We start from the raw sequence: 229,557 nt of genomic DNA, 5'->3' as shown, positions 1-229,557 counted from the left end.
GAGACGATGACTTTTTCATACAGGCCCCACTCATCAGATTGTTCTATCTCAAAGTCGCGTCCATATATTCGGAACTTTCGATTGAACTTGGTGAGCATTTCGTCTTTCCATTGGCGCGTAAGTCCAGAGGGAACCACAACTAGTATGCGCCGAAGGTTCTGGCGCCGCTCCAAAGCGCCCAGCAGTAATCCGACCTCAATTGTCTTGCCGAGACCGACGTCGTCGGCCACAAGCCAGTTCGTATTTCCAGAACTTAGTATGCGATGCACGAGCGTAATTTGGTGCGGGAGCGGGTCGACGTCCAGCCGGTCCAGAGCGCCGGTCGCTTCATTCCAAGTACGGAGTGCATGGGCCATTAAATTGAGTGAGGTGCGTTCGGCGCTATCCCGAAATTTCATCTCCCCTCGGATGTACTGGAGACGCGGGTCCATAATTCTAGCAAGGCGTTCAAAGGGTACCCAACGAGTCTCCCCCGTCGAATGAAATTGAACAGAGATCTGTTCCATACCGGCTATACTGCGAACTGCTATGGCCGTCCCAACTCCCAGTGTTTTTCGTGATGTCGATATTGGGACGTCCTGCACTATGAACCCGGGCAGTATACCGCACGAACAGTCGTCAAGGTTAACCGCTCTGTGAGGTATATCGGGACCGAATTCCAGCCGAATTTGGCCATTGGCTAGGTGTTGAACGACGCGGCCAAGTGTCCCCGACGTGTTCTCCCTAACCCAGCAATCGACTACGGGCGTCAAATGTTCCACGTCTGCTCCTAATATAGATACTCGGGCTATTGGGTTCAGGATAGGCCACGCCAATTATGTCCGTTTGGCCGCGATGCAGGCTGCCGGAGCGGGAGAAGGACCTCGGAGGTAACAGGCTGGACCTAAGGTCTGCATCCATCCACTCTTCTCTAGAGTGTGGGAGATCGAGAACAATGTACCCTAAATCTGCCGAGCGTAGTCGCCACTCAATATAATCGATATACGACCAGTACAGTACATCGCCGAATTGTAACGCAAGCCATTCTTGAAACCAATCGTCATCAATAATGTCACTTGGAGTGTGACCGTGACACAACTCCGCGAGTCGCACTGCTCGCTTCCAAGATAGGAGTGCTCCGGGGTTATGATACGGTGATGGCTGACGACTGCCTACCGATCGACGTGAAGCGAGAGTCGGCGTGTTCAGGAAAGTTAGGCGGAATTCGCAGCCGTTCTTCAAGGAGTCTGCGTTCGCTCCACCCTTGGCTATGTCGGATAGCGCGACGAAAGTTTGTTGGAACGGAAACTCTTCAAAGAGTTCATGAAAATAGAGCGCAAGAGTGCGTCGTCTTCCCTTCTCTGGAATGTCCAGCAGTTGCACAAGCCAGCGACTTCTCCGCTCCGCCATGGAGTACACTGACGGCGGATGGTCTTGGACGATGAAGGGGTTCTCGGCCAACTCTGGATCGAACCAGGGCAGTGGGGCTTGCTCCCCCCAGTCCTCAGGGACGGCGTTTGGGGACATAGGCACGTTGTCGAACGACCAGAAGTCATTCGGCGATTCCGCAGGGGCGGCCACGTCCTCTTGAGGCGGTTCTTGTATCTCTTTCCCGACTGCCGGTTGCCAGAAGTCTTGAAGAAGACCTGACAGTGCATCAAGGCGGTGTTTGGTCTCGGCTACTGGGTTCCAGAAATCCGAGCTCGGGAGCCGTTGTGCCCGGACACTGTCGTTGTTAGTTCGGACGACTTCCATTTAGCATCTTGCCCCCAAACACGAAGCTAGTGTTTTTTCGTGGGCGGCGCTAGGTGGTCGAATTGTGCTCGACTCCTCGCGACCTTTCTGCATTTCCACACACCTCTACCGATCTGTGCTAGCCCTAGACACTTGCGCGCATTTAGCGTGCACGTCTGACATGATCGGACATTCCCCTAAGCAATTTCCAACTCGTTTGAAGCCGGGCCTGACGGGTGAGGCTGTCGGGGCGGTTGCGCTCGCGATTGTCGGGACTACCTGGGGGCGGATGGGGTGACAGGCGGGTCACCAAGGGACGGCGCAGTCACCATGGCCTTACCCCTGTTGCGTAGCGAACGCCGGCACCGCCAGTGCGGCCACCGCGCTCAAGTTCCCTCGGCCTGCTCGCGCAAGGGCAGTGGCGAGAGTCGGCTGGGCACCCTCCTCGCCGCGTACAAGCCGAATGCTGACCTGGCGCAGGCGTGTCAGGTGGTGGTGGCCGCAGCGACTAGGAGATTCGTGAGAGCCCCTCATCCGCCCTTCGGGCACCTTCTCCCCAGAGGGGCGAAGGGACTATCGCACAGTCGGTGATGAAAGAGGCCGGTGCATCCGGGTGCCCGCTGCTGCGCAGCGACCCGGCAAGTGACCTGCCAAAGCGCCACTGGCGCTTTGGCTCACGCGAAAGCGTGACCGGTCACTCATCCCCCATCTTCAGCGCCTTGATGAACGCTTCTTGCGGGATCTCGACATTGCCGTATTGCCGCATCTTGGCTTTGCCCTTTTTCTGCTTTTCCAAGAGCTTCCGCTTACGCGTGGCGTCGCCGCCGTAGCACTTGGCCGTCACGTCCTTGCGCATGGCGCGGACGGTTTCGCGGGCGATGATCTTGCCGCCGATGGCGGCCTGGATCGGGATGACGAAGAGGTGCGGCGGGATCAGGTCCTTGAGCTTTTCGCACATGATGCGGCCGCGCGTTTCGGCGACGGTGCGGTGGACCAGCATACTTAGCGCGTCGACGGGCTCGGAATTGACCAGCACCGAGAGCTTGACCAGGTCGCCCTCGCGATAATCGGCAAGGGTATAGTCGAAGCTGGCATAGCCCTTCGAGATCGACTTCAGCCGGTCGTAGAAATCGAACACCACCTCGTTGAGCGGCAGATCGTATTCGATCATGGCGCGGTTGCCGACATAGGTCATGTTGCGCTGGATGCCGCGCCGGTCCTGGCAGAGCTTCAGGATCGAGCCCAGATATTCATCGGGCGTGAGGATCGTCGCCTTGATCCAGGGCTCGGCGATATGATCGATGCGCACCACATCCGGCAGATCGGCCGGGTTGTGCAGCATCAGCGTTTCGCCATTGGTGAGGTGCACCTCGTAGACCACCGAGGGGGCGGTGGCGATGAGATCGAGGTTGAACTCGCGGCTCAACCGCTCCTGGATGATTTCAAGGTGGAGGAGGCCCAGAAAGCCGCAGCGGAAGCCGAAGCCGAGCGCTGCGCTGGTTTCCATTTCGTATGAGAAGCTGGCGTCGTTGAGCCGCAGCTTGCCCATGGCGGCGCGCAGTTCCTCGAAATCGGACGCATCGACGGGGAAGAGGCCGCAGAACACCACCGGCTGGGCCGGGCGGAAGCCGGGGAAGGCCGTGGCGGTGGGGCGGCGATCATCGGTGATGGTGTCGCCAACGTTGGTATCGGCCACTTCCTTGATCGAGGCGGTAAAGAACCCGATCTCGCCCGGGCCGAGCTCGCCGATATCGATGAGTTTTGGGGTGAAGACACCGACGCGATCGAGCTCATAGGCCGCGTTGGCATTCATCATGCGGATCTTCTGGCCCTTTTTCACCGTGCCATCGATGACGCGGATGAGGACCACGACGCCGAGATAGGTGTCGTACCAGCTGTCGACCAGCAGCGCCTTGAGCGGGGCATTGATATCGCCCTTGGGGGCGGGCAGGCGCTCGACGATGGCGGCGAGCACCTTGTCGATGTTGAGCCCGGACTTGGCGGAAATCTCCACCGCGTCGGACGCATCGATGCCGATCACGTCCTCGATCTGCTGCTTGATGCGCTCGGGCTCGGCGGCGGGCAGGTCGATCTTGTTGAGCACCACCACCAGCTCATGGTTGGCATCCATGGCGTGGTAGACGTTGGCGAGCGTCTGCGCCTCGACGCCCTGGGAGGCATCGACGACGAGGAGCGAGCCCTCGACGGCGGCGAGCGAGCGGGAGACCTCGTAGGCGAAGTCGACGTGGCCAGGCGTGTCGATAAGGTTGAGGATATAGGTCTCGCCGTCGGTGTGCTTGTAGGTCAGCCGGACGGTCTGCGCCTTGATGGTGATGCCGCGCTCGCGCTCGATATCCATCGAATCGAGCACCTGCTCCTTCATCTCACGCGCCTCGAGCCCGCCGGTGAGCTGGATCAGCCGGTCCGCAAGCGTCGATTTGCCATGATCGATGTGGGCGACGATGGAGAAATTGCGAATATGGTCGAGGGGTGCGGACATCAATATTCCAGGTTGCGCGCTACGCGCCGCTGGCTGGGCTGATAGCAGACACAGCCCGCGCCGCAAAGATGGTTTACAGGGTGTGAACGATGCAGTTTGGGAAGAGGGAGCGGGGCGATGACCTCACGGCAGCCGTTTGATCTCGATGCCTACGTAGAACGCGCCACCAAGGGCCCCTGCTTTATCTGCGAGATGATCAGCGGTAACCCGGCCTTCGCGCACCCGATCGTTGCCGAAGACGAGGAGACGGTGACCTTCCTCAGTAAATATCCGACGCTGCCGGGCTATTGCCTCGTCTGCCCCAAGGCACATGTCGAAGACCTGGCGGAGGGGATGTCCGAGGCGGCGTATCTGGGGCTGCAGCGCAAGGTGCACCGGCTGGCGCGGGCGCTGAAGCAGGTGTTTGCGGCCGAGCGCATCTATGTGCTCTCGCTGGGCAGCCAGGCGGCCAACAGCCACCTGCACTTCCACGTCGTCCCGCTGCCCGCCGGCGTGCCGCTGGCGCAGCAGCAATATCATGCGCTGATGGCCGAGCACGGGGTGTTGACGATCCCAGACGCTGAGAAGGCAGAAATGGCGCGCACGATAGCCGCCGCCCTTGCGGCGCTCGAAGACAAGTAAGGCGCACAGGAGCGGCAACCCGGGGCGGGGCTCAGCCGTTGTCCGGAGATGAAAACTCTCCGATGTGCGCTGATTTCCCTCCTGCTGCTCTCGGGTAGCATTGGCTCGACCCCCGCAGGGGACGTAACGATGCCGCGGCCACGGCCGGCGTCGGAGCGGCCGGTGGCGGTGGCGCCGGGGTGGATCCCCTCGCGGACTGTTGTGGTGGCGGTGCCGGCGCCGCGGCCGGACACGGATGCTCCGGCCAAGGCCGATGAGAAACCCGCGCCGGTCGCTGAAACCCCGCCGCCCAAGCCGCCGCGGGATTATCAGACAGCCTGCCCGGCGGTGATTGCGGGCGAGGTGGTGGCGAAAAGCCTGCCGACGATCGACGATGGCGGGCAGTGCGGCGCGGTGTCCCCGCTTTCGCTTAGCGCCGTCATGGTCAATGGCCGCGAGGTGCCGGTGAGCGGCGGCGTCGTCACCGACTGCGGCATCGCGACGGCACTGCCGACATGGCTCAGTGCGGTGGATGGCTATCTCGGCGCCAAGGAGAATACCGGGCTCAAGTCGGTGATCGTCGGCACGTCCTATATGTGCCGGCCGGTCAACAACGTCACCGGCGGCAATCTCAGCTTTCACGGCCTCGCCGACGCGCTCGACGTGGTCGGGTTCGAGCTCGAGGACGGCCGCAAGGTTGAGGTTTTGAGCGGGTGGGGCGATGCCCAGTCGTCAGAGGGGCGGCTCTTGCGCTTTGCCCATGACGCCGCCTGCGCCAGTTTCACCACCACCCTTGGCCCGGAGGCGAACGCGGAACACCACGATCACCTCCATGTCGACCTCGGCTGCCACGGCAAAACCTGTACGGCGCGGCTCTGCGAATAGCTTAGCGGTCGGACGTCGGGTGATAAGGCGGCAGGTCCCAGATTTCGCGCGGGCTCATGCCGGCAAACGGGTCGCGGGCACCGGTGGTGCGGTCGGTACGCGGCTTCTTGGCCGCCTTGGTTTTGAACAACATGGTGTTCTCCTGTTTTCGTGTTGGCGGCGGATTAGCCCCAAACCGATGAACCTGTGATGAACCGGCGGATCACGCTTCGGGGCAGCGCGGGTGATGGATGGGCAGGTCCGCCCAATCGCGCGGGCTGAGGCAGTTGGCAGCGTCTGGCGGCGCGACCGGCGCAGACAGCCTGACCAGCAGCCGGCGCCAGAGTGTAGAGATTGTCTTCATGGCCAGTGCTCCCTTGTGTGCTTGAATTCGGCTGATATCCGCTCCTTCGACCGGTCAGACAATCGACAAGAGTTGCGCCGCGGTTTAGATAATCTATATGGTGAGCCCGTTTCCAATCCCCCTGAACGCCATTCGCGCGATCGAGATCGTGGCGCGCCGTGGCGCTTTGGCGCCGGCAGCTGAGGAACTTGGCGTCACCCCCGGCGCGGTGAGCCAGCATCTGCGGCGGGCCGAGGAGAGGCTGGGGGTGGAGCTGTTCGAGCGCACACCGCAGGGGCTGCGGCCGCGACCGGCGCTGGTGCAGATCCTGCCGCAACTGAGTGCGGGCTTTTCGGCGCTGGCCGATGCGCTGAAGTCGCTGCGGCCCGCTGAAGACAATGTGCTGACCCTGACGGTGGGGGCCGTGTTCGCCTCGCGCTGGCTGATCTGGCGCATGGCGCGGTTCACGGCGGCGCACCCCGAGATTGAGCTACGCCTGGTGGTGAGTGCGGCGATGGTGGATTTTGCCCATTCCGACATCGATTGCGGTGTCCGTTTCGGGCGCGGGCCGTGGCCGGGCGTGGTGGCCGAGCGGATTGGCGGACAGCATTTCCAGCCGGTGGCGACGCCGGCGCTCGCGGCGCGGATCAGGACGCCGGGCGATCTGGCAAAAGTGCCGGTGATCCACGACACCTCGACCATGCTGCCCTGGAGCAAGTGGTTCGCTTCTGTTGGAGCGCCGATGGTCGAACTCACCGGGCCCAGCATCAGTGATCCGGCGTTGGCATTCGATGCCGCGATCTCGGGGCAGGGCGTGCTGCTGACGGTCGATATGATGGCGGCGGATGCGGTGCGCGATGGCCGTCTCGTCTGGCCGTTCGGGCGCGCGGTAGAAAGTGAGCTTGGCTACTGGATGGTGCGGGCCGAGGGCAGGCGCATGCCCGACAAGGTGCGGATGTTCCGCGACTGGCTGCTCGCAGAGGCGGCTGAGGTTGTCGATGGGCAGGGCAGATCCTGATCCGAACGATCTTGCGGGGCGTAAAATCGTTGTTTAGAATAGTTCTAAACTTCAGGACGACATTCCTATGCTGAGCCGCTTGCTGCACCCCAATAGCCGTGAATTTTCATCGCTCGATGAACGCGAGATCCTGTCCCTGGCGGTCGCCGCTGAAGAGGAGGATGGCGCGATCTACGCCGAGATCGCGACAAAGCTGCGCGACACCTACCCTGCGTCAGCCAAGGTGTTCGAGGGCATGTCGGCCGAGGAGGATGGCCATCGCCGGCGCCTGCTCGATCTCTACGTCGAAAAGTTCGGGCCGCGCCTAGTGCCGATCCGCCGCGAGCATGTGCGGGGGTTCCTGGCGCGCAAGCCCGTCTGGCTGATGGAGACCATGACGCTCGAGCAGGTGCGCCAGCTGGCGTGGGAGATGGAGGCCGGCGCCGCGAGCTTTTATGATGCCGCCGCAGGCCGCACCACTGATGTCGCGGTGCGCAAGCTCCTCGGCGATCTGGCGGTGGAAGAGCGCGGCCACGCCAACGCCGCCGATCGGCTCGAGGCCAAGGCCCTGGGGCCGGAAGAGCGGGCCGCCGAAAAGAGTGAGGAACACCGGCAGTTCGTGCTGACCTATGTGCAGCCGGGCCTTGCCGGGCTGATGGATGGGTCGGTGTCGACCCTCGCGCCAGTGTTTGCCGCGGCCTTTGCCACCGGCGACACCTGGCAGACCTTTCTGGTCGGCCTTGCCGCAGCGGTCGGCGCCGGTATTTCCATGGGCTTCACCGAAGCCGCCTCCGATGACGGCAAGCTCACCGGCCGCGGCTCACCGCTGAAGCGCGGCCTCGCGGCGGGCGTGATGACGGCGCTGGGCGGGCTCGGTCACGCGCTGCCTTACCTGATCCACGATTTCAATACCGCAACAGCGGTAGCCGCCGTGGTGGTGGTGATCGAACTCTGGTCGATCGCCTATATCCAGCAGCGCTACATGCAGACCCCGTTCTGGCGCGCGGCATTGCAGGTGGTGCTGGGTGGCGCGCTGGTGTTTGCGGCGGGGGTTCTAATCGGGAGTGCGTAGGCTCGGCACCTTTTCCTTCTCCCCTTGTGGGAGAAGGTGCCCGAAGGGCGGATGAGGGGTTTCTCTCCTTCGCAGGGACCGCTCCTCACTACGTTCGGATCGCGCAACACCGTGGTGCTGCGGACCCCTCATCCGGCGCTTCGCGCCACCTTCCCCCTCAAGGGGGGAAGGAAGACGGTGCACTCCAGCCTTTGCGGTACCAAGCCTAAGCGCCCTACAATCCGCCGCGTTGCTTGACGAGGTCGCGCATCGCCGTCGCCTGGGGGGCAGGCTCTGAGCCCAGCCCCTCGGCGACGCCGTAACGGTCAGCCACTGGGCGGTTCTGGCTGGCTTTGAACTTGCCTTCGAGATGGGTGATTGCGATCTCAATCCCGACGATGCCCTTGAGCTGGCTCGCGATGAACGCCTCGGGTGCATCGGTGACGGCCCAAGGCGTGGGCCGGTGGCCTTCGTGCTGCGCCGTCAGCGCCGAGACATTGGCGTGCAGCCAGGCGGCATCCTCGATGATCTTTGCCGTGCCGCGCGCCTGCACGATGGCGTAGTTCCAGGTCGGCACGACTTTGTGGTCGATGGCTTTCTGAGCGTACCATGAGGGGGTGATGTAGTGATCCGTCCCCTGGAACACGATCAGCGCTTCCGGGCTCTGCTGCAGCGCCTGCCATTGCGCATTGGCGCGGGACATGTGGCAACGCAGCGTACCGAGGGGACCTTCGGCCGCATAAAGGATGAAGGGGATCGGGTTAGCAAGGATGCCGTCAGCGCCAGTCGAGATCAGCAGCCCGAGCGGATGGCTGACGATCAGCCCATGCTGGGTGTCGAGGTCGGTCTCGCGGAAGTGCGGCGGCTGGTACATCTCGAAGCCTCGGACAAGCCTATGCGGTCTTCGGCGCTGTGAACGGCGCGAGCCCGATATGGAGCTGGTGCCGGCCGGCGGGGAGACCGGGTTGGTAGCCGAAATCGAGTTTGAAATCGGTGGTGCCGAGCCCGGCTTTGGTGGCGTGCTCGTAGAGCTGGCCGAAGCTCTGGGCGATCCCTGGCAGCGGGCCATCGTGAATGATCGAGAGATAGCGGTTGGCCGGGATTTCGAGCCGCATCATGCGCTGCGGCACCGGTGTGTCGGGGCCGGCAACGACGCCGATCAACTCGCGGTAAAAACCCTTCTCGCGCGAAATGCTGACCGCGACGAACCCGTCGCGCATGCTGCCGGATTCAGGGACGAGCCCGGAATCGAAGAGCCGCGTCCAGGCGGCGGGCACCGCCTTGGGCAGCTCGTTCCAGTGCGCTTCCACGAGGAGCCCGACCACGGTGAGGGCCGGCAGGTCAATCGTTTCGATCATTGAGAATGGTCCTCGGCGATAAGGCTCGCCGCCTTTGAGCCCACGGCCATGGCCGGAGCGTTGGTATTGCCAGAAACGATTGCCGGCATGATGGAACAGTCGATGACCCTGAGGCCCGCGACGCCGCGGACACGCAGCCGGGCATCGACCACCGCCGTCGGATCATCGTCGCGCCCCATGCGGGCCGTGCCGACTGGGTGGTAATTGGTCTTGACCGTTTGTCCGGCAAAGGCGGTGAGGCCCTCGTTGTCCTGCACATCGGAGCCAGGGAGGATCTCTTCGCGGATCTTGGAGAGGAACGGCTCGGTTTCGAGTAGCTTTCGGGCAAAGCGCATGGATTTGAGCGTCAGCCGCAGGTCGTCCGGGTCGCCAAAAAAGTTGCAGTTGACGAGTGGCTGGGCCGCCGGATCGGCTGAGCGCAGTCGCACCGAGCCGCGCGCCTTTGGGCGCAACAGGCACGAGGTGAAGGTGACGCCCCATGTGGGCTTGGCCTTCTGCACGTCGCGGTCCTGATAGACGATCGGCGCGCAATAGAGCTGGATAGTCGGCCGGTCGCCGCCATCGGGATCGTAGAACAGGCACGCCTCGATGCCGGTGGTGGTCACCGGGCCGGAATTGAACAGCAGGTATTGGAGGCCGTTCCGCACCATCGGCCAGCCCGAATCCTGGCCGAAATAGCCGGACTTGCCTTTGGTAGTGGCAATGATGGGCACCTCGTGATGGTCCTGGAGGTTCTGCCCCACCGGCAGGTCGGCAACGACCGGAATCTGGAAATCGCCGAGATGCTCCGCCGGGCCGATGCCCGAGAGCATCAGCAGTTTCGCCGTGTTGTAGGTGCCCGCGCCGACCAGCACTTCGCGCTCGGCCCGCGCCTCGTGCGGATCGCCATGCACCATGTAACTGACGCCGACGGCGCGGCCCTGCTCGATGAGGATGCGGTCGACCCGTGCGTCCGTGACGATGGTCAGCCGCCGGTCGCTGCTCAGCGGATCGAGAAAGGCTTTCTTCGCATCCGAGCGGCGCTTGAAGCGGCCCCACTGCCCGTAGGTATGCTGCATGATGCCGACGCCGTTCTGCCGGGCGCCGTTGAAATCGGGGTTATAGGCGTGGCCCAACCCTTGCGCCGCGCGGAGGAAATCCTCGGTGGTGTCGCTGATCTGGCCGGGCTCGGAGACTCGGAGGTTGCCGCCGATGCCGTGGAATTCGTCGTTGAAGCGGTTGTTGGCTTCCACCGATTTGAAGTGGGGGAGGAGGTCCGCATAGCTCCAGTCGGTGCTGTTGCCGAGCCCGGCGGCCCAGCCATCGTAATCTTCCTTCTGGCCGCGCATATAGACCATGGCGTTGACCGCGCTGCCGCCACCAAGAGCCTTGGCAACCGGCACGATCGGGCCGCGCCCGCCCAGTTGCGGCTGCGGCACGGTCTCGTGCATTTCGAGATAGGTGTCGCGGCCGAGGAACTTCATGTAGCCGGCCGGCATACCCATGATCGGGCTGGTCGAGCGTGGCCCACGCTCCAGCATCAGCACCGAAAAACCGAATTCGCTGACGAGCCGCATCGCCGCGACCGATGCCGCAGACCCGCCGCCCACAATGATGAAATCGAACACGCGCTCAGTCATCACCGGCTCCACGGGCACTCGCTGCTGGCCTGTCTTAGCGGCCCCGCTCGCCGATGGGTAGGGGCATGCTGGCAATTGGGAATACCCTGTTCGCGTAGTCGGCCTAGCGCAGAGGAGATTCCTTCGCGCCGGGCACATTTGGCGGTAGTGCTGGTTCCTCAGGCGGTGGCCGGATCCGCGATCGGCCCCAGGGCCACGCGGAGCCGCAGCGTGGTGCGGGTCACCAGCAGCAGGGCAAAGAAGGCGGAGAGGCCTCCAAGCGTCAGGCGGAACTCGAGACCTTCGGCAACGACTGGCGCTGCGGCGGCGACCGCGGCGCCGGCATAGCGGGTGAGGAACACGCCGAGCATCACCAGCAGCGGCGTCCATTCGCCAGCAAGCTGCAGCCGCCCACCGCCCAGCGCAGTTGGCCGATAGCGGCGTTCGAGCGAAAGGCCCGCCGCCACGCCCAGCAACCCCCCGAGCGCCAGCGCGGCAAGGCTCACCATCGACAGGCCATCGGAGAGCAGGTGACTGAGCGAGAGCAGCACCATGATGGCTGGAACGGCGAAGATACCAACGAGGCCGGTCTGGCGCGGCTGGGTCCACTTGAGGCCGAGAGCAATGAGACCCACCAGGAGGACCCACACCCAGAACGGGGTATGACTCACGATATTGCCAAGCAAGCCGGCATCGGCTGAGCCGGGCATGGCAGCCTCGGCTGCCGTGCTGAGGGCAACGAGGACAGGGATAGACAGGAACAAGGAGGGGCGCATTTTGTATCTCACAGGTTATGGTGGCGCCGCATCGGTGCGGCTTGCCGGGCCTGGATGGCTGGCAAAGCTTGGGCACTCAAATCGATATTCGGGAACGGAAGGACGGCGTCGTGGATCGCAAGGCGTTGCAACTCACGCTTCGTGAATTGCGGGCAACGTTCTCGTCCCCAATGGCGCTGAGCGGTCTGGCGGCCGTGGTGCTGGTGCTCGGCATTTCCGGCCCGTTCGGCACGCAGGAACGGCTGAACCTCGCCGAGCGGCTGGTCTATTGGCTGGTTGTGGTGATCAGCAGCACCAGTGTCTGCTTTTCGACGATCTACCTCGTGAACCAGTTGCTGAAGCCGCGCATCGCCTCACCAAACCTCCGCATCGGGATCGGCGCTGTCCTCGCCGGCACGCTGGTGACGGTGCTGATGGCGGTGATCGACAGTGTGGCGATGGGCAAGACCGTATTGGGCTATCTGCCCGCGCTGTGGCTCAACTGCGTCGTCATCACCCTCGCGATCAGCCTGATCGGCGTGCAGTTGCGGCGGAGGACCGCGCCTGCTGCGGCGGCCGCCTCGGTCTTGAGCGACCAGGGAGCCACCCCGCCGCCCATCCTTGAGCGCGTGCCGCTGCCGCAACGTGGAGCGCTCTGGGCGCTGGTGGTGGAGGATCACTATGTCGAGGTGCTGACCGAGCGCGGCAAGACGCTGGTGCTGCTGCGCCTCTCCGATGCAATCCGGGAGACGACGGGCGTGCCGGGCGTCCAGATCCACCGCTCGCACTGGGTGGCGCTGGCCGCCGTGAGCCGCGTGGTGCGGAGCGACGGCAAGGTCTTTGCCGAACTGCCCAACGGGCTACGCCTGCCGGTGAGCCGCGGCTTTGCCGACGCGGCGAAGGCCGCCGGAATCGCCTAGCTCGGGCGTCCGCCGGCAGGGGTGACGTCGGGGCTGCGCTGGTGGGCGATATCGAGCAGGACCTCGACGAGGATGCTCCACAGCGTTGAGGAGTCCGACCGCGCCACGGCGGGCAGTTGCCGGTCGGCATTGAGCCGCGCGACCTCTTGGGTGAGGTCGCCCACGGTCACGAGGTTTTCGGGGTAGCGCCGCGGCGCCCACCATTGCTGGATGACGAGGGCCACCACGAGGCCGGCGGTGAGCAGCGTTTCGATGAAATAATCGCGTCCGGCGACGGCAAAGCCGAGGCAGACCGTGACGGCCACTCCGGTGGTGAGGAGAATCCACCTGTCGAACGGCTTAAGCGCCAGCACGGGCTGGGCGAGGCCGGTGCGTTTGCCGAGTTCACGCAGCGCCTGGCGGGGGGAGGATACTTGTAACTGCGTGAGGGGCGTTGTGAGGCGAATATCCTTGCCCGCACGCATGCCGCGCAGCGCTCGGCGCAGGCGGTAGAAGGTCAGCTCCGTGCCGCAGGGGCCGGCCGGGTCGCGTTCGAGCAGCGATTTGACGACCAATAAGCCATGAAGATCTGTGACGTTGCTGATATCGGCTGCTTCCTCGGCGGTGATCTCAAGCCCGAGCCGGGCGCGCAGGGCGCCGAGCAACGCCATGCCGTCAGCGGTGGCAAAATCCACCGCCTGCACGGCCAGCGGTGTCTCATTGGCACTCATGCGGCGCTCCGGCCGGGCTCAAGCCGGGATTCGAGCACCGTGCCGACGCTGGCGCATTCGGAGGCGATCTCGATGGCGAAATCACGCAGCATCGGGCGATCGAGCACGGCAAGGTTGCGCACCACCATGGCGATGTCGCGGTGCACCGGGTCCATGTCGGAAGGCGTGATTTCGGCGAGCCGCCCTGCGGCGAGGTCAGATGCGACCGAACTCATCACGAAGAACCCGACGCCCTCGCCCTTGACCGCCAGCCGGCGGGCCGGACCGGTGGGCAGTTCCACCGACACCGAGGCGCGGCGGAACAGCGCCAGCGCCGGATCGGGATAGGCCTGCCACCAGGGGATCGAAATCAACCGGGGGATCCGCTTCAGCACCTCCTCGATGCGCGGGTTGGGGCCGAGTTCGGCGACAATGTGCGGCGCTGCGACCAGCGGCACGCGCTCGCGCATCAGCAGCAGCGGTTCGAGGTCGGTCAGCAGCGGGTCGAGATTGGGCCAGCAGAGGATCCCCATCTCGATTTCGCGCTCGTGCAGCATCGTGGCGATCTGGTTCTGCCGGCCTTCGTTGATCACCACATCGACCGAGGGGTATTTGTCCTGAAAGCGGAGCAACGACTCGGTGATGAGAGGCGAGACGAGACTGCGCAACGAGCCGATCGAGACACGGCCGCGCTCAACCCGGCGCAGCGCTTCCTTTGCCTCCTGCGCTGCTGCCAGCATGCGCCGCGCATAGGGAAGGAAGGTCATCCCCTGGTCGGTGAGCGTGATGGTGCGCCCGCGGTGAAACAGCGTGACCCCGAGCAGATCCTCCAGCGCCCGCATCCGCATGGACACCGTCGCCTGCGTCACGTTGAGCCGCGCCGCGGCCTTGGTGAAGCTCAGGTCCTGCGCGATGCGATCGAAGGTCTTGATCTGATCGAGGTCCATGGATCACAGGCGCTTATGAGTGGGGTGTGGAAGGGGCGGAAATGCTGCGGGACATATTGAATATGCTGATGGGGAAGGTCAACGGGGCGGGAGGTGCCTCCCATGGAGGAAGGGTGATCGCATATAGCCAAGTCGCTTGAAGAAAAGGCCCCCTCACCCGCCGCTGCGCGGCGACCTCTCCCCCGAAGGGAGAGGTGAGCTGAGGCACGATCGCGCCACCTCGTCACCTCTCCCTCTGGGCGAGAGGTCGGCCGAAGGCCGGGTGAGGGGGCCTTTCTATTCAAACGAGTGTCTAGGGAGAAGACTCGGCCCGGACCTTTGCGGCCAGCGCCTTGCTGGCTTCGCGGCGGGCGATCTTGGCGGCCTTGTTGCGGGCGGCTATCGCGACTGCGTCGTCGCCCATGTGGGCTTCGCCGCGCTGGCGGGCGAGGGTGATCTGGTGCTCGCGCTCGATCACACCTTCGGGGGTTTCTGCAGCGCAGGTGGCGCAGAGGTTGCCCACTGCTTCGTGCGGCAGCATCGGGTTGCGGCAGGCGCGGCAGAGCAGCGCTTCGCCTTCCCTCAGCCCGTGTGTGACCGAGACGCGCTCGTCAAAGACGAAGCACTCGCCGTTGAAACGGCTGTCGGTCTCGGGGATCTTTTCGAGATATTTGAGGATGCCGCCCTTGAGGTGGAACACTTCCTCGAAGCCCTGTGAGAGGAGATAGGACGACGCCTTCTCGCAGCGGATGCCGCCGGTGCAGAACATCGCGACTTTCTTGTGCCGCGCGGGATCTAGCGTCTTGGCGACATAGTCCTTGAACTCGACAAAGCTCTGGGTATGCGGGTCGAGCGCGTTGGAAAAGGTGCCGAGCTTCACCTCGTAGTCGTTGCGGGTATCGACGAGGATCACGTCATTGCGCGCGATCAGCCCGTTCCAGTCCTCGGGCTCGACATAGGTGCCCACCTGCTGCGACGGGTCGGCCTCGGGCGCGCGGAGCGTCACGATCTCGGGCTTGAGCCGCACCTTCATGCGGAGGAACGGCATGGTTTCGGCGGTCGAGAACTTGGCTTCCGCGCCAGCGAGGCGTCCGGCCCAGAGCGGATCGGTCAACAACCAGCTCATCAATTGGTCGATGGCGGCGTCTGTTCCCGCCACAGTGCCGTTGATCCCCTCGGGCGCGAGGACGAAGCTGCCCCGGATGCCGCGGGCGCAACAGAACAGCGCCAGCGGCTGTTTCAGCGCCGCGCAATCGCCGAGATCGGCGAACTTGTAGAGCGCCAGAACCTTGAAGGGGGATTGGCTTTGCGTCAGACTGGCGGTGGAAATTTCAACATGCTCGGACATTTCGGCCCCGTTTAGCACCGGCAGGCCCCACCGGGCAACTTCGACACATCGGGAGGATGACAATGACCTATCGGGCCAGCGACGCTCGCTATGGCGACATGCAATACCGCTATACCGGCAAATCCGGGCTGAAGCTGCCGGTGATCTCGCTGGGGCTGTGGCAGAATTTCGGCGGCACGCGGGACTATCCCTCCGCCTTCGAAATGCTGAGCTATGCCTTCGACAAGGGCGTCACCCATTTCGACCTCGCCAACAATTACGGCCCGCCGCCCGGCGCCGCCGAAGAGCTGTTCGGCGACGTGATGGCGCGCGACTTCCGCCCCTATCGCGACGAGATGATCATTTCGTCAAAGGCCGGCTGGGACATGTGGCCCGGCCCCTATGGCAACAAAGGCTCGCGCAAGTATGTGCTCGCGTCGGCCGACCAGAGCCTCAAGCGCATGGGGCTCGACTATGTCGATATCTTCTATTCCCACCGCTTCGATCCCGAAACGCCGCTCGAAGAAACCATGGGCGCGCTGGCGCAACTGCACCGGCAGGGGAAGGCGCTCTATGTCGGCATCTCGCAGTACCCCGAAAAGCAAACCCGCGAGGCGCACCGGATTTTGAAGGAAATGGGCGTTCCCTGCCTGATCCACCAGCCGAGCTATTCTATCCTCAATCGCTGGATCGAGGACGACAAGACCATCGATGCCTGCCACGATTTGGGGATCGGCATCATCGCCTTCTCGCCGCTGCAGCAGGGAATCCTCTCGGGCAAGTACAATGCGTTGAAAGGCGACCTCAGCGGGACGCGGGCTTCGGAGAACTATTCGCTGAGCGCCAACCGGCTGGAGCCGCGGGTGCTCGAGGCTGTCGAAAAGCTCGGTGAAATCGCCAAGGCGCGGAAGCAGACCATGGTGCAACTGTCGCTGGCGTGGGTATTGCGGCGGAAGGAAATGACCTCGGCGCTGATCGGCATCCGAACGCTGGAACAGTTGAAGGATTGCCTCGGTGTGCTGGATAATCTCGAGCTCTCGGCCGAGGAGATCGCGGCGATCGAGGTGGCGAGCAAGGGCGGGCTGATCGATAGCCGGCCGTTGCGGTAAAGGCGGCTAAGGGCGCCCCCTCCACCACCCCTCGGGTGGTGCCCCTCCCCCGTCTCCGACGGGGGAGGATCTCGCCGCGCGGCTGGAGTGCACCTCTGATCCTCCCCCGTTTACGGGGAGGGGGACCAAGCGCAGCTTGGTGGAGGGGGCGCCTAGACCGCCTCGTCCCGGCAATAGTTCAGCAGCATTGCCGTCAGCACCACATACAGCGTGTTGTGGAGCGTGAAGCTCAGCATCGTGTCGGGGAGGCCGAGGACGAAGTAGCTGATCGAGAGCAGGCTGCAGCCATAGAGCCGGGTGCGGTACTGGCTGTCGCGCGGGCTGCGGAGGCAGCAGAGGACGGGCGTGACGAGGAGGATGAGGTAGACCGCGATGCCGAATATCCCGGCGGCCACTGCAAAGTTGAGTGCGTCGTTGTGGAGGTGCGGCAGCTGCGCATGCACCTGCTCGTAGACCGCGAGATAGGGGAGGATCGAGCTCATCAGCCGGCTCCAGCCGTGGCCGAAGACGGGGGCCTCGAGGAAGGCGAATGACCCGGCGCGATAGAGGATGAAGCGGATGGTGGTGCCGAGATCGGCGGGGTTATCGCCGCCGGCGAGGCGCCCGAGGATTTCGAACAGCGTCGATGAACGCGCGCCCGCGAGATCGGCGACATAGCCGATGACGGCAAAGCCCACGGCGAGGCCAAGGCTGACGCCGATGGCGAGCCACTTGTGCTTGACCAAGAGGAGCGCCGCAACGAACAGCAGCACCGGAAAGGCGATCAGCGCGGCGCGGGAGCCCGAGGCAAAGATCACCACCAGCGCCAGCAGTGGGCCCAGGGCGTAGATGAAACGCTGGTAGCTCGAACTCGCCGCGGCCCCGATCATGGCGAAAAAGCCGACGATCAGCGCGGTGTTGGAGAGCCGGATCGGATCGGTGAAGAACGAGCCGAGCCCGGCGCGCGGCAGGCCCTCGATATAGGTGAAATAGAGCGAGACGCAGAGCCCGGCGGCAGCACCAACGAGCGCGAAATCGGCGATCTTGCGGCTGTTGGCGGGTGTCGCGGCGCGGCGGAACAGGGCCGCCAGCGGCGCGTAAAACAGCATGGCCGCGAAGTTGAGCGTCTGGAGGATATCGACCGGCTGCTGCGCCGTGACCAATGCGGAAATGAACAGCAGTGCGAAGGCGCCGAGGAACAGCTTGGCGGGGAGATCGAACGGCATCGCTATGCTGCTGCGCCGCAGCCAGAAATAGGCGGCGACGAGGACGATCAGCACCAGCAGCACATAGGTGGTGAAATAGCCCAGAACGCAACTGAGCCCGATCGCCACCACCAGCACCGCCCGGCGGAGGATGGTTTCGCCTGAGCTGAGCGATGGCGCGGGCAGTTCGAGGCCGAGCCCGGCCTCGATTTCGTCTGCGCGTGGGACCCGGTTCATCTTGTCTCAGGTCCTGAGGAGGCCGCCGGTGGCCTTGGTGACAGCGGCCACCAGGGCACCCGAGAGCTTGTCGATCTCCTCGTCGGTCAGCGTCTTGTCGGCCGGCTGAAGCGTGACAGCGATGGCGACGGATTTCTTGCCCTCGCCGACGCCCTTGCCTTCGAAAACGTCGAACACTTCGACGCCGGTGATCAGCGCCTTGTCGGCATTGCGCGCGGCGCGGATCAGGCTCGCTGCCGCAACGTCGCGATCAACGACGAAGGCGAAATCGCGGCTCAGGGGCTGCAGGTCGCTGAGCTTCAGCAGCGGCTTGGTGCGGGTCGGCTTCTTCCGCGGCTCGGGGATAGCGTCGAGATCGAGCTCGAACGCCGCGATCGGGCCGGTGAGGCCGTATTCGGCCAAAAGCATCGGGTGGATTTCGCCGAACCAGCCGATGGTGAGCTTGGGGCCGAGCTGAATGCGGCCACCGCGGCCCGGATGGCTCCACGAGGCGGGCTCGGCGACGAGCTGCAGCTTGTCGATGTCATGGCCCATGGCATCGAGCAGTGCCGCGATATCGGATTTGGCGTCGAACACCGAGACCTTGCCCGTCCCCTGCCAGTGGCGCGAACCGCCCATGCGGAGGCCCGTGGCATAAGTGTGCTGGCCCTCGGGCGTGATCGAGAGGAACACCTGGCCCACTTCGAAGAGCTTGAGGTCGGCATAGCCGCGATTGGCGTTGCGCTGCGCGGCGCCGAGGAGCCCCGGCAGTAGTGAGGGGCGCATGTCGGTGAGTTCCGACGCGATCGGATTGGCGAGCTTCAGCTCAGCCGCCCCGCCACCGAAGCGTTGCGCTTCCGGGGCGGAAATGAACGACCAGTTGATCGCTTCGTCGAGCCCGCGGGCGGCGAGCGTGCGGCGGGCGAGGCGGCGGCGGTTCTGCAGCGTGGTCAGCATGCGCGGGGCGACGTGATTGAGCCGCGGCAGCGGTTCGACGGGGACGTTGTCGACCCCGACCATGCGCATCACCTCTTCGGCCAGATCGGCTTTCATGGTGACATCGGGACGCCAGGAGGGGACGCGGACCTTGCGGTGGTCGCCCGTGCCCTCGGCCACAAAGCCGAGCCGGGCAAGGATCGCCTCCACCTCATCGGCACTCGCCTGCAGCCCGGTGAGGCGCTTGACCTCGGAGAGTGGGAAATCGACGACGGTATTGGGGAACACGTCTTCACCCGAGATCGCGGGCTCCATCGGCTCGCCGCCACAGAGCGCGAGGACGAGGCGGGTCGCGAGCTCAAGGCCGGGCTCGGTCAGCGCGGGATCGACATTGCGTTCGAGCCGGTAACGGGCGTCGGAGACGATGCCGGTCTTGCGGCCGGACTGCGCGATGAGATCGGGATCCCAGCTGGCGCATTCCATGAAGACGTTGGTTGTGCCGTCGGTGCAGCCCGAGCGGATGCCGCCCATGATGCCGCCGAGGCAGAGCGGGCCCTGATCGTCGGCGATGACGGTCATGGTCGCATCGAGCGTGTAGACCTTGTTGTCGAGCGCATCGAAGCTCTCGCCCGCTCGCGCATTGCGGAGCACCGGCTGGCCGACGATCTTGTCGGGGTCATAGGCATGGAGCGGCCGGCCCCAGCCGAGGGAAACGAGGTTAGTGATATCGACGATCGCGTTGATCGGACGGAGCCCGACAGCGCGGAGGCGCTGCTGCAGCCAGTCGGGCGAGGGGCCATTCTTGACGCCCTTGATATAGCGGCCGGCAAACTTGCGGATCGCCTTGGGCTCGCCGGGTTCGAACTGGTGCGGCAGCGGCGCGATCGGGCTCTTGCCCTTCGAGGCAACCGGCGACATGTCGGTGGGCTTCAGTGTGCCAATGCCGAACGCCGCGAGGTCTCGCGCTACGCCATAGACGCCGGTGGCGTCGCCGCGATTGGGGGTGATCGAGATATCGATCACCGCGCCGCCGAGCTTGGCGTAATCGACATAGGAGACGCCGATGGGCGCGTCGTCGGGCAGCTCGATAATGCCGTCATGGTCATTGGAAAGCTCAAGCTCGGCCGCCGAGCAGAGCATGCCGTTCGACGGCGCGCCGCGAATGACGACGCCGGCCTTGAGGGTGAAATCCTTGCCCGGAATGTAGGTGTCGGGGAAGGCGAAGACCGACTTGATCCCGGTGCGCGCGTTGGGCGCGCCGCAGACCACATCGATCAGGCTGCCGGTGCCCGCATCGACCTTGCAAAGATGGAGGTGATCGGAGTTCGGGTGATCAGTCGCCTCGACGAGCTTTGCGACCACGAACGGCCGCAGCTTTTCGGCAGGATCGACAATCTCCTCGACCTCGAGCCCGATCATGGTCAGCGCCTTGCCGATCTCCTCGGCAGAGGCGGCGGTGTCGAGATGCTCTTTAAGCCAGTCGAGGGTGAACTTCATGGGTCGGATACTTTCGGTGCGTAGTGCTGCTATTCCTGCAGGTGTGAGGAACGCGCGAGGCGAGATCGATTGCGCTGGTCAAGAGCGCGGGAAGCGGTGACCCGTCAAGTGCCGTGCTTTTTCACATGCTCGGCAAGGATGTCGTTGATCCGGCTCTGCCAGCCGGGACCGGTGGCGCGGAAATGCTCGACCACGTCGTGGTCGAGGCGCAGGCCGACACGGTCCTTGACCGGGGTCTTCTGCGGGCCGCGCTGGCCACGGGCGCGCTCGAAGGCCTCCACGATCTCGGGGAACATTTCGCGCATCGGCCTCGCCCGCGCCATGTCCTCCTCGGTCAGTTCTGGAATATCATCACCAACGCGCTTTTCGAAATCGTCCAGAGACTCTCCGGGTCGGCGCCCCTCAAGTGTGCCGGGAAGCCTGTCGCGCTTGATAGCTTTTGAGTTCGCGGTCATTTGCTTTCCTCATTGAGATAACTCGCATTCGGCTGCCTCGCCACGTCCAGCAATAGAGGCACAGTCTGCCATCGAGATGGCCATAGGTGATGTATCTGCGCTCGCCATAGTCGAAGCGTTTGTCCTCGAGCGTATCGAGACTGTCTGGGTCGAACTTTTCGACATCCGCAAAGTCCAGTTGTCGCTCTCGAAGCGCGTCTTGCCTCTTCTCTTCGTCCCACTCCAACTTCATCTACCACACTCATTTATTTGTGGCCACGATTAAATCAGCTGCTCAACCCCCCGAACAGCGTCGGCAGGTCGAGGGGACGGAAGCCGTAGTGGTCGAGCCAGCGCTTGTCGGCATCGAAGAAGGCGCGGAGGTCGTTCATGCCGTATTTGAGCATGGCGATGCGATCGATCCCCATGCCCCAGGCAAAGCCCTGGTAGACATCGGGGTCGAGCCCGCAATTGCGGAGCACGTTGGGGTGCACCATGCCGCAGCCCAAAATCTCGAGCCAGTCCTTGCCCTCGCCGATCTTCACTTCGGCGCCAGAGCGGTCGCACTGCACGTCGACTTCCATCGACGGCTCGGTGAAGGGGAAAAAGCTCGGGCGGAAGCGGAGCGTGACGTTGTCGACCTCAAAGAACGCCTTGAGGAACTCCTCCAGCACCCAGCGCAGCTGGCCGATATGCGAGCTCTTGTCGATGACCAGCCCCTCGACCTGATGGAACATCGGGGTGTGGGTCTGGTCGCTGTCGTGCCGATAGGTGCGGCCGGGCATCACCACGCGGATCGGCGGATCGATCGCGGGCGTGAGGTAGGGCGCTGCCGGCTTTTCGTTCCCCTTGAGCATGGTGCGGATCTGCACCGGTGAGGTGTGGGTGCGGAGCACGCGCTTCACCCCATCGGGCGACGGCGCCATGAAGAACGTATCGTGCATCTCGCGGGCCGGATGGCCCTCGGGGAAGTTGAGCGCGGTGAAATTGTACCAGTCGGTCTCGATGTCGGGACCTTCGGCGATCGAAAAGCCCATGTCGGAGAAGATCGCCGTGATCTCGTCGATCACCTGGCTCACCGGATGGATGCGGCCCTCGGCAGTGGGCGTGGGGCGCACCGGCAGGGTGACATCCACGCGCTCGGACGCAAGGCGGGCATCGAGCGCGGACTTCGCGAGGTCACCGGCCTTGGCCTCAATCAGCGCCGTGACTTCGGTCTTCAGCCCGTTGATCGCCGCGCCGGCGGACTTGCGCTCCTCAGCAGCGATGCCGCCGAGGGTGGCAAGGAGCGCGGAGACGGAGCCTTTCTTGCCCAGTGCCGCGACGCGGACCGCCTCGATGGCGGCTTCATCGCTCGCGGCAGTGACCGCGGCGGCGATTTCGGTGCGGAGGGTGGCGATCTGGGCGTCGAGCGACATGGATCAGGTCCGGAGCTGGCGTGGCTTGGGCGAACCGCTCGGGAGAGCGGCAAGAAAGAAGCGGCGAGAAAATCGAGTGCGGGCAGGGCAAATGAAAAAGCCCCGCGCCATCCCGGATCAACCGGATGGCGCAAGGCTTAGCTTAGGGCCTCATAGAAGGCGAGATTAGGCGGAGATACGCTCGTGAGTAGTGGTCTCGAGCGAGCCGAGATACTCCAGCGCCTTCTTCGACTGCACGACGAGCTGGGCGAACGCTGCAGGCTCGGTGATCGCGAGATCGGAGAGCACTTTGCGGTCGACCGCAATCTCGGCCTTCAGGAGGCCGTCGATAAATCGGCCATAGGTCAGGCCATGCTCGCGGACAGCCGCGTTGATGCGCTGGATCCACAGGGCGCGGAAGTTGCGCTTCTTGGCGCGACGGTCGCGGTACGCATACTGGCCGGCCTTGTCGACGGCAGCCTTGGCGGTACGGATGGTATTCTTGCGGCGGCCGTAGAAACCCGAAGCAGCCTTCAGGACCTTCTTGTGGCGGGCGTGGGCGGTAACGCCTCTCTTAACGCGTGACATTTTTGTGCGGCTCCTTAACGGTTATACGGCATGTACCACTTGACCAGACTTTCATCGCCCTTCTTGAGGATCTTGGTTCCCCGATGCGAGCGAATATAGTCGGCGTCGTGGCTCATCAGCCTGTGCCGCTTGCCTGCGACGCCCGCCTTGACGCGGCCGCTCGCAGTCATCTTGAAGCGCTTCTTGGCGCCCGATTTGGTCTTCATTTTTGGCATTTTGCTTGTCCTGTTAGGGTGGCTCCCGCGGGAGCCTGCATTCTGGACGGCCACGGCATGCCTTTCGGCCGGGCTGTCCGGTTAAGAGGCGGCGTTATAGGGGGAGAGTTGGGGGAGTGCAAGGGGGGCGTCACAAGTCTGTAACGGCAGCGTGCACGGATAGTGCATCCCACCAGCGGAGCCTTCACATGGCAGAGCGCATCACCATCAACAAGGCCTATCTGCGCGGCTTGATCTGGCTCCTGGCTCTGGCTGTCATCGTGCTCATGCCGCGTTTCGATGCGGCGCCGCCCGCGCCCGTCACAGCGCTGCTCGCTGCACGCTAGACTTCAGCGATTAGCAGCGGCGAGTTCGCCCAATTCGTCGAGCAATTGCCAGGCCTGGGTCTTGCTGAGTGAGCGCAACGCGGCGCGGTCGGCGTCGGCTGCGGCGGCGGCGGCCCTGGGCAGGACGTCCTTGGCTTTCTCGCTGAGATAGAGCCCCTGCGCGCGGCCCTTGCCCACGGTGCTCTTTTCGATCCAGCCCTCGGCTTCAAGGCCGGAGAGGGTGCGGGCGACGCCGGGTTGCTCAAGCTCCAGCCGGCTCACCAGTTCGGCCTGCGTCAGGCCCTCGCGATGGGCGATCTCGGCCAGCGCCGTGAATTGCGCGGGGTGGAGCCCGAACGGCGCCAGGGCATCGCGGAGGTGGGTGGCGAGGCGGCGCGCCAATTGGCTGGCGACGTGGAACAGGGTTTCCTTGTGATCGAACATTTCGTCCTCCCCCACGGTCCATCCGCAGAGCTGATAGATGAGGTGTAGCAGGTTGGATTTAACAAGTCTGACTAAGGCAGGGGTGAGGCGCAAAGGCCCCTCTAGCGGACGATTTCAGACCACGGACGGCCAGCGCGAGCGGCCGCTGCTGCCTGGGCAACGCGCTTTTTGGCAACGGTCGTCAACTCGGACGACACCACGTTATTGGCATTGGCTGGATCGAGCACGCCACGCGCCACGAACAGGCTTTCGAGATAGCCCAGCACCATCCAGACATTGTCCGCGAGTTCGCCCAGCGGCCGGCGGCGCAGGGCGGCATAGCTGGTGAGCTCGAGGTAGAACGAGGGCAGGTCGAGCCCGTTCTGGTCGCGCCAGAGTTTGAGTACCCGCACCTCTTCGTGCCGCGAGTTCTCCAGCGCATCGAGCACGTGCTGGGTGAGGTTGGTCTTGGTCGAAAAGCCGCTGCTGGTCGAATGCAACTCGTGCACGTCGGACGAGAGAGCCTCGCGCTTGGCGGGGATCAGGTCAATCTCGGTGCCGTCGAGATTGATGCCCAGCGATACCGGACGGCGGATCGGGGAAAAGCCCTGGCGCTTCAGCGCGCCGGCCAGCGATTCGTAGATTTCTGCGATCCGGAACGGGGTCTCTGGGCTGAGCGACAGCAGGAAATCGATATTGACGCCGGACTTGTTGGCCATCCGCTTCTCGAAGGCGCCGGTGGGGTAGACTTCCAGCAAATGCCGGCCGCCCCAGTTGCCGCAGAGCCGGTCGACCTTGCCTTCGAGCGCGCGCAAATTGGAGCTGGCGTCCTCTTCCACCGCCTCGCGGCGCAGGATCGAACGCAAATACTCCGACGGCGATACTCTGCCAACCACTGCACTCATCTAAGCAGTTTTACTAAATTCGTAGGCAGCCGGCCAGCCCGCTCACGACAAAACGATCTATTAGGTTAGCAGTTTAAGTTAACCCGACCATGGGGTTAGTCGGCGAGTGCGGCAGCGATCGCATCCATGAAGACACGGACCCGGCGGGGAACCAGCCGCCGCGACGGGTAGAGGATGTGGATCGGCAGCGTCATCGTCTGCCAGTGCGGCAAGAGATGGACGAGCCGGCCGTCGGCAATCGGGCCCCGCACCAGATCGACCGGCAGATAGACGACGCCCGCGCCCGCGAGCGCGGCCGACAGCTGCGCTTCGCCATTGTCGATCTGCAGCCCGCCTTCGACCTCGGCGATGATGCTGGCCCCGCCCGGCCCGAAAAAGGGCCAGCGGCCGCGCGGGCTCATGTTGAGGTTGAGGATGCAGCGATGTCCCTTGAGTTCGCCCGGCGTCATCGGTGTGCCGTGGGCCGCGAGGTATTCGGGCGCTGCCGCGCACATCAACTGGTAGGTCCCCACCGTGCGGGCGATCATCGAGGAGGCCTGCAACTCGCCGATGCGGATCGCGAGATCGAAGCCTTCGGCAATGAGGTCGGCGCGCCGGTCACTGAGCGACAGTTCCACCACCACTTCCGGGTTCGCCTCACAGAACCGCGCCACCACCGCCGCGAGCCGGTGGATGCCGAGGGTCGCGGGGCCAGTCGCCCGGATGCGGCCGGTCAGTTGCCCGGGCTCAGAGCGGGTCAGTTCCCCCAACTCTGCCATGGCTTCGAGCACGGTTTCCGCCTGGGCGAAAAAGCTCTCACCCAATTCTGTCAGCCGCTGCGCCCGGGTGGTGCGCTCGATCAGGCGGGCGCCGTGCTCCTCCTCCAGCGCCTGGACCCGCCGCCCGACCATGGCCGGCGAAATGTCGAGGAGGCGCGCGGCGGCGGCAAAGCTGCCAGCTTTCACCGCGGTCACAAAGGTCTCGAGATTGGTGAGCTCTGCCATTCGATACATTTTCGCAAGAGTGAAGCGTCAATGGCGTGCATTCTATACTCCGAACTGGCGGCGTAGATAGACATCACGGAAATCGAAACCGCATCAAACCGATGGAGAGAAAAATGACTGTTGCAATTCTGGGTCTGGGCAATGTCGGCAAGGGTCTCGCTAAGCGCCTCGCTGGCAAGACTGAACTGGTGCTCGGCGCCCGTGACGTGGCCGCCGCTGAAGCCTTCGCCAAGAGCGTTGGCGTCAATGTGACCGACTACGCCAAGGCAATCGCCGTCGCCGATATCGTCGTCCTGGCACTGCCCTATGCCCATGCGCTGGAAGTCGCCAAGTCCGGCGCCCTCAATGGCAAGATCGTTGTCGACCCGACCAACCCGATCAAGCCCGATTTCTCGGGCCTCGCGATCGGCCACACCACCTCGGCCGCCGAGGAAATCCAGGCGCTCGCCAAGGGCGCCAAGGTCGTGAAGGGCTACAACACGATCTTTGCAAGCCTCTTCGATGCCTCGACTGCTGCAACCACCTCGGTCCCGGTGTTCCTTGCTGGCGATGATGCCGCTGCCGTCGATGCAGTCGCCGAAATCGTTACGAAGTCCGGCTTTGCGGTGGAGCGCGTTGGTGGCCTTGATGGCGCCCGCCTGGTCGAGCCGCTTGGCATGCTCAACATCCGCTTCGGCTATGGCCTCGGCCGTGGCACCGCGATTGCGCCGAACTGGCTGGCTGTCGCTGCCTGATCCGTCAGGAATAGTGAATGTTGCAAGGCGGGTCTAAGGGCCCGCCTTTTTTGTCTGGGCTAGACCGAGAAACTGTCGCCCAGATAGACGCGTCGGGCTTCGGGGTCGGCGGCGATGGTTTCGGGGCTGCCCTCGATCATTACGCGGCCATCGTGGATGAGGTAGGCGCGATCGACCAGCGACAGCGTTTCGCGCACCGCGTGGTCGGTGATCAACACGCCGATGCCGTGCTCAGTGACCTGCCGGACCAGCGCCTTGACCTCGGCGACGGCGATCGGATCGACGCCCGCAAACGGCTCATCGAGCAGCATGAACAGCGGATCGGCGGCGAGCGCGCGAGCGATTTCGACGCGCCGGCGTTCACCCCCTGACAGAGCCAGGGCGCTTGATTTGGCGAGGTGGGAGATGGCGAACTCGTCGAGCAGTTCTTCGAGCCGTGCCATCCGGTCGGCCTTGCGCGGGACATGCCCTTCCAGCACGGCGAGGATATTGCCCTCGACGCTCAGCCCGCGAAAAATCGAGGGCTCCTGCGGCAGGTAGCCGATGCCGAGCCGCCCGCGCTGGAACAGCGGCAGGTCGGTGATCGGCCGGCCATCGAGTTCGATGGTCCCCTTGTCGGGCTTCACCAGCCCCATGATCATGGTGAAAACCGTGGTCTTGCCCGCGCCATTGGGACCGAGAAGGCCGACGGCTTCACCGCGTCGCACCGCGAGGCTAACATCGGCGATCACCGTGCGGCGGCCAAAGCGCTTCTGCAGCCCGCGCGCCACCAGCCAGCCAGACTGGTCGAACTCGGTATCGATATCGGGCGAGGTCATTTCGGGGTGAATACGCCGGTCACGCGGCCGCTCTGGCTGCCCTTGAAGGTCGAGGTATTGTTGGCAAGGTTGACCACGAGTTCCGGCCCCTTCAGCGTGCCCTGCGCATTGACCACGGCGACATTGCCGATGAGACGGATGGTCTGCGTCGCCGGGTCGAACGTTGCGGTATCGCCGGTTGCCTGCTGGCCGGCGGTCTTGATTTTCACATTGCCGGTGGCGGTGAGCGACTTGATGTCGGACTGCCCGCCCTTGCCGTAAAGCACCACGACTTCGCTGGCGGTGAGGTCCATGCCCTCGCGCTTGATCACCACATTGCCGGAAAAAGTCGCCTGTTGCTTCCCCTCATCGACGGTGAAGGTATCGGCGCTGATCTCCACCGGGATGCCTGCAGCGAGGACGGGGGAGATGGCGAGTCCGAGCAGCAGCGCCAGACTGAGCAGCAGGTTTCTCACTTGGACTCTCCTGGCGTGATGTTGAGCGTAATCCGCGCCTGCTGGAATACCCATATCTTTGTATTGCCGTCAAAGCGCATCCCCGCAGCATCGAGCGTGCCCAGCGCGCCGAACTGTGCGTGCACTGCGCCTGTCGCTTCGGCCTGCATCTTGAGCATATTGGCGAAGAGCCCATCGACCGTGCCGGACATGCCGTCACTGCTCGAAAAATGTGTGGTGTCGACCACGGTCAGCAATTGCTCGCTGGTCTGGAGTTCGGCGCTCGCCGCTTCGGCCTTCAGGGAAGGGCCCTGGGCCGGGGTGGCGCTGAACACCACATTGGTCAGATCGACCACATCGGTGGAGCCGATCGCAGCCTTAGCCGCCTCCGCCGACAGTGAGAATGCCGTACCATCAGCGGTGGTGGAATGCAGTTCCGGCGTATCGACCACAAGGTTGTTGCGATCGATGTGGATGTTGGAAAAGCCGAACTGGTTGCGCAGCGCATCGAGGACCAGCGCGCCGCCGATAACCAGCAGCGCGGTGGCCGCCAGCGCCGGGATCACCCAGCGGAGGAGCCGCACCAGCCGGTTGCGTCGCCGCAAACGCGTATGCACGCGGTCGCGGTCGGCCTGATCCGGCGGGCTATCCGGCGACGCCACCAGGGCCATCAGCTATGCGCGAAGATATCGCTTTCGTCCCAGCCGAGCAGATCGAGCTCGATGCGTGCGGGAAGAAAGCCGAAGCAGGTTGCGGCCAGTTCGCTCCGGCCCTCGCGGCGCAGCATGCGATCGAGATGGCGCTTCAGGTCGTGGAGGTAGAGGACGTCAGAGGCGGCGTATTCGAGCTGTGCGTCGGAGATCTTGTCGGCGCCCCAGTCAGAGCTCTGCTGCTGCTTGGACATATCGACATTGAGCAGTTCGCGGCAGAGGTCCTTGAGGCCGTGCCGGTCGGTATAGGTGCGAACGAGCTTGGAGGCGATCTTGGTGCAGTAGACCGGGCCGGTGACGATTCCGAACCGGTGCTTCAGCACCGCGATATCAAAGCGCGCGTAGTGGAAGATCTTGGTGACTGCGGGGTTGCCCAGCAGCTTGACGAGGTTCGGCGCGTCCTTGAGGTCCGCAGGAATCTGCACCACGTCGGCGCTGCCATCGCCGGGCGACAGCTGCACCACGCAGAGCCGGTCGCGGCGCGGGTCGAGCCCCATGGTTTCGGTGTCGATCGCCACCTCCTTGCCGCCATAGCGCGAGAGGTCGGGCAGGTCGCCCCGGTGCAATCTGATCGTCATGCTGACATCCTGGTTCCAGTGGGGGTGTGATGCCACAGCATAAAGGCGTTGGAAAGGCCGGGGCGCATCGCTACAACCAGCCAGCTGCGCTTGGGGCGGCGGGATCAGTCGGCAATGTTGGGTTCGATCAGAGATAAACTCAGTGGCTTGCCACGGGGCATGAAGCGCCTCCTGCTGATCGGCTTTGATATCCTCGCGCTCCTTGGCGTGCTCTGGTTTGCCTTCAGCGTCCGGCTCGGCGTGTTCTCCCCGACCCTGCCGCATATCCTCCTCATCCTTCTGGCGCCGGTGGTGGCGATCCCCGTGTTCATCCGCATGGGGCTCTATCGCGCGGTGATCCGCTATCTGCCCGAGCGCGCCATCTGGACCATGATCCAGGCCATGGCGCTTGCGACCCTGAGCTGGGTGGCGGCGCTGTTTCTGGCCGAAGCGACGCGGATGGCGGTGTTTCCGCGCACCGTGCCGGTGTTCTATTTTCTGTTTGGCACCATTGTCATCGTCGGCTCGCGCTTTGTGGCCAAGACGCTGCTCTGGCTGCCGGAGCGACAGGCCGGGCCGGCTGCAGGCGTCGTCATCTATGGCGCCGGATCAGCCGGCAGCCAGCTCGCCGAGGCGCTATCGGCGCAGAGCCGGCACTTCGTCGCTGCGTTTATCGATGATGATCCGAGGCTCTGGGGCCGCGATGTGGCGGGGTTCCGGGTCTACCCGCCGCAAAAGCTCGAAGAGCTGATCCGCAATCGCGGCGTGCGCGAGGTGATCCTCTCGATCCCCTCCGCCGATGCCAGCCGGCGCAGCGAGATCGTCACCGAGCTGAGCCGCCAGCCGGTCAAGATCCGCACCCTGCCGGCAATCGTCGACCTGGTATCGGGCAAGTACCTCGTCAGCCAGCTGCGCGAGATCGCCATCGACGACCTCCTCGGCCGCTCGGCCGTGCCAGGCGATCCGGCGCTGTTCACCAGCCTTCTCGCCGGGCGGACGGTGCTGGTGACGGGCGCGGGCGGCTCGATCGGCTCGGAGCTGACCCGGCTGATCGTGCGCTGGGGCCCCAAAAAGCTCATCCTCCTCGAAGCCAACGAGTTCGCGCTCTACGAAATCGAGCGGCACCTCAAATCAACCTGCGAGACCCCGGTGCTGCCGGTACTCGGCTCGGTCGCCGATGCCCCGCTGGTGCGGCGCATCCTGCGCAATGACCATGTTGACGTGATCTTTCACGCGGCGGCCCACAAGCACGTGCCTTTGGTTGAAGCCAATATGCTCGAAGGCGTGCGTAATAATGTGATGGGGACGCGCACCCTCGTCGAGGCGGCGACAGAAGCGGGCGTCCCGCACTTCGTCCTGATTTCCACCGACAAGGCGGTGCGGCCGACCAGCGTGATGGGCGCCACCAAGCGCTGGGCCGAGCTGATCGTCCGGCATTTCGGCGCCAAGGACGACGGCCGCATGCGCCATTTCTGTTCGGTGCGCTTCGGCAATGTGCTGGGTTCGAACGGCTCGGTGGTGCCGCTGTTTCGCGAACAGATCGCCACCGGCGGCCCGGTGACCCTCACGGACAAGCGGATGACGCGCTATTTCATGTCGATCCACGAAGCAGCCGAACTGATCGTCCAGGCCGGTGCCTTGAGCAAAGGCGGGGATATCTTCCTGCTCGAAATGGGCGATCAGGTGTCGATCCTCGAGCTGGCAGAGAACATGATCCGGCTTGCCGGACTGACCGTCAAATCGCCGGACAACCCGGCAGGCGACATCGCAATTGTCGAAACCGGAATGCGCCCTGCTGAAAAGCTGACCGAAGAACTGTTCTTCGATCCCGCCAATGCCGAGCGCACCGGGCAGCCCAAGATCCTCCGCTCACCCCCCGCTGCCCGCAGCACGGGCGACCTCGAGGCAGCACTCGCCACTTTGGGTGAGGCACTGGTGCGCGAAGACGAGGCCGAAGTGCGGCGCGTACTGTTCAGCTACGTCGAAAGCTAAGAGCCGCGGAAGCGGCCCGCGACGGGCCGCTTCGGATACAGCGCCGCAATGGGCCGAGAAATGGGCCCTAGCGGCCCATCCCGTTCCCCATTCCGTGGCCCATCCCGCCGCCGGGACCCATACCACCTTCGTCGTCTCCGTCTTCATCATCATGCTCATGGCCATCGCCGGGATGATCATGGCCGTCGCCGGGGGGATCGCAGACCGGCGGCGGCGGAGGAGGAGGCGGAGGAGGAGGCGGAGGAGGCGGCGGAGGCGGAGGTGCACCGCTATCGGCAATCTTGTTGAGGACAATTGCAGGCGCACCTGAGCCGCACTCGCCCGGCTTCTTTACGCGGAAATCGGTCTTCAGCGATTGCTGGGACTCGACGTAGCGGAAATCGGCATTGGCGACTTCGCGCTTCTGTGACTTCTGGTCGAACAGTTCGGCATCGCGCGTGGTGTTGACCGCGCCCACCGAACAGCGCTCGGAAATGGTCACGCAGTCTTTGGAGCGGGCACACAGGAACACCTGGCCCTCGAACAACACCACCTTGGTCTGGCCCGTATGCGGATCCACCGTAAAATCGAACTTGGTACCGCGGACGCCCAACGTGCCGGTGGGCGTGATGATCTGGTAGGCGCTCTTTTCGCTGTTCCCTGTGAGGAACCGGAACGTGCCGGCCAGCGCATTGACGGCAAACTTGCCGGCCGTGCCATCGGCGCGCATCAGGTATTTTTCGACGATCAGTGCCGAATTCGGACCCACCACCAGGTGCGTGTCATCGGCAAAGATCACCTGAACTTCGCCCACCGGGCCTGTCTTGATGGTCTGGCCCTCGAACAGGTCGCTGCCCTGCAGCAGCGTGACCTGCGTCGCGCCGACCAGCGACGCGTCCTGGCGGACTGCCACTGCGGTGCCCATCGGGGCATCAGCGAATACCGGGCTCTGGAGCCCGAGACCGAAAAGCAAAGCCGCTGACAGCGTCCACAACGAGCCACGCAGCCAACTGAGCCGATTTGGGGTCAGCCCCATCGGCTCCGGGGCATCTTCGCCCCCAAACGCACTGTTACTCATATCGCACCCACAAGCCCGCTAAGCCGCAGGTTTCCAGACATCTGGAAGCGTCGCACCACCCCCTGCGCAGGCGAGCGCTCGTAGTTAACTCTTTCTTAACTCAGTATTGCAAGCAGAGTTTGAATTGATGGTTGCCGGAGGTGCTTTCGACACTGATCGCGCTGCTTCAAGCTGTTTGCACCCTCTGTGCGAAATCTCTGTCCCCCAGTCAGAATGTGGGCCCATTTCTAAAAATGAGGATGCGCCCCGGCTTTGGGCTTGTCCCGGCGGAACGCCTCCGCCCGCTTGCTCCGTGGCCGTAAAGCGCAGAAACTATGCCGCTTTTACCGATTGCGGACGCGACCCGATGACCAGCAACTTTGCCTTTGCCGCGCTCCAGCGGGCCTATAGCCAGCCCGACGCCACGGCCTTCTCGGCCGAGCGAAAAGTCAGCTACCAGCGCTTCGCCGATCTGACAGTTAATTTCGCGCGGCGGCTGGAGGCGCTTGGCGTTGGCCGCGACGCGACTGTGGCGCTGGCCATCCAGGACCTGCCGCTGGCTATCGCCGCGGTGACAGCGGTTGGCCTGCTTGGCGCGCGCTGGGTACAATTGGCGGACATCGCGCCGGCAACCTTTCCCGGCACGACACACGTGCTGACCTCCGGCGCCGGTGCCGAACGTCCCGGCGGTATTGCGATCGATCCGAACTGGCTCGATGCCGGGGTGTCGACCGAAGCTGCGCTCACTGGCTTTGCCGGCGCCGCAACTCCTGACGCCACCTGGATGATCGCCCATTCCTCGGGCACCACCGGCAAACTCAAATACATGCCATTGAGCTATGAGGCGGTGGGACGACGCATCGCCAATCCTGAACTTCAGGATGGCGCGCCGCCCACAACCCTGACCCTGTTTTCGCCGCTGAGTTATATCGGCGCCAAGATCGGCACCGGCAATCTGGTGCTCGGCGGCACCAACGCGCAATGGGCCCCCTGGGAGCAGTTGCTGGCTGGCGGCGTCAACCGCATCATGGGCTCACCCGCCCAGTTTACCTCCGCCATCTTCAGCCGCACGGCACCGCCGGCCCGAAAGATCCGCTCCGCCAAGGTGACCGGTGCGGCCGTAACTCAGAAATTCGTCGAAACCGCGCTGCGCTATTTCGACGAATTGTACGTGCTTTACGGCGCCACCGAAGTGGGCACCACGACGCTGGCCGTCTACACCGATGCGGCGCAATACAATGGGTCGGCCGGCCATCCCTATGAGGGTGCCGTTGTTGAGATTCTCGACGCGGACGGCCGGCCATGCCCTGCTGGCACTGAGGGCATGGTGCGAGTGAAGACGGACTGGGCCGTTCCCGGCTACATCGGCGAGCCGGAATTGACTGCCGCCTATTTCCAGGACGGCTGGTTTCACCCCGGCGATCTCGGCACGCTCGATTCGACTGGCGCGCTCACCATCACCGGCCGCACCGGTGATGTGATCAATGCCGGGGGCCGTAAACTCAACGCAGCTGAGCTCGACGAGATCATCCAGGCACATTCAGAGGTACAGGACGGCTATTGCTTCATCGACCGCGATCAGTTCGGCGCCGATGTCCTCGCCGTCGTCCTCGCGCTCACCCCCACCGCTAACCCCAGTTGCCTCGCCGAAATCCGCGACGCGGCCATCGCCAAACTGGGCAAATCGAAATCTCCGCAACGCTTCTATATCGCCGCCAAAGTGCCCCGGAACGAGAACGGCAAGCCGATGCGGCGCGAGGCGGCGGCGGGGGTCGGGGGATATGTGCTGATCGAGGTGTGAGGCAGTTTGGTGCCTTTACGGGCACAACGCTCTCCACTACTTCGGTTGGTGTCGAAAGCTCGAGTGCGCCGCAATGACCGGGAACTATGCCATCGCCGCCCTCGAAAGGGCGTATCGCGGCCCCGGCGCCGTAGCGGTCGCAGCTGCCGGGCGCAATGTCGCCTACGGGGCCTACGCCGATCTGACGATCAGCTTCGCTCTGCGCATGCGGGCGCTGGGGGTAGATGGCAACTCGACTGTCGCACTCCTCACCAAAGACCTGCTTGCCGCCTTGGCCGCAATCGGGGCAATCGGGCTGCTCGGGGCCCGCTGGGCGCCGCTTGCCTCCAGCACCGCAGCGCCCTTTGCTGGGACCACGCACGTTTTCACTTTTGGCCCTGGCACCGAACGGGCAGACGCCGTTGTCATCGACGCGGGCTGGTTCAAGCCGGAGCAGAGCAACGCAGCGGCGCTGGGTCAGTTCGCCGGCGCCACCAGCCTTGACGCCACCTGGATGATCGCCCATTCATCGGGCACCACCGGCAAGCTCAAATACATGCCGATCAGCTATGGCACCCTGTGGAACCGCAGTTCCGTCGCGGACCTCGAGGGTGGCGCGCCACTCACACTGCTCAATCTGTTCTCGCCGCTGAGCTATGTCGGCGCGCGCATCAACGCCTTCAATCTCGTTCATGGCGGCACCAACGCCTACTGGGCGCCGTGGGGGCAATTGCTGGCGATGGGCGTCAATCGCATCATGGGCTCGCCCGCTCAGCTCTCCCTTGCTATCTTCGAGCGCACCGCGCCGCCTGCAAAAAAGATCCGTTCCGTCAGGGTCACCGGCGCGCAGGTAACGGCGAAGTTCGTTGCCACCGCCTTGCGGTATTTCCACGAGGTGCAGGTGCTCTATGGGGCCACCGAAGCCGGAACCATGACGCTCGGCCGCATCACTGACGTCGCGGCCTTTGATGGCTCGACCGGCCAGCCCGTTGAGGGCGTTGAAGTTCAAATCCTTGATGCCGACGAGAGGCTGTGTGCGGCCGGGGTCGAGGGTATCGTCCGCGTCAAAGCCCCCTGGCCGGCCCCGTTCTACATCGGCGAGCCCGAGCTCACGGCGCAGGTCTTCAAAGATGGCTGGTTCTATCCCGGCGACCTGGGCCGGCTGGATGCCACCGGCGCGCTCTGCATCACCGGCCGCACCGGGGACGTCCTCAATGTGGGCGGCAAAAAGCTCAATGCGTCGGAACTGGACGAAATCATCCAGGCGCATCCCGATGTGCGAGATGGCTATTGCTTCATCGACCGCAACGATTTTGACGGTGAAATCCTCGCCATTGTGGCCACCCTGAAGCCCGGCGCCTCCCGCCGCTGCCTCGCCGAAATCCGCGATGCCGCGGTGGAAAAACTCGGCCAATCCAAAGCGCCGCAACGCTTCTACGTCACCGACACGCTGCCGCGGAACGAAAACGGCAAGCCCATGCGGCAGGAAGCGGCGGCAGCAGTGGGACGGTTCAAGGTGGTGGAGGAAGACCGCGGTTGACCGCATCTCCACACTGACTCGGAGCCGGCCCGCCCAAAACAAAAGGCCTCCCGCGGGGGAGGCCTCTTTCGATCGTCCATTGGTGCCCTGGAGAAGACTCGAACTTCCACGTCTTTCGACACACGGACCTGAACCGTGCGCGTCTACCAATTCCGCCACCAGGGCAAACCGATGGGCGCCGCTAACTAGGGGATCGGTGGGGGGCTGTCAATCGGGCAATTCCCCTGGAGATTTCCTTTGTGGTGCGACACTGCGTTCGGCGTCGGCTCGCCTCGGCTCTCGACAGGGTCCGGGGCTCACGCTAGAAGCGGCAGAACCTTGATTTCTGTGCCTTGTTTCACCCCAGCCGAGCGGAGCTTCCCGAGCCATGGATAACACCAAGAACCTGGTCACCATCTTTGGCGGCTCGGGCTTTGTCGGGACCCAGATCATCCAGTTGCTGGCCCGCAAGGGCTACCGGATTCGGGTGGCGGTGCGCCGGCCCGATCTTGCGGGGCACGTCAAGCCGCTGGGCGGCGTCGGCCAGGTCATGCCGATCCAGGCCAATATCCGCAACCTCGAATCAGTGGAGCGCGCCGTAAAGGGCGCCCATATCGTCATCAACCTCGTCGGCATCGGCTACGAGGCCGGCAAGCAACGCTTCCGTGCCGTGCAGACCATGGGCGCGCGCAACGTCGCGCAGGCCGCCAGCGCTGCCGGCGTGACGAGCCTCATCCACATGTCGGCGATTGGCGCCGATGCGCAGAGCCCCTCTGCCTATTCCCGCACCAAGGCGCTGGGCGAGGCAGAAGTGTTCGCCGCGTTCCCCAATGCGGTGGTGATCCGCCCCTCGATCATTTTCGGGCAGGGCGATGGCTACTTCAACCTTTTGGGCTCGCTCGTCCGGATGTTGCCGGTGATCCCGCTGCTCGGCAGCAAGACCCGCTTCCAGCCGATCTATGTCGGCGATGTGGCCGAGGCCTTTGTCGGTGCCATCGAGGGCAAGGTGAAGCCGGGCAGGGTCTATGAACTGGGCGGCCCAGAGATCGAGACCAACCGCGAACTGCATGAGCGCGTGCTGCGCGACACTCTGCGCAATAACCTTCTGGTGCCGGTTCCGGCCGGGGTGGGCAAGCTCATGGCGCTGCCGTTTGCGCTGCTGCCGTTCAAGCCGCTGCTCACCGCCGACCAGGTCGAGAGCCTCCAGGCCGATAACGTCGTCTCCGATGCAGCCATCCGTGAAGGCCGCACGCTCGCCGCCTTCGGCGTGACGCCCACGCCGATGGAGGCGGTTCTCCCCACCTATCTGTGGCGCTTCATGAAGAACGGCCAGTTCGACCGCCAGACGGCGTAAGTCCCGGCTGAGCCAAGGGTCATCGAAGGCTCAGCCGAACAGCAGCACGCCCCAGAGCCCGATGGCGCCGATGAAGATCCGCCAGTACGCAAAGATCGCAAAACCGTTGCGCGAGATGAAATCGAGCAGGTAGCGCACGACGAAGAACGCCGTAATGAAGGCGGCGGCAAAGCCAATGATCACGGCTGCGCCAAGCTCTGACGTGATCATGTCGCGGCTCTTGTACAAATCGTAGAGGAAGGCGCCGGCCATCAGCGGCATGGCGATGAAAAAGCTGAACTCGGCGGCCGAGCGCTTGTCGGTGCCGAGGAGGAGCGAACCGACGATGGTGGCGCCTGAGCGCGACACGCCCGGCACCAGCGCCAGCATCTGGAACAGCCCGATGTAAAAGCAGAGCAGCGGCGGGTAGCTGTAGATATCGGTGTATTTTGGCGTGAGCTTCAGCTGGTCGACATAGAGCAGGATGATACCGCCCACGATCAGCGACACACAGATGGTGATCGGGCTTTCGTAGATCACCGTCTTGATGAAGTCGTGCGCCAAGACCCCGACAATTGCCGCCGGCAACGAAGCCAGCACGACCCCGAGAATAAAGCGTAACGCGCCCGGTTTGCGGGCAATCGCATCCTTTGCAATAGTCAGCAGCCGCTCGAAGTAAACCACGACGATGGCAAGGATGGCGCCGAGTTGGATCAGGACTTCGAAAACGCGCCCTGGACTCTGAAAGCCGAGGAAATGTTCGGCCAACAGCAGGTGCCCGGTCGACGAGATTGGAAGGAATTCAGTAACCCCCTCGACGATGCCCAGGAGGAGCGGCACAAAAAGACCTTGATCGACGCTCATCTGATCTCCTAATCATCGGCACCGGCGGCCTCTGGCGCGGTGCATCTAGCCCGATTTGCGGGGTTTCGCCAAGCTGGCACCGGCCGGCAAGCAGCCCTACCCAAAAGGATTTTCGCGTCGCCCATGCCACGCCTGTTGCACCACCGCCTCGACCCCGCTTCGCGCCTCGCCCGGCTGATGTTCGCCGAATATGGCGTCGGTGCCGATCTCGAAGATATCAAGCCCTGGATCCGCGAGCCGGCGCTGCTCGAGATCAACCCTGCTGCCACCGTGCCGATCATGATCGAGCCGGGCGAGCCGCCCGTGGTGGGCACGCTTGCCGTGCTCCACGCCATCGAGGATCGCTATGCGCCTACCGCCGTGCCGGGGTTGTTCCCGTCCGAGCCGCGGGCGCGGGCCGAGATGTGGCGGCTGCTCGAATGGGTGCTGGTCAAGCTCAATGACGAGGTGACGCGCTACATCCTCGAGGAAAAGATCGTCAAGCGCGACCACCGCGGCGCCACCCCCGAGCCGAGCGTGCTGCGGGTCGCCAAGGCTAACCTTGCCGAGCACCTGCTGTATTTCAACTGGCTGTTCGCGACGCGCCAGTGGATCGCGGGCGACACCATGACGCTCGCCGACTTTGCGCTCGCCTCGCACCTTTCGACGCTCGACTACCTGGGCGATGTGCTCTGGGACACCGCGCCGGAGACGCGCCAGTGGTATGCCCGCATCAAGTCACGCCCGGCCTTCCGCACCCTGCTCAACGACCGGATTGCGGGAATGCCTGCGGCCGCGGGTTATGCGGACCTTGATTTCTAGCCTGAATATACTATTGTATATACATTCTTGGAGCGAAACGTGGCCGAGCAGGCACGCCTCGACTGGGATTCAGGCAATATCGAGAAGTGCCGGAAGCACGGCGTTACACGTGACGAGATCGAGGCGATGTTTGCGTCGGGCACGGCGTGGTCCTTTCCCGATGTTGCGCACTCGCAGAGCGAAGATCGCTTCATCGCAGTTGGTCGGAGCCGGAGTGGCCGCCCGTTGTTCGTGATTTTCACGTTGCGGCAGGCGGACGGGGTGCCACTGGTGCGGCCAGTCAGTGCCCGCTACATGCACGCAAAGGAAGTGAAGCGATATGAGCAGGCAAGCGAGGCCGAACAGCGTTCCGAAAATGACGACTGACGATGAGGCCGAAACCTTCCTGATGCAGGACCTTTCGGCCCTGGATTTCTCCCAGTTCAGGCCCATGCCATTCGAGTTCGAAAAGAAAGAGGCACAGGTGAACATGCGAGTGCCGCGGTCGCTGCTGGACTCCGTCAAGGACAGGGCGAAGGCACATGGCGTTCCCTACACGAGGTACATTCGCATGCTGATGGAGCGGGATCTGGCGTCCAAATAGATGGCCGCTACGAACACCCTCCTTGCCGATCTCAAAACCCGCGCCAAGGCGCTGGGTTTTGATGCTTTCGGCGTCACCCGCGCCGATGCGCGGCCCGATCTGAGAGACAAGCTCGATATCGCGCTGGCCAATGGCTGGCATGGCGATATGGACTGGATGGCGGAGTCCGCCGAGCGCCGCAGCGCACCCGAGGCACTGTGGCCTGAGGCGAAATCGGTGATCATGCTTGGGGTCAACTACGGGCCCGATGCCGACCCGCTGGCGCAACTGGGTGAGCGCGGCATCGGCAATATCTCGGTCTATGCCCGCAACCGCGACTATCACGAGTTGATCAAGGGGCGGCTCAAGGAGCTCGCCGGGCTGCTGTCGCGGCGCACCGGGGCCGAGGTCAAGGTGTTTGTCGATACCGCGCCGGTAATGGAAAAGCCGCTGGCCGAAGCCGCCGGCATCGGCTGGCAGGGCAAACACACCGTGCTGGTCAGTCGCGATTTTGGCTCGTGGATGTTTCTTGGCGCCATCTTCACCAGCGCCGAGCTGCCAGCGGACGAGCCGCACCCCGAAAGCTGCGGCAGCTGCCGACGGTGCTTAGATATCTGCCCCACCAATGCGTTCCCCGCGCCGTTCCAGCTCGATGCGCGGCGCTGCCTTGCCTATCTCAACATCGAGCTCAAGGGGCCGATCCCGCTCGAGTTCCGCGCCGCCATGGGCAACCGCATCTATGGTTGCGACGATTGCCTCGCGGTCTGCCCGTGGAACAAGTTCGCGTCCCAGACCCGTGAAATGAAGCTGCAGGCGCGCGACGACCTGAAGGCCCCGGCGCTGTCCGATCTGGCGCAACTCGATGATCCGGCGTTCCGGGCGCTGTTCGCCGGATCGCCGGTCAAAAGGCTCGGGCACGCGCGGTTTCTGCGCAATGTGCTGATTGCGATCGGCAATTCCGGCGATGCGGAGTTAGCGCCTCTCGCCGAGGCGCGGCTCGCTGATGCAGATCCGCTGATCCGCGGCGCGGCGGTGTGGGCGACGCGGCGGCTGGTCGCAGCCGGTAAAGCCAGAGCGCTGGCGCTTGCGTTTTTGCCGCGAGAGGGTGACATCAGCGTTCAGGCAGAATGGAGCGCGGTCGTCCAGCCGGTGCGCGCAGACTAAGAGTTACATGGCTATGGACGTCTTCTTTTTTGGCATGGGCTATTCCTCGCGCGCCACGGCGCGGGCCCTCCACACGCTCTATGATCCCGAAATCCCGATTGCCGGTACGACGCGCAGCCAGGAGCAGGCGGAGAGCTTTGCCGACAGCGCTTATCGCATGCATGTGTTCACTGGCGAGGCGCCGGGACCGACGCTCTCCGAAGACCTCCGCCGCGCCACCCATGTCATCCTCTCGATCCCGCCCGATGAACATGGTGATGCCGCGCTCAACCAGCATCGCGCCGATCTCGACGCGGCGCCGAACCTCGAGTGGATCGGCTATTTCTCGACCGTCGGCGTCTATGGCGATTTCGGCGGCGCCTGGGTGGATGAGGATTCCCCGACGCTGCCAGTGAATTTCCGCTCAAAGCAGCGCGTTCTGGCCGAAAGTGCCTGGCGCGCCTATGCGGAAGAGCGCGGCGTGCCGCTCTTCATCGAACGGTTGGCGGGCATCTACGGGCCCGGCCGCTCCGCCTTCGACAAGCTGCGCGAGGGCACGGCGCGGCGGATCGTCAAGCCGGGGCAGGTGTTCAACCGCATCCACGTCGCCGATATCGGTGCGATCACGGCGCGTGCCGCCCATGAAAAACTCGCCGGCACGTTCAACCTCGCCGACAACGAGCCGGCCCCGCCGCAGGATCTCGTGACCTACGCGGCCAAAGAGATGGGCGTCACGCCGCCGCCCGAGGTGCCGTTTACCGATGCGCAAATGACCGAGATGGCACGGAGCTTTTATTCGGACAACAAACGCGTCTCCAACAAGCGCATCCTTGCCGCGCTCAACACGAGCCTGCTGTTCCCGACTTATCGGGAAGGGCTCGACAGCATCTGGACCGCCCGAACATGACCAATCTCCACCCCGCCCGGCCGCCGGTGCCTCAACTGCTCGAAGGCCGCTACGTGCGGCTCGAGCCGGTTGGTCCCCAGCATGTCGATGACCTGTTCGTCGCCTCCACTGTCCCCGATGCGGCCGAGCGCTTTGCCTACCTGCCGGGAAACCGGCCGACCACCCGGGCCGATGTCGAGGACTGGGTGCGGTCGGCGATGAGTTCGCGCGACGCATTGGTCTATGCCGTCGTCGACAAGGCCACCGGCAAGGCCGGTGGCCGCCAGCAACTGATGCGGATGGAGCCTGAGCAAGGCGTTATCGAGCTCGGCGGCATCTATTGGGGCCCCGGCATCGCCCGGACCCGGCTGGCCACCGAGGCCTTCTACCTCACCGCCCGCCACATCTTCGAAGACCTCGGCAACCGGCGCTTCGAGTGGAAGTGCAATGACCGGAACGAGCCCAGCAAGCGCGCCGCCCTGCGCTTCGGCTTCACCTATGAGGGCCTGTTCCGCCAGCACATGATCGTCCGCGGCGAGAACCGCGACACGGCCTGGTTTTCGATCCTCGATTCAGAATGGCCCGACCGCAAGGCGCGGCTGGAGCGGTGGCTGGACCCGGCCAATTTTGATGCGGATGGGGTGCAGAAGGCGGGGCTGGGCGCGGTTTGACAGAATGTATCATATATGATACAAGCTGCGTTGAGCTGATTGAGTGGAAGAGTGAAGGCCCAGCGAAATAGATGGGTTAAGCCATTGAATGTTTGAGGTCATTTTCTACCGGACCGACGCAGGAAATGAACCCGCGCTAGATTGGTTTAGGGCCGTGGAGCCGGAAGAGCGCCGTATCGTCGGCTTTCACCTCCGAGTTTTGCAGCTGGGCTTTCCGATGGGAATGCCGCTTTGCAAGTCCTTGGGAGACGGCTTGTGAGAACTCCGCAGCACGCTCCCGAACAGGATTGCGCGCGTAGTGTTCTTCATCGATGGGCAGAGCTTCATCGTGGTCCATGGCTTCATCAAGAAGACCCAGAAGACTCCGAAGGAGGAACTGGAAACTGCCAAGGCACGGAAAAGGCTATATAAACTCTAGACTGCAAGTGAGACCTTATGACCATCAGCAAGCATCCGAACCACGGCACAACCCTTGAAGACGTTCTCCGCGAAGATGGGAATCTTGAAGCGGCCACGGCCTATGCGGTCAAGCGGGTGATCGCCTGGCAGCTCGAAGAGGAAATGGCCAAGCGCCACCTCACCAAGACCGCCATGGCGAAATTGATGGATACAAGCCGCAAGCAGCTCGATCGGGTGCTGAGCCCTGACGACGGCAACGTGACGCTTGAGACCTTGCAGCGAGCAGCCAAGGCCGTCGGTCGCACCATCAAGCTCGAACTCGCCTAGAGCTCAAGCACCAACTGCTCCAGCGGCCCATCCACCGCCCGCAGCACCGCCGCTCCCAGCAGCCTCAGATCCTGGTCGCGGCTGAGCCGGTGGTCACCGTCTGGTACCAGGGTGAAGGTCACCGGATCGGTGAGCAGGTGCTGCACTAGGCGCAACGCATGGGCGCGCGGCACGTCGACATCCTTGCCGCCCTGGAGGATCGTCACGGGCGCGCCGACATCGATGCCCCGGCCGAACAGCAGGTGCCGCTTGCCGTCGTCGATCAGGCGGGCCGTGATCGGGTAGGGCTGGTCGGAATATTCGGACGGCTGGTCGACCCGGCCGGTCTCTTCAAGCGCCTTCAGTTCCTTCTTCGAAAAACCCTTCAGCATCAGTTCCTCGGTCATATCGACCGCCGGAGCGATGAGGATCAGCGCCTTCACCCGCTCGCCGCTTTGGCGCCGCAGCGCCCGCGCCAGCAACAGCGCCAGCCAGCCGCCCATGGAGGAGCCGATGATCACCTGCGGGCCTGAGGTTAACGCAAACACCGCCAGGGCTTCCTCGAGCCAGCGCGAGATGGTGCCATCGAGAAAATCGCCGCCTGACTGGCCGTGTCCCGAATAATCAAAGCGTGTCACCTCAAGGCCGTGCGCTGCCCCAAGTGTATCGAGGGCCGTTGCCTTCGAGCCGATCATTTCCGAACGGTAGCCACCGAGCCAGAACAGGCCCGGGGACCGGCCGCGCCGCCTGAGGCAAGCAATCTGCCGTGTCTGCTCCCCGGTGCCGACCGTGATCAGTTCTGGCGTTCCGGCGTCCATCGTGGTTAGTGCCCTTTGAAGATTGCGTTGCCTTTTGCCCGCTCGGCGGCGCCCCGGCAACACTTTCGCGATAACCACCGCCCGCGATGGTGTTTCTGCCACGTTTGCATGTTGACTTATGCCTGCGCCGACACGATTTTAGGCGCGATTTCCCGCCGCTTCGGTAACTGTTGAAGGATCGCCTGCCATTCGTCGTCCCATGAGACCAGTCGCGCCCCAAAAAGATGGGCCGCAATCCAATGAAGACATCTCCTCCGCTGACGTCCAGCTGATCGATGGCGAGGGCACCAACCGTGGTGTCGTGCGCACCCGTGAAGCGCTGGCCGAAGCGCAGGAGCAGGGGCTCGACCTGGTGATCATCTCGCCGAACTCCGTGCCGCCCGTTGCCAAGATGCTCGATCTCGGCCGCTTCAAATACGCCGCCCAGAAAAAGGCCGCCGAAGCGCGCAAGAAGCAGAAGGTCATTGAGGTCAAGGAAATCCAGTTGCGTCCGAATATCGATACGCACGATTACGAGACCAAGATGAAGGCCGTGCACCGGTTCCTCGAAGAGGGCGACCGGGTCAAGGTGACCATGCGCTTCCGCGGCCGCGAAATGGCGCACCAGGACCTGGGCATGCAGCTTTTGATCAAGGTGCAGGCTGAGCTCGAATCGAAGGCGAAGGTCGAATCCTCGCCGCGCTCGGAAGGCCGGCAGATGGTCATGGTGCTGGCGCCCAAATAGGGCAGCCGGACTGAAGATTGAAAAAGGGCGGCCCCGAGGCCGCCCTTTTTGTTTGTCCCGATGCGCGAGCTGGAGAGCGGCTGTCGCAAAGTTGCAAAGCCCTTTAACCAGTCTTGGCACAAATCTTGCCCTTAAGCTTTTGTTGAGGCATGGTGCCCCCGCGAGTTCGTCGACGAGTGGGGAGTACGTTTCGGATGGCCATGTCGCCACGGCTTGAGGTTCGCCAGAGCCAGAGCCTGACGCTTACCCCGCAACTGATGCAGTCGATCCGGCTGCTGCAGCTCAGCCATCTTGAACTCAACACCTTTGTCGAGATGGAACTGCAGCGCAATCCGCTGCTCGAGCGTGAGGATGGGGTGGAGCCGGGCGAGACCGACAATACCGAACTGCCCGAGCGTCCCGCCGAACTCAGCGCTTATGAGGACACGGTCGACCATGGCGACCGCATCCAGTCCGCCGATTCGATTGCCAGCGGTTACGACACCGAAGTCGATAACGTCTTTCCCGACCAGTCGGCCCAGGATCGCCAGCCCGATCTCGGCCAGTGGAGCGAACGCGGCGGCGCGCCGGGTGAGGACGCGCCCGATATCGACCAGTTCGTCGCCGCGCGCCCCAGCCTGTCCGATCATCTCGGGGCGCAGGTCGGTCTCATCATTTCCGATCCGCGCGAGCGGCTGATTGCCCAGTTCCTGATCGATAGCCTCAACGAAGCCGGCTACCTCGCCAACGAGCTTGAGCAGATCGCCACCCAGCTCGGTGCGCCGCTGGAGACGGTGGAAGCCGTGCTGCTCAGGGTGCAGGGCACCGACCCGGTGGGCGTCTTTGCCCGCGATGTGAAGGAGTGCCTCGCGCTGCAGCTGCGCGAAAAGGATCGGCTCGATCCGATGATGCAGCGGCTGCTCGACAATCTCGACCTGATCGCCGCCCATGACCTCGGCGCGTTGACCCGCGCCATTGGCTGCGACCGCGAGGACCTGATGGAAATGCTGGGCGAGCTCAAGGAGCTCGACCCCAAGCCAGGCCGCGCCTTCGAGACGGCGCCGATCGAGTCGGTGGTGCCCGATGTTTTCGTGCGCCGGGGGCAGGGGGGCGACTGGCAGATCGAGCTCAATTCCGATGTGTTGCCGCGCGTGCTGGTCAACCGCGTCTACTACGCTTCGGTGACCAAGAAGACTCGCGATCCGGCCGAAAAGACCTTCCTGACCGATTGCCTCGCGACCGCCAACTGGCTGGCCAAGAGCCTCGACCAGCGCGCCCAGACGATCCTCAAGGTCGCCGCCGAGATCGTCAAGCAGCAGGATGGCTTCCTGCTGCACGGCATCACGCATTTGAAGCCGATGACGCTGAAGGCGGTCGCCGATGCGATCGAAATGCATGAGTCGACGGTGAGCCGGGTGACGTCCAATAAGTATATGGCAACGCCACGCGGCCTGTTCGAGATGAAGTACTTCTTCACCACTGCGCTGGGCTCTTCGACCGGCGGCGATGATCATTCTGCCGAAACCGTGCGCCACCGCATCCGGCAGATCATCGACGCAGAACTTCCCTCCGACATCCTTTCGGACGATACCATTGCCGAAATGCTGCAGAAGGAAAGAGGCATCGAGGTCGCGCGGCGCACCGTCGCCAAGTACCGCGAGGGCATGAACATCCCCTCCTCGGTGATCCGCCGGCGCCAGAAGCGCGCGCTTGCGACGGCCGGGCGCTGATACCGAACTGTTTTCCGGCAACCCAACCCCCTTGCGACGCATTGCCCCCTCGATGGGGCAGGTCTAGACTCCCCTCGTCAGGGTGCCCACATCCATAGCGTCGGGCATCCCGGCACGGTTCAAAAAAACAGAAACGAGGACTCCATGACTCTGCGCGTTTCCGGAAAGAACATGGATTTGGGCGAAGCCCTGAGGAGCAAGGCGGAGGGCCACTTCGACGCCGTCGTCAAGAAATACTTCGATGGCAATTACACAGGACACATGACGCTGGAGCCCGAGGGCTCGGGGTTCAACGCGCAATGCATGGTGCACCTCGACTCAGGCGCCATCCTGCAGTCGAGCGCCTATGGTGGCGATGCTACCTCGGCCTACGAGATCATGGCCGGCACCATCGAGCAGCGCCTGCGCCGCTACAACCGCAAGCTCAAGGCGCACCGCCGCCACGCCAGCGGCGCCACCGATGAGGCGGCCCAGTCCTATGTCCTTGCTTCGAGCGATGACCATGAGGAACTGCACGAGGACTACTCCCCGCCCGTGATCGCGGAGACCACGTCCAATCTACGACAGATGTCTGTGGGTGAGGCCGTCATGCAGCTTGATCTGACTCAGGCAGAAGTGGTCGTATTCCGCCATGCTGGACATGGGGGCCTGAATGTGGTCTACCGCCGCGCCGATGGTAATATTGGCTGGATCGACCCGGCCTTGCGCCCAAACTAGGGTCGCTCAAGCGACTGCTCTTCCTGCTGTCAAGATAGGGCTCTTTTAATGGAACTGGCAGACATCCTCTCCGAGGAGTCCGTTCTTGTTTGCTCTGGCCTGAAGACCAAACTCGAAGTCCTTAGAACGCTTTCAGAGCGGGCCGCCCGGGTGACCGGGGAGCGCGCCGACGCCATCTTCGCGGCCGTCAACGACCGCGAAGAACTTGGCTCCACCGGACTGGGCAACGGCATCGCCATCCCGCATGGCAAGTTCAGCGGCATCAAGGGCGTCACTGCGCTGTTTGCGCGACTCGACCAGCCGGTCGAGTTCGACTCGGTGGATGACCGGCCGGTTGATCTGTTGATGCTGTTGCTGGCCCCAATGGGGGCAGGCGCCGATCATCTGAAGGCCCTGGCCCGCGTGGCGCGGATCCTGCGCACTGAATCGGTGGTCGAGCAGTTGCGCTCGACCGATGATGTGGCGCGGCTCTATGCGATCCTGACCCAGAAGCTGGCGATCACCCAGGCCGCCTGATCAGGCAGCCTGGTTCCCATCAAGGCTGGCGCTCAGTGGAGCGCAACAATCCCGAAATTCTGGCCGCTCAGCCAGTCGGTGACAGCCTCTTCGCTGTCGGCGACCATCAGCGGCGAGCCATCGGCGGACACCACGATGTGGTAGTCGTCGCCGCTTTCGATCTCATCTTCGGGCACGAGGCCTGCGAGGCTGTCGGCCTTGACGTGCTTGACATAGACCACGGCATTGCCGCCGAGCGCCATGAACTGGGCTTCGGTCAGGTGGCGCAACGGGTGGTCGCTATGGATATCGCGTGACTGTTGCATTTTGTGTTCCCCTTTCTAGGCAGAACGGATTTCGATGCGGCGCGCAAGCTTTGTCGCTTTTGGCCGGACAAGATCGATGCTCAGCATGCCATTCTTCAGCACTGCGTCCTGAACCAGCATCCCATCGGCCAGCAAAAACTGGCGCTGGAACTGCCGCGCGGCGATGCCGCGATGCAGATACTCCCGGCTGCCGTCATCGTGCTGGCGGCCCCTGACGAGCAACTGGTTGTCTTCGGCGATCACCTCAAGGTCGGCGGCCGCAAATCCGGCCACCGCAATCGAGATCACGAACCGCTCGTCTCCATCTGCCGCCAGCGTCCGCTCGATGTTGTAGGGCGGGTAGCCATCAGCAGCTTTGGCGAGGCGATCCACGCGTTCTTCGAACGCGTCGAAGCCGAGCAGGAACGGAGCCGAAAACATTGACACACGGGACATCCGATCCGCCCTTGCACAAGCAACGTAACAAGACGGCCCGAGTTTCAGTGGCACCGTCCGGTACCCGTGATATGGGACGATGCGGGACGCGCTTCAAGACCGCAACGGCAGGTGGGGGAACAGCTTGACCGACAAAACTGTAGCGGTGGTGATCGCTGCCTATAAGGCTGAGGACTTCATCGCAGAAGCGGTGGGCAGTGTCATCGCCCAGACCCATGAAGACTGGCAGGCCTGGATCATCGCCGACGACGCCGAGGACTACCAGGAGATCCTGGGCGACAAGGCAATCCACGACTCGCGGCTGCGCTTCCTGTCGACAGGCCGCGTTGGCGCTGGGGCGTCACGGGCCCGCAATCTGGCGCTCGATCGCCTCAACACCCCTTATGTCGCCATTCTCGATGCCGACGACCGCTTCAAGCCCGACAAGCTGGCCCGCGCCGTCGCTGCGCTTGCTGAGCACCCAATCGTCTCGTCGGCGCTCGATGTGATGAATGACCGTTACGAGCGGCTGCGGTTAGTGGGCGATGGCCCTGATCGCGTGCTGGCGCCAGGCGGGTACAAGTTCGTCAACCTCTCGATGGATTCGATGATCGTCTGGGACCGGCGCAAGTGCGACGCCCGCTATGATCTTGAGCTCACCAACATGACCGACCTCGAACTGCTGATGCAGCTCTGGCGCACAGCCGGGTCGGTGCACCACCTCGGTACGCCCGCACATGACTACATCAAGGTGTCCAACTCGATGAGCAATGGCGACGGCTTCACCGAAAAGATGATGCGTTCCAAGCGCGAACTCTTGCGGCGGCTGGAGGCGGGCTCGTACCGGTTCGCGGCGCCCGGCACGACCGAAGGCCTAGCGGCGTTCCTTGGCATATCGCTGGCTGCCGAGACCGCCTATCCGATCGAGCTGCAAAGCCACCCGGGCTTGCTGTTCGAGGACAATATCGAGCCGATGCTGCGCACCTACGAGGCGCGGGTCGCGTCCTAGAGGCTGGCCGCCTCGACTTCCGCCGAATAGGGCACCGAGGGCTGCGCGCCGGGCTTGAGGCAGGCAAGGCTGGCCGCCACTGCGGCGCGTTGCATCGCTGCCTCCAGCGCCAGCCCTTGATCGAGCCCGGCTGCAAGATAGCCCACGAAGGTGTCGCCAGCACCAACGGTGTCGACCGGCTCGACCTTGAGCGCCGGCACCGCAAAGCTCCCGCTCGGGGTCGCTGCCCGCGCCCCATCGGGCCCAAGCGTCACGATGATGGTCTGGTTCTGCGCCTTGGCCCACTCGGCCATCGCCTGATCGAGCCTGTCGAGCCCAGCACCGGTCAATAGCTGAAACTCGGTCTCGTTGGCAATCACGATCGAGGCCTTTTCGGCGATTGCGGCCGTGGTGGGAAGGAACGGCGCCGTGTTGAGGATCGAAACGACGCCCTGCTCGCGGGCGAGTTCCAGAGCGCGTTCGGTCGCGGCTTGCGGGATTTCCTGCTGGAGGATCAGGATCGAGCCGATCCCGAGGCCAGCAAGAGCCGCGTCGGCATCCTTCGTCCCCATCGTGCCATTAGCGCCGGGCAGAATGGCGATGACGTTCTCGCCGTGCGTGTCGACAAAGATCATCGCGATGCCGGTGGTGCCCGGAACTGTGCGCACCTGATCGAGGTTCACCCCGTCGGCCCTGAGCAGCTTCAGCGCCTCGTCGGCAAAGCTGTCCGTCCCCGCGGCAGCGAACATCCGCACGTCCGCACCGGCGCGGCGGGCGGCGAGCGCCTGGTTGGCACCCTTGCCGCCAGCAGCCATCGAAAAGGCGTCGCCGGGCACGGTTTCGCCCGGCCGGGGGATGCGGCTCACGGTGCCGATGAGGTCGAGATTGGTTGAGCCGAGTACAGTGATCAATTCAGCACCTTGGGAATGGTGTTCCAGTTGCGCGTCGTCGCGATGGTGCCCTTTTCAAGCTGCCGGTCGAACTTGTCCAGCCCCGGCCCATGCCGCCCGTCAGGCTGGCGGTAGCCGACGAGGTAGATGTCGCGCGCGTCGACCCGCGCCACGTCATGATCGCCCGGCACGCCAGCAAGCTTCAGGCCCTTGGGCAGAGGGCTGTCGAGCATCATCACATAGCGATGAAACGGCCCTTCGGTCGGGTAGGCCGCGAACGGGTTGGACGCCAGCATCGCCGCGATCTCGTCGCCATTGCGCATCACCGCTTCGCTGAAAAACCCCCAGCGCTTTTCAATAGCGGCCTCAAGCTCCGCCTTCGGGTCATGGTCGGTCTCGAACCGGACATTGCCGCTCGCGAGGATCGTCTTGACGCCTGTATAGCCCAACCCCTCGCAGAGCGCCTTGAGCTCGGCCATCTTCATCTGGCGCTTGCCGACATTGACGGCGCGGAGGAAGGCGACCCAGACGGTCACTTCCTGGCCTGCGGGTAGATGGTTTCGCCGCGCTTGAGCATCTCGACAAAGCCCGCGATCTTCTTCTGGCGCCCGGCTGGTGTCTTCAGCGCGTTGGTTCTGAAGATCAGCGAAAAGCGGTTCTGCGATGTCAGTTTGCCAAAGAATTCGAGCGCCGCCGGCTCTGCCTCGATCGCCGCCAACAGGTCTGCGGGTACTTCGCTCTTCGAGACCGAATAGGCCGCCTCCCAGCGGCCATCGGCCTTGGCGAGATCGACCTGCGCCTGCCCCTGCGCCTGCATCAGCCCTGCTTCGGTGAGCTTGGCGACCTTTTCGCGATTGACCTGGCTCCAGACGCTGCCCTTTCGACGCGGCGTGTAGCGCTGGAGAAAGCTCTCCGCGTCAAAGCCCTTGCGTATGCCGTCGACCCAGCCCCAGCAGAGCTCGGCATCGATCGCCTCGGACGGGGTGATCGTTGCTTTGCCCGAGCCCTTCTTGTGGATCTTGATCCAGACCTCGTCAGCTGTCGCGTGGTGCGTTGCGAGCCAGTCGTAGAACGCCTGGAAATCAGCGAACTCGTGCACCTTGGAATGATCGACGACGAACGGCGCCATCAGGCCGATCCGCTGAAGCGGGCAAAGACTGTTTCCAGCACCGGTTGCAGCCGCTCGTCATAGGGGAGCGCGATGCCGAACACCTGTTCCAGTACGTCGCGGATCTCCTGCACACTGGCGATCTCCCGCCGCTCCGTGGTGCCATCGAGCCCATGGCGCTTCAGCGACAGGTTGCGCAGCGTATGCCGGTGGGTCCTGTCGACGCGCGCCGCGATCAGGTTGTCGCGCTGCGTTCCGGTCGTTGAGGCGCGTTCGCTGAGTTCGGCGATGGCGTCAGCACCGAACTCAGCGCGTTCAAAGCTGTAAAGCGCTGTCCAGTCCTCGCCCAGCAGAGTCTCCAGCCTCCATACGGGCGGGCCGCCTGTCAGGCGGAACTTGCCATGCGGCGTGACCTGCTCGATATCGGCCTTGAGCCGCAGTGGCGCGGTCAGCGTCACGGCGCTGAAGCCCACATCGGCGAGATAAGGCACCGCGCCGATCTCGGTGATCAACGCAATATGACCAATCGGCCGTTCCGCGTCCTCTGGATGACCCCAGAGCGAGCGGGCGCCCACCACCTTCACATCAAAATCCAGCGATTGCAGCACCGCCTTGAACAGCAGGTTGTGCTCAAGGCAATAGCCGCCCCGCCGGTCGAACAGCAGCTTCTGCTGCAGGTTGGCAAGGTCGAGCCGCACCGGCGCACCCATCAGCGGGTCAAGGTTCTCGAACGGGATCGTCATCGGGTGTTGGAGGTGCAACAGGCCCAGCGTTTCAAGCGAAGGCGCGATCGAGCCGGCAAAGCCGATTCGCTCGAAATAGGCATCAATATCGGCCTCTTCCGCCACTGCTGACCTCATACACCGCCGCCCCGCCATAATGGGCAAGGGCCGCGCGTTGGGCAACCCTGTGTGCGACAGGCATCGGCCAAGTGCGGAGATGGGCATAGCTTTGACATCGTCGCCGCGGCTAAGTAACCAAGTGGTTCGGAAGGACGATGTGACCAATGCCACTGCTCGATGATGACCGCCTGTTTGATGCCGAACCCAAGGCGCGGGGCGTTGCCCGTGCGCTCTATGCCGGGGTCCGGAACCTGCCTATCGTCTCTCCCCATGGCCACACCGATCCGCGCTGGTACGCCGAAAACCAGAATTTCCCCGACCCGGCGCGGCTGCTGATCGTTCCCGACCACTATGTCTTCCGCATGCTGTTCTCGCAGGGCGTCCGGCTGGAAGAGCTGGGCGTGCCCACCACCGACGGCGCCGCGGTCGAGACCGATCCGCGCGTCATCTGGCGCCGGTTTGCCGAGAATTACTACCTCTTCCGCGGCACCCCGACGCGCATGTGGTTCGACCATACGTTATCGACGCTGTTCGGCATCGACGAGCTGCTGTCGCCCAACAATGCCGATGCGATCTACGACCGCATTGCAGACCAGCTGACCCGCGATGAGTTTCGCCCACGGGCCCTGTTCGAGCGCTTCAACATCGAGGTGATCTCGACCACAGATGGCGCGCTCGATGATCTCAAATGGCACCAGATGATCCGCGACAGCGGCTGGCGCGGCCGGGTCGTCCCTGCCTATCGGCCCGACGCGGTGGTGGATCCCGATTTCGAGGGCTTTTCCAAAAATCTCGACCGGCTGGCCGAGATCAGCGGCGCCGATACCGGCACCTGGCAGGGCTATCTCGATGCGCATCGCCAGCGCCGCGCTTTTTTCAAGAGCTTTGGCGCCACCTCGTCCGACCACGGCCACCCTTCGGCTGAAACCGCCAACCTGCCCCCGGGGGAAGCGGCCGCGCTTTTCGATCACGTGCGCACCGAAAAGGCCGATTCCCGCCAGCGCGCGCAGTTCCGCGGCCAGATGCTGACCGAAATGGCGAAGATGAGCGTCGACGATGGTCTGGTGCTGCAGATCCATCCCGGCGCCTGGCGCAACCATTCCCCCTCGATGCTGGCCCGTTTTGGCCGCGACAAGGGGTTCGATATCCCGACACGCACCGACTATGTCGCTGCGCTGAAGCCGCTGCTAGATGCCGTCGGCACCAACCCTGACCTCACAGTCATCCTCTTTACCCTCGACGAGACCGTCTATTCGCGCGAACTGGCCCCGCTCGCCGGCGTCTATCCGGCCCTGCGCCTTGGGCCGCCCTGGTGGTTTCACGATAGCCCCGAGGGCATGCGCCGCTTTCGCGAGATGGCGACGGAGACCGCCGGTTTCTACAACACCGTCGGCTTCAACGACGACACCCGCGCCTTCCCCTCGATCCCGGCGCGCCATGACGTCGCCCGCCGCGTCGACTGCACCTTCCTCGCCCGCCTTGTGACCGAACACCGGCTGGGGGAGGACGAGGCGCATGAGGTGGCGCACGATCTCGCCTATGGTCTCGCCAAGCGCGCCTACAAGTTGTGAGGGACAGAAATGCCTAAGGTCTTTGCCCAGCCCGAGGACGGAAAAGTAACTCAGCTCGATGGCTCTAGCCGTCGCGTCATCCTCGATCTGCCTGAACTGATGCTGGTCGAGTTCACCTTCGAAAAAGGCGGCATCGGCGCGCTGCACTCCCATCCGCATGTGCAGACCAGCTATGTGGCCAGCGGGGTGTTCGAGGTGACGATCGACGGCATGACCGAGACGATCGCCGCCGGCGGCGCCTATATCGTGCCATCCGGCCTGATTCACGGCGTAAAAGCACTGGAACCGGGCAAACTGATCGACAGTTTCACCCCGAGGCGCGACGACTTCCTCTAGCCGGCACGGGCCGCTACGCCCTTTGTGCACGCAATTCACATTGCATTGCAGTTGTGATCGGGCCGCCGTTCCTTATTGTGTGGGAACAGTGCACCGTTATCCGTCGCACAAACGGAGTCGGGTTGGAGATGCCGGTGGACGAGCAATATCGCGGACATGCCATACGCATCAGCAGGTCAAGCATGTGGCACGCCGTGCTGGTCGAACTCGATTCCGGTACCACGCTCCCCACCAAGGCGACGGCTCTGATGCGCGAGGGTCGGACTGTGGCTCTGGAGCGGGCCCATGAGCTGGTCGATCTCTACATCGATGGCGTCGCCGCCCGCGCAGCGGATGCCGCCTGACCATCTGCTGACGGAAAGCTGACAGGCGAAGTCCCCGTCCTGTCACCTGTGCTGGAGTAGCATTCGCGCTGGGGCCACAATCATACTTTTTGCAGAGCACAGGCTGACGGTTCGACTTCGTCGGCTGGTCTTCAGCATTCCTGGACCCTGCGGGATCTGACGTCGCCTTCGTTGGACCGCCGCGCCTGCGTTCCCCGCCCGGGGCCTGGGCAACTCGCTGGCTCGCCTCGCAATACTCAGAGGCGAGCCAGTTCTTCTTGCCCGTCAGGCGGCGCTTGCCCGCGCACGCGGACCCGGATTTGGCCATGCCAGTCGCTGCGTGGTCCCCACATCGCGTGCGTTCCCGCTAGCCTCAAACGGATCGCTGTAAAACTCGGCACCAACCCTGTCGGCGCGTGCTGCGAGCAGCTTGATCATGGCTGGGGCGCCCGCTGCATACACCACGTCTTCTGCCTTGAGGTCGGGAGTATGCTGATCGGGGCTGCCTGTACGCACAATGCTGAGGCCCTGCGGGACCTCGCTGGCGGTAACAATGACCTTGACGCCCGGAAAGCTCTGCAGCGTCACCAACCCGCGCGCCATGTAGAGGGACGGCACGGTTCTGGCGCCTGTTACGACCACCATCTCCCGGGCGTGATCTTCGTGCAGCGCTGCGGACGCGATGGACAGGATGGGCGCAAAGCCGGTTCCTCCGGCCACCAGCACCATGCGCCCGGACCGACCCGGCCTGAAGAACGCGGCACCAAAGGGCCCCTCAACGCGCACCTTGTGACCTTGAAGAATGTCCTCACCCAACGCCATCGACACCCGTCCATCGCGGACCCGCTTGATATGCAGGGTGATGTCATCGGTGGTCGATGAACCGTCTGCCGGCAGCGTCGGGCTGAACGATCGCGCCGGAAAGCCGCGGAACTTGAAGGTGCAGTACTGCCCGGGACGGAACACTATCGGGTTGGCCAGCTTGATCCCCACTTCGATCACGTCGGCACAGCGCACTTTCAGTGAGGTGACCTCGCCATTGGCCGCACGCACCGGTGGCAACTGCTCAAAACTGATATCGAGATCGGAAAACACGCGCGCCTGGCACGCGTGCACCATGCCACGCTGCATCGATGCGCCGCCCAATGTCGAGCCGCGTGCCACCTTGGTCAGGCAGCTGCCGCAACGTCCGGCGCGGCAATCGTGCGGAAACGCAATGCCTTGAGCGAGCGCGGAATCGAGCAGGAACTCACCGCTTCGCGCGCTGAAAGTAGTTCCGTTTGCGGTAATGGAATGCAGTTTTGGCATCACTTTAGCTCCAGGGTCAGGGGTCGGGTGTGGTGGGTATGGTGGGTAGCGGAATGATCAAAGACCGCGACCCACAGCATGTCGCCGGAGGCGATCGGAATGTCCCCGTGCGACGCGGTCGCGAGGGGGGCGGCGAGCTCCAGGGTCCAGCGGCCGGCCGACCAGCGGGCGACGCCGTGCACGTCGGCAACGTCGCCGCTCGGCGTGCACGAGACCAGCACGCCCGGAATGATGGCGCCGAGCGGAATGCTGGCATCGGCCGTGGTTGAGTAGGGTTGCGACTCCGTGTCACTCAGCCACCAGTTGGTGTCTTCCTCCTCGCTGAAGTCCCCATTGTCGTAGACCTCTCCCAGCTCTTCGATGGCATGCGCCATGTCCTTGGGCAGGCGAAGCGGGGTGACCACCGATCCATTTGCCGGCTGCATATTGTCGGCGTGGCAGGGGTCGCCATCATCGAGGCCAAAGCCACCAGTGTAGCGCTCATTGCCCGCGATCTGGGCCGGGCTGGGACGCATTGGCCCGATAAAGTGCGCGTCCTCGATATGGCCGCCCGCGCCTCCATGCGAAGCCCGCCAGACCCAGACGTCGGCGAGCCCGTTTGGCGCTGTATAGTGGAGCCCACGCCCAGATGCGCTTGCCGGCGCATCGGCGAGCGGCTTGGCGGCAAGGTGAATGGCGGCCCCGATTACCGGCAGCGTGGGCTGGGTGATGAGGATCGAGAATTTGTCTTCGTTGAAGACATCCTCGCGGGCTGGGTTGGGGTCGGTTTCCACCACATGCCAGCCGTCCTCGCGCTTGACCAGCGGACGGTGCTTGAGCGAGCGCGTCGGGTCGTCCCAGGTGATCGCCATGTAGAGATTGTCGAAATCGTGTACCGCCCTGACCTCGACGCGCGACTCGCCGGTGCCCGCAAGATTGGCGCCTTCCGTCGTGACAATGCTGACGGGTGGGGCGCTGACCCAGATCGCGTCTGAGATATCGCCGTCAATCTCTGGCCGCTCCATGACACCGAGCTCCCCGATCGGCCGCACAACAAGCGCCACAGCGCTGCTGCGATCGAAGGCAACCCCTGCTGCCAACGTTAACAATCCCACCAGCAAAGAGGCGACCAGCGGAGCTCGGGGTTTGCCCTGAGGTGATGCGGGCGCTGTCAGAGGAGCGGGATCACTCGCCACACCGCGCCGCATCTCGTCCACCAGCTGGATGTGGTCGGCCAACAGCCCGAGAATGTCAGGTTCGGGTGGAGTCTCGACCAGCCGCGTAGGCAGCACAATGCGCAGCAACTGGGCGACGCCGCCATAGAGGGCATGGATCAGCACATGCAACAGCGGGAAGGCGAGGCAGATCCACACGGCGTTGCGGTGGAGGACCAGTGCCCAACCGGCCTGCCCCAGATAGAGCATCAAACCGCTGGCGATCTCTACGGCGAACGCACCGAAGGCGATCCACAGAACCACCACCCCGAGCGCCGCCCAGCGTCCGGAACCGGCGCGCGCCAGTGTCGTCAGGCGCGTCCGGTCCAGACGCGACCTCTGCGTGAGGCGTGCCAGCAGGATGTATGCGGCGTAGCCACAGAGCGCCGCCGTAAAGCCGAGCGCGCCGATAACGTGCCACAGCCATAGATTTTCGCGGGGCAGGACGGCGTCTAGCGCAAGCAGCCAGCGCAAGCCAGGATCGTCTGCAGCAATCCTGAGCCCCGTGCTCATCGCCACCGCGAGAGACACCACGAGGAGCCAATGCCACACAACAGTACCGATGTCCGTCCGGCGCAGCCGAGCAAACCCCATAGTCAAACCCCCACGCGTCCCCAACTGGGACGAGCCGTTGAACCGAGGAATCCGTCTCCTGGTGGAGGCCGAAATCCAGTCGGTCGTCACGCTGCCCTCGCCTGGGACGCGCCTGATTTGATGAAGCCGCTGCACTGCCGCCCGACAGTGGTCACGCAGGTTGTCGATACGTATCTGGCCCGCCACGCTGCTGAACGATCCACCGAATGTCGGGGACCACGCGGATCAGCCAGATCTCGTCAACGCGCTTAACGAACAATCCCTGGGTCCACAAAGTGTCGCCAGTCGGGACAAAATGCGGAGACATCACGGAATATATGTCAGCACGCTTGACGCTGTATGAAGCTGTCTTGAGCCCATCACTTGGTCAAGGCAGTCTGCTTTTAGGCGTTAATCAGATGCTACCGCGTCATGGCTTTCTGCAGCAGTAGTGCTGTCAGTCGTGCTGTCTTGGGCCACGAAAGACTAGATGAAACGCCGTGAGGCATCGATGGCGAGGCCGAGTCCGACGCTGCCGAAGGCATCGGTTTCGACCGCCTTGGCCGAAGGGAACATCTCACGCAGCATGACCGCGACCGATGGCACCTTGGTCGAGCCGCCGGTGAGGATCAGCGTATCGATCGCCGAGCCCGGAACGCCCGCCGCCTTGAGCGTCAACTCGATCGAGCGGGCAATCGATCGCGTGGCGCCATCCAGCGCTTCGGTCAGCATGGTGCGGGTAATTTCTGCTTTGAGGTCGACATCGCGCGCGGCAAAGCGGAACAGCGTGTGCTCGACCTCGCTCAGCGCGATCTTGGCCTCTTCGACGCGTCCTGCCAGCCGGTGCCCTTGCCGCTCTTCGACGAGCGCAATCAGCATGCTGACGAGATCGGGGTGGCGCGCCTCCTTGCAGGTCGAGCGCAGCTCAGTAAGGAGCTTGGGGTTATAGAGCCGGTTGATCCGGTGCCAGGTGGCAAAATCATAATAGGGGCCCGAGGGCAGGGGGCGCTTGCCGTCGGCGGTCTCGCTGCCATAGCCCAGGAGCGGCATCACCTTTTTGAGCGACAGCAGCCGGTCGAAATCGGTGCCGCCAATGTGGACGCCTGCCGTGGCGAGAATATCGGCTTTCCGGTCGACGGCGCGGGCCCGTTCGGGCGACAGCCGGATCACGGTAAAGTCCGAGGTGCCGCCGCCGATATCGGCAACCAGTGCCAGTTCTTCCTTCGCCACCTGCTGCTCGTAGTCGAGGGCGGCGGCGATCGGCTCGAACTGGAACTCGACATGGCGGTAGCCCTGCGCCCGCACCGCCCCTTCAAGCTGGCGCTGTGCTTCGGCATCGGCCTTGGGATCATCGTCGACGAACTGTACCGGGCGCCCGCAAACCACCGCTTCGATCGGCTGCCCCAGTTCGAGTTCAGCGCGCCGCTTCAGTTCGGCAATGAACAGCCCCAGAATGGCGGAAAACGGCCAGACCTGGCGCTTGACCCGGGTCGAGTCGGCGAACAGTGACGTGCCGAGGACGCTCTTGATCGAGCGCATCAGGCGCCCATCGGCGCCCGTCACATACTCGCTGACCGCTGCCCGGCCGAAGAACGTATTGTCGGCCTCGAATGAAAAGAACAGCGCCGAGGGGATAGTCGGCTTGCCGTCCTCAAGTGCGAGGAGGCGCGGCGCGCCATTGCCGCCGGCAACTGCAACGGTGGAGTTAGAGGTGCCAAAATCCATGCCGCAATGGGTCTGCATTGCCGGGGTCTCCGTGCGCCGAACGCGGGGTGAAATCTGGCGCCGCTTGTGCGGCTGCGGCTTTGCGAGCCCGCCTGGCAGCGGAGCTAACCGGAGCGGGACGCGCAGATATCTGTGGGGCGGCCAGCAAGTCAAGCCATCAGCCGATTGCCCGACGCTGTTAGCGGTCCATTCACCCTGGCGGCCTAGACTCCCCAGCGCAAAAACCGGTGGGTTCCATGCCCAATCTGCGGATCGTTGGCATCGCCCTGATCTTGTCCGTCCTGCCCGCCCACGCGGCGGATTGGCAGGCGACGCGCGTTACTGGCGTCGTCGAACAGTCGGTAAATGACCAGTGGCTACCGCTTCAGCGCGACGATATCGTCCCTGATGGGCGCCCGGTGCGAACCCTCGCCGACGGGCAAGTCGATCTGCGGCGTGACACGGACCTGCTCAGCCTCGGCCCTGCTACCCAGGTCGCCATCACCGAGAGTACGGCCGAGCCGTTCACCACGGTCAGTCAGGCCTATGGCACCGTCGAAGCGGAAGTGACGGTGCAGCCGTTTGAACATTTCGAGGTCAAGACGCCACTGCTCGCGGCCGTGGTCAAGGGTACCCATTTCATCGTCCAGTCGACCGGCGCTACCGCGTCGGTTCGGGTGACGCGTGGCACCGTGGGGGTCGAGGCGCTGGAGACCGGCAAGACCACGCTGGTCAGCACCGACGAAACCGCAAGCATCCGGCTCGGCGGCGACCTCGAAGTGGCGACGGCGCAGCAGCCGATACCGCCTTCTCTCGCCGCTGACACATCCGCCGCGCCCGCTACCGACAATTCGGCGGCGCGGCTTGCGACTACCGTGGCCGAAGTCGGCAGCGCGGAGGCTCAAGCGCCGGCGCCAAAGGTGGAGGTCGCCGTGCCGGCCCCGACCGGCACGTTCAAACTACCTGCCGCGCTGACCTCCGCTCCTGAAGGCTCCGGGGTGGCCAATCTGCTGCTCTCCTATGACCAGCCGGCCCGTAGCGTCACCAAGCCGGACAAGGACGCCGAGAGCATGTTCGGCCCCGCCCTTGGTGCAGCCATCCTTTGCGGCGGCATCCTGCTGGGCGGCATTGCCATCCTGTTCCGCCGGATCTTCGGCTGAGGCGCCGGCCAGAACTCAGGCTGTATCGGCGGCCCATGCCCACCACTGGGCCATGCGCGCCGCGACCTGGCGCGAGCGCTGCTGGGGCGGCGCATCCGAGTGGGCGATGGCAAAGCTCTCCCTGAACATCACCTGGGTTTCGAAGGAAAATACCCTTGCAATGTTCAGGTCCCCGGCCGCGCTTGCTCGCGGCGCGCTGGCTTTGCCCATGAGGCGCTCCTCCATCACCTGCCTGAGGCGAGGCGGGGTCACGAGCCGAGCCGCCTTGCCCGCGAACTGCGCCCGCACGAACGCGTCCACTTCAGACTGTCGTTGCGACAAGGTCCCGTCACGATTGAGCAGGAACAGCACCAGCGACGTCTCGATTGGGTTGCGGGGATTGACGCGGGCATCCATCGGCGCCTGCCAGGTGACATGGTCGAGGCCCATGAAGGCGCAGAAGTCGGCGATCGTCGATCCGCCGACGAGACTCTCATAATCGCGAAAACTCAGTTCGGTGCCGGGCACCTGCGCCAGCGACTTAGCAATGGCGCGAGCATCAAAGCACGCCTGCCATTCCTTGGAGCGGAGGTTCCCCGTTTCCACCACAGTTCGCGCCACCTGCGAAAACTCATCGCCAAAACCGCTGCGGAGCTTTTGCAGGAATACTGACTCGAGGTGGTCAGTGACATTGCGGGTGTAGACGAGGAACCGAACCGAAAAACCGAGGCTCGCCGCACGGGCTGCCACGCCCGTCCAGCGCGCCGGATGCAGCAGCGAATTCTCGAAATCCTCGCTCGACAGCAGCACCGTGCGGCCGGTGAAGCCGTCGATCTCTTTGAACAGCGCATCGAACTCGCCGACATCCGACATGTAGCGGCGGTCCCGCCCCAGCCACCAGGCGAGGTTGTGGTGACCAGTGAGCCCGTATGCAGCGGGGATGCCGGCTCGCGGGTAGCTGATCCCCAGTCCTGCGAGCACTTCGACATTTGCGAACAGGAAATTCTGCAATGCCGTCGTGCCGGTCTTGTGCAGACCGCAGTGGATCAGGAGTTCAGGCAATCGTGTCCCCTTCTTCGACCATGGTAGCACCCACACCCTTCTGGCATGAAACGGCAGGCGAGGCAGCCAGCCTCAAATGAAAGGCCCGGGCGGAACCCGGGCCTTTGAAGCTTTGAGGAAGCGCTTACTTTTCGACGGTGACCGCGTCGAAATAAGGCTGGTTCAGCGGTGAGCGCCAGAAGCCTTTCACGTAGGGCTTCATCATCATGTAGTTGTTCCGGTAGTAGAGCGGCAGGATGACCATGTTGTCCATCACCAGCGCCTCGGCCTTGCGCATGTCGTCGAGCGAGGCCTTGGGATCGTTGGTGGTCTTGGCGTCGGTGATCAGCTTGTCGTAATCGGCGTTCTTCCAACCGGCGAGGTTGTTGGCACTGTCGGATGTGAAGTTGTCGAGGAAGGTCATCGGGTGCGGGTAGTCGGCGCCCCAGCCCATCTGCGCGATCTGGAACTGCTGCTTCTGCACTTCCGGATAGTAGACCTGCCATTCAGAGGCCTGGATCTTTACGTCGATGTTGAGGTTCTGCTTCCACATCTGCTGGATCGCTTCCAGCGTCTTTTCGACCGGCGGTGACGTGTAGGTCATGAACACGGTTTCGGGGAAACCCTTGCCGTCCGGATAGCCGGCATCCGCAAGGAGCGTCTTGGCATCATCGACTTCAGCGGTCGGCGCAAGGCCGAACTCCGAGGTCCCGGTGCGGAAGTCTTCGCCATCGACATTGATGCCGGGCGGCACGAGGCCCAGGGCCGGCTGGTCGGCCGTCTGCAGCACGAAGTCGATGATGTTCTGGCGGTCGATCGCCTCCGACAGCGCCTTGCGGACGCGGACGTCGTCGAGCGGCTTCTGGTTGGGGTTGAAGAAGGCATAGGTGGTGCCCAGCGCCGGCACGACGAGGAAGCCATTGCCATCAGCCGAGGAAAGGCGCGGAATTTCCGGGCCGGGCACGGCCTCGATGCCATCGACATCACCGGCCTCATAGGCAGCGAGCGCGGTTGCGGGATCGGGCACGAGGCGGAAGGTCAGCTTGTCGAGGCTGACGGCAGCGGCGTTGTAGTAGTTCGGGTTCTTTTCAAGCACCGTTGACTTGCCGAAATTGAACTCGGTGACGCGGAACGGGCCGGTGCCGATATAGGTCTTGGGATCGCGGGTCCAGCCTTCCGGGTTGGCATCGACGATATCCTGGCGCGCCGGGTCGAACACCGAAAACGGCAGCAGCTGCAGCATATAGGCAAGGCGCGTCTTCAGCGTGAATTGAAGGGTCTGATCGTCGATCGCCTTGACCGCGAGGTTGTCCTTGGTCTGGTCCTTGTAATAGTCCTCGGCGCCGGCAAGCGCGTAGAGGACGGGTGCATTCTTTGCGCCAGCAGCCGGGGTCAGGACGCGCTTCCAGGCGTAGACGAAATCACCAGCAGTGACAGGCTTGCCGTCCGACCACTTGGCGTCAGCGCGCAGGTGGAACGTGTAAGTGAGGCCGTCTTCGCTGACCTCCCACTTTTCGGCCAGCGCCGGCACCACGCTGCCATCGGGCGCGTATTTGACAAGGCCTTCAAACGTCGCCCCGATCACCGGCAGAGCGAAGGTCTCCGTCGTGGTGCTGGGATCGTAAGTGGCGGATTCATTGTTGACCACATAGGTCACCTCACCGGCGGCCAGTACAGGCGCCACGCCGAGCAGCAGTGCCGCGGCGGTGAGTGGCAACAGTCTCTTCAACATACATTTTCTCCTAAGTTCAGCCCCCATGAGGTGCCGTTGCATGACGTTCTTATAGTCGTCGCGGGCCGCTCCGCTTCAAGCTGGCAGAGCCGCCCCTGACATCACTCTATCCGCATAATGACAGGCGGCGAAATGGCCCTCGCCCATATCTTTGAGCGGCGGTTCGGTCTGGGCGCAGAGCTCTGTCGCCAGCGGACAACGGGTGCGGAAGCGGCAGCCTGAGGGGATCGCGAGCGGGCTTGGGATCTCGCCCGCGAGCGGCGCGGTTTCGCGGCGGGCGCTCGGGTCGGCGACCGGAATCGAGGCCAGCAGCGCCTTGGTGTAGGGGTGCGCGGGCTGGCGATAGAGCGCGTCAGAGGGCGACAACTCAACGATCTTGCCCAGGTACATCACCCCGATCCGGTCGGCGATGTGGCGCACCATCGACAGGTCATGCGTGATGAACAGGTACGTCAACCCCAGCTCGTTCTGCAGGTCCTCGAGCATGTTGACGATCTGCGCCTGGATCGAGACATCGAGCGCCGAGATCGGCTCGTCGCAGATCACGAGATCCGGGTTGAGCGCGATGGCCCGCGCGATGCCGATGCGCTGGCGCTGGCCCCCCGAGAATTCGTGCGGAAAGCGGGTGGCGTGATCGGGGTTGAGGCCGACGCGGCCGAGCAGCTCGTTGACCCGGGCGTGGCGCGATGCGGCGTCCCCGATGCCGGCAATTTCCAGCGGCTCGACGATCAGGTCGCGCACCGTCATCCGGCCGTTGAGCGAGGCATAGGGGTCCTGAAAGATCATCTGCATGCGGCGCCGATAGGGGCGCAGCTGCTGCTCGGTGAGATCGGCTATGTCGTCGCCATCAAACAGCATCTCGCCGCTGGTGGGGCGATAGAGCCGGATCAGGGTCCGGGCGAGGGTGGATTTGCCGCAGCCGCTTTCGCCGACGAGGCCGAGTGTTTCACCGCGCGCAATGGCGAGATCGACGCCGTCGACCGCGCGCAGCACGGCCTTGTTGCGGCTCAGGATGTCGCCGCCCATGGTGAAATGCTTGGTGAGGTTTCTGAGTTCAAGCAGCGGCGTCATGCGACAGCCTCGATCGGCCGGTTGATGGTCTCGACCTTCGGGGCGTCCGGGTGATGCAGCCAGCAGCGCGCGCGCTGGCCAGGCGCAGGCTCGAACAGCGGCGGTATCGCCGCGCTGCATTGCACCATGGCGTGCGGACAGCGGGGCGCAAAAGGGCAGCCAGGGGGCGGCTTCAGCATATCGGGCGGCGAGCCAGGGATCGGCAGCAGCCGGTGGTGCGCCTCCTCGCGGAGATCGGGGATCGAGGCGAGGAGCCCGCGCGTATAGGGGTGCTTGGGGTGGGCGAAGAGGTCGCGCACCTGGCCCTCCTCCATCACCATGCCGCCATACATGACGACGACGCGGTCGGTAACTTCGGCGATCACGCCGAGGTCGTGGGTGATGAGGATCACCGCCATGCCGAGCCGGGTTTGCAGTTCCTTCAACAGCGCCAAAATCTGGCGCTGGATAGTGACGTCGAGCGCCGTGGTCGGCTCGTCTGCAATCAGCAGCTTCGGATCGCACGCCAGCGCCATGGCGATCATCACGCGCTGCCGCATGCCGCCCGAGAACTCATGCGGATAGGAGCGCAACCGGCTTTCGCCCGAGGGAATCCGCACCAGCTGGAAGAGCTCGATCGCGCGGGCTCGGGCCTCGGCACGGGACACCTTGCGGTGCCGCATCACCGTCTCGATCACTTGTTCGCCGACGGTCAGCGTCGGATTGAGCGAGGTCATCGGGTCCTGGAAGATCACGGCGATATCGTTGCCGCGCAACTCGCGCAGCTCGTCTTCTTCGAGCTTGAGCAGATCGCGCCCTTCGAACAGCGCCGAGCCGCCCAGCACCCGGCCGGTGCCCTTGAGGAGGCGCAGGATCGACATGCACGTGATCGACTTGCCCGAGCCGCTCTCGCCGACAATGCCCAGCGTTTCACCCGGTGCGATAGAAAACGAGACGTCACGCACCGCCTGCACCTCGCCGCGCGAGGTGAAAAAGCTGGTGCGGAGATCGGCGACCTCAAGCAGGGTCATGTCCGCACTCACGTCCGCATCCTGGGATCGAGCGCATCGCGGAGGCCATCGCCGAGAAAGTTGAAGGCGAACATGGTGAGGCTGATTGCGGCAGCGGGAAAGAACAGCTGGTAGGGGTAAGCGCGCAGCGTCTCCACAGCTTCGCTGGTCAGCGTGCCCCAGCTGGCTTCCGGCGGGGTGACGCCGAGGCCGATGAAGCTCATGAAGCTCTCGATGAAGATGGCGCTCGGGATCAGCATGGTCAGCGTCACGAGGATCGGGCCGATCGCATTGGGCAAGAGATGCCGGACGAGGATGCGGGGCGTCGTCGCCCCCATGGTGCGCGCCGCGGCAACATAATCCTGCTGCTTCAGCGTCAGGATCTGGCCGCGAACGATCCGTGCCATGTCGACCCAATAGACCGAGCCGATGGCAAGGATCACCGCCGCAAAGCCCGAGGTCAGTACCACCATGATGAGGATGACGTAGAGTGTCAGCGGAATGGTCGAGATGATCTCGACGACGCGCATCATCACCGTATCGGTCTTGCCGCCGAGATAGCCGGCAAGCCCGCCGTAGAAGACGCCGATGAAAAAATTCACTAGCGTCGCGACCAGCGCCACCGTCAGCGAAATGCGCGCGCCATAGAGCTGGCGGGCCAGCACGTCGCGGCCGAGCTGGTCAGTGCCCAGCGGATTGATCGAGTTCCACTGCCAGCCGCCTGACACGAGTTCGGTGCCGTCCTCGAGCGTGATCTTGCCCTTCGAGGTATCGATGCTGACCTGCCGGTCGCCGATCTTGAAGATCTGCGTCTTCTTCATCAGGTCTTTCTTGGTCGCGCGAACGAGGTCGCCCATGGCGCCGTCGGGGCCGATGGCATAAAGGTTCTGGCTGCTTGTGTTGAAGAAGAACCGGGCGGTGCTGCCATCGGTCTGCGGCACAGAATAGGTCGGGAAAGCCGGCGGCACATTGGCGTGTTTAAGGTCCTGCTCGTAATAGTTGTGGCCGTAGACAAACGGCCCGAAAATCGCTGCCAGTACCAGCAGCACAATGAACGCCAGCCCGCACATGGCGAGCTTGTTGGCAGAGAGACGCTGCCGCACATCCTGCCAATAGGTGAGGCTGGGTGCGGCGATCACCTCGGCGGCGCCCGCCTGCTGGATCGCGGGAGCCCACATGGCCGGGCTGATCTCGATCTCGCTCATCGTGCCTGCGCCCCGTATTTGATGCGCGGATCGAGCACGAGATAGAGCATGTCGACGATGAAGATCATCACCATAAGGATCGCTGCGTAAAAGATGGTGATCCCCATGATCGCGGTGTAGTCGCGATTGGTGATCGACAGCACGAAGTGCCGGCCAATGCCGGGCAGGGCGAAGATCTGTTCGATGACGAACGAGCCGGTGAGAAGGTTGGCGGCCACCGGGCCGAGCACCGTAACCACCGGGATCAGCGAGTTGCGGAGGCCGTGCTTGAAGAGGATCTGCCCGGGCATCAGGCCCTTGGCCTTGGCGGTCGTCATGTAGTCCTGCTGCAACGTTTCGAGCAAACTCGAGCGCGCCAGCCGTGCCACGAACGAGATCCAGAAGCCCGAGAGCGCGAAGACCGGCAGGAAATAGCCCCGCCAGTCATCGACGCCAAAGGTCGGCACCCAGCCGAGCCGCAGCGCGAAGAGATAAAGCGCCATGGTGGCGACCACATAGGACGGCACGGCGACGCCGATGGTCGCGACCACCATCACCAGCGTATCGGGCCAGCAATTGCGGTTGAGCGCCGCCACCACCCCGAATGGCACACCCAGCGCGATGACGCAGAGAAATGCGAGGACCCCGACCTGCGCCGTGACCGGCAGGCCCTGCGCGATCATCTCGTTGACGCTCATGCCTGGGTATTTGAAGGACGGCCCGAAATCGAGGGTCGCGATACCCTGGAGATAGCTCAGGTACTGCACCCAAATCGGCTGATCGAGATGGAACTTGGCATCGAGCGCCGCCTGGATTTCGGGCGCCATCATCTTGTCGGACACGAACGGGCCGCCGGGCACGGCATGCATCAGAAAGAAGGTCAGCGTGATGATGGCAAACAGCGTCACCAGCATGAGCCCAAGACGTTGCAGCACGTATCCGGTCATGCCGACCGAGCCCTAAACCCAAGGAAAAACAAGATGATGTCCAAATTATCTGCGGACATCAAAACATCGAAACCGCACACATGCAACCGGCTAGATGGTGAAGCGGCTCCTGAGGATCAGGAAGCATGCGATGGCCGGGACAACCAGCAGCTTCGCCGCCTCGACCCGTTCCAGCGTGTAGAAACCCTCGGCATCGAGCAGGTTGACGCTGCCCAGCATTTCACCGCCGGCGACGATCGGCATGTTGATGGCCGAACCGCAGCCAAGCGAGACGATGAGATCAAGGTCGGGGAAATCCGCGCGCATCGCCTCCACCGAATTGACGACGTAGACGAAGCGCTCCTCGGTCATCTTGCGGTAGTTTTCATCGAAGACGATCGGCTTCGTGCCGAGCACCGGATAGGCCGTCTCGTCGCTCGAATAGACGCGCCGGACATAGCCGCCCTTGGGATTGTCGGCCGTCATGGTGAAGAGCTTCGCCCCGACCGTCGCAACGGCAAGCTGATGCAGCGCCAGCCCGACATCGCGTTCGGTTTGGTAGGACGCAAGCGCGTCGGCGAAGGCCTGGAGGGGTGCGGTTGTGTTCATGGGCTGAGGTATGTCGGGCAAGCCGGAAATTGTCCAGTCCACCGAAAGAGCGACGCGCGGCCGCGCTACAGACGCAGCGCGGGATGGTCACACCTTGCTGGACGCAGGCCAAGACCTGTCGCGCAAGATGATGAAGTGACGTCTGGTCTATGATGGAAGGTGAGATTTGGTGGAGCTTAGCGGGATCGAACCGCTGACCTCTTGCATGCCATGCAAGCGCTCTCCCAGCTGAGCTAAAGCCCCATCAATGATCCCTAGGGGATCGCATCAGGTGGCACGATTGCGAAGTGCATCGTGCCCCGGGAATGTGCACTGCGGCGGGTGCCGTCGCAGCGCGGAGCTATCTAGTCACAAGGCCTTCATCATGCAAGGGCCTTTTTCAGCGTCGGGAGCGCTTAGCGCTCGTCGCCGCCGCCGACGTCGAAATCGAGGTTTTCGTCGTCTTCGTCTTCCTCTTCGAGGAACACGTCAGCGTCATCCTCACCAATGTCTTCGACGTCTTCGACGCCTTCCACATCAGGAATCTCTTCGCCTTCTACGCCGGCCTCTTCGGCATCGGCATCCTCGAGCGAAACGATTTCCGGAGCATCCGGAGCGACCACTTCCTCGACCTCGACCTCATCGTCCTCTTCATCCTCGTTGCGCGAGGCACCGGCTTTCGCCTTGGCGACGGCGTTGAGGTCGAAAAAGGAACGTGGGTAGGATTTACCCGTATAGGGCGAGACGATCGGATCCTTGTTGAGATCGTAGAACTTCTTGCCGGTATCGGGGTCTTCGCGCTTGGTACCGCGGACGTCTTTGGCCAATTGCTTCCTCGCAATTAAAGCGGGATCAGGAAAAGTTGCAGACTTTTCCGGTGTGATCCCGCGACAAAACAGAGACCTGGGGCCGCACTTCGGGCAACCGACGTGCTTATGGCTCCAGAACGCGGGGCCTCCCGCAGGGAACCGTCCGGTTAGGGTGAAAGCACAGCACTGTCAAACCTAAAATGCGCCACCCGCCGATGTGATCGCTGGGGGTTGCGCGGCGTGGCGCTGGCCGCTCCGACCAAGCCCATGATAGGACAGATCAATGTTTGCGCGCCGCGCCCGGCGATCACATCGGCGGGCGCTGCCACCTGGAGGTGCGATTGATCATCGCTGTGGATGGTCCGGCTGCGTCCGGCAAAGGCACGCTGGCCGCCGGCCTCGCACGGCATTATGGCCTGCCGCACCTCGATACGGGCCTGCTCTACCGGGCCGTCGGCTGGGCGGTGCGAGATCTGGGCGATGGGCCGGAGTTCGAGGCGCGAGCCATCGTTGCCGCCCGGGCCCTCGATGCCGGCCATCTGAAAGACATCGAAACGCTGACCAGCGCCGAAGCCGGCGTCTTCGCCTCGCGCGTTGCTGTCATCGCCGAGGTCCGCCTCGCCATGCGGCAATACCAGCGCGATTTCGCCCACCAGCCCGGCGGTGCTGTGCTCGACGGGCGCGATATCGGAACCGTGGTCTGCCCCGATGCAGATGCCAAGCTCTTCATCGTCGCCGATTCCAAGGCGCGCATGGAGCGGCGGGCCCGCCAGCTCGAAGCGCGTGGGCAGGTGGTTGACCGCTACGCGCTCTATCACCAGATCGAGGAACGGGACGCCCGCGACATGGCGAACCCCCATGGCGGCTTCTATCAGGCTGAAGACGCCCACTTGCTCGATACGACGCGTTTGGATATAGAGGCCGCACTCCGTGCTGCCGTCGCAATTGTCGACGAGGCTGTGGCGCGCAAGGCAGAGCTCTAGCTCTCAATCCAACCTTGCGGCATGTGCCTTGAAGATGCGGCTCCTATAGCGGCCGGTCTCTATTTCTACGATGCCTTGGAATCGAGCGCCCGCGCACCGGGTCTTCCTGCTTTTGCAAGGAGGACTGGACGCTTCGGACCAAACCGCACCGCAACCCCAACATCCGGCGCACTGGAGAGACTGTTTGTCCGTTCAACCCGTATCTAAAGACGATTTCGAATCCCTGCTGATGGACTCGTTCCTCGAGAACGAGCCCCTGGAAGGAACTGTGGTCAAGGGCACCGTCGTGGCGATCGAGAAAGATCTCGCCATCATCGACGTGGGCCTGAAGACCGAAGGGCGCATCGCGCTCAAGGAATTCGGCCAGGCCGGCCGTGACGGCACCATCAAGGTGGGTTCGACCGTCGAGGTCTATGTCGACCGTGTCGAGAACGCCCTTGGCGAGGCTGTGCTCAGCCGCGAGAAGGCCCGCCGCGAAGAGAGCTGGGTCAAGCTCGAAGAGATGTACGCCAAGAACGAGCGCGTCGATGGCATCATCTTCAACCAGGTCAAGGGTGGTTTCACCGTCGACCTCGAAGGCGCCGTTGCCTTCCTGCCGCGCTCGCAGGTGGATATCCGTCCGATCCGCGACATCGGCCCGCTGATGAATGTCAGCCAGCCCTTCCAGATCCTCAAGATGGACAAGCGCCGCGGCAACATCGTTGTCTCGCGCCGTGCGATCCTCGAAGAGAGCCGTGCAGAACAGCGCTCCGAGATCGTCCAGCAGCTTGAAGAAGGTCAGGTCGTCGACGGCGTGGTCAAGAACATCACCGATTACGGTGCATTCGTTGACCTCGGCGGCATCGATGGTCTGCTGCACGTCACCGACATCGCATGGCGCCGGGTCAATCACCCGTCCGAAGTGCTGTCGATCGGCGAAACCATCAAGGTGCAGATCGTCCGCATCAACCACGAAAGCCACCGTATCTCGCTGGGCATGAAGCAGCTGCAGGCCGATCCGTGGGATGGCATTGCCGCCAAGTACCCGGTTGGTGCCAAGTTCACCGGCCGCGTGACCAACATCACCGATTACGGCGCATTCGTCGAACTGGAGCCGGGCATCGAAGGCCTGATCCACGTTTCCGAAATGAGCTGGACCAAGAAGAACGTCCACCCCGGCAAGATCGTTTCGACGAGCCAGGAAGTGGAAGTCATGGTGCTCGAGGTCGATCCCGAAAAGCGCCGTATCTCGCTTGGCCTCAAGCAGACGCTTGCCAACCCGTGGGAAACCTTCGCTGAGAAGTATCCCGTCGGCGCCACCATCGAAGGCGAAGTCAAGAACAAGACCGAGTTTGGTCTGTTCATCGGCCTCGACGGCGATGTGGACGGCATGGTGCACCTTTCCGATCTCGACTGGCAGAAGCCCGGCGAGCAGGCCCTGGACGAATACAACCGTGGCGACATGGTTTCGGCCAAGGTTCTCGACGTCGATGTCGAGAAGGAACGCATCTCGCTCGGCATCAAGCAGCTCTCGACGGCCGATTCCGCTGAAGCAGCAGCCCCTGAAGGCAGCGTCCGCAAGGGTGCTGTGGTCACCGGCACGGTCACCGAAGTCAACGATGGCGGCATCGAAGTCCGTATCGCTGACAGCGACCTGAGCGCCTTCATCCGTCGTGCCGACCTCTCCCGCGATCGTAACGATCAGCGTCCGGAGCGGTTCAGCAAGGGTGAAAAGGTTGACGCCCGCGTCACCCAGTACGATCGCAAGACCGGCCGCATCTCCCTTTCCATCAAGGCGCTCGAAATCGCCGAGGAAAAGGAAGCCGTGGCAGCCTACGGTTCGTCGGACTCGGGTGCCTCGCTCGGCGACATCCTGGGCGCCGCGCTCAAGGACCGCGAGAAGAACTGACTTCGAGCCGTCCCGAAAGGGCAGATCAGTCCAGTGGACTGATCTGAGGCGAGAAGGCCATGAGAGCTACGCTCGAATGGCGCGCCTGTCAGGGCAGTCTCTCGGTAGCCATGAGAGCTATGCTCGAATGGCGATCACGTGAACAAAAGGCTCGCGCCGCTGGTGCGGGCCTTTTTATTGAGGTTTGGGGAAACCATCACGATGCTCATCAAGGACGTCATCTGGCGGGCCATGACCGACTATGACCTGCCCGCCGTGCAGGCCATCGCCGATGTGGTGCATCCCGATTTCTTCGAGGCGCCCGATGTGCTCGCCGAGCGCTACCGCCTCTATCGCAACGGCTGCTACCTGCTTGAATTGGGCGAAAAGCCTACCGGGTACGTGCTGAGCCACCCCTGGCGCTACGGGAGCCTCCCGGCGCTGAACTCGTTGCTCAATACCCTGCCTGCCGATGCCGACACCTATTATCTCCACGACCTCGCCCTGCTGCCCGTCGCCCGCCGCATCGGCGCCGCCTCAAAGATCGTCAAGGCACTGACCAAGCACGCGAGCGTTGAAGGCTACCAGACCATGACACTGGTCGCGGTCAACAAGTCGGTCCCCTTTTGGGAGCGTCACGGCTTCATGGTCGCCGAAGTTCCTGAACTCTACGGCAAGCTGTTGAGCTACGAGGAATCGGCTCGTTATATGGTCAAGCATCTTGTGTAGTTACAAAAGTGTAGTTACATTTCTGTCGCGCTTCCGGAGATGGGCGTGGAATTTGAATGGGATGCAAACAAGAACCGGGCGAACCTCGCCAAGCATGGGCTGGCGTTTGAGTACGTCGTAGAGGTTTTCGACGATCCCCACGAGCTAACAGAACGATCCCGCTTCGAGGGTGAGCTTCGATACCAAACAATAGGACGGGTGCGCGGAACCGTGCTGTTCGTCGCCTACACCATAAGATCGGGCAACCTCGACAAGACGAGTGTACGAATTATCTCTGCCCGGGTCGCTTCGAGAGAGGAACGTGCGCGCTATGGCCGATGAGAACGAGCAGATTGTGCGACACGTCCGCAAGCCGCTGACCGCCGAGCAAGCTGCGCGCCTTGACGCGCTCGCCGATGTGTCTGACGAAAAGATCGACTTTTCTGACATTCCCAAGGCTGGCGATGAGTTCTTCAAAACTGCAGTGCGCGGATCAATGTATCGCGCCGTGAAGCACCAGATCACTCTGCGGCTGGATGGCGACATCATCGACTGGTTCCGGCGCCGGGCGCCCGAGGGCAAGGGCTACCAGAGCGACATCAATGGGGCCTTGCGGAGATACATCGCCGACACTGAAAACAATCCAGACAACAAGACCAGCAAGAAGGCTGGATGATCCCGCAATTCTGCCGCCTTGCAATTGCCGCCGCCCCCGGCTACCCCGCTTGAACCCAAGCGGCGCGAGGCAGAGATGACTGATCAGTCCGGCGATCCGGCACACCTGATTCCGGCCAATGCCCGGCTGCGCCGGCAGCGGAGCCTGTGGCGTGTGCTGTTCTTTGTTGCTCTTGCCGTAGTGGTGCTGGTGGCGCTGGGCCGCTACGCCGCGACCAACACCCCAACCGACTATATCGCGCGGGTCAGCATCAACGGCGTCATCACTACCGATCCCGCCCGGCTGAAAATCCTTGAGGACCTTGCGGCCGACGACCACGTCAAGGCCGTAATCGTCGCCATCAATTCCCCCGGCGGCACCACGGCGGGTGGCGAAGAGCTCTACGAGGCGCTGAGCGCATTGCGTGCCAAAAAGCCTGTTGCCGCAGTGATCAGCGAGCTTGGCGCGTCGGCCGCGTACATGACCGCCATTGCCGCCGACCGCATCTTTGCCCGGCGGCTTTCCATCGTTGGCTCGATCGGCGTGCTGTTCCAGCATGTCGATGCCGGCAAGCTCTTGGACACCATCGGCGTCAACTTCGACAAGGTGCAGACCGGCCCGCTCAAGGCCGAGCCCGACATCAACGATCCGCTCGTCGGCGAGGTGCGCGCGTCGCTCCAGTCGCTGGTCGATGATTCCTTTGCCTGGTTCGTCGATATCGTCGCCGAGCGCCGCAACCTCACGCGTCCGGACACGCTGGCGCTATCGGATGGCCGCATTCTCACCGGCCGGCAGGCGCTCACCGACAAGTTGATCGACGCCATTGGCGGCGAGTCCGAAGCCATTGCCTGGCTCGAAACCGACAAGGCGATCGGAAAGGCCCTGCCGATCTCCAGCGTCTTCCCGCTGCCGTCGGATGGCTGGTTCGGCATGTCGCGCTGGCTGGGGCAGGGGGCACGGCAGGCACTCGGTCTTGATGGCACCGGGGCAATGTCGCTTGACGGGTTGGTTTCCCTTTGGCAGGCTGCATCATGAGTTTAACCCATCCAGTCTCTGGAGGAGCGCCGGGGGGCGGGTATGATCAAGTCTGAGCTTGTGCAACAACTGGCCGACGAAAATCCGCATTTGTTCCAGCGTGATATCGAGAACATTGTGAACGCCATCCTCGATGAGGTTGGCGACTCGATGGCCCGGGGCGACCGGGTGGAATTGCGGGGTTTTGGCGCATTTTCGGTCAAGAACCGTCCCGCCCGCGTGGGCCGCAACCCGCGCACCGGGGAAACTGTCGATGTGGGCGAAAAATACGTGCCACAGTTCAAGGCCGGCAAGGAAATCCGGGAACGGATAAACCGCGCTGGCTGATCCAGAGCAAACCTGATGATCAAGCGTATTGTGGGCTGGTTCGTGCTCGTGCCGCTGTGTCTGGCATTGATCGTGTTCGCGCTCGCCAACCGCCAGCTGGTGGTGATCAATTTCAATCCGCTGGTTGCAACGGAAGCGCTCTCCGCCACCGGCGTCGGCGTGCCGATGTTCCTCGTTATTTTCGGCGTGCTGCTGGTCGGCGTAGTGCTGGGGGGCATTGCCACCTGGTTCGCCCAGGCGCCGCATCGCCGCGAAGGCCGGCTGTACCGGCGCGAAACCGAGCGGCTGCACCGTGAACTGGAAGTGGCGCGCCGCCTGCCAGATAGTCACGGCGCGCTTGCTACCGACGAACTCGCCCATCCCAACTAGTCCGAGCCATGCCCGACCCCCTGATTGTCAAGATTTGCGGCATCAAGACCCCTGCGCTCCTCGAGGCCGCCATTGATGCCGGCGCCGACATGGTGGGCTTTGTCCACTTCGAGCGCAGCCCGCGACATGTCGATATCGAGCAGTTGCAGCTGCTGATTTCCGAGGCGCGCGGGCGGGTCGAGACCTGTGTCCTCTTGGTCAACCCTGACAATTCCACGGTCATGGAAGTCGCCGCGCTCTCTCCCGACTGGATCCAGCTCCACGGCCCCGAGACGCCTCACAGGGTTGAGGCCATCCGGCAGGAAGCAGGTATTGCGATCCTCAAGGCCATTGGCGTCAGCACCGCCGATGACGTCGCGGGGGTGGCTGCCTTTGCCGATGTGGCCGATCGGCTGCTGCTCGATGCCAAGCCCCCCAAGGGGGCCGAACGACCCGGCGGGCTGGGCTTTCCGTTTGACTGGACGCTTCTGAAGGCGCTTGACCCCAACCTTCCATTCATGCTTTCCGGGGGCCTCACGCCTGACACCGTCGCTGACGCCATAAAACTGGTCCGGCCGATGGGTGTCGACGTATCATCGGGGGTGGAGACGGCGCCTGGCGTCAAGGACGCAGCCCTGATCCGAGCATTCATAGACAAGGCGCGCGCCGCGCACGGGTAGGAGTTATCGAAGTGTCAGCCAATGGGGCCAATTCTCTCCGTAACGGCCCCGACGACCAGGGTCGTTTCGGGCTTTACGGCGGCCGTTTCGTCGCCGAAACCCTGATGCCGCTGATCCTCGATCTTGAGAAGGCCTATCGCGCCGCGCGGGCAGACCCGGCCTACGAGGCCGAGCTCAAGGACCTTGGCGAGCACTATACCGGCCGACCATCCCCGCTCTATTTCGCCGAGCGGCTGACCCAGCACCTGGGCGGCGCCAAGATCTACTTCAAGCGCGAAGAGCTCAACCACACCGGCTCGCACAAGCTCAACAACTGCATCGGCCAGATCCTTCTGGCCAAGCGCATGGGCAAGACCCGCATCATCGCCGAGACCGGCGCCGGCCAGCATGGCGTCGCGACCGCCACCGTCTGCGCCCGCTTTGGCCTCCCCTGTGTGATCTTCATGGGCGCCACCGACGTCAAGCGGCAGTGGCCCAACGTGCTGCGCATGAAGATGCTCGGCGCCGAAGTCCGCCCGGTCACTGCCGGTGCCGGCACGCTCAAGGACGCCATGAACGAGGCGCTGCGCGACTGGGTGACCAACGTCGACTCGACCTATTACCTGATCGGCACCGCCGCCGGCCCGCACCCCTACCCGGAGATGGTCCGCGACTTCCAGTCGGTCATCGGTGATGAGATCAAGGTCCAGCACCAGGCCGCCGAGGGCAAGCTCCCCGACGCGCTGGTCGCCTGCGTCGGCGGTGGCTCGAACGCCATCGGCACCTTCCACGCCTTCCTCGATGATCCTACGGTCAAGATCTACGGCGCTGAGGCCGGCGGTCACGGCGTCAATGTCGAGAACGGCCACGCCGCTTCGATGACCGGCGGCCGCCCCGGCGTGCTGCACGGCAACCGCACCTATCTCCTGCAGGATGCCGACGGCCAGATCCTCGAGGGCCATTCGATCTCGGCCGGGCTCGATTATCCCGGCGTTGGCCCCGAGCACTCCTATCTGCATGACACCAAGCGCGTCACCTACGTGCCGATCACCGACAACGAGGCGCTGGAAGCCTTCCAGCTCTGCACCAAGCTCGAAGGCATCATCCCCGCGCTCGAATCCGCGCATGGCCTGGCCGAAGTGCTGAAGCTCGCCCCGACCATGAAGAAGGACGAAACCATCGTCCTCTGCCTCTCGGGCCGCGGCGACAAGGACGTCGAAAGCGTTGGCCGCTATCTGGGATTGATCGACTGATGACCACCCGTATTGCCGCACGTTTCGCCAAATGCGCCGCCGAAGGCCGTCCGGTTCTCGGCACGTTTGTGATGGCCGGTGACCCGGACTTCGCGACCGGCGAAGCCATCCTTCACGCCCTGCCGGCCGCAGGCGCCGACATGATCGAGTTCGGCATGCCGTTCTCTGATCCGATGGCCGATGGCCCCGGAGTCCAACTCGCCGGCCAGCGCGCGCTGGCCGGTGGCCAGACCATGAAGAAGACCCTCGCCATGGTCACTGCGTTCCGCAAGACCGACGATGTCACCCCCATCGTCCTGATGGGCTACTACAACCCGATCTACAGCTTCGGCGTCGACGCCTTCCTCGTCGCCGCCAAGGCCGCCGGCGTTGACGGCCTCATCGTCGTCGACCTGCCGCCCGAGGAAGATGACGAGCTCTGCATCCCGGCCCAGAAGGCCGGCATCAACTTCATCCGCCTCGCGACCCCCACCACCGACGACCAGCGCCTGCCCAAGGTGCTGAACAACACCTCGGGCTTTGTCTACTACGTCTCGATGACCGGCATCACCGGCGCCGCGATCAAGAACCACGCGGCGGTCGGCGAAGCGATCACCCGCATCAAGGGCCATACCGACCTGCCAGTCGCCGTTGGCTTCGGCATCAAAACCGCCGATGACGCTGCCATCATGGGCCGCGATGCCGATGGCGTCGTGGTCGGCACGGCGATCTGCAATGCGGTCAAGGACTCGCTCGCTGACGGCAAGGCCACGGCTGGCACCGTTGCAGCGGTGACCGCGCTGGTCACAGACCTCGCCAACGGCGTCCGCCGCGCCCGGGCCTAGTCGCGGCGCTGGTCTTCTTCCTTCTCCCCTTGAGGGAGAAGGTGGCGCGAAGCGCCGGATGAGGGGAAGTTACTGCAGCAACTTTTCCAGCGCCTTCACGTCGGCGTCGGAGATCTGAGCCGACGCCGCGGTCAGGTCGCCTGACCCGGCATCGCCGGTCATTTCCTGCATGCCGAAAAAAATCAGCATCATCACGCCCACGATCATCGCCGCGCCAACAATGGTCCAGACACCGCCCCGCCCGATGGTCTTGGCCGGAAACAACACGAGCGGCAGCAGCGGCAGGATGACGCTGATGACTATGAGGATGGTATTCATGGCGAAGAGTTCGATCCGGGACGCACTGCCTGCCAACCTACAAGTCGCCCATGAAGGATTGCTCCAGCCGATCCACGCAATTTGAGGGTTTGCCGGGTGTAGGAAGGCCCCCTCACCCGGCCCTACGGGCCGACCTCTCCCCCGAAGGGAGAGGTGGCGAGGAGGCGCTATCACACCCCTCCTTTACCTCTCCCTCTGGGGGAGAGGTCGACGCGAAGCGTCGGGTGAGGGGGCCTTGCTTCTTGAAGTCAGCCCCTACGGCACCAGCGCAAACGGCTCCACATCGCGTTCGGCCACCAGCGTGCCGTTCTGCACCGTCAGCCGCGCCACGTGCACCACCGTGCGCCGCTCGCCATGCGTCATCGGCACGTCCGTTTCGGTCTCCGCCCAGCCCGGATGGGTAAAATAGAACAGCGCCGCGACGTCGCCTACGACCACCACATCGGCGTGGCGTGCAAAGCGCTTGTCCTCGGGGTGCGTGCCGGGGTCATCTAGCATCCGGCCCTGCCGCTCCCAGTGGATCGCGTCGGTCGAGCGATAGATCGCCTGGCCGTGCCATTCGTCGACGATCAGCCACCACCAGCCGCCCATTTGAAAGACGTTCGGCCCCTCATGCGGGTTACCGTCGGGCTTGCCGGGCAGCACCTTGCCCTCGAGCGTCCAGTTGGTGAGGTCGGTGCTGGTGGCTGACCAGGTCGAGGAGCCATCGCCCTCGTCCTTGTACCATAGCCGCCACAGCCCATCCGGGCACTTGGCCACCGCCGCATCGATCACCTGATCCGAGCGCAGTTTCAGCATCCTCAGCGGCCGCCAGGTTTCGAGATCGGGGCTGACAAAATGGTAGATGTTGCGCGCATGGTGGAAGAACCGGCTCGGCGCGCCGGGGATGTAGGTGAGAAACATGTGGTAGGTATCGCCATCGCGGATCACCTCGGGCGCCCAATGGGTGTTGAGCCCGGGATGCGCAGGATCGTCCAGCCCCTTGACCGTGCCATGATAGCGCCAGTCGATCCCATCTTTCGACGTGGCAATGCCGATCGCGGAGCCATGGATCCAGTCGACTTCGGGGCTCGGGTGCTTCGCGCGGCGGTTGGTATAGAACATCCACCACTCAGCGCGCCCAACGTTCCAGATCACAGTCGGGTCCGCGGCCCCATCGTCGATGGGGTCGATGAAAATGGGTTTGGACATGAATTCCTCCGGTCAATCCGGGTAGTCTAGACGCAGCCGCACCCCCCGACCAAGGCCCAGGTGACCAAGACCTTAGTTTCAGCACCAGGGGTGCCGTGATCCGTCCCAGCGCCGCGCCAAGCCTTCGGCCACCAGCACCTCGCCCAGCGAGTGCCCGTCGCGAAGCACCACGCGCAGCTTCCGCCCATAGCGGTCGGTATCGCGGGTCCCAGCCTCAAGTGCGAACGGCCCGGCATTGAGGAGACTCATCAGCCGCACCGTCGCCCGGTCGCCGAGCGCCTTTTCGGCGGCGCAGCCATAATCGTGCACTTCCGGCGTATCGATGTCGGCAATCCGGATCTTGACCCCGGCATGGTAGAACGTGTCGCCATCCACCACGCATTCTGTGCGAACGGCCGCGCCGCAGGCGCTGAACAAAGCGCTGACACTGCCGCGCGCCGCGACGACCGGCGGCGTCAGCAGCATGGCGCCTGCCTTCATCACGATCAGCGCGGCAGCGGCATAGAGCAAGAACCGTTGCCAAAGCCGACGACCTCGCCGCCCGCGATCAACTGCAATGCTCTGCGCCACGGCGAAGTCCCCTGAAACACGCTCAGACTCGCATTCGGCGCGAGTCTGAGCGTCAGGGAACGCACGTAAGGGTTAGCGCGAGGTTGATGGGACCGCCTGCGTCAGCCTGTCAGCTGTTGCCTTCGAGCTTGAGGCGCACCCTCTCGTGCACCTCGGCCGCCGCCTCGGTCATGGCCTCGCCGAAATCGCTCGCCTCCCAGATCGGGCGGATCTCGATCTCGGATGGCCCGGGCATCGGGTTTGGGCAGCGCTTGACCCATTCCACCGCCTCGTCCATGTCCTTGACCTTCCAGAGCCAGTAGCCCGCAACGAGCTCGCGGGTTTCCGCGAACGGCCCGTCGATCACGGCACGCGAGGCGCCGTCGAACGCGATGCGTTTGCCGAAGCGGCTCGGCTTCAGCCCGTCGCCACCCAGCATGATGCCGGCGTTTACCAGTTCCTCGTTGTAGCGGCCCATGGCCTCAAGCAGTTCCGCCGACGGCGCCGGGGTGAGCTCGGTCTCGCTGTCGATGGTGGCCTTCACAAGTACGACGACACGCATGTTGTTCTCCTAAGATCCCTATGGCCCGTTGCGGCCATCCTGAGGACACAACGAACGTCGCGTCGCAAATTCGACCGCAACGGCCAGAATTTTCCGAAGCGCTTCAGGCTTCAGCTTCGAGCGCCGCGATCAGCTCGGTCTCGCTCTGGTAATTGCCCAGCTCGACCAGCGCCGTCTCCAGCATGGCGCCGCGGCGCTTCAGCTGCGCGTGCTGCTCGGTCTTGGTGGCAATCTGCGCGTCGAGCCGCTCGGCAAACAGGTTCCTGTCGCTGTCGGTGCGCCGGATGCGGCTTCTGAGGCCCTGCAGTGCCCCGATCTCCTTGTCGACGCGCCTGAGCTTCAGCCGCGCATCGCCGAGCCCCGTCTCGACCGCCGCCGACATCTGCCCGATGAAATTTACGCTCCCAAGGCTGAGCCCCGTGGCCACTGCCGTTTCCACCGCCGCATCGAACATGTCGGTGAGGATCAGCGTCACCTCGCGCCGGTAGCTCTTGACCCCATCGTCATCGACAATGCCGGTCTCGTCATAGAGCCGGCGTGTATCGGGATCGGACAACAGCCCGAAGGCTCGCACGATCAGAATGAAGGCGTCAGGGTCGCCGCCACGATCTGGATGCGCAACCTGCACCTTCTGCCGATAGGCGGTCTTGACCGCCACCGCAGGGGCGGAGCGGGCGAGGCCCAGGATTTCATACGGATCAAAGCGAGTCATCGCCGCTCCTTAGCAGTTTGCCAAACCCGGTTGAAGCGCCTGCCATCCGTGCATACGAGATACGGCGTAAGGCGGGGTGGCGATGTCACATAAATCTGCCTATATCGCCAATATGACCGTGCTTCGCTCCATCCCGCGCCTCAGGCCCTTTTCAGCCATCGTCTTCGACATGGATGGCACGCTTCTGGACACCGAAACGGTGTTCAAGGACATCGTCTACCGTGTCTCCGCCGGCCTCGGCTTCGAGATGACCGAGCGGGTGCACCTTTCCATGGTCGGCTCCAGCCACGAGGCCACCAACCGGCTGCTCGTCGAAGCCTATGGCGTCACGTTCCCGTACACGATCTTCGATGCCAAGTGCCGCGAACTGATGCACGAGCGCATGGCCGAAGCGGTGCCGGTCAAGACCGGCGTCCACGAACTGCTGGCCGAGATCAAGGCGCGGAAGATCCCCGTTGCGGTCGCCACCTCCTCGCGGGCCGCGCACGCGCTCGGCCATCTCGGGGCGGCGGGGCTGCTGCCGCTGTTTGATGCCATCGTCACCCGCGACGACGTGGTGAACCCCAAGCCGCACCCCGAGCCTTACCTCAAGGCGACGAGCCTGCTCGGTTTTGCGCCGGCCGATTGTATCGCCGTCGAGGATTCCCACTCGGGCGTCCGCGCCGCCCACGCGGCCGGGCTGCAGACCATCATGGTCCCCGATCTGGTCGATCCGAGCGACGAAATCGCCGCCCTGTGCCACGCCGTCATGGACACGCTCCATGATCTGCGCGAGGCGGCGTTCCTCGACAGCACCCCCGCTGCCTGACCCGCCGCAAGGCGCCAAAACCCCACCGACGCGACTCGCAGCACCTGAGTGCGACGTGCGCCGTTGCGTGCTCCGGATTCCGCCCAGTGCGCCGTCCGCCGTGCCCGTTTGGTAACGATTCGGGTTGAATTAACTTTTATCGATTGAGGCAAGCTCTCCTTCAGCACGTCCAAACGTCAATGATTTCAGGGCTTTCGCTGAAACATCCGAGGCATTAACCTCGTTTTAAGGCCCTAACGTTCATGGTTAAGTAACTGTAAATTCTGGGTTCCATCCGGATACAAGCTCGGCTAGGTTGCCGGGCAGGTTAACGAGCCATACTGGGCTGCCTCGGGGGCGGTTTCGGGGGAAGGTAGGCAGATTGCGGGCAAAGCCGGTCGCTAGCGCTATGCGTGTGTTCACACACGTCCTGGCCATCGCTGCTGCTGCTTTCGTGCTCTTTGTCACGTTGGCGCCCGCTTCTGCTGAAGACCTCGGCAACGACCTCGTCGTTCCGCTGCCGCTGACCGACAGCGTCTCCGTCAAGCGCGAAGAATTCGTCAGCTCCACCCAGCCGCAGCTCACGTCCGCGCTTCTTGCCGCGTATGTGGAGCGCAAGCAGGAACTCGCCACTTTCAACGGCTTCGATGTGCCCGCCCCGCAGGCGGAACTGACCGAGGCCGTGCTGCTGGGCTACATCGCCAAGCAGCAGAACCAGGCCCTCGACGCCATCGAAAGCGTCGACCTCACCGACAAGCCGGCGCTGACAGCTGATGTGCTAACCGGCTACGCTGAAAAGCAGTTCGTGCCGACCTTCAAGCGCGTCAAGCTCGCTGACAGCGAGCGGCTCTGCCTCGCCCAGGCCATCTACCACGAGGCCCGTGGTGAATCGCAGGAAGGCCAACTGGCGGTGGCAAACGTCATCATCAACCGCGCCATGAGCAAGAAGTACCCCACCACCATCTGTGGCGTGGTCTTCCAGAACGCCGACAAGGGGCACAACAAGTGCCAGTTCACCTTCGCCTGTGATGGCCGCTCCGACATGGGCACCGAGCGCACCGCCTGGAACCGTTCACTGAAACTTGCCGACCTCGCCTTCCACGAATTCCAGCAAGGCGATCGTCCGGGCGTCATCCCGAATTCGGCGCTGTTCTACCACACCACCTCTGTGGCGCCCTCCTGGTCCAACACCTTCAAACGCGTGGCCTCCATTGGCTCCCACATCTTCTACGCTGCCCGCTGACCCCATCTGGGCCTGAGCGGCAAAGGAAAAGGCGCCCATCGGGCGCCTTGTTTGTTTGGGGGGATGGGAGCGGGGGCTATTCCGCAGCCACCGGCACCGGTTCGAACTTCCTGAAATTCTCCGCAAACAGCGCCTGCAATCGCGCCGCCGCTGCGTCGTAAGCCGCGGCATCCGCCCAGGTCGCCCGCGGGTCGAGCTGGCGCGGCGCCACCCCTTCCACCCGCAGCGGCACCTTCATTCCGAACAGCGGCTCGATCCGGGTCTCGCCTGCTTCGAGTTCGCCCGATAGCGCCGCATCGAGCAGCCGCCGTGTCGTCGCGATGTCGATCCGCTTGCCCACGCCATAGCCGCCGCCGGTCCAGCCGGTATTGAGCAGATAGACCCGCGCCTGGCTCGCTTCCAGCCGCTCTTCCAGCATCCGGCCATAGACAGTGGGGTGCAGCGGCATGAACGGCGCCCCAAAGCACGCGGAGAACGTCGCGCTGGGCTCGGTCACGCCGCGCTCGGTGCCCGCCACCTTCGCCGTATAGCCCGAGAGAAAGTGAAACACCGCCTGCTCAGGCGTCAGCCGGGAGATCGGCGGCAAGACGCCAAAAGCATCGGCAGTGAGAAACACCACCGTCTGCGGCCGTCCACCCACCCCGCCCAACGCCACCTTGGGCAGCGTTTCGAGCGGGTAGGCAGCACGCGTGTTCTCGGTCAGCGAGATGTCGTCATAGAGCGGCACCAGCTTGTCATCGAGCTTGAGATTTTCGAGCACGGTGCCGAAGGCGCGAGTCGCCGCATGGATTTCGGGCTCGGCCGTCGGGCTGAGCTTGACCGTCTTGGCGTAGCACCCACCCTCGAGGTTGAAGACGCCATGCCGCGTCCAGCCATGCTCGTCATCGCCGATCAGCAGCCGATGCGGGTCGTTCGAGAGCGTTGTCTTGCCCGTGCCCGAAAGCCCGAAGAACAGAGCCACGTCGCCCTCTTCCCCCATATTGGCCGAGCAGTGCATCGGCAGCACATCGGCCAGCGGCGCATGGAAGTTGAACAGCGAGAACACCGACTTCTTGATTTCACCCGCATAGGCCGTGCCGCCGATCAGAACGATCCGCCGCGCCATGTCGAGCGCGATCACCGTCCCGGTCCGCGTCCCGTGCCGCGCCGGGTTGGCTTCGAAACTGGGGAGGTGGAGGATCGTCACATCCGTTCCATCGCCAATCGTTTCCGGGCGGATCAGGAGGTTCCGGATGAACAACGCGTGCCAAGCGGTCTCGGTGAACACACTCACGCGCATCTGGTGGGCGGGATCAGCGCCGGCGAGAAGGTGTTGGCCATGTATCTGCTTGCCAGTCGTAGCCTCCAGCATGTCAGCCAGCAGCAGCTCGAACTGCTCGGGCGCCATCGCCTGGTTATTGTCCCACCACACCCGCTCTGCGGTCATCCCATCGCGCACGATGAACTTGTCCTTGACCGACCTTCCGGTGAAAATTCCAGTCGTCACCGCGAGGGCGCCGCCATCCGCCAGGCGCCCTTCACCAGCAGCAAGCGCCAGTTCAACCAGCGTTGGCGGCCGTTCATCGAGCGCCAGCGCAGATGCTGTACTGTTTATTTTGGCTGCAATCGCGTCGTGGATGGTCTCGGTCATGGCACGGCCCCGTTCGCTGACAAAGGCCCGCAAAGGGCCGGAATACGGGGATTGTTAGGGTCGTCGCGCCTCCCGCCGCCATCCGGCAATCGGTCTTACGACGTAAGTCTCAGCGGTGCAGTGCCCGCCACCGGGCTGGCAATTGCGCCCCCTGCGCCTTAATTCTGTGCAATTGTGGCAGTCAATGTCCGCCACAATTGGTCGCGTCGCGGCCGGATCCGGATGGAAGGGACCTATATGCCCAAGATCGCACTGGTGGATGACGACCGTAATATTCTGACTTCGGTGTCACTCACGCTCGAAGCTGAAGGCTACACCGTCGCCACCTACACCGATGGTGCCTCGGGCCTTGAAGGCCTCACCGCCGACCGGCCAGACCTTGCGATCCTCGATATCAAGATGCCGCGCATGGATGGCATGGAGCTGCTCCGCCGGCTCCGGCAGAAGTCCGATGTCCCGGTGATCTTCCTCACCTCCAAGGACGAAGAGATCGATGAGCTGTTCGGCCTCAAGATGGGCGCCGACGATTTCATCACCAAGCCGTTCAGCCAGCGTCTCCTGGTCGAGCGCGTCAAGTCCGTGCTCCGCCGCTCCGCCCCGCGCGACCCTACAGCCGCCCCCGGCACCCCTGGTTCCGAGCCGCAGCCCGGCAAGTCGCTGATCGAGCGCGGCGCGCTGGTGATGGATGAGGAACGCCACACCTGCACCTGGAAGGGTCAGCGCGTCACCCTCACCGTCACCGAATTCCTGATCCTCCAGTCCCTCGCGCTCCGCCCCGGCGTCGTCAAGTCGCGCAACGCGCTGATGGATGCCGCCTATGACGATCAGGTCTATGTCGACGACCGCACCATCGACAGCCACATCAAGCGGCTCAGGAAGAAGTTCAAGGCGGTTGACGACGATTTCGAGATGATCGAAACCCTCTATGGCGTCGGCTATCGCTTCAAGGAGCAGTAAGGGGACATCTTGGCCATCACTCAGGACGAGTTGCCGGGCACCGCGCCTGACGCTGAGGCCAGTGCCGCTGCCCCGCCGAAATCGTCCGGACTGAAGCGCTTCGCGGCCTTGGCAAGCCGCTGGCTGCTGATGGTTGGCGCCCAGATCCGGCGCGTTCTCGAACTCACCATCTTTTCGAGCCTGGCGCGCCGCATCATCGTACTCAACCTCGCCGGGCTCGCGGTGCTGGTGGTGGGCATCCTGTTCCTCAACCAATGGCGCACCGGGCTGATCGAAGCGCGTGTGCAGAGCCTCCGCGTCCAGGGCGAGATCATGGCGGCGGCCATCGCCGCCTCGGCCACCGTCGATAGCGACGTGATCACCGTCAACCCCGATCGGCTGCTCGAACTGCAGGGCAATGACGCGGTCTCGCCGCTGAGCTTTTTCGACCCCAACCTCGAATTCCCGATCAACCCCGAGCGCGTGGCGCCGCTGCTGCGCAACCTCGTGACCCCCACCCGCACCCGGGCCCGCATCTACGATCAGCAGGGCCTCCTGATCCTCGACAGCGCCAACCTCTATGCGCGGGGCGAAGTACTGCGCCAGATCGCGAAGCCTCAGGAGGGGAGCTTCTTCCTCCTCGACTGGTGGAACGCCTTTGTCGACTGGCTGCCCGGCGAGGATTACCCGCAATATCTCGAACTCGGCCCCGACGAGGGCAAGAGCTACCCCGAGGTCGCGGCTGCCCTCAACGGCGCCGCCACGGCCATCGTCCGCGTCGATGCCAAGCACCAGCTGGTGGTGTCGGTCGCCGTGCCCGTCCAGCGCCTTCGCTCCAATGTCGGCGTGCTGCTGCTTTCCACCCAGCCCGGCGACATCGACCAGATCGCCACCGCCGAGCGCTGGAGCATCCTCCGCATCGCGCTCGTGGCTGCGACGGTGACTATTATACTCTCGCTCCTTCTCGCCGGCACTATTGCCGGCCCGCTCCGCCGCCTCGCCGGCGCCGCCGAGCGCGTGCAGGGCGCCGTTACCAGCCGCACCGAGATCCCGGATTTTTCCGATCGCACCGACGAAGTGGGGCACCTCAGTAAGGCACTCCGCTCGATGACTTCGGCGCTCTACAACCGCATCGAGGCGATCGAGCGCTTCGCTGCCGATGTGGCGCACGAGCTCAAAAACCCACTCACCTCGCTCCGCAGTGCCGTCGAAACCCTCCCGCGAGCCAAGCGGGCCGAAGACCGCGAGCGTCTCAACGCCATCATCCAGCATGATGTGCGCCGCCTCGACCGGCTGATCTCCGACATCTCCAACGCCAGCCGTCTTGATGCCGAACTCGCCCGCCAGAGCGCCGAGCGCGTCGATCTGGCCAAGCTCGCGGAGGCTATGGTCTCGATCCAGAAGGATGTCGCCGCCAAGCGCCATGTCGATGTCGAGCTCACGCTCAACACCGGCCGCTATGCGCCCATCGTTCTCGGCCACGACAGCCGCCTTGCCCAGGTGATCAACAATTTGATCGACAACGCCGTGTCGTTTTCCCCCGAGCACGGCAAGGTTAGCGTCGCCATCGCCACTACCGAGGAGACCATCACCATCACCGTGATGGATGAAGGTCCGGGCATTCGCGGCGATATCTCGCGCATCTTCCAGCGGTTTTACACCGATCGCCCCGAAGGCGAGAACTTCGGCGACCATTCCGGCCTAGGCCTCGCCATCTCCAAACAGATCATTGACGCCCATGGTGGTACAATCATCGCCGCCAACCGCAGCGACCGCAGCGGCGCTCTGTTCACCGCCCGCCTCAAACGGGCCGGCATGGAGAAGAAGCGATGACCACCGAGAATATCCACGCCACCGGTCTGGTGCTCGACGGCCTCGGGGTGATCCTCCGCGGCCCGTCGGGTGCCGGCAAGTCGCTGCTGGCGCTGGAGTTGATCGATGCCTGGGAGGCGCGCGGCCTCACTGCGCGTCTCGTCTCCGACGACCGCATCGATCTCGAACGGGTGGGCCTCGGACTGGTGATGCGGGCGCCAAAGGCCATCGAAGGGCTGATCGAATTGCGCGGCCGCGGTATCGTCAAGCGGCCGTTCGTCACCGAGGCTCCGCTCGGGCTGGTCATCGACCTCGTCGATACGCTCGAACGGATGCTCGAAGAGGATGCGCTGTTCACCCCGCTGCTGGGCGTGTCCGTCCCCCGGGCACCTGTCCCCAGAGCGGGAATTGTCGATGCGCGCCATCAGATGTTGCTCATAAAGGAGGCAGTTCGGGCCCTTGCCAAGCCTCGCCGTCCCGCGCGACAAAAAACCACTTGAATCAAGCCTCACACCGGTAAAAACTCCGCCCTGCTCGCCGAAGCGCAGAAGCGCCCTTCCGGAACCTGCACTTGGGGATTTTTGATGATCGGCATGGTTCTGGTGACGCATGGAGCGCTCGCCGACGAATTCAAATCCGCCTTGCAACATGTTGTAGGTCCGCAGGAACAGGTCGAGACCGTCGCCATCGGTCCCGATGACGACATGGAAGAGCGCCGCGACGATATCCTCAAGCGTGTCGATGCGGTCGATAGCGGCGATGGCGTAGTGATTCTCACCGATATGTTCGGCGGCACCCCCTCCAACCTCGCCATCTCCATCATGCAGCAGCGCAGTGTCGAAGTGATCGCCGGGGTCAACCTGCCCATGCTGGTCAAGCTCGCCCGCGTCCGTGGCGATCTCGATATCAAACAGGCGGTCACAGTCGCCGCCGATGCCGGCCGCAAATACATCAACGTCGCCAGCGAGACGCTTGGCGGTTGATCGCACTGTCTAGCGCTCCGCGACAAAATCCGGCATCCTGAGAACTATGGATACAGCGGCAGGTTCAGATCGGGCACTCGCGCAGCAATTGACCATCGTCAATCGCAAGGGTCTGCACGCCCGCGCCTCAGCCCGTTTTGTCCGCACTGCCGAGTGCTTTGACGCTGAAATCAAGGTCGTCCGCGACGGCCAGGCGGTCAGCGGCAACTCCATCATGGGTCTGATGATGCTCGGCGCCGGCCCCGGCTCCACCATCCTCGTCCAGGCCACCGGCAAACAGGCCCGCGAAGCGCTCGACGCCATCACCACGCTTGTCGAAAACGGCTTCGATGAAGACGCCGACGGCGCCCCGGCCTGAGGCCTGGTTCGTCACGGCGGCATTCGCGCAGGTTCGCTCAAGTCGCCCACCCACCGCACGTTATCCCAGCGAACGCTGGGACCCAATCATCAGCCCGCGCGGACGGAGAGTTGGGTCCCCGCCTGCGCAGGGATGACGCCGAGTTTATGTGTGCTGTCAGTGACTTGACACCACTTATCCCCATCCTGTCCACCCGATGTATAGTCTCCTCGTCCCCCACACGGGCGCGGTCGCGACGAACGAACGGTGGGGGATATCAGGGGCCAGGAAAGTCGTTTCCTGGCGGGCTGAAGGTATTGGCAACCGACCGACCGGTCAGGCTCCGTCTTGGTAACAAGTCGCGAGGAGCGCCGGCCAGTACGCTCCCCGATACCGGAGGTCTCACAAAGACCCCGATGGTTCCGGCGTGGCGACGGCCATACAAAACTGCGGACTACCCGCGTCGGCCAGCGCCACGCCGGAACCCGCCTGCCACCAAATCCCGAGGGCTCAGCGCCAGTCGGGCGCCTCGTCCTGCCCTGAAACCCCTTGTGAACTTGGCCACTCGCACTTAACCCGACGGCCTGAACCTGATAACAATCGCCACAATCACCATCTAGGGGCAGGCAGGCGCGCGAGATCGCGCCGCATCCGGCACCAGACAAAGGCCAAGCAGATGAACTGGATCAATAACGTCGTCCGTCCCCGTATCCGGTCCTTCCTCAAGCCCAAGGATACCGGCTCGGAAAATCTCTGGGTCAAGGATCCGGAATCGGGCGAGATGGTGTTCTACCGCGATCTCGAAGCCAACATGTGGGTGGTGCCCAATTCCGGCTACCACATGAAGATCAAGGCCTCCGACCGGCTCGCGACTTTCCTCGATGAAGGCCAGTACCAGACCGTGGCGCTGCCGACGGTCACCACCGATCCGCTGAAGTTCCGCGATTCCAAGCGCTATACCGATCGCCTCAAGGAACAGCGCATCAAGACGGGCACCGATGACTCGGTGACCGTGGCCACCGGCGAGTTGTTCGGCCATCCGGTGACGGTTGGCGTTCAGGATTTTGATTTCATGGGCGGCTCGCTCGGCATGGCCGCGGGCTCGGCCATCGTCACCGGTCTCGAAACCGCGGTGGCGAAGAAAACCCCCTTCATCCTGTTCGTCGCCTCGGGCGGCGCGCGCATGCAGGAGGGGATCCTGTCTCTCATGCAGTTGCCGCGCACCACCGTGGGTGTGCTGCATCTGCGCGAAGCCGGCCTGCCCTTCATCGTCGTGCTGACCAACCCCACCACCGGCGGCGTCACCGCCTCCTACGCCATGCTGGGTGATATCCACATCGCCGAGCCGGGCGCGCTGATCGGCTTTGCCGGCCAGCGCGTCATCGAGCAGACCATTCGCGAAAAGCTCCCCAAGGGCTTCCAGCGCTCCGAATATCTCTATGAGCACGGCATGGTCGATATGGTGGTGCACCGCCACAATCTCCGCACCACCATCGGCTCGATCGTCGGCATCCTGACCAAGGCCCCGGCCCGCGAGGAGCTCAGCAGCTCCGCCCCGTCACGTCTGGCCACCCCGATCCTGTCCACCGCCAGCGACGACATGAGCGGCCTGCCCGAGGCCGCGCACGCAGAATAAGCCCCGGCGCACAGCGGGCAGGTATTTCAACGGTTCCTCTCACGGTGCTAGAAGGCGCGCGATGCTGCTGTTTGAGAATCTCGTTCCCGTGTCCCGCACCGATGCCATCCTGAAGCGCCTCCTGGCGCTCCATCCCAAGCTGATCGACCTCAGCCTGGAGCGCATCGAGCGCCTGCTGGCCCAGATGGGCCACCCCGAAGAGCATATGCCGCCGGTGATCCACGTCGCCGGCACCAATGGCAAGGGCTCGACTATTGCCTATCTCCGCGCCTTTCTCGAAGCCTCGGGCAAGAAGGTGCACGTCCTCACCTCGCCGCACCTGGTGCGCTTCAACGAACGCATCCGTCTCGCCGGCAAACTTGTCTCCTCGCGCCGTCTCAACCAGGCGCTTGAGGCGTGCGAAGCGGCCAATGGCGGCGCGCCGATCACCTTTTTCGAGATCACCACCGCCGCCGCTTTCAAGCTCTTCGCCGAGGTGAAAGCCGATTACCTGCTGCTCGAAACCGGCATGGGCGGCACCTATGACGCGTCCAACGTGGTCAAGCACCCGCTCGGCGTGGTGATCACGCCAGTCGATCTCGACCACCAGGCCTTCCTCGGCAACACCATCGCCGAGATTGCAGTGAGCAAAGCCGGCATCCTCAAGCGCGGCGCCAAAGCCGTCTATGGGCGCCAGCGCGACGAAGGCCGCGCGGTGCTGGTTCGCGCCGCGGCGCGGCTGGGCATCACGCCGCTGGTGATGGGCGAGGATTTCGACGGCCGCGCCGAAGATGGCCGGCTGGTCTATCAGGACGAAGCCGGGCTGCTCGACTTGCCGCCACCTGCGCTGCTCGGCCCGCACCAGTTCGAAAACGCTGCGCTGGCGATCGCCGCCGCCCGCCATTTCGGCCTGCCTGTCAGCGATGCCGATATCGCCAGGGGCCTCCGCACCGTCAACTGGCCGGCGCGGCTGATGCGGCTTGAGGGGACGCTGCCGAGCCTGCTCCCGGCTGGCTCCGAGATCTGGCTCGATGGTGGGCACAACGCCCATGGCGCCGCCGCGCTCGCGGTGGCGCTGCGCGAAATCAACGCCCGCCATCCGCTCCCCATGGTGCTGATCGTCGGCATGATGAACACGCGGCGCCCGGCGGACTTCTTCGCGCCGTTCGCCGGCATGGCAGAAAGGGCCTTCGGCCTCACCATTCCGGGCGAACCCAACGCCCATGATGGGACCGTCATCGTCGCGGGGGCCGAGGCGGCCGGCATTGCCGCCGAGGTTTCGAAATCGATCCTCAACGCCCTCGCCAGCGCTACGTCGCCGGGGCGGCCTGTGCGCGTCGTCTACTGCGGCTCGCTCTACCTCGCGGGCCACGTGCTGCACCAGAACGGCACGCCGCCCACCTGATCCCCCGACTTATCCCCGCCGCCGCCAGCCCTGCTAGACTGGTCGGCAGTCGCGAAGAGGACGCGAAGGTGTTGTCAGGCCGCGAACTGGTCCAGCCATTTGATCAACTGCACGCGCGACTGGCCCGCACCGACCTTGATGTCCGCCGGCTCGCCATCCTTGAACACCATCAGGGTCGGCATGGCGCGCACGTTGTACTTGACCACGGTGGAAGGGTTGCCGTCGACATCGAGCTTGACGATCTTTACCCGTCCGGCGAGCTCGCGGCTCAGGTCTTCAAGGATCGGGTCCATCGCCTTGCACGGCCCGCACCACTCGGCCCAGAAATCCACCAGCACCGGCTCGCTCGAGCGCAGCACTTCGGCATCGAAATTGGCATCGTTCACGTGGGTCGACATGGCGGTTCTCACTCTTTCATCGTTAGTTGACGATGAAGCTAGGCGGAGTCGCAGCCAAAGGGAAGGCACAGGATTGCGCTAGCATGCGCTCAAATGAAAAACGCCGCCGGATGACCCGACGGCGTTTTGAAGTCTCGGAAAGGGTCGCGCCTTCAGGCAGCGTGGCCCTCAAGCCATTTGGAGAGACCGGCCTTGGGCGTGCCCGCACCGATCTTCATGTCGGCGGCTTCGCCGCCCTTGAACAGGATCATCGTCGGGATAGACCGGACGCCGTACTTGACGGTGGTGTTCGGGTTGTCATCGACGTTGAGCTTGACGATCTTCACCTTGCCCTTGAGTTCGGCAGAGAGTTCTTCAAGCACGGGCGAGATGGCGCGACACGGGCCACACCACTCGGCCCAGAAATCGACGAGCACGGGCTCTTTAGAGGACAGGACTTCCTCGCCAAAATTGGCGTCGGAAACGTGGGTTGTCATGAGTTTGCCTTTTGGGTTGAAAGCGGCGGTCTGTGTGATCCAAAAGCTAAGGAGAGTCCAGAGCGACTTCAATGAAAGTCACTTGATGGTGAACCCGCGCACCGCCTCAGTCAAAGCGGAACCAGGTAATTTTAGCAGCGATTCCAAGCTAGTCCAGAGGATTGCGGTTTCCACCTGTCTTTGGGGGAAAAGCTGGCCTGCAACGAGCGCATAGAGGCCCAGTTGCATCAGGTAGGCCGGGCGTACCCCAGCGAGGTCTTTTGCCGGATCGGCGTCCGACTTGAAGTCGACCACCAGCACCTGCCGGTCGGTCACCACCAGTCGGTCGATCCGGCCGGCAAGCCGCACCATCTCGCCACCGCGCCTCGCCTCGGTGAGAAACGGCACCTCGGCCCGGCTGTCGGGGCCGAACAGCGATTGCAGTTCAGGCCGCCCGAGGATCGACAGCGCCTTTTCAGCGACGACCACATGCCGCTCCAGCCGGTCGGGCAGCAGCGCAACCACGGCCTTGTGGGCCACCGCCTCCCGCTGGGCAGTCTCGATGCGGGGTAGATGCTGCAGCAGCGCGTGCAGCGCCAACCCCTCCTGCCGCGCCCCTTCAGCATCGCGCACCGCCTCGGCCGTCGTCTCCAGCACCCGCTCCGGCACTGCGCCCGCACCAGCCAGCGATGGGCGGATCACCGGGATCAGCTTTGGCCGCGGCAGCGGCGGCAATTCAACGGCGGGCATCCGGTCCGGAATAACCGTATCGGCGCTCAGCGCCGCTTTCGCATTCACGCGCTCTGCCGGGTAGAGCAGCGCGGTCTCTTCGCCGGCGCTGTTCTTGAGGCTGACGCTCTTGGGCCGCAACGCCAACTCGATCGCCTCGTACCAGGTGCCGTCGAGCTTGGCCTGCTTGGTCAGCATGCCCGTGACATAGAGCTCGTCCTCGGCGCGGGTCATCGCCACATAGAGCTTCCGCCAATATTCCGCCTGCTGTCGCGCCGCTTCAGCATCGCGGAGCGCCATGGTTTCGGGCACATGGTCAGCCTTGCTCGAGGCATGCAGCAGCAGCGGCCCCGGGGCGCTGACGGGCAGGTACACGGGCCGCGATGTCTGCCGCCCATCCGGCTTGCTCGCCGCATCGGCAAGGATGACGATCGGCGCCTCAAGTCCCTTGGCCCCGTGCACCGTCATCACCCGCACGCCACCGCCGCGCTCATTGAGCTCGCGCTTGATCATCACGTCCCGCGTCCGCATCGCGCCGAGGAACCCCTGCAGCGATGGCTGCGCAGATTGTTCGTGCGCCAGCGCCAGTTCGAGGAACTCGGCGAAGACGTCGTCGACCTCCGGCCCCATCCGCCCGTGGAAGCGCTTGAGCCCGCCCTCCGCCTGCAGCACCTGGGCAAAGAACTCGAACGGCCGCTCGAAATCGAGCCGGCTGCGCCAGCCATGCAACCGCTTATAGGCTGCAGCCGCCAGCGGCGCACTGGAAGCCGCAAGCGCCTGCCACAGCTTGCCCTCCCGGGGCTCCGCCAGGTCGTAGAGCTCATCCTCGCTCAACCCAAACAACGGCGAGCGCAGCAGCGCGGCCAGTTGCAGATCGTCGCCAGTATTGAGCAGCACATCGCCCAGCGCCAACAGGTCCAGCACCGCAACATGCCCCGTCACCGCCAGCCGGTCTGCGCCCGGCGTCTGGAGCTTGAACCGGTGCAGCGCCCGGATGATCTCGTGAAACAGGCTCGATCGCGATTGGACGAGGATCAGCACATCGTCAGCACGGATCGCCCGGCCGCGTGCGCCAAGCGGGCGCCGCTCCCGCACCCAGTTCGCGATCTCGGCCGCAATCCGTTCAGCAACCTGGCGCGCCGCGCTGCGAAGATCGCGCGGCACGTCGAGCGGCCATTGCGCCGGGTCGACCTCATCCTCGGCCTCCCGCACCGGCGGCCAGAGCGTCACCGTGCCACCCTCGTCGCGCCGCGCCGTGGCGTGCTCGATCGTCAGCTCTTCGAGCACCGCCCGCTGCCGCTCCTCGTTGCGGAACACCGCATCGACGGCGCTGAGCACCCCCATAAGGGTGCGGAAGCTGGTCCGCAGCCGCACCTTGGCAAACGGTCGCTGCGCCAGACTTGCCCGCTCACGGTACCGGTCGCCGGAATCGCGGAACAGCTCCGGCTCGGCCCCCTGGAACGAATATATCGACTGCTTGCCATCGCCCACGGCGAACAGGGTGCGCGGCTTCTCTATGCCGCCAACCTCGAAGAACTCCGCCACCAGCGCGTCGATCACCCTCCACTGCTCGGGGTTGGTGTCCTGGCTTTCGTCGACGAGGATATGGGAAAGCCCGCCATCGAGCTTGTAGCGCACCCACGGCCCCTGCGCCGCGTCTTGCAAGAGGCTCGACAGGCGCGCCACCAGATCGTCAAAGTCGAGCAGCGAGCGCGCCCGCTTCTCCGCCTCATAGGCATCGGAGATCGCACCCAGCACATCGAGGAGCGCTTCAGAGCGCTCGATCAGCAGGGCCCGGGCCACCTCGCCGGAAAGCTGGTGCACCCGGTCGCGTTCGGCTTCGAGCCGGGCAAAGAGCGCGGGATGGGCGTCCGCCAGCGCCTTGGTCAAGAGGCTCTTCCGCGGTTCACCCTGGTCGGTGAGGAATGCCGCAACCAGATCGTCCTGCGTCGGGCGGTCGACATTGCCCCGCGCCACCCGGTCGGCAAAACGGTTGCCCTGCGGTTGCCCGCCGGCAAGCTCCATCACGCGCCGCAGGTCGCCCGGCTGCAACAGCGTCTCGGTCTCGATGGTCAACCGGATATGACCCGAACTGGCGCCCTGCTCATAGCGTGCCAGCCGGCGCAGCCGTTGCTTGGCGCCATCGCGATCGGCCAGTACCTGCTTGAGCTTGCGATTCTCGTTGAGCGCCAGCTCGATCGCCGCCGCGATGGCAAAGTCGCTCAGCGTGTCGAACAGCGTTTCGACCGGCCCCGAGAGTGCCGGGTCGCCGTTGATGCCGCGCGCAATGATCCGCTCCCGCGCCTCAAGGATCATCGTCTCGCGCTCGTAGTCATCCACCACCTTGAAGTCGAATGGCACACCCGCCTCGACGGGGAAGCGGTGAAGCACGCTTTCGCAGAAGGCGTGGATGGTTTGGATCTTGAGCCCGCCCGGCGTCTCAAGTGCCGTCGCGAACAGTGTCCGCGCCCTCTCCAGCAGCACCGGGGGCGGCGCACTGTCGAGAAGGTCGAACAACTCCTTGCCGAGGTGCGCATGGTCGGCCAGCGCCCAGTCTGCCAGCCGCGCCGAAACCCGCTGGCGCATCTCTGCCGCCGCGGCCTTGGTGTAGGTGAGGCAGAGGATCTGGTCCGGCTTCACGCCAGCGAGCAGCAGGCGCAGCACCCGGTCGGTCAGGACACGCGTCTTGCCCGAGCCGGCATTGGCCTCCACCCAGATCGAACTCTCGGGGTTGGCAGCCTGCTGCTGCAACTGAATGATCTGTCGCGGCAGCGGATTGTACAGCGGACGCTCGCTCATTCGTCCTCTCCCGCCGCAATCGTCCACTCATCGGTGCGCGCCAGATGGTCATAGTCCCCGCGATAGCGCCGCGCGACGTCAGGCCGGATGCGTGCCGCCATGACGCGTTCATCACTCAGCAGCAGCGCTTCGACATGTCCCTGCAACCGGCGGGAGACCTCTTCGGCCGCTTCGGGGACGCTAAGCCCCTCTCGCGGCTTGAACGGCGAGGCGACCAGCGCTTCCGGTCCCAGTCCGATCTTCACATACGTCAGCGCCGAAGCTGGCGCGGCCATCACTACTGGAAACGCCCCGGCCTCTGCCATGGCCGCTTCGAGCAGCAGTTGCGGCGCCTCGAAGGCCTTCATCGCCTTCGGCGTCGGAATGCTCCCCGTCTTGAAATCGAGGATCTCCAGCGTGCCATCGTGCAACTGGTCGACGCGATCCGCCTTGCCGGTCAAAACGAACCCGCTCGGCAGGGTCCACGACCCCTCCACTTCGGCGAAGCGCGCCGCAACCTGCGGAGAGCGGTTGCGCTCGTAGGCGAGGAATTCCTCTGCAGCCCGCTCGAAGCGCTTCAGCCAGATATCGCGGCGCTCGCCGATGGCATCGAGCCCGCTGAACGCCGTCTCCGCCATGCGCATCAGCGTGTCGTAGGCGTTGCCCGCGCTGAAGTCATAGCCCTGGCTGACGAAGCGGTCGAACACATCATGGATCATCGAGCCCCGCTCGCGCGCATCCGGTGCTTCGCCCAACGGCGGCAGTTTCCTCAGCCCCAGCACATGCTTGGCGTAGACATCGTAGGGCGAACGAAACAGCGTCTCGACCTCTGTGACCGAGAGCTTCTTGGGTCGCTTCTCGACCGGCGGGCGCGGCAGGGGGCGTGTCGCCGGCACCGGTTCGCGCGGCGCCAGATCAACAGCCCGTGCCAGATCGAGGTAGTGCTGGCCACGTGCGGTGATCGTCCGCATAGCGCTCTCCCCAACGAACGCTGCAAGCCGTTGCAGAAATCGCGAGGGCAGGGCGGGCGACGTGCCGCGCCGTTCCGCATAGGCGAGAATAACCTTGGCGTTGCCGATCCCCATCTCGAAGTCGTGCGCCGCTTGCCCTTGCTGCTTTTCTGGTGGCTCAAGCCCCGCGGCCAGCCGCATGCCGCGGCTGAGCCAAGGTCCCGGGTTGGCCGGTTCGGGCCATATATCTTCGTTCAACCCGGCAAGGATCATCAGGTCCGGGTTCATCAGGCGCGCCTCGAGCCGGCCCCAGATCGCGATATCGTCGCGCTTTGGCACCGGGCTCGTCACCTTGCTGCCGCCCATCAAGGCGGCCAGCACGGCATTCAGCGTCGTGGGCGCAAAGCTCGGGCCTTCGTCAGCGAGCGACGCCAGTTCCGCGCTCCAGGCGAGCAACTCGGCCATGCCAGGGGGCAAGGCAGTCGCGCCGCTGACCAGAGCGTTGACCGCCGCTCCAATCGCTACCGCCAGTTCGGCAGCTTGAATCTGCTTGCGCTGCAACAGGGCGCTCAAGGGCGCTATCGCGCCTTCCAGCCGGTCGAGCAACCCGGCAATCGCCTCGCCATCACTGGCGCTGAGCTTGCGCGCCGGCCGCCTGGTGCGACCTTCTACATTGCTGGCCAGCACCGCCCGCAATCCCGAAAGTCCGACCGCCGGCCGCTGCCCACGCAGCAGACCAAGATCGATCAACTGAGCCGTGCGTGCCACTTCGGCTCGCTCGCCGCCAAGGCAGACCGCCCTCATTTGCAGCAGCGCCATGAGGTCGAGCGGAGCGAACTGTGTGACGGCAGCGTTCAACGCCAGCCGCGCCAGGCGCCCCGCAGCCGACTGGAACAGCGGTGTGCCTGCCGCGTCATCCACCTCGATATCGAAGCGCTTGAGCTCCTCCGCAATGCGTCGCGACAGCGTCTGGTCCGCCGACACGATCCCCACCGTCTGCCCATTGGCGAGGCTCTCACGGGCGGCGATCGCGATAGCCCGCGCCTCATCGTCTACCGTACGTGCTGCTAGCACGGTGATCCCGGCTGTCGCTTCTGCGATATGATCGGCCAACTGCGCACGCTCGCCCGACCAGGCGCCGGTCTGCGTCGCCAGCGTCAGTGCCGATCGCACCAGTCGGGTTCGCGACGCAATCGCCGGCGCGAGTTCGCGCACTTCCGACGGGCTGGTGCCCAATCGCCGCACCAGGCTCGCCAGCGCATATTGCGGGTGGCCGTGGGGCTGGTGTGCCGGGTCAATCAATTGCGCAAAGCCCTCTGCGGTGAGGCTCGTATCGAGCCCCGGCAACACCACCGTTCCGCGCGGCAATTCGCATATCGCCGCGAGCAGGTCCGCCGTCGCCGGAATGGAGCCCGTCGAGCCCGCCGCAATGACCGGGCGGTCGCCGTAAAATGCCTTGGCAGCTTTCGCCTGCCGCCGCAGCCTGTCGTTGCGAAGCGACGCTGCATCGGCCTCTTGCCGTGCTGCCAGCATCGCCGGCCATACCTCCACCGCAATCGACAGCAGCTTCTTGGTCTGCTGCCAATTGGCGGCAAGCTCCGGTTTCCCTGTGTCGTCGTCGAGGGCCGAGAGGGTGCTGCCCTCGATGGTCAGGTCATCAAGAACGCTTCCCAGACTGCGGGCAAGGCCCAGAACTTCTGCCGCGCTCGGCGGCGCTGCCAGCACTTCGCTCCCTTCCTCGGTGCGCGCCCAGGCATCGACCAGCCGGGCCAGCGTCAGGGTGCGGGCAAGAGGCGAAACCGGTGTCAGCGGCACCGGCGCATCGAAGGGCGGCAGGAAGGGCTCCTCCTCTGCCTGTTCGCCACCAAAGGTGCGAATATCGGGCAGCAGGGTCGCGCCGCCCAGGCGCTTGGCGAACAGATCCGCAAGGACCAGCCGGGCGCGCCGTGTCGGCAGCACGATGGTGACATCGCTGAGCCAGAACGGCCCGCTCTGTGGCCACCCGCCCAGCAGCGTGCCATCCAGCACGCGATCGCAAAGCGTCGCGAGGAACGGGGTGTCCGGTGCGATAGAAAATAGCGAGTCGCGGCGCATGGCGGCGATATGACCCTCCGCCCTCACCGATGTCCAGCACGCTAGAAGGTGCGTCCGTCCGTAAATGTGATCTCAGCGTGACGTCCTGCGCCGTCGGCCGGAATGGTGAGACGAACAGCCCCCGTCGCCCGCGCCATCACCTCGTGCGACCGCTCCGCCCATTCGACCAGCACGATGGCATCGGGACTATCGAATAGCCCCAGTTCGTCGACATCGCGCTCGCTCGCAATGCGGTAGAGATCGGCGTGAAGAACAGTGCCACGCGGCCACTCATAGGGCTGCACCAGCGCGAAAGTCGGCGACGGCACATCGAGGCTGGCATCGCTCACCAGTGCCCGGATCACCGCCCGTGCCAGTGCGGTCTTGCCCGCGCCGAGGTCGCCCTCAAGCATCACCAGGTCACCCGGCTTCAGCGCCACTGCAAGCTGTTGTCCCAACGCTGCCGTCGCGGCGTCATCGGCAAGAAACAGCGGTGCGAGGGTCGCGCTCATCGTCATCGCATAGCCGAGGCCGTGTCGCGACGCAAAGCCTACTCCGCCGCGCCTGCCATCGCGGCATCGCTCGGCAGGCTGACGATGACGCGGCTGCCGCGCGGTTCGCGCCGTTCGACGCTGATCGTGCCACCATGCAGAGTCACAAACGCCCTTACGATGGCGAGGCCCAACCCGGCACCGCGTTGGCGCGCCGAAGTGCTGGCGCCTTCCGGCCTATCAAGGATCGCAGCCCGCATTTCATCACTCATCGCCGCCCCATCATCCTCAATGGTGAACTGCATCCGCCCGGTGCGGCCCGAAACGATCAGCTTGACCTCGCCGCCCGGCTCCGAGAACCGCGCCGCATTGCTGAGGAGGTTGTAAAGCACCTGCACGATGCGCGTGCCATCCGCGATGAACGGCGGCAGATCGGGTTCGATCACCACCTTGAGGTTGATCGAGCGCTGCCCGTCGATCTCCGGGAACGTCGCGAGGACGCCTGCCCGCGCCTTTTCCACTAGCGCCGCCACATCCTGGTGCTCGGGCCGGAGCTCGGCAATGCCGGCATCCACCGTGGCGAGATCAAGGATGTTGTCGATCAGCACGCCGAGCGTGACGCTCGATGAGCGGATATAGTCGGTGTAGCTGTGCTGCTTCTCGTTCAGCGCTCCGGCTGTGCCCGAAGCAAGCAGATCGGCAAAGCCGATGATGTTGGTGAGCGGCGAACGCAACTCGTACGAAACGTTCTGGACGAACGCGTCCTTCAGCCGGTCGGCGGTCTGCAGCGCGTCGTTCTTTTCCTTGAGCACGCGCTGGTAGTTCGCGCTCTCGGTCACATCGAGGAAGGTCATCATCGTCTGTCCGTCAGGCAGACGGGTGATGGCGAAATCGATCAGCTTGCCGTCGGCGCGGCTGATCCGGCCCTTCTGGTCGGAGCGGGTTGGGTTGAGGTCGATAATGGCGCGCTTCAGGTCGCGCCAGATCGTCGCCGCATCCTCCGGCATCGCCTGGGCTGCCGCCCCGGCGATCTGGTCGATATGCGGGCTCGCGGCGAGGAGGTTGGTGGGGAGCTTCCACATCGTCGAGAGTTTTGGGTTGGAGAGCGTCAGCCGTCCGTTTGTTCCGAACACCGCCACTGCCTCGGAAAGCGCGTTCAGCGTCGAGCGCTGCACGTCGAGCACGGCCTTGTGCTGGCTCTTGAGGTTGAGCTGGTCGGTGATGTCCTCGAACACATAGATCACCCCGCCCTTGGGGCCGGCGGGCGCCGCGATCACCTGCACGGTTCGGCCATCGGGCAGGTGCCAGGGCTCGAGTTCCTTGGGTGCCTTCAGCTGATAGGAGCTGAGGTGCCGGGCACGCCAGCTCTGGTAGTCCGGCTCGTTCGGCAGCTTGCCGTCGGTCCTGAGCCGGTCGAGCACGGCGCGCTCATCCATTCCGAGCCGCAGCCAGTCGGGGTCGAGACCCCAGAGCGTGCAATAGGCGCGGTTGAACTGCACCAGTTCGCGCGCGGCATTGAAGATGGCGATCGGCGTTGCCAGCGCATCGATGATGGCCGAGAGGTGGTTGAGCCCGCTGTCGCGCGCCGGGGCTTCGGTCTTGGGCTGGAGGTAGCCGGCCGAGCCGCCGCTGATGGGGAAATCCACCACTTCGAAATTGCCAGCGTCGCCGAGCGTCACCAGCGTCGTCTGCGGGCGGCGCGCATCGCCGAGGATGGCGCGGTTGCGCTGCAGCAGACCGAAATCGAGCAGTTCCGCCGGCTGGCTTTCGCTGCTCTTGCGCCCAAGCACCCGCGCCAGGTCGTGATAGGCGGCATTGGCGAAGACCAGCTTGCCCGATTGATCGCGGAGGAACGCCGGTTTGCCGAGGCTGCCGAGCACGGTGCGGGCCGTCGCATTGTCGTTGATGGGAGCGGGCGGCTGGGCGGCAGGGGCAGTGACGGCGAGTTCAGTGCCCGGCTGGTTCATCGCCGGGCGGAGCCTCAGGGCCGCGCCGTTGCCGACGAGGGCACCGGAGGCGCGGACAACGCGGCCGTCGCGCGCCTTGAGCGTCACTTCGAAACTGCGGCCGCCGACGCGGAGGCCTTCGATGGCTTTTGCCAGCGCATCGGCGTCAGTGTCAGTGAGCCAGGTGGCAAAATCCAGCACCGCTTCGGTGCGGCGACCGGGGGGGAGCAGTGCGCTGGCCTGGCCGAGGAAGCGTGGGCCATTGGCGTGATCGGTCCACAGCACGACGATTTCGCGGGAGCCTGAGAGGAGGCCTTCGTACTCATCAACGAGAGCGCGGAGGCCTGCGATCTGTTCGGCAGACTTGAGCTGGGCGGCTTTGGTGTCGCGGAGCTTGCGGCGCATCAGCGCCGTGGCAAGGAGCGCGCAGCCGGCGGCGCCGAGCGCCACGGCCAGGGGCGCTGCGCCTGCCGTCATGTTGACGGCGACGCCCTGCGCCAGGGCCGGTGAGGCGGAAAGAAGGGTGACCAGACTGGCACCCAGTCCCACGAATCCCCGATCGTTCCGGATACGCTCCGGCCCCATGCATTGCCCCTATACCGATTTGCGGCCGTTCGATCTCCGCGAAATCGCGGAGACGCGCCAACGCCTTACTCACTGACGCGCCGAGCCCCCAATTGGATCGTCACGTGCCCGCCTGGCTCAAAACCCGTAACCAGCGAATCACCAGACCATACCGGGCGTGGAATCGCGCAAAAAGAGTCAAATTGTATGTGTAGGGCAGGGATGACATGCACAAAGGGAGTTGACCCGAGTCCGAACAGTGAACAATTGGTTAACGCGCCGCCGCTTCGCAGTGCTTTCCCCTGAAATGCAGATCGCCCGCACGGGGCGGGCGATGAGATTGGTGGTGAGGGTAGGCCCCTCATCCGGCCTGTCGGCCACCTTCTCCCGGAGGGGAGAAGGGATTGCCGCGAGTTTCGCGATCAATACCGGTACTGACCCGACTTGAACGGGCCTTCGGTGGGAACGCCGATGTATTCCGCCTGGGGCTTGGAGAGCTTCGTCAGCTTGGCGCCGAGCTTGGCCAAATGCAGTTCCGCGACCTTCTCGTCGAGGTGCTTGGGCAAAACGTGCACTTCCGGAGCAAGGCCCTTGCCGTTGGTCCAGAGTTCGATCTGCGCCAGCGTCTGGTTGGCGAACGAGGCGCTCATCACAAAGCTCGGGTGACCCGTGGCATTGCCGAGATTGACCAGCCGGCCTTCCGAGAGCAGCACGATGCGACGGCCCGGCTGCAGCTCGACGATATCGACCTGAGGTTTGACGTTGATCCACTTGTAGTTGCGGAGCTCCGCCACCTGAATCTCGTTGTCGAAGTGGCCGATATTGCACACGATCGCCATGTCCTTGAGGTTGCGGATATCGTCGAGCGTGACGACGTCCTTGTTCCCCGTGGCGGTGACGACGATATCGGCGCGCGGTGCGGCGTCGGCGAGCGTCACCACTTCATAGCCATCCATGGCCGCCTGCAGCGCGCAGATCGGATCAACTTCGGTGACGAGGACGCGTGCCCCGGCGCCGCGCAGCGACAGCGCCGAGCCCTTGCCCACATCGCCATAGCCGCAAACGATGGCGACCTTGCCCGCCAGCATCACGTCGGTGCCGCGGCGGATGGCGTCTACCAGCGATTCCCGCGTGCCGTACTTGTTGTCGAACTTCGATTTGGTGACCGAGTCGTTGACGTTGATGGCAGGGAAGGGCAACTCGCCCTTCTGCTGCAGCTGGTAAAGCCGCATCACGCCCGTGGTGGTCTCTTCCGACACGCCGCGGATATTGGCGCGGATGGTCGAGTAAAATTTCGGGTCGGTCTTGAGGCGCTTTTTGATCAGCGCATAGAAGATCTCTTCTTCTTCCGAATGCGGATTATCGAGCACCGAGATATCGGTCTCGGCCTTGGCGCCGGTGAGCACCAGCATGGTGGCGTCGCCGCCATCATCGAGGATCATGTTGGGGGTCTGGCCACCCGGCCATTCCATCATGCGGTCGGTATAATCCCAGTATTCCTCGAGCGATTCACCCTTCTTGGCAAAGACCGGGATGCCGGCGGCGGCGATGGCGGCGGCGGCGTGATCCTGGGTCGAGAAGATGTTGCAGCTGACCCAGCGCACATCGGCGCCAAGCGCCACGAGCGTTTCGATCAGCACGGCGGTCTGGATCGTCATGTGGAGCGAGCCGGCAATGCGGGCGCCCTTCAGCGGCTGGGCCGCGGCATATTCCTCGCGGATCGCCATCAGGCCGGGCATTTCGATCTCGGCCATGCCGATTTCCTTGCGGCCATAATCGGCGAGACCAATGTCCCGAACCACGTAGTCGTTGCTGGCCATGGGCCTGTCTCCGTTCATCCTGCTGTTGCCCGCCTTATACTGAAGCCGGGCCGTTCGATCAATTGAGATATAAAGAAAGCTTTATATCCGATGAATGAAGCGTAACCGAACGCGCCCGACTGGCTCGCGCCATCGAGGTTTTCAGGGGATGAGCGGGGTCCGGCGAGGCTCAGGCCACGCGGGTGGACGGCAGTAAAAAAGGCCGTCGCCTCGCCGGAACCGCCGGAACTTTTGGGCCAGGGGAGGTGAGGAAGCAATGCCGCCTGCCATGCAGGTCCAGCCCGGGTGCTCACATCTCCTGCCGCCAGGGGACGACTCCCAAGGCTCCCGGCATCTGCCGCCGTTCGTTCATCGCGAGCGCCGCTGTGCAACAGACAGCGGGAGAATACACCCGCTGGAAAGGGCGGGGATAAGTGCAGGCTCTCTTCGGGTCGCGGGTTTGGGTGCTGTTGCGGGGAGGGCCGCAGCGCGGCGAGGGTCCTAGCCCTGGCACGTGAAGAGAAAGGCCCCCTCACCCGGCCCTGCGGGCCGACCTCTCCCCCAGAAGGAGAGGTAAGCTGAGGCACGATCTCGCCACCTCGTCACCTCTCCCTTCGGGGGAGAGGTCGCCGCGAAGCGGCGGGTGAGGGGGCCTTCCTTCCAAAAGTCTCAGGCCCTTGCGCCTCCCTCCCCCTTGTGGGGAGGGATTGAGGGTGGGGGTGCCACGCGATCGAAAGCCCGCGAGGTGATCACCCTCACCCCACCAGATCAACCGTCAGCGGGTCCCGCACGCCGCCGTAATACCGTTCCAGCGCCGCAGCAAAGAGCGGTTTGTCCGCATCCTCGGCAGCGGCTTCGAAGAGGGTGATTGAGGAGCGGAACTTGAGGTCGTCGGGGGTGCCGAAGATCTGGTGCGCGCACCGCCCCTCGACCGCCAGCACGGTGGCGACACACTCTTTCAGCCGCGCCCCGAGCACCGGATCGGCGAGGTACGCCCGCGCCGCCGCAAGCCCCTCGAGCCCATAGCGCTGCGCCGTCGCCGAGCGCCCCAGCGCCGTCAGTTGCGGAAAGATGAACCACATCCAGTGCGAGCGTTTTGCCCCCGCCCGCAGCTCGGCGAGGGCAGTGACATAGATCGGCGCCTGGGCGGCGAGGAAATGGGCGAACATGGGGGATGCTGGTGGGCAAAGATGGGCAGGAGTGAGGCGCTGGACAGGCAGCGACGCACGACGCGGAGGCTGGCGTGGGATAAAGGCGAGCAGCTAGTCGGCGGCGAAGAAGGCTGCCAGAGAGCTCAACTTGCCAACAAGCTCCGAATCCACGTCTGAGGCGGCCATCTCGTCAATAATCTGGTGTATAGTTACTGACGCCCCAAATTCCTTCTGCAACCGAGTAGATAATGTCGCGATATAGTCTTTTCCTGGAACGATCCTGAATCGCGTATCCAAATTATCCCACAGCTGGTTAAACCGTGTCATCGCGATGGATAGGTGTGTCGCATCGTCCAGGTCTTTTCGAAGAGGTTTATGGTACGACAAGAACATCGATTGCTGCTGTGCCATGCAGCCATCGCGGAACTGCTGGGAGCACTCCACCAACAATGCTTCGGCCTGTGCCTCCGTGATCCGGCCCCCCCTTTCGGTCACTCGCGAAACTATAGTGCGTACAAGCGGCCCTTTGGCGAGCGCGTAGTTCTCTATTTCCTTACGGCCAAGCACCCCGACCCAAAGATCTTCTGTCGCAAGATCTTTTGAGAAATCTGCTGCCTCCTCATCACACCTATAATCCCTGTCGAACAAGGCGCCGATTTTGGCATCAATCCCAAATATCTCATGTAGCGCCCAATCGATCTCCTTGATGCGTCTCCATTGCGAAAACCCCCCAGCCTGCAGGTAGATGGTGTAGGGGTCGTCTAGGAGACCAGCCGAACCTGCCTTGCGAGCAAGTTTGCGAACGATCCCTCGATCCTTACCCTCGAAGAATACAATACGTTTCGCGCGAGCGACCCGAGCAAACTCTGCGTTCTCCGAAGAGCCTAGATAATTGTAAACACGCTTGAAGCCATCATCTGTGCTGACCCTCCTAGCCGAGCGGCCGCCGGAGTCGATCATTAGGACATCCCCGGGATCAGCTTCGTTTATTATCTCGGTCGAATGAGTGGCGAGAAAAAACTGAGAGAAATTCTCCTTCGACAGTGAGAGTATCTTTCTCTGTAGGTCTGCGTGCAGGTAGATATCTGGTTCATCCAAAACCAATATTGAATTAACATCTGCCCTCATGAACTGTAGCATCATCTGCATCCAGACCTGAAAACCGAAGCCAGCCCAGTATACCTCTCTATCGATACGGTCCTCCGCGTACATCATAGTCACCTGAGCAGGGTGTCCACGTCGCACTTCTGGTCTTTGTACATTCACGTCAGGCCATCCGGCTTGGCAGAGTGATCGGAAACGGTCGAATTCATCGTCTTTCTGCCGGAACACAATGTTGCGGAAGCTGCGGCTGGCTAAGCGAGTGTTTTCGTTCCGGTGAACGGTCTCGTCGGTGACGTAGTTCTCGTCTTCCTCCAAAGCAGAAAGCGTAGGTACGACAATCACGTTGAGGTCCAATGCGGACCGAAACGCGGTACTAGTTCTTGGAGGATTGCCTTCCACGACTATGTGCGCGTAGCAACCATGATCCGGATGAACTCGAAATACTAACTTGGCACCGTTCGAGACGCGATACTCTAGCCGAGCATAGTCGTTGCCGTAGTTACGAACGGTGTTCGCAATCGGAATGCTGAGAGAGCGATCCGGAAGGACGTAGGTCGCGCATACGCCATCTTCACCCTGCGCTCGCAACTCGGGTCGCTGCTGTCGAGAGTAGCGCAAGACGTCCGCTAATACACGCAGGGCATCCAGCAACGAGGATTTCCCCGCATTGTTGGGTCCGACGAGAACGTTAGCTGACCTGCACGATACAGTGTAGTGGGCAAACTTCTTAAAGTCAGAAAGCACGATCGACGTAAGGGCGGCCACCGAAGACTCCAAGATATTGAGCTCGGAAACCTTATCGCGATTCGTTATTTCCCCTAGTGCGCCCCGTCCCAATCCCTAGCCGCATGCGCGTCCACCTTGATCGGCACCGTCAGCTGCACCGCCGGCTCGCTCGCCGTTTCCATCGTCTTCACGATCGCCGGTAGCGCGGTGTCCTCCGTCCCCTGTTCCACTTCAAAGATCAGTTCGTCGTGGACCTGCAGCAGCATCTGGGCTTTTACGCCGGCGGCGTCCAGCGCCGGTTCCATCTTGATCATGGCGCGGCGGATGATGTCGGCGGCGGTGCCCTGGATGGGGGCGTTGATGGAGGCGCGTTCGACGAAGCTGCGTTCGGCCGGGTTGGAGCTCAGGGCGTTGGGGAAGTTCACCTTGCGGCCGAACAGGGTTTCAACGAACCCATCGGCCTTAACCTTGCGCCGCTGCTCGGCCATGTAGTCCTGGATGCCGGGGAAGCGGGCGAAATAGGTCTTGATGTACTCGCCCGCCTCGCTGCGCTCGATGCCCAGCTGGTTGGCGAGCCCGAAGGCGGAAATGCCGTAAATGATGCCGAAATTGATCGCCTTGGCGCGGCGGCGGACTTCGCTGGGCATGCCCTCGACCGGCACGCCGAACATTTCCGACGCCGTCATGGCGTGAATATCGAGCCCTTCCTCGAACGCATCCTTCAGCGCCTCGATATCGGCGATATGGGCGAGAACGCGGAGCTCGATCTGCGAATAGTCCGCCGAAATCAGAATGTGGCCGGGCGAGGCGACAAAGGCGGTGCGGATCTTGCGGCCGTCTTCGGTGCGGACCGGAATGTTCTGGAGGTTCGGATCGTTCGAGCTCAGCCGCCCGGTCAGCACTGAATGCTGCGAATAGGTGGTGTGGACCCGGCCGGTGCGCTGGTTGATATAGGTGGGGAGCGCGTCGGTATAGGTGCCCTTGAGCTTGGTGAGCTGGCGCCAGTCGACAATGGTACGCGCCAAGGGAATCCCCTTGGCGGCCAGCTCTTCGAGCACATCGGCACCCGTCGCCCAGGCGCCGGTCTTGGTCTTGGTGCCGCCGGGGAGCCCCATGCGGTCGAACAGGATTTCGCCCAGTTGCTTGGGGCTGCCGAGGTTGAAGTTGGAGCCCGCCAGCTCATAGGCCTCCGCCTCGAAAGCGGCGGCGCGCTGCGCGAAATCGCCCGAGAGGCGCGCGAGAATCTGCCGGTCAACCGAAATGCCGCGCGCCTCCATGCGGGCGAGCACCGGGGCAAGCGGCCGCTCGATGGTTTCGTAGAGCGTCGTCATCTTTTCGGCCGCCAGCCGCGGCTTCAGCACTTCCCAGAGCCGGAAGGTGAGATCGGCATCTTCGGCGGCATATTTCGCGGCGGCATCGATCGAAACTTCCGCGAAGGTGATCTGCGTCTTGCCCGAGCCGATCAGCTCCTTGATCGTCTGGCCGGTATGGCCGAGCCAGTGATCGGAAAGCTCGCTCATGGTGTTGAACTGCGGCCCATCGAGCGCGTAGCTGATGAGGAGGTTGTCATCGAGCGCGGCGACCTCGATGCCGTGGCGGTTCAGAATGCCGAGGTCGTACTTGGCGTTGTGGAAGAGCTTTAGAATCGCCGGGTCGGCGAAGACGGGCTTGAGGAGTTCGATCGCCTCGCGGAGGTCCATCTGCCCCTCGGCGCGGCCGCCGCCGAACATGTCGTTCTGCCCGGTGGTGTGGCCGAGCGGCAGGTAGGCGCCATTGCCTGGCGCGGTGGAAAACGAGATGCCGACCAGGTCCGCCACCTGGTTATCGAGCCCGGTGGTTTCGGTGTCGGTGGCGACGATCCCGGTGGCGCGGATGGCGTCGATCCAGCGCGTAAGGTGCGCCGCGTCGCGGATGATTTCGTATTTGGAATGATCGAGCTGGATCGCCTTGATCCTAGCGTGCACCTGGCGCTGGTGCAGCACGGTGGCGGATTCGCCGGTGCCATCGGCCGCCTGCCGCGCGGCGCGCGCTTCGGCGCGGGCAGTATTGTCAAAGCCCACCGGGGCCGGGGGCGCTGCGGTAAATGCCGGGTCCGCCGGCCAGGCGTCGGGGTCCGCATCGAGCAGCCCGGCGAGCCGCTTGGTGATGGTGGTGAACTCCATCGCCTTGAGGAACGGGAACACCGAGGCCGCCGCGATCGGCGTCCGCACCAGCGCCTCGAGCGGCAGCTCGACCGGCACCTGCTGGCTGAGGGTCACGAGCTTCTTCGAGACCCGCGCCAGCTCGGCATTCTGTTCCAGCGCCTCGCGGCGTTTCGGCTGCTTGATCTCGGCGGTGCGGGCGAGGAGGGTTTCGACGTCGCCATAGGTGTTGATCAGCTCGGCCGCGGTCTTGATGCCGATCCCCGGCACGCCCGGCACATTGTCCACCGCATCGCCGCAGAGCGCCTGCACCTCGATCACCTTGTCGGGCGTGACGCCGAACTTGGTGAACACCTCATCCATCCCGATCCAGCGCAAGGGCGGCTGGCCGGGGCGGGGGATGGTGTCGAGCATACGGATCGAGCCATCGGGCTCAACCAGCTGCATCATGTCCTTGTCGGACGAAACGATCGTCACCTTGCCGCCGGCAGCGCGCGCCATCCGCGCATAGGTGGCGATGATGTCGTCGGCCTCCCAGCCCTCCATCTCGATCGAGGGCAGGCCATAGGCGCGGGTGGCGGCGCGGGTCAGCGGAAACTGCGGCACCAGCTCCGGCGGCGCCGGCGGCCGGTGCGTCTTGTATTCGGCGTAGATCTCGTCGCGGAAGGTTTTGGACGAATAATCGAAGATCACCGCCATGTGGGTGGGGGCATCGTCGCCCTTCAGATCCTCGGTGAGCTTGAAGATCATGTTGCAGAACCCGGCCACGCACCCCACCGGCAACCCATCCGACTTGCGCGTCAGCTGCGGCAGCGCATGAAACGCGCGGAAAATAAAGGTCGAGCCGTCAACGAGTACGAGATGCATCAGGTGAGTCCAGAGCTGGTCGGAGGCGGACCTTAGCTGATTGGGAGGACGCGACAAAGAGCGCCGGCACCGCGATTGCCTATCGTCCCAGCCTATTGTACCCAGCTGCGAACTTAGGATACTCGCCATGGCAGAAGTCGAAAAGCGCGTCATTCTCGACACCACCGCCGATGCCATTGCGCTGGCGCGCGAGCTGGTGAGCACGGCCGCCCATGCCGCGCTGGCGACGCTGGACCCCGCGACCGGCTGGCCGTTGGCGACACGTGTTGGCGTCGCGGCCGATACCGACGGCACGCCGGCGATTTTGATTTCACGGCTGGCGGCGCATACGCAGGCGCTGTTGGCTGATCCGCGCTGTTCGCTGCTGGTGGGGGTGGTGGGGAAGGGCGATCCGCTGGCGCATCCGCGGCTCTCGATCCAGTGCCGGGCCCGCGAGATTGCGCGGCCGGGTGATGAGCACGCGCGGATCGAACCGCTCTACCTCGCGCACCAACCCAAGGCGGCGCTCTATGTCGGGCTGGGGGATTTCCGGTTCTTTCGGCTTGAAGTCGAGGGCGCCTCGCTCAATGCCGGGTTTGGCCGCGCCTATGCGCTGGATGCGGCCGATCTGGTTGGCGCTCTGTAACAAAACGTAACTGAAGCGCCGCGCCCGCGCCTTATTTGGAACGCGGCGGGCCCCCATTTGCGCCGCAAGCTCTGCTCCAGCATCCACGAGGATTGCGAGGAGCGAGAATGACCAATACCGAACAGATCATTGCCCTCACCCGTTTCGGCCTCGGGCCGCGCCAGGGCGATCTGAGCGCTTCCGCCAACGGCCTGGCCGATCCCCGCGCCGGGCTGCTTGCCGAAATCGCGAACCCCAAGGTGGCGGTGCTGGAGGGCGGCAAGCTCGTCGATACCGTCGCCGCGCTGACCCAGTATCGCGAGTTCAAACAGACCCGGAAGGACCAGCGCGCGGCTGATGCCGCGAAGCCCGATGCGCCTGATGCGATGGCGCCCGATGACGCGATGGCCCCCGATGCGATGACCGATACCGAGATGGCGCCGGGGAAAAAGGGCAAGGCAAACAAGCCCGGCAAGGCCAACACGCGGCTCGATGCCAACATTGCGGACATGTTGCGCAACTACACCCTGCGGATCGAACTGCCGGCGCGGATTGCGCGGCTGGCGGAGGCGCCGATCGGGCTGGGCGAGCGGCTCACCATGTTCTGGGCCAACCATTTTGCCATCGAGAGCGACAATGGCGGGATCCTCAAGGCGCTGGTCGGCCCGTTCGAACGCGAGGCGATCAGGTCCAACATCCTTGGCCGCTTCGAAGACCTGCTGCTCGCCGCGACGCGCCACCCTGCGATGTTGATCTACCTCAACAATGCCACCTCGATCGGGCCGGATTCGAGAGCCGGCCAGAAGCGCGAGGCGGGGCTGAACGAGAACCATGCGCGCGAGATCATGGAGCTCCACACCCTCGGCGTCGATGGCGGCTACACCCAGGCCGACGTGACGAGCCTGGCCAAAATCCTCACCGGCTGGAGCACGGGGCGGAACGACAAGCGGCCCAAGGGTTTTGGCACATTCCAGTTCAATGGCGCGGCGCATGAGCCGGGCGCACAGACGCTCCTGGGGCAGGCATTCGACCAGAAGGGGGAGGCGCAGGGGCTGGCGGCGCTGCATCTTCTCGCGACGCACCCCGCCACCGCCACCCATATCGCCACCAAGCTGGTGCGCAGCTTTATCGCCGATGTGCCGCCACCCGAACTGGTCGCGGCGCTGGCCAAGGTGTTCACCGACACCGATGGCGACCTGCAGGCGGTGACCCGCGCGCTTGTTGAGGCAGATGCCGCCTGGACGACGCCGCAGACAAAACTCCGCACCCCGCAGGAGTTCCTCTATGCGAGCCTCCGGGCGCTCAACGTTTCGCCCAAGCCGGCCGACCTTTTGCAGGCGCTGACCGTGCTCGGCCAGCCGCTGATGAACCCGCCCTCGCCGGCGGGCTTTGCCGACGACACGGCCACCTGGCTCGCGCCCGACGCCATGACCAACCGGCTCGATATCGCCCAGGCATTGGCAACCGCAGCCGGTGACGTCGACCCGCGCGCAGTCGCGGAAGCCGTGCTCGGCAGCCGACTCTCGCGGACCACCGCCCAAACCATCGCCCGCGCCGAATCCCCGGCCCAGGGCCTCGCGCTCATGTTGATGAGCCCCGAATTCCAGCGGAGATGAAATGATGAAAACCCCGTCGATTTCCGATGCGCTGCTCTGCCCCTCGCGCCGCGTGTTCCTCGCCTCGGCCGGAGCGTTCGTCGCCTGGGCCAACCTCCCGAAACCCGCCTATGCGGCAAGCCGCGATCCGCGCTTTGTCGCGGTGATCCTCCGCGGCGCCATGGATGGGCTCGCGGTGGTGCCACCGGTGGGCGATGCCAGTTATCGTGCGCTCCGCGGTGACATGGCGATCGGCGCCGATGGGGCCGAGGCGACGCTGCCGCTCGATGGCTTTTTCGGGCTCAACAACGCCATGCCAAAGCTCCATGCGCTTTATCAGAAAGGCGAGGCGCTGCTGGTCCACGCCACGGCGACGCCCTATCGCGAGCGCTCGCATTTCGATGGGCAGGATGTGCTGGAAAGCGGGCTGGCAGGTCCGGGCGTCAAGCAGAGCGGCTGGCTCAACCGCGCCGCGGCGGCGATCCCGAGTGCGGAAGGCGTCAAGCCGGTGAGCGGGCTGGCGGCGAGCCCGACCATTCCACTGATCCTCCGCGGCGATGCGCCAACGTTGAGCTGGACTCCGCCCCGGCTGGAAGCGGCCTCGACCGACACGCTGAAGCGGCTGCTCGATCTTTACACGCACGAGGACCCGGAGATGGCGAAGGTGCTGGGCGAGGGCGTCGATCTCGACGCGCTGGCCGCGGGCATTGACAGCAAATCGGGCGGCGCCGGTGTCGCGGCCTCGTTCCGGGCGCTGGCCTCGGGCTCGGCCCGGCTGATCGTCGAGGCCGGTGGGCCACGGCTGGCGGCGCTGAGCTATGACGGCTGGGACACTCATACCAACGAGGGCGCGGAGGAGGGGCGGCTCGCCAATCTCCTCGGGGCGCTGGATGGCGCGCTCGATGCGCTGGCGACAGAAATGGCGCCGGTGTGGAAGGATACGGTCGTGGTGGTGATGACCGAGTTCGGCCGCACCGCCCGCGCCAATGGCAACGAGGGCACCGACCACGGCACGGCCACGGTGGCGTTCCTCTTGGGCGGTGCGGTCAAAGGCGGCCGTGTGATCGCCGACTGGCCGGGGCTTCGCGATGCCGATCTCTACGAGGATCGGGATTTGAAGCCGACCACCGACCTTCGTGCGGTGCTGAAGGGCGTGCTGCGTGACCATCTGGGCATCGACCAGGCGGCGCTTTCGACGTCGGTGTTCCCGGATTCGATTGGTGTGAAGCCGATGGATGGGCTGGTGGGCTAAATGAAAAGGGCCGGTTTCCCGGCCCTTTTGCTCAGTTCTAGGTGCGTGCTGCGCTTATTTCTCGCGCCCGACATTGCCGACGCTTTCGCCCGGCGACAGCAGGTACTTCCAGATCGCCGCACCCAGCGCGCCGCCGACCAGCGGTGCGAGGATGAAGAGCCAGACCTGGCCGAGCGCGCCATTCTGCGCAAAAATCGCCGCAGCGATCGAGCGGGCCGGATTGACCGAGGTATTGGTCACCGGGATCGAGATCAGATGGATCAGCGTCAGGCCGAGCCCGATGGCGATGGGTGCAAAGCCGACCGGCGCCGCTTTGCTGGTGGCCCCGAGGATGATGATCAGGAAAAACGCGGTGAGCACGATTTCGGCAACCAGGGCCGCCATCATCGAATAGCCGCCCGGCGACAACGCGTCATAGCCGTTCGAAGCAAAGCCGCCGGCCGAAAAGCCTGCCGTGCCCGATGCGATGACATAGAGCACCGCCGCACCGGCAATGCCGCCGACGAGCTGGGCCAGCCAGTAGGGGACGAGGTCCTTGTACTCAAAGCGGCCCGCGATCGCGAGGCCAAGCGACACGGCCGGGTTGAAGTGCCCGCCCGAAATGCCGCCCACGGCGTATGCCATGGTCAGCACGGTGAGGCCGAACGCGAACGAAACGCCCATAAAGCCGATACCGACATCGGGCACGCCCGCCGCCAGCAGCGCGCTGCCGCAGCCACCAAACACCAGCCAGAAAGTGCCGAAAGCTTCGGCCGACAGTTTTCTCAACATCTCAAAAGCCCCAAAGAGAAGATTCCCACAAATCGAGTGTTAGGAAGTGCGGACCCGTGGCGAAACTGGCCTTGCCGGGTTTTGCACCGGACAATCGGGCGTCTGGCGGCATCAGCGCGGCCCGGCACCATCTTTTGGCCGCATGTTCAGCAAAATGTGATCACAGCGAAGTGCGATCAGCGACACCGGTAATAACGGCGCCGTTACCGAGGGTTAGTGCTTACTTAAAAGTTAATGCGTGCTCGCTGCCATGCGCTACCATAGTTGAAGTCGGGGATTTTGCGGCTGCCGCTCGAGGCGAGGTTTGACCCATCAATGAGGGCTACGGTATGACTGATGCGATCAAACGATGGGCAGGCCTTGGCATGCCTAGCGCTGCGGCACAGCAACCTCAGGAGGACAGTTTGGAACGCGATTCCGGGCCAGCACTCGTCCACACGGACAACACTGCCGATCTCGTCGTCTATCTGACGCACCCAGAAACTGCCGCCAGCCAGATGCTGTTCGAAGCGCTGGTGGCGCGCGACATGCGCTGCGCCATGGTCGCCGATTTCGTGCAACTGCACCGCCTGATGGATGTGCGCGCGCCCCATCTGGTAGTGATGGCGCTAGCCGATGCATCGGATTCGATCGTCGGCACCATGGCCGCTGTCAGTGTCATCCGCACCCGGCATCCGGCAACCCAGATCATGCTGCTGACCCCCGAAGGCGTGCGGGCCGAACTGGTGGTGCAGACCATCAAGCGTGGCGCCAGTTGGGTGTTTTCCCCGCCCTACAGCGCCGACGACATCATCGATACCGCCATCAGCAGCTTTGCCGAAGACCTCCGGCTCTCCGCCAGCGTGGCTGAAGACGCCGAGGCCGCGTCATCGGCCGCAGCCGCCAGCAAACTGCTGCCTGGCTTTGCCACCCTTACCAAGCGCGAGCGGCAGATCCTCGAATTCGTCATCGAAGGCCGCACCAACAAGGAAATCGCTTCCGAGTTGGGTCTTTCGTTCCGTACCGTGGAAGTGCACCGCCGCCACGTGATGGAAAAGACCGGCGCCCGCAACGCTGCCGATCTGGTCCGGCTTGCCGTCGGCTCCTGAGGGCAGCAGCTAAGTTTATCGCGAGTCGCGTAGTCTTCCTTCTCCCCTTGAGGGAGAAGGTGCCCGCAGGGCGGATGAGGGGTTCTCTCCTCCGCAACGGTCGCTCCCCGCTTTGCTCGGATCGCGCATCGCCAATGCGATGCGGACCCCTCATTCTCCCTCAAGGAGAGAAGGAAGAGAGGGGGCCCTACCTTAGCCCGGCCTCATCCAACAGCCCTGCACGCTTGGCATCATAATAATAGCCCCGCGCATAGAGCCGGATGGCACGGTCCGAGTTATACCCCGCCACCACATAAGCGCCGCGCAGGTATTTCACCGCATATTTGAGGTTGGTTTCAGCGTCGAGCAGCCCTGAGGCAGGCCCGCGGTAGCCCATTGAGCGCGCCGTATCGTGCCGGATCTGCATCAGGCCCAGATAGGGGCCGTTGCGCGCCCTGGGATTGTAGCCGCTCTCGCGCTGCACGACGCGGCGGATCAGCGATTCCGGCACATCGTAAGTGGCCGCATATTTGCCGATCAGGCCGTCGACGCTGGAACTGCTGTGCGGCGCCTCGGTGAAGGCGAATGGCACAAAGGCATCATCCGAAACCGGCCGCATCAGCGGCGTCGGTGCCGCGCCAGTCAGCTGTGCGGTTGCCGCCGGCTTGGGCTGCATCTTGAAATTGGGCAAGCCAGCCATCGAACAGCCTGTAACCAGGCTGCTCGCGGCGGCTATTGCCATGACGGTGCGCGCGTTGCGCCAGAGGGATGGTGCCCGTTGCATCGTCGTCTCTTACCAGATGACTAACGCGTGGGGAACCACCCGGCACAACAGCGAGATTTCAGCCGATCTTGCCGTCCTTGATCGAGTCGGCAAGCGGCGCCGGCCGCTCGACCGGGGTGACGATCTCGACGGCCCGGCCTTCGCGGCTCGCCGTCTCGAACGCTTCCATCACTTCGAGCACGTGCAACGCCAGATCCCCCGAGGCACGGTGGGGCCTGCCTTCGAGGATCGCGTGGGCCATGTCGGCGACGCCCAGCGAGCGGTAGTTCGCATCCGCATAGGGCTGGGTGACCGGCACCTTGCGCCAGCGCTTGGTCGAGGGCGCGCGTGCCTTGACCTCGCCGCCGAACATGTTGGGATCGGGCACCAGCACGCTCTGCTTGGTGCCATAGAGCTCGATAGGGAGGTGCGCATGCGCCGGCACGTCAAAGCTCAGTGTCACCTGGATGATGGCGCCCGAGTGGAACTGCATCAGGCCCGCGACATGGGTCGAAACCTTGACCGGCATCATCTGGCCCTTCTTGGGCTCCGAATAGATCGGCCGTTCCTTTTGCGGCGTGGCGCTCATCGCCTGCACCGATTTCACCGGGCCGAGCAGGTTGACGAGGTCGGTGATGTAATAGGGACCCATATCGAGCACCGGGCCGCCGCCGATATCGTAGTAGAATGCCGGATCGGGGTGCCAGCGCTCGTGCCCGGGGCAGGCAAAGATCGCGGTGCCACCAACGATATCGCCGGCCTTGCCCGAATCGAGCAGCGCCCGCGCCGTCTGGTGCGAACCGCCGAGGAAGGTGTCCGGCGCGGCCCCGATCCGGAGCCCGGCTTTCTTCGCCGCTGCGGCAAGCGTCTTGCCCTCGGCATAAGTCACCCCGAGCGGCTTTTCACTGTAGACATGCTTGCCGGCGGCGAGCGCGCGAAGGCCCACTTCAACGTGGGCGCGGGGAATGGTGAGGTTGACGATGATCTCGACCTTGGGGTCGGCCAGCAGCGCCTCGACGCTCACCGCTTTGAGCCCGAATTCGGCAGCTTTCTTGTCGGCTACCTCGGGCTTCATGTCGGCGATGGCGATGATGTCGAGCACGGGAAAGTCCCGCATCGCCTTCAGATACTGGCTCGAGATATTGCCGCAACCAATAATCCCCACACCCACACGACGCTTCGCGCTCATTGCATTCCTCCGCTGGATTTGCTGAGGCACCGGCCCGGATGGGTGTGCCTTCGAGTTGCACTATTTACGCGCCAAATGCCGCCAAATGCCAGCCCGATCTGAGGTACGTAAGTCACGGTTTGTGGGTTGCGATAAAGCTGCTATGCCCCGCCCATGCAGCCGCCCGTCCTCAACCCCATGCCCAAGACGTTCGAGTACCACCCGCCCACCGAGCCGTGGCTGACGGTGCTCCATGCGGACGATGATATCGTGGTGCTCGACAAGCCCTCGGGCCTCCTGAGTGTGGCCGGCAAGGACCCGGCGCTCGCCGATTGCCTCGAGGCGCGCGTCAAACAGCGCTGGCCCACAGCCGCCATGGCGCACCGGCTGGACAAGGACACCTCGGGCGTCCTCGTCATGTGCCTCAACAAGAAAGCGCTTGGCCATGTCGGCCAGGAGTTCGAGCAGCGACGGGCGAAGAAATCCTATGTGGCGCGGGTCTGGGGTGAGATGGAGGCCGAGAGCGGCCACGTCGACCTGCCGCTCGCCACTGATTGGGAGCAGAAGCCCCGCCAGCGCGTCGACTACGAGCGCGGCCGGGCCAGCCAGACCGACTGGCGCGTCGAGGCGCGCGAGCCGGGGATCACCCGCGTCCGGCTCTATCCGCTCACCGGCCGCACCCACCAGTTGCGTGTCCACATGCTGGCCATCGGTCACCCGATCCTCGGCGATGTGTTCTACGCTACCGGTGATGCGCTCGCCGCCGCCGACCGGTTGCAACTGCACGCTGAAGAACTCGGCTTCAACCACCCGCAGGGCCACTGGGTGGAGTTTCATGCGCCGGTCCCATTCTAGGACGTCGACCCGAAATCGTCACGAAATGGTCATCTGAGGGTCCGAAACGGGCCATTGGTCGTCCCTAGCGTCAAACGCGTAACGAAAGGGACCGAGACCGATGGACGACAAGACCAGTCTGCACAACGACGACCCCTTCAACCCCGCGGCAGAAGCCGCCAACACGATGGAGACTACCTTCGCTCCCGCAGCGGAAACGCCGCCCGACGAGGTGATGGCCGCACTCGAAATGCTGGCCGCGTTCCCCGACGATCCGGAATCGCCCGTTCAAACTGCGCTTCCCGCGATTGAGGCCTCCTCCGATGCACAGCCGCTGTCTGGCCCGGAACTCGAGACCGCCGCGCCCGAAATCCTTGTCGAGCCCGTGCCCGATGTGACCACCATGCCGATAGTGGAAGCGCCACCAGATACTGTGGAGGCCGCCGAAGCCCGCGAGTCTGACGCCGCCCGTTTCGAGGCGTCCTGGGCCATTCCCACTCACGCCGAGCACCGCGACGGCCGGGCCCTTTCGCTCTCGGACGACGAGCAGGCCGACGAGCCCTTCGACACAATCGAAGACGGCATCGCCAGCATCTTCGCCCGCCTCCATGCCGAGACGCAGGAGGCACAGGACGATGAGCACGAGGACGAAGTCACCGAGGCTGACGACGCCATCACCTTCCAGCTGCTCGGCGAACTCGACCGCCTCTGGCACCGCGCCGAGCGCTGACTGCCCGCGCCGGAGCCGCCGCGAGCCGGTCTGCAGCGGTTGCCGCTGCGACGGCGCTGTAACTCCTGCACGGAAACCCGCGTGGCACCTCTGCTCGAGAACCTCGGCGCGGAACTCGTGCACAGCCCCTGCGCCCGAGGATTTCATTGTCCCATCCTCTCAGCGCCGCAACCGAAAACCAGCAAGGCGGCCAGCCGTGGGTATCCCAAAATCCCGGCCGCGCGCCGTCTTGCACTTCCCCGCCCAATCGCCTATTCCCTCATTCTGCTGCACCCGTAGCTCAGCTGGATAGAGCGCTGCCCTCCGAAGGCAGAGGCCGGGGGTTCGAATCTCTCCGGGTGCACCAAAATCTCCATTGAAATCAATGCGCTTGGTGCGCTGAGTTTGGACTGCACCGCTCGTGAACTTTGCGGGGTAACACCGGGGTAACACGGTCGCGTGATTCCGACCGACCGACCGCCCAGCCGCTACCTGTCGCCAAGTGCGCACGAATTGGCCCTACTCAAGGCAGCGTCTCCCCCGCTGTCATGAACTCTGGCCGTCCATCTTCCTTGGTCCCCACTGCCACGATCCGAAGTACGCCATTCGGCAATGGCCGTTGCAGTGCCTTGGCTTCCGTCCACGGCGCTGTGAGCCACGTCTTCACCTCCTCTGGGTGGTGAGGATCACCGGCATGGCCTTCATGTGGATCGAGCCCACCACGTCATTGGGCTCGCAGGTGAGGAAGGCAAACAGGTCCGTGCTGATGATACCCTCCTTGATCTTTCGAACACTGGTCCATTGAGGAACCCAGATGCCGGCAAAGAAGGAAAGCGGCCGATCGGCATCAAAGGCGAACCAGGTGTCTCCCATCTTGCCACCACCGGGCCTCTCGGCGTTGTCGAACTCGGAGAAGCTGTAAATGGCACAACGCAGCGATGCTCAGGACTAAGCCACCGCTTCCAGTGCTGGCTGTCGACATTGCGGACGTTGGTGGGGCCGCGGTCCGGCTCCATTTTCACGAGGTCGTTGAACTCTTCCGCCGTGAGGTCGCGCCCCTGCTTAGCCTGAAGCTTCTGTGCTCGGGTGCGGGGTGCTTCATAGAGCGCGCGCGAGGAGGATGGGAGGCCCCAGCGAGCGGCCTTGGTCAGTTCCCGAATGCCATCCCGGTTGCGGATGATGGGCGCCACGAAGTCCGGAAACACACCGGTCTGCGGTTCGAGATTGCCTATCCCCTGGCCAATCTCAAATGTCTTCACGAGCGCCCGGAGGGCCTCAACGTTGGTGGTGACCGAGTAGAGGTTGCACATGAGAATTCGTCCATCTGGGCTTGATGAACTTTGGCGGACGGCCATGACGTCAGCAAGTCACAACGCAGAAGGATACCTACACACCCTTCGTCCATAACACAGGCAAGTTCGGTAGCGCGTACTGGGCGACATCCTCGATCCCCGCTGGCCTATACCCTAAGTGTGGAGGCAGAAAGGGAAGGTCTGGCGGCATCAACCGAAGCACTGTCTTTGAATCCTGACGCTCGCGCTGTCTTTCCATAATGAGACCTCCACCGGCGCAGCAATGGCCTTTTGCTGTCTATGAAAGACGCTACCACCGTAAATCCACGCTAGGCGTTGGCTCGCTCGACCCACTTGATCCAGATCAAGGAGAAGCTGAGCACCCTACAAGGGGAGGCATCCAAACGACCATTTCGACTGCCGTTTTGAAAGGTCTCATCACCGCGAAACCAGCGGATGGCCAACCTCGTCAAACCAGTCGTGGTCTCCAGAAATACCGGACGCCCGCGGTGTGGACGCAGGGCTGACATCCGAGCCCCTCTTGTGCTGGATGCATAGGAGAGAGACGGACAGCCTACCACGTTCCCAGCATAAACACGTGATTCAGGTCAAATACCCGTGCTATTTTCGCACGGGCGACCCTGGAATAGGTCCTCGGTCGCGACAACTGCGTGCCTGGATCGACTGGTCTAGCCAAACCTGGACAGAGTGCGTGTGCCAGTACCGCCTGAAACATCGCCAAGAACTGGCGCCCGAGAGTAACCCGAGGCGAGCCAGCAAGGAGCCCAAGCCCCGGGCGGGTAGCGCAGGCACGGCGGTCCGACGAAGGCGACGTCTGGTCCCGCAGGGTCCAATTGTTTTGACGACCTGCCCGCGCGTTTCTCTGAGACGGCAGCGTCTGGCATGCAAAATCTGTGATTCTGGCCCCAGCGACACCCTAGTCCTCGGCAGGTGACAGATCTGGGACACGGCCGGTCAGCGGTTTCTCAGCAAGGGATAGAGCGGCGCCAGCAATGGGAACTCTCGCCGGCTCGGCAGGCGCACAAATTGCTGCCAGTGACCAGGGCATCGCGCCAAATCCGGTTGAAGTGCGGCTCATTTTGCTGTTCTGCCACACGGCTCCAGCTGATCAAAGTGGCTCCTGCGGCTGGAGCTAACAGCGCCAAATCGACCAAGATACGGGCAGGCCAGTTGGTCCAGGTTTCCAGTACCTGATCGTATAGACGCGGGGACGGCACGGACGCCGACAGACCGGTCAATGACCTTAACCAATTCTTAACGGAATTATTTGCCAAGCCACACTTTCTGTGTAGAAATGCGGAGGTAGTTAGTTCAGTCGGGTTCTGGGTATGTCTGGCACAGTAACGGTAGCGTTTGTCGATGACCACCCGGTACTGCTTGAGGGCGTGAGCGCCCTGTTTGCCAAACAAGAGGGTTTTTCGGTTGTAGCGAAGGGTGTGTCAGCCGATGATGCAAGAGCCATCTTCGCCTCGTGTTCGCCCCAACTCATGTTTCTCGACCTCAGTATGCCAGGTGACCCGTTTGGCGCGATTGAGGAGATATCGGCGTCTGGCAAGACAATCGTGATTGTCTTCACAGCATTTACCAGTGTTGATATTGCCCTGAAGGCGCTTGATAGCGGGGCGAGTGCTTTTGTCGTAAAAGACAGCATTTCAAATGAACTATTTGACGCGGTCTCCACTGTGCTTCGGGGGGACATCTTTATTTCACGGGCACACGCGGGGCGCGTTCTGACGGGGTTGCGAAACCGCTCTGCCCGAGCCAATGCAGACCGCGCCACACGGCTCAGCGAGCGCGAAAAGCAGGTCGTCACGCTGTTGCTACAAGCGCGGTCAAACAAAGAAATCGCCAGCAAACTGGAGATTTCAGAAAAGACCGTGAAGCATCACATGACCAACCTGATGAGCAAGCTTAATGCGCGTAACCGCGTAGAAGTAGCCCTTGCTGCTCAGCAGCAGCTTGACATCGCGGTCTAGAACTCGTCGCTCGTCGCGGGTTCTATTGGCAGGACCGCCCAAACGCGTGTGCCGCCTCCAGGTTTAGACCTTACGGTCAATTTGCCCTTCAAAGACTTCGCTCGATTTTGCATCCCGATCAGCCCCAGATGGCGATCACCTGGTTTGGACGCTCTGGCGGTATCAAAGCCCGGGCCGTCATCAGTAATGACGATGCGAAGGCGTCCATCGGCAGCGCCCGCATACACCCGCTGCCCGGCTCCGCCGGCGTGGCGATGGCCATTGCTGAGGGCTTCCTGAACGATCCGGTAAGAGCATATCTTGACGACCTTGGTGAGTTGCTCCGGCATCTCCTTGAGGTCAAGGACAACACTGGAGCCGGTCATCGACTCAAAGCGGCTGACCGCGATCTCGAAGACTTCAGCGGGCGTGGCCTTCTCGATCTCCGGCAATATCAGCCCGACGGATATTTCGCGGAGCTCCCGATACAGGGCGCGCGCCAGTCGAATGGTGCTCGGCGGGCCAGATGGAGGATCCGATGCGTCATCATCCTCAGTGCCATCGCGGCCATACTGAAGTGACAACATCATCAGGGACAACGTCTGGATCGGGCCGTCGTGCAGTTCCGAGCCGATGCGCGACAGGAACTTCTCATTCGCCTCCGAAGCATCCTCGCGGGCCCGCTCAGCCAGCCGCCGCAGGCGACTGTTCTGATTTGCCAATGCGTTGGCCTCAACATACTGCCGCTCAAGGCGGCGGCGCTGTCGATGAATGGTCTGACTGCCCCGGGAGACAATCAGGAAAAGGATGCCCAACATTGAAACGGTGCTGATGGCGACCGCAGCCCAGGTCAGCGCGCCGGTCTGCTGTTGTTCGGCGATAAGACCCGCGGCGCTCTGATAGAATTCACCGACGGCGATGATCTCGTTCGTTCCCGTGCGGTAGAGCGGCGCGTAGACCTCGAGCAAAGTGACGTTGTCTTCGGGGGCGATGCCATTGACCTCTTCGTCGAGTTCTTCGAAATGCCGCGCCAATTCACCCGATGCTGCCGTCCGGATTTCAGCCTCCACGCCCTCGTTCTGCTTGACGTTGGGGTTGGAGGCGTAGAGCAGCGTACTGTCCAGCCGCCAGATCTTGACCATCATGAAGGGCCTGGTGGGGTCCGACAGCAAAAGGCCGTCGAGGGTGGCGACCACCTCTGGCGACAGCGGACCTGAGCCGACTGTGTCCTGTACATAGGGCTGCAGAAATGCCTGAAGAAAGATCGCACCGGCCTCCGAAGCGCTTCGTGTCGCGCTGGTCTGGATGCGTTCGCTGGCCAATGTCGCCAGGCCAATCATCGATAGTGAGACCACCAGCCCCGCTGCAACGAGGAATTGCAGTGACAAGCTCATGCGCAGCCATTGCTGCCGCAGGCGTCCCCACCATCCCACTAGGACTAAGGTCGCATCTGGCTCGTGGGTCTTGAGCAGGGGCATCTGATGGGACTTTCTGATCTCACGGCGTGACTAGAGGCGCGCCTAATGTACCCGATGAGTAGTTCCATGTGCAGGGCCCACTCTCACGAGCGGTTATCTGCACTGTGATCTGGATGTACCGGGAGCGATGCCATGAGCCTCAAGCCGTTTATGATCAACCAGACAGACATACAGTTTATTCTGGATCAGATTAACTTTGTGCCACTGTTCAATGCGGACGGTGACATCATTGTCGCCTGGAACGGCACGGGCAGCGTCTACGACATCAATGGCGCACTCATCGGTACCGGCGGCCAGATAGCAGGTGATACTGCCTCGCTTGCGGCCATCGAGGCTTACGGGGCATCGTACCAGAATGTGACCGATCTCGCCGGTACCCGAGATGTCAGCGGCTTCTGGAACAACTTGTCCCCGCAGTTGTCGCACTACGGCGACACCGGTCAGATCTTCCCCCGCCTTGTCCTTGCCGATTACCTGAACTACCTGCAGCAAGCGACCGGCGCGCCGACCACTGGCCCGGTTGTAACTATTGTTGCGCCCGAAACGTCGACCGAAACGAAGACCGAGACCGTTGTGTTCGACAGCGGGCCAAACTCGGTGTTCTTCGGTCCGGGCATCAGCAAGACGACGCAGGAAGTAATCTCTACCGGAACCGACGTCACCGTTGTGTCCGGTTCGTCGACCACCACCCAGGTTGTGGACGGACACCATCTGGTCCGGACCGAAACCACCACAAGCACTGAGGTGACAACGACCACCACGACGTTCGACTACGTCAAGGACGTGACCACCACCACCCTGACGACGGCCAACGGCACGAACTCCGACACAAGCACTGTGATCGTTCAGACTTCGCCTGCCATCGACGAATTGGAGACCCTGTCGGGTACACCTGCGGAAGTCACTTATTCGGGCGGCGAACTCGATGGCAACTTCCACGGCTTCACCACGGAATACGCCCTTGCCCACCAGAACTACGCGGTGACAACGGACTCAAGCGCTGCTGCGGTTGAAGGTGACACTCAGGCTGCCGATCACTCGGCAATCAATATCCAGAACGTCATCGACTACACGCCACGCATGATCTCGCGGACCACGACAACGGCTGGCGTCACCTACGACACCTGGGCAAATCACCAGGGGGACGCAGACGCCGCGAACCACACGCCGAGCGAAATCTGCTACGGCCCGACTGGCGAAGCGACTGTGCTGGACTGGGGGCAACTGAAGACGGTCGCAAACGGCGGCCTTGGACAGGTCGACACCCAGGCTCGCCTCGAGGCCTCTGCTGGACAGGGCGATCACTTCATCGGGGGCCTCAATCCCGGTGTGTCTCCGTCGAACGGCTTCTTCGTCCTTTTCGGACAGTTCTTCGACCATGGCCTCGACTTCATCGACAAGGGCCAACTGGATTCGAGCGGCAAGAATGTCACCATCAAGATCGCGCTCGCGGTTGACGATCCACTGTACGGAATGACCGGTCCGGACGGCAAACCCGTGACCGAGATCACCATCAATCGTGCGACGGTGCAGACCATCGACGAAAAGGGCAGTGAATACGTCAACCACGTCTCGCCGTTCATCGATCAGAGCCAGACCTATGGTTCCGATTTGCAGCGCACGCAGCTGCTGCGCGAATGGGTGCGCGATACGACGACCGGCAGTCCGGATGATTTCCGCGCCGGCATGAAGTTGCTGGACGGTACGACCCTGGCAACGCAGTGGGCGAGGCCGGATGGCACCCTGACCAACGACACCCTGCCGACGCTGAACGAGTTGCGCGCCCATATCGTGGCCACCGGTCGGGATGCATTGACCTGGGAAGATCTGAGCGATCTGCGCAATCGCGATGACGCCGGTCACGTTACGACGGGATCGAGCGGTGAGGCCCTGCTGCTGGACATGAACCCGCGCTTTGACGCGGCCCACCTCTATTCCAGCAATGGCTTCAACGATGCCAACCACGACGGCACGCTGAACAACGGCGAGTTGACGCAGGACCAGGTGGTGGATGGGGCGCTTGCTACCCTGAACGCAGATCTGCATTCAAATTTCGGTAGTGCCGTCAATATCGGCATGGTCGATGGGATGCTCACGCTGACCGGTTTGCAGGGACCGGGGTCGGTGCTGACTGGCGCCAGCGCACTCTTCCCATGGGTCGATTTCAGCAATTTCGGGATCATGGAGACCAACAGCGTTCTGCAGACCACAATTGGCACTGCGGCCCAGAATGCCGTCAGTGAAATCCTGATGGCCTCGGTCGGTGATCACTACATCGCCGGCGATGGTCGCGTGAACGAGAATTTCGGGCTGACGTCGGTCCACCACGTCTTCCACGAAGAACACAACTTCCAGGTCGACAATCTGATCGACGCGCTGCATCGGCAGGATGTTGCCGGCAACGACGCGACCCACGGCAAGCTGCACGAATTCCAGATCAACACCGGTCATGGAATGAATGCGGCTGGCGACTACCTCGACGCGAACGGCCAGGTTTCCTGGGATCAGGAAAAGATCTTCCAGGGCGCTAAGCTCATTGTGGAAATGGAATACCAGCACGCTGCGGTGGACCAGTACGCCCGCAATGTGTCCCCCAACATCCAGGAGTTTGTGGGGTACTCGCCTGACAAGTTACCGGACGTGTCGCTTGAGTACGCTCAGGTTGCGTTCCGGTTCGGCCACTCGACGCTACGTGAGACGATCGACACGATTGATCCCACGCATGGCATTACAGGCAAGATCATGGGGTACGCGCTCCACGACGCGTTCCTCAACCCGGAGACCTATAGTGCAGTAGGACCTGCGGCAATCCTGCTGGGTATGACCCATCAGCAAATGAACGAGGTCGATGAGTTTGTCACACCGGCCCTTAACCAGGGTCTGCTGGGACAGCCGCTGGACCTTGCTGCGATCAACATTGCTCGCGGCCGCGACATTGGCATCCCTACGCTGAACGACTTCCGGGAGGCGCTTGGCCTCGTGCGCTACACGAGCTGGAATGACTTCGGTCAGAACATGCAGCATCCGGGCTCGCTAGTGAACTTCATCGCCGTCTATTCCTTCGACGGCGACATGAACAAGGCGGCGGCTATCATTGGCCTCGCAGATGGGTCGATTGCCGAAGGTTCTGATGCGGCCATGGGCTATACCGCCGCCGCTGCAGTCGCGTTTCTTTCAGGCGACGTTGGCAATGGCGGAGCTGGCACGCTTGGCTTCAACCAGATCGACACCTGGCTTGGCGGACTGGCGGAGGTCCACCAACCCGGCGGCCTGCTCGGCGAAACCTTTGATCTTGTCTTTGTGACGCAGATTGAGTCGCTGATGGACGGCGACCGGTTCTACTATCTCTACCGTCTGGCCGGACAGCAGTTTGGTGAGGAAGTCGCCAACGCACAGCTCAAAGACATAGTAGAGCGCAACAGCGGGCTCACCCATCTCAACGGCAACGTGTTTGGCTATGCGGACCAGTATGTGGAGCTGGCGGCCAAGAAAGAGGTCGTTGCGTCCGGTGACGAGGCTCTGACGACCGGTAACGAGCACAAGTATGGCGACAATGCTGCTGTCGCAAACGGCACGATCGGCATCTACACAAATGGCGGACCAAGCAGTGCCAACGACGGAAACGTCGTTACGATCGGCGGCGTTCAGTACATTCAGGACACGCGGCTCGCCGAGACCGATGTTAGCAGCGCCTACGGCCAGAACGACTTTGTCAATCTCGACGGCACGCCCAATAGCGGCGCGGAGTCGAGCGAGGTCATCGTCGGCAGCAAGGGTAACGACCTGATCTACGCCCAGGGCGGAGACGACACCGTCTATGGCGAGGAAGGCAACGATACGATCTTTGGCGGGTACGGCATTGATCGGCTCTATGGCGGTGCAGGTAGCGACACGATCAAGGGCGGCGACAACCCTGACCTGATCGACGGCGGTGCCGGGGATGACTTCCTCTACGGCGAGTCGTCTGGCTCCGACATCAACGGTGCCGACCAGATTATCGGCGGTTCGGGTAACGATGTGCTCGATGGTGGCATCGGGATTGACAAACTTTCGGCCGGCTCGGGCGACGACCGCGTCTATGGCGGTCAGGATACTGATCCGTTCACCCATGGCGGTGACGGTAACGACTATGTCGATGGTGGTTCGGGTGGCGATATCCTGTACGGCGACAATGGCGATGACGTGGTTGTTGGCGGTTCGGACCAGGATCAGTTGTTTGGTGACGACGGCGACGACATTCTTCGTCCCGGCGATCCGACAGGCGCCCTGACTATCGGCGGCGACGAAGTGCTCGGCGGCGACGGCTCCGACGTAAACGACAAGGGCTTTGACCTTATCGACTTCAGCGACAACACCCTTCGTCCGGGCGGCGTGACGTTCGATCTGTCGAACCAGCAGAACCCGGGCACCACTCCAAACGGCTCGTCAATTCAGGTGCAATCGTACCAGATTGACGGTGTCGTTGGCTCAAAGGGTGACGACACGCTGATTGGCGACGATGCGACTGCAGCCGGTGCCGGCGCTGACGCCAGCATTGCCGGCGACAACTGGCTGGTGGGCGGCTCCGGTAATGATCGTCTGACTGGTCTCGGCGGCAACGATCTGATCGTGGGCGGTTCGGTGCGGCTGAGCGCCCTGATCGGGTCCTATGTGGACGCCAACGGCAACGCTTCGACCTATGACCACAACAACAACAACGATGGACTTACTGACGCCGACCAGTTGCAGGATGCCCGCTATCAGGGCGCCTCGCATCGCGTCGGGTATGCGGACCACCTGAGTGGCGGCCTGCTGGCAGGTGCGGGCTTTGATCGGCACTTCAGCGAGATGCTGCGTACCGAGTTGTTCAAGGACATCACGCTTGGCGACGGTGGAACGGACGGTTCGTCTGACACGGCGGTCTATACCGGTCGCCTTGCCGACTATACGCTGGAGGCGCTCGATGCATCTGGCCATGCCGTTCTCGACCCTCACAACCATTGGAATGATGTCTTCGCGATCAAGATCACTGATCACGGTGGGCTTAACCCCGATGGCACGATCCGTACCCCGACCGATGGCATCGACCTGCTGGTCGGTGTCGAGAAGGTCGATTTCTCGGATACACAGGGTGTCGGCCTGCAGGCCTACTTCGACAAGGCGCCGACCCTCGATCTGCATCACACCCTGGTACCCTCGGTGGTGACGGCGGCTCAGGACAACTTCTCTGGTCAACAAAACAATGCCTACGCTCGCGGCTCAGGCTGGGCATCCAACTGGGTGGAGACCAACGACGCGACCAATTCGGCCACGTCGGGGCAGGTGCAGGTCGCAAACAATGCACTCCGCTTTTCTACAGGTGACGGCGCCGAAATCACCCGCACGCTGAATCTTGCGGGCCAGCCGAACGCGACCATCAGCTACAATGTCAATGAGGCCAACTTTGCGGCCGGCGAAACCGTGACGGTGAGGTTTGCGGCGGACGGGGTGAACTTCGTCACTCTCGAGACCATCACGTCGACCACTAACAACGGCGGCCCTCCGCACTCGTTCAACGTGACGGCACCAGCGGGTGGCTTCTCAAGCAGCGCGGTCCTGCAACTGGTGGGAAGCGCCATCGCGACCGGCACCGGCAATAACGGGGCTCACACGGCGACTTTCGACAATTTTGTGGTCTCGGTACCTGGGCCACTGGTCGATGGATTTGCGGGTAACAATAACGCGATCAACTATACCGAGCAGCAGCCCGTTGCGCCCTTCATTGCGACGGACCCGCTGGTCGGCGACCCCGATGACGCTGTCTTGTCATCGGCGAAAATAGTGTTGCGCGACCCCGTTGTGGGCGACCGGCTGAATATCGGTGCCATTGCCGCCGCCATCGTCGCAACTGGCAACGGCACAGGTCCGAGCGGCCTGACCAATGCAACGTCGATCAACCTGACTGGTATTGCAACTCTGGCGCAGTACCAGGCCGCTTTTGCGGCGATCACCTTCTCCAACCCGTCGAATGACAACCCGACCAACGCCGACCGGCACATTGATGTCACCGTCAATGACGGGTTCAAGGATAGCGCGGTCGCAACTACGACGGTTCACGTGACCCCTGTCGAGGACCCGAGTGTCATCGGCGCGGACAGCGTCCTGACCAATGCCGGTGGAAGCAACAACAATGGCCCGACCTTTGTCATCCCGGACTGGGCGTTGCTGCGCAACGACAGCGATGTGGACACGACGCTGAGCGTGACCTCGGTCACCAATGTCGGTAACACGCTCCGGACGGTAACGCACAGCGGCAACGGCCAGTCCGTTACCGTGGGCGACAACAGCACACTGGGTGGCTCGTTCACTTACGGCGTAACCGGCGGCGCCACAGGCAGTGTTACCGTTACCAACCAGACGGGCGGCGCCATCGTGGGCACCTCAGGGAACGAAATCGTCGTTGGCAGCAATTCGGCAGAAACCATCGCCGGCAACGGCGGAAACGATATCGTTTTTGCCAATGGCGGCAACGACACCATCACCACTGGGAGCGGCAACGACTATATTGACGGGGGAAGTGGCAGCGACCTAATGACCGGCGGCGGTGGCGACGACACCTATGTCATTGATGCTGTGAGCAACAACGTCAATAACAGGGATCAGGTTACTGAACTTGGCAATGGCGGCACGGACACCGTGAACGGCGCCCTCAGCCTGGATCTGGGAAATTACGCCAACGTCGAGAACGCAACGCTTACCGGTAACCAGAACAACAACCTAACGGGTTCTGCTACTGCGAACGTGCTAACCGGAAACAGTGCCAGCAACACGATCAACGCCCTTGGAGGCGGGGATACCATCCTCGGCGGTCAGGGGAACGACACCATCAACGCCGGCGACGGTGATGACTTCATCGTATGGAATGCCAATACTGCCAGCGGCAACAGCAACAACGGGTCGGACGGCCGAGATATTATCGACGGCGGCGCGAACGCAACCGCCCAGGGCGACAACTTCACCGTCAACGGCAATTCCAGCAGCGAAGTCTTCTCGATCTATACCGCTGCTGCCTGGCTGGCACTTGGGGGATTTGGCAACAATGCCCACACCCTGCAGAACGCAGGAACAGAAATCGTGGTCACCCGCGGGGCCAGCCCCGCTAACGGCAGTGTCATTGCCGAACTCCGCAATATCGAGGAAATCGCCATCAACACGGCGGCCGGTACAGGGAGTGGCGGAAATGCCGGAGGTGACGGTGACAATGTCATCATCGTGGGCGATTTCACCACCACACACCTCAACTACAACACCATCCACATCAACGGCGGCAACGGGAACGACAGCGTCGATATCTCTGGGCTGAACTCTGCCCACCGTATCGTCTTCCAGGGTGCGGGTGGCGACAACCACGTCGTCGGAGACCTCCGGCCGCAGGACGTTGTCGATAGCTCCACGACAGACAGCGCTGCCCCCCTCGCCGTGGCCTCACCTTCCGGCAGCGGCATTCATGCATTGAGCTCGCAGCATTTCGCAGCCGCGGATATTGGTACTGACGGACACCATACTTTCCCCCGTCTGCTCAGCGGCAATGACGAACTGTTCAGTGTCCACCACATCAGAGGTGTCAGCCATGACGATGTTCTGAAAGCCAGCAAGGGCGTTGATGCTTTTGACGACGGCGACGGCCACGATACCTTCCGTTTCAACAGCTCTGCTGCCGCCGATGGCGACACCATTCGGGACTTTCACCCCGGGGACAAGATCGACCTGTCCCACATTGATGCCAACGCCGGGGCTTCCGGAAACCAGGCCTTCACGCTGGTGAGTGGCAGTGGCGCTACGCATCTGGTGATCGAACACGAAACCCGCGCGGACGGCGAATACACGGTGGTCTCTGGCTTTACCGCAAATGGGGCAGAAGCGGCGTTCCACATCAACATCGCCGGCAACCATCAGCTCAACGACAGCGACTTCAACCTCTAGCCCAACACGGCCCGGCCATCCCATTGCCGGGCCGCATGGCCCTGTGTATCAAGGAGTCTGACGTGGCTGCGGCAAAGACGGCTAAGGGACTGGCAGAACATCGATTTTCTGACCTTTTCCGCAAAGAATTCAAAGGCATCGGCATCTTCCTGTTCTGGATGTCGGGGATCATCAACGTGCTGGCCCTGACCGGGTCGCTGTACATGCTGCAGGTCTATGACCGCGCCCTCACCAGTGGCAGCATTCCGACGCTGATCGCCCTGTCGGTGATCACCCTGGGGCTTTATGCCTTCCAGGGGGTGTTCGACATCATCCGCTCACAGGTTCTGGTGCGGGTGGGAGCCAAGGTCGACCGTCTCTTGTCCCCCATTGCCCACCGGGTCAGTATCGACATGCCCCGGTTCGGGTTCTCGACTGCGGAAGCGCTTGAACGCGGCAGGGACGTCGACACCCTTCGAGCTTTCATGGGATCCCAGGGCCCGACTGCCCTCTTCGATCTGCCCTGGGTCCCCGTCTACCTGCTGTTCGTCAGTTTTCTGCACCCTCTCCTGGGTATGGTGACGATTGGCGGTGCGGTGATCCTCGCCCTGCTGGCCGTAGCCACCGAGTTGTTGTCGCGCAAACTGACCTCGTCAGCGCAGCAGGCGTTCGTAGCCCGCAACAGCATCGCCGACAGCAATGCCCGCAACGCCGACCTCCTGAAGTCGATGGGATTCGCCGGCCGTGCCGTTGCAAGATTCAACAGTGCCAATTCCGAGCATCTGACCATGCAGACGAGAGCCTCGGATATCGTAGGGACAATCTCGGGTCTGTCTCGCGTGCTTCGCATGATTCTGCAATCAGCGCTGCTGGGGCTGGGCGCCTACCTGGCCATTGCCGGCCAGATGTCGGCTGGGGCCATTATCGCGGTGTCCGTGGCATCATCGCGCGCCCTGGCGCCAATCGATATGGCGATTGGCAACTGGAAGGGGATTGTCAGCGCGCGTCAGGCCCTCAAGCGGTTGCGAGAGACCATGGTAGCGCTGGCTTCAGCCAAGCCTCCGATGCAGCTCGATCCTCCGGCAAAGTCGCTGAAGGTTGAAAAGATTACGGTGGCTGCCCCGGCCAGCGGCCGCGTGCTGCTCAGCGAAGTCTCGTTCGAGCTGCGGGCCGGGCAAACGCTCGGTGTTGTCGGCCCCAGCGCCGGTGGCAAGACGACGCTGGTTCGCGCCTTGACCGGAATCTGGCCGACCCTGCGCGGCAGCGTCCGCTTCGACGATGCCGAGATGCAGCAGTGGGACGATGAGAGCCTGGGCCAGCATATCGGGTACCTGCCGCAGGAAGTAGCGCTGCTCGACGGATCGATTGCCGAGAACATCTCCCGACTGGCAGAGCGTCCGGATCCGGCAGCGATCCGTGCAGCAGCAAAGGCCGCGGGTGTCCATGAGATGATCCTCAGGCTCCCCGAAGGCTACGAGACCCAGCTTGGACCGATGGGTGCGTCCCTTTCCGCAGGCCAGCGCCAGCGCATCGGGTTGGCGCGTGCACTCTACGGCAATCCCTTCCTGGTGGTTCTCGATGAGCCCAATTCATTCCTCGACGCCGAGGGTGAGCAGGCTCTGGTGGCAGCCGTTGAGCATGTACGGACGCGTGGCGGGATCGTCATTGTCGTCGCCCATCGGCTCAGTGTGCTCGCCAATGTCGACTTCGTGGCCATGGTGCAACAGGGCCGCTTGGCCGCGTTTGGACGTCGGGAAGAGATGTTGGCCGAGCAACCTCGCGGTGCGATGCCGGCCCGCAAGCTGGCGACGGTGTGACCATGCTGATCGAAGCCAAGGCTCGAAAGCAGAAGCTTGGCGGTACATCGGCCGAGCGTTTCAAGTTCACGCCCGCCGAGAGCAAGACGCGCCTGCCGGTCTGGGTAGGGATCGCGCTGACGGCCCTGTTTGCCTACCTCAAGGAAGCGACCGGCGGCACCGCCGCGGAACACGCTTCGCAGGACGGTGCTGAAGGCAGGCCAGGCAGCGAACGAGCCGCTGGCGGTCCCGGCGAGCAGATTGGCGCCGATACCAATGTGACCGAAAACTCTGCCGGGCCTGACCAGCGGGCGCCGCTGCCCCAGCAACTGTATGGGTCATTCACCCTGTCAGCTGAACCGCCACTGACGGTGTTTAACCCGTCGCGGCATTTCGCGTCTGGCTTTCGTCCGCTGGCCCCCCAGGTCCTCACCGCCGCAGGTGACAACGACAACAGATATCACGTGCGGACATCCTCGCCTGGAGCCGCCGACGCTTCGGCGAGAGAGCTGAACGCCAAGGAGTCCGCGGCGGCGGCTACGCCTGCGCCACGACCGTCCGTCCCACCCAGGCCCAACCGCGCGCCGTCTGTGATGGGTCCTCTACGGCTCAATGACGTGGTGTCTGGACAGCTAGCCTTGCTGACGCTTGGTGACCTGCTCCTCGGGGCGCACGATGCGGATGACGATGCGTTGCATGTCACCAATGTCACGGCCAGTGACGGTGAACTCCATCACAGCGCAGACGGCTGGACGGTGACGAATCTTGCAGGCCACGACTCCACTGTGACGATCAGCTACGACATCAGCGATGGCGAAACCGTCATCCACCAGACGGCGCAGTTCCATGTTCTCGATGACATCACGCCACTCACCTCGGGGGCCGATACCTATGTTGGCGCGCAGTCGAATACGCAGATCGACGCGCTCGAAGGCGACGATGTGGTGACTACCGGGGCCGGCGCCGATACCGTTTTTGGCGGGGCCGGGAATGACCAGATCCATGGAGGAGCAGGCAACGACGTCCTCGTGGGTGGCGCCGGCAACGACGTGATCTATGGCGGCTCTGGTGGCGACGTCATCCGGGGCGGTGATGGCAATGACCGGATCGCTGGAGAGGATGGCAATGACTTCATCACAGGCGATGCCGGCAACGACACACTTTCGGGTGGGGCGGGAAACGATCTGGTCTTCGGTGGCAGCGGAAACGACCTGATTTCCGGTGATGCGGGCAACGATGGACTCGATGGCGGCGATGGTAGCGATACGCTCGATTATTCTGCGTCTACCGCTGCAGTCATCGTTGGTCTGCAGGCCGGTCTTGCCACCGGCGCCGATATTGGCACCGACAACATCGCCGGGTTTGAGCGGGTGATCGGTGGCAGCGGCGGTGACCAGCTCTACGGTGGATCGGGGGCCGAGACCCTGCTGGGCGGGGCGGGAAACGACACCATCGACGGGGGGCAGGGTGACGACACGCTCGACGGCGGTACGGGTATCGATACTCTGGACTATTCCTCCTCCACCGCAGATTTGAGCATTGACCTCGAGGCTGGTACCGCCAGCGGTGCCGACATCGGGCAAGACACGATTTCTGGCTTCGAGCAGGTGGCTGGGGGCGCGGGCAGTGACCTCTTCATCATCGGCGAAGCGCCCACCGCGATCGCCGGGGGCGCAGGCGAGGACACCTACCGCGTAGACGGTCCTTCGGCCGATCTGCAGATCGTTGACTTCGAGGTCGGCGATCGGATCGAGACGCCTGGTTACGAGGTCATGGACCGACCAGCCCTGCCTGCGGTCCCGGAGTTCGCGGACATCTACCCGGATGTGCCAGCGGACAACGCATTGCCGATCAAGGTCCACAGGGAAATCTATGATGGACTTGAGGTGACCGTGCTCGAGGTACGGTCATCGGATGGTGGCGACTACGACATCCTTGTCCTAGTCAATGGTCACCACGACCTCGTGTACCTGACGCACCCTTTCGCTTAGGCACCAAACCCAAGGAATATGTAAGTGAGTACGATCGGATTTGCCGATACAGGCCTGAACTCGATTGCCAACGATGGTGTTCGGGCGCTGTCGCACAGGTTCTCGATGCGCGGGCATATTGTGCTTGGCGTGGCCCTGGCGATCGCGCTGGTCGGCGGGATTGGAACATGGGCGTTCACCTCGAAGATCGCCGGCGCCGTAGTCTCCTCAGGAACAGTGCTGGTCGATGGTGAGGTCAAATCCGTGCAGCAGATCGACGGCGGCGTCGTCAAGCAACTGCTGGTCAGGGATGGCGATCAGGTTTCGGCGGGAGACGTGCTGCTTCGGCTGGACGACGTCCAGATCAGGGCCGAGCGCGACATTATCCTGGGGCAACTCGGCGAACTCGTCGGGCGACAGGCGCGGCTGCAGGCCGAGCGAGATCTGAGCGAAACAATCGTGTTTCCGGCCAATTTCGACACATCCTTTGTCGCCGGCACGCTTGTCAGGAAGGGCGAGCAGCAGGTTTTCGAGGGTGGCCTGCGCAGCCGCAAGTCGCAGAAGGATCAGCTGACCCTGCAGATTTCCCAGCTCAACGACGAAATCAATGGACTGAAGGCGCAGCAACAAGCGCAAATCGACGAACTCGAGTTGACCCAGGCGGACCGGACGAATGTCGCGGACCTGGTCAAGGGCAAGCTGGTCGAGGCCGCTCGGCTGTTGGCCACCGATCGTGACATTGCTCGCATGAAAGGCCGCCTGGGAGATCTCCAGGCGAGCCTGGCCCGGGCCAAGGGTCGGATCAGCGAGATCAACCTCCAGATTGTGGCGATCGACGATCTGGCGCGCAACGATGCGCAACGCGAACTCCGAACCGTCGAGGGCCAGGCCAACGAACTGCAGGAGCGCCTGCGCGCCGTCGAGGCGCGTCTCGCGCGCGCCGAGGTGCGGTCTCCGGCGACCGGGACCGTCAACGAGCTGGCGGTGCATACGATTGGCGGGGTGATCACGCCGGCGCAGTTGCTGATGTCGGTTGTGCCGTCCGATTCGCTGCTCGACATTGAGTTTCGCGTCGCCACCAAGGATATCGACCAGATTTCGGTTGGTCAGGCCACGCGCCTGCGCTTCAGTGCATTCAACAGGCGCACTACGCCTGAGCTCACCGGTGAGGTGACACAGGTCTCCGCCTCGGCGACCCGGGACCCCATTACCGGTGAACGCTTCTACCTGGCGCGGGTAAAGGTTACAGGCGATATGTCCGAACTCGATGGTAAGCCCCTGGTTCCCGGCATGCCAGTCGAGGTCTTTGTCCAGACCGGCGAGCAGGTCGCGATCGCATACTTCCTAAAGCCCTTCACCGACCAGATCAGCCTGGCCTTCCGCGAGGAATGAAGGCCAAATACGCAAGCCAATACGAGGCCTAAATAGATAGTAGCACACTAGGCCCAAGGCAAACTCATCCAGCGGCCGTTAATTCTGAACGCAAATACTCCGCCTGACACGCCCTTCTGACGAAGCGCCAACGCGTTCAATGCGCAAAGCGACGGTACAGGTCAGGTCATCCACTAACCCTCCGATTGCGTTCCAAATTCAAAGCAATCGGAACGTGATTGCGAAAAGTCAAACTGGATGTCCGCCTTGGGGCAAAAGCAGCCGCTTGTGTTACCCCGGTGTTACCCCAACGACCCCCGCCAAATAAAGATCGACGATTGGTCGTATAATTTCGCAGAGAAAACAAAATCTTGTGAGGAAACCTAGCACTGTGTCGCTTCGCTATCTGCTGCCTTCCTTAGGCAGAGGCTACGTTGCGCCAGTACCCGAGCGGGCAGCGGCCAAGGCGGCTCGCCCCAGTTCCAGAGCACGGTGATCATCGCCGTTGTTAAGCGCTACACTCTTGATCAGGTCGCGCTGACGATGCGTAGGAACATCCCCATAGCTATTGAAGGTCGTAAGAACCTCATCGTGCCCTAGGTTCTGCGACCAGGCCTTGAACTCCTCGGCCGTGCGACAAACAGCCATTCCATGACGCACGAGCATATGCCGGAAAGAATGAGGGTTGAAGTACGGCAAGCCGGCGCTTTCGAACGCGTCTCGGAAAATCCGGCGGATAGGGCCCGCTGTCTCCCATCCGTCTCTACCGAGCTTCGTTTCTGGCCCAGAAAACGTGAACTATGTGATCGTCTTGGGGAAAAATGGATCATCGGGATCAAATCCAAGGTCTCCACGCAGGTATTCGACCCAGTTGGATACAATTTTCACATACCGCTCATCGACGGGGAAAAACCACGTTGAAATAGTCTTGGCGAATTTGGTTCGAACGTCCCGGCCATCTTGAAAGATCATGCCCTCGGCAATGTCGATGTGCTTCAGGCGTAGCGAGGCCACCGCGTCGTCCCTTGCGCCTGTCAGCGCAATTAGCGCAACTACTGCACCATCGCGGCACTGGATCGGTGTCAGCGTGGGCATTGCGTCGATGGCACGAGCCACCTGCTCGGGGGTCGGAACGCGAGACTCACGGTGGGTGCAGGCGATAGTGATGTCCTTGAAGGACGGGTTGAAGTAGTCCGACCACTCATACCGGAGCCGGGACTTGTAGCCGGCTTGCCCCGGCAGCCAAGAGAAGAAGCGCTTCAGCGTATTCAGTGTTGAGACGATGGTTGCCTTGCTCAGGGGCGTACCCTTCGCCGAAGTCTCCTGGAGTAGGTGGGCCTTGAAGGCAGAGGCGTGGTCGCTTCGGAACTGGATGAAGTCACGAAAGTCGGCAAATTCCTCGAAACGGTTTATAGCCCTTGCGGTCGTATCGATCGACTGTTCATCGAGACGCTTTGCATCTCGAAGGTAACCGAAATAGCGATGCTTGATCCGTTCATTGACGGGATGGAACTTCATGGCGGAGGGGTCCTTGCTGGTTGCACAGATACCGAAGGGCGGCTCGGATACCTTTAGGTGTGCGTCCCCGAGAGGAAGTTGACGGAGTAGAGACCTCTGAACTCGGCCAGCTGGCGGATTCCGACTACACGGTTGATGATGCGGTCGCAGTCGGGGCAGATGGCAATAATTGTTCAGTGGAAATGCTGTTCGGCTGGTAGTCCACCATGCCTCCGAGGGGCCCCTTTGGGGTTTGGCAAACGAGGCAGTAGACCTGACCCGGCCCGCATGGACGCTTTCTCTTTTTGCGGCGTTCGGAGTGAAAAGCCTTGAGCGTCGAGCCATGGAACAAACGCGGGTACTTGTCGTCGATGGAACGCAGGCCAGCCTCGACCCAGTTGGAGATGGTATTTCGATGGCAGTCGTACAGCTTGACGAGTTGCGCTACGTCGTAGCAGCGGTGCGTCTTGGCGGCTCGCGGGTTATGGGCGTGACGATGCATTGACCTACACCGGCACCGAGGTCGAGCGGCGCGGAGCTCCGATACGCCGTTGCGCCCAGGTATCAAGATCGTCGGGCGCATAGATGGGGAAGCGTCCGGCCTTTCGGTAGACCGGCCCCCACCAGTTACCGCCAGCTTCGCGAGCCAACGGGACGAACACGGGATACCCCAGGTGGTGCGAACGTAGGACGCAGCGTCGGCGCGACGCAGGTATTTTTGAGTGGAGGCCGTCATCTATCATCTCCTTGCGCATATCGCGATTGTCCGCGGATTGCTGGAGATCAAGTGCCTCGAAGGATGGCCCTGAAATAGCGGCCCTGAAATCGGCCCCGGCGATTATTTCGGGGCCGCTCGCGCCCGCTTGTAGGCGTGACGCAGATTGTTTTCGACCGTCTTGACCGTCACAGGTGGCACATGACGGTGTGCCAGCCGCAGCCATTCAACAAGGAAGTTGGCTTCTTCCTTGAGAGTATTTCCAAGCGTACCCGCTTCCCGACGTCGATCGAATTCCGCAGTGACGAGAAACATTGAAGTAGGACGCCCCGCTGTTCCGGTTCTTGCCACATCACTTTCGAATGGCCATCGGTCGCGAATCTCACTCTTCAGAACCATCAACCTTGACCATTTGTCGCCGTATTGATCGACGAGTTTGTCACTGAAGCCGCCGCGCCAGTCCTCTTCGTCATCGTACACGTAGCAACGGAGGTGCAACTCGTTGGTGAGCAGCAGTTCGAGTTCGGGGGGCTCGAATGGGTATTCGATCAGACAATCGGCGAAGTTGAGCCCTGCGACTTCCTCTTTGCGTCCCAGTTGGTTCGTTCCGATAACGCCAACAGTTTCGGAGGAGAGAACGCCCAGCAGTTCGGAAAATCCGGGGCGCCACATTTCGACGTCCTGGGGATCAAATTCTATCTTTCCGCCTTTCGTAGCGATCCACTGAGCGGCACAAGAAAGCGGCATGTAGCCATCGCCTTCTGGACGAACCAGCGCGGGTAATGTGCGTCTGACCTTGGGAGGCGGCACTGCCCAAAGCCCACGCACCGACGCAGCGAGGATAAGTACCTCTCGATATCCGACGCGATCGAATCCGAAACGCAGCTCCTCGCGATCGCCGTAACCAAGGATGAGTTTCAGATCGATCCATTCAAGCGGCGTTAGCTCCCTCGCGAACGGGTCCGCCAGGTCCCGCGTGAAATTTTCTCCACTGCCAGGTAAAACACTGCGCGCGATACTCGGCCCATTGCTCTCGGACGGCATCAAAGTTGCCGTAGGCGATCCATGCGATCGCCATCGGCAGTGTCCGGAAGCGTTCCTTCTGCGGATCGTACTCTGCCACAATGGGAACACGAGAGAGGCGGCCCAGCCCGAGCCGCTCGGCTTCAGCTTCAGCCGCTTCACCTGTGATCTCATTGCGTCCAGCCCTCTCGAAGAGCTCCTCGTGCAAGCGTTGTTTTTCGCTGTCGTCCACGGCCAATCATATGCCCCGAGTCCTCGCCGGGGCCAAGCACAGACGAGTTTTCACCCATTTTCCTGCAAGGCGCAGCCTCCGGTCTGGGGCTCCGTCCGTAGGCACCCACTGGGCGTTTGGCCGCGATCTGGAAAATGGCCGCGCTCAGGAAGCCCTTACAGATTGGTCGCTACCGGCGGCGCACATATGGGGCCATCTACCCCGTTGCGAGACAACCCAGCACCCGGCCTTCGTTGCCGAAAGCTTGAGCGCATCGTGAGTCCTGATCAGGTGTGTCTCAGCAGCCGCAGGAGGCCATCTAGCTCGGCTCATGCGGCTTTACGATACCTCGGATAAGCTGGCCCTCGCGCATCAAGTCGAATCCCTCATTAATCTCATCCAGGCGCATCGACTTGGAGAGCAGACGGTCGACCGGCAGCAGCCCGCGGCGGAACAGGCTGATGAAACGGGGGATATCGCGGGCGGGAACGCAGGAGCCGAGATAGCTGCCGCGCACGGTCTTTTCTTCAGCCACGAGGCTGACGGCGGGGATTGGGAATTGTGCGCTGGGGGCGGGGAGTCCGCCGGTGGTGAGCTCGCCACCCCGCCGGGCGATCTGGTAGCCCAGTTGCAGCGCAGCGACCGAGCCGGCGAGTTCAATGGCGTGCTGCACGCCGCCGCCGGTCGCCTCGCGGATGGCCTCCGCAGCGCGATCGCCGGTGGCAAGGAAGGCGTCGGTGGCGCCGAGTGACAAGGCGAGATCCAGCTTGGCTTGCGAGATATCGACAGCAACGATCTGCTCGGCCCCGGCCGCACGCGCGCCGAGCACCGCGGCCATGCCGACGCCGCCCAGCCCGATGACCGCGACCTTGTCGCCGGCCTTGACCTTGGCGCCGTTCATCACCGCACCAACCCCAGTCAGGACCGCACAACCAAAGAGCGCTGCGTGATCGAACGCGAGATCGCGCGATACCTTCACCAGGGACTGGCGCGACACCGTGGCATATCCGGCAAAGGCCGAGACGCCGAGGTGGTGGTTGAGGGAATGGACATGGGCGTGGGCGTGCTCGCTGAGCCGCCGTTCGCCCGAGAGCAGCACGCCCGCGCCGTTGGCGGCAGCGCCCGGGATGCAGAGTGCCGGCCGGCCATCCGAGCAACATTCACAGGTGCCGCAACTGGGGACGAACACCATCACCACGCGATCGCCGATGGCGAGATCATCGACCCCAGCGCCCAGGGCCTCGACCGTTCCGGCCGCTTCGTGGCCCAAGACCATAGGAAGAGGGCGCGGACGGTTGCCGTCGATCACCGATAGGTCGGAGTGGCAGAGCCCCGCCGCTTCGATCCGCACCAGCACCTCGCCCTGGCTGGGGCCGGCGAGATCGATCTCGCGAATGGCGAGGGGACGGCTCTGGGCGTAGGGCGCGGGAAGGCCCGACTGTTCAAGGATAGCTGCGCGGATTTTCATGTCGTCGTACCCTCGAGAGCGGCGGGTCAGCCGATATCGGATGCTTCGCGGCCGCGGGTGATCTGCGAAATGGTGACCGCAAGAACGAGGGCGCCGCCGTTGAACACGTTGGTAACCCACAATGGGATGCCCATCATCGAGAGCCCGGTGATGCCGGTGGCGAGGAAATACACCGCAACGATGGCGCCCCAGGGATTGAAGCGTCCCGGCTGGAGGGTTGTGGCGCCGAGGAAGGCGGCGGCAAACGCAGGCAGCAGGTAGTTGAGGCCCGAATAGGGATCGGCCGAACCCAGGACGCCCGCATAAAGAATACCCGCGCAGGCCGAGAGCACCGCCGACATCAGCAGCGCGCCGAGCCGGACGCGGTTGACCGCAATGCCGTTGAGGCGGGCAACCTCGCGGCCACGCCCGACAAACAACAGGCGCCGGCCGAGCGGGGTGTAGTCAAAGACGTACCACATGATCACTGCGGCGACCAAAGCGTAGTAAAAGGCCAGCGGGATACCGAGGAAGCGGGTGCCGACAACGGCATTGATCAGCCCCTTGTCGATGCCGCCGATGGTCGAGGAGTTGGTCATCCATTGCACGATCCCGCTCATCACCGACGTGGTGCCGAGGGTGACGACGAGGGACGGGACGCGGAAATAAATGATGAACAGCCCGTGGACCAGCCCGATGATGACGCTGACGCCCAGCGCGATGACCAGCACCAGCGGCAGTGGCACGTGGTACCAGACGTTCAGCACGGCAATCAGCGATGCAGTGAGCGTCAGGGTCGCGCCGACAGAGAGATCGTAGTCGCCCGCTGTCAACGGCACGATGATCGCCAGCGCCAGCAGCGCCGCCGGCGCATAGGACGCGAACATGATCGAAAAGTTCCCCCAATTGAGGAACGAGCGCGGCAGCAGCGCCGTGAACAACCCGATCAGCAGCACCCAGACGATCAGCAGCGCCACGCGCTCGAACAGGCGGGTGTAGTTGATCGGCGTGGCCGAAGCGGCGGCAGGCTTGCTGGTATCGGTCATGGGTCTAGCTCGCGACGGAAGCGGAAGAGGTCGTATGGGCGGCGCCGCTGAGCGACACCGAAGCGTAGCAGGCCTCGGCAATGCCATCCTTGGTGAGGCCGGCACCGGTGATCTGGTTGCAGATGCGGCCCTTGGCAAAGACCAGCACGCGATCGCAGATCTCGGCCAGCTGCTCGGCATCGGAACTGGCGCAGATCACCGACATGCCATCGGCGGCCGCCTTGCGCAGCGCGACAAAGATCTGCTCGCGAGTTCCCACATCGACGCCCTGGGTGGGCTCGTCGAGCAGCAGCAGGGTAGGGGAGCGGTTCATCCAGCGCGCGATCAGCACCTTCTGCGCGTTGCCGCCCGACAGCGCCGAGAGCTTGAGCCCGGGATCGTTGGGACGCACTTCGAAAGCGGCGCCCAGCGCATGCGCTTCGCGCACCATGGTGCGGTTCTGCATCAGGCCGCCACGAAAGAAGCGGCTGACATCGGGGAGGAACATGTTGTCGACGATGGGGAGGCTATCGACGCCACTGGCGCCCTGCCTATCGCCCGGCAGGAGCGCGAAGCCACGGTCTATCGCGGAGCGCGGCGTCATGCCCGAGATTGGCAATTTCGCCGTGCCTTCGATGTGGATATCGCCCGACCGGCAGGGGCGGGCGCCGAACAGCAGGTAGGGCACTTCCTCGTAACCCGAGCCGATGAGGCCGGTGAGCCCGACAATCTCGCCGCGGCCGATCGTGATGTCGGAGGCCTCGAGCAGCTTGCCCGAAAGGTTCCTGACCTCGGCGAACACCGGACGATCCACCACTACGGCGCGGGGCGAGCTCGCGGCGATGTGCCGGCCGACGATCATTTCGACGATCTGGCCATGGGTCGCATCCGCAGTCACCAGCTCGCCAGCGACTTCGCCATCGCGGAGCACAGTGATGTGGTCGGTGATTTCCATCACCTCGTCGATATCGTGCGAGATGAAGATGACGCTTGAGCCGAGCGCAGCAATGGAGCGCACGAGGCCGAACAGCTTGGCCACACCCTCGCTGGGAAGGAACGGCGTCGGCTCGTCGAGCAGCACCAGGCCGGGCTTGCCAGTGAGGGCGCGCGCTGCCTCGATTTCCTCGAAAGCGCGGACGATGGCGAGCAGCGCCCGCTCGACCGGTGACAGCCGGTCAACGCGCTGGTCGGGATCAAAAGCGAGGTCGAAGCGGGCAAGTGCGGCCCGCGCCGCGGCGCGCTCGGCGCCCCAGTTGATATAGCCGCCCTTGGCGGTGGTCAGTTGCACCAGCCGCAAGTTCTCCAGCACCGTCAGCGACGGCACGAGCCCCAGGTTCTGGTGGACAAATGACATACCGAGCCGGCGGTAATCACCGGGCTTGAGCGGCAGGGAAACGGCCTCGCCGTTGAACTCCAGCGTGCCGCCGGCATCGGGCGCATGAAAGCCCGCGAGAATTTTGACAAGGGTCGATTTGCCCGACCCGTTCTTGCCGAGGAGCCCATGAACCTCCCCGGGCAGCACCTTGAAGGACACATCGTGCAGCGCCCTTGCGCCACCGAAGCTTTTGGAGAGGTGTGAGACCGAGAGAACCGGGAGCGCGTTGCGCGCCCCCGGCCGAGTGGTGTCCGTGCCGGACGAAACAGTTGCCGACACGGCGGGCATTACTCGATGCCCCAGAGCTTGCGGAAGCCCGACTTGTAGGCGTCGCCGTAACCGGTGTCGAAGGCCGCCGGTGTGCCGGCTTCAGCAGCGTTGGCCTTGTCGAAGATATAGAACGGTACGTTCAGCGCGGTCGGGGTCGGCAGGCCGCATGCGTCGCGCAGGTGGCCGTCGATGGTAGCGTAGGCGATCCAGTCGAGGCTCTCACCGATATCCATGTCCACTTCTCCGGACTGGATATAGTCAAGCACGAAGGGCGTGCCGTTGAAAGTCGCGACCTTGACCGCGCCGGTCTTGCCGGCGAGGCGGATGGCCGGGACCACGAACTGCGACATCGAATCGTAGATCGGGATCACGACGTTGATATCCGGGTTGGCCTGCAGCGCGGCCTGGACGCCTGGCTGGATCTTGGTGCCCCATTCGGTGACGCCGACGTTGATTTCCTGGACGATCTTGCCGTTCGGCGCGACCGCGGCCAGTTCCTTCTGGAAGTTCTCGATCAGCGGAATGGTCGGCGGCACGTCGCGGGAAACGATAATCGCGATCTGCGGATTGCCGTCGGTCGCAACGGTCGCCCAGTCGGCGAGGATCTTGCCGATCTCGCCAAAGCCGATGGTCAGCGAGCTGGAAACGACCTTGTTCTGCTCGAACGAGGGGTCATAGAAGTGCGAGGTCATCACCTTGACGCCAGCGTCCTTGGCCGCCTGCAGCGAGGGCTCGATCGAGCCCGGGTCGATGCCCGAGATCAGGTCGATGATGTTGTATTTGTCGCGGGTGGCGAGTTCGACCTGCTGCACCCACTCGGCGGGTGTGCCCTGGTTCTGGCCTTCGACGACCTGGAGGCCGACATCCGCACCGGCCGCCTTCATGCGGTCGATGATCCCCTTGAGGAACGGGTTGCCGCTGTTGTTGGGGATCGACATCATCTTCTTGCCGGCGGCACAGGCCTTGGCATCGAAGGGATCGCCGGGCGCGGTGAACACCGGCTTGGCGGAATAAGGGGCGAGGTTGGCCTTGGCGAGAGCCAGGCCGTCGGACGCCGCATCGGCAAAGACCGGGCTGGCAAACAGAGCCAGCGCAGCGCCTGCTGTAACTGAGGCTAGTAAGACACGTTTCTGCATGTGCGTTCTCCCTGCGCCACGCCTCGCCGCCCTTCCGGCGATTAAGCACGGCTATGAATGCGCATTCATTGATTGCGCATGCAAGGGGGAGTGTCAATCGGCTCCAGCACCGGAAGTGACGGATTTGTGGCGTGGGTATCTCGTCAAACGCCCTGTGGACAAGGCAGATGGAAAGTGCAAGCTATTGAAAGACTTGCCTGTACCCGCTAGTCATGGTCCTACAATGCATCAGTTGAATGCGTATTCGCGTTGCCCGGTACTGGTGAAAGTGAAGCGATGAAGCGGCAGAGGTCTCGATCCACATCTTTCGACGTTGCGGCGCTTGCGGGCGTCTCGCAGTCGGCCGTATCGCGCGCCTTCAACCGCGGCTCCAGCATCACCGAGGAAACCCGCCAGAAGGTGATCGAGGCAGCGCGGAAACTGAACTACGTTCCGAACTCGATCGCCAGCAGCCTCACCACCAAGCGCACCAATATCGTGGCGCTGATCCTGGGCAACATGGCCAACCCGTTCTACGTGCACGTGCTGCACACCTTCAGCCAGCGGCTGCAGGAGATGGGACGGCAGGTGCTGATCTTCACTGTGGATCCCGGCGCCGATTCCGACAATGCCATCATGCAGGTGCTGCAGTATCAGATCGATGGCGTGATCCTCACCGCCGCGCAGCTCTCGACGCGCATGACCAGCATCTGCCACGAGCGGGGCATCCCCATCGTGCTGTTCAACCGCTACATTCCCGGCAGCGACGCCTCAGGTGTGCGCTGCGACAACAGCGCGGGTGGCCGCCTGATCGCCGAAGCGTTCATCGCCGCCGGCGCCAAGACCTTTGCCATGATCACCGGTGATCCCAAGGGGACAACCAGCCAGGACCGCGTGCGCGGGTTTGTCGAACGGCTGCTCGAGGAGGGGATCAAGCGCGCCGATATCGAGGTGGCGGAGGGCAACTCGTCCTATGAGGGCGCCGTGACCGCCGTCATGAAATTGTTCCGCAACCGCACCAAGCCGCGGCCCGATGCCATCTTTGGCATCAACGACATCATGGCGATGGGGGCGATGGACACGCTGCGGCACCGGCTGGGCCTTCGCATTCCCGAAGACATCATGGTGGGGGGCTTCGACGATATCCCGGAGGCGCGGCGCATTCCCTACCAGCTGACGACGGTGCGCCAGCCGATCGACCAGATGGTCGAGGCGACCTTGTCGATCCTCCATCTGGACGATCCCACTCGGGCGATCGAGCGTGGCCTGGATCATCCGATCACCGGCAACCTGATCTGGCGCAACACCATCCCGGTACCGCCCGCCTACCGCTTTTCGCCGAACGAAGAGACCGACACGGACGCGGTGTAGCGCCGCCGGGGCCTTGAGATGAAAACGGGGACCGCGAGGTCCCCGTTTTGCGTTGTCACTCTGCCGCTTCGCGAACCGGTGGGGTGTAGCCAAAGTCGAAGGGCGGCGCGGGACCGCGCTCTTCCTTTGCCGCTTCGCGGCGCTTTGCACTGCCGGCAAGATCGGCCTCGTTATCGGCCGTCAGCACCACGCCATAGGCGGTTTCGGCCTGCTGGCGCGAGACGAGCCCGTAGCGTACGTCGCGGGCAACAATCGCCGGATCGCGCTCCAGCGGATCGCCCCAGCCGCCGGAACCGGCGGTCTTGAAGATGATGCGGTCGCCCGGGTTGACCTTGAGGTTGTCGATCTTGGACGGGATGCGCTCTGGCTCCGCCGCACCGACGCGCTGTATCCACTTGGACGAGGTCCCGCCATGGAGCCCGCCATTGATGCCCCAAGGCGGCACCACTTCGCGGTCGTCGTGGATCGAAACCTGGCCCTTTTCGAGCAGCCGGTAGACCTTTTCGATGCCGGCGCCGCCGCGATGGAGGCCTGGCCCACCCGAGTCCTGGATCGGCTGGTAGCGTTCGACCAGTACGGGATAGTAGTTTTCGATGTATTCGATCGGGGTCGCCGAAAACAGCGGCCACCAGGCGTGGCCATCAAAGCCATCGCCCTTGGGGCGGCCCGGCACGCCGCCGAACAGCAGCTCCATCAGCTGGAAGTATTTGCCGTTCTTGTCGGTACCCGAAAAGATGAAGTGCGGGCTGGTGCCATATCCGGCCGCCATCGAGAGCTGCGGCACGAACTTGCCGAGCGCGCCGGCCTGGCAGTCGAAGAACCTGGTGTGGGTATTGAGGCGGTTCGACAGCGCCGCCGGAAAGCGCGGGTTGAGCAGCGAGCCTTCGGGCAAAACGATCTCGAACAGGTCGTAGAATCCCTCGTTGAACAGTACCGACGGATCGAACGACATGATCATGTAGACGCCGAAGAAGAGTTTGCAGAGCCCTTCATGGATATGGAAGTTGATCGGGCCTTCGGCCTGGTCATCGGTACCGGTCCAGTCGAACACCGCAATGTCGCCACGCCGCGAAATGGTCAGCGTCATCTTGAACGGACCGTTGCCCAGCCCGTCATCGTCCACGTAGTCGGTAAAGCTCACCGGCTCTTCGGGGATGTACTTCTGGATCACCACGCGCATGGCCTCGCGGGTACGCTCCAGCAGCATATCGCAGGCGCTCATGTAGGTATCGCGGCCAAAGCGGTCGCAGAGTTCGCGCACGCGGGTCGAGGCGGTACGGCAGCCGGCGATGAGCGCCATCAGGTCGGCGCGGTTCATATCCGGGGTGCGCGAGTTGTTGAGCATGATCTCGAGCACGCCCTGGTTGAGCACGCCCTTGTCATAGATCTTGACCGGCGGCACGCGCAGGCCTTCTTCCCAGATGGTGCGGGCATTTGCCGGCATCGAGCCGGGCACGGTGCCGCCCACGTCCACCATGTGACCGAAGATCGAGGAGAAGCCGACCAAAACCTTCTCGTGGAAGATCGGCAGCATCACGCACCAGTCATTGTTGTGCGAGATGGAGCCCTTGGAGGCATAGGGGTCGTTCCAGACGAAGATATCGCCTTCGTTGAGATCGCCGCCGAACTTTTCGACCACCGACGGGATGTAGGAGCCGAACTGGCCCACGATCATCTGCCCGCGTTCGTTGCAGATCATCGGGAATTCGTCGTGCTGCTCGCGGATCACCGGGGAGAGCGAGATGCGCACGACGACACCATCCATCTCGAAGCGCGCGTTCTTGAGTGCGTTCTCGATGATGTCGAGGGTAATGGGATCGATTTTGGTTGCCATGGTCAGAGCCCCTTCGAAACCGGCCAGATCAGAATGTTACCGTGCGTGTCGACCTCGGCGTAGTGGCCGGGCAGCAGGACGGTGGTGGTGTCGTATTGCCGGATGATCGCCGGGCCGTCGACGCGATCGCCAACGCCGAGGCGGCTGCGATCGATATGCGGGGTATCCACCCACTTGCCGTCGAAATAGGCGGGGCGGGTTTCGATGACGCGGCTTGCCGCATCGCCGCTGCCGGTCGGGGCCTGTTCTTCAACCGGCGGGGTGGCGCCACGGGCGACAACGCGCAGGGCGACCAGTTCGACCGGCACGTGGAAGCGCACGCCATAGAGGCGTTCGTGGATGGCGTGGAAATCGGCGAGGATGGCGTCGAGGCTGCCCTTGGCCGCGACAGTGGCCGGGCTGACATCGACCGACACTTCAAAACCCTGCTGCTCGTAGCGGAGGTCGAGCGTGTAGTGGATCGAGGCGTCTGCAGCGGTGACTTCCTGCTCCTTGAGCCAGATCTTGGCCTTGGCTTCGAGCTCGCCAAAGCGGGACCATACGGTGGCGGGGTCGAGGCCGACGGTAGAGCGGATATAGGTCTGGACGAACTCGTTGCGGAAGTCCGCCTCGAGGAACCCAAGCGCGCAGAGCACGCCGGGATTTGGCGGCACCAGCACCGGGTAGCAGCCGAGCAGTTCAGCCAGCGCGTTGGCGTGCAGCGGACCGGCGCCACCGAAGGCGACAATGCCGAATTCACGCGGATCGAGCCCGCGCTGCACGGTGATGACGCGGAGCGCGCCGAGCATGACTTCATTGGCGATATCGATAATGCCCTTGGCTGCATCCTCGGGAGAAAGACCGATGGCCTCGCCGACACGTGCGACGGCAACGCGGGCCGCGTCGACATCGAGTTTCATGTCACCGCCGAGCAGCAATGGGGGCAGGTAGCCGAGCACGACGTTGGCGTCGCTCACCGCCGGCTCTGTGCCGCCACGGCCATACGAGACCGGACCCGGGCGGGCACCGGCCGAGCGTGGGCCGACGCGGAGCGAACCGGTCAATTCCGAGACGTCGGCGATCGAGCCGCCACCGGCACCGACCGAACGCACGTCGAGGGTGGGCACCTTGGCGGGGAACATGCCGACTTCGGTGGAGCGCGAGATCGTCGCCTCCCCGTCGATGATCACCGAAACGTCGGTTGAGGTGCCGCCCATGTCGAAGGCGAGGAGCTTCGAAAAGCCCGAGCGGCGCGACAGCATGACGGTGCTGGTCACGCCACCGGCCGGACCGGAGAGCACGGTATGCACCGGTCGCTCGGAGGCTGCTGCAGCGCTCATCAGGCCGCCATCGGAGCGCACGATATGGAGGCGGGCGCGCACGCCCTCGGCCTTCAGCCGGTCTTCGATGCGGGTCAGGTACCGGCGCATGATCGGGCGCACGTAGTCGTTCATCACCGTGGTGATGGCGCGATCATACTCGCGGAACTCGGGGAGGATGTCGGACGAGAGCGAGACAGGAATATTAGGATGGCGGGCCGCCACGATGTCGCGCAGGGCGCGCTCGTGCTCGGCGTTGGCATAAGAGTGCATCAGCGAGATGGTCAGCGCCTCGATGCCCGATGAGCAAAGGTCATCGATCAGCTTGGTAGCACCGTCGATATCGAGCGGCTTGACCACTTCACCCCGGGCATTCATGCGCTCGGAAATCCCGCGCGTATCGGCGAGCGAGGCCAGCGGATCCGGTTTGTCCATATTGATCCAGCCAAACAGCGGGCCGGGGGTCCAGGCCTTGGCAAGATGCAGGGTGTATTCAAAGCCCTCGGTGACGAGGAGGCCGACGCGGGCGCCCTTGCCTTCGAGCACCGCATTGGTGGCAACCGTGGTGCCATGAAGGATCAGATCAATATCGGAGGGCGAAATGCCGGCCTTCTCGCAGATCAGCTTCACACCCGCCGCAACGCCGATCGACTGATCTTCGGGAGTCGAAGGCGTCTTGGCCTGAAAAGTCCTCTGCGTTTTCTCGTCGTGCAGCAGAAGGTCGGTGAACGTGCCACCCACATCAACGCCAAGCCTCATTACAAACCCCTTATCGTTCACTGTGGCCGCAACGCAACCACCGGAGCGCTGCCATCTTGCATGCGCATTCAAAGCAGCATAAGACGCTCAAATCACTCTCCGCAAGGCCTAATATCGCAAGCGTTTCCGGATTTTCTTGAGCCCGCGCCGGGAGCGGTGATTTAGGGTGCTTGCATAGGCTTTCTTCCGCCAGATACAGACACATGCCATCTTTGACGCTCTACGATAAGGTTTGGAACCAGCACGTCGTCAAACAGTATGACGACGGCACGGCGCTGCTCTATATCGACCGCCATCTGGTCCAGGAGGTGTCGAGCCCGCAGGCCTTTGCGGGGCTGGTCGCCGACAATCGCCCGCTGCGCCGGCCGGATGCGCATATCGCGGTGGCCGACCACGCGGTGCCGACCCGGATGCGCCATCTGCCGCTGCCCGATGGCCTTGCCTCGCGCCAGGTCGCACGGCTCGAGGACAATTGTGCGCGCTTCGGCATCCACTACATCCCCATGAACGACCGGCGGCACGGGATCGTGCATGTCATCGGCCCGGAGCTTGGCTTCACCCTGCCGGGCGTGACGCTGGTGTGCGGTGACAGCCATACCTCGACCCACGGGGCGTTCGGTGCCATCGCCTTCGGCATTGGCGCCAGCGAATGCGAGTGCGTTTTTGCCACCCAGACGCTGCGCCAGCGCAAGCAGAAGACCATGCGCGTGCTGCTCAACGGCCACCTCGCGCCCGGTGTGGCCGTCAAGGACATCATCCTCGCGCTGATCGCCCAGATCGGCACCAATGGCGGCGTCGGCTACGCCATCGAATATGCAGGTTCGGCGATTGCCAGCCTGTCGATGGAAGCGCGGATGACACTGTGCAACATGTCGATCGAAGCGGGCAGCCGCGTCGGCATGGTGGCGCCGGATGAAACCACCATCGCCTACGTCAAGGGACGCCCGCTGGCGCCCGTGGGCGCTTCATGGGATGCGGCGGAAGCCTATTGGCGCAGTCTCGCAACCGACCCTGGCGCGCGGTTTGATCGTGAGGTCGGGCTCGACGTGTCGTCCCTGTCACCGCATGTCTCCTGGGGCACCAACCCCGGCGAAACCGCGCCGGTGTCGGGAGTCGTCCCCGATCCCGCCGCTGAGGCCGATCCGGTGCGGCGCGAAAAAATGGAGCGGAGCCTCCGCTACATGGACCTCGCGCCCGGCACACCGTTCAAGTCCATCGCCATCGACCGCGTCTTCATCGGCTCGTGCACCAATGGCCGGATCGAGGACCTGCGGCTCGCCGCCGGAATTGTCGCGGGCCGCACTGTGTCACCGAGCGTAACGGCGATCGTCGTGCCGGGCTCGGCGGCGGTGCGCTTGCAGGCGGAGGCAGAGGGGCTGGATCGTGTCTTCGTCGATGCGGGCTTTGAATGGCGCAACGCGGGCTGCTCGATGTGCGTTGCGATGAACGATGACCGGCTAAACCCTGGTGAACGCTGCGCCTCGACCTCCAACCGGAACTTTGAGGGCCGCCAGGGGCGCGGCGGCCGCACCCACCTGATGAGCCCGGTCATGGCGGCCGCAGCGGCCATCGCCGGTCACCTGACAGATGTTCGCAGCCTGGACACAGCCTTCAATGGATAAGTTCACCACCCTCACCAGCGTCGCAGCAGCTTTGCCCGAGGCGGATGTCGATACCGACATCATCTTTCCCGCCCGTTTTCTGCTGCTGCTGGACAAGGCCGGAGTGGGCGAGCACCTGTTCCATGAGCGGCGCTATCGGCCCGACGGCACGAAGACCGGGTTCGTCCTCAACACGCCGCCCTTCGATAGCGCGCAAATCCTTGTGGCAGATGCCAATTTTGGCTCGGGCTCGAGCCGCGAGCAGGCCGTATGGGCGCTCTCGGACTTCGGCATCCGTTGCGTCATCGCCCCCAGTTTCGGCGAAATCTTTTACGCCAACTGCTTCAAGAATGGTGTGCTGCCCATCGCCCTTGGCCCGGCCATGCACCAGCAGGTGATGGAGGCGGCCAAGAGCGGCGGGCCTATGACCATCGACCTCGAGGCGCAGACGATCTGGCTGCCCAACGGGCCGCTGCTGCATTTCGACATCGATCCCTACCGGCGCCGTGCACTGCTGCTTGGCCTCGACGAAGTGGGCGGTATCCTGGCCGACGATCTCGATGATATTGCCGCATTCGAGGCGAGACAGAAGCAGTCCCAGCCGTGGCTGGACCTCGGGGATGGCCGGCTCGATCGGCTCTTTAGCGACAAGGAAACTCCATGAGCGACGAGGATCTCTCGCAGAACTACAAGCGCGCCTTCGGCAAACGGATCGGTTTCGGCAAGCGCCCGGCGCTGCTGATGATCGATTTCGTTGAGGCCTATTTCGACCAGTTCTGCACGCTCTATGCGGGGGTGGAGGAGACGCTTGCCTCGGCCCTGCGGCTGCAGGCGGCGGCGCGGGCCGCGGGGGTACCGGTGATCTACACCAACGTCGTCTATAACAAGTCCGCCCTCAATGGCGGGCGCTTCTACCAGAAGTCGATGACGCTCCATAACTTCCTCGAAGGCAACCCGATGGGCGCCTGGCCCAAGGGGCTGGTGCCGGCCGACGACGAACTGGTGATCTCCAAGCAGTATCCCAGTGCGTTCTTCGGCACCTCGCTCGCATCGACGCTGACCACGATGGGGATCGACACCTTGATCCACACCGGCGTTTCGACCAGTGGCTGCGTGCGCGCCACCTGCGTCGATTGCTGCTCCTACGGCTTTATTCCGATCATTGTGCGCGAAGCGGTCGGTGATCGTCACCCCGCCCCGCACGAGGCCAACCTGTTCGATATGGACGCCAAGTATGGCGACGTCGTCAGCGAGGCCGAAACTCTCGCTTACTTGAACGCGCTAGGACAGAACCAATGAGCAAGCCCAGCCTCCGCGCTGCCCTCGAATCCGGCGAGTTTGTTGCCGCCCCCGGCATCCACGACATGATCACCGCGGTGGTGAGCAACAAGGTGGGCTTTGATTTCGTCTATGCGACAGGGTTCTGGATGACGGCTTCGGCCTACGGCCTGCCGGACGCGGGCATCGCCAGCTACACCCAGATGGTTGATCGCGTGGCAACACTCTGCCGCACCGCGAACGCCTCGGTGATCGCCGATGCCGATACCGGCTATGGCGGGCTGCTGAACGTCCACCACACGGTGCGCGGCTATGAGGAAGCAGGCGCGATTGCCATCCAGATCGAGGATCAGGAATTTCCCAAGAAGTGCGGCCACACCCCGTTCAAGCGCGTAGTGCCAACCATCGACATGGTGGAAAAGATCAAGGTGGCGATCGAAGCGCGCCGCAGCACCGAAACGCTGATCATCGCCCGCACCGACTCCCGGCAGACCGACGGGTTCGAAGGCGCGGTCAAGCGCGGCCTGGCCTACGCGGAAGCTGGGGCGGATATCGTCTTTCTTGAGGCGCTGGAGAGCGAAGCCGAGATGCGTGAGGCCTGCAAGCGCATCAACAAACCGATGATGGCCAACATGGCCGATGGCGGCAAGACGCCGATCCGCAGCAAGGCCGAACTCGCCGATATCGGCTACAAGCTGGCGATCTTCCCGTCGGCGACCGGCCTCGCCGCCGCAGCAGCTGCCGAGATCGCGCTCAATGTGCTGAAGACCGAGGGTACCTCGAAATCGCCCAACAGCAAGCTGTTCAGCTTTGCCGAATTCAACAGTCTCATTGGCTTTGAAGAGGTCTGGGCGTTCGAACGCCGCTGGGCCCGCGACGGCGAGCAGACCACCAAATGAGCCGCATCGCCTGTATCGGTGCAGGGACTGTCGGCCGGGCGTGGGGCGTGGTGTTTGCCCGCGCCGGCCACGACGTGATGCTGTACGACGCGCTGCCGACGGAGGTGAACGACCGCGCCCTGCCGCTGGCCCGCCAGACCATCGAACTGCTGGCCCGGGCCGGCATGCTCGAAGAGCCGGTGGAGGTCGTGTTCGCCCGCCTGCACCCGGCGGCCAGCATCGCAGAAGCGGTAACGGGCGCGGCCTATGTGCAGGAAAGCGTGCGCGAGGACCTTGCCACCAAGCGCCAGGTCTTTGCCGAGATCGCCGCCCATGCCCCGGCCGATGCGATACTTGCGTCATCGACTTCGGCGCTGCCGGGGTCGGAGTTTCTGGGCGGCCTGCTGGATCCCGGCCGGGCGCTTGTCGCCCATCCGGTCAATCCGCCATCGTTGATCCCGCTGGTTGAACTGTGCGGCACGCAGTGGACGCGGCCGGAGACGATCGACGCGGCACGGCAGCTGCTGACCACCGCGGGCATGCGGCCGATTGTGCTGCGGAAGGAAATCGAAGGCTTCATCCTCAATCGCCTGCAGTTCACCCTGGTGGCCGAGGCCCTGCACCTCGTGGGGGAAGGCTATTGCACGCCTGAAGACATCGACGCGGTGCTGACCGATGGCCTGGCGCTGCGCTGGGCCTCGATCGGCCCGTTCGAGGTTGCGCACCTCAACGCTCCGGACGGGTTGCAGGGGTTCGTCGATCGCCTCGGCCCGATGATGAAGCGGCTCGGGGCGTTGGCGCAGACCGATTATGACTGGACGCCGGCGCAGGTCGCCACAGCGCACGCCGAACTGGCAAAGCGCATTCCAATCGAACAGATCGCCGAGCGGCAGGCCTGGCGGGATCGTCGCATCCTGGCGTTGCGCAAGCTGAAACAGGATGACGCCGACGGCCAGGCATGACCTGCCAGCACCTCTGCGCTTCCGCTGCCTGACACTCTCTTGGCTGTCGGAGTTGGAGAGCAAGCCAAGCATCCTTTTCAAGGACCATTCGGACTACAGGCGACTTCGGCGTGAGGGCATGCTCGCCCCGCCCTATTGCGAACCTCGAAAACACCGACCCCTGAGCCGGGTGGCCCCGCGACCGCGCCGTCCCGGCCGCCCGCCCCAACTGGCTGGGTGCTGCCAGACCATCTCGCCCCATTGCCGCTTGCCTAAGTCTGCTCTTCGCGCCTAAGCAGGACGCAAAGTTGCTGCGGAGTTCCTGTGGTCACCCTCAAAGAAATCGCCAAAGTTGTGGGCGTCTCATCGGCGACGGTGTCGCGCGTGCTCAATTTTGATCAGACGCTCGCGGTCAGTGCCAAGACGCGTCAGGCCGTCATCGAAACGGCTCAACTGATGAACTACGAGCCGCCGCGCGCCCGCAACCGTGCCAACCAGCAGGGGCTCAGTAAAATCGCGCTTGTGCACTTCCTGCGCCCCGAGCAGGAGTTCGTTGATCCCTACTATGTCGCACTGCGGCTGGGGATCGAGAGCCGCTGCCAGGCGCTGAAGATCGAGACCGTCAAGGTCTATCACACCGACCGCCAGCCCGATGCGTCCCTGCTCCAAGGTGCGTCTGGGATCATCGCCATCGGCCGGCACGACGACGACGAAATCGCCTGGCTCAAGCGGCACAACCGCAACATCGTCTTCGCCGACTTCAGCCCACCTACCGACGAATTCGACTCCGTCGAATCCGATCTGATGCTTGCCACCCGCAAACTGCTTCAGGCGCTGACTGCGGCCGGTTACCGCCGCATCGCCTTCGCTGGCTGGACCGATGTCTATGACGGGGTGCCATCGGCGGTGCCCGAACGGCGTTGCCGGGCCTACATGCAATGGGCGCGCGAGGCCGGTGTCTTTGACGAACGCATTTGCCTGTCGGGCACCAAGACCGAAGGGAGCGGCTATCACCTTACGCGCCAAATTCTTTCGGAGAAGGATCGTCCCGACGCGCTGATCACCGCCAATGACAACATGGCCATCGGCGCATACCGCGCCATTCACGAGATGGGGCTCCGCATTCCCGACGATATCGCCGTCGCGAGCTTCAACGATATTTCGGTGGCCCAATTCATGAACCCGCCGCTCACCACCGTGCACCTCGCCGCCGAGGAGATTGGCGAAAGTGCGGTTGAATTGCTTTTGGAGCAGGCCGGCGGCCGCGAATTGCGCAAGCGGATAACGCTTGCGACCAACGTGCGCTGGCGCGGAAGCACCCGGACGCCGAACGCCTGAAACGGCCACACTAAATTTTTACTGAAAACTTGCGTGCCCTTCCGACCTCCGCTAACAATTGCGCAGAGGCGGGAGCGAACCCGCCCCATTCTGGGAGGAATGCAATGAATTTCAGTTCGACCGGCATTTGCCGGGCGCTTGGCTTTGGTCAGTCGACAACGTCGCGGTGACCATTGTGGCGCGCCTCGTTCGCGTTCCGTCGCGTCGATAGCCTTCGTCGAATTTGCAGGGCCGCAACCGAGCCAATGCTCGGGGCGGTGCAGCCCAAGGCGCCATCCAAGGCGGTCAGGCTGAGAGGATTGGTTCTATCTCTTTAGGCGGCAAACATGACCGCGGGGAGGGGAGGGGATGTCAGGCATAAAATTGGCCCCGAGGCGGAAGTCTTTTTGGCGGCAGGTCACCGACAGCAAGGTTCTCTTGCTCATGTGTGTCCCTGCGGTCGTCTTCTTCATTATCTTCAACTATGCCCCGCTTCCCGGCGCGTGGATCGCCTTCACCAATTTCAACTACCGCGACGGTATCTTCGGCAGCCCGTTCGTGGGGTTCAAGAATTTCGAGTTTCTCATCAAGTCCGGCCAGCTCTGGACCCTGACGCGCAACACGATCCTCTACAATCTCGCCTTCATCGTGCTCGGCAACATCCTGCAGATCGCCATCGCGATCATGCTCAACGAAATCCGGCTGCAGTTGTTCAAAAAGATCAGCCAGGCCGTGATGTTCCTGCCGTTCTTCATTTCGGCGGTGCTGGTCGGCGTCATCGCCTTCAATCTGCTGAACTACGATACCGGCGCGCTCAACGCGCTGATCAAGCAGACCGGCGGCGACCCCATCAAGATCTACTCGATCGCTGGCGCCTGGCCGATCATCATCATCATGGTGCATCTGTGGCAGAGCACCGGTTACGGCTCGATCGTCTACTTCGCTGCCATCATGGGTATCGACCGCGGCATGTATGAAGCGGCCACTATCGACGGTGCCTCTGCCTGGCAGCGCATCCGTTTCGTCACGCTGCCCAACCTCAAGCCAACCTTCATCATCCTAGTGCTGTTCTCGCTGGGCAGCATCATGCACGGCAATTTCGGCCTGTTCTGGAACCTCGTTGGCAACAACGCCTCGCTGTTCCAGACCACAGACATCATCGAGACCTCGGTCTACCGCATGGTGCTGTCGCAGAACAATTTCACCACTTCCACCGCCGTGGGTCTCTACCAGTCCCTGTTCGGCTTCGCTCTGGTCATGATCGCCAATGGTGTCGTGCGCCGGATCAACAGGGACTACGCGTTGTTCTGACATGGCAATAGAGTCACGCCCCACCACCGCACAATCTGCCAGCCCGGGTCTCGCTGCCCCAAGGCGCCGCCGCAACATGAACATGTCGAGAAGCGACATCGTTCTGAAGGTGATCTCCTATGCCGTGGTCACGCTCTTTGCCGTGTTCTGCCTGCTGCCATTCGTGCTGATGCTGTCGGCGTCACTGTCGAGCGAGGCCGCCATCCGCCAGAGCGGCTTCGGCATTCTGCCCAAGGACTTCTCGCTCACGGCCTACGAATACATCTTCAAGGCGCCGCGCCAGATCATTGGCTCGTACATCGTCACCATCGTGATGACGACCTTCGGGACGGCCATCGGTCTGTTCGTGATTTCGATGACGGGATACGCCCTGCATCGCCGGGATTTCCCGTTCCGCGATCACATCTCGTTCTTCATCTATTTCACGACGCTTTTTTCGGCCGGTCTGGCGCCTACCTTCCTGTGGGTGGCCCGCGACCTTGGCCTGCGCGGCAACTACCTCGCGGTTTTCCTGCAGTTGCTGATGACGCCGTGGCTCATCATCCTGATGAAGAACTTCATGCGCACCGTACCTTACGAGATCGTCGAATCCGGCAAGATCGACGGCGCCGGCGATTTTCGCATCTTCATGCAGCTGTGTCTGCCGATGATGAAGCCCGCGCTCGCAACCATCGGCCTGTTCCTGGCGCTGAGCTATTGGAACGAGTGGTACCTCTCCTCGCTCTATCTGGGCAGTTCGGTCGAGTTCAAGCCGCTCCAGTACCACCTGTACAACCTGATCAACACAGCCAATGCCCTGCGCAATTCCGTGGCCGGCTCGAACGTCAGCATCACGGATCTGCCGAGCAATACCTTGAAGATGGCGAGCGCGATCGTGGCCACCGGCCCGATCCTGCTGCTCTACCCATTCGTCCAGAGATACTTCGTCAGCGGCATCACCATCGGCGCGGTGAAAGGATGACGGCGAAGTAGACGTAGACTGAACGAACCAAAATAATGGGAGGAATTTAGATGCGAACAACAAATATCATCAAGGTGGGAGCGGCCATCCTGGCGCTCGGGATCAGTGCGACAGCGCTCATGGGCAGCGCTATCGCCCAGGATCCGCCCACCGAAATCACCATGCTCACCATGGGCGACAAGCCGACCAACGGCCGCCTTGAGGCGATGCTCGAAAAGCTGAACGAACGTCTGATTCAGCAGGCAAACGTCAAGCTGAAGATGTTCTACATCGAGTGGGCGGACTGGCAGACCCAGTACAACGTCCAACTGCTCTCGGGTGATGACAATGTCGACCTGATCGCGACCGCGACGGACTGGCTCTATGCCTGGGAAAACGCCGAAAAGGGCGCATTCCTGCCGCTGACGGAGGACATGCTCAAGGCCCACGCCCCCAAGACCTGGGCGCAGGTTGACGCCGCCGGCCACTGGGACCTCACCAAGCTTTCTGACGGCAAGATCTACTTCATGCCCGAGGATAACTACTCCCAGTACACCAACCACGGCTTCTTCTACCGTGGCGACTGGGCCAAGGAAGCAGGCTTCGAAAACGGCGAAATCACCAAGTTCGAAGATTTCACCAAGTACTTCGAGTGGGTGAAGGCCAACAAGCCGGATGCCTATCCGTGGGACGTCGCCGGCTCCAACGAGGCCGCACTGACCGGCTATATTCAGGGCCACACCGATCTGCAGCCGCTGCAGGGCGTGAACGCCGGCAATTTCGCCCCGTTCCACACCTCCTCGTCCGACCCCTACAAAGTGACGTCGTGGTACATGGAAGGTGACGCGCTGCTCGCCGCCGCCGAACTGGCCAAGAAGTGGAACCAGATCGGCGTCTGGCGCGAGGATGCGCTGAACTACGATGGCGACACCCGCGAGGAGCTCTATGCAGGTCAGTCCGGCGTGGAACAGCACCACACCCAGACCTACGTCAACGACATCGTTCACAACATGAACGAGAAGCAGCCCGGCTCCGACCCGAAGTTCTTCTACTGGGGCCAGGAGAACGGCAACTTCTACAAGGACATCTTCACGCACGGTGCCATGGCGGTCAGTGCCAAGTCCAAGAATCCTGAAAAGGCGCTTGAGGCCTATGACCTCATCCGCAATGACATGGAAGACTACCGGCTCTTCAACTATGGCATCGAGGGTGTCGACTATCTCGTCACCGCCGATGGCAAGCTGGGCTTCCCTGAAGGCTACAACTCTTCAACCGACAGCCTCGGCACCGACTACTGGTGGGGCCGCATGAACGAGTTCGAACTTCCCAAGACCACTGATGCGCCCATCAAGGCCGATTTCATCGCCAAGCTTGATAAGGTCGCCAAGGACTACCCGTACTCGACGCTGGTCATCAACAAGTCTGGCATCGACTCGACCTTGGCGGCCATGAGCGCCGTGCTGTCCGAGTACATCCCGCAGCTCGAATACGGCAAGTTCGACGACCCGGCTGCGGCCATCGCCGAGATGCGCCAGAAGCTCAAGGACGTTGGCTACGAGGACGCCCGTTCCGCTATCCAGGCGGACATGGACGCATGGGCCAAGGAACGTGGCCTGAAGTAAGCACCTGACCAGGGATCGGGCGGGTCAGCGCGGAAGCGCCAGACCCGCCCGATCTCGCCGGAAGCAGGCCTTCTGGAAGGATTGACGCGTGGATAATCTGTTTTCGGCGGATTCTGCCCTGATGCGCGGCCTGACTGTGGTCGCTGATGTGATGATCCTCAACCTCGTGTTCATCGTCACGTCTCTGCCGGTCGTCACCCTCGGCGCCTCGCTCACGGCTCTCAACTTCACCGCTATGCGCATCGCCAAAGGTCAGTGCAATTCGGTGACGGGCGACTATTTTCGCTCGTTCCGCCAAAACTTCCGCCAGGCAACATTGGTTGGCCTGGTGCTCGCGCTGCTTGGGCTCGTGCTGGCGGCCTGGTACAGCGTGATCACCAACCTCATGTCGGGCGCCGCTGAATTCGCGCTGCTGGCAATCTGGTACATCCTCGTCTTCATCCTGGCGACGACGGCCCTCTTCGCCTTCCCCTATCTCGCCAGTTTCGAGGGCCGCACCCGGGAGGTTCTGCGCAATGCGCTCCTGCTCTCGGGCAAGCACCTGCTGACCTCGCTGCTGGCGCTGGCCCTCATCGCGCTCAGCCTGGGCGTCACCATCTTTTTCCCGCACGTGACCGGTTACGGCATCGGCTGGCTGGCGATCGGCTTTGCCGGCATCGCCACCATCAACGGCATCCTGTTTGCGCGCGTCTTCAGAACCTATCTCGCCACCTCAAGATCCAACCCGGCTTAAGGGTCGCTCCCTCATGCGCACATTCGATATCCGCCAGTGGACCTTCATCCTCGCGGATGAGCCCGATGCCTGGGCAAAAGGCTTTGATGACACCGGCTGGCGCACGCTCACTGTTCCGCACGACTGGAGCGTCGAGCAGCCGTTCTCGTCCTCTTGGTCAAGCGGCACCGGCTACCTGCCCGGCGGCATCGGCTGGTATCGCGCTCACATCGCCCTGAGCACGCTCGGTGAGGTTGCGGGCACGCTTGCCCGCTTGGTCTTTCACGGTGTCTACAAGAACGCCCAGGTCTGGGTGAACGGCTATCACGTCGGCGGGCGTCCCTCGGGCTATGCCGAGTTCTCCTTCGACCTCACCGAAATCCTCTCCTATGCCAACGGCGACGATCTCGTCATCAGCGTGCGGGTCGAGCACACCGACATCTCCGATTCCCGCTGGTACAACGGTTCGGGCATCACCCGGCGTGTCTCCCTCGAGCTGCACCAGGCGCTGCGTGTCAAAGAGCACGGCACGACGTTCACGACGCTCTCGGCCGACGCGGCTGCCGCCTCAATCAAGGTCGCGACCACGCTGGTGAATGACGCCGCCGAGACCGTTACGGCACACGTGCGCCATGATCTGCGCTCTCTCGCATCCGAACGCACCCACCGGTTCGAGGCCGAATTGCAGGTGCCCGCCGGCGGCTTCGCAGATGCCATAGTCACCACAGAGGTGCCGCAGCCCGAACTCTGGTCCGACACCTCCCCGTCGCTCTATCGCCTCACCACCACCCTCGTCTGGTCAGCGGCGGGCAGTGAGCACCAGGCCGTCTACGAAGAGACTGTCGGCATCCGCACGTTCCGTTTCGATGCTGACCACGGCTTTTCGATTAATGGCGAAGCGCGCAAGCTCAAGGGCGTCTGCCTCCACGAGGATGCCGGTTGTCTTGGCACTGCCGTTCCCAACGCCGTGTGGTTGCGCCGCCTGCTCAAGCTCAAGCACATGGGCTGCAACGCTGTGCGAATGGCGCACAATCCGCATGCCCCAGAGCTCTATCGGATGTGTGACGCGCTCGGCTTCTTCGTCATCGATGAAGCTTTCGATGAGTGGGAGAACGCCAAGAACAAGTGGTGGCAGGGCCACAACGTCTATCCGCCGCGCCATCAGGGCTATGCCAAGGACTTCCACGATTGGCACGAGCGCGACCTTGTCGCCATGGTCGGCGCCCATCGCAACCACCCCTCGATCATCGCCTGGAGCATCGGCAACGAGATCGACTACCCCAACGACCCTTATGCCAGCGCCATGTTCGAGGCGATGACTGGCAATAATGACGCCAACAAATCGGCCAAGCAGCGCGCTTACGATCCCAACCGTCCCGACGCGCGCCGGCTGCCCACTCTTGCGAAAAGGCTGGCCGCGATCGTCCGGCAGAGCGACCCCACGCGTCCGGTAACGGTGGGCGCGGCCTTCCCCGAACTCTCGCGCCACACGGGTTTCTTCGATGAGCTCGACGTCGTCGGCTATAACTACAAGGAATACCTCTACGAGGGGGACCACGCCCATCTGCCGCACAAGCCGCTCTTGGGCAGTGAGAATGGCCATCGCTACACCGACTGGCTGCATGCCGCCGAAAAGGACTACATCGCCGGCCAGTTTCTCTGGACCGGCATCGACTACCTTGGCGAGGCGCACGGCTGGCCCATCCACGGTTCGGGCGCCGGGCTGCTCACAATAGCCGGCTTCGAAAAGCACACCTATCACCTGCGGCGCAGCTGGTGGTCAGACGCGCCCGTGGCCCATATCGTCACCCGGCCCTATGTCGATGAGGCCGACAAGAACTTCTGGTCACACCCGATTGCCCGCAACTGGAACGACACCGCCGGGTCGGCCATCGAAGTTCTGTGTTTTACCAATAAGGGCACCCCGCGCCTGACCTGCGGCGAGCAAGAGATTGCCCTGACCCACGATGCGGAGCACGGCTATTGGGTTGCCGTCATGCCACCCAACCGCGACCCGTTGGTGCTTGAAGCGCTGCGCGACGGCGCGGTGGTCGCACGTGACCATCTCCGGCCGACAGAGGAGGCGGCAAAGCTTGACGCCGTGGTCTGGCAGGCGCCCGCCGACGCCGTCCGCCAGTGCGCCGATGCCGGCCTCGCAACCGACGACGTCATCCAGATCGAATGCACGCTCCGCGACGCTCAGGGCAACATCGCCTGCGACGAGCGCATGGTGTCAGTCGAGGTCGAGGGCGGCACGCTGCTCGGGCTCGAGAATGGCGATCTCCGCGACAATACCGCCTATACCTTGCCGCAACGCCGCACCCTTGATGGCCGCCTCATTATCTACGTTCGCCCCAACGGCCGCGCCATCGTCCGCCTGAACGTACCGGGTCTTCCAGATATCCGGCTGTAGTGCGCGTGATCGCCTGCCAGCCGGGCACACAACCAATTGCCGACTTACCGTTTTTTGAAAAGGAACATCAGATGCTCAAATCGCTCGTCACCCTCCAAACCCTCCTCCCCTCCAGCCTGCAGGGCAGCCTCTGAAATGTTGATTGATCTCAAGGACAAAGTCGCCATCGTCACCGGCGCCGGTCGCGGCATCGGCAATGAAATCGCACGCACCCTGGCCAGTGAGGGCGCCATCGTCGTCGTCACCGATATCCGCCAGGAACTGCTCGACGAAGTCGCCGCCGAATGGCAGCGCAACGGCTGGGCCGGCCTGCAGCTGCTCTGCGACGTCCGAAAAGCCGAAGACAACCGCGCCGTCGCGGCCGAGGTGGAAAGGGCCTTCGGCCGCATCGACATTCTCGTCAACAATGCTGGTGTCGCCGGCGGCGCCCGTGTTGAAGAACTTTCCGAGGAGGTCTGGGACCTCAACATGGATATCAACCTCAAGGGCACATTCCTGATGTGCCAGGCAGTGATCCCGACCATGAAGCGCCAGCAGTCTGGCCGGATCCTCAACGCCTCATCCTTTGCCGCCATCATCCCCTCGATCGGCGGCGCAGCCTATGCTGCCTCGAAATCCGGCGTTGAAGCTTTCACCCGCGTTCTGGCCGGCGAGCTGGGCCCGTTTGACATCACCGTCAACTGCTACGCCCCCGGAATGATCCCCACCGGCATGAACCGCTTCGCTGAACGAAACGACGTCGACAAGGGCCGCCTGCTCGATACCCTGACCCTCCGCCGCTGGGGCAGCCCCAAGGACGTCGCCCAGCTCATCTGCTTCCTGTCGTCCGATCTGGCTTCTTATATCACCGGCACAATGATCGACGTTTCTGGCGGCAAATTCGCCACCCAGATGCCCTGGGCCGCCCACCGCCCTGGCTGACCAATTTCCAATCGCGCGGCGTTCGTCACACATGGACGCCGCGCGATGGCTTGCCAGCAACAGGAACTGTCAACTTTACCCTCAGTGCCAGCCAACCCGCCGACCGCTTCAGGACGGAAGGGCGAGCGGTCCCGGATCTCGGTTGCAGATGAGCTGGCCGTTCTCGACGGTGAGCTTGGCCCAATGGATCACGGTGCGGCGCCGCGCGGCTTCGTTCGCGTCCACGATATGCTCGCCGTCCCAATGCGGATGCGTGAAATAAAAGAGCGCCGCCCAGTCTCCGGCCACCACAACCTGCCCGTGCCGCCCAATCTGACGATCAAGGGGGTCGGCGCCAGGGGAATCGAGAACAATACCCTGCCGTTGCCAAGCGCGGGCATCGCTGGAGCGGTAGACCCCCTGTCCGCGCCACTCGTCGACGATCATCCAGTAGCTGCCGCCCAATTCAAACACATTGGGGCCTTCATGGCCCACGCCGCCCGACTTGTTGCCTGGTATCGCCTCGCCTTCAACCTGCCAGTCAAACAGATCCGGGCTGCTTGCGACCCAGCTCCCGGAGCCATGCCCCTCGTCCTTGTACCACAGCCGGTAAAGCCCATCCGGGCACAGCGTCACTGCGGCGTCGATGACGAAGTTGGAACTCAGTTGCAAAGGTCCATGCCGCGTCCAGGTCTCAAGGTCCGAACTGGTGAAATGCACGATATGACGCTCATGCCCCGCCCAGCGATCCGGCGTTCCGACAACATAGCTCAGGTACATGTGGTAGGCACCGCGCGCCCAAATGACCTCCGGTGCCCAATGGGTGTTCAGCCCGGCATCGTTCGGATCATCCAGTCCTGCGACCGTACCGCGATACTGCCAGCTACCACCGCCATCGTACGACGAAGCCATGCCGATCGGGCTGCCATGAACCCATTCGACACCCGGACCATCGTGGTTGGCGCGCCGAACGGTGTAAAACATCACCCACTCACCGGTACCCCGACGACGGATGACAGTCGGGTCGGCAGCGCCGTCCAGTTCGGGATCCGAAAAGATTGGTGCCGACACGCTTTCCTCCACTGCATCCAAGTGGCCGGACTTTTGCCATCGATGACCGGGTTTAACAATCGGCACGCCTTGATGCGATACCGGCAATACATCTCGCTGCCAGCGGCGGCTCGGCACCGGGTGCCTAGTTTGCAGTGTATCCCCATCAATGTCACGAGAGGCTATGCTCTGGGGGATGCTCATCAAGGCCCGGGTATCGGCTTAAAGCACTCGTCTAGACGGACGCCCAAGGCCCTGATATCGGCCGTTCCCTATCCCGACCCGTGGATGGTGCGCATGAAGACGCGTCTGCGTTACACTGAAGACACCGACTAGAGAGGTTACCATGGTCAAAGCAGCATTTATCGGCCTCGGCGTGATGGGATATCCCATGGCCCGCCACCTCAAGGCCAAGGGTCACGAGGTTACTGTCTATAATCGGACCACGGCCAAGGCGAAAAAGTGGGTCGAGGAAAATGGCGGGCGCTTTGCTGCCACACCGTGCGAAGCCGCTGCCGGGCAGGAAATCGTCTTCGCCTGTGTCGGCAATGACAACGACTTGCGCGAAGTGACGCTCGGAGCCGATGGGGCATTTGCTGCGATGGGCAAGGGCACCCTGTTCGTCGACCACACCACAGCCTCCGCCGATATCGCGCGTGAACTGCATGCCGCCGCGCTTGCGCTGGGGTTTGATTTTCTTGATGCGCCAGTCTCCGGCGGCCAGGCCGGTGCCGAGAACGGGCAACTGACGGTAATGGTTGGCGGCGATGATGCGCCGTTCGAGCGTGCCCAGCCGGTGATCATGTCTTTTGCTAAAGCGTGCCGGCTGCTGGGGCCGTCAGGCTCGGGCCAGCTCGCCAAGATGATGAACCAGATCTGCATCGCCGGCGTCGTCCAGGGCCTCGCCGAGGCCGTGCACTTCGGCAAGAAATCGGGCATGGACATCGAGGCGGTCATCGAAGTCATCTCCAAGGGTGCCGCCCAGAGCTGGCAGATGGAAAACCGCTACAAGACCATGAACGCGGGCAAGTTCGACTTTGGCTTTGCCGTGGACTGGATGCGCAAGGATCTCTCGATCGTTTTGGACGAAGCAAGGAACAATGGTGCGAGGCTCCCGCTCACCGCGCTGGTCGACCAGTTCTATGCTGAGGTGCAGTCGATGGGCGGCAAGCGCTGGGACACATCGAGCCTCCTCGCCCGCCTCGAACGCTAGCGGTCATCCGGCCATACCCCGGCAGTCAGGTTCAATTCGGCTATAAGGTACGTTCATGTGCCCTCTTGCGGGCTGCAAGGCACGGACCTAGCCCTATTTCCCTCAGTATCGCGGCCAGTGCCGCTAACAAGCAGGTCTTTGAAGACTCATGGCAAAAACGATCGTCATTTTTGGATTTGGGCCGGGCATTTCCACCGGCGTTGCAGAAAAATTTGGGGCCGAGGGCTTCCAGGTCGCGCTGGTCGGCCGCACTCAAGCCCGGCTTGAGAGTGGTGTCGCGGCGCTGGTCGCAAAGGGTATCAAGGCCGCGAGCTTCATCGCCGATGCCGGCAAGCCTGCTGAGATCATCGCCGCGCTCGCAGCGGTCAAGACGCAACTGGGGCCGGTCACCGCTATCCAGTGGAACGCCATCGGCGGCACCGAGGCCCCCGACCTGCTCGCCGCCAACCCGGCGGCACTGAGCGCAGTCTTCAACGTCGCCGTTGTTGGGCTGCTTACCGCCGTCCAGACCAGCCTGCCTGATCTGAAGGCTGCCGGCGATGGCGCGGTGCTGATCACCAACGGCGCCTTCGGCGATCTCAACCCCCAGATCGACGGCTACGCTGTCATGAGCAAGAACGCCGGCATTGCCCTGGCCAATGGCGCCAAGCAGAAGCTGGTGGGCCTCCTGGTGCAGCAGCTGCAGGCCGAGGGTGTCTATGTCGGGCAGATCACCATCGCCGGCACCATCAAGGGCACCGGCTGGGAAGGCGAGAACCCCATCGCGCCATCGACCGTGGGTGACAAGTTCTGGGAGCTCTACAAGAGCCGCGGCGAGAGCTACGCCCGCCTGTCGTAAGGCGCCCTTCGGGAGCGGAGAAATCAATGCGTTTGTCCGCTCCCCGCTTGGCGTAGCACGGCAAACACCCTATCGTCGCCGGCACCGCCGGCAGTGATCCACAGGCGGCGTTTGATTGTTGCAGGTGTCGCTTTGGACGTGAGTTTTGCTTTTCAACCCGGCGCACTCGATCGTGCGGCGCACCTGCGTGCATCCGACACCGCCCATCGCGATCCGGCCGCCCGAACCCTGGTGTTCTGGCGCGGCAAGCTGTTGCTCGATGCCGAGGGCCAGCCGCTGCGTATCCCGCTCGATCACCCGGCGCTGAAGGACTGCCGCGACGCGCCGCTGCTGCTGGGCCTCGGCGATGACGGTCCCCGCTTCGCCGCCGATCTCGCGCTGTTCCAGCCGCACGAGGATGCGGCGACAGTTGGCCAGTTCACCGATGCGAGCCTGCAGGTCCACCCCAGCTTCCCTGGCGCACACTTTGGCGAAATCCGCGGCGTCATGGCCAACCTATCGCCCCTCGATGGTGAGTGCGTGGCCGTTGGCCGCGCGCTGCAGAGCTGGCACGGCACGCACCGCTTCTGCGCCAATTGCGGCGCCCCCAGTGGGGTCGAACTCTCCGGCTGGCAGCGCAAGTGCCCCGCTTGCGCCACCCAGCATTTCCCCCGCACTGATCCGGTGGTGATTATGGCCATCACTCACGGCGATCGCCTGCTGCTCGGTCGCGGGCCAAGCTGGCCCGAGCGCATGTATTCGCTGCTTGCCGGTTTTGTCGAACCGGGCGAGACCATCGAGGCGGCGGTGCGCCGCGAAACCCTCGAAGAGTCTGCCGTTCGCGTTGGCCCGGTCAGCTATGTCGCCAACCAACCCTGGCCGTTCCCGATGTCACTGATGTTCGGCTGCCATGGCGAGGCCCTGACCGACGCGATCACCACCGATCCGATCGAACTCGCCGACGCCCGCTGGGTCACCCGCAGCGAGGTGCATTCCATCCTTGCCGGTGAACATCCCACCATCGCCGTCCCCCGCAAGGGTGCTATTGCCGGTGCGTTGATCACCGCCTGGGCCAACGGCAACCTTCTGACGCCCGGCACATTTCCGCGCTGAGACGCCGCTGCGCGCTATCTTGCCGTCAATTGGCGGGGCCGGTGCCAGCGTCGCCCCCAAAGCAACGGGAAACGGACCTTGTCGGCGGTCCTTTCGGGATATTCTGAAAGCGCTCAGAAGTGTGGAGATTTATGCGCGGCTAGAACTTATCTCAATTATAACAACGCGTTAACACTGTCGTGTGACCCTCGCTCCATTGTTTTAAATCCTAGAAGGGGACGACAATGGCTTGGGGCTTTTCTTTTTCTAAAATGCGGCTTGGGACCAAACTCGCGACTATGTCCGGTTTGGGTATTGTCCTGATTTCAGCAGTCGTCGGCAGCAATCTCTACGGCGTCATAAACAGCAATGCGCTGGACGCCAGAGCCGACAATCAAGTGTCGATCAGCCGGTCGGTGATGAACGCAAAAGTCAGCATGCGCGAGACGCAGATGGCGGCGCGCGATATGCGTCTCTCCCAGTCGCCCGATGAGGCGGAAGCCGCCCTCGCCAGCGAGCACGAGAAATCGGATGCTATGAAGGCCGCGCTCGACGACGCCAAGTCGCGGATGAGCCTCGCCGCCAATATTGAGCGCGTGGACAAGGCACTCGAGTCAGCTGCCACCTACCTGCAGTTGAATGCCGATCTGCTCCCCATCCTGAAGCAGCAGATGGCCTTGCCTCCGGGCAGCAGTGACCCCTCGCTGGCAGCCAAGCGTACCGATATCGAGGCGCAGCTGAAGCTGGCCTCCGCCGTCACCGTCACCCAGTTCGACGAAATCGTCACAGCTACCACACAAGTCGAAGCCGAGGCCCAGGACGCAGCCGGCGCCCAGACGTCGCAGTCAATGCTGGTCGGTCTGGTGCTCGGCGTCATCGCCATCCTCGTTATGATCGGCTCTGCCATTTTCGGCTCGCGCTCTATCGCCAAGCCGATCCGCCTGATCACCGCCCGCATGTCGACCTTGGCGCGCAACGAGTTGCAGGCCGATATCCCCTATGTCGGCCGCCCCGATGAGATTGGCGACATGGCTGCCGCCGTGCAGGTGTTCAAGGAAAACGCCATCCAGGTGGAAGAACTGAACGCTGCCGAAGCCGTGCGCACCGGCCAGACACGCGAGCGCGCCGCCGCCATGGCCGCGCTGGTCAAGGAACTGGGCGAAGTCGTTGACGCTGCGGTGGAGGGCGACTTCTCCCGCCGTATCGGCGTCACCCTCAAGGATGCCGATCTGATGGGCGTCGCCAAGAGCGTCAACAGCCTTGTCGAAACCGTGGATCGTGGCCTCGGCGAAACTGGCGATGTGCTCGCAGCGCTCGCCCGCACCGACCTCACCAAGCAGGTGCAGGGTGACTATCGAGGTGCTTTTGCCAAGCTCAAGACCGATACCAACGCCGTGGTCGATAACCTCACCCAGGTCGTGGGCCAGTTGCGCTCCACCTCTGGCGGGCTGAAGACCGCAACCGGCGAAATTCTTGCCGGCGCCAATGATCTTGCCGAGCGCACCACCAAGCAGGCGGCAGCCATCGAAGAGACCTCTGCTGCCATGGAGCAGCTCGCGTCCACCGTCGTCGACAACGCCAAGCGCGCCGAGCAGGCGTCCAGCAAGGCGCGGTCGGTTTCGACTACGGCTGAAGAGACGGGCGAGGTGATGACCAAGTCCAACACCGCCATGGAGCGCATCAGTTCGTCCTCAGCAAAGATCTCCAACATCATCGGGTTGATCGACGATATCGCCTTCCAGACCAACTTGCTGGCCCTTAACGCTTCGGTCGAAGCGGCGCGCGCCGGTGATGCGGGCAAGGGCTTTGCCGTGGTGGCCGTGGAAGTCCGGCGCCTCGCCCAGTCTGCCGCCAGCGCCTCTTCTGAGGTCAAGGCGCTGATCGAACAGTCGGCTGGCGAGGTCAGTTCGGGCAGCAAGCTCGTCTCCGAGGCGACCCAGAAGCTCGTCTCGATGCTTGAGGATATCCGCGAAAGCGCGTCGCTCACCCAGGGCATTTCCGATGCCACCCGCGAGCAGTCCTCGGCCATTTCCGAAGTCACTACTGCCATCCGGCAGATGGATGAAATGACCCAGCACAATGCCGCGCTGGTCGAAGAGACCAATGCCGCCATCGAACAGACCGAAAGCCAGGCCAATGAGCTTGACCGGATCGTCGAGGTCTTTGTGGTGGATGGTCCGGCACGCCGCGTGCTCCGCACTGAGCCAGCGTCCGGCATCAAGGCCCTGCAGTCCAAGGTGAGGTCCGCTGCGGACAGCTATCTCAGCCAGGGCAATGCGGCGCTGAAGAAGGACTGGGCGGAGTTCTGATCCCGCCTGAAGTCTGATATTGAATGGCGCCCAAGGGCGCCATTCTGCATTTCGGGGTTTCTACTCCCCCAGCCCCTGCGGCAGCGTGCCGATGCGGAGCAGGACTTGCGGGTCGTCGTAGGTGTCGGTCTCGACATCGATATTGGCCCAATAGGCCCAGACGCCAGAGCGGCTCGGCGACAGTCGTTCGGCCGTGGCGATCGCCGCTTCGGCGCTCTTGGCGGCCTGCGGCGCGTCCGGTTCGAGCTTTCGACCCTTCTGGCGAAAGCCCTGCACGAAATACATGATGGTCATGGCAACTCCCTGAGGCCCGTTGCCTATCATCGCCCGTGCTCCGGGCCGTCATGAATTCCGAAGTGGGGCACAACAGAAATCCCCCAACGGCGCGCCCCCGCTGAGCGAATGCCCCTGCGTCACAGCAGTTGCGTCCGTCGCTGGCGCATTAAGTAATCGTCACAAAAGCATCTGGTAATAATGTGATCATCAAGTATGGATGGTAGCGGGCAGCAGAGATTGCCTCTGTTGCTGCCAATGACAGATTTTAGAACGGGGTCCTAGATGTTTCGTCGCGTACTGCTGGCTTCGGCCGTAACAATGCTGATGCTGTCATCGGCGCTGGCAGCCAAGGTTACCACGAGCCCCTGCGAGGCGCGCGAAGTGGTAACCGCAATGAAGGATACCTTCGCCAAGGGGAAGTTGGAGGATGGCCGCTCGTTGCTGTCCTACGGTATCAATGTGGCGCATATCGGCAACGTGAAGACATTGGTGGCGAACAAGGACAAGCTTGTCTGCGGCATCACGATCACTGTGGTCTACCGGGGAGAGTCAGAGCGCCTCTCCCTGCGGTTCACGGTCCAGCAATTCGGCGACGGCACCTATCGCGCGGCAATCAGCGGCCGCTAGTTCGCGCAGGCTGTGATGTAGAAAAGGGGCGGCAATGGCCGCCCCTTCTGGAAATCAGTGGCTGGGGCTCGGTGGCAGGCCCTTGGCGGCGCGCCACGCCTGATACTCATCTTCAGCATCCGGGTGCAGCGGGTAGTAGCGGCGGAGGTCGGCACCGATCATCAGCTTTTCGCGGCTGAACACTTCCCACTCGGCGTGCTTCTTTGAATCCTCGATGACCTTTTCGGCCATCGACTGCGGCAGCACAACCACGCCGTCGTCATCGGCCATGATGATATCGCCCGGAATGACCGTGACACCGCCGCACGAGATCGGCACGTTCACCGCGTTCGGGAAAATCGAGACCTGCACGTGGTAGTTCGGGGTCCAGCCGCGCAGCCAGGTGTTGAGCCCAAGCTTTTGCACATTGGGGCGGTCGCGCATCACGCCGTCGATGACGATGCCGGCGCCGCCGCGACCCTTGAAGTAGGTCGACATCATGTCGCCGAACACGCCTGAGCTCATGTCGCCGCGCGCATCGACCACGACCACGTCACCTTCCTCGATCTCGTAGAGAACGTGGCGGTGGAGCTGGACCTCGGGATCGGCATACTCACCCTCGGCGAAGAGGTCTGGGCGCTGCGGCAGGAACTGTAGCGTCTGCGCGACACCGACAATCGAGGCGCCGGGGTTCTGCGAGACCGGACCGACCATGTGCGGGTTGCGGAAGCCGGCATGGCCGAGCGAGCCAGCGACGGTGGCGGTGCCGATGTCCCTGAGAGCGTCGAGCAGGTCCTTGGAGGGACGCTTGAAGGTGGGGATGGGAGTCTGAATTGTGCGCATGATATCCTCGTTATATCAGTGGTTTACCAATTGGTGACCGAGCCGTCGCGGCGGGTGAGCATCGGCGCCTGCCAGTTGCGGAAGCTATCGGTATTGAGCAGTTTTTCGTTGACCTCGATACCGAGGCCCGGACCGTCCGGCACGGTGAACACCGCTCCGTCCAGCACCGGCATTTTTGGGAAGAGGTCCGCCGTCGGCGTGCCCGCATAGAGATCGGTAGCGCTGGCGCGCGTCTCGAGCGCGAAGAAATTCGGCACCGCTGCCGACATGTGGATCGTCGCCGCCGTGCAGATCGGGCCCAGGGGGTTATGCGGCATAAGGTCGACATAATGCGCCTCGCTCCAGCCCGCGACCTTCATCGCCTCGGTAAAGCCGCCGACATTGCAGAGGTCGATCCGGTTGAACTGGTGGATGCCTCGTTCGATATACGGCAGGAACTGCCACTTCGAGGCGAACTCCTCGCCGATCGCAAACGGCACGTCGGTAAGCTTTCGTAATGATTCGTATGCCTCTGGCGTTTCGTCCCGGATCGGCTCTTCGAGAAAGTCGATCGTTCCCGATGGCATCTTCTGGCAAAAGCTCGCCGTTTCCGCGACCGAGAGCCGGTGGTGATAGTCGATCCCCAGCACCACGTCGTCGCCCAGCGCCTCGCGCGCTTCGATCAGGAAACGGGCGGATTTGCCCACCGACTCGCGCGGCTCGAAGATATTGCCCGGATTGTCCCAGGCCGCCGGAAAGAACCGGATCGTCGACCAGCCGCGCGCTATCAGCGCCTTGGCCGCATCGATCGTATCCTGCCCATTGATCGCCCCGGTCGAGGCAAAGGTCGGGATCGCGTCACGCACCTTGCCGCCCAGCAACTCGTAGACCGGTACGCCGAGAGCCTTGCCCTTGATGTCGTGGAGCGCAATATCGATGGCCGATTGCGCCGCCGTCAGCACGCGCCCGCCCTCGAAATACTGGCTGCGATAAAGCAACTGCCAGATATGGCCGATCTTGAACGGATCGAGCCCGACGAGGATTTCGGCAAAATGCTCGATCGCCCCGACAACGGCCTTCTCGCGGCCCGAAAGCCCGCTTTCGCCCCAGCCGAAAATGCCTTCATCCGTCTCGATCTTGACGATCATCTGGTTGCGGTGCCCCACCCAGACGGGGAAGGGCTTGATGGCGGTGATCTTCATGGTCTTTGCCTCACCAACTGGTCATCGAGCCATCTTCCAACCGGGCAATCGGCAGGTAGGCAGCGGAATAGGGGTATTTGGCGGCCAGCGCTTCATCGATATCGGTGCCGCTGCCCGGCGTCTCGTTGGGGTAGAGATAGCCGCGCTCGTAGCGCCAGTCGCACTTGAAGACGTCGTAGGTCTCTTTGGTGTAGCCGGTGAACTCCTGGATGCCGAAATTGCTGATCGCGGTGTCGACATGGATGTTGGCGCCCATCGTCGCGGGCGACATGTCCATCGGGCCGTGGCAGGCCGAGCGGACGTGGTAGATCGCGGCGAAATCGAAGATCCGCTTGATGCCCGTCACGCCACCGGCATGCACGGCGGTGACGCGAATATAGTCGATGAGCTGCTCGGAGATCAGCGTCGTCGTGTCGTAAATCGAGTTGAACACTTCGCCCACGGCGAGCGGCTGCGTGGTATGCTGCCGGATGATCCGGAAACCCTCCTGCAGCTCCGCCGGGATCGCATCCTCAAGCCAGAACAGCCGGTAGGGCTCAAGGTCCTTGCCCAGCCGCGCCGCTTCGATCGGGGTCAGCCGGTGGTGGACGTCGTGGAGCAGGTGCACATCCCAACCAACCGCATCGCGGAGCTTTTCGAACAGCTTGGGTACCAGCGGCATGTACTTGTGCGTCGCCCAGACTTCCTCGGTCACCATCGGCTTGATCATGCCGCCGGCCGCCTGGTCAGTGGAAGGCCCGGTGCCATAGATCGGCGGCAGGCCGGGGATCGAGACCTGCGCGCGGATGGCTTCAAGGCCCTGGTCCTTGAGCTTTTGCACGCCATCGACGACCTCGGGAATATCGAGCCCGCCAACGTGCTTATAGACCATCACCTTGTCGCGCGATTTGCCGCCCAGGAGCTGGTAGAGCGGCATGTTGGCGACCTTGGCCTTGATGTCCCACAGCGCCATGTCGATCGCAGCGATTGCCGCCATGGTGATCGGCCCGCGGCGCCAGTAGGCGCCCTTGTAGAGGTACTGCCAGATGTCCTCGGTGCGGAGCGGATCCTTGCCGATCAGCGTCGGGGCGATGTGGTCCTGCAAATAGCTGACCACAGCCAGCTCGCGGCCGTTCACCGTGCCGTCGCCAATGCCATAGACGCCCTCGTCGGTGATGACTTTCACCGTCACGAAGTTGCGTCCGGGCGAGCAGACGATGACCTTGATATCCTTGATCTTCATTTTAGGCCTCAGCTCCAGATCCGGTCCCAGGAATAGTCGTCGTCCCACTGCTCGGTGGGCTGCCAGATGCCGGTGACGCCCTCCTGCAGGTGCCCCGCGATCACTTCGTCGACGATGTCGTCGATACCAAGACCCGGCTTGTCCGACACGGTGATGAACCCATCCTTGACCAGCGGCTTGGGCAGGCCCGTGACGATATCGTCCCACCAGTCGACATCGACCGAGTGGAATTCGAGCGCGAGGAAGTTCTCGGTCGCCATCGCCACATGCGCCGCCGCCATCGCCGCAATCGGGCTCTCGGCCATGTGGATCGCCATCGACACGCCATGGTCCTGCGCCATGTCGCCGATCTTCTTGGTTTCGAGGATGCCGCCGGTGGTGAGGAGATCCGGGTGGATCACCGAAATCCCGGCCTTCAGCAGCGGCTCGAACCCTTCCTTCAGGTAGATGTCCTCACCCGTGCAGATCGGCACCGATGTCGCCTGCTGCAGCTGGCGGTAATGGTCCGCGAACTGCCACGGGATCACGTCTTCGAGCCAGGCCGGGGTGTATTTCTCGATCCGGCGGGCAAGGCGGATGCCGTCCTGCAGCGAGATATGGCCCAGATGGTCGATGGCCAGCGGGATTTCCGGGCCGATCTCGGCCCGCACTTCGGCCATGTACTGGTCGAGGAGGTCGAGGCCCTTTTCGGAGAAATGCAGGCCCGTGAACGGGTGCATGACGTTCTGCGCATTGTAGCGCGCGTTGAAGACGCGGCGCTGCTCGGCATCCTTGGGCGGCCGGCCGCCGGCATGCTGGCGGAACGGCTCGATCGAGCCGGCCGGCCCCACGACCGCACCGGGAACATCGGCGATCTGCATCAGGCCGAGGTCCATCTTGAGGAAGGTGAAACCTAAATCCATGCGCTCCTTGAGGCGCTTGCCCATCGCGGTGCCGCTCGGGCGATCCGCGTCAGTGTCGCAATAGACCCGCACCTGGTCGCGGAACTTGCCGCCCAGCATCTGGTAGATCGGCACGCCGTAAGCCTTGCCCGCGAGATCCCAGAGCGCGATTTCCACCGCAGAGACGCCGCCGCCCTGACGGCCATGACCGCCGAACTGCTTGATGCGGCGGAACAGCTTGTCGATATCGCAGGGGTTTTCACCGAGCAGCCGGCTCTTCAGCATCAGTGCGAAGGTGGCGCTGGCGCCGTCGCGGACTTCACCGAGCCCGACAATCCCCTGGTTGGTATAGATTTTCAGCAGCGCCGAGCGAAACGGCGCGCCCTCGATTTCGGCGACCCGCATATCGGTGATGCGGAGGTCCGAAGGTCGGGAGCGGGTGTTGACGTGATTAAGGGCGGCGTCCGCAGCAGTCGAAGTCATCAATCAATGTCCGGGTTGGGGGCCCGTCGTCAGTGTGGTGGCGAAACGGGCAATAGGGGTTTGAACAACAGGCAGGGATCAGTCAGCGAGCGCCATCTCCGTCTCGCCGTCAAACAGGTGCATCCGCTCCTGATCGAATTCGATGAACACCGTCTCGTCCGGGCGGATCTGAACGCTCGGAGCAAGACTGATATTGAGAATGGCGCTTGAAACGAACACCTGCGCAAAGGTCACATCGCCGGTCGGCTCGACCGTATAGACCTTGCCCGGCACCGAGCCCGGCACCTGCGATGTGTGCAGGCGCACCGTCGAGTGCCGCGCGCCGAGCACCAGCTTGTTGCTCTTGGCCTTCAATGACTTTTTGGAGTTGGCTGGCGACAGCGGCAGTTCCCAGCCCTCGGCGCTGGTCAGCACCACGTCGGTACCCTTGGTCACCGCCGTCAGCGGGATCAGACTCATCGCCGGGCTGCCGACAAAGCTCGCAACGAACATGTTGACCGGATGGGCAAACACATTGGCCGGCGTGTCGTATTGCTGCAGGAACCCGCCATTCATCACCGCCATCTTGTCAGCCATGGTGACGGCCTCGAGCTGGTCATGCGTCACGTAGATGATGGTGGCGTTGAGGTCCTGGTGGAAGCGCTTGATTTCCGACCGCATCTGGACGCGGAGCTTGGCGTCAAGGTTCGAGAGCGGCTCGTCCATCAAAAAGACCTTGGGGTCGCGCACCAGCGCCCGGCCCAGCGCCACGCGCTGCTGCTGCCCGCCGGACAGTTCACGCGGCTTGCGTTGGAGCAGGTGGGTGATGTCGAGCACCTTGGCCGCCGCCTGCACCTTGCTGTCGACGTCCGCCTTGCTCAGCTTCCGCATTTGCAGCGGGAAGGCGAGATTGTTGTAGACCGACTTGTTGGGGTAGAGCGCATAGTTCTGGAACACCATGGCGATGTCCCGGTCCTTGGGATCAAGGTCCGTCACCACCCGGTCGCCGATCATGATGTCGCCGCCCGACATCGGGATCAGGCCCGCAACGAGGTTGAGCGTCGTGGTCTTGCCGCAGCCCGACGGCCCGACCAGCGCCACGAACTCGCCGTCCGCAACCTTCAGCGACACGTGGTTGACGGCAAAGATATTGCCGTAGGTCTTGACCACGTCCTTGAGCACAACCTCAGCCATTCAATTCCCCTTCAACCAGGTGGGCGCCAACGCGCACCAGCCGGCACTAATGCTTGACGGCGCCTTCGGTCAGCGCGCGGACGAAATATTTCTGCAGAACCAGGAACAGCACCACGACGGGGATGCTCATCATGAACGTCGCTGCCATTAGCCCCGGCCAATCCGTGGCGTTCTCCGAAAAGAACCGCTGGATCCCGACCGGCAGCGTCATCTGGTCGTGCCGGGTGAGGAAGGTGTAGGCGTAGATGTACTCGTTCCACGCTCCGATGAAGCTGTAGATCGAGGTGGCAATGATACCCGGGGTCGAAAGCGGCATGACGATCAGCACGAACGCCTGAAAGCGCGTCGCGCCGTCGATGCGGGCGGCCTGCTCGAGCTGCACCGGGATGTTGTCGTAGAACCCCTTCAGCAGCCAGACCGCCAGCGGCAGGCCGAACGTCAGGTAGGTGAGGATCAGCGAGCCGTGGGTGTTCACCAGCCCGAGCACCCGCATCAGGATGAACAGCGGCACGAGGAACACCACCGCCGGGAACATGTTGCGCAGCAGCACGGCAAAGAACAGGAATGTGCGTCCGGGAAAGCGGAAGCGCGAGAAGGCGTAGGCCGCAGGCACCGCGACTGCCACTGCAAGAATGGTGGTCGTGGTCGAGACCCAGACGCTGTTCCAGAAATACTGCAGGAAATCGCGTCCGACACTGCTGCCGGGGTTGATCAGGCGCCAGTAGTTATCAAGCGTGGGCTCGGCCGGCCACCATTGCGGCGGGTATTGCATCGCGGCAAAGCCCGTCTTCAGCGAGGTGATCAGCATCCATAGCATCGGCGCCACGGTAAAGCCGAGCAGGAGGACCAGAAACAGTCGCCCCGACCAGCGCCAGCCGTCAAAGCCCGAGCGGCGCGTGACCGCTGCTTCAGTGCGCGCGCTCATGCCCCGGCCCTCGCTTCGTCGCCCTTGGTGAGGGCGCGGACATAGAAGTAGCCAAGCACCATCATCACGAGGAACAGGATCACCGCATAGGCAGCGCCGACACCCCAACGCTGCCGTCCGAAGGCGATCTGGTAGATGTGCGTGATCCAGATATCGGACGACCCGGCGGGACCACCGCTCGTCATCACCCATGGGATGATGAAGGAATTGAAGTTCTGCACCGCAAGCAGCAGCACCGTCACCGTCGACACCCCCGCAAGGTGCGGGAAAGTGACGTGCCAGAAGCGCTGCCAGGCGCTGGCTCCATCAACCTGCGCCGCCCGCAGCAGGCTGTCGGGCACCGTCTGGAGGCCCGCCATCAGCATGATCATGGCGAAGGAGAATTCCTTCCACACGTTCACGACAATCAGCGAGTAGAGCGCGGTCGAGGTGTTGTCGATGAAGTTGATCGGGTGGTCGGAGAGCCCGAACTGCACCATCAGCGCACCGATGACGCCGAAGTCGGAATGGTAGAGCCACTTCCACACATAGGACGCCGCAACAGCGCTCACCACCCACGGGATCAGCAGGAGCCCGCGTAGCAGGCCGCGACCGATGAACTCGCGGTTGAGGGCAAGCGCTGCGCCAAGGCCGAGAAGGAACGCGAAAAAGGTGGAGAGCGTGGTCCAGATCACCGTCTGCCAGGTGACCTTCCAGAAGATCGGGCTGGTGAGAATGGTGACGTAGTTGTCGATGCCGTTGAACTTCTTGTCGGCCAGCGACAGGCTCGCCGGGGTGTTAAAAAAGCTCAGCTCGATCGTGTAGTAAATCGGGTAACCGATGACGATCAGCATCACCAGGAGGGCAGGGGCCACATAGAGATAGTCGGCACGGCTGGTCCACATCCGCTGTCCCAGATGCGGGCGCCTCGGCGCTGGCGGGACGTCTCGAAAGATGGCCTGACCCGGAACGGTGCTCACAATGGCCTGCCTTGGTGTTCGTGATCGCGCTGTTGAGGCAGGTTGCTTGGTAACCTGACCTCACGGCGCTCCCGGTGAGATCAAAAGACCGGCGGCGCGGGCCGCCGGTCGCGATAGGTGCGGGTATCAGGCGATCAGATGCCGCCACCGCCATCGACGATAGCCTGGACCTTCTTGGCCGCATCATCAGCCGCCTGGTCGACCGTCATGGTGCCGGTCAGTGCGTTCTGCAGCATATCCGGGACGATGATGTTCATGATCTCGGGCGCCTGCGGGATCACCGGGAAGGGGATACCGTTGGGCAGCATCGAGGTCGTCACATCGAGGAACTTGATGGTCTCGAGGCGCTGCTTCATCGCATCGGTGAGGAAGCCGTTGACGTTACCGGGGTTGGAACCGACCCAGGCGAGCTTGGTCGACCATTCCGGGCTGTCCCAGAAGCAGATCAGGGCCTTGACCGCCTGCTCGTCCGACTTGCCGCCTTCAACGAACTCGGGCTTGACGACGTGGATGTTCGAGCCGCCGAACACCACCGCGCGCTTGCCGTCCGGGCCGGTCGGCAAGAGGCCGTAGCGCATGTTGGCAACCACTTCGTCCGCCGCTGCCTTGTCGGTGCCGGTCGCCTTCGAAGCGAGGTCGTTCATCTTGGCGTATTCGGCAGGGTGGGCGATCATCATTCCGAGCTTGCCGGCAATGAACGGGGCCTGGTTTTCACCCTGTGTGTTGGTCAGCGCCGAGGTCGGGACCGACTTGTCGACGGCATACATCTGGTAGGCAGCCTGCAGCGCGGCCTTGGAGCCGGCATTGTTGATCTCGACCTGCTTGTAGGTCGGATCAGCCGCAGACTCGTCCAGCGCACCGCCACCCATGGCCCACATCAGCGGCATGAAGCGGAACGGCGTGTTGCCGGCGTTCTGCTTGGCTACAAGGCCGTAGCCCGGGATGCCCAGCTTGTCGTGGATCTGCTTGGAATAGGCAACGACATCGTCCCATGTCTTGGGCGGGTTCTCGGGATCGAGTCCGGCATCCTTGAACACCTTGGCGTTCCAGATCAGTGCCATGGTTTCGTTATTGGTCGGCAGGCCGTAGGTCGTGCCCTCATAGGTCACCGACTTCAGCGCACCCGGCCAGAAATCGGCGGCGGTGTAGCCGACGTCTTCAGGCTTCAGCGGATTGAGGTAGCCCTTGGCTGCAAACTCGACGCCGCCAAGGATCTGCAGGCGAATGACCATCGGCGCAGCGTTACCGAGCAGCGCGGTGCGGAACTTGTCGAGCAACTCGTTATAGGTGATCGACTGCACATCGGTGGTGATGTTCGGGTAAGCCGCGTGGAACGCGTCCCAGAACGCCTTGTCCATGTCGTGCGCGATCTGCGGATCGGCTTCGAACGGACCGGTGTACCAGTAGCTGACGCGGCCGGTATAGTCGTTGGGGACCACGGCGCCGCAATCCTTGGCGGCATCGAAATTCTTGGTGCCCGCGATCGACTTCACATATTCGGGCGACCACTTCGAAAGGTCCACGCTCTGCGCGTAGGACGCGGTTGCCGTGGTCAGCATGGTGGCGGCACTCAGCACCGCCAGCGAAAAGCCGAGCAAACGCCGGCCGGTCTTGGTCTGCATGAAAACGTCCTCCTCAAATGGGCTTACGCCACGGTATTTCCGTGGTCGCCAAAGCCTGCAGCTGCTGCTGTTTCCTCATCGGGCGCCGATCTTGTGCCAGCTTTTCCCGTCTCGCTATGGACAGTTCCAGACCTAGACCTGTATGTCAACATGGACAAGATCATACATTCTTTAGGCGACGCTCCCTGCAATCAAGGCTTCGCTTGCTCAAAAAAAGTGCATAGTCTGGACCCAATGAACCAAGCGACCCAAAGCGATGACCAGCCCGAGGAGTTGCTCGAGCAGCAGGCGTCTGTCTACGAGATGATCCGGGAGGAAATCATCTCTGGACGGCTTGCCCCCAATGCGCGCCTGAAAGTCGCCGATATCGCCGAGCAGTACCAGACCTCCACCAATCCGGTACGCGAGGCCCTGCAGCAGCTGCGCGGCGAAGGCTTCGTGCTGATCGAGCAGAACCGCGGGGCCCGCGTCAGGCCCATCGATGACAAGTTCGTCCGCGACATCATCGAAATCGAGATGCTGATCGAGGCGTCCTTGACGCGCTGGTTTGTGTCGATCGCCACCGATGCTGACATCGTCAGTCTCGAGGCCATTCAGGACGAGATCGAGGCCAACAATTTCGCCGATCGCACGCTGCACGGGGCACTCGACACCCGGTTCCACCAGCTCATCTATGATCGGCACTACAACCGGCATGCTGCCGACCTGTGGTGGAAGCACCGCGAAATCCTGCGTGCCATCAGCCGGCGTTTTCCGACATCGCTGAACCGCCGCATGTCGGTACTGCGCGAGCATCGTGAACTGATCGAGTGCATCCGCGCACAGGATGTGGAGGGCGCCGCAGAGGTGGTGTCACGTCACGTCGAGGGCTCTGGTCGTCACATTTTGGAACAGATGCGCGCCAGCAAGGCAGCGCACGCCAGCTGATCAAAAACGCTGCAGCAGCAGCCAGAATACGCTTCTGGGAGGAAGGGGAGCCAATGAAGATTACTGGCGTCAGGCCATGGCTGGTCAAATCATCCGGTTACTGGGGCGAATATCTGTTCGTCGAGGTCACCACCGACGAGGGCATCACCGGCTGGGGGGAGATCACCACCACCACCAAGATCGCCAATCGCGCGCTCTGCGCCATCCTGCGCCGGATCGACGCCATCGTCGTCGGTGAAGACCCGGCCCATATCGAGCGGCTTTGGCACAAGATCTTCCGCAGCTTCACCTATATGGGCAGTCGCGGCGCCGCCGTCGAATGCGTCAGCGCCATCGATATCGCGCTCTGGGATATCCGCGGCAAGCTGCTCGGCAAGCCGATTTATGAACTGCTCGGCGGTGCGGTGCGCGACGAGATCTCGCTCTACACCCACCCCGACCAGAGCAAGTTTACCTCGAAGCAAGGCGTCATCGACGAGATCCGCGCCATCGTCGATTCCGGCCACGTGGCCCTGAAATTCGACCCGTTCCCCTACCAGCGCGGCGGCCGCGAGCAGACCGAGGGCTATCTCGATGGCTCGATGACGAGGAAGGACGAGCGCGAGGCGGCCGAACTCACCGCCCTGATCCGCGAAACTGCCGGCCCCGATATCGAAGTGCTGATCGACGCCCACGGCCGCTTCGACGTGCCCACCGCCATCCGGCTCTGCCGCACACTCGAGGAAGCCGGCCAGATCGACTGGTTCGAGGAACCGGTGCCGCCCGAAAGCTACAATGCGCTCAAACAGGTGCGCGACAAGGTCAGCGCCGCCATCTCAGTCGGCGAACGCGGCCACACCAAGTGGGATTTCGTCCCCATCCTCGAAGGCAAGCTCGCCGACTACATCATGCCCGACGTCACCTGGACCGGCGGCATCAGCGAGCTCAAGAAAATCGCGATCCTCGCCGAAGCCTATTACATCCCGATCTCCCCCCACGATGCCGGTGGCCCCATCAACGTCGTCGCCGGAGCGCAGGTGATGATGACGGTGCCCAACTTCTACCGGCTGGAAACGTCCGAGTGGGATCTCTCCAAATACAACGACTTCATCACCACCCCGCTCGATAACTCCAACGGCAGCCTCAAGCTCAGCCGCGCCCCCGGCCTTGGCATCGAAATGAACCGCGCGTTCCTCGAAGCCAACGAGATCGAATAGCCGCCCGCCTCATCTGCTGGCAGCGGGGGCCGGTTCCCCCGGGCCTTCCCACCAACCCGACGCGAAAGCTTCCATCATGAAGATCACTGATCTCCGCTGTGCCGTCATCGGCAAGCACCCCATCGTCCGCATCGTCACCGACGAGGGCCTCTATGGCCTCGGCGAAGTCGAATACACGAAGACCTATCTGAAGCCCTGGGTGCTGCATTTCCGCGATGCCCTGATCGGCGAGGACCCTACCGACGTCGAGCGCGTCATGCTGAAGATCCGCCAGCGCGGCAGCTTCAAGCCCTACGGCGCCGCCGTCTCGGCCATCGAGCATGCGCTGTGGGACATTGCCGGCAAGGCCGCGAACGTCCCCGCCTACAAACTCCTTGGCGGCAAGGTGCGCGACAAGGTCCGCGTCTATAACGGTTCCATCCGCAAGGCTCGCGCCGGCGACCGCCCCGAGGATTTTGCTGCCGACGTCAAATGGATGGCCGAGCAGCCGCAGAACTTCTTCATGGTCAAGCAGGGGATCAGCTTCCACTCGTCGCAAAAGGACAGCTACGACGACTTCCACTACGGCCCCAAGAGCAAGAAGGCCGGCTATCACGGCGCCATGGACCAGGGCCAGATCTCCGAGCACGGCTTCAACTACATGCTCGATTGCGTCATCGCCATGAAGGAAGCGCTGGGCGACAAGGTGAGCCTTGCGCTCGATTGCGGCCCCGGCTGGTTCCTCAACGACGCCATCAAGTTCGCCCGCGCCGTCGAGCCCTACAATATCATGTGGCTCGAGGACATGCTGACCGGCGACTATGTGCCGTGGGTGAACCCGCAGGCCTATCGCGAGCTGACCACCTCGACCACAACGCCGATCCATACCGGTGAGCAGATCTACCTGCGCCACAACTTCAAGGAACTGATCGAGACCCAGGCCGTCCGCGTCATCGGTCCAGACCCGGCCGATATCGGCGGCATCGCCGAGCTGAAGTGGGTGGCCGAGCACGCCTACATGCACAACATCATGATGGCCCCGCACGGCACCGCCAATGGCCTTCTCGGCCTCGGCGCGCTGATCAACGTCTGCGCCACGCTCCCTGCCAACTACATCGCCTTCGAGTACCCCTCGGCATCCGACCCCTGGTGGAACGACATCGTCATCGGTCTCCCCGATGGCCCCATCGTCAAGGACTCCCACGTCGACCTGCTCCCCGCCCCCGGCCTCGGCCTCGACATCGACGCCGAAGGTGCAAAGAAGTACCTCAAGGAAGAAGACGCCGGGTTTTTCGACAAGTAGGAGAGAAGGCGCCCTCACCCGCCGCTGCGCGGCGACCTCTCCCCCAAAGGGAGAGGTGACGAGGTGGCAAGATCGTGCCCCAGCTTACCTCTCCCTTGGGGGAGAGGTCGGCCCGAAGGACCGGGTGAGCGGGCCTTTCGAGCCCCTTACCGCCCCCCGCGATCGCGGTACTCGCTCGGCGATTGCCCATGCGCCCGCCGAAAAGCCTTGGCGAAATAGTTCCCCCCGGCAAAGCCGGTCGCCTCTGCAATGGTGGTGACCGGCTGGTCGGTGGCGACAAGCAGCCGCGTCGCCCGCGCCATGCGCTGGGTAAACACATAGTCCGAGGGGCTCTGGCCCACTTCCTCGCTGAACCGCCGCACGAAATGCGCCCGGCTCAGCCCCGCCACCCGTGCCAGCCGGTCAATGCCGAGCGGCTCGCCGAGATGCGCATCGACAAAGCTCAGCGTCCGCGCCAGTTGCGGCGCCAGCACCGGCCCCACCGGTGCTGCCGCTCCGAACAACCCATCATGGAGCGCCATCAGCGCCGCATAGACCTGCACCGATGTTTCCCCGCTCAACGGGTCTGGATGGGCAATCAGTTTGAGGCACGCCGCCGCCATCCGGTCCACTGCCGATGGCGCCGGGGTGATCACCGGGCCCTTGAGATCAATAATCGCCCGCGCCAACCGCAAGGCCTCGCGCCCGTTCGCGCCGATCCAGAAATACTCCCAGCTCTGCGCCCGCTCGAGCCAGTAGCGGTGCGCATGGGGAAAGCTCAGCACCATGGTCGAGCCCGGCAGCAGCGCATGCCGCGTGCCGTCGAAATCGAGCTCGCCCCGCCCGGCAATCGTGTGCTGGATCACCACGAACGGCGCATCGCCGCGCTTCAGCCCTTCCCACGAGTAGACCTCGTTGGCGCGCCGCTCGAACCCGGCCCCCGTCGCCATCACGTGAAAATCCACCGGCCCCCGCGCTGGGGTCAGCGCCTGCATCTGGTGGCCGTGAGCGATGAGGTCAGACAGCATGAAATTACCCGCGATGGCACGACTTTCCTCTACACCCCTCGCGCCACCCCAGCTAGACCTGATCCAATCAAAACAGAGGGGAGGGGCCCTTGTCCTTCAAAGTTACGATCATCGGTGCCGGCTCGGTCGGCTTCACCAAGACGCTCATTTCAGACCTCCTGAAAGTGCCCGAATTCGCCAATGTCGAGTTCGCGCTCACCGACATCAACCCGCACAATCTCGATATGATCCAGCAGATCATTTCCTCGATCGTCGCGGTCAACAAGCTCCCCGCCAAGGTCACCGCCACCACCGATCGCCGCGCCGCGATCACCGGCGCGCGCTACATCATGAGCTGCGTCCGCGTCGGCGGGCTCGAGGCCTTTGCCACCGACATTTCCGTGCCGCTCAAATACGGCGTCGACCAGTGTGTGGGTGACACCATCTGCGCCGGCGGCATCCTCTATGGCCAGCGCAACATCCCCGTGATCCTCGATTTCTGCAAGGATATCCGCGAGGTCGCCGAGCCCGGTGCGTTGTTCCTCAACTATGCCAACCCGATGGCGATGAACACCTGGGCGGCGCTCAAGTACGGCGGCGTCAACACCGTCGGCCTCTGCCACGGTGTCCAGCACGGCGCCCACCAGATCGCCCAGGTCCTCGGCGTCGAGGACAGCGAGCTCGACTACGTCTGCTCGGGCATCAATCACCAGACCTGGTACATCGATATCCGCGCCAAGGGCCGGAAGATCGAAAAGGACGAACTGATCGCCGGCTTCGAAAAGCACCCGGTCTACTCCAAGCAGGAAAAGGTCCGCATCGACGTTTTGAAGCGCTTCGGCGTCTATTCCACCGAGAGCAACGGCCACCTGTCCGAATACCTTCCCTGGTACCGCAAGCGCCCCGATGAGATCGAGCGCTGGATCGACATGAGCGACTGGATCCACGGCGAGACTGGCGGCTATCTCCGCTATTCGACCGAACGCCGGAACTGGTTTGAAACCGACTTCCCCAAGTTCAAGGCCGATGCCACCAAGCCGCTCAGCGAGCACAAACGCACCACCGAGCACGCCAGCTACATCATCGAGGCGCTGGAGACTGGCCGCACCTATCGCGGCCACTTCAACGTGCGCAATAACGGCATCATCAAGAACCTGCCCGCCGATGCCATCATCGAAAGCCCCGGCTTCGTCGATCGCTTCGGGCTCAACATGGTCGAGGGCGTCGAACTCCCCATGGCCTGCGCCGCCACCTGCTCGGTCTCCATCTCGGTCCAGCGCATGAGCGTCGAAGCTGCCGTCACCGGCGATATCGATATGCTCAAGCTCGCCGTGCTGCATGACCCGCTGGTCGGCGCCATCTGCACGCCTGACGAGGTCTGGCAGATGGTCGACGAAATGGTCGTCGCCCAGGCCCAGTGGCTGCCGCAATACGCCGGCGCCATCGACGGCGCCAAGGCCCGCCTCGCCAAGTCCACGGTGAAAACCCGCGACTGGCAAGGCGCCGCCCGCAAAACCGTCCGCTCCGTCGAAGAGCTCCGCGAAATGAAAGGCGCGCACCACTAGGCGCACACTCTTCCCACCCTCTCCCCTTGAGGGAGAGGGTGGCCCGAAGGGCTGGGTGAGGGGCAGTGTTTCAGCTCAGGCCGCTCGTCGCTTCGCTCCGATCGCGCAACCCTTACAGGTTGCGGCCCCTCATCCGGCGCTACGCGCCACCTTCTCCCTCAAGGGGAGAAGGAAGGATGCTGCGGTGCGCCTCTTCCAGATCGTTAACATCCGTTAACCCGACTCCGTCAGGATGGCACCATGTCCGCTGTCCCGACTGCGCTTGCGCAATTGCTGGCTCGCCCTGATCCCGTCGCCGATCCGGCAACGGCCAAGCTCCTGCGCGCCGCGCTCGAAGCGCTGCAGCAGCATTCGGGCGAGACCGTCGCCGCCAAAATCGTCGGCCCGCTCCCCGGCGGCCTGACGCAACTGCTGGCGGGCACCGAAACCCTGATCCTCAAGCTCGCAACGCCCCTCCCCACCGGCGCGGCCGTGTCGCTCAAGATCAGCACCACACCCGATGGCCAGCCCGCTGTCAGCGTCGAAACCCAGCCCCACGCTCCCGCCGCCGCCCCCGCCCCCATCCCACAACGCACCGCCAGCCTGATCGCGCATGCGAGCGCACAGGCAGCGCCAGCCCAACCGGGCGCGACGGCGGCTTCCGTGCCCGCCGGGCCGCCCACGGCGGCGTCGACACCCGGAGTGCCTGCCGCTCCCAGTCAGTCACCCGCACCGTCTACGACAGCAGTTGCGCAACCTGCTCTGACGCAAACGACCCCGCTGCCTGCGGTTGGCGCCATACTGATAGCCTTACCCTCAACGCTAGCTTCCGCGCCTCCGGTGGCCAACGCGAGTGCTGTCGAGGCGCCGCAGCCTCAGCCCCCCACCGCAGCAACTCAGGCCTCATCACTGCCTGCACCCACTGTGGCATCGTCAGCGCAAACAGGTGTCATGGCTCCACAGCTTCCCGCCACTCCGCTCGCGATGCCTGGTGCGGTTCCCGGACCGCACACGGTTGCGACAGCTGCATTGGCGCCTTCGGCGCCGGTGCCGACGACACCAGCGCCGCCGCCTGCTGCCAGCGCGCCTGTCGCGACGCCACCAGCCCCGCAGGTGCCTGCCAGCGCCCCCGCGCAAGTTGCCACAGCAGCGTCGCTCCTCACTCCCGCGACCCTGCCAACCCCCGCGCCACTCTCCAGCATCCCCGCCGCCTATCCGCAACCGGCACGCCCACTGCCCGGCAATGCTCCAGCGCCACTGCCACCATCGGCCCCGGCCGCCGCGCAGCCTGCAACTGTTCCCGCGGCACCCACCGCGACACCCCCTCCCATTGCCCAACCCGCAGTCCCGACACCTGCGCCACCAGTGTCCGCGCCAACCCTCACCCTCGCCGATCCAGCCCAGGCCGCCGCCCGCCAGCAATCGGCCGCGCCCTTGCTCGCGAGCCTCTCCACCCTCGCCGCGGCCGCAACCCCGTTGCCCCGTCCGGTGATCGAGGCGGCGCTAAAGGTCCTCGCCACCCGCATCGATCTCAACCAGGCGCCACCCACCCCCGCAGCCCTCCGCGAGGCAGTGCTCGGTGCTGGCGTCCTCGCCCAACCCGCCGCTGTGCCCACCGATTCCAAGCTCGCGCTCGTGCAACTCCGCTCCGCGCTCGTCGCCTTCCTCGGCAGCGCGGCCATCCCTGCACCGCCCACCGGCCGTCGCCCGCCCCCGCCATTGCGGGGCGAAGACCCGCGCGCACCATCTCCCGAATCCCCACCGCCCGATGACGGCACCCCGCACGATGCGGCGCGCACGCTGCTCAGTCACACCGATGGCGCCCTGTCGCGGCTGAAGCTGCTGCAACTCGCCTCCCAGCCCGCCGATGCGCGCCCAAATCCAGCTGCACCAGCCGAGTATCGCGTCGAAATTCCGATGATGCTGGGCACTGAAACCGGCATCATGCAGCTTCAGATCCAGCGCGATGCGCACAACAAATCCCAGCCAAAGGCGCGCGGCTGGCGCATGCGCTTTGCCCTCAGCTTTTCCGCCACCGGCGAGGTGGGAGCAGAGGTCGCGCTCCTGGGCCAAAGCGCCAGCGTCGCCCTCTGGGCCGCCGACCCCGATACGGCCGATGCGCTCGAAGCCATGCTCCCCGAACTCGCCCCCGCCCTTGCCGCCAGGGGGCTCGATGTCACAGGCGTGCGGCTCCGTCGCGGCGCGCCGCAAAAGCCTGCCCGCGCCCCGGGACAATTACTGGACAGCGCCACATGACCGACCCCGCCAACATCAACCTAGCCGTCGCCCTCCAGTACGAAAAGGGCACCACCAACGCGCCAATGATCGTCGCGAAGGGCCGCGGTGATCTCGCCCGCCGCATCGTCGAGGTGGCGGAAGCGAGGGGCGTCATCATCGAAGCCAACGGCCCCCTCGCCGAAGCCCTCGCCGGCATCGAAGTCGACGAAACCATCCCCATCGAGCTCTACGAAGCCGTCGCCGAAATCATCGGCTTCGTCCTCCGCGCCAGCGCCAAGAAGACCTGGCGGGCTTGACCTCCCAACGCGCTGCATCTGCCTTCTCCCCTTGTGGGAGAAGGTGCCCGAAGGGCGGATGAGGGGTTCTCTCCGCACACTCAGACCGCTCCTCGCCTTGCTCGGATCGCGCTACACTTCGTTTCGCGGCCCCCTTGCATGTTGGTTTTTGCGGCATTTGTTGGAAGGATGCCGCGATCCCCGGCAGATGGCCGTCTGCCGGGGATCGGACGTGCGGGACCGTCGACCCCTTGGGCTTTGGCCCGTGGATGAGTTTGGTCCGTTCGTCCTTGGCGCTGGTCCTGAACAGATGATGGGGAGCAAGTCCCGCATGCAAGGCAAGGTAATGCCCGAACCAAACGCGACGCCAGTTTATGCTGGTGTCGATGTGTGTAAAGAGTGGCTGGATGTGCACGTGCACCCGTCCGGCCAGACGCTGCGTGTCAGCAATGATGGGGTCGGTCTGAGGCGGTTGAAACGGCTGCTGGGTGGACTGGTGGTCTGCCGTGTCGTGATGGAAGCGACAGGTAAGCATCATCGGGCGGCACTGCGCTCGCTGCATGCGGCGGGTCTGGCGGTGGCGGTGGTCAATCCGCTGCGGGCCCGGCTGTTCGCCGAAGCGGCCGGCCAGCTCGCCAAGACCGATACGATCGACGCCAGACTGCTGGCGATCATGGGTGCGGCGCTTGAGCCGGCCGTGACGCCGCCACCGCCTGAGGCGCTGGAGGAGGTGTGCGAACTGGTCAATGCGCGCACCGCGGCCATGGCTGAGCGCACTGCGTTGTCCAACCGGCTGGCGACCGCCGGGACAGCCTTTCTCAAGACCGAACTGCGGCGTCTGCTGCAGACCTCGGAGCGCCATATCAAGCGGCTCGATGCCGAGATCGAACGGCGCATCATGGCCGACCCCGGGATGGCACGACGCCATGCGATACTGTGCTCGATACCAGGCATCGGATCGGTCACCGCAGCCAGCTTCCTCACTGGCCTAGCCGAACTCGGACACTGTTCGGCAAAGCAGGCCGCCATGCTGGCCGGCGTCGCGCCCGTCGCCGACGACAGCGGCGCGCGAACCGGCCGGCGCGCCATCAGGGGAGGAAGGAGGCAGGTCAGGAACGCAGCCTACATGGCCGCGCTCTCGGCAAGCCGCTACAACCCCGACCTCGCAGCCTTCGCACGACGCCTCCAAAGCACCGGCAAACGACCAAAAATCGTCCTCGTCGCCGTCATGCGAAAACTCATCGTCCTCGCCAATACCCTCATCAAACAAAATCGCCTCTGGAGCCCAATCAACCCTTGACCGAAAACACAGATGCTCATCCGGCGCTGCGCGCCACCTTCTCCCACAAGGGGAGAAGGAAGACAGAGCGCCAGGCGGACCAAGACAGCCTACCCCCTTGCTTTCCCCCTCCCGTCCGGGCGAAGTGGCGCCGCCTTTTGCGGATGCCCGTCATGACCAAAACCATTGCCGACCTCGATACCCCCACCGTCCTGATCGATATTGATCGGGTCGAAGCCAACCTTCGCCGCGCCCAGGCGCATGCGGAAAAAGAGGGCTACGCCCTCCGCCCGCACACCAAGACCCACAAGCTGCCGCAGTTCGCCAAGCGCGCCATCGAGCTCGGCGCCGTCGGCATCACCGTGCAGAAGCTGGGCGAGGCCGAGGTCATGGCTGATGCTGGCCTCACCGATATCTTCCTGCCCTACAACATCATCGGGCCGCTGAAACTTGCCCGCCTCAAGGCGCTGAACGGGCGGATCACCCTCTCGGTCACTGCAGATAGCCCCGATACCGTCGCCGGCTATGCCGCGACCTTCACCGCCGACCAGCCGCTCACCGTGCTCGTCGAATGCGATTCCGGCGGCGGGCGCTGCGGCGTGCAGTCTGGCGCCCAGGCACTGGCGCTGGCCCGCCAGATCATCGCCGCCCCCGGCCTCCGCTTCGGCGGCCTCATGACCTACCCACCGCTGCACGGCGTCGCAAAATCCAACGCCTGGCTGCGCGAGGCCATTGCCCTGTTCGATACCGCCGGCATTGCCGTGCCGCGCGTTTCCGCCGGCAACAGCCCCGATATGTGGGAACCTGCCGAAGCGCCCGTCACCGAGCGCCGCCCTGGCACCTACATCTATTTCGACCGCTTCCAGGTCCGCAAGAAGGTCGCGAGCCTCGACGATTGCGCGCTCACCGTGCTGGCGACCGTGGTCAGCCGCCCCACCGCCACCCGCGTCGTGCTCGATACCGGCTCCAAGTCCCTCACCTCCGACCTCATGGGCATGGATGGCTATGGCCTCGTCATGGGCACCGACCTTGTGGTCAAGGCGCTCTCCGAAGAACATGGCGTCATCGAAATGCCGGCAGCCTCGGATTGGCCACGCATCGGCGACCGGCTGCGCATCATCCCCAACCACGCCTGCGTCGTCTCCAACCTTTTTGACAGCGTCACGCTGATCTCGGGCGACACCGTCACCGGCACGCTCAAGGTCGCGAGCCGCGGGCGGGTCGATTGATGCTGGGGCAGGGCACCTCATGAGCGACCTCCTCGTCCGCCTCTACGATCTGCCCGTAAGCGAAGCGGAGCCGCGTCTCGCGGCGTCCGGCATCACTATCCGCCGGGCCTTGCCGCCCGAACGTGGGCTGATCGCCACCTGGGTTGAGCAGCACTTCCATAGCCTCTGGGCCTCGGAAGTTGCCGTGGCGATGAGCCAGCACCCGATGACCACCTGGGTCGCGGTCAAGGACGGCGAACTGCTCGGCTTTGCCTGCCACGATGCCACTGCCAAGGGCTTTTTCGGCCCTACCGGTGTTGCGGAATCGGCCCGCGGCCAGGGCGTCGGCGAGGCGCTGCTGCTGGCAACGCTGCGTGGCATGCGCGAGGCCGGCTATGCCTATGCCGTCATCGGCGATCCAGGCCCAGTGGCGTTTTATCTCAAACGCCTCGATGCCATGGTCATCCCCAAGTCGAGCCCCGGGATCTATCGCGGCATGCTGCGGCCCGCCGCGCCCAGCCCCGCCAATACGGACTAACCGTCTCTTTACCCCATTGGCCTAGTCTAGAGCCTTGCAACGCCCGGTTTTTCAGGCGCTCGGACCTAGGCGGTATATTGCGCCGAAATTGCCGGACGCTCCGGGACTTTGGGATTGGCTCGGCTTGGGCAAGAAACGCAGCTCCGTTCCTCTCGGCGAGGACCTTGCACCGCCTCAGGCGGCATCAAGCGATGCTGAGCTCAAAAAGCTGAAGCGCAGCCTGTCCCAGGCCCGCACCCGGCTCCGCGCAGAACAGCTCCGCTCGCGCGCCATTCTCGACAATCTCGCCCAGGGTGTGTCGCTCTACGACCGGCGCGCCCGTCTCGTTGCCTGCAACCAGCAGTTCCTCGATATCTACCGCCTGCCACCGGCCTTCGGCCGCCCCGGCACCAGTTTCCGTTCCATTCTTGAAGCCCGCGTCGTCGGCAACACCCATGTCGGGGACGACGCCGAGGCCTATGTTTCGGACCGTCTCGGGGCCGTCCGCGAAAACCGGCCGCTGGGCGATATCCACCGGCTGAACTCCGGCCAGGTCATTTCCATGACCCACCAGCCCATGGCCGATGGCGGCTGGGTCTCGACCCACCGCGATGTCACCGAATTGTTCAACATGCAGGCCGAGCTCACTCATCTCGCCTATCACGATCCGCTCACCAGCCTGCCCAACCGCACGCTCTACTATCAGCGTCTCGCGGCCGCCTTTTCCGCCGTCCCGGTCACCGGTGGCTTCGCGGTGCTGGGCCTCGATCTCGATGGCTTCAAGCCGATCAACGATACGCTCGGCCACGCCACCGGCGATGCCCTGCTGCAGCAGTTCGCGCTCCGGCTTTCGAGCGTTATCGGACCCGACGACACCGCAGCCCGCATGGGGGGCGACGAGTTCGCCGTGCTCCACGCCAGCCCCGATGTGGTCAGCGCCCTTGCGCTCGCCCAGCGTATCCGCGAGGTGACGTCCCAGCCCTACGATTTCAACGGCCAGGTGGTCACCATTGCCGTCGGCATCGGTATCGCGCTGGCCCCCACCGATGGCACCACCACCGATGAATTGCTGCACAGCGCCGATCTCGCGCTCTATGCCGCCAAGCGGCTGAAACGTGGTGGCATCCGGCAATTCGAGCCGCTGATGGATCACGCCGTGATCGAACGCCAGCGCTTCGAGGCCGATCTGCGGCGGGCGCTGGAGCAGGGCGAGTTCGAGCTCTTCTACCAGCCCATCCTCAACCTCGCATCGAAGCAGATTTCCGGCTTCGAGGCCCTGCTACGCTGGCGCCACCCGGAAGACGGGTTGGTCTCGCCCGCCGAGTTCATCCCCGTTGCAGAAGAGATCGGGCTCATCGTGCCGATGGGCGAGTGGGTGATCCGTGAGGCACTGGCCGAGGCGGCAAGCTGGCCGGCCGAACTCCGCATCGCGGTCAACGTTTCCTCGATCCAGCTCCGCCGCGGCAATCTCGTCGCCACGTTGATGAATGCGCTGGCCACCACCGGCATCGCCCATGGCCGGGTCGAAATCGAAATCACCGAGTCGGTGTTTCTCGAAAACTCCGAAGAAAGCCTCGAAACCCTCCGCCAGCTCCATGCGCTCGGCGTCCGCATCGCGCTCGATGATTTCGGCACCGGCTATTCCGCGCTCGGGTACCTCCTCGCCTTCCCCTTCGACAAGATCAAGATCGACGGCACGTTCGTCCGCGCCCTCGACAACGCCGCCGGGGCCCAGACCATCGTCAGCGCCGTCGCCGATATCGGCACCCGCCTCAACATGACCACCACCGCCGAAGGCGTCGAAACCGCCGAACAGCTGCGCAATGTCGTCGCTGCCGGCTACACCGAAGTGCAGGGCTACCTCGTCTCCCGCCCCATGCCCCGCGAATCCGTCCGCCGCCTCCTCAACGGCGCCTACGACACCATGCCCGAGGCGCCGTCCGAGATGCGCGAGGCGGGTTAGCCGTCACGCCGCTGTCACCCACCAACGTCATGTTTTGCCCCATTGTTTGGGAGCACGATAATGACCGACCGTTTGAAGACCCGGGCGCGGCCCACCCGCCGCCAGGCCATGACCACGAAATATTCCGATCTCCTCGTTGAGGGCTATTCCCGCCGCACCGTGCTGAAAGGTCTTCTCGCCGGCACTGCGCTTGCCACCTCCGGCCTTTCTTTCGCCGCTGCAGCGGCCAGCAATTCACCCTCGACGCTCACCTTCCCCGAGTTGAGCCGCATTACCGATCCGGCCGATCACTGGCCCGAAGGCTATCGCCGCCAGATCCTGCTGCGCTGGGGCGATCCGCTGTTCGCCGATAGCCCGGCCTTCGATCTCGCCACCCTCGATGGCGACGCTGCCGCGCGCCAGTTCGGCTACAACAACGATTTCACCGCCTTCCTGCCGCTCCCCTGGGGCTCAGAGAGCAACGATCACGGCCTCCTCGTGGTCAACCACGAATACGCCGCCCCCTACCTGATGTTCCCCGGCGTCACCGACGAGGACTACAAGGAAAAACTCAGCGAGGCCCAGATCCGTGCCGTCGCCGCCTCCACCGGCATTTCCGTCGTCGAGGTCAAGCGCGACGGTGCCGAGTGGAAAACCGTGCTCGACGGCCAATACAATCGCCGCGTTCATCTCTTCACCGAAATGACGTTGTCCGGCCCCGCCGCAGGCGATGATCGGCTCAAGACCTCAATCGATCCAACTGGCACCGTGGTCTTCGGCTCGATCTCCAACTGCTCGGGCGGCATCACCCCCTGGGGCACCATGCTCTCGGGTGAGGAAGGCGGCATGGATGTCTTTGCCGGCGACTACACCAAGCTCGCCGATCAGGAACTGGTCGAGCGCCAGGGCTGGGACGAAGACGAAAACGACGGCTATGGCCTCGGCAAGTACGAGCCGCGCCTCAATTTCGAAGCCGAGCCCAACGAATGGCTGAAGTTCGACTGGGTGGTCGAGATCGATCCGTTCGACCCGACGGCCAAACCCGTCAAGCGCACCGCGCTTGGCCGCTTCACCCATGAAGGCGCCCAGGTCACCACGGCGCCGGATGGCCGGATCGTCATCTACATGGGCGACGATGACGACTTCGAATATCTCTACAAGTTCGTCACCCGCGACGTCTGGAACCCCACCGATCGCGCCGCCAACAAGGATCTGCTTGATAACGGCACGCTCTATGTCGCCCGCTTCGATGCCGATGGCACCATGACCTGGCTGCCGCTGGTCGCTGGCGAAGGCCCGCTCACCGCCGCAAACGGCTACCACACCCAGGCCGACGTGGCGCTGCGCACCCGCATGGCGGCCGATCTGGTCGGCGCTACCCCGATGGATGCGCCCGAGGGCTTCACGCCCCATCCCAAAACGGGCCGCATCTACGTTGCCATGACCGAAAACGAGGACCGGTTGCCCAAGGGCGAGGGCGATGCCCGCGAGCAGGTGAATGCCGCCAACCCGCGTTCACCCAATCCCGATGGCCACCTCCTCGAACTGTCTCCTCCCGGCGCGCCCGATGCGGCCGATCATGCCGCGACCAACTACACATGGGACGCGTTTCTCCTCTGCGGCGATCCCAAGGACGCCGCAAGCGGCGCCTTCGTTCACCCCGAAACTTCTGAAAACGGCTGGTTCACCGACCCCGATAACCTTGCGGTCGATCCTGCTGGCCGGCTCTGGGTCACCACCGATGGCCCGCCAGATGCCGGCTTTAACGACGCGCTCTACGCCATGGACACCGAGGGCCCCGGCAAGGCGCTCCCCAAGCTGTTCTACCTGCCGCCCGTCGGTTCCGAAGTCTGCTCGCCAACCTTCACGCCCGGCGGCAAGACCATGTTTATTTCCATCCAGCACCCGGGCGAACTTCGCCTCGAAGACGGCGAGGACGCCACCAGCATGGCCGACGCCGGCACCACCTGGCCCGACTTCAAGGACGGCATGCCGGCAAGGCCCTCACTGGTCGTTCTGGTCCGCGAAGATGGCGGCGAAATCGGCTCGTAAAGCGCGTCCGGCCCCTCACCCCGTCCCTCTCCCCGGAGGGGAGAGGGGGCGATAGGTGCACCGTCCGTTGTGTCCCCTCTCCCCTCCGGGGAGAGGGTCAGGGTGAGGGGGAGTTCACCTCACAAACAAAAAAGGCGGGGTCTCCCCCGCCTTTCCCATTCTATCCGTCAAACCTTAGAGCTTGTCGGTGATCGCCGAGGTGAACGCACCCGTGGGCTTGGTCTTGATGATCTTCTGGTCGAGCAGGGCCTTCTCGGTGCGGTCATAGGCGGACGCGCTGAGCTTGAAGTCCTTGGCGTCGACGAGCTTGGCCACTTCGCCCATCATGTACTTCTGGTGGTCGAGGGTCTGTGCACCCGACTCGTCATTGGCGATGACGATCTGGGCAGCTTCATCGGGGTTGTCGATCGCATACTGCCAGCCCTTCTGGGCGGCACGGACGAAGCGGACCATCTTGTCGGCAAAGGCCGGGTCAGCCAGCTTGTCTTCCATGGCATAGAGGCCGTCTTCGAGCAGGTCATTGCCGAGGTCGGTGTAGTTGAAGATCACCAGCTTGTCGGTGGTAAAGCCCGCGTCGATCGCCTGGCCGAGCTCGTTGTACGTCATCACCGAGATACAGTCGGCCTGCTTCTGGATCAGCGGCTGCACGTCGAACGACTGCTTGAGGACGTTAACGCCATCGGCGCCGCCTTCAGTCGGGATGCCCAGCTTGTTCATCCAGGCGTAGAACGGATACTCATTGCCGTAGAACCAGACGCCGAGGGTGTGACCCTTGAAGTCGGCTTCGGTCTGTACCGGGCCATCCTTCGGGCAGATCATCAGGAGGCCGGATTTCTTGAACGGCTGGGCGATATTGACCAGCGGCACGCCCTGTTCGCGGGCAGCGAGCGCGCCACCCATCCAGTCGACGATCACGTCAGCGCCACCACCGGCGATCACCTGCTCGGGCGCCACGTCCGGGCCACCCGGCTTGATCGTGATGTCGATGCCTTCGTCGGTGAAAAAGCCCTTGTCCTTGGCCACGTAATAGCCAGCGAACTGCGCCTGCGTCACCCACTTGAGCTGCAGCGTCACCGGATCGGCTGCAAAGCTGGCCGAAGCGCCCAGCGCCATTGCGCCGGCAACCAGACCCACGAGAAGTTTCTTCATTCCCACGTTTCCCTTTTTCCCTGTTACGTCCGTCCACCACGGACAGACGGATGCCAAAAGGTGACGGCCCGCTCGATGAGCGCCACCACCCCGTAAAAGACCGAGCCCGCCAGTGCAGCAACGGCGATCTCGGCCCAGACCATCTCGACATTGAGCTTGCCGATCTCAGACGAGATGCGAAAGCCCATGCCAACGATGGGTGTCCCGAAGAATTCAGCTACGATTGCGCCGATCAGCGCCAGAGTCGAGTTGATCTTGAGCGCATTGAAGATGAACGGCGCCGCCGCCGGCAATCTCAACTTGAACAGCGTCTGCCAATACCCTGATGCATAGGTGCGCATCAGGTCGCGCTCCATGGCGCCCGAGGCGTTGAGCCCCGCCACTGTGTTCACCAGCATGGGGAAGAACGTCATGATCACCACCACCGCCGCCTTGCTTGGCCAGTCAAAGCCAAACCAGGTGACCATGATCGGTGCAATGCCGATCAGCGGCAGGGCGGAAACGAAATTGCCCACCGGCAGCAGCCCGCGCTTGAGGAAGGGCGAGCGGTCGATGGCAATCGCCACCGCAAACCCCACCCCGCAGCCGAGCGCATAGCCGATCAGCACCGCCTTCAAAAACGTCTGCTGGAAATCCGCCGCGAGCTTGGGCACGTTCTCGGTCAGCGTCTGCCAGATGCCCGATGGCGAAGGCAGCAGCACCTTGGGCACATTGCCGCCCCGCGTGATCGCCTCCCACGCGACAAGGATCGCAATTCCGAATATCGCCGGAATCAGCACCCCCACGGGCTGCGGCACCGCTTTCGCCGCCACCGCCCGCGCCAGCCGCTCGGCAAACAGCCATGCGAACACCCAGCTCGAAACCAGCGCGAACCAGTAGCCCGGGCCGGCCTGCTCGATGGTCTCAAGCGCCAGCATCAGTGCCATCGCGCCAAATACCGCCAGCGCCCCATCAACCCAGAGGCTGAACCGCACCCAGATCCGCACCCCGCTGGCGATCGCCAGCACCAGGAACACCCCGGCCAGCGGGAATTCCCACACCGGCAAAGGTGCGCCCTCGGTTGCCGCAAATTCGAAGATCAGCGCAATCAGCGCCAACCCCGCCGCTGCTGCCGCCAAGGTCCGCTGCAGCCCGGTCATGCCCGCGCTCCAAGGCTGCGGTTGGTCATCCGTTCGGCAAGCGTCACCAGCGCGATCAGTGCGCCCGCTAGCAGCGATGCCGTCAGCAGTGCCGACCAGATCTGGATGGTCTGCCCATAATACGAGCCCGCCAGCAGCCGCGCCCCCAGCCCGTTGCCGCCACCCGCCGGCAACTCACCGACGATCGCGCCCACAAGGCTCGCCGCCACCCCCACCTTCATCGAGGTGAACAGGTACGGCAGCGCAATCGGCCAGCGCAGCTTCAAAAACGTCTGCACCCGCGAGGCATTGTAGGTGTGCATCAGGTCAAGCTGGATCGCCTCGGGGCTGCGGAAGCCCTTGACCATCCCCACCACCACCGGAAAAAAGCTGAGATACGTCGAAATCAGCGCCTTGGGCACCAGCCCCGAAATCCCCACCGCGTTCAGCACCACGATCACCATCGGCGCAATCGCGAGGATGGGGATGGTCTGGCTGGCGATGATCCACGGCATCAGCGAGCGATCCATCGCCCCGTTATGAACGATCAGCACAGCCAGCCCGATCCCGAACCCCGTGCCGATCACAAACCCCAGCAGCGTCGCCGAAAGCGTGATCCAGCCGTGGTAGACGAGGCTCTTCTTGCTGGTCACCGCCTGCTCGACCGTGGTCTTCCAGAACTCAGCCACCACCTGGTGCGGCGCCGGCAGCAGCGGCTTGTCATAGTTCAGCACGTCATAAAGCTGCTGCGTCACCGTCACGCCAGTGACGTCCTTGCGCTGGTAAAGATCCGTCATCCCCTGCCAGTTCATCAGCACGGCAGCGACGTACCAGACGACGACCAGCGCCGCGAGCACGGCGAGGATCGCAAACCCATTGCTCTCGCGCCAATGCGGTTTCACCGGGGCCATTGTGCTCATTCCTCGTAGGAATGGCCGGCCCTGAGGCCTTCGCGCACCCGGTGCGCAATTGCGAGAAATTCCGGCGTCTCGCGGATATCGAGCGGCCGCTCGGCCGGCAGCGTCGAGGTGATGACGTCTGTCACCCGCCCCGGCCGCGGGCTCATCACCACGATCTTGGTCGATAGATACACCGCCTCGGGGATCGAGTGCGTGACGAACGCGATGGTCTTCTGCGTCCGTGCCCAGAGCTTCAGCAGCTCCGAATTGAGGTGGTCGCGCACGATCTCGTCCAGCGCCCCGAACGGCTCGTCCATCAGCAACAGGTCCGCGTCGAACGCCAGCGCACGCGCAATCGAGGCACGCTGCTGCATGCCGCCCGAAAGCTGCCAGGGGAACTTCTTTTCGAACCCCTCAAGGTTCACCAGTTCCATGGTGCGCTTGATCCGCGCCGCCTGATCCGCGCCGGAAATCCCCATGATCTCAAGCGGCAGCGCAATGTTCTGCGCAATCGTCCGCCACGGAAACAGCGCCGGCGCCTGGAACACATAGCCATAGGAGCGGTTGGTTCGCGCATCGGTCGGGCTGGTGCCGTTGACACTGATCGTCCCCGATGTCGGCTGTTCGAGATCGGCGATCACCCGCAGAAACGTGGTCTTGCCGCAGCCCGAAGGGCCGATGAACGAGACGAACTCACCCTTTTGAATGTCGAGATTGACGTCGGAGAGCGCCACCACATCGCCATCGGCGGTGGAAAAGGTCAGCCCCAGCCCTTTTGCAGAAACAACCGACGTCAAATGCGCACCCCCGGCGACAAATCCTCAACTCCCGGGCACGCCAGAAGCGGCCCCCATTCTGCCTGACCGTTGACCGAAACGAAGAACCCCGCCTCGCCCCTATCGGCAATGCTCACCGCATCGATCCCCTCATGCCCATCGCCGCTGCACACCGCCCCGACGCTGAACCCGCCACTCTCAGTTGCGGTGAGCGACATGAAATCACACCCGCCCTTGCCGCTCGAAACCGTATCGGGCGTCAGCACCACCATATCGGGGCTCGCCTTCCCCGTCATATAGAACGCACACCCCGCCCCATTCCCAAACACCCCCGCAATCGGCACCACGCCTGCCAGGGCAGGGGAGGCAAAGCCAAGCATCGCGACAGCAATGGCCCACCGCTTCACCTCTCCCTTAGGGGGAGAGGTCGGCCGAAGGCCGGGTGAGGGGGCCTTTGCAGAAGGCGCGTGCGTCACCCGATCACACCCCGCTCGCCGGAATTCCCGTCCGCTCCACCTTGCGCGGCGCAGAAATCTCTTTCCACTGGCTGAGCGCCCGGTTCACCGGGTTCTTGGCCTCGCGGGCGACGAACTTGCCATGGCCCGGCTGCGCGTCGATCTTGCCCTCGGTCACCGCCACATGTCCGCGCGTCAGCGTGAAGCGCGGCAGGCCGGTGAGTTCGAACCCTTCGAACACGTTGTAGTCGATCACCGATTGCTGGGTCTTGGCCGAAACCGTCTTGGTCCGCTTGGGGTCCCACACCACGATATCGGCATCGGCACCCACGAGGATCGCGCCCTTCTGCGGGTAGCAGTTGAGGATTTTCGCAATATTGGTCGAGGTCACCGCGACGAACTCGTTCATCGTCAGCCGCCCGGTATTGACCCCCTTGGTCCACAGCACCGGCAGCCGGTCCTCGAGCCCGCCCGTACCGTTGGGGATCTTGGCAAAATTGCCGATCCCGTTCCGCTTCTGCGCCGTGGTGAAGGCGCAATGGTCGGTCGCCACCACCGAGAGCGAACCCGATTGCAGCCCGGCCCACAGCGAATCCTGGTGCTGCTTGTTGCGGAACGGCGGGCTCATCACCCGGCGCGCGGCATAGTCCCAGTCGCGGTTGAAATATTCGCTCTCGTCGAGCGTCAGGTGCTGCACCAGCGGCTCGCCCCAGACGCGCATCCCCTTCTGCCGCGCCCGGCGGATCGCCTCATGCGCCTGCTCGCAGGAAACGTGCACCACATAGAGCGGCACCCCCGCCATGTCGGCAATCATGATCGCCCGGTTGGTCGCCTCGCCTTCCACTTCCGGCGGCCGCGAATAGGCATGGCCCTCGGGTCCGTTATTGCCCTCGGCCAGGAGCTTCTGCGTCATCGCCGCCACCACGTCGCCATTCTCGGCATGCACCAGCGGCAACGCCCCGAGGTCGGCGCAGCGTGAAAACGACGAGAACATCTCGTCATCATTCACCATCAGCGCGCCCTTGTAGGCCATGAAGTGCTTGAACGAGGTGATGCCGCGATCGACCACATCGGCCATCTCGTTGAACACCTGCTCGCCCCACCAGGTGATCGCCATGTGGAACGAGTAGTCCGCCGAGGCCTTCGAGGTCTTGTTGTCCCACATCTTGAGCGCATCAAGCAGCGACTGGTTGGGCGAGGGGAGGCAGAAATCCACCACCATGGTCGTCCCGCCCGCCAGCCCCGCCCGCGTGCCGCTCTCGAAATCGTCGGCCGAATAGGTCCCCATGAACGGCATTTCGAGATGCGTATGCGGATCAATCCCGCCCGGCATCACGTAACAGCCAGTGGCATCGAGGATTTCTCCGCCCGACAGGTTCTGCCCGATCTCGGTAATCTTTCCACCTTCGACGCGCACATCGGCGACGTAAGTCAGATCCGCGGTAACGACAGTGCCGCCTTTGATGATTTTGGAAGTCATGGCTGTTTCCCCGTGTTGCTCAAAGACCCCTCACCCGTCTCGGCCTGCGGCCGATCCACCCTCTCCCCGACGGGGAGAGGAACAGGCGGTGCCTCGTTCGATACTCTCGCGGCCAGCGCCGCACTCGCCGCGCGTGCTCCCCTTATTCCTCTCCCCGTCGGGGAGAGGGTGGCCTGCGCATAGCGCAGGTCGGGTGAGGGGTTCCCCGCGATGACGGCGCGGATCGTCTCCAGCACGCCGTCGCGGTTGCGCATCACATCATTGTTCCAGAACCGCAGCACCGAGTAGCCTTGGCCCAGGAGAAACGACGTCCGGCGGATATCCCGATCCGGTTCCGCATGCTGGCCGCCATCAAGCTCGACAATCAGCGCCACCTCACGGCAGGCAAAATCAGCAAAATACGGCCCCACCGGCATCTGACGCACGAACTTGAGCCCGTCGAGATTGCGGTTCCGCAGCACATACCAGAGCCGGTTCTCGGCATCCGTACCCTGCTTCCGCAACTGCCGCGCACGCCGTGTTACAGCGATAGGGGCACCATTCTTCTCCCCGTCGGGGAGAAGGTGGCCCGCAGGGCCGGATGAGGGGGCTGAGCCCCCGAATGATTGGGGCGCATCAGCAGTCATCGCAACTGGATACGCCTCCATCCTCAACCCACAATCTCCGCCGTCTCCAGCACCGCGCGCAGCAGCACATCCGTCCCCGCCGCCGCCCATTCCTTTGAAATCTCTTCGTCCTCGTTGTGGCTCAGGCCATCAACGCACGGGCACATGATCATCGCGCTCGGCGCCACCCGGTTGATCCAGCACGCGTCGTGCCCGGCGCCCGAAACGATGTCGCGGTGCGAATAGCCCAGCTCCTTGGCCGCCGCGCGCACATTGCCCACCAGGGTCTTGTCGAACGTCACCGGATCGAAATGGCCCACCTGCTCGACCTCTGCCCCGATATCGAGCCCCTCGGCAATGTTCTCGATGCCGCCGCGGATGCGCTCGTCCATCTCGTCCAGCACCGCCTTGTCGGGCGAGCGGATGTCGATGGTGAAGACGGTCTTGCCCGCAATGATGTTGCGCGAATTGGGGTAGACCTCGATATGGCCAACCGCGCCCACGGCGTTGGGCTGGTAGTCCATCGCCACCTCGTGCACCAGTTCGATCACCCGCGCCATGCCGAGGCTGGCATTGCGGCGCTTCGGCATCGGGGTGGAGCCGGTATGCGCGTCGCGCCCGGTGAGCGTCACCTGCAGCCACTTGAGCCCCTGGCCGTGCGTCACGACGCCGATATCGATCCCCTCGTCCTCAAGGATCGGGCCCTGCTCGATATGGAGTTCGTAGTACGCGTGGATCTTCCGCGCCCCCACCACTTCGTCACCCTTCCAGCCGATCCGCTCAAGCTCGGCGCCGAAGGTTTTGCCCTCTTTGTCCTTGTGCTGGTAAACGTCTTCCTGCGCCAGCACCCCGGCGAAGACGCCCGAGGCCATCATCGCCGGCGCAAAGCGCGCGCCTTCCTCATTGGTCCAGTTCACCACCACGATCGGGCGGCGCGTCTTGATGTCGAGGTCGTTGAGCGTGCGGATCACTTCGAGCCCGCCCAAAACCCCAAGCACGCCATCATAGCGCCCGCCGGTCGGCTGCGTGTCGAGGTGGCTGCCCACATAAACCGGATCGAGCCCCGGCTCGGCGCCTTCACGGCGCGCAAACATGGTGCCCATCTGATCGAGCCCCATGCTCATCCCAGCAGCTTCGCACCAGCGCTGGAACAGCTTCCGGCCCTCGCCATCCTCGTCCGTCACCGTCTGCCGGTTCGATCCCCCCGCCACCCCCGGCCCGATCTCGGCCAGCTCATGGATCGAATCCCAGAGCCGCTCAGGGTTGATACGCAGGTTCTCACCGGGTGCGGGCATGGGTCTACTCTTTGGCAAATTGTGGAACGGAAGGGGTGCCGCCAGCGTCCCCTCTCCCCGCTGGGGAGAGGGTGGCCGGAGCGAAGCGAAGGTCGGCTGAGGGGCAGTGCTTGAGGACGAGCAGCAACGCCTCGAGCACACCGTCTGTGTTGGTCAGGACCTCGTTGTTCCAGAACCGGAGCACCGAAAAGCCCTCTGCGTTCAGAAAACGCGTGCGTGCGATATCCGCCTCGGTCGAGTGCTGGCCACCATCGACCTCTACAACCAGCATCTCATCGCGGCAGACAAAATCAGTGAAGTAGGGGCCAACGGCATATTGGCGAACGAACTTGAAGCCTTCCACCTGGCGGCTTCTGAGCCGGCTCCACAGCTTGCGCTCGGCGTCAGTGCTTGCCGCTCTGAGGCTGCGCGCCCGTTGTCTCAGCCGCGCATCGCCGTGACTTCCCCTCACCCTGACCCTCTCCCCAGTGGGGAGAGGGGACCCGGAGGCTCCATCGCCCCCTCTCCCCTCAGGGGAGAGGGCCGGGGTGAGGGGCCGTCCCGTCAGTGAGGGGAGTGGGTGCATTTCTTACTTCATGCTCGGAAAGCTGAATTCCGCGCCGCCTTTGATACCCGCCGGCCAGCGGGTCGTTACCGTCTTGAGCCGCGTGTAAAAGTGCACGCCTTCGGGTCCGTAGATCGAGTGGTCGCCGAAAATCGAGCGCTTCCAGCCGCCGAACGAGTGGTAGGCCACCGGCACCGGCAGCGGCACGTTGATGCCCACCATGCCCACTTCGATCTTGTCGGCAAACTCGCGGGCGGCGTCGCCGTCGCGGGTGAAGATCGCCGTGCCATTGGCATATTCGTGCCCGTGGATCAGGTCGACCGCCTCCTGGTACGACTTGGCGCGCACCACCGAGAGCACCGGCCCGAAGATCTCCTCGCGGTAGATCTTCATGTCGGGGGTCACGTGGTCGAACAGCGTGCCGCCCACGAAGAACCCGTTCTCATAGCCTTGCAGCTTGAAGCCGCGGCCATCGACCACCAGTTCCGCGCCGGCTTCGACGCCCGCATCGATATAGCCGACGATCTTGTCGCGCTGCACCTTCGAGACAATCGGCCCCATCTGGGCGTCCTTGTCCGTCGACGGCCCGATCTTCAGCGCTTCGACGCGCGGCTTCAGCTTGGCAATCAGCGCATCGGCAGTCTTTTCGCCAACCGGCACCGCCACCGAAATCGCCATGCAGCGCTCGCCGGCCGAGCCATAGCCCGCGCCCATCAGCGCATCGGCAGCCTGGTCCAGGTCTGCGTCGGGGAGGATCACCATGTGGTTCTTGGCGCCGCCGAGCGCCTGAATGCGCTTACCCGCCTTGGTGCCGCGCTGGTACACATACTCGGCGATCGGGGTCGAGCCGACAAAGCTCACCGCCTTGATGTCGGGGTGGTCGAGAATGGTGTCGACCGCTTCCTTGTCGCCGTGGATGACATTGAGCACGCCGTCGGGCAGCCCGGCTTCCATCAGCAGCTGCCAGGCAAACATCGGCGCCGACGGGTCGCGCTCGCTCGGCTTCAAAATGAAAGTGTTCCCGCAGGCAATCGCCAGCGGATACATCCACATCGGCACCATGGCGGGGAAGTTGAACGGCGTGATCCCGGCGACAACGCCGAGCGGCTGGCGGTCCGAATAGCTGTCGATCGAGGGGCCGACATTGCGGGAAAACTCGCCCTTCAACAGCTGCGGGATGCCGCAGGCGAACTCGACGCAATCGATGCCGCGGGCCAATTCGCCCAGCGCGTCGTCATGCACCTTGCCATGCTCGCGGCTGATCAGCCGGGCCATCTCGTCGGCGTTCTTTTCGAGCAGTTCCTTGAACTTGAACATCACCCGCGCGCGCTTCATCGGCGTGGTATTGGCCCAGCCCGGCAGCGCCGCCTTGGCGGCAGCGACGGCGCCGTTGATCTCGTCCACGGTCGATAGCGGCAGCGTTGCCACCGCCTCGCCCGTTGCCGGGTTGAACACCGGCTGCGTCCGCGCGCTCACGCTGGTGACCAGCTTCCCGCCAATCGCATTCTGAATCGTCTGCATCACAGACCTCCGCTTCTTTTCGTTGGAACGTTCATTCTATCTCGTTCGATATAGAACATATGTTCCATTCTACTCAAGCGTCTTGAGAATGCCGGCCAGCGTGCCGATCAACTGGTCGATATGCTGCTTTTCAACGATCAGCGGCGGCGACATGGCGATGATATCGCCCGTCGTTCGGATCAGTATCCCCGCCTCGAAGGCTTTGACGAAGGCCGAGAACGCCCGCTTGGTCGGCGATCCGGCAATCGGCTCGAGCTCAATCGCGCCGATCAGGCCGAGATTGCGGATGTCGATGACATGCGGCAGGCCCTTCAGCGAGTGGAGCGCATCGGCCCAGTACTCGCCCATTTCGGCGCCGCGCGTCAGCAGCCCCTCTTCCTTGTAGGTCTCAAGCGTCGCGAGTCCCGCCGCCGAGGCGATCGGGTTGCCCGAATAGGTATAGCCGTGGAAGAACTCGATGACGTGTTCCGGCCCCTGCATGAAGGCGTCGTGGATCTCCGAGGTCACCAGCACCGCGCCCATCGGGATCACGCCATTGGTCAGCCCCTTGGCGGTCACCAGAATATCCGGCGTCACCCCGAAATAGTCCGCCGCAAACGGCGTGCCGACGCGGCCAAACCCGGTGATCACTTCGTCAAAGATCAAGAGGATGCCGTGCTTCTTGGTGATCTCGCGGAGCTTGGTAAGGTAGCCCTTGGGCGGGATCAGCACACCGGTCGAGCCGGCCACCGGCTCAACAATCACCGCTGCAATCGTCGATGCGTCATGCAGCGTGATGATGCGTTCGAGTTCAGCGAGCAGGTCCGTCGCACCCTCTTCGCGCTCGCCGCGGGTGAACTGGTTCTTGCCCGGCGTATGGGTGTGCGACATGTGGTCGACGCCTGTCAGCAGCGTGCCGAACATCTTGCGGTTAGTGACGATGCCACCCACCGAAATGCCGCCGAAATTCACCCCGTGATAGCCGCGCTCGCGGCCGATCAACCGGAACCGGGCGCCATCGCCCTTCACCCGGTGGTACGCGAGCGCCACTTTCAGCGCCGTCTCCACCGATTCCGAGCCGGAATTGGTGTAGAGCACGTGGTTCAGCCCCTCAGGCGCAATCGCCACCAGCGCATTGGCCAGTTCGAACGCCTTGGGGTGCCCCATCTGGAAGGCGGGGGCGTAGTCGAGTTCGGCCGCCTGCTCCTGGATCGCCTCGACGATCTTGGGGCGGCAATGGCCGGCGTTCACGCACCACAGGCCCGCCGTGCCATCCAGCACTTGGCGCCCGTCCGAAGTGGTATAGTGCATGTCCTTGGCGCCCACGAACATGCGCGGCGCTTTCTTGAATTGCCGGTTCGCGGTGAACGGCATCCAGAAGGCGCTGAGATCGTTCGGCGTGACGTTGCGACGGTTGGACACCTTCGGACTCCCTTGAAGTCTTTTTTGCTGAGTTGGGCCGTCAGCCCGGTTTTGGGCTTGACCTTTGGATGCGTTATCCAGAAATTTGACCAGTTGGAAAAAACGTTATCACTCCCATGCCGCCGATCAAGGTGAAAATGCTGGTACCGAAGGCAGGCAAGGGTGCGGCAAAACCGGCCCCCAAGGCACACACAAAGGCGCACGAAAACACAGCTGCAACTGACACGGAGTCGGGTGCTGTAACAGCGACGCGCAAGCCCCCGCCGGCCCGGCCGCAAACCCGCATCCAGCGCGAAAAACAGGATGTGATTCTCGAGGCGGCGCTCGATGTCTTCTCCCGCGAAGGCTTCCGCGGCGCCACCATCGACCAGATCGCCGAGGCGGCGGGGATGAGTAAGCCGAACCTCCTCTACTATTTCCCGCGCAAGGAAGAGATCTACAAGCGCCTGATGACCTCGATGCTCGATGTCTGGCTGCAGCCCCTGCGCGAAATCGATTCCGACGGCGACCCGGTCCCCGAAATCCGCTCCTACATCCGTCGCAAGCTCGAAATGAGCCGCGATTTCCCGCGTGAAAGCCGGCTCTTTGCCAACGAGATGCTGCAGGGCGCCCCCCGCGTCCTCGATGTGCTCGAAACCGATTTGAAGAATCTCGTCGACGAGAAAGCCGGAGTGCTCGAAACCTGGATGGCGGCCGGCAAGATCGTCCGCACCGATCCCTACCACCTGATCTTTTCGATCTGGGCCACCACCCAGCACTATGCCGATTTCGACGTGCAGGTCCGCGCCGTCCTGGGCAAGGGCCGCGGCGGCGAAGGCCGCTTCGAAGACGCCGCCCGCTTCCTCGAAAACCTCTTCCTCCACGGCCTGCTGCCGGGGTGAAGCCGCCGTTTCAGCGGTCCTTGACCAGCGCCAGCACCACCAGCCCCAGCACCGTCACCAGCGCCCCGGCCGCAACCGGCAGGCTCGCCCAGCCGTGTCCCGCAAGCCCCTCAAAAATGATGACGAACGCCGGCACCAGATAGCCATAGGCGATCACCTTGGCCGCCGGCAGGTGCAGCGAGGCGAACTGGATCATGAAAAAGCACAACGCCGTCGGCCCCACCGCGAGGTAGACGATCACCCCCCAGACCAGCGGCGGCTGCGCCGCCCAGTTGGTCGAAATGATCTCCGGCAACCCATAGCCCACCAGCCAAATCGCGGTCGCGAGCAGGGTCCAGAAGCTCTGCGTCAGTGCCGGCTCGCCCCGGCTGAACCGCCTCAGGAGCGGCGCATAAATCGCGTAACAGATGCAGCCGACGAAATAGATCAGCTCGCCCGGCCCGATATCGAACGCGAGCAGCGCCGCGATATCGCCGCGAAAGATCACCCAGACTGCACCGGCTCCCGCGAGCGCGAGGCTCAGCAGCACCGCCAGCCCCGAGCGCTGCCCGACCAGAAAATACGCCGTCACCGCCGTCATCATCGGTACCAGCGTATAGACCGCGCTGGTCGCCACCGGTTTGGTCATCGTCAGCGCGAGAAACATGGTGACAAAATAGACTGCCGTCAGCAGCCCCATGATCCCGAACCGCCAGGGCGCCTTCGCCATCCCGAACGGCTGCCGCGCCACGCCGAATGCCGCAACCCCCATCACGAAAGCGGCGAGCACGAACCGCACCGCATTGAGCGGCACGGCGTGGATAAAGGGCACCGTCAGCGCCCCCAGCGTGAACGATCCGGCAATCAGCGCTGCAAACAGCACCATGCTCAGATGCGCCAGCAACCGCTGGCGCCTGCGCTTTGCCTCAACCGTCACGATGGATCGGAGCTCAGAACCCGAGTGCGAAGATCAGGAGGAACCCGCCGAACAGCGCCGTGTTGGTCAGCGCCGCGCTGATATGGGGAGCCTGCTGGTCGGCCGGAAATTCCCAGAACGGGTGGAACAGCACCGTCGCCAGCACCAGGAACACCATCATGGCGAGCCCGCCAAGGAGGCCGAACCAGCCAAAGAACGCGCCGAGAAAGGTCAGCGCCCCGCCGGCGATCTGCAGGCCGACGCCGAACTTGGCGGCGTTTTCCGGCTGCGAAATCTTCTTGGCCTCCAGCACCGCCGTCAGCGCCGCGATATTCTTGAGGTTGCGCACGCCGAACATCACGAACGCCGCACCCATCAACAGGTGCGCTATGCTTGAAAGAAACCAGAACATTGCCGTGCGTCTCCATTGCCGTGCGCCAAATTGCGATGCGCCAAGCCATGGCATGCCCGGCTGCTCCCGGCACACCGATTCCGCCATAACCCACGGAAAACTGCACCTCAACGCTCAGGCGCGGCCGCCTGCGCTCTGCAACTCACTGGCAAACTGGTGCCCACCGACATTGGTCGCCTTGGCGCGATAGAGCGCGGCATCGGCCGCTCGCACCAGTTCCAGCGCGCTCGAAGCATCTTCCGGCGCCCGCGCCACGCCAATGCTGCCGCCAATCGCCAGGTCCATCTTGCCGATCTTGAGCGGCTCGCTGAGTGCCGCGGCAATATCGGTTGCAAGCTCATTGAGGCTATCGAGCGAGGTGCGCGAGGTCATCAGCATGCCGAACTCGTCACCACCGATCCGGGCGATCAGGTCGCCCTCCTGACCAAAGCCCTTCAGCCGCTCGGCGACGATCCGCAGAACCTCGTCGCCAGCGCCATGCCCCAGCGTGTCGTTGACGTTCTTGAACCCGTCGAGATCGATATAGAGCAACGCAAATTGCGGGTGGCGGTCGACAAATGCCCGCTCCATCCGCTCATCGAACGCCAGCCGGTTGCTGAGCCCGGTCAGTGCATCGCGCGCCGCCAGGTCCTGCGCCTCCTGCCGGCGCAACTCCAGTTCCAGCGCCATCAGATACATCCGGTAGATCACCAGCCCCAGCCCGCCCAGGATCACCGCGCACATGAACAGCCGCAGCGGCGCCACCTTGACGAACAGTTCCGAGCCAAGCAGCCGCGGCTTCCAGGCCAGCACAATGCCGTCGCTTTCGGGCAGCGCCACCCACACCTCGTCCGCTGGCACGCTGCTCAGGCTGGTGAAATGCGCGCCGTTGAGCATGAAATCATGCCCCAGCCGCTGCGCCAGCGCCGCATCTTCAGCCGTTTCGGCCGTCATCGTCACGCTGACCGCAACATTGGCGCGCGCCACCTCGCTCGCCACCGACTCGGTATCGATGGTGTGCACGGCGAACACGATCACCCCCACCACCGTCGCCGCGAGGATGATCATGCCGATCACCGAAAGCAGCATCAGCCGCCGCGGGTTGGGCAATTTCGCCTGGTCCCGCCGGGCATTTTCGGTTCTTTTGGGATCGCGGCCGGCCTTGACCCGCGCCATCGGTCGCTCGGTCCGCGCCATGGCAAGAAAACCGTCAGCCATTACCCATCTCCTGATCCCGCCGCAGCCTAGCGCCGGGGCCTTTGCCAATCCTTATCAACGGCTTGGGGACGCAAGGCATGGTTGACAGAAAGTTAACGCCCTCTCCTCTCCAGGAAGGCCCCCATCTCGGAGGAGGGGGCGCGCAGCGCCGGTGAGGGGAGGCACGTCCATGGCCCCTTAGCCGTAGCTTGCCAGCACCTCATAGTGCGTAACGCCTGCGGTCATGTCCCCGCTCATGTCCATCACCGCAAAATAGGCGAGGCACGCCGCCGAACTACTGACCTTGGCTATGATGGCATGCGCGTCCGCCATGCTGCGCCAATGCACCAGGTCGGCATAGCCGCCGCCCTCGGTCTTGATCAGTTCGCGCCGGATGAAGCCGGGCTGGTCGGCCAGAAACCCGCTCTGGAACGCGTTGGATGCGGCCACCAGGTCCGCCTCCGTCTTGCCCGCGCCCAGGGTGATGCGGGCCATCTCGATAACAGTGGTCGTCACGATAAAATCTCCGTTTGGGTTGGAATATCGCAACGCTAGCTATTAATACGTCATTGAATGACCGATTTGTTTGGACCGTGCCCGTCATGACCCGCGCCACCACGCTCGATCACCTCGCCCGGCTCGATTGGCTCGAAAGCCGGCTGAAGACCGATGCGCCGCTGATCGCCGCCGATCTTGCACGTGAACTCGGGGTGAGCCTGCGCACCATCGGGCGCGATATCGCCATCCTGCGCGAGCGCGGTGTGCCGGTCGATGGCGAGCGGGGCAGGGGCGGCGGCCTCCACCTCACCAGCACCTGGGGCATCGGCCGCCTCCATCTCGATTTCCGCGAGGCGGTCGATCTCTTGGTCAGCCTCGCCATTGCCGAGCACGCCCGCTCGCCGCTGCTGCTTGCCGACCTGGCCCCGGTCCGCCGCAAACTCGTTGCCTCGTTCGCACCGCCGATGCGGCGGCGCATCGCCTCGCTTCGCGCCCGCATTCTGATCGCGGGGCCTGCATCGAGCCATGTGCTTGCTACCTTCCGCCGCCCGCCAGCGCGCCTCGTGGAACGGCTCCACGAAGCGTTCCTGCTCTGCCGTCCGGCCACGATCACCTATCTCGATGGCGAAGGGCGGAGCACCCAGCGCACCATCGAGCCGCACTTCCTGCTGCTCAATGCGCCAGTCTGGTACGTGCTCGCCTTCGATCTCTCCCGACAGGCCATCCGCACCTTCCGCGTCGATCGCATCAGCGCGATCGAGCGCACCGAGACCACCTTCCGCCCTCGCCCCTACGCCGAATTCCGCACCGCACTCGAAGGCGCCGACATCATCTTTCCCTAGTGGGTGTTTAGGGCGACCAAGTTACGTTTCCCCGATACATGCAATTGCAAGCATCAGTTGTCCCATTCATTCAGGTCCAGCCAGTAACGTCATCGCTCAACCTGCGAGGCGCCGCCGTGAAAGCCAGAACTGCCATATTCATTGATTGCGAAAACGTGCCGGCCAAATTCTGGCCCGAGATCGAAGCCCGCGCCGCGGCGCTGGGTGCGGTCAACCTCTGCCGCCTCTATGGTGATTTCACCGAAGACCGCCTGACGCGCTGGCTGAACATCGCCCGCGAAAATTGCCTGCAGCCCGTGTTGCAACTGGGCGGCAAGAACGCCGCCGATATCGCCATCACCATCGCCGGCATGGATCTGCTGCATCAGGGCAAGACCGAGGCTGTCGTGCTGGTCTCATCCGATCAGGATCTGAGCCCGCTCGCCCACCGTCTCCGCGCCGCCGGCATCAAGGTGCTCGGCCTCGGCAACGCCAACACCCCGGTTGCGCTGCGCAAAGCCTGCTCCGAATTCCAGGAGTTGGGTATTGCCGCACAAGACGCGACCGCCACCAAAGCCGTCGCGCAACCCGCCGCGCCCAAGCAGCAAGCCCCTATACCTCCAGCCCCAAAACCAGTGGCGGTCAAGGCGGCCTAGTCAGACTTCAGCAGCGGCTGGCAACTACACCCTCACTCCGCCGGTTCAACCTTCTTGGCCATTGGGTTGTTCGGGTGCGTGGTCCAGTTGGCATAGCCGGGTTCGACCAGCTTCTTGGTGCGCTGGTCGAGCATGCCGGGTTCGAGCTGGATCATGGTGATGCAGTCTTCCACCGGGCAGACATTGACGCACAGGTTGCAGCCGACGCACTCGTCGTCCATCACCTCGAAGTGCCGCTTGCCGTCCTTTTCCTTCATGATCGCCTGGTGCGAAGTGTCCTCGCAGGCGATGTGGCACCGCCCGCAAGAAATGCACTTGTCCTGGTCGATCTTCGCCTTGGTGATGTAGTTGAGGTTGAGGTACTGCCAGTCGGTGACGTTGCGCGTGGCGCGGCCGGTGAAGTCGTCGAGCGTTGCGTAGCCCTTTTCGTCCATCCAACCTTTTAGGCCCGAGATCATCTCCTCGACGATCTTGAAGCCATAGACCATCGCCGCGGTACAGACCTGCACATTGCCGGCGCCCAGCGCCATGAACTCGGCCGCATCGCGCCAGGTGGTGACTCCGCCAATGCCCGAGATGGGGAGGCCGTAGGTCTCGGGGTCGCGCGCGATATCGGCCACCATGTGGAGCGCAATGGGCTTTGCCGCCGGGCCGCAATAGCCGCCATGCGTGCCCTTGCCGTCAATCGTCGGCATCGGTGCAAAGGTGTCGAGATCGACCCCAGTGATCGAGTTGATGGTGTTGATCAGGCTCACCGCATCGGTGCCGCCGTTCTTCGCCGCGCGGGCCGGGCGGCGCACATCGGTCACGTTCGGCGTCAGCTTGGTGATCACCGGCATGCGCGAATACTGCTTGCACCAGCGCACGACCATTTCGACATATTCGGGCACCTGGCCCACGGCCGCGCCCATGCCGCGCTCGCTCATCCCGTGCGGGCAGCCGAAATTGAGCTCGATCCCATCCGCTTCGGTCTCTTCCACCAGCGGCAGGATCGCCTTCCAGGCGTCCTCCTCGCACGGCACCATGATCGAGACCACCACGGCGCGGTCCGGCCAGTTCTTCTTGACCTGCTTGATCTCGGTGAGGTTCCGGTAGAGGTCGCGGTCGGTGATCAGCTCGATATTGTTGAAGCCCAGGAGCCGCCGGTCCGCGCCCCAGATCGCGCCATAGCGCGGTCCGTTCACGTTCACCACCGGCGGGCCTTCCTCGCCCAGCGTCTTCCAGACGACGCCGCCCCAGCCCGCCTTGAAGGCGCGCTCGACATTGTAAGCCTTGTCCGTGGGCGGCGCCGACGCCAGCCAGAACGGATTGGGCGATTTGATCCCGACGAAGTTGTTGCGGATATCAGCCATGGCGTCTCTCCTCATCGTTCAGTCTTGGGGTCGAGGCCCCGGCAGAGCGCCTTGAGGCGCTGACACTAACCCGAGCCGCGCGATGAGCGCGGTCTGCCTTCTCCCCTTGTGGGAGAAGGTGCCCGAAGGGCGGATGAGGGGTTCTCTCCACGCACTCCGTTCGTTCCTTGCTACGAGCGGACCGCGCATCGCCAAGGCGATGCGAACCCCTCATCCGTCGCTGCGCGCCACCTTCTCCCACAAGGGGAGAAGGCAGGAAGAGGCCCTCCGAGCAGGCCATTACTTTGCCGCCAGATACCGGTTGATGCTCTCGGCGGCGTCGCGGCCCTGGGCCACGGCGGTCACCGTCAGGTCATCACCCATGTCGATGCAGTCGCCGCCGGCCCAGACGCCGGCGCGCGACGTGCGGCCTTCGCTGTCCGCCGCGATGCGTCCGGCGCGCAGTTCCAGCCCCGCCACCGTCTCGGCCTCGAGCGTCTGCCCGATCGCCTTGAACACCTGGTCGCAGGGGATGGTCATGGTGTGGCCCATGCCCATCAGCCGGCCGTCCTGCAGCTTGGTATATTCGAGCTCGATGCCCGTCACCTTGCCGTTGTCGGTGATCACTCGCTTGGGCTGGAGCCAGTGACGGATGGTGACGCCCTTGGAAGCCGCAAGGTCCTGCTCGAACGTCGAGGCGTTCATGTGCTCCTGCCCGCGCCGGTAGCACATCGTTACCTCTTCAGCGCCCAACAGCTTCGCCTGCACGGCCGCATCAATGGCTGTCATGCCGCCGCCGATCACCACCACGCGCCGGCCGACGGGCAGGCTAGAAAGATCGTGCGCCTGCCGCAGCTCGGCGATGAAATCCACCGCATCAGCCAGCCCGGCTGGCGCTTCCGACTCGCCCTCGGCGCGGAGCGCGTTGACGCCGCCCAACCCGATCCCAAGGAAGGTCGCGTCAAAATCCTTGGCCAACTGGTCAAGACTCAAATCCTGCCCCAGCGCATGGCCGAGCTCGATCTCGATCCCGCCGATCGCGGTGACATACTCAACTTCCGCCTGCGCAAACCCGTCCGGGGTCTTGTAGGTCGCAATGCCATACTCGTTGAGCCCGCCCGCCTTGGGGCGCGCGTCGAAAATCGTCACATCATGCCCACGCATGCTGAGCCGGTGCGCCGCCGCAAGACCCGCCGGGCCCGCGCCAACCACGGCAACCTTCTTCCCGCTCAGCGGCGCGCGAGTGAAGAACTGCTTGCCCTCGTCCATCGCGATATCGGTGGCATAGCGCTGCAGCTGGCCGATCTTGACCGGCTTGCCCTCCGCTTCCATCCGCACGCAGGCCTCTTCGCACAACTGCTCGGTCGGGCAGACGCGGGCGCACATGCCGCCGAGGATGTTCTGCTCGAAGATTGTTTCGGCAGCGCCCAGCGGATTGCCTGTCGAGATCTCGCGGATGAACAGCGGGATGTCGATCGAGGTCGGGCACACATTCATGCACGGCGCGTCAAAACAGAAATAGCACCGGTCGGCTTCGACAAAGGCCTCGTGCCGGTCGAGCGGCGGATGCAGGTCCGAAAAGTTCTCGGGATACTTCGCCGGGTGCAGACGCCCCGGTGCGATCCCGTCCTTGAGCATGCCCTCGCTCATCGACAACCCCTCGTTTAGAGCCATTCCAGACTGAGACGCTAACGCGGCTCAAAAGTTTTATCAATTGGTCAAAAATGGAAATCTGCACGGACGTTTTTTGGCCACCCGCAGCATGCCGTTCCGCTCCAGCGAGGTCGCCAGCGGGCTGTTAACAAGGCGTTCATCCGTTTGGTTTGGCGATGGCAGAACCGTGGCGCCCCAGCTTCGTCGCGATAGCGCTCCCCTCCCCATCCTCCGCAGCAAGCCCTACCGCCCTCACGGCTTCCCCGACTTATCCCCACTCCCTCCACCCGTGCGATAATGCGCCCAATCGATCCCCACCGCTGCGTCAATTGTGGCAAACGCTGATTTGCAAAGGGCCTCAGACGCGAAAAACCGGTCGTCCACAGCGCAAAACGTGCCATGCAAAAGAATCTTATGCCTGACCTCTGAGCGGAAATTGACGGTCTGAAATGGAGTTAAGCATTTGTATATCAAAGTAAAAACGTCGATTTCGGCCCACTTGGTTGCTGTTGCGTTCAGGCAACAGTTCCACTTGGAGTCGCCTCGTTCATTTTCGGTTCACAATCTGGCCACTTCCACCCCCTAGCCAGCCCGTTCTCGAAAACTGCAGTGAGACGGATGATTGATTAAGTACAGTGTTGGTGCCGCCGTTCTGGCAGGGCTTATCCTTTCTGCCACCGGTTCTGCGTATGCAGGCGGCAATCAATGCGGTGGGGCGTCCTGGTACGGACCGGGTTTCCACGGCAAAAAGACGGCCTCAGGGGCACGGTTCAACGAAAATGCGATGACCGCCGCCCACAAGACGCTGCCCCTCGGGACCATCGTGAAGGTCACGGACCAGCGGACAGGCAAGTCCATCAAGGTCACCATCAACGACCGCGGGCCCTACTCGGGTGGCCGCATCATCGACCTCTCCATGGGGGCTGCCAGCAAGCTCGGCTTTATGGCCCGCGGCACCACCAAGGTCTGCATCGCCCGCTCCTGACCAGGGCAGCGATACCAAGTTCAAGGGTCGCCCGCTGCGTTTGCCGGGCGGCCCTTTCCTTTGCCGGCCGCGCCAGCCATCATGCAACACCCTGTTTTCGAGGTGTTTTCCGTGCCGCTAGCCTCCTGGTCCAGCTCCGCCAGATCCCTGATCGATGTCGCCACCGGCCGCGCCCCGGCCGATCTGCTGGTCCGCAACGGCCGCTGGGTCAACGTCCATTCCGGCGAAATCCTGCCCGGCCATGACGTCGCCATCGTCGCCGGCCGCTTCGCCGCCATCGACCCAGATCTGAGCTATACCATTGGCGCCAATACACAAATAATCGATGCCGCCGGCCGCTACATGGTCCCGGGCCTTTGCGATGCGCACATGCATGTCGAAAGCGGCATGGTCACCGTCACCGAGTTCTGCCGCGCCGTCATCCCGCACGGCACCACCTCGATGTTCATCGATCCGCACGAGATCGCGAACGTTCTCGGCATCAAGGGCGTCCGCCTGATGCATGACGAGGCGGCGGCAATGCCAGTCAGCGTCTACGTCCAGGCCCCCTCATGCGTTCCCTCCGCCCCCGGCCTCGAAACCCCCGGCGCCACCATCTCGCCTGACGACGTCGCCGAAATGCTGAGTTGGCCCAATATCATAGGGCTGGGGGAGATGATGAACTTCCCGGGCGTTGCGGCGAACGACGAGAAAATGCTGGCCGAGATCGCCCACACCCAGCGCGCCGGCAAAACCGTCGGCGGCCACTACGCCTCGCCCGATCTGGGTAAGCCCTTTTACGGCTATGTCGCCGGCGGCCCCGCTGATGACCATGAAGGCACCCGTATGGAAGACGCCATCGCCCGCGTCCGCCTCGGCATGCGGTCAATGCTGCGCCTCGGCTCCGCCTGGTTCGATGTCGCAGCCCAGGTCAAGGCCATTACCGAAGCCGGCCTCGACAGCCGCAATTTCGTCCTCTGCACCGACGACAGCCATTCCGGCACGCTGGTCAACGAAGGCCACATGGATCGCGTCGTCCGCCACGCAATCGCCTGCGGGCTCAAGCCCATCACCGCCATCCAGATGGCAAGCCTCAACACCGCCACGCATTTTGGCCTCGAGCGCGAAATGGGCTCGATCACCCCGGGCCGCCGCGCCGACCTGATCCTGACGTCCGACCTCGCCACGCTCCCCATCGAACTGGTGATCGGGCAGGGCACGGTGCTCGCCGAAAACGGCGTCCTCACCGCCCCGCTGGAGCCCTGGCCCTATCCCGATTTCGCCAAAAACACCGTGCGCCTCGGCCGCCAGCTGACAGCGGAAGCCTTTGAAATCAAAGCCCCAAGCGGCCGTAACGCCGTCACCGCCCGCGTCATCGGCGTCATCGAAAACCAGGCCGGCACCAGGGCGCTGGAGCGGACTCTCCCGGTCGAAGATGGCCTCGTCGCCGTCGACGCCGCGCAAGACGTCTGCCAGATCGCACTGGTGGAACGCCACGTCGGCTCTGGTGCGGTGGTCAACGCGCTGGTCTCGGGCTTCGGCTACAACATCGATTGCGCCGTAGCCTCCACCGTCGCCCACGACAGCCACCAGATGATTGTCGTCGGCACCAATCGCGACGACATGGCGCTCGCCGCCAATCGCCTCGGCGAAGTCGGCGGCGGTGCCATCGTCGTCTCGAAGGGCAAGGTGCTGGCGCTGGTCGAACTCCCCATCGCCGGCCTGATGTCCGATGAGCGCGCCGAGATCGTTGCCAAAAAGGCCGATTCGCTCGTCGCCGCCATGCGCCAATGCGGCTGCACCCTCAACAACGCCTTCATGCAGCACTCGCTGCTGGCGCTCGTGGTGATCCCCGAATTGCGTATTTCAGACAAAGGCTTGATCGACGTGAGAACCTTCACCCCGACAGAACTCTTCGTCTAGCTATCATTCGCCGCGTTCAAGTCCCCGGGCTCAACCCCGCCGTCGTCCGGTGCGCCAATGGTGATATTGTCGAGCGCCCCGTCCACCACCGTCGCGAGGTGCACTAGGTCGAGTTCCTCGACCTTGTCGGTGCGCTGCCGGTCAATCTCACGCGCCAGCGCGTCGAGGATCACCTGCACGCGGGAGTGCTGCTCAGCCGTTTCCATTGATCTTGACCCCGTTGTCGTCGAACTTGATCTCAAGCCCCGGCTTCTGGTTTTCCTGGTAGATCGTGTAAATGCCAAAGCCCACGGCCAGTGCCGCAAGCAAGGCAATGACGAGGTAAAGCGAATTTCTGCTCATTAAAGGTGCCCCTGAACTGGATAGTCTCCAGCTCACAACGCCTGGGCGGCCGATTGGTTCAATTGGCTATGTTATTGAGTGCGCTGACAAACCCCGCAATGCCGTCGGCCAATGCCCCGGAATTGTCGATCTCCTGCGCCTCGATCCCTGCCGGCACCGGCGCGCCCTCACGCGCCAGCCGCGCCGCCACGTCCGCGGCTGTTTCCCGGCCGCGTCCCGCGAGCCGCGCCGCGCGGATCTCGGGGCGTGCCGTCACCACCAGCACAAAGCAGCGCGGATACTTTTCCATCGCCCGCTCGATCACCCGGCGCGAGGTGTTGACCACCACGACCTGCCCGGCCGCCAGCGCCGCATCGATCGCCGCCGGCACCCCGTAGCTCAGCCCATGTGCTTCCCAGTCCAGGGCATATGCCCCCGAGAGCTTCAGTCGCTGAAATTCATGCGGCTCGACCGTGTCGTGGTCTTCGAGCGCCGCCACGGCGGTGCGCGTCACCACCCGGCGCGGAAACACAAAGCGTGCATCCTCCGCCAGCGCCGCCTTGGCCGCCGCGATCAGCGTGTCCTTGCCCGCGCCGGAGGGCCCGACAACCAGAACGAGGGCACCCTGGTGCATCAACTGACCCGCTTGCCCTGCCGCCAAACGCCGCGCACCACCGGCACATCGCCCGGCCGCCGGCGGATCCGCACCAGGTCACCGCGCTTGCCGATGGCGATCTCGCCGCGATCGCTGAGATGCGCCGCCGCCGCCGGTCGCGATGTCACCATCGCAATCGCCTGCTGCAGCGAGATTTCCTCCGCCCGCTCCGGCAATAGGAACGCCGCCTGCATCAGCGCAAACGGCACATAGTCCGAGCTCAAAACGTCCAGCACACCGGCCTTCGCCAGCTCGATCGCCGAGATATTGCCATTGTGCGATTTGCCGCGCACCACGTTGGGCGCGCCCATCAGCACCGCCAGCCCGCCCGCATGCGAGGCCTTTGCCGCCTCCATCGTGGTCGGGAACTCCGCAATGCTCATCCCGTCGCGCAACGCCTCGTCGACATGCGCCGTGGTCGCATCGTCATGGCTCGCAAAGGCCAGCCCGATCTCCTGCCCGCGCTTCAGGATCGCGGCGCGGTTGTTGTCGGCATAGAGGTCATGCTCGGCCTGCCGGTCGGTGATGAACTGCGCCATCTCCGCGTCCGTCATGCGCAGCTTCTTCTGGTAGTACCCGATATAGTGCTCCAGCGTCGTGTACTGGCGCTGGCCCGGCGTATGGTCCATCAGCGACGCCAGCCCGACGATCGCATTGGTGCAGTGTTCCTCGAAATGCAGCGCCGCATCCGGCGTCGGCAATTCGCAGCGCAAGTGAATGTGGTGGTCGGCGCGCAGCCGGTCATCCGCATCGGCCTCCGCCACCGCCTCCACCATCGCGCGCACGTCCGCAGTGATATCGCCAACGTCCGGGTCCGAACCGATCCGCACCGCATCGAACACCGTGGTGATCCCGGCGCCAGCCACCTGCGCGTCATGGCTCTGCAGCGCCGCGATGGCGTTCCAGGTCACCCCCGGCCGCGGCCGGTAGTGGTTCTCGAAATGGTCGGTATGCAGTTCCACCAGCCCGGGGATCAGGAAATCGCCTTCGAAATCCGTCGCGTGCGCCACGCTTCCGGTGTCGATCTCGACGATGATGCCATCGCGCACCAGCACAGAGCCTTCGATCACCTGGTCGCCCAGCACCACGCGTGCATTGGAAATCGCGAGTTCGCTCATCTTGGCCTCAAGCCTTTCCGCTCAATACGTAATCGCCCAGCCGCACAAACGGCGCTCCGGCCTCCGGCTCATGGAACAGCACCAGCCGGTCCAGCATCGTCTCCCGAGTCGCCAGCGCACCAAAATGCGCCGCCGCTGCCCGGCTATACGCCTCGCGCTCGCTCTCGGGTAGCCGGTCGGTCAGCGTCATGTGCAACTGAAACTGCTCCAGCACATAGGGGTAGCCCAGGGTGTCGATCAACTCGATCTGCCGTTCGCTATAGTGGCTGCCCTTGAGGCGCCGCTCGCGTTCCGCGGGCGATGTCGCCGCCCGGAACGCCTCAAAGCCCTCAACCACTTCCGCCGCAAACGCCAGCAGTTCCGCGCTTTGCACCGCCGGCACCAGCGCCAGAAACCCTTCCAGCAGCACCAGCTTCAGCGCCCCGATGGCCACCGGCGCATGCGCAGCCGCAAAACCGGCAAGTGCCGCTTCCAGCTCGGCCTGCATCCGGCCCTCCGCCAGCGACATCGGCGCCTTGATCGTCGCGTGAAACCCATACCGCCGCGCCGAAATACTGCGCGCAAAGAGCGCTTCGCGGGTCACACCGCCGACCGCCGTCTCGAAAACCTCACCCGAAAAAGGGTCGCGTCCATGCCACTCCACAGCCTTCAGCCACAGCGGATCGGTTGCGGCGGGCGCGTAGTAAATGGCAAAGCGTTGCGGCATGGGACGTGTGAGCGACTTGCAGCTGGAATGAGCGACGGGGCTGACTAGTCCCGTTCGATGTCAGTTTTTTGTCGGTCCTGCAAGCCGCACTGCGGCACCCTAGATCGAGCGGGCAACGCAACCCGCGCCTGCCGGAGGCGTTCCGGAAATAACCCCATCCGCCACCATCGTCGCGCCTGGCGCCAGCGCCCCAATCAGTGCGAAATAGCCGCGAAACTTCGAATTCTTGAACTGCCACTTGATCTTGGTGCCCGGCTCCAGCGGCGTGTCGCCTGCATTGGTCAACTCCAGCCCTCCCGGCTGTCCGGCCGGGGCACAGACCAGCGCCACCTGGGTGCCAAAGTGCCGGGTCTGAAGGCTCGGCGGCTCATCGGCGTCGTACGAGCCGCCACCGGAACTGCCGGTCAATGCGGGTTGTGAGGGCATCACCTTTGCCGGATCGACCGTGCCTGCCGGCTTGGTATCGCTTCCGGTATGGGGCACCAGCAACACTACCTCTTCGGCGCGCAACGCGGGGGCCGCCGTCATCAGCAGCAGCGCAATGGCCAAAGCGGCGCGTCGAACCTCAATCATTGCCCTTCCTGCTCCCGTTCTGGTGATCACAAACTGGCTCTGCCGTCCACGCAATGGCCGGGCAGGCGTGCCAAACAGGGTTCCCTACGGGAGCCAACTTGAACGCGGGGTGAACGGCCGCGTCAAGACAACGGATCACTCCAATTGCCGATCGCCGCTCCCTTGCGCAGCCCACTGCCGACCCTTCATAGTGCGCGCCGAAACCCTCAGGACGGCCATGGATCGCGATCTGCTCGAGCAGTTGTTCTATCACGCCGTAGATGCGGCCAAGCCCGAACGTGCCATCGCCGCCAACCTGCCCGAAGCGCCGCTCGGCCGCACCGTGGTTATCGGTGCCGGCAAGGCCTCAGCCCAGATGGCAAAGGCTTTCGAGGCCGTCTGGCCTGGCCGCATCGACGATTCCCTCGTCGTCACCCGCTATGGCCATGGCGCCGATTGCCAGCGCATCGAAATCGTCGAGGCGGCCCACCCGGTCCCAGATTTTTCCGGCTTTCTTGCCGCTCGCCGCATGATGGAAAAGGTCTCCGGCCTCAGCCCCGACGACCTGGTGGTCGCACTCATGTCCGGCGGCGGGTCAGCGCTCTTGCCGCAGCCGGCGGCGGGACTCACCTTCGAGGACGAGCAGGAGGTCAACCGCATCCTCCTTGCGTCCGGCGCGCCGATCTCCGCCATGAACGTCATCCGCAATGAACTCAGCGCCATCAAGGGCGGCCGTCTCGCCGCGCTTGCCGCTCCCGCTCGCGTCGCAACGCTCGTCGTCTCCGATGTGCCCGGCGACGATCCGGCGCTGGTTGCCTCGGGCCCCACGGTCCCCATGGCGCAGGGCCGCACCGAAGCCCGGCACCTCGTGGCGCTCTATCACCTGCATCTGCCGCCAGCCGCCGCCGAACTGCTCGCCTCCGACGAGAACCCGGCCCCGCTTGCCACCGACAGGCGATTTGCCCGCAACACCGTCCGTGTCATCGCTTCCGCCGCCCTGTCGCTCGAAGCCGCTGCTGCCGCGGCCAGCCGGGTCGGTCTCACGCCGTACATCCTCTCCGATGCCATCGAGGGCGAGGCGCGCGAAGTCGCCAAGGTCCACGCCGCGCTCGCTCGCGAAATCCGCACCCGCAATCGTCCCTTCCCGCGTCCCACAGTCCTCCTCTCGGGCGGGGAGACTACCGTGACCCTCAGGGGCGATGGCCGTGGCGGCCGCAACGCCGAGTTCCTCCTCGCCTTCGCCATCGCCATCGACGGGATCGACGGCATCACCGCGCTGGCCGCCGATACCGATGGTATTGACGGCGCTGGCGACAATGCGGGCGCCATCGCCGATGGCCAGAGCGCCGCCCGCATGCGTGCTGCCGGCATCGATCCGCGCGCTGCGCTCGCCAACAACGACGCCTACACCGCGTTCGCGGCGATCGGTGGGTTGTTCATGACCGGCCCCACAGCCACCAACGTCAACGATTTCCGCGCCATCATTGTGAGGTAGCACCCATGGCGAAAGCCCTCGGCATCGGCGGCATCTTCTTTCGCGCCCGCGACACCAAGGCGCTGGGCGCCTGGTATGAGACCCATCTGGGCGTCCCCGGCTTCTGGAGCCAGGACGCCGGCCCCACCGTCTTTGCCCCGTTCGAGCAGGCGACCAGCTACTTTCCCGCCGACAAGCAGTGGATGATCAACTTCCGCGTCGATGATCTCACCGCGCTGATCGCCCAGCTCCAGGCCGCCGGCATCGCCGTCGAAACGCGTCCCGGCGAATGGGATACGCCCGAAACCGGCCGTTTCGCCCGCATCGTCGATCCCGAAGGCAACCAGATCGAACTCTGGGAACCACCGGCTGAATAACCCACGCGTCAACAGGATCACCTTCCGCAACCGGACGATTTTGAGCGCCTTCGAACTTCCCTTTCTGCCCCCCATGGCATTAAGTGCCGCCGACCACAGGGAGCCCGGATAAATGGCCAAAAAGAAAATCGCCGTCATCGGTATCGGCAAGATCGCCCAGGACCAGCACCTGCCGGTGATCGACAAGAGCCCCGATTTCGAGCTTGCCGCCTGCATTTCGACGCGCGGCCTCGGCCATCGCGACGTGCCGGTGTTCAAGACCCCGGCCGAGTTCTACAAGGCCATGCCCGATGTCGGCCTCGTCGCCATCTGCACCCCGCCCGGCGTCCGCCACGCCATGGTTCGCGACGCGATCGATGCCGGCAAGGACATCCTCCTCGAAAAGCCGCCGACCCCGACCATCACCGAGTTCGAAGACCTCGTCGCCTATGGCGAAAAGAAAGGCCGGGTGCTCTTTCAGACCTGGCACTCGCGCTACAACGCCGCCGTCGATGCCGCAAAACTCATCCTCAAGGATGAAGGCGTCGCCTCCGTCCGTATCGACTGGCGCGAGAGCGTCCGCAAATGGCACCCCGGCCAGGATTGGGTGTGGGAGCCCGGTGGCTTCGGCGTCTGCGATCCCGGCATCAACGCCATGTCGATCTTCACCAAGATCATGCCGTTCCCGGTCTTTGTCGAAAGCGCCAAGCTGAAGTTCCCGGCCAACCGGCAGACCCCGGTCGATGTCGAGATCGTCTTCAAGTCGGGCGAAAAGAACCAGCCCAAGCTCAGCGCCGGCTTCAACTGGCTCGAAGAGTCGGGCGAGATCTGGACCATCGCCATCGAGACCAAGAAGGGCTCAAAGCTGAAGCTCGAAAAGGGCGGCACCGTTCTCAAGGTCGGCAACAAGACCGCCGTCGCCAACCCATCGGAAGAATACGAAGCCATCTACGAGCGCTTTGCCAAGCTCCTGAAAAAGGGAAAATCCGAAATGGACGGCTCCCCCCTCCGCCTCATCGGCGATGCGTTCCTTTTGGGCGCCCGCGAGAACGTCGAAGACTTCAACTGGTAAAAAGAACTGCCCCTCAACCGGCGCTTCGCGCCACCCTCTCCCTCAAGGGGAGAGGGAAAGAAGGCGGGATCGCGCCACGGCGTCCCTCTCCCCTTGAGGGAGAGGGTGGCGCGCAGCGCCGGGTGAGGGGACGGATAGAGGAGATCAGCCCATGTACGAAACCTTCAACGGCTCAGCCCACCCGCTGGCGCCGAAGGAAATTGCCATCACCGCGCTGCCCGATGACGAACGCGTCTGGGTGCCGCAGGCCGAGGGCGTGTGGTTCCGGCCGCTGTTCCTCAACACGCTGCAGGGCCAATGGTGCAACCTGCTGCGCGTCCGCCGCGCCGGCATCCTGAGCCGCCATCTCCATCCCCAGCCCGTCCATGGCTATGTCATCAAGGGCCGCTGGCACTATCTCGAGCACGACTGGGTCGCCGAAACCGGCTCCTACGTCTTCGAGCCGCCCGGCGAAATCCACACCCTTACCGTCCCCGAGGATTGCGCGGAGATGATCACCTTCTTCAACATCTCCGGCTGCATGGTCTACCTCGACAAGGACAACAAGCAGATCGGCTTCGAAGACGTCTTCACCAAGATCGACATGTGCAAAAAGCACTACGAAAAAGTCGGCCTCGGCGCAGACTATGTCGAGCAGTTCGTCAGATAGAGCGCATCGGTGATCGCCTTCTCCCCTTGTGGGAGAAGGTGCCCGAAGGGCGGATGAGGGGTTCTCTCCGCCTACTCGAACCGCTCCTCGCTTCGCTCGGGTCGCGCGACCCTAAGGTGTCGCGGACCCCTCATCCGGCGCTTCGCGCCACCTTCTCCCACAAGGGGAGAAGGCAAGTCGCAGACCGAGAGACCGTAACGATGACCGCCAACACCTGGGCCACCCCCTTCTACTCCGGCAAAACCGTCATCATCACCGGCGGCAGTTCCGGCATCGGGCAGGGGCTCGGCCGCGCCTTTGCCGCGGCTGGCGCCATCGTCCATGCCACCGGCGCCACCGAAGCTGAGGTTGCCGCCGCCCGCGAGGCGGCCCCCGAGATTAGCTATTCCGTCCTCGATGTGCGCGACAACGCCGCTGTCGAAACCTACGCCGCCGGCTTCACTTCCGTCGCCGCACAGGTCAACTGCGCCGGCGTCAACCTGCGCGCCGCCGAGCACACCGTCCCCGGCTTCGAAACCGTCATCGACATCAACCTCAACGGCACCATGCGCGCGGCTTACGCCTTCCGCAGCGCCCTGAAGGCAAATGGGAGTTCGGCCATCCTCAATATCGGCTCGCTGTTTTCCTTCTTCGGCGCCCCGCATGCTCCCGCCTACGCAGCGTCAAAGCACGCCGTCGCCGGCCTCACCAAGTCGCTGGCCGTCGCCTTCGCGCCCGATGGCACCCGCGTCAATGCGCTCGCCCCCGGCTGGATCGAAACCGCGATGACCGCCGTCCCCCGCGCCAATGCTGCCCGCAATGCCGAACTGATGGGCCGCACCCCGCTCGGCCGCTGGGGCACGCCCGATGATCTTGCCCCCGCCGCGCTCTTTCTCTGCTCCCCGCTCGCCGGCTACATTACCGGCGCGATCCTCCCGGTCGACGGCGGCTACCTCATCGCCTGAAAGGCATTCACGTCTTTTCAGCGCGCGGACGTGCTAGATCAAAGCGCTGTCTTCAGCCTGCTGTCAGTGTGGGCCGTCATCGAGCCCGCCAACAGCGCTGAGGAGCGATCCATGTCCCGCCTGCACACCGAAACCCACCTCGTCCACCGCATCGGCTGGCTGCGCGCCGCGGTTCTCGGCGCCAATGATGGCATCGTCTCCACCGCCAGCCTGATCGTCGGCGTCGCCGCCTCCGGCGCCACCCACTCAGCCGTGCTGGTCTCGGGTCTCGCCGGGCTCGCCGCCGGTGCCATGTCGATGGCCGCGGGCGAATATGTCTCGGTCAGCTCGCAGACCGACACCGAAAACGCCGACCTCGCCCGCGAGCGCAAGGAACTCGACACTCAGTGGGATATGGAGCTCGATGAACTCACCCACATCTACACCGAGCGTGGCGTCGATCAGCCCACCGCCCGCAAGGTCGCCGAACAACTGATGGCCAAGGATGCGCTCGGCGCCCACGCCCGTGACGAGTTGGGGATCAGCGAACTCACCACCGCCAAGCCCATCCAGGCCGCGCTCACCTCCGCCATGACCTTTTCGGTCGGCGCCGCCCTGCCGCTGCTCGTTGCCCTGCTGTTCCCCGGCAGCCTGCTAAGCATCCTGGTATCCGCAGCGTCGCTGATCTTTCTGGCAGCCCTTGGCATCGTCGGCGCACAGGCCGGCGGCGCGTCCCTCTGGAAGGGCGCTCTCCGCGTCACCTTCTGGGGCGCCTTCGCAATGGCGATCACCGCCGGCGTTGGCGCGCTCTTCGGCACCGTCGCCGCCTGATCGCGACCGGGCAGGGGAGCCCCCTGCCCATAGTCTCGTGATACGGGGACTACTTCCCCGCGTCTGTCAGCACCTTGAGGTCCTCGGCACTGAGCGTCAGCCGCGCCCCGCGCACGAGGCTCTCCACCTGCGCCACCGACGTCGCAGACGCAATCGGCGCCGCCACACCCGGCTGCGCCGCCACCCAGGCGAGCGCGATCTCGCTCAGCGCCGCGCCAGTCCGTGCCGCCACCCCATCTAGCGCGGCGAGAATCTTCAGGCCGCGCGGGTTGAGGTAATTGTTGACCACGCCCTTGCCGCGCGGGCTCTTCTGCGCATCGGCCGCCGTCCGGTACTTGCCGGTCAGGAACCCGGCCGCCAGCCCGTAATAATGGATGCCCGAAATCTCCTCGGCGACGCAGATATCCTGCACCGGGCCTTCGAACGCGTCGCGGGTATAGAGGTTGAATTCGTTCTGCAGCGTCTCGTAGCGCGCTATCCCGTCGCGCTTCGAAATCGACAACGCCTCGCTGAGCAGTTTCTGGTCATGGTTCGAAGTGCCGATCGCCCGCACCTTCCCGGCCTTGATCAGCTTGTCATGCGCCTTTAGCGTTTCTTCCTGCGGCGTGTTCGGGTCCGGCCAATGGCTCTGGTAAAGGTCGATATAGTCGGTCTGCAGCCGCTTCAGCGACGCTTCCACCGCCTCGACAATCCACTTGGCGCTGAGGTCGCGATGCCCCTGGCCCATGTCCGAGCCCACCTTGGTCATCACCACCACCTTGTCGCGGTTGCCGCGCGACTTCAGCCAGCGCCCGATGATCCGCTCGCTCTCGCTGTCATTGCCCGGCACCCAGCGCGAGTAGACGTCGGCTGTGTCGATGCCGGCAAAGCCGTGTGCGAAAAACGCATCCATGATCGAAAACGACGTCGGCTCGTCCGCCGTCCAGCCCACCACATTGGTGCCCAGCACCAGTGGTTCGATGAAAAGCTCCGAGCGGCCGAGGCGGCGCTTGGTCATGGCAAAACTCCGATGTGTGTGTGTTTGGGAGTTGGAAACTTGGCGGAGCCTATCGCGGGCTTAGCCCGCTGCCAAGCCGACCGGCATCACCTTATCCATAACCCTGTCCATTACCTCTTGGGCTGGATCAGGTCCCACCTGTTCCCATAAAGGTCCTCGAACACCGCCACCGATCCGTATGGCTCGTGCCGTGGTTCCTCTAGAAACTTCACTCCGCGCTCGCTGAACAGCGCGTGGTCCTTGGCGAAATTGTCGGAGTTGAGAAAGAACCCGACGCGCCCGCCCATCTGGTCGCCCACCCGGGCCAACTGTTCGGCGTCGTCGGCTTTCGCGAGCAGGATCTCGGCCCCGCGGTTGCCGCGCGGTGCCACCAGGACCCAGCGCTTGTCGCCACCCAACTCGGTATCGGCAACGAGGTTGAACCCCAGCCGGTCGCAGTAGAACTCGATGGCCTCGTCATAGTCTTTGACGAGCAGGGCGACGGTAGCGATGGTTTGGCTCATGGGGGAAGTGTTTGACCGCGCGGCCGGGCCGCGTCAACCCGCGGCAGCGACTGTAGCGGCGTCGAGCAACCGCTTTACTACGCGGTTCTGCGCTGTCTAAGCCTCTGCGCCACCGGTCCAAACATGGCTCTGGTGAGGCATTTTCCAGTCAAACCGTTGACCGGATGGTCAAAGTCCCCATTGCGCGCGCCGGGAAAACGCGCTTTGTTGCCGCCCAAGCTCCGGCAAGGCGGTGGAATTGACTCCGCCAAGTAAGGCCCGGGCGCAATCTATCGGGAGACTGCATCATGAAATTGATGACCACGCTGTTGTCGGCGACCGCGCTTGTAGCGGCCTTTGCCGGCGCTGCTGAAGCCAAGACGCTTGTTTACTGCTCTGAAGCCTCGCCTGCCAATTTTGACCCCGGCACCACCACCGGCGGCAACGATTTCGACGCCTCCTCGCGCACCATCTATTCGCGCCTCGTCGAGTTCAAGCATGGCGGCACCGAGATCGAGCCCGGTCTCGCCGACAGCTGGGACATTTCGGCTGATGGCCTGACCTACACCTTCCACCTGCACCCGGGCGTGAAGTTCCAGACCACCGACTATTTCAAGCCGACGCGCGACCTGAACGCTGATGACGTGATCTTCTCGTTCACCCGCCAGCAGGACGACAAGAGCCCCTGGTTCACGTACCTCCCCAACCTCAGCTACGACTACTACCAGGGCATGGACATGCCCAAGTTCGTCAAGGGCTGGGAAAAGGTCGACGACCTGACCGTCAAGCTGACCCTCAACGAGCCCAATGCGCCGATGCTGGCCAACCTCGGCATGGACTTTGCGTCCATCATGTCCAAGGAATATGCCGATCAACTGCAGGCCGCCGGCACGCTCGCCGATTTCGCGTCCAAGCCCGTCGGCACTGGCCCGTTCCAGTTCGTCGATTATCAGCTCGACAGCGTCATCCGCTATGCCGCCTTCCCGGACTATTACAAGGGCAAGGAAAAGATCGACGACCTGATCTTCGCCATCACCCCCGACGCCACCACCCGCATGCAGAAGATCGCTGCCGGCGAGTGCGATATCATGCCGTACCCCAATCCGGCTGACGTCCCGGCGCTGAAGGCCAATGCTGATCTCGTCGTCCTCGACCAGGCCGGCCTCAACATCGGCTACATGAGCTACAACGTCACCCAGCCGCCCTTCGACAAGCCGGAAGTGCGCCACGCGCTCAACCAGGCCATCGATCGCGACGCGCTGATCAAGGCGCTGTTCCAGGAAGCCGGCGCTATTCCCGCCGACAACCTGATCCCGCCCACCATGTGGAGCTGGAACAAGGACGTGAAGGCTGACGCCTACGATCCGGAAGCTGCCAAGAAGGTGCTCGCTGACGCTGGCGTGACCACCATCGACCTCTGGGCGTCGGACCGCGTGCGTCCCTACAACCCGAACTTCGCCCGCGCTGCCGAACTGATCCAGGCCGACTGGGCCAAGGTCGGTGTCACCGCCACCATCACCACTGAAGAGTGGACCAAGTACCGCGAAGACGGCAAGAAGAAGGACCGCCCGGGCGCCTTCCAGATCGGCTGGTCTGGCGACAACGGTGATCCGGATAACTTCTTTGCCACCCTGTTCTCCTGCT

211 protein-coding genes, 3 tRNA genes and 2 pseudogenes (2 of these 216 running past the window's edge) are annotated in these 229,557 nt (G+C 63.5%); 102 read left to right on the top strand and 114 right to left on the bottom strand.

The genetic code is table 11. The annotated features are described in order from the left end of the window. A protein-coding gene (locus ACO06J_RS14610) for a helicase-related protein (RefSeq protein ID WP_421761449.1) crosses the window boundary here: on the bottom strand, positions 1-398 show its 5' end (the start). 2,077 nt of this gene lie to the left of the window's left edge; 398 of the gene's 2,475 nt are visible here — the first part of the coding sequence; it begins with the start codon at positions 396-398; its stop codon lies off the left edge, out of view. Between the two features lie 2,009 nt (positions 399-2,407). Further along, complete coding sequence (lepA, locus tag ACO06J_RS14605; protein WP_421761448.1) at positions 2,408-4,213, bottom strand: translation elongation factor 4; 1,806 nt, start codon at positions 4,211-4,213, stop codon at positions 2,408-2,410. 117 nt (positions 4,214-4,330) lie between these two features. On the opposite strand from lepA, the gene ACO06J_RS14600 reads away from it, so the two are divergent. Beyond that, positions 4,331-4,834 (top strand): HIT family protein, encoded by a 504-nt coding sequence (locus ACO06J_RS14600; RefSeq protein WP_421761447.1) that lies wholly within the window; start codon positions 4,331-4,333, stop codon positions 4,832-4,834. 129 nt (positions 4,835-4,963) lie between these two features. Further along, complete coding sequence (locus ACO06J_RS14595; protein WP_421761446.1) at positions 4,964-5,698, top strand: extensin family protein; 735 nt, start codon at positions 4,964-4,966, stop codon at positions 5,696-5,698. A 1-nt stretch (position 5,699) separates the two neighbouring features. On the opposite strand, the gene ACO06J_RS14590 is transcribed toward ACO06J_RS14595, so the two are convergent. Both ACO06J_RS14590 and ACO06J_RS14585 read right to left on the bottom strand, forming a co-directional pair. Further along, positions 5,700-5,831 (bottom strand): hypothetical protein, encoded by a 132-nt coding sequence (locus ACO06J_RS14590; RefSeq protein ID WP_421761445.1) that lies wholly within the window; start codon positions 5,829-5,831, stop codon positions 5,700-5,702. Positions 5,832-5,900: 69 nt separating this feature from the next. Then, complete coding sequence (locus ACO06J_RS14585; protein WP_421761444.1) at positions 5,901-6,041, bottom strand: hypothetical protein; 141 nt, start codon at positions 6,039-6,041, stop codon at positions 5,901-5,903. 100 nt (positions 6,042-6,141) lie between these two features. On the opposite strand from ACO06J_RS14585, the gene ACO06J_RS14580 reads away from it, so the two are divergent. Both ACO06J_RS14580 and mbfA read left to right on the top strand, forming a co-directional pair. Continuing rightward, the gene (locus ACO06J_RS14580) at positions 6,142-7,038 is read left to right on the top strand and encodes a LysR substrate-binding domain-containing protein (protein WP_421761443.1); all 897 of its coding nucleotides are present in this window, start codon (positions 6,142-6,144) and stop codon (positions 7,036-7,038) included. 67 nt (positions 7,039-7,105) lie between these two features. After that, a complete protein-coding gene (gene mbfA, locus ACO06J_RS14575; protein ID WP_421761442.1) occupies positions 7,106-8,089 on the top strand; it encodes an iron exporter MbfA in 984 nt (327 codons plus the stop codon). Positions 8,090-8,303: 214 nt separating this feature from the next. Here the strand turns inward: mbfA and ACO06J_RS14570 are convergent, their stop codons facing one another. The 4 genes from ACO06J_RS14570 to ACO06J_RS14555 form a co-directional block, all read right to left on the bottom strand. Continuing rightward, complete coding sequence (locus tag ACO06J_RS14570; RefSeq protein WP_421761441.1) at positions 8,304-8,942, bottom strand: FMN-binding negative transcriptional regulator; 639 nt, start codon at positions 8,940-8,942, stop codon at positions 8,304-8,306. Between the two features lie 19 nt (positions 8,943-8,961). Beyond that, positions 8,962-9,426, bottom strand: a complete 465-nt coding sequence (locus ACO06J_RS14565) for a GyrI-like domain-containing protein (RefSeq protein WP_421761440.1) — start codon at positions 9,424-9,426, stop codon at positions 8,962-8,964. After that, on the bottom strand, positions 9,423-11,045 hold the full coding sequence (locus ACO06J_RS14560; RefSeq protein WP_421761439.1) for a GMC family oxidoreductase: 1,623 nt from the start codon (positions 11,043-11,045) through the stop codon (positions 9,423-9,425). The genes ACO06J_RS14565 and ACO06J_RS14560 overlap by 4 nt, the downstream gene beginning before the upstream one ends. Before the next feature lie 158 nt (positions 11,046-11,203). Beyond that, positions 11,204-11,800, bottom strand: coding sequence for a DUF6622 family protein (locus ACO06J_RS14555; RefSeq protein ID WP_421761438.1), 597 nt, complete (start codon positions 11,798-11,800; stop codon positions 11,204-11,206). A gap of 110 nt (positions 11,801-11,910) precedes the next feature. On the opposite strand from ACO06J_RS14555, the gene ACO06J_RS14550 reads away from it, so the two are divergent. Beyond that, complete coding sequence (locus tag ACO06J_RS14550) at positions 11,911-12,699, top strand: LytTR family DNA-binding domain-containing protein (protein ID WP_421761437.1); 789 nt, start codon at positions 11,911-11,913, stop codon at positions 12,697-12,699. Here the strand turns inward: ACO06J_RS14550 and ACO06J_RS14545 are convergent. The 3 genes from ACO06J_RS14545 to ACO06J_RS14535 form a co-directional block, all read right to left on the bottom strand. Beyond that, a complete protein-coding gene (locus ACO06J_RS14545) occupies positions 12,696-13,409 on the bottom strand; it encodes a hypothetical protein (protein WP_421761436.1) in 714 nt (237 codons plus the stop codon). The genes ACO06J_RS14550 and ACO06J_RS14545 overlap by 4 nt on opposite strands. Then, positions 13,406-14,335, bottom strand: coding sequence for a LysR family transcriptional regulator (locus tag ACO06J_RS14540; RefSeq protein ID WP_421761435.1), 930 nt, complete (start codon positions 14,333-14,335; stop codon positions 13,406-13,408). The genes ACO06J_RS14545 and ACO06J_RS14540 overlap by 4 nt, the downstream gene beginning before the upstream one ends. Positions 14,336-14,627: 292 nt before the next feature. Further along, complete coding sequence (locus tag ACO06J_RS14535; protein ID WP_421761434.1) at positions 14,628-15,662, bottom strand: rhodanese-related sulfurtransferase; 1,035 nt, start codon at positions 15,660-15,662, stop codon at positions 14,628-14,630. Positions 15,663-15,724: 62 nt separating this feature from the next. Between ACO06J_RS14535 and ACO06J_RS14530 the strand changes: the two genes are divergently transcribed. Beyond that, positions 15,725-16,750, top strand: a complete 1,026-nt coding sequence (locus ACO06J_RS14530; RefSeq protein WP_421761433.1) for an aldo/keto reductase — start codon at positions 15,725-15,727, stop codon at positions 16,748-16,750. Between the two features lie 152 nt (positions 16,751-16,902). Here ACO06J_RS14530 and ACO06J_RS14525 read toward each other — a convergent pair whose 3' ends face one another. From ACO06J_RS14525 to rpmI, 7 genes are all read right to left on the bottom strand, one after another. Beyond that, positions 16,903-18,171 (bottom strand): O-antigen ligase family protein, encoded by a 1,269-nt coding sequence (locus ACO06J_RS14525; protein WP_421761432.1) that lies wholly within the window; start codon positions 18,169-18,171, stop codon positions 16,903-16,905. A 6-nt stretch (positions 18,172-18,177) separates the two neighbouring features. Further along, positions 18,178-20,583, bottom strand: a complete 2,406-nt coding sequence (gene pheT, locus ACO06J_RS14520) for a phenylalanine--tRNA ligase subunit beta (protein ID WP_421761431.1) — start codon at positions 20,581-20,583, stop codon at positions 18,178-18,180. 104 nt (positions 20,584-20,687) lie between these two features. Then, a complete protein-coding gene (locus ACO06J_RS14515; RefSeq protein WP_421761430.1) occupies positions 20,688-21,038 on the bottom strand; it encodes a BrnA antitoxin family protein in 351 nt (116 codons plus the stop codon). Next, a complete protein-coding gene (locus ACO06J_RS14510) occupies positions 20,986-21,270 on the bottom strand; it encodes a BrnT family toxin (protein ID WP_421761429.1) in 285 nt (94 codons plus the stop codon). Before ACO06J_RS14510 ends, ACO06J_RS14515 begins: the two co-directional genes overlap by 53 nt. Before the next feature lie 34 nt (positions 21,271-21,304). Next, positions 21,305-22,435 carry a phenylalanine--tRNA ligase subunit alpha gene (gene pheS / locus ACO06J_RS14505; protein ID WP_421761428.1) on the bottom strand — a complete coding sequence of 377 codons (1,131 nt, stop codon included), beginning with the start codon at positions 22,433-22,435 and terminating at the stop codon, positions 21,305-21,307. 165 nt (positions 22,436-22,600) lie between these two features. Then, positions 22,601-23,002 (bottom strand): 50S ribosomal protein L20, encoded by a 402-nt coding sequence (gene rplT, locus ACO06J_RS14500; protein WP_421761427.1) that lies wholly within the window; start codon positions 23,000-23,002, stop codon positions 22,601-22,603. 14 nt (positions 23,003-23,016) lie between these two features. Next, complete coding sequence (gene rpmI / locus ACO06J_RS14495) at positions 23,017-23,217, bottom strand: 50S ribosomal protein L35 (RefSeq protein ID WP_421761426.1); 201 nt, start codon at positions 23,215-23,217, stop codon at positions 23,017-23,019. A gap of 188 nt (positions 23,218-23,405) precedes the next feature. Between rpmI and ACO06J_RS14490 the strand changes: the two genes are divergently transcribed. Beyond that, a complete protein-coding gene (locus ACO06J_RS14490; RefSeq protein ID WP_421761425.1) occupies positions 23,406-23,543 on the top strand; it encodes a hypothetical protein in 138 nt (45 codons plus the stop codon). Positions 23,544-23,546: 3 nt separating this feature from the next. Here the strand turns inward: ACO06J_RS14490 and ACO06J_RS14485 are convergent, their stop codons facing one another. The 3 genes from ACO06J_RS14485 to ACO06J_RS14475 form a co-directional block, all read right to left on the bottom strand. Further along, positions 23,547-23,966 (bottom strand): MarR family winged helix-turn-helix transcriptional regulator, encoded by a 420-nt coding sequence (locus ACO06J_RS14485; protein WP_421761424.1) that lies wholly within the window; start codon positions 23,964-23,966, stop codon positions 23,547-23,549. A 101-nt stretch (positions 23,967-24,067) separates the two neighbouring features. Next, positions 24,068-24,850: a hypothetical protein gene (locus ACO06J_RS14480; protein ID WP_421761423.1), complete on the bottom strand. Its 783-nt coding sequence runs from the start codon at positions 24,848-24,850 to the stop codon at positions 24,068-24,070. A 95-nt stretch (positions 24,851-24,945) separates the two neighbouring features. Continuing rightward, entirely contained in the window at positions 24,946-25,833 is an 888-nt protein-coding gene (locus ACO06J_RS14475) for a LysR family transcriptional regulator (RefSeq protein ID WP_421761422.1), read from the bottom strand. Between the two features lie 113 nt (positions 25,834-25,946). On the opposite strand from ACO06J_RS14475, the gene ACO06J_RS14470 reads away from it, so the two are divergent. Continuing rightward, positions 25,947-26,567, top strand: a complete 621-nt coding sequence (locus ACO06J_RS14470) for an NADPH-dependent F420 reductase (protein WP_421761421.1) — start codon at positions 25,947-25,949, stop codon at positions 26,565-26,567. 59 nt (positions 26,568-26,626) lie between these two features. On the opposite strand, the gene lptB is transcribed toward ACO06J_RS14470, so the two are convergent. Genes lptB through ACO06J_RS14450 form a run of 4 tightly spaced genes read right to left on the bottom strand, consistent with a single transcriptional unit; the run spans position 26,627 to position 29,107 of the window. After that, positions 26,627-27,397, bottom strand: a complete 771-nt coding sequence (gene lptB, locus ACO06J_RS14465) for an LPS export ABC transporter ATP-binding protein (RefSeq protein WP_421762518.1) — start codon at positions 27,395-27,397, stop codon at positions 26,627-26,629. Next, positions 27,382-27,840, bottom strand: a complete 459-nt coding sequence (gene lptA / locus ACO06J_RS14460) for a lipopolysaccharide transport periplasmic protein LptA (protein ID WP_421761420.1) — start codon at positions 27,838-27,840, stop codon at positions 27,382-27,384. The genes lptB and lptA overlap by 16 nt, the downstream gene beginning before the upstream one ends. Then, complete coding sequence (locus ACO06J_RS14455) at positions 27,837-28,490, bottom strand: hypothetical protein (protein WP_421761419.1); 654 nt, start codon at positions 28,488-28,490, stop codon at positions 27,837-27,839. Before ACO06J_RS14455 ends, lptA begins: the two co-directional genes overlap by 4 nt. Then, positions 28,490-29,107 (bottom strand): ribonuclease D, encoded by a 618-nt coding sequence (locus ACO06J_RS14450; protein ID WP_421761418.1) that lies wholly within the window; start codon positions 29,105-29,107, stop codon positions 28,490-28,492. Before ACO06J_RS14450 ends, ACO06J_RS14455 begins: the two co-directional genes overlap by 1 nt. 159 nt (positions 29,108-29,266) lie before the next feature. Between ACO06J_RS14450 and ACO06J_RS14445 the strand changes: the two genes are divergently transcribed. Next, positions 29,267-31,078 carry a polysaccharide biosynthesis protein gene (locus tag ACO06J_RS14445; protein WP_421761417.1) on the top strand — a complete coding sequence of 604 codons (1,812 nt, stop codon included), beginning with the start codon at positions 29,267-29,269 and terminating at the stop codon, positions 31,076-31,078. A gap of 67 nt (positions 31,079-31,145) precedes the next feature. Here ACO06J_RS14445 and ACO06J_RS14440 read toward each other — a convergent pair whose 3' ends face one another. After that, the gene (locus ACO06J_RS14440) at positions 31,146-32,135 is read right to left on the bottom strand and encodes a FecR family protein (protein WP_421761416.1); all 990 of its coding nucleotides are present in this window, start codon (positions 32,133-32,135) and stop codon (positions 31,146-31,148) included. 346 nt (positions 32,136-32,481) lie between these two features. Here ACO06J_RS14440 and ACO06J_RS14435 point away from each other — a divergent pair, with 346 nt between their 5' ends. Continuing rightward, positions 32,482-33,915 (top strand): class I adenylate-forming enzyme family protein, encoded by a 1,434-nt coding sequence (locus ACO06J_RS14435; protein WP_421761415.1) that lies wholly within the window; start codon positions 32,482-32,484, stop codon positions 33,913-33,915. A 73-nt stretch (positions 33,916-33,988) separates the two neighbouring features. Then, positions 33,989-35,434, top strand: a complete 1,446-nt coding sequence (locus tag ACO06J_RS14430) for an ANL family adenylate-forming protein (protein WP_421761414.1) — start codon at positions 33,989-33,991, stop codon at positions 35,432-35,434. 80 nt (positions 35,435-35,514) lie between these two features. Here the strand turns inward: ACO06J_RS14430 and ACO06J_RS14425 are convergent. Further along, positions 35,515-35,599: transfer RNA gene (locus tag ACO06J_RS14425), tRNA-Leu, on the bottom strand. Between the two features lie 202 nt (positions 35,600-35,801). Between ACO06J_RS14425 and ACO06J_RS14420 the strand changes: the two genes are divergently transcribed. Further along, positions 35,802-36,767, top strand: a complete 966-nt coding sequence (locus ACO06J_RS14420; protein ID WP_421761413.1) for a complex I NDUFA9 subunit family protein — start codon at positions 35,802-35,804, stop codon at positions 36,765-36,767. A 30-nt stretch (positions 36,768-36,797) separates the two neighbouring features. Here the strand turns inward: ACO06J_RS14420 and ACO06J_RS14415 are convergent, their stop codons facing one another. Next, complete coding sequence (locus ACO06J_RS14415; protein ID WP_421761412.1) at positions 36,798-37,610, bottom strand: undecaprenyl-diphosphate phosphatase; 813 nt, start codon at positions 37,608-37,610, stop codon at positions 36,798-36,800. A 123-nt stretch (positions 37,611-37,733) separates the two neighbouring features. On the opposite strand from ACO06J_RS14415, the gene ACO06J_RS14410 reads away from it, so the two are divergent. The 8 genes and pseudogenes from ACO06J_RS14410 to ACO06J_RS14375 all read left to right on the top strand — a co-directional run bounded on the left by ACO06J_RS14410 (position 37,734) and on the right by ACO06J_RS14375 (position 42,399). Next, the gene (locus ACO06J_RS14410; RefSeq protein WP_421761411.1) at positions 37,734-38,411 is read left to right on the top strand and encodes a glutathione S-transferase family protein; all 678 of its coding nucleotides are present in this window, start codon (positions 37,734-37,736) and stop codon (positions 38,409-38,411) included. A gap of 39 nt (positions 38,412-38,450) precedes the next feature. After that, on the top strand, positions 38,451-38,777 hold the full coding sequence (locus tag ACO06J_RS14405; protein WP_421761410.1) for a BrnT family toxin: 327 nt from the start codon (positions 38,451-38,453) through the stop codon (positions 38,775-38,777). Continuing rightward, positions 38,767-38,994 carry a CopG family antitoxin gene (locus ACO06J_RS14400; RefSeq protein WP_421761409.1) on the top strand — a complete coding sequence of 76 codons (228 nt, stop codon included), beginning with the start codon at positions 38,767-38,769 and terminating at the stop codon, positions 38,992-38,994. Before ACO06J_RS14405 ends, ACO06J_RS14400 begins: the two co-directional genes overlap by 11 nt. Continuing rightward, positions 38,995-40,137, top strand: coding sequence for a tRNA epoxyqueuosine(34) reductase QueG (queG, locus tag ACO06J_RS14395; protein WP_421761408.1), 1,143 nt, complete (start codon positions 38,995-38,997; stop codon positions 40,135-40,137). It abuts the gene before it with no gap. A 13-nt stretch (positions 40,138-40,150) separates the two neighbouring features. After that, positions 40,151-41,023 (top strand): SDR family oxidoreductase, encoded by an 873-nt coding sequence (locus ACO06J_RS14390; RefSeq protein ID WP_421761407.1) that lies wholly within the window; start codon positions 40,151-40,153, stop codon positions 41,021-41,023. Beyond that, positions 41,020-41,673, top strand: a complete 654-nt coding sequence (locus ACO06J_RS14385) for a GNAT family N-acetyltransferase (protein ID WP_421761406.1) — start codon at positions 41,020-41,022, stop codon at positions 41,671-41,673. Before ACO06J_RS14390 ends, ACO06J_RS14385 begins: the two co-directional genes overlap by 4 nt. A 271-nt stretch (positions 41,674-41,944) precedes the next feature. Continuing rightward, positions 41,945-42,091, top strand: a pseudogene (locus tag ACO06J_RS14380) (type II toxin-antitoxin system RelE/ParE family toxin); the annotation flags it as partial. A 17-nt stretch (positions 42,092-42,108) separates the two neighbouring features. Then, the gene (locus ACO06J_RS14375; RefSeq protein WP_421761405.1) at positions 42,109-42,399 is read left to right on the top strand and encodes a Fis family transcriptional regulator; all 291 of its coding nucleotides are present in this window, start codon (positions 42,109-42,111) and stop codon (positions 42,397-42,399) included. Here the strand turns inward: ACO06J_RS14375 and ACO06J_RS14370 are convergent. After that, positions 42,396-43,196, bottom strand: coding sequence for an alpha/beta hydrolase (locus ACO06J_RS14370; protein WP_421761404.1), 801 nt, complete (start codon positions 43,194-43,196; stop codon positions 42,396-42,398). The genes ACO06J_RS14375 and ACO06J_RS14370 overlap by 4 nt on opposite strands. 187 nt (positions 43,197-43,383) lie before the next feature. On the opposite strand from ACO06J_RS14370, the gene infC reads away from it, so the two are divergent. From infC to ACO06J_RS14350, 4 genes are all read left to right on the top strand, one after another. Continuing rightward, positions 43,384-43,920, top strand: a complete 537-nt coding sequence (infC, locus tag ACO06J_RS14365) for a translation initiation factor IF-3 (RefSeq protein ID WP_421762517.1) — start codon at positions 43,384-43,386, stop codon at positions 43,918-43,920. Between the two features lie 194 nt (positions 43,921-44,114). Further along, positions 44,115-45,629, top strand: coding sequence for an RNA polymerase factor sigma-54 (rpoN, locus tag ACO06J_RS14360; RefSeq protein ID WP_421761403.1), 1,515 nt, complete (start codon positions 44,115-44,117; stop codon positions 45,627-45,629). 144 nt (positions 45,630-45,773) lie between these two features. Further along, the gene (locus tag ACO06J_RS14355) at positions 45,774-46,346 is read left to right on the top strand and encodes a ribosome hibernation promotion factor (RefSeq protein WP_421761402.1); all 573 of its coding nucleotides are present in this window, start codon (positions 45,774-45,776) and stop codon (positions 46,344-46,346) included. Between the two features lie 48 nt (positions 46,347-46,394). Continuing rightward, positions 46,395-46,862, top strand: a complete 468-nt coding sequence (locus ACO06J_RS14350; protein ID WP_421761401.1) for a PTS sugar transporter subunit IIA — start codon at positions 46,395-46,397, stop codon at positions 46,860-46,862. Between the two features lie 32 nt (positions 46,863-46,894). Here ACO06J_RS14350 and ACO06J_RS14345 read toward each other — a convergent pair whose 3' ends face one another. Continuing rightward, positions 46,895-47,167: a DUF1150 family protein gene (locus tag ACO06J_RS14345; RefSeq protein WP_421761400.1), complete on the bottom strand. Its 273-nt coding sequence runs from the start codon at positions 47,165-47,167 to the stop codon at positions 46,895-46,897. Positions 47,168-47,182: 15 nt separating this feature from the next. Continuing rightward, positions 47,183-47,602 carry an Hsp20 family protein gene (locus ACO06J_RS14340; RefSeq protein ID WP_421761399.1) on the bottom strand — a complete coding sequence of 140 codons (420 nt, stop codon included), beginning with the start codon at positions 47,600-47,602 and terminating at the stop codon, positions 47,183-47,185. A gap of 124 nt (positions 47,603-47,726) precedes the next feature. On the opposite strand from ACO06J_RS14340, the gene ACO06J_RS14335 reads away from it, so the two are divergent. Continuing rightward, positions 47,727-48,590, top strand: coding sequence for a glycosyltransferase family 2 protein (locus ACO06J_RS14335; protein WP_421761398.1), 864 nt, complete (start codon positions 47,727-47,729; stop codon positions 48,588-48,590). Here ACO06J_RS14335 and ACO06J_RS14330 read toward each other — a convergent pair. The 4 genes from ACO06J_RS14330 to ACO06J_RS14315 are packed head-to-tail and all read right to left on the bottom strand — an operon-like array spanning position 48,587 to position 51,427. Beyond that, positions 48,587-49,480, bottom strand: coding sequence for a ribokinase (locus ACO06J_RS14330; protein ID WP_421761397.1), 894 nt, complete (start codon positions 49,478-49,480; stop codon positions 48,587-48,589). The genes ACO06J_RS14335 and ACO06J_RS14330 overlap by 4 nt on opposite strands. After that, positions 49,477-49,995, bottom strand: a complete 519-nt coding sequence (locus tag ACO06J_RS14325) for a DUF1697 domain-containing protein (protein WP_421761396.1) — start codon at positions 49,993-49,995, stop codon at positions 49,477-49,479. Before ACO06J_RS14325 ends, ACO06J_RS14330 begins: the two co-directional genes overlap by 4 nt. Continuing rightward, positions 49,992-50,588: a YdeI/OmpD-associated family protein gene (locus ACO06J_RS14320; protein ID WP_421761395.1), complete on the bottom strand. Its 597-nt coding sequence runs from the start codon at positions 50,586-50,588 to the stop codon at positions 49,992-49,994. Before ACO06J_RS14320 ends, ACO06J_RS14325 begins: the two co-directional genes overlap by 4 nt. Then, entirely contained in the window at positions 50,588-51,427 is an 840-nt protein-coding gene (locus ACO06J_RS14315; RefSeq protein WP_421761394.1) for an arylamine N-acetyltransferase family protein, read from the bottom strand. The genes ACO06J_RS14320 and ACO06J_RS14315 overlap by 1 nt, the downstream gene beginning before the upstream one ends. A 146-nt stretch (positions 51,428-51,573) precedes the next feature. Here ACO06J_RS14315 and uxaC point away from each other — a divergent pair, with 146 nt between their 5' ends. From uxaC to ACO06J_RS14300, 3 genes are all read left to right on the top strand, one after another. After that, positions 51,574-52,980, top strand: a complete 1,407-nt coding sequence (uxaC, locus tag ACO06J_RS14310) for a glucuronate isomerase (protein ID WP_421761393.1) — start codon at positions 51,574-51,576, stop codon at positions 52,978-52,980. Positions 52,981-52,989: 9 nt separating this feature from the next. Continuing rightward, positions 52,990-53,316 (top strand): cupin domain-containing protein, encoded by a 327-nt coding sequence (locus tag ACO06J_RS14305; RefSeq protein WP_421761392.1) that lies wholly within the window; start codon positions 52,990-52,992, stop codon positions 53,314-53,316. Positions 53,317-53,498: 182 nt separating this feature from the next. Further along, a complete protein-coding gene (locus ACO06J_RS14300) occupies positions 53,499-53,660 on the top strand; it encodes a hypothetical protein (protein ID WP_421761391.1) in 162 nt (53 codons plus the stop codon). Between the two features lie 264 nt (positions 53,661-53,924). Here the strand turns inward: ACO06J_RS14300 and ACO06J_RS14295 are convergent, their stop codons facing one another. From ACO06J_RS14295 to ACO06J_RS14285, 3 genes are all read right to left on the bottom strand, one after another. Beyond that, complete coding sequence (locus ACO06J_RS14295; protein ID WP_421761390.1) at positions 53,925-54,947, bottom strand: 2Fe-2S iron-sulfur cluster-binding protein; 1,023 nt, start codon at positions 54,945-54,947, stop codon at positions 53,925-53,927. Then, complete coding sequence (locus ACO06J_RS14290; protein ID WP_421761389.1) at positions 54,947-56,734, bottom strand: ethylbenzene dehydrogenase-related protein; 1,788 nt, start codon at positions 56,732-56,734, stop codon at positions 54,947-54,949. Before ACO06J_RS14290 ends, ACO06J_RS14295 begins: the two co-directional genes overlap by 1 nt. Positions 56,735-57,199: 465 nt before the next feature. Beyond that, the gene (locus tag ACO06J_RS14285; RefSeq protein ID WP_421761388.1) at positions 57,200-58,456 is read right to left on the bottom strand and encodes an Hsp70 family protein; all 1,257 of its coding nucleotides are present in this window, start codon (positions 58,454-58,456) and stop codon (positions 57,200-57,202) included. Between the two features lie 218 nt (positions 58,457-58,674). On the opposite strand from ACO06J_RS14285, the gene ACO06J_RS14280 reads away from it, so the two are divergent. Continuing rightward, the gene (locus ACO06J_RS14280; RefSeq protein WP_421761387.1) at positions 58,675-59,577 is read left to right on the top strand and encodes a FecR domain-containing protein; all 903 of its coding nucleotides are present in this window, start codon (positions 58,675-58,677) and stop codon (positions 59,575-59,577) included. Positions 59,578-59,592: 15 nt separating this feature from the next. Here the strand turns inward: ACO06J_RS14280 and ACO06J_RS14275 are convergent, their stop codons facing one another. The 9 genes from ACO06J_RS14275 to ACO06J_RS14235 form a co-directional block, all read right to left on the bottom strand. Beyond that, entirely contained in the window at positions 59,593-60,618 is a 1,026-nt protein-coding gene (locus ACO06J_RS14275; protein ID WP_421761386.1) for a hypothetical protein, read from the bottom strand. Positions 60,619-60,742: 124 nt separating this feature from the next. Then, on the bottom strand, positions 60,743-62,329 hold the full coding sequence (locus tag ACO06J_RS14270) for a peptide ABC transporter substrate-binding protein (RefSeq protein WP_421761385.1): 1,587 nt from the start codon (positions 62,327-62,329) through the stop codon (positions 60,743-60,745). A 75-nt stretch (positions 62,330-62,404) separates the two neighbouring features. Then, on the bottom strand, positions 62,405-63,400 hold the full coding sequence (locus ACO06J_RS14265) for an ABC transporter ATP-binding protein (protein ID WP_421761384.1): 996 nt from the start codon (positions 63,398-63,400) through the stop codon (positions 62,405-62,407). After that, positions 63,397-64,410 carry an ABC transporter ATP-binding protein gene (locus ACO06J_RS14260; protein WP_421761383.1) on the bottom strand — a complete coding sequence of 338 codons (1,014 nt, stop codon included), beginning with the start codon at positions 64,408-64,410 and terminating at the stop codon, positions 63,397-63,399. The genes ACO06J_RS14265 and ACO06J_RS14260 overlap by 4 nt, the downstream gene beginning before the upstream one ends. Before the next feature lie 8 nt (positions 64,411-64,418). Next, on the bottom strand, positions 64,419-65,594 hold the full coding sequence (locus ACO06J_RS14255) for an ABC transporter permease (RefSeq protein WP_421761382.1): 1,176 nt from the start codon (positions 65,592-65,594) through the stop codon (positions 64,419-64,421). Beyond that, positions 65,591-66,520 (bottom strand): ABC transporter permease, encoded by a 930-nt coding sequence (locus tag ACO06J_RS14250; protein ID WP_421761381.1) that lies wholly within the window; start codon positions 66,518-66,520, stop codon positions 65,591-65,593. Before ACO06J_RS14250 ends, ACO06J_RS14255 begins: the two co-directional genes overlap by 4 nt. 90 nt (positions 66,521-66,610) lie before the next feature. Continuing rightward, a complete protein-coding gene (locus ACO06J_RS14245; protein ID WP_421761380.1) occupies positions 66,611-67,108 on the bottom strand; it encodes a GAF domain-containing protein in 498 nt (165 codons plus the stop codon). 167 nt (positions 67,109-67,275) lie between these two features. After that, positions 67,276-67,351 (bottom strand) — tRNA-Ala (locus ACO06J_RS14240). Positions 67,352-67,503: 152 nt separating this feature from the next. Continuing rightward, positions 67,504-67,914: a TIGR02300 family protein gene (locus tag ACO06J_RS14235; protein WP_421761379.1), complete on the bottom strand. Its 411-nt coding sequence runs from the start codon at positions 67,912-67,914 to the stop codon at positions 67,504-67,506. 323 nt (positions 67,915-68,237) lie between these two features. On the opposite strand from ACO06J_RS14235, the gene ACO06J_RS14230 reads away from it, so the two are divergent. The 11 genes from ACO06J_RS14230 (at position 68,238) to trpA (ending at position 76,555) form a co-directional block, all read left to right on the top strand. After that, the gene (locus tag ACO06J_RS14230) at positions 68,238-68,879 is read left to right on the top strand and encodes a (d)CMP kinase (RefSeq protein WP_421761378.1); all 642 of its coding nucleotides are present in this window, start codon (positions 68,238-68,240) and stop codon (positions 68,877-68,879) included. Positions 68,880-69,063: 184 nt separating this feature from the next. Further along, positions 69,064-70,767 carry a 30S ribosomal protein S1 gene (gene rpsA / locus ACO06J_RS14225; protein WP_421761377.1) on the top strand — a complete coding sequence of 568 codons (1,704 nt, stop codon included), beginning with the start codon at positions 69,064-69,066 and terminating at the stop codon, positions 70,765-70,767. A 201-nt stretch (positions 70,768-70,968) separates the two neighbouring features. Next, on the top strand, positions 70,969-71,475 hold the full coding sequence (locus ACO06J_RS14220) for a GNAT family N-acetyltransferase (RefSeq protein WP_421761376.1): 507 nt from the start codon (positions 70,969-70,971) through the stop codon (positions 71,473-71,475). Positions 71,476-71,520: 45 nt separating this feature from the next. Further along, positions 71,521-71,796, top strand: coding sequence for a BrnT family toxin (locus ACO06J_RS14215; RefSeq protein WP_421761375.1), 276 nt, complete (start codon positions 71,521-71,523; stop codon positions 71,794-71,796). Beyond that, a complete protein-coding gene (locus ACO06J_RS14210) occupies positions 71,786-72,130 on the top strand; it encodes a BrnA antitoxin family protein (RefSeq protein ID WP_421761374.1) in 345 nt (114 codons plus the stop codon). The genes ACO06J_RS14215 and ACO06J_RS14210 overlap by 11 nt, the downstream gene beginning before the upstream one ends. A 75-nt stretch (positions 72,131-72,205) precedes the next feature. Next, entirely contained in the window at positions 72,206-73,144 is a 939-nt protein-coding gene (gene sppA, locus ACO06J_RS14205; RefSeq protein WP_421761373.1) for a signal peptide peptidase SppA, read from the top strand. A 42-nt stretch (positions 73,145-73,186) separates the two neighbouring features. After that, the gene (locus ACO06J_RS14200; RefSeq protein WP_421761372.1) at positions 73,187-73,471 is read left to right on the top strand and encodes an integration host factor subunit beta; all 285 of its coding nucleotides are present in this window, start codon (positions 73,187-73,189) and stop codon (positions 73,469-73,471) included. 15 nt (positions 73,472-73,486) lie between these two features. Beyond that, a complete protein-coding gene (locus ACO06J_RS14195; RefSeq protein ID WP_421761371.1) occupies positions 73,487-73,840 on the top strand; it encodes a lipopolysaccharide assembly protein LapA domain-containing protein in 354 nt (117 codons plus the stop codon). An 8-nt stretch (positions 73,841-73,848) separates the two neighbouring features. Next, positions 73,849-74,499 carry a phosphoribosylanthranilate isomerase gene (locus tag ACO06J_RS14190; protein ID WP_421761370.1) on the top strand — a complete coding sequence of 217 codons (651 nt, stop codon included), beginning with the start codon at positions 73,849-73,851 and terminating at the stop codon, positions 74,497-74,499. Positions 74,500-74,510: 11 nt separating this feature from the next. Next, the gene (trpB, locus tag ACO06J_RS14185) at positions 74,511-75,731 is read left to right on the top strand and encodes a tryptophan synthase subunit beta (protein WP_421761369.1); all 1,221 of its coding nucleotides are present in this window, start codon (positions 74,511-74,513) and stop codon (positions 75,729-75,731) included. Continuing rightward, complete coding sequence (gene trpA, locus ACO06J_RS14180) at positions 75,731-76,555, top strand: tryptophan synthase subunit alpha (protein ID WP_421761368.1); 825 nt, start codon at positions 75,731-75,733, stop codon at positions 76,553-76,555. Before trpB ends, trpA begins: the two co-directional genes overlap by 1 nt. Before the next feature lie 69 nt (positions 76,556-76,624). On the opposite strand, the gene ACO06J_RS14175 is transcribed toward trpA, so the two are convergent. The 5 genes from ACO06J_RS14175 to ACO06J_RS14155 all read right to left on the bottom strand — a co-directional run bounded on the left by ACO06J_RS14175 (position 76,625) and on the right by ACO06J_RS14155 (position 79,887). After that, entirely contained in the window at positions 76,625-76,873 is a 249-nt protein-coding gene (locus ACO06J_RS14175; RefSeq protein ID WP_421761367.1) for a hypothetical protein, read from the bottom strand. 255 nt (positions 76,874-77,128) lie between these two features. After that, the gene (locus ACO06J_RS14170) at positions 77,129-78,064 is read right to left on the bottom strand and encodes a hypothetical protein (protein ID WP_421761366.1); all 936 of its coding nucleotides are present in this window, start codon (positions 78,062-78,064) and stop codon (positions 77,129-77,131) included. A gap of 78 nt (positions 78,065-78,142) precedes the next feature. Then, entirely contained in the window at positions 78,143-78,529 is a 387-nt protein-coding gene (locus tag ACO06J_RS14165; protein ID WP_421762516.1) for a thermonuclease family protein, read from the bottom strand. 214 nt (positions 78,530-78,743) lie between these two features. Continuing rightward, positions 78,744-79,175, bottom strand: coding sequence for a YciI family protein (locus ACO06J_RS14160; protein WP_421761365.1), 432 nt, complete (start codon positions 79,173-79,175; stop codon positions 78,744-78,746). Positions 79,176-79,278: 103 nt separating this feature from the next. Continuing rightward, positions 79,279-79,887 carry a DnaJ domain-containing protein gene (locus tag ACO06J_RS14155; protein WP_421761364.1) on the bottom strand — a complete coding sequence of 203 codons (609 nt, stop codon included), beginning with the start codon at positions 79,885-79,887 and terminating at the stop codon, positions 79,279-79,281. A gap of 82 nt (positions 79,888-79,969) precedes the next feature. Between ACO06J_RS14155 and ACO06J_RS14150 the strand changes: the two genes are divergently transcribed. Then, a complete protein-coding gene (locus tag ACO06J_RS14150; protein ID WP_421761363.1) occupies positions 79,970-80,695 on the top strand; it encodes an HAD family hydrolase in 726 nt (241 codons plus the stop codon). A gap of 388 nt (positions 80,696-81,083) precedes the next feature. Further along, positions 81,084-81,917: a cell wall hydrolase gene (locus tag ACO06J_RS14145; RefSeq protein ID WP_421761362.1), complete on the top strand. Its 834-nt coding sequence runs from the start codon at positions 81,084-81,086 to the stop codon at positions 81,915-81,917. Between the two features lie 76 nt (positions 81,918-81,993). On the opposite strand, the gene pckA is transcribed toward ACO06J_RS14145, so the two are convergent. After that, positions 81,994-83,547: a phosphoenolpyruvate carboxykinase (ATP) gene (gene pckA / locus ACO06J_RS14140; RefSeq protein WP_421761361.1), complete on the bottom strand. Its 1,554-nt coding sequence runs from the start codon at positions 83,545-83,547 to the stop codon at positions 81,994-81,996. Positions 83,548-83,784: 237 nt separating this feature from the next. Here pckA and ACO06J_RS14135 point away from each other — a divergent pair, with 237 nt between their 5' ends. The 7 genes from ACO06J_RS14135 to ACO06J_RS14105 all read left to right on the top strand — a co-directional run bounded on the left by ACO06J_RS14135 (position 83,785) and on the right by ACO06J_RS14105 (position 90,635). Then, positions 83,785-84,504, top strand: coding sequence for a response regulator transcription factor (locus ACO06J_RS14135; RefSeq protein ID WP_421761360.1), 720 nt, complete (start codon positions 83,785-83,787; stop codon positions 84,502-84,504). 129 nt (positions 84,505-84,633) lie between these two features. Continuing rightward, on the top strand, positions 84,634-86,316 hold the full coding sequence (locus ACO06J_RS14130; RefSeq protein WP_421762515.1) for a stimulus-sensing domain-containing protein: 1,683 nt from the start codon (positions 84,634-84,636) through the stop codon (positions 86,314-86,316). After that, the gene (locus ACO06J_RS14125) at positions 86,313-86,795 is read left to right on the top strand and encodes an HPr kinase/phosphorylase (RefSeq protein WP_421761359.1); all 483 of its coding nucleotides are present in this window, start codon (positions 86,313-86,315) and stop codon (positions 86,793-86,795) included. Before ACO06J_RS14130 ends, ACO06J_RS14125 begins: the two co-directional genes overlap by 4 nt. A gap of 84 nt (positions 86,796-86,879) precedes the next feature. Further along, positions 86,880-87,278: a PTS sugar transporter subunit IIA gene (locus ACO06J_RS14120; RefSeq protein ID WP_421761358.1), complete on the top strand. Its 399-nt coding sequence runs from the start codon at positions 86,880-86,882 to the stop codon at positions 87,276-87,278. Positions 87,279-87,324: 46 nt separating this feature from the next. Then, positions 87,325-87,636, top strand: coding sequence for an HPr family phosphocarrier protein (locus ACO06J_RS14115; protein WP_421761357.1), 312 nt, complete (start codon positions 87,325-87,327; stop codon positions 87,634-87,636). A gap of 655 nt (positions 87,637-88,291) precedes the next feature. Beyond that, a complete protein-coding gene (gene accD / locus ACO06J_RS14110) occupies positions 88,292-89,251 on the top strand; it encodes an acetyl-CoA carboxylase, carboxyltransferase subunit beta (protein ID WP_421761356.1) in 960 nt (319 codons plus the stop codon). Positions 89,252-89,312: 61 nt separating this feature from the next. After that, complete coding sequence (locus tag ACO06J_RS14105) at positions 89,313-90,635, top strand: bifunctional folylpolyglutamate synthase/dihydrofolate synthase (RefSeq protein ID WP_421761355.1); 1,323 nt, start codon at positions 89,313-89,315, stop codon at positions 90,633-90,635. 74 nt (positions 90,636-90,709) lie between these two features. Here the strand turns inward: ACO06J_RS14105 and trxA (ACO06J_RS14100) are convergent, their stop codons facing one another. From trxA (ACO06J_RS14100) to polA, 10 genes are all read right to left on the bottom strand, one after another. Then, complete coding sequence (gene trxA, locus ACO06J_RS14100) at positions 90,710-91,033, bottom strand: thioredoxin (protein WP_421761354.1); 324 nt, start codon at positions 91,031-91,033, stop codon at positions 90,710-90,712. Between the two features lie 152 nt (positions 91,034-91,185). Then, a complete protein-coding gene (trxA, locus tag ACO06J_RS14095; RefSeq protein ID WP_421761353.1) occupies positions 91,186-91,509 on the bottom strand; it encodes a thioredoxin in 324 nt (107 codons plus the stop codon). 78 nt (positions 91,510-91,587) lie between these two features. Next, positions 91,588-95,016: a double-strand break repair helicase AddA gene (addA, locus tag ACO06J_RS14090; RefSeq protein ID WP_421761352.1), complete on the bottom strand. Its 3,429-nt coding sequence runs from the start codon at positions 95,014-95,016 to the stop codon at positions 91,588-91,590. Continuing rightward, entirely contained in the window at positions 95,013-98,039 is a 3,027-nt protein-coding gene (gene addB / locus ACO06J_RS14085) for a double-strand break repair protein AddB (protein ID WP_421761351.1), read from the bottom strand. The genes addA and addB overlap by 4 nt, the downstream gene beginning before the upstream one ends. 41 nt (positions 98,040-98,080) lie before the next feature. Beyond that, entirely contained in the window at positions 98,081-98,530 is a 450-nt protein-coding gene (gene tsaE / locus ACO06J_RS14080; RefSeq protein WP_421761350.1) for a tRNA (adenosine(37)-N6)-threonylcarbamoyltransferase complex ATPase subunit type 1 TsaE, read from the bottom strand. Between the two features lie 38 nt (positions 98,531-98,568). Then, positions 98,569-101,040, bottom strand: coding sequence for a PAS-domain containing protein (locus tag ACO06J_RS14075; protein WP_421761349.1), 2,472 nt, complete (start codon positions 101,038-101,040; stop codon positions 98,569-98,571). A gap of 401 nt (positions 101,041-101,441) precedes the next feature. After that, positions 101,442-102,839, bottom strand: coding sequence for an adenosylhomocysteinase (gene ahcY / locus ACO06J_RS14070; RefSeq protein ID WP_421761348.1), 1,398 nt, complete (start codon positions 102,837-102,839; stop codon positions 101,442-101,444). A gap of 734 nt (positions 102,840-103,573) precedes the next feature. After that, complete coding sequence (locus tag ACO06J_RS14065; RefSeq protein WP_421761347.1) at positions 103,574-103,987, bottom strand: DUF1810 domain-containing protein; 414 nt, start codon at positions 103,985-103,987, stop codon at positions 103,574-103,576. Positions 103,988-104,080: 93 nt separating this feature from the next. Beyond that, positions 104,081-105,817: an ATP-dependent nuclease gene (locus tag ACO06J_RS14060; RefSeq protein ID WP_421762514.1), complete on the bottom strand. Its 1,737-nt coding sequence runs from the start codon at positions 105,815-105,817 to the stop codon at positions 104,081-104,083. A gap of 74 nt (positions 105,818-105,891) precedes the next feature. After that, the gene (polA, locus tag ACO06J_RS14055; protein WP_421761346.1) at positions 105,892-108,807 is read right to left on the bottom strand and encodes a DNA polymerase I; all 2,916 of its coding nucleotides are present in this window, start codon (positions 108,805-108,807) and stop codon (positions 105,892-105,894) included. 127 nt (positions 108,808-108,934) lie between these two features. On the opposite strand from polA, the gene ACO06J_RS14050 reads away from it, so the two are divergent. From ACO06J_RS14050 to ACO06J_RS14040, 3 genes are all read left to right on the top strand, one after another. After that, positions 108,935-109,432 (top strand): HugZ family protein, encoded by a 498-nt coding sequence (locus ACO06J_RS14050; RefSeq protein ID WP_421761345.1) that lies wholly within the window; start codon positions 108,935-108,937, stop codon positions 109,430-109,432. A 107-nt stretch (positions 109,433-109,539) separates the two neighbouring features. Further along, positions 109,540-111,027, top strand: coding sequence for a DUF1800 domain-containing protein (locus tag ACO06J_RS14045; RefSeq protein ID WP_421761344.1), 1,488 nt, complete (start codon positions 109,540-109,542; stop codon positions 111,025-111,027). A 1-nt stretch (position 111,028) separates the two neighbouring features. Further along, positions 111,029-112,258: a DUF1501 domain-containing protein gene (locus tag ACO06J_RS14040; protein WP_421761343.1), complete on the top strand. Its 1,230-nt coding sequence runs from the start codon at positions 111,029-111,031 to the stop codon at positions 112,256-112,258. Positions 112,259-112,312: 54 nt separating this feature from the next. Here the strand turns inward: ACO06J_RS14040 and aqpZ are convergent, their stop codons facing one another. Continuing rightward, on the bottom strand, positions 112,313-113,029 hold the full coding sequence (gene aqpZ / locus ACO06J_RS14035; RefSeq protein WP_421761342.1) for an aquaporin Z: 717 nt from the start codon (positions 113,027-113,029) through the stop codon (positions 112,313-112,315). Between the two features lie 404 nt (positions 113,030-113,433). Here aqpZ and ACO06J_RS14030 point away from each other — a divergent pair, with 404 nt between their 5' ends. Continuing rightward, complete coding sequence (locus ACO06J_RS14030) at positions 113,434-114,117, top strand: LuxR C-terminal-related transcriptional regulator (protein WP_421761341.1); 684 nt, start codon at positions 113,434-113,436, stop codon at positions 114,115-114,117. A gap of 187 nt (positions 114,118-114,304) precedes the next feature. On the opposite strand, the gene ACO06J_RS14025 is transcribed toward ACO06J_RS14030, so the two are convergent. Together ACO06J_RS14025 and ACO06J_RS14020 are read right to left on the bottom strand one after the other, a co-directional pair. Continuing rightward, positions 114,305-114,880, bottom strand: coding sequence for a transglycosylase SLT domain-containing protein (locus ACO06J_RS14025; RefSeq protein WP_421761340.1), 576 nt, complete (start codon positions 114,878-114,880; stop codon positions 114,305-114,307). Between the two features lie 58 nt (positions 114,881-114,938). Continuing rightward, positions 114,939-116,048: a Gfo/Idh/MocA family protein gene (locus tag ACO06J_RS14020; protein ID WP_421761339.1), complete on the bottom strand. Its 1,110-nt coding sequence runs from the start codon at positions 116,046-116,048 to the stop codon at positions 114,939-114,941. A gap of 153 nt (positions 116,049-116,201) precedes the next feature. Here ACO06J_RS14020 and ACO06J_RS14015 point away from each other — a divergent pair, with 153 nt between their 5' ends. The 3 genes from ACO06J_RS14015 (at position 116,202) to ACO06J_RS14005 (ending at position 117,937) form a co-directional block, all read left to right on the top strand. Beyond that, the gene (locus ACO06J_RS14015; protein ID WP_421761338.1) at positions 116,202-116,882 is read left to right on the top strand and encodes a pseudouridine synthase; all 681 of its coding nucleotides are present in this window, start codon (positions 116,202-116,204) and stop codon (positions 116,880-116,882) included. A gap of 100 nt (positions 116,883-116,982) precedes the next feature. Beyond that, positions 116,983-117,591 carry a hypothetical protein gene (locus tag ACO06J_RS14010; RefSeq protein ID WP_421761337.1) on the top strand — a complete coding sequence of 203 codons (609 nt, stop codon included), beginning with the start codon at positions 116,983-116,985 and terminating at the stop codon, positions 117,589-117,591. A 269-nt stretch (positions 117,592-117,860) separates the two neighbouring features. Next, a tRNA-Arg gene (locus tag ACO06J_RS14005) sits at positions 117,861-117,937 on the top strand. Positions 117,938-118,093: 156 nt separating this feature from the next. Here ACO06J_RS14005 and ACO06J_RS14000 read toward each other — a convergent pair. Continuing rightward, a pseudogene (locus ACO06J_RS14000) lies at positions 118,094-118,880 on the bottom strand (SOS response-associated peptidase family protein). 1,331 nt (positions 118,881-120,211) lie between these two features. Here ACO06J_RS14000 and ACO06J_RS13995 point away from each other — a divergent pair. Beyond that, positions 120,212-120,859 (top strand): LuxR C-terminal-related transcriptional regulator, encoded by a 648-nt coding sequence (locus tag ACO06J_RS13995; protein WP_421761336.1) that lies wholly within the window; start codon positions 120,212-120,214, stop codon positions 120,857-120,859. Here the strand turns inward: ACO06J_RS13995 and ACO06J_RS13990 are convergent. After that, positions 120,856-122,316, bottom strand: a complete 1,461-nt coding sequence (locus ACO06J_RS13990) for a sensor histidine kinase (protein ID WP_421761335.1) — start codon at positions 122,314-122,316, stop codon at positions 120,856-120,858. The two genes, ACO06J_RS13995 and ACO06J_RS13990, sit on opposite strands and share 4 nt — an antisense overlap. Before the next feature lie 132 nt (positions 122,317-122,448). Here ACO06J_RS13990 and ACO06J_RS13985 point away from each other — a divergent pair, with 132 nt between their 5' ends. The 4 genes from ACO06J_RS13985 to ACO06J_RS13970 all read left to right on the top strand — a co-directional run bounded on the left by ACO06J_RS13985 (position 122,449) and on the right by ACO06J_RS13970 (position 135,394). After that, positions 122,449-130,257, top strand: a complete 7,809-nt coding sequence (locus ACO06J_RS13985) for a peroxidase family protein (protein WP_421761334.1) — start codon at positions 122,449-122,451, stop codon at positions 130,255-130,257. A 62-nt stretch (positions 130,258-130,319) separates the two neighbouring features. Beyond that, the gene (locus tag ACO06J_RS13980) at positions 130,320-132,053 is read left to right on the top strand and encodes a type I secretion system permease/ATPase (protein WP_421761333.1); all 1,734 of its coding nucleotides are present in this window, start codon (positions 130,320-130,322) and stop codon (positions 132,051-132,053) included. Between the two features lie 2 nt (positions 132,054-132,055). Continuing rightward, the gene (locus tag ACO06J_RS13975; protein WP_421762513.1) at positions 132,056-134,023 is read left to right on the top strand and encodes a calcium-binding protein; all 1,968 of its coding nucleotides are present in this window, start codon (positions 132,056-132,058) and stop codon (positions 134,021-134,023) included. Between the two features lie 105 nt (positions 134,024-134,128). Then, positions 134,129-135,394 carry an HlyD family type I secretion periplasmic adaptor subunit gene (locus tag ACO06J_RS13970; RefSeq protein ID WP_421762512.1) on the top strand — a complete coding sequence of 422 codons (1,266 nt, stop codon included), beginning with the start codon at positions 134,129-134,131 and terminating at the stop codon, positions 135,392-135,394. A gap of 777 nt (positions 135,395-136,171) precedes the next feature. Here ACO06J_RS13970 and ACO06J_RS13965 read toward each other — a convergent pair. The 7 genes from ACO06J_RS13965 to ACO06J_RS13935 all read right to left on the bottom strand — a co-directional run bounded on the left by ACO06J_RS13965 (position 136,172) and on the right by ACO06J_RS13935 (position 144,072). After that, positions 136,172-136,891 (bottom strand): tyrosine-type recombinase/integrase, encoded by a 720-nt coding sequence (locus ACO06J_RS13965; RefSeq protein WP_421761332.1) that lies wholly within the window; start codon positions 136,889-136,891, stop codon positions 136,172-136,174. 485 nt (positions 136,892-137,376) lie between these two features. Next, positions 137,377-137,532 carry a hypothetical protein gene (locus tag ACO06J_RS13960; protein ID WP_421761331.1) on the bottom strand — a complete coding sequence of 52 codons (156 nt, stop codon included), beginning with the start codon at positions 137,530-137,532 and terminating at the stop codon, positions 137,377-137,379. 176 nt (positions 137,533-137,708) lie between these two features. Then, positions 137,709-138,629, bottom strand: a complete 921-nt coding sequence (locus ACO06J_RS13955) for a hypothetical protein (protein WP_421761330.1) — start codon at positions 138,627-138,629, stop codon at positions 137,709-137,711. Positions 138,630-139,138: 509 nt separating this feature from the next. Beyond that, positions 139,139-140,287: a zinc-dependent alcohol dehydrogenase family protein gene (locus ACO06J_RS13950; RefSeq protein WP_421761329.1), complete on the bottom strand. Its 1,149-nt coding sequence runs from the start codon at positions 140,285-140,287 to the stop codon at positions 139,139-139,141. 26 nt (positions 140,288-140,313) lie between these two features. Continuing rightward, a complete protein-coding gene (locus tag ACO06J_RS13945; RefSeq protein WP_421761328.1) occupies positions 140,314-141,312 on the bottom strand; it encodes an ABC transporter permease in 999 nt (332 codons plus the stop codon). 4 nt (positions 141,313-141,316) lie between these two features. Then, on the bottom strand, positions 141,317-142,954 hold the full coding sequence (locus ACO06J_RS13940) for a sugar ABC transporter ATP-binding protein (protein ID WP_421761327.1): 1,638 nt from the start codon (positions 142,952-142,954) through the stop codon (positions 141,317-141,319). Next, positions 142,954-144,072, bottom strand: a complete 1,119-nt coding sequence (locus ACO06J_RS13935) for a sugar ABC transporter substrate-binding protein (RefSeq protein WP_421761326.1) — start codon at positions 144,070-144,072, stop codon at positions 142,954-142,956. The genes ACO06J_RS13940 and ACO06J_RS13935 overlap by 1 nt, the downstream gene beginning before the upstream one ends. A 276-nt stretch (positions 144,073-144,348) precedes the next feature. Between ACO06J_RS13935 and ACO06J_RS13930 the strand changes: the two genes are divergently transcribed. Beyond that, on the top strand, positions 144,349-145,422 hold the full coding sequence (locus tag ACO06J_RS13930) for a LacI family DNA-binding transcriptional regulator (RefSeq protein ID WP_421761325.1): 1,074 nt from the start codon (positions 144,349-144,351) through the stop codon (positions 145,420-145,422). Between the two features lie 55 nt (positions 145,423-145,477). Here ACO06J_RS13930 and ACO06J_RS13925 read toward each other — a convergent pair whose 3' ends face one another. After that, positions 145,478-147,256, bottom strand: a complete 1,779-nt coding sequence (locus ACO06J_RS13925; protein WP_421761324.1) for a hydantoinase B/oxoprolinase family protein — start codon at positions 147,254-147,256, stop codon at positions 145,478-145,480. Positions 147,257-147,258: 2 nt separating this feature from the next. Beyond that, entirely contained in the window at positions 147,259-149,313 is a 2,055-nt protein-coding gene (locus ACO06J_RS13920; RefSeq protein WP_421761323.1) for a hydantoinase/oxoprolinase family protein, read from the bottom strand. 203 nt (positions 149,314-149,516) lie between these two features. Here ACO06J_RS13920 and leuC point away from each other — a divergent pair, with 203 nt between their 5' ends. From leuC to ACO06J_RS13860, 12 genes are all read left to right on the top strand, one after another. Beyond that, positions 149,517-150,935: a 3-isopropylmalate dehydratase large subunit gene (leuC, locus tag ACO06J_RS13915; protein WP_421761322.1), complete on the top strand. Its 1,419-nt coding sequence runs from the start codon at positions 149,517-149,519 to the stop codon at positions 150,933-150,935. Beyond that, the gene (leuD, locus tag ACO06J_RS13910) at positions 150,928-151,578 is read left to right on the top strand and encodes a 3-isopropylmalate dehydratase small subunit (RefSeq protein WP_421761321.1); all 651 of its coding nucleotides are present in this window, start codon (positions 150,928-150,930) and stop codon (positions 151,576-151,578) included. Before leuC ends, leuD begins: the two co-directional genes overlap by 8 nt. Then, positions 151,575-152,213: an isochorismatase family protein gene (locus tag ACO06J_RS13905; RefSeq protein ID WP_421761320.1), complete on the top strand. Its 639-nt coding sequence runs from the start codon at positions 151,575-151,577 to the stop codon at positions 152,211-152,213. Before leuD ends, ACO06J_RS13905 begins: the two co-directional genes overlap by 4 nt. Further along, the gene (locus ACO06J_RS13900) at positions 152,210-153,091 is read left to right on the top strand and encodes an isocitrate lyase/PEP mutase family protein (RefSeq protein ID WP_421761319.1); all 882 of its coding nucleotides are present in this window, start codon (positions 152,210-152,212) and stop codon (positions 153,089-153,091) included. The genes ACO06J_RS13905 and ACO06J_RS13900 overlap by 4 nt, the downstream gene beginning before the upstream one ends. Then, entirely contained in the window at positions 153,088-154,032 is a 945-nt protein-coding gene (locus tag ACO06J_RS13895; protein ID WP_421761318.1) for a 3-hydroxyacyl-CoA dehydrogenase, read from the top strand. Before ACO06J_RS13900 ends, ACO06J_RS13895 begins: the two co-directional genes overlap by 4 nt. 303 nt (positions 154,033-154,335) lie before the next feature. Then, entirely contained in the window at positions 154,336-155,349 is a 1,014-nt protein-coding gene (locus ACO06J_RS13890; RefSeq protein WP_421761317.1) for a LacI family DNA-binding transcriptional regulator, read from the top strand. Positions 155,350-155,772: 423 nt separating this feature from the next. After that, a complete protein-coding gene (locus ACO06J_RS13885) occupies positions 155,773-156,639 on the top strand; it encodes an ABC transporter permease (protein WP_421761315.1) in 867 nt (288 codons plus the stop codon). A 76-nt stretch (positions 156,640-156,715) separates the two neighbouring features. Beyond that, positions 156,716-157,600, top strand: a complete 885-nt coding sequence (locus tag ACO06J_RS13880) for a carbohydrate ABC transporter permease (protein WP_421761314.1) — start codon at positions 156,716-156,718, stop codon at positions 157,598-157,600. 50 nt (positions 157,601-157,650) lie between these two features. Then, positions 157,651-159,201, top strand: a complete 1,551-nt coding sequence (locus ACO06J_RS13875) for a DUF3502 domain-containing protein (protein WP_421761313.1) — start codon at positions 157,651-157,653, stop codon at positions 159,199-159,201. 88 nt (positions 159,202-159,289) lie between these two features. Next, on the top strand, positions 159,290-159,934 hold the full coding sequence (locus tag ACO06J_RS13870) for a DUF624 domain-containing protein (RefSeq protein WP_421761312.1): 645 nt from the start codon (positions 159,290-159,292) through the stop codon (positions 159,932-159,934). Between the two features lie 13 nt (positions 159,935-159,947). Next, the gene (locus ACO06J_RS13865) at positions 159,948-162,326 is read left to right on the top strand and encodes a glycoside hydrolase family 2 TIM barrel-domain containing protein (protein ID WP_421761311.1); all 2,379 of its coding nucleotides are present in this window, start codon (positions 159,948-159,950) and stop codon (positions 162,324-162,326) included. A 135-nt stretch (positions 162,327-162,461) separates the two neighbouring features. Continuing rightward, positions 162,462-163,247, top strand: a complete 786-nt coding sequence (locus ACO06J_RS13860) for an SDR family NAD(P)-dependent oxidoreductase (RefSeq protein WP_421761310.1) — start codon at positions 162,462-162,464, stop codon at positions 163,245-163,247. A 108-nt stretch (positions 163,248-163,355) separates the two neighbouring features. On the opposite strand, the gene ACO06J_RS13855 is transcribed toward ACO06J_RS13860, so the two are convergent. Next, a complete protein-coding gene (locus tag ACO06J_RS13855; RefSeq protein ID WP_421761309.1) occupies positions 163,356-164,297 on the bottom strand; it encodes a hypothetical protein in 942 nt (313 codons plus the stop codon). 325 nt (positions 164,298-164,622) lie between these two features. Between ACO06J_RS13855 and ACO06J_RS13850 the strand changes: the two genes are divergently transcribed. From ACO06J_RS13850 to ACO06J_RS13835, 4 genes are all read left to right on the top strand, one after another. Continuing rightward, a complete protein-coding gene (locus ACO06J_RS13850) occupies positions 164,623-165,489 on the top strand; it encodes an NAD(P)-dependent oxidoreductase (RefSeq protein WP_421761308.1) in 867 nt (288 codons plus the stop codon). A gap of 148 nt (positions 165,490-165,637) precedes the next feature. Next, a complete protein-coding gene (locus ACO06J_RS13845; protein ID WP_421761307.1) occupies positions 165,638-166,327 on the top strand; it encodes an SDR family NAD(P)-dependent oxidoreductase in 690 nt (229 codons plus the stop codon). 138 nt (positions 166,328-166,465) lie between these two features. After that, positions 166,466-167,419: an NAD(+) diphosphatase gene (gene nudC, locus ACO06J_RS13840; RefSeq protein ID WP_421761306.1), complete on the top strand. Its 954-nt coding sequence runs from the start codon at positions 166,466-166,468 to the stop codon at positions 167,417-167,419. Between the two features lie 278 nt (positions 167,420-167,697). Beyond that, complete coding sequence (locus tag ACO06J_RS13835) at positions 167,698-169,707, top strand: methyl-accepting chemotaxis protein (RefSeq protein WP_421761305.1); 2,010 nt, start codon at positions 167,698-167,700, stop codon at positions 169,705-169,707. Between the two features lie 60 nt (positions 169,708-169,767). Here ACO06J_RS13835 and ACO06J_RS13830 read toward each other — a convergent pair whose 3' ends face one another. Next, the gene (locus tag ACO06J_RS13830; protein WP_421761304.1) at positions 169,768-170,001 is read right to left on the bottom strand and encodes a hypothetical protein; all 234 of its coding nucleotides are present in this window, start codon (positions 169,999-170,001) and stop codon (positions 169,768-169,770) included. Between the two features lie 264 nt (positions 170,002-170,265). Here ACO06J_RS13830 and ACO06J_RS13825 point away from each other — a divergent pair, with 264 nt between their 5' ends. Then, positions 170,266-170,610, top strand: coding sequence for a hypothetical protein (locus ACO06J_RS13825; RefSeq protein ID WP_421761303.1), 345 nt, complete (start codon positions 170,266-170,268; stop codon positions 170,608-170,610). 54 nt (positions 170,611-170,664) lie between these two features. Here the strand turns inward: ACO06J_RS13825 and ACO06J_RS13820 are convergent, their stop codons facing one another. From ACO06J_RS13820 to ACO06J_RS13785, 8 genes are all read right to left on the bottom strand, one after another. After that, positions 170,665-171,432: a ribonuclease activity regulator RraA gene (locus tag ACO06J_RS13820; RefSeq protein ID WP_421761302.1), complete on the bottom strand. Its 768-nt coding sequence runs from the start codon at positions 171,430-171,432 to the stop codon at positions 170,665-170,667. A gap of 23 nt (positions 171,433-171,455) precedes the next feature. Continuing rightward, positions 171,456-172,613, bottom strand: a complete 1,158-nt coding sequence (locus tag ACO06J_RS13815) for a mandelate racemase/muconate lactonizing enzyme family protein (RefSeq protein WP_421761301.1) — start codon at positions 172,611-172,613, stop codon at positions 171,456-171,458. A 10-nt stretch (positions 172,614-172,623) separates the two neighbouring features. Further along, entirely contained in the window at positions 172,624-173,835 is a 1,212-nt protein-coding gene (gene manD, locus ACO06J_RS13810) for a D-mannonate dehydratase ManD (protein WP_421761300.1), read from the bottom strand. Positions 173,836-173,843: 8 nt separating this feature from the next. Continuing rightward, entirely contained in the window at positions 173,844-175,199 is a 1,356-nt protein-coding gene (locus ACO06J_RS13805) for a mandelate racemase/muconate lactonizing enzyme family protein (RefSeq protein WP_421761299.1), read from the bottom strand. Between the two features lie 78 nt (positions 175,200-175,277). Further along, on the bottom strand, positions 175,278-176,372 hold the full coding sequence (locus tag ACO06J_RS13800; protein ID WP_421761298.1) for an ABC transporter ATP-binding protein: 1,095 nt from the start codon (positions 176,370-176,372) through the stop codon (positions 175,278-175,280). Between the two features lie 46 nt (positions 176,373-176,418). After that, positions 176,419-177,297, bottom strand: coding sequence for a carbohydrate ABC transporter permease (locus ACO06J_RS13795; RefSeq protein ID WP_421761297.1), 879 nt, complete (start codon positions 177,295-177,297; stop codon positions 176,419-176,421). Next, the gene (locus ACO06J_RS13790) at positions 177,294-178,181 is read right to left on the bottom strand and encodes a carbohydrate ABC transporter permease (protein WP_421761296.1); all 888 of its coding nucleotides are present in this window, start codon (positions 178,179-178,181) and stop codon (positions 177,294-177,296) included. The genes ACO06J_RS13795 and ACO06J_RS13790 overlap by 4 nt, the downstream gene beginning before the upstream one ends. Positions 178,182-178,390: 209 nt before the next feature. After that, positions 178,391-179,815: an extracellular solute-binding protein gene (locus ACO06J_RS13785; protein WP_421762511.1), complete on the bottom strand. Its 1,425-nt coding sequence runs from the start codon at positions 179,813-179,815 to the stop codon at positions 178,391-178,393. 297 nt (positions 179,816-180,112) lie between these two features. Here ACO06J_RS13785 and ACO06J_RS13780 point away from each other — a divergent pair, with 297 nt between their 5' ends. From ACO06J_RS13780 to ACO06J_RS13770, 3 genes are all read left to right on the top strand, one after another. Continuing rightward, positions 180,113-180,805, top strand: a complete 693-nt coding sequence (locus ACO06J_RS13780) for a GntR family transcriptional regulator (protein ID WP_421761295.1) — start codon at positions 180,113-180,115, stop codon at positions 180,803-180,805. Between the two features lie 53 nt (positions 180,806-180,858). Next, the gene (locus ACO06J_RS13775; RefSeq protein WP_421761294.1) at positions 180,859-182,001 is read left to right on the top strand and encodes a mandelate racemase/muconate lactonizing enzyme family protein; all 1,143 of its coding nucleotides are present in this window, start codon (positions 180,859-180,861) and stop codon (positions 181,999-182,001) included. Positions 182,002-182,077: 76 nt separating this feature from the next. Beyond that, on the top strand, positions 182,078-183,283 hold the full coding sequence (locus ACO06J_RS13770) for a mandelate racemase/muconate lactonizing enzyme family protein (protein WP_421761293.1): 1,206 nt from the start codon (positions 182,078-182,080) through the stop codon (positions 183,281-183,283). 146 nt (positions 183,284-183,429) lie between these two features. Here ACO06J_RS13770 and ACO06J_RS13765 read toward each other — a convergent pair whose 3' ends face one another. Next, positions 183,430-184,290, bottom strand: a complete 861-nt coding sequence (locus tag ACO06J_RS13765) for a helix-turn-helix domain-containing protein (RefSeq protein ID WP_421761292.1) — start codon at positions 184,288-184,290, stop codon at positions 183,430-183,432. An 89-nt stretch (positions 184,291-184,379) separates the two neighbouring features. Here ACO06J_RS13765 and ACO06J_RS13760 point away from each other — a divergent pair, with 89 nt between their 5' ends. Continuing rightward, on the top strand, positions 184,380-185,834 hold the full coding sequence (locus tag ACO06J_RS13760; protein WP_421761291.1) for an alpha-glucosidase/alpha-galactosidase: 1,455 nt from the start codon (positions 184,380-184,382) through the stop codon (positions 185,832-185,834). A gap of 213 nt (positions 185,835-186,047) precedes the next feature. Here the strand turns inward: ACO06J_RS13760 and ACO06J_RS13755 are convergent, their stop codons facing one another. After that, positions 186,048-186,428, bottom strand: coding sequence for a hypothetical protein (locus ACO06J_RS13755; RefSeq protein WP_421761290.1), 381 nt, complete (start codon positions 186,426-186,428; stop codon positions 186,048-186,050). 750 nt (positions 186,429-187,178) lie between these two features. On the opposite strand from ACO06J_RS13755, the gene ACO06J_RS13750 reads away from it, so the two are divergent. The 7 genes from ACO06J_RS13750 (at position 187,179) to ACO06J_RS13720 (ending at position 195,324) form a co-directional block, all read left to right on the top strand. Continuing rightward, positions 187,179-188,069: a flagellar hook-length control protein FliK gene (locus ACO06J_RS13750; RefSeq protein ID WP_421761289.1), complete on the top strand. Its 891-nt coding sequence runs from the start codon at positions 187,179-187,181 to the stop codon at positions 188,067-188,069. Beyond that, positions 188,066-188,347, top strand: a complete 282-nt coding sequence (locus ACO06J_RS13745; RefSeq protein WP_421761288.1) for an EscU/YscU/HrcU family type III secretion system export apparatus switch protein — start codon at positions 188,066-188,068, stop codon at positions 188,345-188,347. Before ACO06J_RS13750 ends, ACO06J_RS13745 begins: the two co-directional genes overlap by 4 nt. A gap of 310 nt (positions 188,348-188,657) precedes the next feature. Continuing rightward, positions 188,658-189,626: an IS110 family transposase gene (locus ACO06J_RS13740; protein WP_421758914.1), complete on the top strand. Its 969-nt coding sequence runs from the start codon at positions 188,658-188,660 to the stop codon at positions 189,624-189,626. A gap of 152 nt (positions 189,627-189,778) precedes the next feature. Further along, the gene (locus ACO06J_RS13735; RefSeq protein WP_421761287.1) at positions 189,779-190,834 is read left to right on the top strand and encodes a D-TA family PLP-dependent enzyme; all 1,056 of its coding nucleotides are present in this window, start codon (positions 189,779-189,781) and stop codon (positions 190,832-190,834) included. Positions 190,835-190,853: 19 nt separating this feature from the next. After that, positions 190,854-191,351, top strand: coding sequence for a GNAT family N-acetyltransferase (locus ACO06J_RS13730; protein WP_421761286.1), 498 nt, complete (start codon positions 190,854-190,856; stop codon positions 191,349-191,351). Between the two features lie 124 nt (positions 191,352-191,475). After that, complete coding sequence (locus ACO06J_RS13725; protein WP_421761285.1) at positions 191,476-193,293, top strand: putative bifunctional diguanylate cyclase/phosphodiesterase; 1,818 nt, start codon at positions 191,476-191,478, stop codon at positions 193,291-193,293. A 60-nt stretch (positions 193,294-193,353) separates the two neighbouring features. Next, positions 193,354-195,324, top strand: a complete 1,971-nt coding sequence (locus ACO06J_RS13720; protein WP_421761284.1) for a PhoX family protein — start codon at positions 193,354-193,356, stop codon at positions 195,322-195,324. Positions 195,325-195,498: 174 nt separating this feature from the next. Here ACO06J_RS13720 and ACO06J_RS13715 read toward each other — a convergent pair whose 3' ends face one another. The 11 genes from ACO06J_RS13715 to ACO06J_RS13665 form a co-directional block, all read right to left on the bottom strand. Continuing rightward, on the bottom strand, positions 195,499-196,473 hold the full coding sequence (locus tag ACO06J_RS13715; protein ID WP_421761283.1) for an ABC transporter substrate-binding protein: 975 nt from the start codon (positions 196,471-196,473) through the stop codon (positions 195,499-195,501). A gap of 23 nt (positions 196,474-196,496) precedes the next feature. Beyond that, on the bottom strand, positions 196,497-197,390 hold the full coding sequence (locus tag ACO06J_RS13710) for an ABC transporter permease (RefSeq protein ID WP_421762510.1): 894 nt from the start codon (positions 197,388-197,390) through the stop codon (positions 196,497-196,499). A 218-nt stretch (positions 197,391-197,608) separates the two neighbouring features. Further along, positions 197,609-198,511: an ABC transporter permease gene (locus tag ACO06J_RS13705; RefSeq protein ID WP_421761282.1), complete on the bottom strand. Its 903-nt coding sequence runs from the start codon at positions 198,509-198,511 to the stop codon at positions 197,609-197,611. Continuing rightward, positions 198,508-199,287: an ABC transporter ATP-binding protein gene (locus ACO06J_RS13700; protein ID WP_421761281.1), complete on the bottom strand. Its 780-nt coding sequence runs from the start codon at positions 199,285-199,287 to the stop codon at positions 198,508-198,510. Before ACO06J_RS13700 ends, ACO06J_RS13705 begins: the two co-directional genes overlap by 4 nt. Continuing rightward, positions 199,284-199,673 (bottom strand): hypothetical protein, encoded by a 390-nt coding sequence (locus tag ACO06J_RS13695; RefSeq protein ID WP_421761280.1) that lies wholly within the window; start codon positions 199,671-199,673, stop codon positions 199,284-199,286. Before ACO06J_RS13695 ends, ACO06J_RS13700 begins: the two co-directional genes overlap by 4 nt. A gap of 73 nt (positions 199,674-199,746) precedes the next feature. Continuing rightward, positions 199,747-201,201, bottom strand: a complete 1,455-nt coding sequence (hydA, locus tag ACO06J_RS13690) for a dihydropyrimidinase (RefSeq protein ID WP_421761279.1) — start codon at positions 201,199-201,201, stop codon at positions 199,747-199,749. Further along, entirely contained in the window at positions 201,198-201,827 is a 630-nt protein-coding gene (locus ACO06J_RS13685; RefSeq protein ID WP_421761277.1) for an endonuclease domain-containing protein, read from the bottom strand. The genes hydA and ACO06J_RS13685 overlap by 4 nt, the downstream gene beginning before the upstream one ends. Positions 201,828-201,850: 23 nt before the next feature. Further along, positions 201,851-203,101 (bottom strand): Zn-dependent hydrolase, encoded by a 1,251-nt coding sequence (locus ACO06J_RS13680; protein WP_421761276.1) that lies wholly within the window; start codon positions 203,099-203,101, stop codon positions 201,851-201,853. A 4-nt stretch (positions 203,102-203,105) separates the two neighbouring features. Then, entirely contained in the window at positions 203,106-203,552 is a 447-nt protein-coding gene (locus ACO06J_RS13675; protein ID WP_421761275.1) for an endonuclease domain-containing protein, read from the bottom strand. 117 nt (positions 203,553-203,669) lie between these two features. Next, on the bottom strand, positions 203,670-205,166 hold the full coding sequence (locus ACO06J_RS13670) for a CoA-acylating methylmalonate-semialdehyde dehydrogenase (protein WP_421761274.1): 1,497 nt from the start codon (positions 205,164-205,166) through the stop codon (positions 203,670-203,672). Positions 205,167-205,235: 69 nt separating this feature from the next. After that, the gene (locus ACO06J_RS13665; protein ID WP_421761273.1) at positions 205,236-206,567 is read right to left on the bottom strand and encodes an aspartate aminotransferase family protein; all 1,332 of its coding nucleotides are present in this window, start codon (positions 206,565-206,567) and stop codon (positions 205,236-205,238) included. Between the two features lie 116 nt (positions 206,568-206,683). Between ACO06J_RS13665 and ACO06J_RS13660 the strand changes: the two genes are divergently transcribed. Continuing rightward, entirely contained in the window at positions 206,684-207,448 is a 765-nt protein-coding gene (locus ACO06J_RS13660; RefSeq protein WP_421761272.1) for a TetR family transcriptional regulator C-terminal domain-containing protein, read from the top strand. Between the two features lie 10 nt (positions 207,449-207,458). On the opposite strand, the gene ACO06J_RS13655 is transcribed toward ACO06J_RS13660, so the two are convergent. From ACO06J_RS13655 to ACO06J_RS13640, 4 genes are all read right to left on the bottom strand, one after another. Beyond that, positions 207,459-208,364 (bottom strand): DMT family transporter, encoded by a 906-nt coding sequence (locus ACO06J_RS13655; RefSeq protein WP_421761271.1) that lies wholly within the window; start codon positions 208,362-208,364, stop codon positions 207,459-207,461. 13 nt (positions 208,365-208,377) lie between these two features. After that, a complete protein-coding gene (locus ACO06J_RS13650) occupies positions 208,378-208,755 on the bottom strand; it encodes a hypothetical protein (protein ID WP_421761270.1) in 378 nt (125 codons plus the stop codon). Between the two features lie 114 nt (positions 208,756-208,869). Continuing rightward, positions 208,870-209,952, bottom strand: a complete 1,083-nt coding sequence (locus tag ACO06J_RS13645) for a diguanylate cyclase domain-containing protein (protein WP_421761269.1) — start codon at positions 209,950-209,952, stop codon at positions 208,870-208,872. A gap of 177 nt (positions 209,953-210,129) precedes the next feature. Next, entirely contained in the window at positions 210,130-210,447 is a 318-nt protein-coding gene (locus ACO06J_RS13640) for an antibiotic biosynthesis monooxygenase family protein (RefSeq protein WP_421761268.1), read from the bottom strand. 86 nt (positions 210,448-210,533) lie between these two features. On the opposite strand from ACO06J_RS13640, the gene ACO06J_RS13635 reads away from it, so the two are divergent. Continuing rightward, positions 210,534-211,271 carry a helix-turn-helix transcriptional regulator gene (locus tag ACO06J_RS13635; RefSeq protein WP_421761267.1) on the top strand — a complete coding sequence of 246 codons (738 nt, stop codon included), beginning with the start codon at positions 210,534-210,536 and terminating at the stop codon, positions 211,269-211,271. 116 nt (positions 211,272-211,387) lie between these two features. Next, entirely contained in the window at positions 211,388-211,906 is a 519-nt protein-coding gene (locus ACO06J_RS13630) for an NYN domain-containing protein (protein ID WP_421761266.1), read from the top strand. 32 nt (positions 211,907-211,938) lie between these two features. On the opposite strand, the gene preA is transcribed toward ACO06J_RS13630, so the two are convergent. Together preA and ACO06J_RS13620 are read right to left on the bottom strand one after the other, a co-directional pair. Then, positions 211,939-213,258: an NAD-dependent dihydropyrimidine dehydrogenase subunit PreA gene (gene preA / locus ACO06J_RS13625; RefSeq protein ID WP_421761265.1), complete on the bottom strand. Its 1,320-nt coding sequence runs from the start codon at positions 213,256-213,258 to the stop codon at positions 211,939-211,941. 279 nt (positions 213,259-213,537) lie between these two features. Beyond that, positions 213,538-214,887 carry an NAD(P)-dependent oxidoreductase gene (locus ACO06J_RS13620; RefSeq protein WP_421761264.1) on the bottom strand — a complete coding sequence of 450 codons (1,350 nt, stop codon included), beginning with the start codon at positions 214,885-214,887 and terminating at the stop codon, positions 213,538-213,540. A gap of 625 nt (positions 214,888-215,512) precedes the next feature. On the opposite strand from ACO06J_RS13620, the gene ACO06J_RS13615 reads away from it, so the two are divergent. Together ACO06J_RS13615 and ade are read left to right on the top strand one after the other, a co-directional pair. After that, a complete protein-coding gene (locus ACO06J_RS13615) occupies positions 215,513-215,875 on the top strand; it encodes a septal ring lytic transglycosylase RlpA family protein (protein WP_421761263.1) in 363 nt (120 codons plus the stop codon). Positions 215,876-215,956: 81 nt separating this feature from the next. Beyond that, on the top strand, positions 215,957-217,777 hold the full coding sequence (gene ade, locus ACO06J_RS13610) for an adenine deaminase (RefSeq protein WP_421761262.1): 1,821 nt from the start codon (positions 215,957-215,959) through the stop codon (positions 217,775-217,777). Here the strand turns inward: ade and ACO06J_RS13605 are convergent. The 6 genes from ACO06J_RS13605 to ACO06J_RS13580 form a co-directional block, all read right to left on the bottom strand. Next, positions 217,774-217,983 (bottom strand): hypothetical protein, encoded by a 210-nt coding sequence (locus ACO06J_RS13605; protein ID WP_421761261.1) that lies wholly within the window; start codon positions 217,981-217,983, stop codon positions 217,774-217,776. The genes ade and ACO06J_RS13605 overlap by 4 nt on opposite strands. Further along, a complete protein-coding gene (locus ACO06J_RS13600) occupies positions 217,970-218,119 on the bottom strand; it encodes a hypothetical protein (RefSeq protein WP_421761260.1) in 150 nt (49 codons plus the stop codon). Before ACO06J_RS13600 ends, ACO06J_RS13605 begins: the two co-directional genes overlap by 14 nt. 58 nt (positions 218,120-218,177) lie before the next feature. Then, a complete protein-coding gene (gene phnN, locus ACO06J_RS13595; protein ID WP_421761259.1) occupies positions 218,178-218,732 on the bottom strand; it encodes a phosphonate metabolism protein/1,5-bisphosphokinase (PRPP-forming) PhnN in 555 nt (184 codons plus the stop codon). Beyond that, a complete protein-coding gene (locus tag ACO06J_RS13590) occupies positions 218,732-219,871 on the bottom strand; it encodes an alpha-D-ribose 1-methylphosphonate 5-triphosphate diphosphatase (protein ID WP_421761258.1) in 1,140 nt (379 codons plus the stop codon). Before ACO06J_RS13590 ends, phnN begins: the two co-directional genes overlap by 1 nt. A gap of 7 nt (positions 219,872-219,878) precedes the next feature. Further along, positions 219,879-220,577, bottom strand: a complete 699-nt coding sequence (locus ACO06J_RS13585) for a DUF1045 domain-containing protein (protein ID WP_421761257.1) — start codon at positions 220,575-220,577, stop codon at positions 219,879-219,881. A gap of 99 nt (positions 220,578-220,676) precedes the next feature. After that, the gene (locus ACO06J_RS13580; RefSeq protein ID WP_421761256.1) at positions 220,677-221,150 is read right to left on the bottom strand and encodes a hypothetical protein; all 474 of its coding nucleotides are present in this window, start codon (positions 221,148-221,150) and stop codon (positions 220,677-220,679) included. A gap of 217 nt (positions 221,151-221,367) precedes the next feature. On the opposite strand from ACO06J_RS13580, the gene ACO06J_RS13575 reads away from it, so the two are divergent. From ACO06J_RS13575 to ACO06J_RS13550, 6 genes are all read left to right on the top strand, one after another. Beyond that, positions 221,368-222,624: a glycerate kinase type-2 family protein gene (locus tag ACO06J_RS13575; protein ID WP_421762509.1), complete on the top strand. Its 1,257-nt coding sequence runs from the start codon at positions 221,368-221,370 to the stop codon at positions 222,622-222,624. A gap of 5 nt (positions 222,625-222,629) precedes the next feature. Beyond that, on the top strand, positions 222,630-222,980 hold the full coding sequence (locus ACO06J_RS13570; protein ID WP_421761255.1) for a VOC family protein: 351 nt from the start codon (positions 222,630-222,632) through the stop codon (positions 222,978-222,980). Positions 222,981-223,092: 112 nt separating this feature from the next. Then, a complete protein-coding gene (locus ACO06J_RS13565; protein ID WP_421761254.1) occupies positions 223,093-224,031 on the top strand; it encodes a Gfo/Idh/MocA family protein in 939 nt (312 codons plus the stop codon). 151 nt (positions 224,032-224,182) lie between these two features. Further along, positions 224,183-224,680 carry a 2,4'-dihydroxyacetophenone dioxygenase family protein gene (locus tag ACO06J_RS13560; RefSeq protein WP_421761253.1) on the top strand — a complete coding sequence of 166 codons (498 nt, stop codon included), beginning with the start codon at positions 224,183-224,185 and terminating at the stop codon, positions 224,678-224,680. A gap of 200 nt (positions 224,681-224,880) precedes the next feature. Further along, on the top strand, positions 224,881-225,624 hold the full coding sequence (locus ACO06J_RS13555) for an SDR family NAD(P)-dependent oxidoreductase (protein ID WP_421761252.1): 744 nt from the start codon (positions 224,881-224,883) through the stop codon (positions 225,622-225,624). A gap of 111 nt (positions 225,625-225,735) precedes the next feature. Continuing rightward, positions 225,736-226,434, top strand: coding sequence for a VIT1/CCC1 transporter family protein (locus tag ACO06J_RS13550; RefSeq protein ID WP_421761251.1), 699 nt, complete (start codon positions 225,736-225,738; stop codon positions 226,432-226,434). Between the two features lie 49 nt (positions 226,435-226,483). On the opposite strand, the gene ACO06J_RS13545 is transcribed toward ACO06J_RS13550, so the two are convergent. After that, positions 226,484-227,431, bottom strand: a complete 948-nt coding sequence (locus ACO06J_RS13545; protein ID WP_421761250.1) for an aldo/keto reductase — start codon at positions 227,429-227,431, stop codon at positions 226,484-226,486. Positions 227,432-227,541: 110 nt separating this feature from the next. Then, positions 227,542-227,934 (bottom strand): VOC family protein, encoded by a 393-nt coding sequence (locus ACO06J_RS13540; RefSeq protein ID WP_421761249.1) that lies wholly within the window; start codon positions 227,932-227,934, stop codon positions 227,542-227,544. Between the two features lie 287 nt (positions 227,935-228,221). Here ACO06J_RS13540 and ACO06J_RS13535 point away from each other — a divergent pair, with 287 nt between their 5' ends. After that, a protein-coding gene (locus tag ACO06J_RS13535) for an ABC transporter substrate-binding protein (RefSeq protein ID WP_421761248.1) crosses the window boundary here: on the top strand, positions 228,222-229,557 show its 5' portion. It continues 257 nt past the right edge of the window; the window shows 1,336 of its 1,593 coding nt (coding positions 1-1,336); the start codon lies at positions 228,222-228,224; its stop codon lies beyond the right edge, outside the window.

This window comes from Devosia sp. (assembly GCF_965229025.1).
GTDB lineage: Bacteria > Pseudomonadota > Alphaproteobacteria > Rhizobiales > Devosiaceae > Devosia_A.
This window is presented reverse-complemented; position numbering and strand designations above follow the sequence as displayed.

Bases quoted from the DNA above. Each gene is read 5' to 3' on its own strand.
- lepA (WP_421761448.1), bottom strand. From the start codon at position 4,213: ATGTCCGCACCCCTCGACCATATTCGCAATTTCTCCATCGTCGCCCAC.
- ACO06J_RS14600 (WP_421761447.1), top strand. From the start codon at position 4,331: ATGACCTCACGGCAGCCGTTTGATCTCGATGCCTACGTAGAACGCGCC.
- ACO06J_RS14595 (WP_421761446.1), top strand. From the start codon at position 4,964: ATGCCGCGGCCACGGCCGGCGTCGGAGCGGCCGGTGGCGGTGGCGCCG.
- ACO06J_RS14590 (WP_421761445.1), bottom strand. From the start codon at position 5,831: ATGTTGTTCAAAACCAAGGCGGCCAAGAAGCCGCGTACCGACCGCACC.
- ACO06J_RS14585 (WP_421761444.1), bottom strand. From the start codon at position 6,041: ATGAAGACAATCTCTACACTCTGGCGCCGGCTGCTGGTCAGGCTGTCT.
- mbfA (WP_421761442.1), top strand. From the start codon at position 7,106: ATGCTGAGCCGCTTGCTGCACCCCAATAGCCGTGAATTTTCATCGCTC.
- ACO06J_RS14570 (WP_421761441.1), bottom strand. From the start codon at position 8,942: ATGTACCAGCCGCCGCACTTCCGCGAGACCGACCTCGACACCCAGCAT.
- ACO06J_RS14565 (WP_421761440.1), bottom strand. From the start codon at position 9,426: ATGATCGAAACGATTGACCTGCCGGCCCTCACCGTGGTCGGGCTCCTC.
- ACO06J_RS14560 (WP_421761439.1), bottom strand. From the start codon at position 11,045: ATGACTGAGCGCGTGTTCGATTTCATCATTGTGGGCGGCGGGTCTGCG.
- ACO06J_RS14555 (WP_421761438.1), bottom strand. From the start codon at position 11,800: ATGCGCCCCTCCTTGTTCCTGTCTATCCCTGTCCTCGTTGCCCTCAGC.
- ACO06J_RS14545 (WP_421761436.1), bottom strand. From the start codon at position 13,409: ATGAGTGCCAATGAGACACCGCTGGCCGTGCAGGCGGTGGATTTTGCC.
- ACO06J_RS14540 (WP_421761435.1), bottom strand. From the start codon at position 14,335: ATGGACCTCGATCAGATCAAGACCTTCGATCGCATCGCGCAGGACCTG.
- ACO06J_RS14535 (WP_421761434.1), bottom strand. From the start codon at position 15,662: ATGTCCGAGCATGTTGAAATTTCCACCGCCAGTCTGACGCAAAGCCAA.
- ACO06J_RS14530 (WP_421761433.1), top strand. From the start codon at position 15,725: ATGACCTATCGGGCCAGCGACGCTCGCTATGGCGACATGCAATACCGC.
- ACO06J_RS14525 (WP_421761432.1), bottom strand. From the start codon at position 18,171: ATGAACCGGGTCCCACGCGCAGACGAAATCGAGGCCGGGCTCGGCCTC.
- pheT (WP_421761431.1), bottom strand. From the start codon at position 20,583: ATGAAGTTCACCCTCGACTGGCTTAAAGAGCATCTCGACACCGCCGCC.
- ACO06J_RS14515 (WP_421761430.1), bottom strand. From the start codon at position 21,038: ATGACCGCGAACTCAAAAGCTATCAAGCGCGACAGGCTTCCCGGCACA.
- ACO06J_RS14510 (WP_421761429.1), bottom strand. From the start codon at position 21,270: ATGAAGTTGGAGTGGGACGAAGAGAAGAGGCAAGACGCGCTTCGAGAG.
- pheS (WP_421761428.1), bottom strand. From the start codon at position 22,435: ATGTCGCTCGACGCCCAGATCGCCACCCTCCGCACCGAAATCGCCGCC.
- rplT (WP_421761427.1), bottom strand. From the start codon at position 23,002: ATGTCACGCGTTAAGAGAGGCGTTACCGCCCACGCCCGCCACAAGAAG.
- rpmI (WP_421761426.1), bottom strand. From the start codon at position 23,217: ATGCCAAAAATGAAGACCAAATCGGGCGCCAAGAAGCGCTTCAAGATG.
- ACO06J_RS14490 (WP_421761425.1), top strand. From the start codon at position 23,406: ATGGCAGAGCGCATCACCATCAACAAGGCCTATCTGCGCGGCTTGATC.
- ACO06J_RS14485 (WP_421761424.1), bottom strand. From the start codon at position 23,966: ATGTTCGATCACAAGGAAACCCTGTTCCACGTCGCCAGCCAATTGGCG.
- ACO06J_RS14480 (WP_421761423.1), bottom strand. From the start codon at position 24,850: ATGAGTGCAGTGGTTGGCAGAGTATCGCCGTCGGAGTATTTGCGTTCG.
- ACO06J_RS14475 (WP_421761422.1), bottom strand. From the start codon at position 25,833: ATGGCAGAGCTCACCAATCTCGAGACCTTTGTGACCGCGGTGAAAGCT.
- ACO06J_RS14470 (WP_421761421.1), top strand. From the start codon at position 25,947: ATGACTGTTGCAATTCTGGGTCTGGGCAATGTCGGCAAGGGTCTCGCT.
- ACO06J_RS14455 (WP_421761419.1), bottom strand. From the start codon at position 28,490: ATGGCCCTGGTGGCGTCGCCGGATAGCCCGCCGGATCAGGCCGACCGC.
- ACO06J_RS14450 (WP_421761418.1), bottom strand. From the start codon at position 29,107: ATGACGATCAGATTGCACCGGGGCGACCTGCCCGACCTCTCGCGCTAT.
- ACO06J_RS14445 (WP_421761417.1), top strand. From the start codon at position 29,267: ATGAAGCGCCTCCTGCTGATCGGCTTTGATATCCTCGCGCTCCTTGGC.
- ACO06J_RS14440 (WP_421761416.1), bottom strand. From the start codon at position 32,135: ATGAGTAACAGTGCGTTTGGGGGCGAAGATGCCCCGGAGCCGATGGGG.
- ACO06J_RS14435 (WP_421761415.1), top strand. From the start codon at position 32,482: ATGACCAGCAACTTTGCCTTTGCCGCGCTCCAGCGGGCCTATAGCCAG.
- ACO06J_RS14430 (WP_421761414.1), top strand. From the start codon at position 33,989: ATGACCGGGAACTATGCCATCGCCGCCCTCGAAAGGGCGTATCGCGGC.
- ACO06J_RS14420 (WP_421761413.1), top strand. From the start codon at position 35,802: ATGGATAACACCAAGAACCTGGTCACCATCTTTGGCGGCTCGGGCTTT.
- ACO06J_RS14415 (WP_421761412.1), bottom strand. From the start codon at position 37,610: ATGAGCGTCGATCAAGGTCTTTTTGTGCCGCTCCTCCTGGGCATCGTC.
- ACO06J_RS14410 (WP_421761411.1), top strand. From the start codon at position 37,734: ATGCCACGCCTGTTGCACCACCGCCTCGACCCCGCTTCGCGCCTCGCC.
- ACO06J_RS14400 (WP_421761409.1), top strand. From the start codon at position 38,767: ATGACGACTGACGATGAGGCCGAAACCTTCCTGATGCAGGACCTTTCG.
- queG (WP_421761408.1), top strand. From the start codon at position 38,995: ATGGCCGCTACGAACACCCTCCTTGCCGATCTCAAAACCCGCGCCAAG.
- ACO06J_RS14390 (WP_421761407.1), top strand. From the start codon at position 40,151: ATGGACGTCTTCTTTTTTGGCATGGGCTATTCCTCGCGCGCCACGGCG.
- ACO06J_RS14385 (WP_421761406.1), top strand. From the start codon at position 41,020: ATGACCAATCTCCACCCCGCCCGGCCGCCGGTGCCTCAACTGCTCGAA.
- ACO06J_RS14375 (WP_421761405.1), top strand. From the start codon at position 42,109: ATGACCATCAGCAAGCATCCGAACCACGGCACAACCCTTGAAGACGTT.
- ACO06J_RS14370 (WP_421761404.1), bottom strand. From the start codon at position 43,196: ATGGACGCCGGAACGCCAGAACTGATCACGGTCGGCACCGGGGAGCAG.
- rpoN (WP_421761403.1), top strand. From the start codon at position 44,115: ATGGCCATGTCGCCACGGCTTGAGGTTCGCCAGAGCCAGAGCCTGACG.
- ACO06J_RS14355 (WP_421761402.1), top strand. From the start codon at position 45,774: ATGACTCTGCGCGTTTCCGGAAAGAACATGGATTTGGGCGAAGCCCTG.
- ACO06J_RS14350 (WP_421761401.1), top strand. From the start codon at position 46,395: ATGGAACTGGCAGACATCCTCTCCGAGGAGTCCGTTCTTGTTTGCTCT.
- ACO06J_RS14345 (WP_421761400.1), bottom strand. From the start codon at position 47,167: ATGCAACAGTCACGCGATATCCATAGCGACCACCCGTTGCGCCACCTG.
- ACO06J_RS14340 (WP_421761399.1), bottom strand. From the start codon at position 47,602: ATGTCCCGTGTGTCAATGTTTTCGGCTCCGTTCCTGCTCGGCTTCGAC.
- ACO06J_RS14320 (WP_421761395.1), bottom strand. From the start codon at position 50,588: ATGGCGCCGTTCGTCGTCGATCATTCCAAGGTGCACGAGTTCGCTGAT.
- ACO06J_RS14315 (WP_421761394.1), bottom strand. From the start codon at position 51,427: ATGAGGTCAGCAGTGGCGGAAGAGGCCGATATTGATGCCTATTTCGAG.
- uxaC (WP_421761393.1), top strand. From the start codon at position 51,574: ATGCCACTGCTCGATGATGACCGCCTGTTTGATGCCGAACCCAAGGCG.
- ACO06J_RS14305 (WP_421761392.1), top strand. From the start codon at position 52,990: ATGCCTAAGGTCTTTGCCCAGCCCGAGGACGGAAAAGTAACTCAGCTC.
- ACO06J_RS14300 (WP_421761391.1), top strand. From the start codon at position 53,499: ATGTGGCACGCCGTGCTGGTCGAACTCGATTCCGGTACCACGCTCCCC.
- ACO06J_RS14295 (WP_421761390.1), bottom strand. From the start codon at position 54,947: ATGCCAAAACTGCATTCCATTACCGCAAACGGAACTACTTTCAGCGCG.
- ACO06J_RS14290 (WP_421761389.1), bottom strand. From the start codon at position 56,734: ATGGGGTTTGCTCGGCTGCGCCGGACGGACATCGGTACTGTTGTGTGG.
- ACO06J_RS14285 (WP_421761388.1), bottom strand. From the start codon at position 58,456: ATGCAGACCCATTGCGGCATGGATTTTGGCACCTCTAACTCCACCGTT.
- ACO06J_RS14280 (WP_421761387.1), top strand. From the start codon at position 58,675: ATGCCCAATCTGCGGATCGTTGGCATCGCCCTGATCTTGTCCGTCCTG.
- ACO06J_RS14270 (WP_421761385.1), bottom strand. From the start codon at position 62,329: ATGTTGAAGAGACTGTTGCCACTCACCGCCGCGGCACTGCTGCTCGGC.
- ACO06J_RS14265 (WP_421761384.1), bottom strand. From the start codon at position 63,400: ATGACGCCGCTGCTTGAACTCAGAAACCTCACCAAGCATTTCACCATG.
- ACO06J_RS14260 (WP_421761383.1), bottom strand. From the start codon at position 64,410: ATGACCCTGCTTGAGGTCGCCGATCTCCGCACCAGCTTTTTCACCTCG.
- ACO06J_RS14255 (WP_421761382.1), bottom strand. From the start codon at position 65,594: ATGAGCGAGATCGAGATCAGCCCGGCCATGTGGGCTCCCGCGATCCAG.
- ACO06J_RS14250 (WP_421761381.1), bottom strand. From the start codon at position 66,520: ATGACCGGATACGTGCTGCAACGTCTTGGGCTCATGCTGGTGACGCTG.
- ACO06J_RS14245 (WP_421761380.1), bottom strand. From the start codon at position 67,108: ATGAACACAACCGCACCCCTCCAGGCCTTCGCCGACGCGCTTGCGTCC.
- ACO06J_RS14220 (WP_421761376.1), top strand. From the start codon at position 70,969: ATGCTCATCAAGGACGTCATCTGGCGGGCCATGACCGACTATGACCTG.
- ACO06J_RS14210 (WP_421761374.1), top strand. From the start codon at position 71,786: ATGGCCGATGAGAACGAGCAGATTGTGCGACACGTCCGCAAGCCGCTG.
- sppA (WP_421761373.1), top strand. From the start codon at position 72,206: ATGACTGATCAGTCCGGCGATCCGGCACACCTGATTCCGGCCAATGCC.
- ACO06J_RS14200 (WP_421761372.1), top strand. From the start codon at position 73,187: ATGATCAAGTCTGAGCTTGTGCAACAACTGGCCGACGAAAATCCGCAT.
- ACO06J_RS14195 (WP_421761371.1), top strand. From the start codon at position 73,487: ATGATCAAGCGTATTGTGGGCTGGTTCGTGCTCGTGCCGCTGTGTCTG.
- ACO06J_RS14190 (WP_421761370.1), top strand. From the start codon at position 73,849: ATGCCCGACCCCCTGATTGTCAAGATTTGCGGCATCAAGACCCCTGCG.
- trpA (WP_421761368.1), top strand. From the start codon at position 75,731: ATGACCACCCGTATTGCCGCACGTTTCGCCAAATGCGCCGCCGAAGGC.
- ACO06J_RS14175 (WP_421761367.1), bottom strand. From the start codon at position 76,873: ATGAATACCATCCTCATAGTCATCAGCGTCATCCTGCCGCTGCTGCCG.
- ACO06J_RS14170 (WP_421761366.1), bottom strand. From the start codon at position 78,064: ATGTCCAAACCCATTTTCATCGACCCCATCGACGATGGGGCCGCGGAC.
- ACO06J_RS14165 (WP_421762516.1), bottom strand. From the start codon at position 78,529: ATGCTGCTGACGCCGCCGGTCGTCGCGGCGCGCGGCAGTGTCAGCGCT.
- ACO06J_RS14160 (WP_421761365.1), bottom strand. From the start codon at position 79,175: ATGCGTGTCGTCGTACTTGTGAAGGCCACCATCGACAGCGAGACCGAG.
- ACO06J_RS14155 (WP_421761364.1), bottom strand. From the start codon at position 79,887: ATGACTCGCTTTGATCCGTATGAAATCCTGGGCCTCGCCCGCTCCGCC.
- ACO06J_RS14150 (WP_421761363.1), top strand. From the start codon at position 79,970: ATGTCACATAAATCTGCCTATATCGCCAATATGACCGTGCTTCGCTCC.
- ACO06J_RS14145 (WP_421761362.1), top strand. From the start codon at position 81,084: ATGCGTGTGTTCACACACGTCCTGGCCATCGCTGCTGCTGCTTTCGTG.
- pckA (WP_421761361.1), bottom strand. From the start codon at position 83,547: ATGACCGAGACCATCCACGACGCGATTGCAGCCAAAATAAACAGTACA.
- ACO06J_RS14135 (WP_421761360.1), top strand. From the start codon at position 83,785: ATGCCCAAGATCGCACTGGTGGATGACGACCGTAATATTCTGACTTCG.
- ACO06J_RS14130 (WP_421762515.1), top strand. From the start codon at position 84,634: ATGGTTGGCGCCCAGATCCGGCGCGTTCTCGAACTCACCATCTTTTCG.
- ACO06J_RS14125 (WP_421761359.1), top strand. From the start codon at position 86,313: ATGACCACCGAGAATATCCACGCCACCGGTCTGGTGCTCGACGGCCTC.
- ACO06J_RS14120 (WP_421761358.1), top strand. From the start codon at position 86,880: ATGATCGGCATGGTTCTGGTGACGCATGGAGCGCTCGCCGACGAATTC.
- ACO06J_RS14115 (WP_421761357.1), top strand. From the start codon at position 87,325: ATGGATACAGCGGCAGGTTCAGATCGGGCACTCGCGCAGCAATTGACC.
- accD (WP_421761356.1), top strand. From the start codon at position 88,292: ATGAACTGGATCAATAACGTCGTCCGTCCCCGTATCCGGTCCTTCCTC.
- ACO06J_RS14105 (WP_421761355.1), top strand. From the start codon at position 89,313: ATGCTGCTGTTTGAGAATCTCGTTCCCGTGTCCCGCACCGATGCCATC.
- trxA (WP_421761354.1), bottom strand. From the start codon at position 91,033: ATGTCGACCCACGTGAACGATGCCAATTTCGATGCCGAAGTGCTGCGC.
- trxA (WP_421761353.1), bottom strand. From the start codon at position 91,509: ATGACAACCCACGTTTCCGACGCCAATTTTGGCGAGGAAGTCCTGTCC.
- addA (WP_421761352.1), bottom strand. From the start codon at position 95,016: ATGAGCGAGCGTCCGCTGTACAATCCGCTGCCGCGACAGATCATTCAG.
- addB (WP_421761351.1), bottom strand. From the start codon at position 98,039: ATGCGCCGCGACTCGCTATTTTCTATCGCACCGGACACCCCGTTCCTC.
- tsaE (WP_421761350.1), bottom strand. From the start codon at position 98,530: ATGAGCGCGACCCTCGCACCGCTGTTTCTTGCCGATGACGCCGCGACG.
- ACO06J_RS14075 (WP_421761349.1), bottom strand. From the start codon at position 101,040: ATGGGGCCGGAGCGTATCCGGAACGATCGGGGATTCGTGGGACTGGGT.
- ahcY (WP_421761348.1), bottom strand. From the start codon at position 102,839: ATGGCCAGCAACGACTACGTGGTTCGGGACATTGGTCTCGCCGATTAT.
- ACO06J_RS14065 (WP_421761347.1), bottom strand. From the start codon at position 103,987: ATGTTCGCCCATTTCCTCGCCGCCCAGGCGCCGATCTATGTCACTGCC.
- polA (WP_421761346.1), bottom strand. From the start codon at position 108,807: ATGCATCTCGTACTCGTTGACGGCTCGACCTTTATTTTCCGCGCGTTT.
- ACO06J_RS14050 (WP_421761345.1), top strand. From the start codon at position 108,935: ATGGCAGAAGTCGAAAAGCGCGTCATTCTCGACACCACCGCCGATGCC.
- ACO06J_RS14045 (WP_421761344.1), top strand. From the start codon at position 109,540: ATGACCAATACCGAACAGATCATTGCCCTCACCCGTTTCGGCCTCGGG.
- ACO06J_RS14040 (WP_421761343.1), top strand. From the start codon at position 111,029: ATGATGAAAACCCCGTCGATTTCCGATGCGCTGCTCTGCCCCTCGCGC.
- aqpZ (WP_421761342.1), bottom strand. From the start codon at position 113,029: ATGTTGAGAAAACTGTCGGCCGAAGCTTTCGGCACTTTCTGGCTGGTG.
- ACO06J_RS14025 (WP_421761340.1), bottom strand. From the start codon at position 114,880: ATGCAACGGGCACCATCCCTCTGGCGCAACGCGCGCACCGTCATGGCA.
- ACO06J_RS14020 (WP_421761339.1), bottom strand. From the start codon at position 116,048: ATGAGCGCGAAGCGTCGTGTGGGTGTGGGGATTATTGGTTGCGGCAAT.
- ACO06J_RS14015 (WP_421761338.1), top strand. From the start codon at position 116,202: ATGCAGCCGCCCGTCCTCAACCCCATGCCCAAGACGTTCGAGTACCAC.
- ACO06J_RS14010 (WP_421761337.1), top strand. From the start codon at position 116,983: ATGGACGACAAGACCAGTCTGCACAACGACGACCCCTTCAACCCCGCG.
- ACO06J_RS13995 (WP_421761336.1), top strand. From the start codon at position 120,212: ATGTCTGGCACAGTAACGGTAGCGTTTGTCGATGACCACCCGGTACTG.
- ACO06J_RS13990 (WP_421761335.1), bottom strand. From the start codon at position 122,316: ATGCCCCTGCTCAAGACCCACGAGCCAGATGCGACCTTAGTCCTAGTG.
- ACO06J_RS13985 (WP_421761334.1), top strand. From the start codon at position 122,449: ATGAGCCTCAAGCCGTTTATGATCAACCAGACAGACATACAGTTTATT.
- ACO06J_RS13975 (WP_421762513.1), top strand. From the start codon at position 132,056: ATGCTGATCGAAGCCAAGGCTCGAAAGCAGAAGCTTGGCGGTACATCG.
- ACO06J_RS13970 (WP_421762512.1), top strand. From the start codon at position 134,129: ATGCGCGGGCATATTGTGCTTGGCGTGGCCCTGGCGATCGCGCTGGTC.
- ACO06J_RS13965 (WP_421761332.1), bottom strand. From the start codon at position 136,891: ATGAAGTTCCATCCCGTCAATGAACGGATCAAGCATCGCTATTTCGGT.
- ACO06J_RS13955 (WP_421761330.1), bottom strand. From the start codon at position 138,629: ATGCCGTCCGAGAGCAATGGGCCGAGTATCGCGCGCAGTGTTTTACCT.
- ACO06J_RS13950 (WP_421761329.1), bottom strand. From the start codon at position 140,287: ATGAAAATCCGCGCAGCTATCCTTGAACAGTCGGGCCTTCCCGCGCCC.
- ACO06J_RS13945 (WP_421761328.1), bottom strand. From the start codon at position 141,312: ATGACCGATACCAGCAAGCCTGCCGCCGCTTCGGCCACGCCGATCAAC.
- ACO06J_RS13940 (WP_421761327.1), bottom strand. From the start codon at position 142,954: ATGCCCGCCGTGTCGGCAACTGTTTCGTCCGGCACGGACACCACTCGG.
- ACO06J_RS13935 (WP_421761326.1), bottom strand. From the start codon at position 144,072: ATGCAGAAACGTGTCTTACTAGCCTCAGTTACAGCAGGCGCTGCGCTG.
- ACO06J_RS13930 (WP_421761325.1), top strand. From the start codon at position 144,349: ATGAAGCGGCAGAGGTCTCGATCCACATCTTTCGACGTTGCGGCGCTT.
- ACO06J_RS13925 (WP_421761324.1), bottom strand. From the start codon at position 147,256: ATGGCAACCAAAATCGATCCCATTACCCTCGACATCATCGAGAACGCA.
- ACO06J_RS13920 (WP_421761323.1), bottom strand. From the start codon at position 149,313: ATGAGGCTTGGCGTTGATGTGGGTGGCACGTTCACCGACCTTCTGCTG.
- leuC (WP_421761322.1), top strand. From the start codon at position 149,517: ATGCCATCTTTGACGCTCTACGATAAGGTTTGGAACCAGCACGTCGTC.
- leuD (WP_421761321.1), top strand. From the start codon at position 150,928: ATGGATAAGTTCACCACCCTCACCAGCGTCGCAGCAGCTTTGCCCGAG.
- ACO06J_RS13905 (WP_421761320.1), top strand. From the start codon at position 151,575: ATGAGCGACGAGGATCTCTCGCAGAACTACAAGCGCGCCTTCGGCAAA.
- ACO06J_RS13900 (WP_421761319.1), top strand. From the start codon at position 152,210: ATGAGCAAGCCCAGCCTCCGCGCTGCCCTCGAATCCGGCGAGTTTGTT.
- ACO06J_RS13895 (WP_421761318.1), top strand. From the start codon at position 153,088: ATGAGCCGCATCGCCTGTATCGGTGCAGGGACTGTCGGCCGGGCGTGG.
- ACO06J_RS13885 (WP_421761315.1), top strand. From the start codon at position 155,773: ATGTGTGTCCCTGCGGTCGTCTTCTTCATTATCTTCAACTATGCCCCG.
- ACO06J_RS13880 (WP_421761314.1), top strand. From the start codon at position 156,716: ATGAACATGTCGAGAAGCGACATCGTTCTGAAGGTGATCTCCTATGCC.
- ACO06J_RS13875 (WP_421761313.1), top strand. From the start codon at position 157,651: ATGCGAACAACAAATATCATCAAGGTGGGAGCGGCCATCCTGGCGCTC.
- ACO06J_RS13865 (WP_421761311.1), top strand. From the start codon at position 159,948: ATGCGCACATTCGATATCCGCCAGTGGACCTTCATCCTCGCGGATGAG.
- ACO06J_RS13860 (WP_421761310.1), top strand. From the start codon at position 162,462: ATGTTGATTGATCTCAAGGACAAAGTCGCCATCGTCACCGGCGCCGGT.
- ACO06J_RS13850 (WP_421761308.1), top strand. From the start codon at position 164,623: ATGGTCAAAGCAGCATTTATCGGCCTCGGCGTGATGGGATATCCCATG.
- ACO06J_RS13845 (WP_421761307.1), top strand. From the start codon at position 165,638: ATGGCAAAAACGATCGTCATTTTTGGATTTGGGCCGGGCATTTCCACC.
- ACO06J_RS13835 (WP_421761305.1), top strand. From the start codon at position 167,698: ATGTCCGGTTTGGGTATTGTCCTGATTTCAGCAGTCGTCGGCAGCAAT.
- ACO06J_RS13830 (WP_421761304.1), bottom strand. From the start codon at position 170,001: ATGACCATCATGTATTTCGTGCAGGGCTTTCGCCAGAAGGGTCGAAAG.
- ACO06J_RS13825 (WP_421761303.1), top strand. From the start codon at position 170,266: ATGTTTCGTCGCGTACTGCTGGCTTCGGCCGTAACAATGCTGATGCTG.
- ACO06J_RS13820 (WP_421761302.1), bottom strand. From the start codon at position 171,432: ATGCGCACAATTCAGACTCCCATCCCCACCTTCAAGCGTCCCTCCAAG.
- ACO06J_RS13815 (WP_421761301.1), bottom strand. From the start codon at position 172,613: ATGAAGATCACCGCCATCAAGCCCTTCCCCGTCTGGGTGGGGCACCGC.
- manD (WP_421761300.1), bottom strand. From the start codon at position 173,835: ATGAAGATCAAGGATATCAAGGTCATCGTCTGCTCGCCCGGACGCAAC.
- ACO06J_RS13805 (WP_421761299.1), bottom strand. From the start codon at position 175,199: ATGACTTCGACTGCTGCGGACGCCGCCCTTAATCACGTCAACACCCGC.
- ACO06J_RS13800 (WP_421761298.1), bottom strand. From the start codon at position 176,372: ATGGCTGAGGTTGTGCTCAAGGACGTGGTCAAGACCTACGGCAATATC.
- ACO06J_RS13795 (WP_421761297.1), bottom strand. From the start codon at position 177,297: ATGAGCGCGCGCACTGAAGCAGCGGTCACGCGCCGCTCGGGCTTTGAC.
- ACO06J_RS13790 (WP_421761296.1), bottom strand. From the start codon at position 178,181: ATGTGGACCAGCCGTGCCGACTATCTCTATGTGGCCCCTGCCCTCCTG.
- ACO06J_RS13785 (WP_421762511.1), bottom strand. From the start codon at position 179,815: ATGCTGACCACGGCAACCGCGTCCTACGCGCAGAGCGTGGACCTTTCG.
- ACO06J_RS13780 (WP_421761295.1), top strand. From the start codon at position 180,113: ATGAACCAAGCGACCCAAAGCGATGACCAGCCCGAGGAGTTGCTCGAG.
- ACO06J_RS13775 (WP_421761294.1), top strand. From the start codon at position 180,859: ATGAAGATTACTGGCGTCAGGCCATGGCTGGTCAAATCATCCGGTTAC.
- ACO06J_RS13770 (WP_421761293.1), top strand. From the start codon at position 182,078: ATGAAGATCACTGATCTCCGCTGTGCCGTCATCGGCAAGCACCCCATC.
- ACO06J_RS13765 (WP_421761292.1), bottom strand. From the start codon at position 184,290: ATGCTGTCTGACCTCATCGCTCACGGCCACCAGATGCAGGCGCTGACC.
- ACO06J_RS13755 (WP_421761290.1), bottom strand. From the start codon at position 186,428: ATGCGCGATCAGGCTGGCGGTGCGTTGTGGGATGGGGGCGGGGGCGGC.
- ACO06J_RS13745 (WP_421761288.1), top strand. From the start codon at position 188,066: ATGACCGACCCCGCCAACATCAACCTAGCCGTCGCCCTCCAGTACGAA.
- ACO06J_RS13740 (WP_421758914.1), top strand. From the start codon at position 188,658: ATGCAAGGCAAGGTAATGCCCGAACCAAACGCGACGCCAGTTTATGCT.
- ACO06J_RS13735 (WP_421761287.1), top strand. From the start codon at position 189,779: ATGACCAAAACCATTGCCGACCTCGATACCCCCACCGTCCTGATCGAT.
- ACO06J_RS13730 (WP_421761286.1), top strand. From the start codon at position 190,854: ATGAGCGACCTCCTCGTCCGCCTCTACGATCTGCCCGTAAGCGAAGCG.
- ACO06J_RS13720 (WP_421761284.1), top strand. From the start codon at position 193,354: ATGACCGACCGTTTGAAGACCCGGGCGCGGCCCACCCGCCGCCAGGCC.
- ACO06J_RS13715 (WP_421761283.1), bottom strand. From the start codon at position 196,473: ATGAAGAAACTTCTCGTGGGTCTGGTTGCCGGCGCAATGGCGCTGGGC.
- ACO06J_RS13710 (WP_421762510.1), bottom strand. From the start codon at position 197,390: ATGCTGGCGCTTGAGACCATCGAGCAGGCCGGCCCGGGCTACTGGTTC.
- ACO06J_RS13705 (WP_421761282.1), bottom strand. From the start codon at position 198,511: ATGAGCACAATGGCCCCGGTGAAACCGCATTGGCGCGAGAGCAATGGG.
- hydA (WP_421761279.1), bottom strand. From the start codon at position 201,201: ATGACTTCCAAAATCATCAAAGGCGGCACTGTCGTTACCGCGGATCTG.
- ACO06J_RS13685 (WP_421761277.1), bottom strand. From the start codon at position 201,827: ATGACTGCTGATGCGCCCCAATCATTCGGGGGCTCAGCCCCCTCATCC.
- ACO06J_RS13680 (WP_421761276.1), bottom strand. From the start codon at position 203,101: ATGCCCGCACCCGGTGAGAACCTGCGTATCAACCCTGAGCGGCTCTGG.
- ACO06J_RS13670 (WP_421761274.1), bottom strand. From the start codon at position 205,166: ATGCAGACGATTCAGAATGCGATTGGCGGGAAGCTGGTCACCAGCGTG.
- ACO06J_RS13660 (WP_421761272.1), top strand. From the start codon at position 206,684: ATGCCGCCGATCAAGGTGAAAATGCTGGTACCGAAGGCAGGCAAGGGT.
- ACO06J_RS13650 (WP_421761270.1), bottom strand. From the start codon at position 208,755: ATGTTCTGGTTTCTTTCAAGCATAGCGCACCTGTTGATGGGTGCGGCG.
- ACO06J_RS13645 (WP_421761269.1), bottom strand. From the start codon at position 209,952: ATGGCTGACGGTTTTCTTGCCATGGCGCGGACCGAGCGACCGATGGCG.
- ACO06J_RS13635 (WP_421761267.1), top strand. From the start codon at position 210,534: ATGACCCGCGCCACCACGCTCGATCACCTCGCCCGGCTCGATTGGCTC.
- preA (WP_421761265.1), bottom strand. From the start codon at position 213,258: ATGGCTGATATCCGCAACAACTTCGTCGGGATCAAATCGCCCAATCCG.
- ACO06J_RS13620 (WP_421761264.1), bottom strand. From the start codon at position 214,887: ATGAGCGAGGGCATGCTCAAGGACGGGATCGCACCGGGGCGTCTGCAC.
- ade (WP_421761262.1), top strand. From the start codon at position 215,957: ATGCAACACCCTGTTTTCGAGGTGTTTTCCGTGCCGCTAGCCTCCTGG.
- ACO06J_RS13605 (WP_421761261.1), bottom strand. From the start codon at position 217,983: ATGGAAACGGCTGAGCAGCACTCCCGCGTGCAGGTGATCCTCGACGCG.
- ACO06J_RS13600 (WP_421761260.1), bottom strand. From the start codon at position 218,119: ATGAGCAGAAATTCGCTTTACCTCGTCATTGCCTTGCTTGCGGCACTG.
- phnN (WP_421761259.1), bottom strand. From the start codon at position 218,732: ATGCACCAGGGTGCCCTCGTTCTGGTTGTCGGGCCCTCCGGCGCGGGC.
- ACO06J_RS13590 (WP_421761258.1), bottom strand. From the start codon at position 219,871: ATGAGCGAACTCGCGATTTCCAATGCACGCGTGGTGCTGGGCGACCAG.
- ACO06J_RS13585 (WP_421761257.1), bottom strand. From the start codon at position 220,577: ATGCCGCAACGCTTTGCCATTTACTACGCGCCCGCCGCAACCGATCCG.
- ACO06J_RS13580 (WP_421761256.1), bottom strand. From the start codon at position 221,150: ATGATTGAGGTTCGACGCGCCGCTTTGGCCATTGCGCTGCTGCTGATG.
- ACO06J_RS13575 (WP_421762509.1), top strand. From the start codon at position 221,368: ATGGATCGCGATCTGCTCGAGCAGTTGTTCTATCACGCCGTAGATGCG.
- ACO06J_RS13570 (WP_421761255.1), top strand. From the start codon at position 222,630: ATGGCGAAAGCCCTCGGCATCGGCGGCATCTTCTTTCGCGCCCGCGAC.
- ACO06J_RS13565 (WP_421761254.1), top strand. From the start codon at position 223,093: ATGGCCAAAAAGAAAATCGCCGTCATCGGTATCGGCAAGATCGCCCAG.
- ACO06J_RS13560 (WP_421761253.1), top strand. From the start codon at position 224,183: ATGTACGAAACCTTCAACGGCTCAGCCCACCCGCTGGCGCCGAAGGAA.
- ACO06J_RS13555 (WP_421761252.1), top strand. From the start codon at position 224,881: ATGACCGCCAACACCTGGGCCACCCCCTTCTACTCCGGCAAAACCGTC.
- ACO06J_RS13550 (WP_421761251.1), top strand. From the start codon at position 225,736: ATGTCCCGCCTGCACACCGAAACCCACCTCGTCCACCGCATCGGCTGG.
- ACO06J_RS13545 (WP_421761250.1), bottom strand. From the start codon at position 227,431: ATGACCAAGCGCCGCCTCGGCCGCTCGGAGCTTTTCATCGAACCACTG.
- ACO06J_RS13540 (WP_421761249.1), bottom strand. From the start codon at position 227,934: ATGAGCCAAACCATCGCTACCGTCGCCCTGCTCGTCAAAGACTATGAC.